The 230,686-nt window shown below is 52.5% G+C and carries 208 protein-coding genes, 8 tRNA genes and 6 pseudogenes (2 of these 222 only partly in view); 123 read left to right on the top strand and 99 right to left on the bottom strand.

What is annotated here, in order from left to right; genetic code table 11:
• The 3 genes in view from sdhA to sdhC are tightly spaced (each overlapping or abutting the next) and all read right to left on the bottom strand, a layout consistent with a single transcriptional unit that may run on beyond the window.
• Window positions 1–1,254, bottom strand: the 5' portion of a protein-coding gene (gene sdhA / locus C2U41_RS04380) for a succinate dehydrogenase flavoprotein subunit (protein ID WP_003022919.1). Its footprint begins 513 nt before the window's first position; 1,254 of the gene's 1,767 nt are visible here — the first part of the coding sequence; it begins with the start codon at window positions 1,252–1,254; the stop codon falls past the left edge of the window.
• A complete protein-coding gene (sdhD, locus tag C2U41_RS04375) occupies window positions 1,254–1,601 on the bottom strand; it encodes a succinate dehydrogenase membrane anchor subunit (RefSeq protein WP_003022916.1) in 348 nt (115 codons plus the stop codon). Before sdhD ends, sdhA begins: the two co-directional genes overlap by 1 nt.
• Window positions 1,595–1,999, bottom strand: a complete 405-nt coding sequence (sdhC, locus tag C2U41_RS04370; RefSeq protein ID WP_003831406.1) for a succinate dehydrogenase cytochrome b556 subunit — start codon at window positions 1,997–1,999, stop codon at window positions 1,595–1,597. Before sdhC ends, sdhD begins: the two co-directional genes overlap by 7 nt.
• 383 nt (window positions 2,000–2,382) lie before the next feature.
• Between sdhC and C2U41_RS29470 the strand changes: the two are divergent.
• The 7 genes and pseudogenes from C2U41_RS29470 (at window position 2,383) to C2U41_RS04330 (ending at window position 8,172) form a co-directional block, all read left to right on the top strand.
• Window positions 2,383–2,493: pseudogene (locus C2U41_RS29470) on the top strand (hypothetical protein).
• A gap of 203 nt (window positions 2,494–2,696) precedes the next feature.
• The gene (locus C2U41_RS04355; RefSeq protein ID WP_003831404.1) at window positions 2,697–3,980 is read left to right on the top strand and encodes a citrate synthase; all 1,284 of its coding nucleotides are present in this window, start codon (window positions 2,697–2,699) and stop codon (window positions 3,978–3,980) included.
• Between the two features lie 220 nt (window positions 3,981–4,200).
• Complete coding sequence (gene tssD, locus C2U41_RS04350; RefSeq protein WP_103848315.1) at window positions 4,201–5,844, top strand: type VI secretion system tube protein TssD; 1,644 nt, start codon at window positions 4,201–4,203, stop codon at window positions 5,842–5,844.
• Complete coding sequence (locus tag C2U41_RS04345) at window positions 5,841–6,179, top strand: hypothetical protein (RefSeq protein WP_046669878.1); 339 nt, start codon at window positions 5,841–5,843, stop codon at window positions 6,177–6,179. The genes tssD and C2U41_RS04345 overlap by 4 nt, the downstream gene beginning before the upstream one ends.
• 61 nt (window positions 6,180–6,240) lie before the next feature.
• Window positions 6,241–6,522, top strand: coding sequence for a bacteriocin immunity protein (locus tag C2U41_RS04340; RefSeq protein ID WP_103848314.1), 282 nt, complete (start codon window positions 6,241–6,243; stop codon window positions 6,520–6,522).
• A 76-nt stretch (window positions 6,523–6,598) separates the two neighbouring features.
• Window positions 6,599–7,003, top strand: coding sequence for a DUF2251 domain-containing protein (locus C2U41_RS04335; RefSeq protein ID WP_044701066.1), 405 nt, complete (start codon window positions 6,599–6,601; stop codon window positions 7,001–7,003).
• Between the two features lie 122 nt (window positions 7,004–7,125).
• Window positions 7,126–8,172, top strand: a complete 1,047-nt coding sequence (locus tag C2U41_RS04330; protein ID WP_103848313.1) for an AbrB family transcriptional regulator — start codon at window positions 7,126–7,128, stop codon at window positions 8,170–8,172.
• On the opposite strand, the gene nei is transcribed toward C2U41_RS04330, so the two are convergent.
• Genes nei through ybgI form a run of 8 tightly spaced genes read right to left on the bottom strand, consistent with a single transcriptional unit; the run spans window position 8,169 to window position 14,462 of the window.
• Window positions 8,169–8,960 (bottom strand): endonuclease VIII, encoded by a 792-nt coding sequence (nei, locus tag C2U41_RS04325; protein WP_103848312.1) that lies wholly within the window; start codon window positions 8,958–8,960, stop codon window positions 8,169–8,171. The two genes, C2U41_RS04330 and nei, sit on opposite strands and share 4 nt — an antisense overlap.
• 14 nt (window positions 8,961–8,974) lie before the next feature.
• Complete coding sequence (gene pcp / locus C2U41_RS04320) at window positions 8,975–9,619, bottom strand: pyroglutamyl-peptidase I (RefSeq protein ID WP_103848311.1); 645 nt, start codon at window positions 9,617–9,619, stop codon at window positions 8,975–8,977.
• A 9-nt stretch (window positions 9,620–9,628) separates the two neighbouring features.
• On the bottom strand, window positions 9,629–10,624 hold the full coding sequence (locus C2U41_RS04315) for a DUF979 domain-containing protein (protein WP_003847337.1): 996 nt from the start codon (window positions 10,622–10,624) through the stop codon (window positions 9,629–9,631).
• Window positions 10,621–11,343 (bottom strand): DUF969 domain-containing protein, encoded by a 723-nt coding sequence (locus C2U41_RS04310; RefSeq protein WP_103848310.1) that lies wholly within the window; start codon window positions 11,341–11,343, stop codon window positions 10,621–10,623. Before C2U41_RS04310 ends, C2U41_RS04315 begins: the two co-directional genes overlap by 4 nt.
• Window positions 11,344–11,396: 53 nt before the next feature.
• Window positions 11,397–12,131: a 5-oxoprolinase subunit PxpA gene (gene pxpA / locus C2U41_RS04305; protein ID WP_003835451.1), complete on the bottom strand. Its 735-nt coding sequence runs from the start codon at window positions 12,129–12,131 to the stop codon at window positions 11,397–11,399.
• The gene (gene pxpC, locus C2U41_RS04300) at window positions 12,121–13,053 is read right to left on the bottom strand and encodes a 5-oxoprolinase subunit PxpC (RefSeq protein ID WP_003022892.1); all 933 of its coding nucleotides are present in this window, start codon (window positions 13,051–13,053) and stop codon (window positions 12,121–12,123) included. Before pxpC ends, pxpA begins: the two co-directional genes overlap by 11 nt.
• Window positions 13,047–13,703: a 5-oxoprolinase subunit PxpB gene (pxpB, locus tag C2U41_RS04295; RefSeq protein ID WP_003835457.1), complete on the bottom strand. Its 657-nt coding sequence runs from the start codon at window positions 13,701–13,703 to the stop codon at window positions 13,047–13,049. The genes pxpC and pxpB overlap by 7 nt, the downstream gene beginning before the upstream one ends.
• A 15-nt stretch (window positions 13,704–13,718) precedes the next feature.
• Window positions 13,719–14,462: a radiation resistance protein YbgI gene (gene ybgI, locus C2U41_RS04290; protein WP_003022887.1), complete on the bottom strand. Its 744-nt coding sequence runs from the start codon at window positions 14,460–14,462 to the stop codon at window positions 13,719–13,721.
• 289 nt (window positions 14,463–14,751) lie between these two features.
• Between ybgI and dtpD the strand changes: the two genes are divergently transcribed.
• Window positions 14,752–16,233, top strand: coding sequence for a dipeptide permease DtpD (gene dtpD / locus C2U41_RS04285; RefSeq protein WP_003847348.1), 1,482 nt, complete (start codon window positions 14,752–14,754; stop codon window positions 16,231–16,233).
• A gap of 50 nt (window positions 16,234–16,283) precedes the next feature.
• Here the strand turns inward: dtpD and C2U41_RS04280 are convergent, their stop codons facing one another.
• The 4 genes from C2U41_RS04280 to C2U41_RS04265 all read right to left on the bottom strand — a co-directional run bounded on the left by C2U41_RS04280 (window position 16,284) and on the right by C2U41_RS04265 (window position 20,059).
• Complete coding sequence (locus tag C2U41_RS04280; RefSeq protein ID WP_032938519.1) at window positions 16,284–17,210, bottom strand: Rpn family recombination-promoting nuclease/putative transposase; 927 nt, start codon at window positions 17,208–17,210, stop codon at window positions 16,284–16,286.
• Between the two features lie 160 nt (window positions 17,211–17,370).
• On the bottom strand, window positions 17,371–18,789 hold the full coding sequence (phrB, locus tag C2U41_RS04275; protein WP_103848309.1) for a deoxyribodipyrimidine photo-lyase: 1,419 nt from the start codon (window positions 18,787–18,789) through the stop codon (window positions 17,371–17,373).
• A gap of 20 nt (window positions 18,790–18,809) precedes the next feature.
• Window positions 18,810–19,763: a YbgA family protein gene (locus tag C2U41_RS04270; RefSeq protein WP_003835465.1), complete on the bottom strand. Its 954-nt coding sequence runs from the start codon at window positions 19,761–19,763 to the stop codon at window positions 18,810–18,812.
• Between the two features lie 89 nt (window positions 19,764–19,852).
• Window positions 19,853–20,059, bottom strand: coding sequence for a YbfA family protein (locus tag C2U41_RS04265; protein WP_003022870.1), 207 nt, complete (start codon window positions 20,057–20,059; stop codon window positions 19,853–19,855).
• A 308-nt stretch (window positions 20,060–20,367) separates the two neighbouring features.
• Here C2U41_RS04265 and kdpF point away from each other — a divergent pair, with 308 nt between their 5' ends.
• From kdpF to kdpE, 6 genes are read left to right on the top strand one after another with little or no spacing between them, the layout of a single operon-like run.
• Complete coding sequence (gene kdpF / locus C2U41_RS04260; RefSeq protein ID WP_001670793.1) at window positions 20,368–20,457, top strand: K(+)-transporting ATPase subunit F; 90 nt, start codon at window positions 20,368–20,370, stop codon at window positions 20,455–20,457.
• A complete protein-coding gene (gene kdpA, locus C2U41_RS04255) occupies window positions 20,457–22,136 on the top strand; it encodes a potassium-transporting ATPase subunit KdpA (RefSeq protein WP_032938522.1) in 1,680 nt (559 codons plus the stop codon). The genes kdpF and kdpA overlap by 1 nt, the downstream gene beginning before the upstream one ends.
• Before the next feature lie 20 nt (window positions 22,137–22,156).
• Window positions 22,157–24,205 carry a potassium-transporting ATPase subunit KdpB gene (kdpB, locus tag C2U41_RS04250; protein ID WP_003022864.1) on the top strand — a complete coding sequence of 683 codons (2,049 nt, stop codon included), beginning with the start codon at window positions 22,157–22,159 and terminating at the stop codon, window positions 24,203–24,205.
• Between the two features lie 8 nt (window positions 24,206–24,213).
• Window positions 24,214–24,780, top strand: a complete 567-nt coding sequence (gene kdpC / locus C2U41_RS04245; protein WP_003835531.1) for a potassium-transporting ATPase subunit KdpC — start codon at window positions 24,214–24,216, stop codon at window positions 24,778–24,780.
• A gap of 10 nt (window positions 24,781–24,790) precedes the next feature.
• Entirely contained in the window at window positions 24,791–27,475 is a 2,685-nt protein-coding gene (kdpD, locus tag C2U41_RS04240) for a two-component system sensor histidine kinase KdpD (protein WP_103848308.1), read from the top strand.
• Window positions 27,472–28,149: a two-component system response regulator KdpE gene (kdpE, locus tag C2U41_RS04235; RefSeq protein ID WP_003022856.1), complete on the top strand. Its 678-nt coding sequence runs from the start codon at window positions 27,472–27,474 to the stop codon at window positions 28,147–28,149. Before kdpD ends, kdpE begins: the two co-directional genes overlap by 4 nt.
• 100 nt (window positions 28,150–28,249) lie before the next feature.
• Here the strand turns inward: kdpE and pgm are convergent, their stop codons facing one another.
• Window positions 28,250–29,890 carry a phosphoglucomutase (alpha-D-glucose-1,6-bisphosphate-dependent) gene (gene pgm, locus C2U41_RS04230; protein ID WP_103848307.1) on the bottom strand — a complete coding sequence of 547 codons (1,641 nt, stop codon included), beginning with the start codon at window positions 29,888–29,890 and terminating at the stop codon, window positions 28,250–28,252.
• A 24-nt stretch (window positions 29,891–29,914) separates the two neighbouring features.
• Window positions 29,915–30,457 (bottom strand): replication initiation negative regulator SeqA, encoded by a 543-nt coding sequence (seqA, locus tag C2U41_RS04225; RefSeq protein ID WP_003022848.1) that lies wholly within the window; start codon window positions 30,455–30,457, stop codon window positions 29,915–29,917.
• Window positions 30,458–30,651: 194 nt separating this feature from the next.
• Between seqA and ybfF the strand changes: the two genes are divergently transcribed.
• From ybfF to C2U41_RS04180, 9 genes are all read left to right on the top strand, one after another.
• Complete coding sequence (gene ybfF / locus C2U41_RS04220; RefSeq protein ID WP_099530268.1) at window positions 30,652–31,425, top strand: esterase; 774 nt, start codon at window positions 30,652–30,654, stop codon at window positions 31,423–31,425.
• Window positions 31,426–31,553: 128 nt separating this feature from the next.
• Window positions 31,554–31,841: a LexA regulated protein gene (ybfE, locus tag C2U41_RS04215; RefSeq protein WP_003022842.1), complete on the top strand. Its 288-nt coding sequence runs from the start codon at window positions 31,554–31,556 to the stop codon at window positions 31,839–31,841.
• Between the two features lie 155 nt (window positions 31,842–31,996).
• Window positions 31,997–32,527, top strand: a complete 531-nt coding sequence (gene fldA, locus C2U41_RS04210; RefSeq protein WP_003022839.1) for a flavodoxin FldA — start codon at window positions 31,997–31,999, stop codon at window positions 32,525–32,527.
• A gap of 210 nt (window positions 32,528–32,737) precedes the next feature.
• Window positions 32,738–32,824 (top strand): ryhB-regulated fur leader peptide, encoded by an 87-nt coding sequence (locus C2U41_RS04205; protein WP_049259739.1) that lies wholly within the window; start codon window positions 32,738–32,740, stop codon window positions 32,822–32,824.
• Complete coding sequence (fur, locus tag C2U41_RS04200) at window positions 32,817–33,263, top strand: ferric iron uptake transcriptional regulator (RefSeq protein ID WP_003022836.1); 447 nt, start codon at window positions 32,817–32,819, stop codon at window positions 33,261–33,263. The genes C2U41_RS04205 and fur overlap by 8 nt, the downstream gene beginning before the upstream one ends.
• A gap of 129 nt (window positions 33,264–33,392) precedes the next feature.
• Window positions 33,393–34,319 (top strand): tricarballylate utilization LysR family transcriptional regulator TcuR, encoded by a 927-nt coding sequence (gene tcuR, locus C2U41_RS04195; protein ID WP_003835537.1) that lies wholly within the window; start codon window positions 33,393–33,395, stop codon window positions 34,317–34,319.
• A 97-nt stretch (window positions 34,320–34,416) separates the two neighbouring features.
• The gene (gene tcuA, locus C2U41_RS04190) at window positions 34,417–35,820 is read left to right on the top strand and encodes an FAD-dependent tricarballylate dehydrogenase TcuA (protein WP_016149788.1); all 1,404 of its coding nucleotides are present in this window, start codon (window positions 34,417–34,419) and stop codon (window positions 35,818–35,820) included.
• On the top strand, window positions 35,807–36,946 hold the full coding sequence (tcuB, locus tag C2U41_RS04185; RefSeq protein WP_003835540.1) for a tricarballylate utilization 4Fe-4S protein TcuB: 1,140 nt from the start codon (window positions 35,807–35,809) through the stop codon (window positions 36,944–36,946). Before tcuA ends, tcuB begins: the two co-directional genes overlap by 14 nt.
• Window positions 36,947–36,999: 53 nt before the next feature.
• Window positions 37,000–38,295, top strand: coding sequence for an MFS transporter (locus C2U41_RS04180; RefSeq protein WP_103848306.1), 1,296 nt, complete (start codon window positions 37,000–37,002; stop codon window positions 38,293–38,295).
• 51 nt (window positions 38,296–38,346) lie between these two features.
• Here the strand turns inward: C2U41_RS04180 and chiQ are convergent, their stop codons facing one another.
• The 4 genes from chiQ to nagE form a co-directional block, all read right to left on the bottom strand.
• Window positions 38,347–38,679: a ChiQ/YbfN family lipoprotein gene (chiQ, locus tag C2U41_RS04175; protein WP_003022817.1), complete on the bottom strand. Its 333-nt coding sequence runs from the start codon at window positions 38,677–38,679 to the stop codon at window positions 38,347–38,349.
• 49 nt (window positions 38,680–38,728) lie between these two features.
• Window positions 38,729–40,135, bottom strand: a complete 1,407-nt coding sequence (gene chiP, locus C2U41_RS04170) for a chitoporin ChiP (RefSeq protein ID WP_003835544.1) — start codon at window positions 40,133–40,135, stop codon at window positions 38,729–38,731.
• 435 nt (window positions 40,136–40,570) lie between these two features.
• On the bottom strand, window positions 40,571–42,238 hold the full coding sequence (gene glnS / locus C2U41_RS04160) for a glutamine--tRNA ligase (RefSeq protein WP_048216701.1): 1,668 nt from the start codon (window positions 42,236–42,238) through the stop codon (window positions 40,571–40,573).
• A gap of 186 nt (window positions 42,239–42,424) precedes the next feature.
• Window positions 42,425–44,374 (bottom strand): PTS N-acetyl glucosamine transporter subunit IIABC, encoded by a 1,950-nt coding sequence (gene nagE / locus C2U41_RS04155; protein WP_003835548.1) that lies wholly within the window; start codon window positions 44,372–44,374, stop codon window positions 42,425–42,427.
• Between the two features lie 342 nt (window positions 44,375–44,716).
• Between nagE and nagB the strand changes: the two genes are divergently transcribed.
• The 13 genes from nagB (at window position 44,717) to C2U41_RS04085 (ending at window position 52,465) form a co-directional block, all read left to right on the top strand.
• On the top strand, window positions 44,717–45,517 hold the full coding sequence (nagB, locus tag C2U41_RS04150; protein ID WP_003022803.1) for a glucosamine-6-phosphate deaminase: 801 nt from the start codon (window positions 44,717–44,719) through the stop codon (window positions 45,515–45,517).
• Window positions 45,518–45,577: 60 nt separating this feature from the next.
• Window positions 45,578–46,726, top strand: coding sequence for an N-acetylglucosamine-6-phosphate deacetylase (gene nagA / locus C2U41_RS04145; RefSeq protein WP_003022800.1), 1,149 nt, complete (start codon window positions 45,578–45,580; stop codon window positions 46,724–46,726).
• Window positions 46,727–46,734: 8 nt separating this feature from the next.
• Complete coding sequence (nagC, locus tag C2U41_RS04140) at window positions 46,735–47,955, top strand: DNA-binding transcriptional regulator NagC (RefSeq protein ID WP_003022796.1); 1,221 nt, start codon at window positions 46,735–46,737, stop codon at window positions 47,953–47,955.
• Window positions 47,956–48,121: 166 nt separating this feature from the next.
• Window positions 48,122–48,874, top strand: coding sequence for a ribonucleotide monophosphatase NagD (nagD, locus tag C2U41_RS04135; protein ID WP_003022792.1), 753 nt, complete (start codon window positions 48,122–48,124; stop codon window positions 48,872–48,874).
• A 299-nt stretch (window positions 48,875–49,173) separates the two neighbouring features.
• Window positions 49,174–50,838 carry an asparagine synthase B gene (gene asnB / locus C2U41_RS04125; protein WP_003835552.1) on the top strand — a complete coding sequence of 555 codons (1,665 nt, stop codon included), beginning with the start codon at window positions 49,174–49,176 and terminating at the stop codon, window positions 50,836–50,838.
• 224 nt (window positions 50,839–51,062) lie between these two features.
• Window positions 51,063–51,139, top strand: a tRNA-Met gene (locus tag C2U41_RS04120).
• Window positions 51,140–51,149: 10 nt separating this feature from the next.
• A tRNA-Leu gene (locus tag C2U41_RS04115) sits at window positions 51,150–51,234 on the top strand.
• Between the two features lie 23 nt (window positions 51,235–51,257).
• Window positions 51,258–51,332: transfer RNA gene (locus C2U41_RS04110), tRNA-Gln, on the top strand.
• Window positions 51,333–51,369: 37 nt separating this feature from the next.
• Window positions 51,370–51,444 (top strand) — tRNA-Gln (locus C2U41_RS04105).
• 21 nt (window positions 51,445–51,465) lie between these two features.
• Window positions 51,466–51,542: transfer RNA gene (locus C2U41_RS04100), tRNA-Met, on the top strand.
• Between the two features lie 43 nt (window positions 51,543–51,585).
• Window positions 51,586–51,660 (top strand) — tRNA-Gln (locus C2U41_RS04095).
• A gap of 36 nt (window positions 51,661–51,696) precedes the next feature.
• A tRNA-Gln gene (locus tag C2U41_RS04090) sits at window positions 51,697–51,771 on the top strand.
• A 121-nt stretch (window positions 51,772–51,892) separates the two neighbouring features.
• Window positions 51,893–52,465 carry a hypothetical protein gene (locus C2U41_RS04085; RefSeq protein ID WP_032936885.1) on the top strand — a complete coding sequence of 191 codons (573 nt, stop codon included), beginning with the start codon at window positions 51,893–51,895 and terminating at the stop codon, window positions 52,463–52,465.
• A 5-nt stretch (window positions 52,466–52,470) separates the two neighbouring features.
• Here the strand turns inward: C2U41_RS04085 and ubiF are convergent, their stop codons facing one another.
• Window positions 52,471–53,646: a 3-demethoxyubiquinol 3-hydroxylase gene (ubiF, locus tag C2U41_RS04080; RefSeq protein WP_003022782.1), complete on the bottom strand. Its 1,176-nt coding sequence runs from the start codon at window positions 53,644–53,646 to the stop codon at window positions 52,471–52,473.
• Window positions 53,647–53,791: 145 nt separating this feature from the next.
• Here ubiF and miaB point away from each other — a divergent pair, with 145 nt between their 5' ends.
• The 10 genes from miaB (at window position 53,792) to rihA (ending at window position 64,213) form a co-directional block, all read left to right on the top strand.
• The gene (miaB, locus tag C2U41_RS04075) at window positions 53,792–55,222 is read left to right on the top strand and encodes a tRNA (N6-isopentenyl adenosine(37)-C2)-methylthiotransferase MiaB (protein WP_003022779.1); all 1,431 of its coding nucleotides are present in this window, start codon (window positions 53,792–53,794) and stop codon (window positions 55,220–55,222) included.
• A 206-nt stretch (window positions 55,223–55,428) separates the two neighbouring features.
• Window positions 55,429–56,475: a PhoH family protein gene (locus C2U41_RS04065; protein WP_003022776.1), complete on the top strand. Its 1,047-nt coding sequence runs from the start codon at window positions 55,429–55,431 to the stop codon at window positions 56,473–56,475.
• Window positions 56,472–56,945 carry an rRNA maturation RNase YbeY gene (ybeY, locus tag C2U41_RS04060; RefSeq protein WP_003022773.1) on the top strand — a complete coding sequence of 158 codons (474 nt, stop codon included), beginning with the start codon at window positions 56,472–56,474 and terminating at the stop codon, window positions 56,943–56,945. The genes C2U41_RS04065 and ybeY overlap by 4 nt, the downstream gene beginning before the upstream one ends.
• 157 nt (window positions 56,946–57,102) lie before the next feature.
• Window positions 57,103–57,981: a CNNM family magnesium/cobalt transport protein CorC gene (gene corC, locus C2U41_RS04055; protein ID WP_003847383.1), complete on the top strand. Its 879-nt coding sequence runs from the start codon at window positions 57,103–57,105 to the stop codon at window positions 57,979–57,981.
• A gap of 24 nt (window positions 57,982–58,005) precedes the next feature.
• A complete protein-coding gene (gene lnt / locus C2U41_RS04050; protein ID WP_048241389.1) occupies window positions 58,006–59,544 on the top strand; it encodes an apolipoprotein N-acyltransferase in 1,539 nt (512 codons plus the stop codon).
• A gap of 409 nt (window positions 59,545–59,953) precedes the next feature.
• Entirely contained in the window at window positions 59,954–60,862 is a 909-nt protein-coding gene (gene gltI / locus C2U41_RS04045; RefSeq protein WP_003022762.1) for a glutamate/aspartate ABC transporter substrate-binding protein GltI, read from the top strand.
• Between the two features lie 159 nt (window positions 60,863–61,021).
• Window positions 61,022–61,762, top strand: a complete 741-nt coding sequence (gene gltJ / locus C2U41_RS04040; RefSeq protein ID WP_003022759.1) for a glutamate/aspartate ABC transporter permease GltJ — start codon at window positions 61,022–61,024, stop codon at window positions 61,760–61,762.
• On the top strand, window positions 61,762–62,436 hold the full coding sequence (gene gltK / locus C2U41_RS04035) for a glutamate/aspartate ABC transporter permease GltK (protein WP_003022757.1): 675 nt from the start codon (window positions 61,762–61,764) through the stop codon (window positions 62,434–62,436). Before gltJ ends, gltK begins: the two co-directional genes overlap by 1 nt.
• Window positions 62,436–63,161, top strand: coding sequence for a glutamate/aspartate ABC transporter ATP-binding protein GltL (gene gltL, locus C2U41_RS04030; RefSeq protein WP_003022754.1), 726 nt, complete (start codon window positions 62,436–62,438; stop codon window positions 63,159–63,161). Before gltK ends, gltL begins: the two co-directional genes overlap by 1 nt.
• Before the next feature lie 116 nt (window positions 63,162–63,277).
• Window positions 63,278–64,213 carry a pyrimidine-specific ribonucleoside hydrolase RihA gene (rihA, locus tag C2U41_RS04025; protein ID WP_016149782.1) on the top strand — a complete coding sequence of 312 codons (936 nt, stop codon included), beginning with the start codon at window positions 63,278–63,280 and terminating at the stop codon, window positions 64,211–64,213.
• A gap of 96 nt (window positions 64,214–64,309) precedes the next feature.
• Here rihA and C2U41_RS04020 read toward each other — a convergent pair whose 3' ends face one another.
• Window positions 64,310–64,792 carry a zinc ribbon-containing protein gene (locus C2U41_RS04020; RefSeq protein ID WP_003022748.1) on the bottom strand — a complete coding sequence of 161 codons (483 nt, stop codon included), beginning with the start codon at window positions 64,790–64,792 and terminating at the stop codon, window positions 64,310–64,312.
• 235 nt (window positions 64,793–65,027) lie between these two features.
• On the opposite strand from C2U41_RS04020, the gene leuS reads away from it, so the two are divergent.
• From leuS to nadD, 4 genes are read left to right on the top strand one after another with little or no spacing between them, the layout of a single operon-like run.
• Window positions 65,028–67,610 carry a leucine--tRNA ligase gene (gene leuS / locus C2U41_RS04015; protein ID WP_016149781.1) on the top strand — a complete coding sequence of 861 codons (2,583 nt, stop codon included), beginning with the start codon at window positions 65,028–65,030 and terminating at the stop codon, window positions 67,608–67,610.
• Window positions 67,611–67,624: 14 nt separating this feature from the next.
• The gene (gene lptE, locus C2U41_RS04010; RefSeq protein WP_016149780.1) at window positions 67,625–68,224 is read left to right on the top strand and encodes an LPS assembly lipoprotein LptE; all 600 of its coding nucleotides are present in this window, start codon (window positions 67,625–67,627) and stop codon (window positions 68,222–68,224) included.
• A complete protein-coding gene (gene holA, locus C2U41_RS04005) occupies window positions 68,224–69,255 on the top strand; it encodes a DNA polymerase III subunit delta (protein ID WP_003022740.1) in 1,032 nt (343 codons plus the stop codon). Before lptE ends, holA begins: the two co-directional genes overlap by 1 nt.
• A gap of 1 nt (window position 69,256) precedes the next feature.
• Window positions 69,257–69,898 (top strand): nicotinate-nucleotide adenylyltransferase, encoded by a 642-nt coding sequence (gene nadD / locus C2U41_RS04000; protein ID WP_003022738.1) that lies wholly within the window; start codon window positions 69,257–69,259, stop codon window positions 69,896–69,898.
• Here the strand turns inward: nadD and cobD are convergent.
• Window positions 69,873–70,967: a threonine-phosphate decarboxylase CobD gene (cobD, locus tag C2U41_RS03995; RefSeq protein ID WP_016149778.1), complete on the bottom strand. Its 1,095-nt coding sequence runs from the start codon at window positions 70,965–70,967 to the stop codon at window positions 69,873–69,875. The genes nadD and cobD overlap by 26 nt on opposite strands.
• Window positions 70,968–71,063: 96 nt before the next feature.
• Here cobD and C2U41_RS03990 point away from each other — a divergent pair, with 96 nt between their 5' ends.
• The 10 genes from C2U41_RS03990 to lipA all read left to right on the top strand — a co-directional run bounded on the left by C2U41_RS03990 (window position 71,064) and on the right by lipA (window position 80,537).
• Complete coding sequence (locus tag C2U41_RS03990; RefSeq protein WP_016149777.1) at window positions 71,064–71,675, top strand: adenosylcobalamin/alpha-ribazole phosphatase; 612 nt, start codon at window positions 71,064–71,066, stop codon at window positions 71,673–71,675.
• Between the two features lie 254 nt (window positions 71,676–71,929).
• Window positions 71,930–72,247: a ribosome silencing factor gene (gene rsfS / locus C2U41_RS03985; RefSeq protein WP_003022728.1), complete on the top strand. Its 318-nt coding sequence runs from the start codon at window positions 71,930–71,932 to the stop codon at window positions 72,245–72,247.
• A gap of 3 nt (window positions 72,248–72,250) precedes the next feature.
• A complete protein-coding gene (rlmH, locus tag C2U41_RS03980) occupies window positions 72,251–72,718 on the top strand; it encodes a 23S rRNA (pseudouridine(1915)-N(3))-methyltransferase RlmH (RefSeq protein WP_003022725.1) in 468 nt (155 codons plus the stop codon).
• A gap of 30 nt (window positions 72,719–72,748) precedes the next feature.
• Window positions 72,749–74,650, top strand: coding sequence for a peptidoglycan DD-transpeptidase MrdA (gene mrdA, locus C2U41_RS03975; protein WP_003022722.1), 1,902 nt, complete (start codon window positions 72,749–72,751; stop codon window positions 74,648–74,650).
• A 2-nt stretch (window positions 74,651–74,652) separates the two neighbouring features.
• A complete protein-coding gene (gene mrdB / locus C2U41_RS03970) occupies window positions 74,653–75,765 on the top strand; it encodes a peptidoglycan glycosyltransferase MrdB (protein WP_003022718.1) in 1,113 nt (370 codons plus the stop codon).
• A 10-nt stretch (window positions 75,766–75,775) separates the two neighbouring features.
• Window positions 75,776–76,885, top strand: coding sequence for an endolytic peptidoglycan transglycosylase RlpA (gene rlpA / locus C2U41_RS03965; protein ID WP_032936889.1), 1,110 nt, complete (start codon window positions 75,776–75,778; stop codon window positions 76,883–76,885).
• Window positions 76,886–77,027: 142 nt separating this feature from the next.
• The gene (dacA, locus tag C2U41_RS03960) at window positions 77,028–78,239 is read left to right on the top strand and encodes a D-alanyl-D-alanine carboxypeptidase DacA (protein WP_003022711.1); all 1,212 of its coding nucleotides are present in this window, start codon (window positions 77,028–77,030) and stop codon (window positions 78,237–78,239) included.
• 106 nt (window positions 78,240–78,345) lie between these two features.
• Window positions 78,346–78,609 (top strand): DUF493 family protein YbeD, encoded by a 264-nt coding sequence (ybeD, locus tag C2U41_RS03955; protein ID WP_003022706.1) that lies wholly within the window; start codon window positions 78,346–78,348, stop codon window positions 78,607–78,609.
• Window positions 78,610–78,723: 114 nt separating this feature from the next.
• Entirely contained in the window at window positions 78,724–79,365 is a 642-nt protein-coding gene (gene lipB, locus C2U41_RS03950; RefSeq protein WP_003022703.1) for a lipoyl(octanoyl) transferase LipB, read from the top strand.
• 206 nt (window positions 79,366–79,571) lie between these two features.
• Window positions 79,572–80,537, top strand: a complete 966-nt coding sequence (gene lipA, locus C2U41_RS03945) for a lipoyl synthase (RefSeq protein WP_003022702.1) — start codon at window positions 79,572–79,574, stop codon at window positions 80,535–80,537.
• A gap of 97 nt (window positions 80,538–80,634) precedes the next feature.
• Here lipA and tatE read toward each other — a convergent pair whose 3' ends face one another.
• The gene (gene tatE / locus C2U41_RS03940) at window positions 80,635–80,838 is read right to left on the bottom strand and encodes a twin-arginine translocase subunit TatE (RefSeq protein ID WP_003022699.1); all 204 of its coding nucleotides are present in this window, start codon (window positions 80,836–80,838) and stop codon (window positions 80,635–80,637) included.
• 128 nt (window positions 80,839–80,966) lie between these two features.
• Entirely contained in the window at window positions 80,967–81,755 is a 789-nt protein-coding gene (locus tag C2U41_RS03935) for a deaminated glutathione amidase (RefSeq protein WP_016149776.1), read from the bottom strand.
• A 90-nt stretch (window positions 81,756–81,845) separates the two neighbouring features.
• Here C2U41_RS03935 and crcB point away from each other — a divergent pair, with 90 nt between their 5' ends.
• The gene (gene crcB / locus C2U41_RS03930) at window positions 81,846–82,229 is read left to right on the top strand and encodes a fluoride efflux transporter CrcB (RefSeq protein WP_016149775.1); all 384 of its coding nucleotides are present in this window, start codon (window positions 81,846–81,848) and stop codon (window positions 82,227–82,229) included.
• A gap of 52 nt (window positions 82,230–82,281) precedes the next feature.
• Here crcB and cspE read toward each other — a convergent pair whose 3' ends face one another.
• A complete protein-coding gene (cspE, locus tag C2U41_RS03925; protein WP_000034825.1) occupies window positions 82,282–82,491 on the bottom strand; it encodes a transcription antiterminator/RNA stability regulator CspE in 210 nt (69 codons plus the stop codon).
• 189 nt (window positions 82,492–82,680) lie between these two features.
• Window positions 82,681–83,232 (bottom strand): lipid IV(A) palmitoyltransferase PagP, encoded by a 552-nt coding sequence (gene pagP / locus C2U41_RS03920; protein WP_374755691.1) that lies wholly within the window; start codon window positions 83,230–83,232, stop codon window positions 82,681–82,683.
• Between the two features lie 41 nt (window positions 83,233–83,273).
• On the opposite strand from pagP, the gene C2U41_RS03910 reads away from it, so the two are divergent.
• Both C2U41_RS03910 and dcuC read left to right on the top strand, forming a co-directional pair.
• Window positions 83,274–83,971, top strand: a protein-coding gene (locus tag C2U41_RS03910) for an IS1-like element IS1B family transposase (RefSeq protein WP_095033700.1) whose coding sequence is annotated in 2 segments (ribosomal slippage) — window positions 83,274–83,523 and window positions 83,523–83,971 — 699 coding nt in all. Because the reading frame shifts where the segments join, the coding sequence is not laid out codon by codon here.
• Between the two features lie 511 nt (window positions 83,972–84,482).
• Entirely contained in the window at window positions 84,483–85,868 is a 1,386-nt protein-coding gene (gene dcuC / locus C2U41_RS03905; protein ID WP_003022136.1) for an anaerobic C4-dicarboxylate transporter DcuC, read from the top strand.
• Between the two features lie 116 nt (window positions 85,869–85,984).
• Here dcuC and dpiA read toward each other — a convergent pair whose 3' ends face one another.
• Window positions 85,985–86,665 carry a two-component response regulator DpiA gene (gene dpiA, locus C2U41_RS03900; protein WP_103849211.1) on the bottom strand — a complete coding sequence of 227 codons (681 nt, stop codon included), beginning with the start codon at window positions 86,663–86,665 and terminating at the stop codon, window positions 85,985–85,987.
• Window positions 86,634–88,295 (bottom strand): sensor histidine kinase DpiB, encoded by a 1,662-nt coding sequence (gene dpiB, locus C2U41_RS03895; RefSeq protein ID WP_003847410.1) that lies wholly within the window; start codon window positions 88,293–88,295, stop codon window positions 86,634–86,636. The genes dpiA and dpiB overlap by 32 nt, the downstream gene beginning before the upstream one ends.
• A gap of 389 nt (window positions 88,296–88,684) precedes the next feature.
• Here dpiB and citC point away from each other — a divergent pair, with 389 nt between their 5' ends.
• The 8 genes from citC (at window position 88,685) to rna (ending at window position 96,339) form a co-directional block, all read left to right on the top strand.
• Window positions 88,685–89,761 carry a [citrate (pro-3S)-lyase] ligase gene (citC, locus tag C2U41_RS03890; RefSeq protein ID WP_003022129.1) on the top strand — a complete coding sequence of 359 codons (1,077 nt, stop codon included), beginning with the start codon at window positions 88,685–88,687 and terminating at the stop codon, window positions 89,759–89,761.
• Entirely contained in the window at window positions 89,758–90,054 is a 297-nt protein-coding gene (citD, locus tag C2U41_RS03885; RefSeq protein WP_103849210.1) for a citrate lyase acyl carrier protein, read from the top strand. Before citC ends, citD begins: the two co-directional genes overlap by 4 nt.
• Window positions 90,051–90,959, top strand: a complete 909-nt coding sequence (locus C2U41_RS03880) for an aldolase/citrate lyase family protein (protein WP_003022123.1) — start codon at window positions 90,051–90,053, stop codon at window positions 90,957–90,959. Before citD ends, C2U41_RS03880 begins: the two co-directional genes overlap by 4 nt.
• A gap of 9 nt (window positions 90,960–90,968) precedes the next feature.
• The gene (citF, locus tag C2U41_RS03875; protein ID WP_003835599.1) at window positions 90,969–92,501 is read left to right on the top strand and encodes a citrate lyase subunit alpha; all 1,533 of its coding nucleotides are present in this window, start codon (window positions 90,969–90,971) and stop codon (window positions 92,499–92,501) included.
• 3 nt (window positions 92,502–92,504) lie between these two features.
• On the top strand, window positions 92,505–93,059 hold the full coding sequence (gene citX / locus C2U41_RS03870) for a citrate lyase holo-[acyl-carrier protein] synthase (protein WP_003022118.1): 555 nt from the start codon (window positions 92,505–92,507) through the stop codon (window positions 93,057–93,059).
• Entirely contained in the window at window positions 93,028–93,933 is a 906-nt protein-coding gene (gene citG / locus C2U41_RS03865; protein ID WP_003835603.1) for a triphosphoribosyl-dephospho-CoA synthase CitG, read from the top strand. Before citX ends, citG begins: the two co-directional genes overlap by 32 nt.
• A 25-nt stretch (window positions 93,934–93,958) precedes the next feature.
• Window positions 93,959–95,422 (top strand): citrate/succinate antiporter CitT, encoded by a 1,464-nt coding sequence (citT, locus tag C2U41_RS03860; protein ID WP_003022114.1) that lies wholly within the window; start codon window positions 93,959–93,961, stop codon window positions 95,420–95,422.
• A gap of 110 nt (window positions 95,423–95,532) precedes the next feature.
• Complete coding sequence (rna, locus tag C2U41_RS03855; RefSeq protein WP_103849209.1) at window positions 95,533–96,339, top strand: ribonuclease I; 807 nt, start codon at window positions 95,533–95,535, stop codon at window positions 96,337–96,339.
• A gap of 41 nt (window positions 96,340–96,380) precedes the next feature.
• On the opposite strand, the gene C2U41_RS03850 is transcribed toward rna, so the two are convergent.
• Together C2U41_RS03850 and C2U41_RS03845 are read right to left on the bottom strand one after the other, a co-directional pair.
• Window positions 96,381–97,004 carry a flavin reductase family protein gene (locus C2U41_RS03850; RefSeq protein ID WP_003022109.1) on the bottom strand — a complete coding sequence of 208 codons (624 nt, stop codon included), beginning with the start codon at window positions 97,002–97,004 and terminating at the stop codon, window positions 96,381–96,383.
• A gap of 96 nt (window positions 97,005–97,100) precedes the next feature.
• On the bottom strand, window positions 97,101–97,931 hold the full coding sequence (locus C2U41_RS03845) for an alpha/beta fold hydrolase (protein ID WP_044712726.1): 831 nt from the start codon (window positions 97,929–97,931) through the stop codon (window positions 97,101–97,103).
• Between the two features lie 275 nt (window positions 97,932–98,206).
• Here C2U41_RS03845 and rnk point away from each other — a divergent pair, with 275 nt between their 5' ends.
• Both rnk and uspG read left to right on the top strand, forming a co-directional pair.
• Window positions 98,207–98,617, top strand: a complete 411-nt coding sequence (gene rnk / locus C2U41_RS03840; protein WP_003022104.1) for a nucleoside diphosphate kinase regulator — start codon at window positions 98,207–98,209, stop codon at window positions 98,615–98,617.
• Window positions 98,618–98,800: 183 nt separating this feature from the next.
• Window positions 98,801–99,229: a universal stress protein UspG gene (gene uspG, locus C2U41_RS03835; RefSeq protein WP_003022101.1), complete on the top strand. Its 429-nt coding sequence runs from the start codon at window positions 98,801–98,803 to the stop codon at window positions 99,227–99,229.
• A 69-nt stretch (window positions 99,230–99,298) separates the two neighbouring features.
• Here the strand turns inward: uspG and C2U41_RS03830 are convergent, their stop codons facing one another.
• The 6 genes from C2U41_RS03830 to ahpC form a co-directional block, all read right to left on the bottom strand.
• Window positions 99,299–100,066, bottom strand: coding sequence for a dimethyl sulfoxide reductase anchor subunit family protein (locus tag C2U41_RS03830; RefSeq protein ID WP_016149771.1), 768 nt, complete (start codon window positions 100,064–100,066; stop codon window positions 99,299–99,301).
• On the bottom strand, window positions 100,066–100,623 hold the full coding sequence (locus tag C2U41_RS03825) for a 4Fe-4S dicluster domain-containing protein (protein ID WP_103849208.1): 558 nt from the start codon (window positions 100,621–100,623) through the stop codon (window positions 100,066–100,068). Before C2U41_RS03825 ends, C2U41_RS03830 begins: the two co-directional genes overlap by 1 nt.
• Complete coding sequence (locus C2U41_RS03820) at window positions 100,620–102,890, bottom strand: molybdopterin-dependent oxidoreductase (RefSeq protein WP_103849207.1); 2,271 nt, start codon at window positions 102,888–102,890, stop codon at window positions 100,620–100,622. The genes C2U41_RS03825 and C2U41_RS03820 overlap by 4 nt, the downstream gene beginning before the upstream one ends.
• Window positions 102,887–103,441, bottom strand: coding sequence for a TorD/DmsD family molecular chaperone (locus C2U41_RS03815; protein WP_032936895.1), 555 nt, complete (start codon window positions 103,439–103,441; stop codon window positions 102,887–102,889). Before C2U41_RS03815 ends, C2U41_RS03820 begins: the two co-directional genes overlap by 4 nt.
• 223 nt (window positions 103,442–103,664) lie before the next feature.
• The gene (gene ahpF / locus C2U41_RS03810; RefSeq protein WP_003835619.1) at window positions 103,665–105,230 is read right to left on the bottom strand and encodes an alkyl hydroperoxide reductase subunit F; all 1,566 of its coding nucleotides are present in this window, start codon (window positions 105,228–105,230) and stop codon (window positions 103,665–103,667) included.
• A gap of 154 nt (window positions 105,231–105,384) precedes the next feature.
• Window positions 105,385–105,948, bottom strand: a complete 564-nt coding sequence (gene ahpC / locus C2U41_RS03805) for an alkyl hydroperoxide reductase subunit C (protein WP_002894394.1) — start codon at window positions 105,946–105,948, stop codon at window positions 105,385–105,387.
• Window positions 105,949–106,314: 366 nt separating this feature from the next.
• Here ahpC and dsbG point away from each other — a divergent pair, with 366 nt between their 5' ends.
• The 5 genes and pseudogenes from dsbG (at window position 106,315) to C2U41_RS03770 (ending at window position 110,945) form a co-directional block, all read left to right on the top strand.
• On the top strand, window positions 106,315–107,061 hold the full coding sequence (gene dsbG / locus C2U41_RS03800) for a thiol:disulfide interchange protein DsbG (RefSeq protein ID WP_016149767.1): 747 nt from the start codon (window positions 106,315–106,317) through the stop codon (window positions 107,059–107,061).
• Window positions 107,062–107,265: 204 nt separating this feature from the next.
• Window positions 107,266–107,880 (top strand): annotated as a pseudogene (locus C2U41_RS03795) (LysR family transcriptional regulator); the annotation flags it as partial.
• Between the two features lie 57 nt (window positions 107,881–107,937).
• A protein-coding gene (locus C2U41_RS03785; RefSeq protein WP_095033700.1) for an IS1-like element IS1B family transposase occupies window positions 107,938–108,635 on the top strand; the annotation gives its coding sequence in 2 pieces (ribosomal slippage) (window positions 107,938–108,187 and window positions 108,187–108,635; 699 coding nt in all).
• A gap of 484 nt (window positions 108,636–109,119) precedes the next feature.
• The gene (locus C2U41_RS03775) at window positions 109,120–110,343 is read left to right on the top strand and encodes a phosphoadenosine phosphosulfate reductase (RefSeq protein ID WP_003835626.1); all 1,224 of its coding nucleotides are present in this window, start codon (window positions 109,120–109,122) and stop codon (window positions 110,341–110,343) included.
• Window positions 110,328–110,945 (top strand): IbrB-like domain-containing protein, encoded by a 618-nt coding sequence (locus C2U41_RS03770; RefSeq protein ID WP_060855580.1) that lies wholly within the window; start codon window positions 110,328–110,330, stop codon window positions 110,943–110,945. The genes C2U41_RS03775 and C2U41_RS03770 overlap by 16 nt, the downstream gene beginning before the upstream one ends.
• Here C2U41_RS03770 and C2U41_RS03765 read toward each other — a convergent pair whose 3' ends face one another.
• Entirely contained in the window at window positions 110,946–112,106 is a 1,161-nt protein-coding gene (locus tag C2U41_RS03765; protein ID WP_048216712.1) for a pyridoxal phosphate-dependent aminotransferase, read from the bottom strand. It lies immediately after the preceding gene.
• A gap of 131 nt (window positions 112,107–112,237) precedes the next feature.
• Here C2U41_RS03765 and C2U41_RS03760 point away from each other — a divergent pair, with 131 nt between their 5' ends.
• Window positions 112,238–113,326 (top strand): oxidoreductase, encoded by a 1,089-nt coding sequence (locus tag C2U41_RS03760; RefSeq protein ID WP_032936899.1) that lies wholly within the window; start codon window positions 112,238–112,240, stop codon window positions 113,324–113,326.
• A 114-nt stretch (window positions 113,327–113,440) separates the two neighbouring features.
• On the opposite strand, the gene C2U41_RS03750 is transcribed toward C2U41_RS03760, so the two are convergent.
• The 7 genes from C2U41_RS03750 to entC all read right to left on the bottom strand — a co-directional run bounded on the left by C2U41_RS03750 (window position 113,441) and on the right by entC (window position 120,852).
• Complete coding sequence (locus C2U41_RS03750) at window positions 113,441–113,638, bottom strand: YbdD/YjiX family protein (protein WP_003022064.1); 198 nt, start codon at window positions 113,636–113,638, stop codon at window positions 113,441–113,443.
• 63 nt (window positions 113,639–113,701) lie between these two features.
• Window positions 113,702–115,807: a pyruvate/proton symporter CstA gene (gene cstA, locus C2U41_RS03745; protein ID WP_032936900.1), complete on the bottom strand. Its 2,106-nt coding sequence runs from the start codon at window positions 115,805–115,807 to the stop codon at window positions 113,702–113,704.
• A 185-nt stretch (window positions 115,808–115,992) separates the two neighbouring features.
• Window positions 115,993–116,406: a proofreading thioesterase EntH gene (gene entH, locus C2U41_RS03740; RefSeq protein ID WP_003022055.1), complete on the bottom strand. Its 414-nt coding sequence runs from the start codon at window positions 116,404–116,406 to the stop codon at window positions 115,993–115,995.
• 2 nt (window positions 116,407–116,408) lie between these two features.
• On the bottom strand, window positions 116,409–117,164 hold the full coding sequence (gene entA / locus C2U41_RS03735; RefSeq protein ID WP_103849049.1) for a 2,3-dihydro-2,3-dihydroxybenzoate dehydrogenase EntA: 756 nt from the start codon (window positions 117,162–117,164) through the stop codon (window positions 116,409–116,411).
• A complete protein-coding gene (locus tag C2U41_RS03730; RefSeq protein WP_003022045.1) occupies window positions 117,164–118,021 on the bottom strand; it encodes an isochorismatase in 858 nt (285 codons plus the stop codon). The genes entA and C2U41_RS03730 overlap by 1 nt, the downstream gene beginning before the upstream one ends.
• 13 nt (window positions 118,022–118,034) lie before the next feature.
• The gene (gene entE, locus C2U41_RS03725; RefSeq protein WP_032936901.1) at window positions 118,035–119,645 is read right to left on the bottom strand and encodes a (2,3-dihydroxybenzoyl)adenylate synthase EntE; all 1,611 of its coding nucleotides are present in this window, start codon (window positions 119,643–119,645) and stop codon (window positions 118,035–118,037) included.
• 31 nt (window positions 119,646–119,676) lie between these two features.
• The gene (entC, locus tag C2U41_RS03720) at window positions 119,677–120,852 is read right to left on the bottom strand and encodes an isochorismate synthase EntC (RefSeq protein ID WP_032936903.1); all 1,176 of its coding nucleotides are present in this window, start codon (window positions 120,850–120,852) and stop codon (window positions 119,677–119,679) included.
• A gap of 187 nt (window positions 120,853–121,039) precedes the next feature.
• On the opposite strand from entC, the gene fepB reads away from it, so the two are divergent.
• A complete protein-coding gene (gene fepB / locus C2U41_RS03715) occupies window positions 121,040–121,996 on the top strand; it encodes a Fe2+-enterobactin ABC transporter substrate-binding protein (protein WP_003835643.1) in 957 nt (318 codons plus the stop codon).
• 61 nt (window positions 121,997–122,057) lie between these two features.
• On the opposite strand, the gene entS is transcribed toward fepB, so the two are convergent.
• On the bottom strand, window positions 122,058–123,293 hold the full coding sequence (gene entS / locus C2U41_RS03710; protein ID WP_103849050.1) for an enterobactin transporter EntS: 1,236 nt from the start codon (window positions 123,291–123,293) through the stop codon (window positions 122,058–122,060).
• A 109-nt stretch (window positions 123,294–123,402) separates the two neighbouring features.
• Here entS and fepD point away from each other — a divergent pair, with 109 nt between their 5' ends.
• Genes fepD through fepC form a run of 3 tightly spaced genes read left to right on the top strand, consistent with a single transcriptional unit; the run spans window position 123,403 to window position 126,193 of the window.
• Entirely contained in the window at window positions 123,403–124,410 is a 1,008-nt protein-coding gene (fepD, locus tag C2U41_RS03705; protein WP_003835646.1) for a Fe(3+)-siderophore ABC transporter permease, read from the top strand.
• The gene (gene fepG / locus C2U41_RS03700; RefSeq protein ID WP_003022026.1) at window positions 124,407–125,399 is read left to right on the top strand and encodes an iron-enterobactin ABC transporter permease; all 993 of its coding nucleotides are present in this window, start codon (window positions 124,407–124,409) and stop codon (window positions 125,397–125,399) included. The genes fepD and fepG overlap by 4 nt, the downstream gene beginning before the upstream one ends.
• The gene (fepC, locus tag C2U41_RS03695) at window positions 125,396–126,193 is read left to right on the top strand and encodes an iron-enterobactin ABC transporter ATP-binding protein (RefSeq protein WP_103849051.1); all 798 of its coding nucleotides are present in this window, start codon (window positions 125,396–125,398) and stop codon (window positions 126,191–126,193) included. The genes fepG and fepC overlap by 4 nt, the downstream gene beginning before the upstream one ends.
• 46 nt (window positions 126,194–126,239) lie before the next feature.
• Here the strand turns inward: fepC and wzz(fepE) are convergent, their stop codons facing one another.
• The 4 genes from wzz(fepE) to fes form a co-directional block, all read right to left on the bottom strand.
• On the bottom strand, window positions 126,240–127,373 hold the full coding sequence (wzz(fepE), locus tag C2U41_RS03690) for an LPS O-antigen length regulator Wzz(fepE) (RefSeq protein WP_103849052.1): 1,134 nt from the start codon (window positions 127,371–127,373) through the stop codon (window positions 126,240–126,242).
• 227 nt (window positions 127,374–127,600) lie between these two features.
• Window positions 127,601–131,491: an enterobactin non-ribosomal peptide synthetase EntF gene (gene entF, locus C2U41_RS03685; protein ID WP_103849053.1), complete on the bottom strand. Its 3,891-nt coding sequence runs from the start codon at window positions 131,489–131,491 to the stop codon at window positions 127,601–127,603.
• On the bottom strand, window positions 131,488–131,706 hold the full coding sequence (locus C2U41_RS03680; RefSeq protein WP_003835654.1) for an MbtH family protein: 219 nt from the start codon (window positions 131,704–131,706) through the stop codon (window positions 131,488–131,490). Before C2U41_RS03680 ends, entF begins: the two co-directional genes overlap by 4 nt.
• Window positions 131,707–131,736: 30 nt before the next feature.
• The gene (gene fes, locus C2U41_RS03675; protein ID WP_072213447.1) at window positions 131,737–132,954 is read right to left on the bottom strand and encodes an enterochelin esterase; all 1,218 of its coding nucleotides are present in this window, start codon (window positions 132,952–132,954) and stop codon (window positions 131,737–131,739) included.
• Between the two features lie 253 nt (window positions 132,955–133,207).
• On the opposite strand from fes, the gene C2U41_RS03665 reads away from it, so the two are divergent.
• Window positions 133,208–135,481 carry a TonB-dependent siderophore receptor gene (locus C2U41_RS03665; protein ID WP_003835658.1) on the top strand — a complete coding sequence of 758 codons (2,274 nt, stop codon included), beginning with the start codon at window positions 133,208–133,210 and terminating at the stop codon, window positions 135,479–135,481.
• Between the two features lie 49 nt (window positions 135,482–135,530).
• Complete coding sequence (entD, locus tag C2U41_RS03660) at window positions 135,531–136,184, top strand: enterobactin synthase subunit EntD (RefSeq protein WP_054528173.1); 654 nt, start codon at window positions 135,531–135,533, stop codon at window positions 136,182–136,184.
• Here entD and C2U41_RS03655 read toward each other — a convergent pair.
• Window positions 136,159–136,878: a GNAT family N-acetyltransferase gene (locus tag C2U41_RS03655; protein WP_054528172.1), complete on the bottom strand. Its 720-nt coding sequence runs from the start codon at window positions 136,876–136,878 to the stop codon at window positions 136,159–136,161. The two genes, entD and C2U41_RS03655, sit on opposite strands and share 26 nt — an antisense overlap.
• Before the next feature lie 142 nt (window positions 136,879–137,020).
• Between C2U41_RS03655 and C2U41_RS03650 the strand changes: the two genes are divergently transcribed.
• Both C2U41_RS03650 and C2U41_RS03645 read left to right on the top strand, forming a co-directional pair.
• A complete protein-coding gene (locus C2U41_RS03650) occupies window positions 137,021–138,139 on the top strand; it encodes a YbdK family carboxylate-amine ligase (RefSeq protein ID WP_103849055.1) in 1,119 nt (372 codons plus the stop codon).
• Between the two features lie 67 nt (window positions 138,140–138,206).
• Window positions 138,207–138,455, top strand: coding sequence for a DUF1158 domain-containing protein (locus C2U41_RS03645; protein ID WP_003835669.1), 249 nt, complete (start codon window positions 138,207–138,209; stop codon window positions 138,453–138,455).
• Window positions 138,456–138,476: 21 nt separating this feature from the next.
• On the opposite strand, the gene C2U41_RS03640 is transcribed toward C2U41_RS03645, so the two are convergent.
• Together C2U41_RS03640 and C2U41_RS03635 are read right to left on the bottom strand one after the other, a co-directional pair.
• Window positions 138,477–138,818 carry a RamA family antibiotic efflux transcriptional regulator gene (locus tag C2U41_RS03640; protein WP_003021996.1) on the bottom strand — a complete coding sequence of 114 codons (342 nt, stop codon included), beginning with the start codon at window positions 138,816–138,818 and terminating at the stop codon, window positions 138,477–138,479.
• Window positions 138,819–138,835: 17 nt separating this feature from the next.
• A complete protein-coding gene (locus C2U41_RS03635) occupies window positions 138,836–139,948 on the bottom strand; it encodes an MBL fold metallo-hydrolase (protein WP_003835671.1) in 1,113 nt (370 codons plus the stop codon).
• Window positions 139,949–140,137: 189 nt separating this feature from the next.
• Here C2U41_RS03635 and C2U41_RS03630 point away from each other — a divergent pair, with 189 nt between their 5' ends.
• From C2U41_RS03630 to C2U41_RS03615, 4 genes are all read left to right on the top strand, one after another.
• Complete coding sequence (locus C2U41_RS03630) at window positions 140,138–140,719, top strand: TetR/AcrR family transcriptional regulator (RefSeq protein ID WP_104427092.1); 582 nt, start codon at window positions 140,138–140,140, stop codon at window positions 140,717–140,719.
• Window positions 140,719–141,087: an MmcQ/YjbR family DNA-binding protein gene (locus C2U41_RS03625; RefSeq protein ID WP_016149755.1), complete on the top strand. Its 369-nt coding sequence runs from the start codon at window positions 140,719–140,721 to the stop codon at window positions 141,085–141,087. Before C2U41_RS03630 ends, C2U41_RS03625 begins: the two co-directional genes overlap by 1 nt.
• A 119-nt stretch (window positions 141,088–141,206) precedes the next feature.
• Window positions 141,207–141,860 carry an oxygen-insensitive NAD(P)H nitroreductase gene (nfsB, locus tag C2U41_RS03620; RefSeq protein WP_003021982.1) on the top strand — a complete coding sequence of 218 codons (654 nt, stop codon included), beginning with the start codon at window positions 141,207–141,209 and terminating at the stop codon, window positions 141,858–141,860.
• Between the two features lie 64 nt (window positions 141,861–141,924).
• Window positions 141,925–143,169, top strand: coding sequence for a mechanosensitive ion channel family protein (locus C2U41_RS03615; protein ID WP_003835682.1), 1,245 nt, complete (start codon window positions 141,925–141,927; stop codon window positions 143,167–143,169).
• Between the two features lie 3 nt (window positions 143,170–143,172).
• Here the strand turns inward: C2U41_RS03615 and C2U41_RS03610 are convergent, their stop codons facing one another.
• The 5 genes from C2U41_RS03610 to pheP form a co-directional block, all read right to left on the bottom strand.
• Window positions 143,173–144,153 carry a LacI family DNA-binding transcriptional regulator gene (locus tag C2U41_RS03610; protein WP_103849056.1) on the bottom strand — a complete coding sequence of 327 codons (981 nt, stop codon included), beginning with the start codon at window positions 144,151–144,153 and terminating at the stop codon, window positions 143,173–143,175.
• A 77-nt stretch (window positions 144,154–144,230) separates the two neighbouring features.
• Entirely contained in the window at window positions 144,231–145,382 is a 1,152-nt protein-coding gene (locus tag C2U41_RS03605; protein WP_044712770.1) for a Gfo/Idh/MocA family protein, read from the bottom strand.
• Complete coding sequence (locus C2U41_RS03600; RefSeq protein WP_044699481.1) at window positions 145,379–146,407, bottom strand: sugar phosphate isomerase/epimerase family protein; 1,029 nt, start codon at window positions 146,405–146,407, stop codon at window positions 145,379–145,381. The genes C2U41_RS03605 and C2U41_RS03600 overlap by 4 nt, the downstream gene beginning before the upstream one ends.
• Before the next feature lie 15 nt (window positions 146,408–146,422).
• Window positions 146,423–147,664 (bottom strand): MFS transporter, encoded by a 1,242-nt coding sequence (locus C2U41_RS03595; RefSeq protein ID WP_003835691.1) that lies wholly within the window; start codon window positions 147,662–147,664, stop codon window positions 146,423–146,425.
• Window positions 147,665–147,842: 178 nt separating this feature from the next.
• A complete protein-coding gene (pheP, locus tag C2U41_RS03590; protein WP_003021979.1) occupies window positions 147,843–149,237 on the bottom strand; it encodes a phenylalanine transporter in 1,395 nt (464 codons plus the stop codon).
• A gap of 246 nt (window positions 149,238–149,483) precedes the next feature.
• On the opposite strand from pheP, the gene C2U41_RS03585 reads away from it, so the two are divergent.
• Window positions 149,484–150,659: a DnaJ family molecular chaperone gene (locus tag C2U41_RS03585; protein ID WP_003021972.1), complete on the top strand. Its 1,176-nt coding sequence runs from the start codon at window positions 149,484–149,486 to the stop codon at window positions 150,657–150,659.
• 17 nt (window positions 150,660–150,676) lie between these two features.
• On the opposite strand, the gene C2U41_RS29270 is transcribed toward C2U41_RS03585, so the two are convergent.
• Complete coding sequence (locus C2U41_RS29270) at window positions 150,677–150,847, bottom strand: hypothetical protein (RefSeq protein ID WP_158655874.1); 171 nt, start codon at window positions 150,845–150,847, stop codon at window positions 150,677–150,679.
• Window positions 150,848–151,275: 428 nt separating this feature from the next.
• Between C2U41_RS29270 and C2U41_RS03580 the strand changes: the two genes are divergently transcribed.
• Both C2U41_RS03580 and C2U41_RS03575 read left to right on the top strand, forming a co-directional pair.
• Window positions 151,276–151,854 carry a LuxR C-terminal-related transcriptional regulator gene (locus C2U41_RS03580; RefSeq protein WP_003835695.1) on the top strand — a complete coding sequence of 193 codons (579 nt, stop codon included), beginning with the start codon at window positions 151,276–151,278 and terminating at the stop codon, window positions 151,852–151,854.
• Window positions 151,855–152,050: 196 nt separating this feature from the next.
• Entirely contained in the window at window positions 152,051–161,389 is a 9,339-nt protein-coding gene (locus tag C2U41_RS03575) for an autotransporter outer membrane beta-barrel domain-containing protein (RefSeq protein ID WP_103849057.1), read from the top strand.
• 151 nt (window positions 161,390–161,540) lie between these two features.
• On the opposite strand, the gene C2U41_RS03570 is transcribed toward C2U41_RS03575, so the two are convergent.
• From C2U41_RS03570 to rclA, 6 genes are all read right to left on the bottom strand, one after another.
• The gene (locus C2U41_RS03570) at window positions 161,541–162,308 is read right to left on the bottom strand and encodes a putative bifunctional diguanylate cyclase/phosphodiesterase (protein ID WP_032936914.1); all 768 of its coding nucleotides are present in this window, start codon (window positions 162,306–162,308) and stop codon (window positions 161,541–161,543) included.
• Between the two features lie 100 nt (window positions 162,309–162,408).
• Window positions 162,409–162,990: a helix-turn-helix domain-containing protein gene (locus C2U41_RS03565; protein ID WP_008319941.1), complete on the bottom strand. Its 582-nt coding sequence runs from the start codon at window positions 162,988–162,990 to the stop codon at window positions 162,409–162,411.
• Between the two features lie 21 nt (window positions 162,991–163,011).
• Entirely contained in the window at window positions 163,012–163,707 is a 696-nt protein-coding gene (locus C2U41_RS03560; protein ID WP_003021965.1) for a flagellar brake protein, read from the bottom strand.
• 578 nt (window positions 163,708–164,285) lie between these two features.
• Window positions 164,286–164,846 carry a reactive chlorine resistance membrane protein RclC gene (gene rclC / locus C2U41_RS03555; protein ID WP_016149749.1) on the bottom strand — a complete coding sequence of 187 codons (561 nt, stop codon included), beginning with the start codon at window positions 164,844–164,846 and terminating at the stop codon, window positions 164,286–164,288.
• A gap of 11 nt (window positions 164,847–164,857) precedes the next feature.
• Window positions 164,858–165,088 (bottom strand): reactive chlorine resistance periplasmic protein RclB, encoded by a 231-nt coding sequence (gene rclB, locus C2U41_RS03550; RefSeq protein WP_003021959.1) that lies wholly within the window; start codon window positions 165,086–165,088, stop codon window positions 164,858–164,860.
• A gap of 170 nt (window positions 165,089–165,258) precedes the next feature.
• The gene (rclA, locus tag C2U41_RS03545) at window positions 165,259–166,584 is read right to left on the bottom strand and encodes a reactive chlorine resistance oxidoreductase RclA (RefSeq protein WP_032936916.1); all 1,326 of its coding nucleotides are present in this window, start codon (window positions 166,582–166,584) and stop codon (window positions 165,259–165,261) included.
• A gap of 236 nt (window positions 166,585–166,820) precedes the next feature.
• Here rclA and rclR point away from each other — a divergent pair, with 236 nt between their 5' ends.
• Entirely contained in the window at window positions 166,821–167,675 is an 855-nt protein-coding gene (rclR, locus tag C2U41_RS03540) for a reactive chlorine-specific transcriptional regulator RclR (RefSeq protein WP_032936918.1), read from the top strand.
• Between the two features lie 51 nt (window positions 167,676–167,726).
• On the opposite strand, the gene C2U41_RS03535 is transcribed toward rclR, so the two are convergent.
• The 5 genes from C2U41_RS03535 to C2U41_RS03520 form a co-directional block, all read right to left on the bottom strand.
• Entirely contained in the window at window positions 167,727–170,870 is a 3,144-nt protein-coding gene (locus C2U41_RS03535; RefSeq protein WP_103849058.1) for a CusA/CzcA family heavy metal efflux RND transporter, read from the bottom strand.
• An 11-nt stretch (window positions 170,871–170,881) separates the two neighbouring features.
• A complete protein-coding gene (locus C2U41_RS03530; protein WP_016149748.1) occupies window positions 170,882–172,174 on the bottom strand; it encodes an efflux RND transporter periplasmic adaptor subunit in 1,293 nt (430 codons plus the stop codon).
• A 75-nt stretch (window positions 172,175–172,249) separates the two neighbouring features.
• Entirely contained in the window at window positions 172,250–172,597 is a 348-nt protein-coding gene (cusF, locus tag C2U41_RS03525; protein WP_016149747.1) for a cation efflux system protein CusF, read from the bottom strand.
• Window positions 172,598–172,742: 145 nt separating this feature from the next.
• Window positions 172,743–172,925, bottom strand: coding sequence for a hypothetical protein (locus C2U41_RS29930; RefSeq protein ID WP_308457695.1), 183 nt, complete (start codon window positions 172,923–172,925; stop codon window positions 172,743–172,745).
• Window positions 172,907–173,887: an IS5-like element ISKpn26 family transposase gene (locus C2U41_RS03520; protein ID WP_104427091.1), complete on the bottom strand. Its 981-nt coding sequence runs from the start codon at window positions 173,885–173,887 to the stop codon at window positions 172,907–172,909. The genes C2U41_RS29930 and C2U41_RS03520 overlap by 19 nt, the downstream gene beginning before the upstream one ends.
• Before the next feature lie 65 nt (window positions 173,888–173,952).
• On the opposite strand from C2U41_RS03520, the pseudogene torS reads away from it, so the two are divergent.
• Window positions 173,953–176,364 (top strand): annotated as a pseudogene (gene torS / locus C2U41_RS03515) (TMAO reductase system sensor histidine kinase/response regulator TorS); the annotation flags it as partial.
• Between the two features lie 37 nt (window positions 176,365–176,401).
• Here torS and C2U41_RS03510 read toward each other — a convergent pair.
• Together C2U41_RS03510 and C2U41_RS29465 are read right to left on the bottom strand one after the other, a co-directional pair.
• Window positions 176,402–176,478, bottom strand: a tRNA-Arg gene (locus C2U41_RS03510).
• Window positions 176,479–176,550: 72 nt separating this feature from the next.
• The gene (locus C2U41_RS29465) at window positions 176,551–176,697 is read right to left on the bottom strand and encodes a hypothetical protein (protein ID WP_008319911.1); all 147 of its coding nucleotides are present in this window, start codon (window positions 176,695–176,697) and stop codon (window positions 176,551–176,553) included.
• Between the two features lie 34 nt (window positions 176,698–176,731).
• Between C2U41_RS29465 and fimW the strand changes: the two genes are divergently transcribed.
• Complete coding sequence (gene fimW, locus C2U41_RS03505) at window positions 176,732–177,325, top strand: fimbria biosynthesis transcriptional regulator FimW (protein ID WP_003021906.1); 594 nt, start codon at window positions 176,732–176,734, stop codon at window positions 177,323–177,325.
• 385 nt (window positions 177,326–177,710) lie between these two features.
• A complete protein-coding gene (gene fimY, locus C2U41_RS03500; protein ID WP_003021904.1) occupies window positions 177,711–178,433 on the top strand; it encodes a fimbria biosynthesis regulator FimY in 723 nt (240 codons plus the stop codon).
• Window positions 178,434–178,982: 549 nt separating this feature from the next.
• Here the strand turns inward: fimY and C2U41_RS03490 are convergent.
• Window positions 178,983–179,963 carry an IS5-like element ISKpn26 family transposase gene (locus tag C2U41_RS03490; RefSeq protein WP_032170067.1) on the bottom strand — a complete coding sequence of 327 codons (981 nt, stop codon included), beginning with the start codon at window positions 179,961–179,963 and terminating at the stop codon, window positions 178,983–178,985.
• A 257-nt stretch (window positions 179,964–180,220) separates the two neighbouring features.
• Between C2U41_RS03490 and fimZ the strand changes: the two genes are divergently transcribed.
• Window positions 180,221–180,853 (top strand): fimbria biosynthesis transcriptional regulator FimZ, encoded by a 633-nt coding sequence (gene fimZ / locus C2U41_RS03480; RefSeq protein ID WP_003021902.1) that lies wholly within the window; start codon window positions 180,221–180,223, stop codon window positions 180,851–180,853.
• Between the two features lie 49 nt (window positions 180,854–180,902).
• On the opposite strand, the gene sfmF is transcribed toward fimZ, so the two are convergent.
• The 6 genes from sfmF to fimA all read right to left on the bottom strand — a co-directional run bounded on the left by sfmF (window position 180,903) and on the right by fimA (window position 186,972).
• Complete coding sequence (gene sfmF / locus C2U41_RS03475) at window positions 180,903–181,397, bottom strand: fimbria assembly protein (RefSeq protein ID WP_085951539.1); 495 nt, start codon at window positions 181,395–181,397, stop codon at window positions 180,903–180,905.
• A 34-nt stretch (window positions 181,398–181,431) separates the two neighbouring features.
• The gene (gene fimH / locus C2U41_RS03470) at window positions 181,432–182,439 is read right to left on the bottom strand and encodes a type 1 fimbria D-mannose specific adhesin FimH (protein WP_044712796.1); all 1,008 of its coding nucleotides are present in this window, start codon (window positions 182,437–182,439) and stop codon (window positions 181,432–181,434) included.
• A gap of 4 nt (window positions 182,440–182,443) precedes the next feature.
• Window positions 182,444–185,065 carry a fimbrial biogenesis usher protein gene (locus tag C2U41_RS03465; RefSeq protein WP_103849232.1) on the bottom strand — a complete coding sequence of 874 codons (2,622 nt, stop codon included), beginning with the start codon at window positions 185,063–185,065 and terminating at the stop codon, window positions 182,444–182,446.
• 7 nt (window positions 185,066–185,072) lie between these two features.
• On the bottom strand, window positions 185,073–185,765 hold the full coding sequence (fimC, locus tag C2U41_RS03460) for a type 1 fimbria chaperone FimC (RefSeq protein ID WP_044699452.1): 693 nt from the start codon (window positions 185,763–185,765) through the stop codon (window positions 185,073–185,075).
• A 41-nt stretch (window positions 185,766–185,806) separates the two neighbouring features.
• Window positions 185,807–186,340: a type 1 fimbrial protein subunit FimI gene (fimI, locus tag C2U41_RS03455; protein ID WP_003847496.1), complete on the bottom strand. Its 534-nt coding sequence runs from the start codon at window positions 186,338–186,340 to the stop codon at window positions 185,807–185,809.
• 77 nt (window positions 186,341–186,417) lie between these two features.
• Complete coding sequence (fimA, locus tag C2U41_RS03450; protein WP_103849231.1) at window positions 186,418–186,972, bottom strand: type 1 fimbrial major subunit FimA; 555 nt, start codon at window positions 186,970–186,972, stop codon at window positions 186,418–186,420.
• 571 nt (window positions 186,973–187,543) lie between these two features.
• Between fimA and folD the strand changes: the two genes are divergently transcribed.
• From folD to C2U41_RS03435, 3 genes are all read left to right on the top strand, one after another.
• Window positions 187,544–188,410, top strand: coding sequence for a bifunctional methylenetetrahydrofolate dehydrogenase/methenyltetrahydrofolate cyclohydrolase FolD (folD, locus tag C2U41_RS03445; protein ID WP_003021887.1), 867 nt, complete (start codon window positions 187,544–187,546; stop codon window positions 188,408–188,410).
• Window position 188,411: 1 nt separating this feature from the next.
• Window positions 188,412–188,624: a ribosome-associated protein YbcJ gene (gene ybcJ / locus C2U41_RS03440; protein ID WP_044699447.1), complete on the top strand. Its 213-nt coding sequence runs from the start codon at window positions 188,412–188,414 to the stop codon at window positions 188,622–188,624.
• Window positions 188,625–188,749: 125 nt separating this feature from the next.
• Complete coding sequence (locus tag C2U41_RS03435; protein WP_003021883.1) at window positions 188,750–189,274, top strand: metal-dependent hydrolase; 525 nt, start codon at window positions 188,750–188,752, stop codon at window positions 189,272–189,274.
• Between the two features lie 91 nt (window positions 189,275–189,365).
• Here the strand turns inward: C2U41_RS03435 and cysS are convergent, their stop codons facing one another.
• Window positions 189,366–190,751, bottom strand: coding sequence for a cysteine--tRNA ligase (gene cysS, locus C2U41_RS03430; RefSeq protein ID WP_003831109.1), 1,386 nt, complete (start codon window positions 190,749–190,751; stop codon window positions 189,366–189,368).
• A 173-nt stretch (window positions 190,752–190,924) separates the two neighbouring features.
• Between cysS and ppiB the strand changes: the two genes are divergently transcribed.
• From ppiB to purK, 4 genes are all read left to right on the top strand, one after another.
• Window positions 190,925–191,419: a peptidylprolyl isomerase B gene (gene ppiB / locus C2U41_RS03425; RefSeq protein ID WP_003021875.1), complete on the top strand. Its 495-nt coding sequence runs from the start codon at window positions 190,925–190,927 to the stop codon at window positions 191,417–191,419.
• Between the two features lie 2 nt (window positions 191,420–191,421).
• Window positions 191,422–192,144, top strand: coding sequence for a UDP-2,3-diacylglucosamine diphosphatase (gene lpxH, locus C2U41_RS03420; protein WP_003835755.1), 723 nt, complete (start codon window positions 191,422–191,424; stop codon window positions 192,142–192,144).
• A gap of 238 nt (window positions 192,145–192,382) precedes the next feature.
• The gene (gene purE, locus C2U41_RS03405) at window positions 192,383–192,892 is read left to right on the top strand and encodes a 5-(carboxyamino)imidazole ribonucleotide mutase (protein ID WP_032948733.1); all 510 of its coding nucleotides are present in this window, start codon (window positions 192,383–192,385) and stop codon (window positions 192,890–192,892) included.
• Complete coding sequence (gene purK, locus C2U41_RS03400) at window positions 192,889–193,956, top strand: 5-(carboxyamino)imidazole ribonucleotide synthase (RefSeq protein ID WP_003835757.1); 1,068 nt, start codon at window positions 192,889–192,891, stop codon at window positions 193,954–193,956. Before purE ends, purK begins: the two co-directional genes overlap by 4 nt.
• Before the next feature lie 36 nt (window positions 193,957–193,992).
• Here purK and C2U41_RS03395 read toward each other — a convergent pair.
• The 9 genes and pseudogenes from C2U41_RS03395 to allA form a co-directional block, all read right to left on the bottom strand.
• Window positions 193,993–194,886, bottom strand: a pseudogene (locus tag C2U41_RS03395) (carbamate kinase).
• Window positions 194,887–194,889: 3 nt separating this feature from the next.
• Window positions 194,890–195,699, bottom strand: coding sequence for a DUF2877 domain-containing protein (locus C2U41_RS03390; RefSeq protein ID WP_032936938.1), 810 nt, complete (start codon window positions 195,697–195,699; stop codon window positions 194,890–194,892).
• 11 nt (window positions 195,700–195,710) lie between these two features.
• Complete coding sequence (locus tag C2U41_RS03385) at window positions 195,711–196,970, bottom strand: DUF1116 domain-containing protein (protein WP_103849230.1); 1,260 nt, start codon at window positions 196,968–196,970, stop codon at window positions 195,711–195,713.
• Between the two features lie 9 nt (window positions 196,971–196,979).
• Window positions 196,980–198,467: pseudogene (gene fdrA / locus C2U41_RS03380) on the bottom strand (acyl-CoA synthetase FdrA); the annotation flags it as partial.
• Between the two features lie 17 nt (window positions 198,468–198,484).
• A protein-coding gene (locus C2U41_RS03375; RefSeq protein ID WP_095033700.1) for an IS1-like element IS1B family transposase occupies window positions 198,485–199,182 on the bottom strand; the annotation gives its coding sequence in 2 pieces (ribosomal slippage) (window positions 198,485–198,933 and window positions 198,933–199,182; 699 coding nt in all).
• Window positions 199,183–199,238: 56 nt separating this feature from the next.
• A pseudogene (locus C2U41_RS03365) lies at window positions 199,239–199,664 on the bottom strand (TIM barrel protein); the annotation flags it as partial.
• Between the two features lie 12 nt (window positions 199,665–199,676).
• Complete coding sequence (gene gcl, locus C2U41_RS03360; protein ID WP_044699423.1) at window positions 199,677–201,458, bottom strand: glyoxylate carboligase; 1,782 nt, start codon at window positions 201,456–201,458, stop codon at window positions 199,677–199,679.
• 84 nt (window positions 201,459–201,542) lie between these two features.
• The gene (allR, locus tag C2U41_RS03355; protein ID WP_042269079.1) at window positions 201,543–202,394 is read right to left on the bottom strand and encodes an HTH-type transcriptional repressor AllR; all 852 of its coding nucleotides are present in this window, start codon (window positions 202,392–202,394) and stop codon (window positions 201,543–201,545) included.
• A gap of 45 nt (window positions 202,395–202,439) precedes the next feature.
• Window positions 202,440–202,922, bottom strand: a complete 483-nt coding sequence (gene allA / locus C2U41_RS03350; protein WP_003835778.1) for an ureidoglycolate lyase — start codon at window positions 202,920–202,922, stop codon at window positions 202,440–202,442.
• A gap of 227 nt (window positions 202,923–203,149) precedes the next feature.
• On the opposite strand from allA, the gene allS reads away from it, so the two are divergent.
• Both allS and mnmH read left to right on the top strand, forming a co-directional pair.
• Window positions 203,150–204,076 carry an HTH-type transcriptional activator AllS gene (allS, locus tag C2U41_RS03345; protein WP_044699419.1) on the top strand — a complete coding sequence of 309 codons (927 nt, stop codon included), beginning with the start codon at window positions 203,150–203,152 and terminating at the stop codon, window positions 204,074–204,076.
• 69 nt (window positions 204,077–204,145) lie between these two features.
• Window positions 204,146–205,240: a tRNA 2-selenouridine(34) synthase MnmH gene (gene mnmH / locus C2U41_RS03340; protein WP_103848466.1), complete on the top strand. Its 1,095-nt coding sequence runs from the start codon at window positions 204,146–204,148 to the stop codon at window positions 205,238–205,240.
• Here the strand turns inward: mnmH and C2U41_RS03335 are convergent, their stop codons facing one another.
• The 6 genes from C2U41_RS03335 to ybbA form a co-directional block, all read right to left on the bottom strand.
• Window positions 205,241–205,900, bottom strand: a complete 660-nt coding sequence (locus tag C2U41_RS03335; protein ID WP_003021866.1) for a methionine ABC transporter permease — start codon at window positions 205,898–205,900, stop codon at window positions 205,241–205,243.
• On the bottom strand, window positions 205,893–206,909 hold the full coding sequence (gene sfbB / locus C2U41_RS03330) for a virulence-associated ABC transporter ATP-binding protein SfbB (RefSeq protein ID WP_003847503.1): 1,017 nt from the start codon (window positions 206,907–206,909) through the stop codon (window positions 205,893–205,895). The genes C2U41_RS03335 and sfbB overlap by 8 nt, the downstream gene beginning before the upstream one ends.
• A gap of 63 nt (window positions 206,910–206,972) precedes the next feature.
• Window positions 206,973–207,803 carry a MetQ/NlpA family ABC transporter substrate-binding protein gene (locus C2U41_RS03325; protein ID WP_003835785.1) on the bottom strand — a complete coding sequence of 277 codons (831 nt, stop codon included), beginning with the start codon at window positions 207,801–207,803 and terminating at the stop codon, window positions 206,973–206,975.
• Between the two features lie 269 nt (window positions 207,804–208,072).
• Entirely contained in the window at window positions 208,073–209,206 is a 1,134-nt protein-coding gene (locus tag C2U41_RS03320) for a porin (protein WP_003021860.1), read from the bottom strand.
• 188 nt (window positions 209,207–209,394) lie between these two features.
• A complete protein-coding gene (gene ybbP, locus C2U41_RS03315) occupies window positions 209,395–211,809 on the bottom strand; it encodes a putative ABC transporter permease subunit YbbP (protein ID WP_016149727.1) in 2,415 nt (804 codons plus the stop codon).
• Complete coding sequence (gene ybbA, locus C2U41_RS03310) at window positions 211,806–212,492, bottom strand: putative ABC transporter ATP-binding protein YbbA (RefSeq protein ID WP_003021853.1); 687 nt, start codon at window positions 212,490–212,492, stop codon at window positions 211,806–211,808. The genes ybbP and ybbA overlap by 4 nt, the downstream gene beginning before the upstream one ends.
• On the opposite strand from ybbA, the gene tesA reads away from it, so the two are divergent.
• From tesA to C2U41_RS03295, 3 genes are read left to right on the top strand one after another with little or no spacing between them, the layout of a single operon-like run.
• A complete protein-coding gene (gene tesA, locus C2U41_RS03305; RefSeq protein ID WP_003021850.1) occupies window positions 212,460–213,086 on the top strand; it encodes a multifunctional acyl-CoA thioesterase I/protease I/lysophospholipase L1 in 627 nt (208 codons plus the stop codon). The two genes, ybbA and tesA, sit on opposite strands and share 33 nt — an antisense overlap.
• 28 nt (window positions 213,087–213,114) lie before the next feature.
• A complete protein-coding gene (locus C2U41_RS03300) occupies window positions 213,115–213,885 on the top strand; it encodes an SDR family oxidoreductase (protein WP_016149726.1) in 771 nt (256 codons plus the stop codon).
• Between the two features lie 58 nt (window positions 213,886–213,943).
• Entirely contained in the window at window positions 213,944–214,798 is an 855-nt protein-coding gene (locus C2U41_RS03295) for a co-chaperone YbbN (protein WP_003021844.1), read from the top strand.
• Between the two features lie 78 nt (window positions 214,799–214,876).
• Here the strand turns inward: C2U41_RS03295 and fetB are convergent, their stop codons facing one another.
• A complete protein-coding gene (gene fetB, locus C2U41_RS03290) occupies window positions 214,877–215,656 on the bottom strand; it encodes an iron efflux ABC transporter permease subunit FetB (RefSeq protein ID WP_003835795.1) in 780 nt (259 codons plus the stop codon).
• Entirely contained in the window at window positions 215,643–216,320 is a 678-nt protein-coding gene (gene fetA, locus C2U41_RS03285; RefSeq protein WP_003021838.1) for an iron efflux ABC transporter ATP-binding subunit FetA, read from the bottom strand. Before fetA ends, fetB begins: the two co-directional genes overlap by 14 nt.
• Window positions 216,321–216,454: 134 nt before the next feature.
• Here fetA and C2U41_RS03280 point away from each other — a divergent pair, with 134 nt between their 5' ends.
• Genes C2U41_RS03280 through C2U41_RS03265 form a run of 4 tightly spaced genes read left to right on the top strand, consistent with a single transcriptional unit; the run spans window position 216,455 to window position 220,677 of the window.
• Entirely contained in the window at window positions 216,455–217,372 is a 918-nt protein-coding gene (locus C2U41_RS03280) for an SPFH domain-containing protein (RefSeq protein WP_003021835.1), read from the top strand.
• A complete protein-coding gene (locus C2U41_RS03275; protein ID WP_003021832.1) occupies window positions 217,369–217,827 on the top strand; it encodes an NfeD family protein in 459 nt (152 codons plus the stop codon). The genes C2U41_RS03280 and C2U41_RS03275 overlap by 4 nt, the downstream gene beginning before the upstream one ends.
• 19 nt (window positions 217,828–217,846) lie before the next feature.
• The gene (locus C2U41_RS03270; protein ID WP_103848465.1) at window positions 217,847–219,988 is read left to right on the top strand and encodes a hypothetical protein; all 2,142 of its coding nucleotides are present in this window, start codon (window positions 217,847–217,849) and stop codon (window positions 219,986–219,988) included.
• Window positions 219,961–220,677: a DUF3142 domain-containing protein gene (locus C2U41_RS03265; protein ID WP_103848464.1), complete on the top strand. Its 717-nt coding sequence runs from the start codon at window positions 219,961–219,963 to the stop codon at window positions 220,675–220,677. The genes C2U41_RS03270 and C2U41_RS03265 overlap by 28 nt, the downstream gene beginning before the upstream one ends.
• Here C2U41_RS03265 and cueR read toward each other — a convergent pair.
• Entirely contained in the window at window positions 220,674–221,084 is a 411-nt protein-coding gene (cueR, locus tag C2U41_RS03260; protein WP_003021822.1) for a Cu(I)-responsive transcriptional regulator, read from the bottom strand. The two genes, C2U41_RS03265 and cueR, sit on opposite strands and share 4 nt — an antisense overlap.
• A gap of 290 nt (window positions 221,085–221,374) precedes the next feature.
• Between cueR and C2U41_RS03255 the strand changes: the two genes are divergently transcribed.
• The 8 genes from C2U41_RS03255 to copA form a co-directional block, all read left to right on the top strand.
• The gene (locus C2U41_RS03255) at window positions 221,375–223,519 is read left to right on the top strand and encodes a TonB-dependent receptor plug domain-containing protein (RefSeq protein ID WP_103848463.1); all 2,145 of its coding nucleotides are present in this window, start codon (window positions 221,375–221,377) and stop codon (window positions 223,517–223,519) included.
• 2 nt (window positions 223,520–223,521) lie between these two features.
• Complete coding sequence (locus tag C2U41_RS03250; protein ID WP_103848462.1) at window positions 223,522–224,346, top strand: heme/hemin ABC transporter substrate-binding protein; 825 nt, start codon at window positions 223,522–223,524, stop codon at window positions 224,344–224,346.
• A gap of 18 nt (window positions 224,347–224,364) precedes the next feature.
• The gene (gene hutW / locus C2U41_RS03245; protein ID WP_103848461.1) at window positions 224,365–225,702 is read left to right on the top strand and encodes a heme anaerobic degradation radical SAM methyltransferase ChuW/HutW; all 1,338 of its coding nucleotides are present in this window, start codon (window positions 224,365–224,367) and stop codon (window positions 225,700–225,702) included.
• Window positions 225,703–225,714: 12 nt separating this feature from the next.
• Complete coding sequence (hutX, locus tag C2U41_RS03240) at window positions 225,715–226,209, top strand: heme utilization cystosolic carrier protein HutX (protein ID WP_003021812.1); 495 nt, start codon at window positions 225,715–225,717, stop codon at window positions 226,207–226,209.
• On the top strand, window positions 226,209–226,832 hold the full coding sequence (chuY, locus tag C2U41_RS03235) for an anaerobilin reductase (protein WP_003021809.1): 624 nt from the start codon (window positions 226,209–226,211) through the stop codon (window positions 226,830–226,832). The genes hutX and chuY overlap by 1 nt, the downstream gene beginning before the upstream one ends.
• A gap of 51 nt (window positions 226,833–226,883) precedes the next feature.
• Window positions 226,884–227,876, top strand: a complete 993-nt coding sequence (locus C2U41_RS03230; protein WP_003021806.1) for a FecCD family ABC transporter permease — start codon at window positions 226,884–226,886, stop codon at window positions 227,874–227,876.
• Window positions 227,873–228,643 (top strand): heme ABC transporter ATP-binding protein, encoded by a 771-nt coding sequence (locus tag C2U41_RS03225; RefSeq protein WP_003835815.1) that lies wholly within the window; start codon window positions 227,873–227,875, stop codon window positions 228,641–228,643. Before C2U41_RS03230 ends, C2U41_RS03225 begins: the two co-directional genes overlap by 4 nt.
• A 147-nt stretch (window positions 228,644–228,790) precedes the next feature.
• Window positions 228,791–230,686: the 5' portion of a copper-exporting P-type ATPase CopA gene (gene copA / locus C2U41_RS03220; protein ID WP_103848460.1), read on the top strand. Its footprint extends 606 nt past the window's final position; 1,896 of the gene's 2,502 nt are visible here — the first part of the coding sequence; the start codon lies at window positions 228,791–228,793; its stop codon lies beyond the right edge, outside the window.

Genomic DNA, 230,686 nt, shown 5'->3' with positions numbered 1-230,686 from the left:
ATGCAGACCCACCGCACGACCAAACACCACCAGGTCCAGCAGCGAGTTGCCGCCGAGACGGTTGGCGCCGTGAACCGATACGCAGGCGATTTCGCCTACCGCAAACAGTCCCGGGATCACCACATCTTCGCCCTGCTCATTCACAGTCAGCGCCTGGCCAGTAACTTTGGTCGGAATACCGCCCATCATATAGTGGCAGGTTGGGATAACCGGAATCGGCTCTTTAACCGGGTCAACGTGAGCAAAGGTACGGGACAGTTCGAGAATGCCCGGCAGACGGGATTCCAGCACTTCTTTACCCAAGTGGTCGAGTTTCAGCTTAGCGTGCGGACCCCACGGGCCGTCGCAGCCGCGACCTTCACGGATTTCGATCATGATGGAACGCGCCACCACGTCACGACCCGCAAGGTCTTTCGCATTCGGGGCATAACGCTCCATGAAGCGCTCACCGTGTTTGTTCAGCAGGTAGCCACCTTCACCACGGCAGCCTTCTGTGACCAGAACGCCCGCACCGGCGATACCGGTTGGGTGGAACTGCCACATCTCCATATCCTGCACCGGCACGCCAGCGCGGATAGCCATACCAACACCGTCACCAGTATTGATGTGGGCATTGGTGGTGGACTGATAAATACGGCCAGCACCGCCGGTCGCCAGCACGGTCGCACGGGCTTTGAAGTAAACTACCTCACCGGTTTCAATACACAACGCGGTACAACCGACAATCGCGCCATCGGCATTTTTTACCAGATCCAGCGCATACCATTCTGAGAAGATGGTGGTATGGTTTTTCAGGTTCTGCTGATACAGCGTGTGCAACAGCGCATGACCGGTACGGTCTGCCGCTGCCGCAGTACGTGCCGCTTGCTCACCGCCGAAGTTCTTCGACTGGCCGCCAAACGGACGTTGATAAATTGTGCCATTGTCGAGGCGAGAGAACGGCAGCCCCATGTGGTCCAGTTCCAGAATCGCTTCCGGACCGGTTTTACACATATATTCAATAGCGTCCTGGTCACCAATGTAGTCCGACCCTTTAACGGTGTCGTACATGTGCCATTCCCAGTTATCTTCATGGGTATTACCGAGCGCAACGGTGATGCCACCCTGCGCGGATACGGTATGGGAACGGGTTGGGAACACTTTAGAGAGCAGCGCACAAGTCTGCCCGCTCTGGGAAATTTGCAGCGCCGCGCGCATACCTGCGCCGCCGGCACCAATCACAACAGCATCAAATTCTCTGACTGGCAGTTTCATTACACACCCCACACCACAACAAATCCATAAATGACGTAAACCACCAGCGCAACAACGATAGCCAGTTGCAGAATCAGGCGCACAGCCAGAGGTTTAACGTAGTCGGTCAACACCTGCCACATGCCGATCCAGGCATGAATCAAGATGGAGAAAAGTGCCAGCAGGGTGAAGACTTTGGTGAATGCCGATGAGAAGAAACCGGTCCAGACTTCATACGTCAGCTCGCCGCTGGTGGCGAAGAAACCGACCATAAAGATGATGTATAACGTCAGAACGATAGCGGTAGCACGGACCAGAATGAAGTCATGTACGCCGTTGCGTCCTAATGCGGAGGCGTTGCTTACCATACGAGGACTCCTGCGAGAAGTGAAAGCACGACAATAATAACGAAACAAATTTTGGCGGAGCGTGTCCCTGCTTCGAGGGTTTCTTCGATATAGCCAAAATCCATCAACAGATGGCGAATGCCCATTACGGCGTGATATGCCAGCGCAATCAGGATCCCCCACAGAATTAACTCCACAAAGAAGTTATTCATAATGGATGACGCGGTGAGGAAACCTTCAGGGGAGGAAAGGCTGGTACCCAATAACCACAACAGAATCCCGACCGCCACGAAGGTGATCACTCCGGATACGCGATGGAGAATGGACGCTATCGCCGTGATTGGGAACCGGATCGTTTGCAGATCCAGATTGACAGGTCTTTGTTTTTTCACATTTCTTATCATGAATAACGCCCACATGCTGTTCTTATTATTCCCTTTAGACTTCGGGTACAGAAGATGAAGACACCTGTAGCCTGAAAGACGACGGGATTTCCTTCCTCCGGTCTGCGTGCGGGTCAGACAGCGTCCTTACTATAACTACGCGTCATATAAAACACTGCTTCCAGATGCTAAAACGACACGTTACAACGCTGGTTGGCTCGGGATTGCAGGGTATTCCGGAGACCTGGCGGCAGTATAGGACGTTCACAAAATCATTACAATTAACCTACATATAGTTTGTCGGGTTTTATCCCGAACAGTGACATAGGTCACGATAACAACATTATTTTAATTTTTAATCATCTGATTTGACAATCATTAAACAAAGTTGTTACAAACGACACCAGAAAAAGCATATAATGCGTAAAAGTTATGGGGTCACTCTTTCACCGGAGATTTAGTTATGTAACAGTGTGGAAGTATTGACCAATACCTTCAGGACAGTTATTAGTGATAGACAGGTTAAATAATTCGGATTGCTAAGTTCTTGATTTGCAGTTTATTCGCCATAAAAAGACCGTTTTACCTGCAAGCGCCCATAGCTCTGTACCCAGGTCATCCCCTCTTTCGCAGAGCGGCGAGCCAAATAACAAACTGGTAACGGTTTATTGATGCACGAAGGCAAATTTGAGTTCCGGCAGTCTTAAGCAATAAGGCGCTAAGGAGACCGTAAATGGCTGATACTAAAGCAAAACTCACTCTAAATGGTGATGCTGCTATTGAACTGGATGTGCTGAAAGGTACGCTCGGTCAGGACGTTATTGATATTCGTAGCCTTGGCTCAAAAGGGATGTTTACTTTTGACCCAGGTTTTACCTCTACCGCATCCTGCGAATCCAAAATTACTTTCATCGACGGTGACGAAGGTGTTTTGCTGCATCGCGGCTTCCCGATTGACCAGTTGGCGACCGAGTCCAACTATCTGGAAGTGTGTTATATCCTGCTGTACGGCGAAAAACCGACGCAGGAAGAGTACGACGAGTTCAAAACCACAGTCACTCGCCATACCATGATCCACGAGCAGATCACGCGTCTGTTCCACGGTTTCCGCCGCGACTCTCACCCGATGGCCGTTATGTGCGGTGTCACCGGAGCGCTGGCAGCGTTTTATCATGACTCGCTGGATGTAAACAACGCGCGTCACCGTGAAATCGCCGCCTTCCGCCTACTGTCCAAAATGCCAACCATGGCAGCGATGTGCTACAAGTATTCCATCGGGCAGCCGTTCGTGTACCCGCGTAACGATCTCTCCTACGCCGGTAACTTCCTGAACATGATGTTCTCTACGCCGTGCGAAAAATACGAAGTGAATCCGATTCTGGAACGCGCCATGGACCGTATCTTAATCCTGCACGCTGACCACGAACAGAACGCCTCAACCTCTACCGTACGTACCGCGGGCTCTTCTGGCGCTAACCCGTTTGCCTGCATCGCGGCTGGTATCGCTTCCCTGTGGGGACCGGCACACGGCGGCGCAAACGAAGCTGCGCTGAAAATGCTGGAAGAAATCAGCTCTGTTAAACACATTCCGGAATTTGTTCGCCGCGCGAAAGACAAGAATGATTCCTTCCGCCTGATGGGCTTTGGTCACCGTGTTTATAAAAACTATGACCCGCGCGCTACCGTCATGCGTGAAACCTGCCATGAAGTGCTGAAAGAACTGGGCACCAAAGATGATCTGCTGGAAGTGGCGATGGAACTTGAGCACATTGCGCTCAACGACCCATACTTCATCGAGAAGAAACTCTACCCGAACGTAGACTTCTACTCCGGCATAATCCTGAAAGCGATGGGTATTCCGTCCTCCATGTTCACCGTTATCTTCGCCATGGCGCGTACCGTTGGCTGGATTGCACACTGGAACGAAATGCACACCGACGGCATGAAAATCGCCCGTCCGCGTCAGCTGTACACCGGCTACGACAAGCGCGATTTTAAATCTGATATTAAGCGTTAATTGTTCAGGCCACCGGGTAATTCCGGTGGCTTTTCTCAGACCCTGCTCAAATTACCGCATTCATCTCATCAATATTATTCTCATCAGCCAATTCGTCCCATAATACATTTCAGACATGCCCCCCCTTTTATATAGCATCAATCGCCAACGCATAATTTGATTTTTAAATTTATTAGCTATTTAATTCGGTCTTATAAAATACATCCCTGAATTAAATGGCATGGGTGATCTTATTTACCTGAAGATAACAGGTGAACAACAAGGAAATATTTCTTCCGGCTGTGGCACTTACGCATCTGTAGGAAATCGCTGGCAGAAAAACGATCCTGATGAGATTTTTGCTTTTTCACTTTCGAATGGATTAGCTAATACTGATTCTGGTATTAATACCCAGCTACTGAACTTCACAAAACTAATTGATAAAAGCACACCATTATTGATTAACGCCATCAATAATAATGAACGTCTGTTTATTGAAATTGATTTATGGAGAATAAACAGATTTGGTAGATGGGAACGCTACTATTATATTCAATTAAGAAATGCATCGGTAAAAAGCATACAAACCTATGTGGCCCTAAACGAGCTGGATACCGAAGAAATTGCAGTATCGTATGACTATATTCTTTGCAAACACCTGATTGCCAACACTGAGTTTGACTACCTGGCATTGCCTGCTGAGTACAACCGTTTGTTTATACCACCCCGCCCTCAGCCGGTCAGTACGATAAAACCCATAGTGAAACGCCCTTCTCCCCCTGCACCACACATTCCAGCAGTTACGCCGGTCTATGCCAAATCCTGTCTGAAAGAAAAAGGCTGTACAGACGCGGGGAGCCGTGAAGAATCGGCTGAAAACTTCGGACAGATGGCGGTTTTCGCACAATCTTCCGTCGATGATTGTTGCGGATATGCACAGCCCGCAGAAGCCTCGGCCGCGCTGCCGATCTTAGGTGGGCTGACGCAGGTGTGGGGCGAGTGGTCACTCAGTGGCATGCTCAGCGCCGCACGCGGCGTTCCTTATATCGGCGCGTTGGCTTCCGCGCTGTATATTCCGTCCGCGGGTACGGACAGTGCACGCGTTCCCGGACGCGATGAGTTCTGGTATGAAGAAGAACTACGGAAAAAGGCGCTGGTAGGTGGCACTGCCACCACCCGGGTTCGTTTTTTCTGGGGAATCGACATTCACGGTAAATCGCAAGTCTACGGCGTGCATACCGGCGAAGGTACTCCTTATGAAAACGTGCGCGTCGCGAATATGCTGTGGAACGATGAACATCATCGCTATGAATTTACGCCTGCCCACGACGCAGACGGGCCGTTAATCACATGGACGCCGGAAAATCCTGCGACGGGTGATGTACCTGAACATACTGGAAACGATGTTCCACCGCTGGATCAGCCAACCATTCTGGTAACACCAATCCCGGATGGCAAAAATGAGTACACCACGCCGCCGTTCCTTGTGCCCGATGTCGCCGATTTTAACGATTATATTCTGGTCTTTCCGACCGATTCAGGCATTCAGCCGATATATGTTTACCTCAGCGAGAGAAAAACATCTTATACTCATAGACATAAGCACTATTCTTCCAAAAATAGACCCTGGGAGGAAGTGATAAAAAATACGAAGTCTGGTCCAGCAAAATTCAAACCAGAAGTCCATATCGAATCTGTAGACCAGGAGGTATGGGAGAATGGTACTCCAACAACTAATGGACAAAACTGGAAAGTTAAAGAATTCAATAATGTCCAAGGCGCTTACAAAGGAAAGGAAACGAAATGGGTGGTTACCAAAGAATCACAAGGAACTATTCACTCTCATCCAATAGGTTCAAATGAGGCTAGGAAATTAACAAAATGAAAACAAATTACTGCATTTTAGGAAATAACTATCACATCGAAAATGTAGAGAATATTTACGACGAAATATCTGCTTTAGATTTCAACAAAACTGAGTTAGAAGAGGTAACACGATTAGATGAAGATTTATTTCAGCTAGCTTTAAATGATGGAGTTGTTGTAGACATTGGTTGGTATCCTTCATTTGAAGAAGGTGGTGAATTTATCATTCAAATGATACAAAATAGTGACTGGGATCACCCTATAATAAAAATATCTTCTGGATGGGATAAAAATGAGTTAATTGAAAAGTTAAACATAGTTTTAGAACAATTACCTTTTTGTCTTAAAAGTTGAATAAGCATTTAGAAAACAAATAATAACACTCTGCAAAGCATCTTATTATAAAGGTGAGTATATGAATCATCTTAAGCAAAAACTCGAAGACTACACTGAATCCGAATTCTTAGACTTCCTAAATGAATTCTCTGCAAACCCGCGCTACCAGGGAGAAATGGATCGTGAATCTTACATCGACTCATTAGTCGATCATTTCGATAAAATCGTGGACCATCCGGAAAGTAATGGATTGATTTTTAATCCCCCGGATGACAGGGAAGACAGCCCACAAGGCGTCATTGATGAAATCAAAAGATGGCGTAAGTCCCAGGGACGCTCATCATTTAAACAATCAACCTAAAAATTTTCAAATCAAACACTCGAATTATCAGTGTAAATTATATAACAACGAATATTTATACATGTGGGAATTTAAAATGACGATCACGGTTACGGTTCAAGCTCAACTCATTGTCGGTGAAGCACAGGTAATAGAAAGTTTGGCCCCAGAAGGTTCTTACACGGCTGTATTTGAAGATGATGGTCAAACCGGGTACTTCTATGCACTTGATGAATCTGCTGACGGAAATCCTATCAAAGATGCACTGCATATTTACAATGCAGAAGATGTTTCAGATGGGCATATCCCATCAGATGTGAAGATCGGTTGGTCAGAAGACAGTAAGAAATGTGTGTTGCTGATAAATGGTTACCCACACGGCGTCTTTAATTTTGAATCTAAAAATGGATACTGCCGGAGCGGTTTTCCACCTACAATCAGTCAGGAATGGTCTGTCTTTGGGCATGCATGGAATGATGCTGTCGATGATTTTTTCAGATAACAGGCATCAATACCCGATCACCGGTTAGTCCGTTTTTATTGATACTTGATATTTTTTTCAGCGGACTTTTTCTCTATGCTGTATCAACACGTTAAACGCAGCATATAACTCAGGAGCATGGGATGCCTGTTTTGCAGTGGAGCCTGTTGTTTGTGCTATCGCTCCTGCTTTCCCTGCTCTTTCTGTTTATCCATCTTCCAGGACCCTTGCTGCTCGGTTCGATGATCGTCGGCATCATCTTTAGTCTGCGCGGCGTCTCTCTGCATCCTCCTCGCTGCACATTTCTTGGCGCGCAGGCGATTCTCGGCTGCATGATTGCCCAAAATCTGACCGGTTCAATCTTCACAACCCTTGCAGCCCACTGGCCGATGGTGATTGTTATCCTGCTGGCAACCCTTATCAGCAGCGCGATAATCGGCTGGCTGCTGGTTCGCTACAGTACGCTACCGGGTAACACCGGCGCATGGGGCTCGTCACCAGGCGGCGCAGCGGCAATGGTTGCAATGGCCCAGGATTATGGTGCCGACATCCGACTGGTGGCGTTTATGCAGTATCTGCGCGTACTGTTAGTAGTCGGCGCGGCAGCGCTGGTCACCCGGCTGGTGATGGGCGACCAGGCGCAGGCGGTCAGTGAACAAATCATCTGGTTTCCGCCGCTAAGCGGCAATCTTTTCAGCACTCTGATGCTGGCCGCCGTTGCCGGCACGACTGGACGCTTACTGCGTATTCCCTCTGGCGTCATGCTATTGCCGATGCTGGTGGGTGCCTTGCTGAATGCAAGCGGAGTGATGGTGATTGAACTGCCGGAATGGCTACTGGCGATAGCCTATATGGCCATCGGCTGGCAAATCGGCCTTGGCTTTGACAAACAGATCTTTCTAATGGCATTACGACCACTGCCGCAGATCCTGTTGTCCATTTTTTCACTAATGGCGATCTGCGCCGGTATGGCCTGGGGACTGGCGCATTACATGCAGATTGATTTTCTCACTGCCTATCTGGCGACCAGTCCAGGTGGCGTGGATTCTGTCGCGGTGATTGCCGCAGGAAGCCACGCTGATATGGCGCTCATCATGGCGATGCAAACCCTGCGACTGTTCAGCATTTTGTTAACTGGCCCCGCAGTCGCGCGGTTTATTTCGGTGCACGCGCCAAAACAGCCCGCTTAGTGCTGACATCCCGGACACCAGTAAAAAGGTCGCGAAGAGAGCATCGTTTTCTCGATAGTCCCACCACAACGCTCACAGGCTTCGCCGTCCCGATGAAAGACCTTGAAGCGAAACAACGCACCGTGATGTTTATTCTCATCGACCAGCCCGCGGGTATTATAAGACAGGCGCGGAATATCAAGCAGCGCATGTGCCAGTTGATCCAGTTGCTCATCACTAAGCTGCGACGCTTTATGCTGCCCGGTCAACCCAACCTGCCAAAGGATCTCTACCCGCAAGTAGTTACCTAATCCCGCCAGAAAAGCCTGGTCCAGTAGCAGACCAGAAAACTGGCGATTGCAAAAACGCGGAGATAACAGACGCGCTTTAACGTCATCGGGCGTTAAACGTAAATCCAGTACATCCGGCCCAACCCGTTGCAGGAACGGGTGGGTGGTTAGCTGTTCTGGCGTCAGCATTTCGATATCAGACGCGCTATAGAGCAGAATTGTCTTGTCATGTGTTTGCAGACTGACGCGCAGTACCCGCGAAGTTTGCGGAATTTCGCCGGTATCCACCACTCGCCACACGCCATAGAGCTGATTGTGACTGTACAGCGTCAGGCCATTAGAAAAATGGGTCAGCAGCGCTTTCCCTCGCGTTTCAAGCTGGGTTACACGTTGCCCAATCAGTTGAGATTGATACGGTTTTAACTGCTCAAAGGCAAACCAGACATCCGTCAGGGGTTTGCCTTTGACTGCCGCCTCCAGGTTATCCGCCGCGCGGCGGATTTCCGGGCCTTCAGGCATAATACTGTCCTTTGTTAATGTGTTGCGCCGCCCGTCACTGCGATATCGCTTTCCACCTGCAAGGCGGTGGCAATTGCAATCTCCAGCGCACGGCGCACCGTTTCTGTCGCCATACTTGGCGCTCCGGGATGCTGTGCAGCCTGTTGCGGCAAATATGGGATATGAATAAAGCCGCCCTTCACCGCCGGTACATCGCGTAGTTTATGCAGCAGACCATACATCACATGATTACACACGAAAGTGCCAGCGGTCTGGGAAACCGAAGCCGGAATTCCCGCGTTGCGCATAGCCATAACCATCGCTTTGATCGGCAACGTGCTAAACCATGCCGCTGGACCATCGGCTACAATCGGCACATCTACCGGCTGTTGCCCCTGATTATCCGCAATACGCGCATCGTCAACGTTAATCGCCACGCGTTCCACGGTGATATCCGTGCGGCCACCTGCCTGCCCCACCGCCAGGACCAGCGATGGCGACAGCGCGTCAATTGCGCCATTGAGTACGGTAAGAGACTCGCCAAAGACGCACGGCAGTTGGCGGGCAACGACGCGGCATCCACCGATGATAGCATTATCGAGTCCCGAGACCACTTCCCAGGAAGGGTTAACTGATTCGCCGCCAAAGGGTTCAAATCCCGTGATGAGTACTGTTTTCATCCTGTCACCTTACAAGAACATCAGGAAATACATCAGGAACACGTTGACCAATAGCAGCAGTATGCCGGTTGGCACCTGCGCTTTAATCACCGCGTTTTTGTCCGGTAGTTCCAGCAGCGCAGCAGGGACAATGTTAAAGTTCGCCGCCATCGGCGTCATCAGTGTCCCGCAATAACCGGAGAACATACCAATCGCCGCCATTACCGCCGGATTACCACCGTGTTGCAGTACAAGAATTGGAATACCAATCCCAGCGGTCACGATCGGGAAAGCAGCAAACGCATTGCCCATGACCATAGTCAGCAATGCCATGCCGATGGTGTACACCGCCACTGCGATAAAGCGACTGTCTACCGCCAGATATTCCTGCGTCAGATATGAAATGCCGCTGCCTACGCCCGCTGCCGTAAACAACAGCCCGAGCGTAGCCAGAATCTGTGGCAGGATGAACGCCCAGCCGATGGAGTCCAGCAGACGGCGCGCCTCCTGGATCGGTTGATGCACCCGCTCATGGGTCATTTTTATTGCCATCGCCAGACCAATCAACGAACCTGCGGTCATGGAAAAAAGCGTCACCAGCGTGGCGTGATTACCCGGCCCAAACAGCGCATCCTGTAAGCCCGGAATATGGTTGAACATCAGCACGCCAATAACCGTTACTACCGGGATCGCCAGCGCCGGGAAAAAAAGGCGGTTGCCCAAGCGACTGGCACTTTCTTCGCGCTGTTGCTGCGTCCGTTGATGATAGCTTCCCAGCTTTACGCCGCCGAAACCGGCGATCAGCGCCAGGACGACCACCGCAATACCGACGGCAATATGCACCGCGCGCTTGTCGCCAAACAGCGAGAATGTCCAGTCGCCAAGCAGAAACAGTACGCCGTATATGCCCCAAAACAGACCAGTGGTGAAGCGACGCGGGTTCGCTTTATCCTGCCAGGACATGACGGCCACAATCAGTAATACCGCGCCCGCCAGCCAGTAGAGATAGCTTTGTTGAAAATTCATTGCGCTTCCCCTTTCGCTGCGGCGTTCGCTTTCGCCACCTCACGTTGCAAATAGCTATCCAGACGCCACAAACGTGTGCCGTGGATCAGGAAAGCACAAATTGCCGTTGGGATCCCCCATAGGGCGATATGCAGCGGTTCAGTCCGGATCCCACCAGACTCCAGCATAAAGTTATGCATGAAGATGATGGCGCCGAAAGCAACAAAGATATCTTCACCGAAAAACAGCCCGACGTTATCGGTCGCCGCTGACATTGCGCGCAGTCGATAGCGTACCGCCCCAGGTATCTCGCCGTGATTTTTCTCAGCGGCCCCTTCCGCCATCGGCGCCAGCAGCGGACGCACCATTTGCGGATGCCCCCCCAGACTGGTGAGTCCTAATGCAGCGGTCGCTTCGCGAATGAACAGATAGACAATCAGCAGGCGGCCGCTGGTAGCGCTGCGGATTTTTGCAATCCACGCCTGCGCACGCTCTTTCAGACCGTGACGTTCCAGCAGACCGATTACCGCCAGTGGGATCAGCAGGATAAACGGTAGGTTGCGGGTGTTAAGAAAACCTTCACCCAGTTTCTCGAGAATAGTGGCGATAGGCATATGCGCCGCCAGCCCCGTGACAATCCCGGCAATAATAACCACCAATACCGGGTTAAAACGTAAAAGAAATCCGACCACGATGACGGCGATCCCCGTCAATGGCCAGAGAGAAATAGCCTCTCCCATAATTAAATCCCTTATGTTGTTGTGTAATATATTATTGTTTTGTATGAATAAATTTATGCGCTAATTTGAATATTGCATGCTTCAAAGGCGCTACGCAAGCGACGAGCAAAAGCGAGTGCGTGCTCGCCATCCCCATGAATGCATACCGTCTGGGCAGTCACGCTCGCCCATGTCCCACTTTGGCTTTTTACTCTGCCGGATTGCACCATTTCTAACGTTTGCGCCAACGCCTGCTCTTCATCCTCAATCAGTGCGCCCGGCTGACTACGCGGCACCAGGCTGCCATCGGCCTGATAACCCCGATCGGCAAACACCTCCTGACGCGTTACCAGGCCATAGTGTTCTCCAGCACGAATCAGTTCGCTTCCCGCCAGTCCCACTAAAATCAGCGACGGATCGCAGGCATGAACCGCTTTCGCAATCGCATCAGCCAGTTGAGGATCTTTCGCTGCCTGGTTATAGAGCATGCCATGCGGTTTGACATGATGCATCACACCGCCCTCCGCCCGCGTGATGGCAGCCAGCGCGCCAATTTGATACAGCGTCTGCGCATACACCGTTTGCGCAGGCAGGGTCATGGCGCTACGGCCAAAATTTTCCCGATCCGGAAAGCTGGGATGCGCACCTATCGCTACGCCATTTTTTAGCGCTTCGCGCACGCTTGAGAGCATGGTTTGCGCATCGCCTGCGTGAAACCCACAGGCGATGTTGGCCGATGACACCAATTGCAGCAACGCTGCATCGTTCGCACATCCCTCACCGAGGTCTGCATTGAGATCAATTTTCATTGTTAAGTCGCCATGCTAACTGTTCCAGGTAACGCTGCTGGTCGTACCGCGCCTTCAGCGCTTCCTCCAGCGAACACTGCACAAAATGAATCGGTTGACCGAGCGGGATCTGCGCCAGATGATACATATCTGCCTCAATAATACAGGCGATGCGCGGATAGCCGCCTGTCGTCTGCGCATCGTTCATCAGCACAATTGGCTGGCCATTATGTGGAACCTGCACCACGCCGGGGAGCAAGCCATGTGATAGCAGCTCGCGATCGGTCGTGCGCGTCAGCGGCTGCCCCTGAAGACGATACCCCATACGGTTACTTTGTGGGCTAAGTTGCCACGGTGAGCGCCAGAACGAAGCCTGCGATACCTCATCAAACTCCTGATATTCAGGTCCGGGCAACGCGCGAATGAGATTACCCCACATCAGTTGCTTAACACCTTGCGGCTCGCTGAATTGCCGGGTAGATACGCCAATCGCCAGTCGATCGCCATCACGCAGTAGACGCCCTTCAAACCCACCAATGCCCACTTTCAGATCGGTACTACGCGAGCCCATCACTTCGGGAACATCAATACCGCCCGCTACCGCCAGATAACTGCGCATGCCATGAAGCGGACGTTTTAGCGTCAGGCGCTGCCCGGCTTTTACCGGTAACCGCCATCCGCTCCACACGGGCGTACGATCCAGCTGTGCTTCGCATCCGGCACCGGTCAGGGCAAACCAGCCATCGGCTTCAAACTCCACCACCAGTTGCCCCAGCGTGATTTCCAGCGCTGCGGCATTCGCATCATTACCCACCAGCAGGTTAGCCACGTTCAGCGCCGGTTTATCCAGCGCCCCACAGTGACTGATTCCGGATTGACGAAAACTATGACGTCCCCCGTCCTGTACTGAGGTGTACATGCCAGCGCGGATGATGTTTAACATATCCCCTCCTTCTGCGGGACAAAACGCACGGTATCGCCAGCCCGTAACAGAATCGGCTCCTCCCGTTTTGGATCAAATAACGAAACGGAGGTACGCCCAATCAATTGCCACCCGCCAGGCGTGGAAAGCGGGTAGATCCCCGTTTGAGATCCACCGATACCGACAGAACCTGCCGGAACAAGCAAACGCGGTTCCGCACGTCTTGGGGTATGTAGTTGTTCAGGTAAGCTCCCGAGATAGGGGAATCCCGGCTGAAACCCGATAAACCACACCACGTAATCAACCGACGCATGAAGTTCCACAACCTGCTTGTCACTTAATCCGCTGTGCCGGGCGACCTCTGCCAGATCGGGACCGGCCTCACCGCCATAGGTAACAGGAATTTCAATAAAGCGCGAATCCGGCTCCAGTGCTTCGCTCTCTTCCCACCAGCGTTGTAGGCGCTCAATCGCATCCAGCGCCAGCGTTTGCGGGTCACGCAAGGTCACCGTGATATTGTTCATGCCTGGAATAGCTTCCAGTACATTCGGGGCATCAACCAGACGCTGGGCCAGACGCCAGATGCGTTTCTGAGTCGCCAGCGTAATGGGTGGTTCCAGTTCAAGAACCACTGCCGTTTCACCTAACAGATAACAACGCGCTCGCTGCACTTTCGTCCCTCTTTATTACGCTGGATTAGGAATATCGATAAAAGTCACGTCCAGATCGGTATTTTCATTAAGCCAATCGCTTAATGCGCGAATGCCGCCGCGTTCGGTCGCATGGTGACCGGCAGCATAAAAATGCAGCCCCTGCTCGCGGGCTGAGTGAATGGTTTGCTCTGAAACTTCACCAGTGATAAAAGCGTCGACGCCAAACCGGGCTGCGCTATCAATAAAACTTTGACCGCCCCCCGTACACCAGGCGACGCGCTGAACTTTTTCCGGACCGGTATCACCACACCATAACGGTTTGCGGCCTAAACGCGCTTCAATCCACGATGCCAACTCCAGTCCCGGAACCGGCATGGAGAGTTCTCCCCATGGCACCAGCGGTTCGATCTCACCCATCACGGTAATCCCCAACAGCGCGGCCAACTGCGCGTTATTCCCCAGTTCCGGGTGAGCATCCAGCGGCAGGTGCCAGCCATACAGGTTGATATCGTTTTCCAACAGCGTTTTCAGACGATGGCGCTTCATTCCGCGAATTACCGGAGATTCGCCTTTCCAGAAATAACCGTGATGAACGATAACCGCATCGGCCTGCAGGCGCACCGCCTCATCCAGCAGCGCCTGACTTGCGGTCACGCCGGTCACGATTTTATGCACCGTCTCTTTGCCCTCAACCTGCAAACCATTCGGCGCATAGTCGCTAATGGCGGCGCTGTTCAGTTTGTCGTTGATCAGTTGTTCCAGTTCGGTGTTTTTCATCATCGTCCTCGTAGTCATTAATTCTGCCTGCCTAATCAGCAACACAGCTTAGGTTAAAATAGCGTCCTCGCCTGCGTTCGTCGATAGCCATTTCACTGACACATCAAGAAACAATCACACCCGCTTTGAACATGATTTGCTTACCACTACGCGATCCAATTCATGTATATTTATGCAATCAGACAGCATATTGCAAAAATAATCAGATCTGTATCAAAGTTACAACTTTAAGGAAACACGCTCGCGCAGTACGCTCAGCCTGTCGCGAGGCATTTACTTCGAGAAAATAATGAATAAACAAGCATCTCAACCACGGGCGATTTATTACGTCGTCGCGCTACAAATCTGGGAATATTTCAGTTTTTACGGCATGCGTGCGCTGCTGATCCTGTATCTCACTAACCAGCTCAAGTACGACGATAATCACGCATATGAACTGTTCAGCGCCTACTGTTCACTGGTCTACGTCACCCCCATTCTCGGGGGATACCTGGCAGATAAAGTGCTCGGGAATCGAATGGCGGTGATGATCGGCGCATTTTTAATGGCGGTGGGACATCTGGTATTGGGCGCAAGCGAAATGGCTCCGGCGTTCCTTTATTTGTCGCTGGCGATCATTGTCTGCGGCTACGGTCTGTTTAAATCCAACATTAGTTGCCTGCTGGGCGAGTTATATCAACCTGAAGATCCGCGTCGCGACGGTGGATTCTCTCTGCTCTACGCAGCCGGTAACATCGGTTCGATCATCGCACCGATTGCCTGCGGATACGTGCAGGAAGAGTACAGCTGGGCGATGGGCTTTGCGCTGGCTGCGATTGGCATGCTGGCAGGGTTGGTGATTTTCTTATGCGGTAATCGCCATTTCGCTCATACCACTGGCGTCAACAAGGCTGTGCTGTGTGCGAAAAAGTATATGCTGCCAAACTGGGCCTGGCTGTTAGTTCTGCTGGTTGCAGCACCGTTACTGATTACCGTCCTGTTCTGGAAAGAGTGGTCCGTTTACGCACTGATTGTTGCCACGGTTATTGGTCTGGCGGTTCTGGCGAAGATTTACCGTCAGGCGCAAACCCAAAAGCAGCGCAAAGAATTGGGGCTTATCGTCACGCTGACCTTCTTCAGCTTGCTGTTCTGGGCCTTTGCTCAACAGGGCGGCAGCTCGATTAGCCTGTATATTGACCGCTTCGTAAATCGCGATATTTTGGGGTATTCCGTCCCGACCGCGATGTTCCAGTCGGTTAACGCCTTTGCCGTTATGCTGTGCGGTATCGTGCTGGCCTGGGTAATCAAAGAAAGCGTTGGCGGCAATCGTACCGTACGTATTTGGGGTAAATTCGCCCTTGGCCTCGGTTTAATGAGCGCAGGGTTCTGCATTCTGACCTTAAGCGCCCGCTGGTCCGCAGCTTACGGCCACTCTTCCATGCCGCTGATGGTATTGGGGCTGGCGGTCATGGGCTTTGCCGAACTGTTTATCGACCCGGTGGCGATGTCGCAAATTACGCGTATTGAGATCCCTGGGGTGACTGGCGTATTAACAGGCATTTATATGCTGCTGTCCGGCGCCATCGCCAACTATCTGGCAGGCGTTATCGCCGATCAGACGTCGCAAGGCTCGTTTGATGCTGCTGGCGCTATCAACTACTCCATCAATGCGTATATTGATGTCTTTAGCGAAATTACCTGGGGCGCGCTGGCCTGCGTGGTGTTGGTGCTGCTGATTTGGCTGTACCAGTCGCTTAAGTTCAGAAACCGTCCGCTGGCGGTAGAATCCTGAGTGTAAGGGCCCGATGATGTAATACTATTCGGGCCTGTTTTTTCGGGTAATTACGCATAACTTGCAGCGAGTTCCTCTTCAGTAAGCCCCGTCACTAGTAGTACCATTGCGCGATCTATTCCCTGCTCCAGCATAGTTTGCGCTATACGTAATGCGGCTTCTCGCTTTCCTACTTCTTTGCCTTGTTGTAGCCCTTGTTGTAAACCTTCCTGTAATCCATCTAACCGTAACCGCTCCGCAATAGTCATCAGCCTCTCCTTATGTTGGGGGATCCGTTGTGCCATCTCTTGCATAAACTCATTAAAGCGAGATTCATCGCCGGATCGTAGGATGTAATTAAACATCGCCTGCAGTTGCGTGTCATTAGTGCATCCAGTAAGTAGTAGCGTGGTCAGTTGTTCTATCAGCCCCATCAAATCCCGCTGACGGATATGTTTTTGCATTAATTCCAGCAGCGCCATTCGCCTGTGAGCCATGATCTCATCATCGGGTACCACCGTTATGTCTACCAACGGAAATGCGCTGGAATAAAGCTGTCTTGCCGCCACGGGGTCGGCAAAGGTATCCAGCCAGCACAATGAGTACGGATAGGGGCTTCGGCAGCCATGATAAAACAGCATCGGTATCACCAGCGGCAGTTCCTTGTGCCCTGCGTCCAGATGGCGCTGCATCGCCGCCAGCGCATAACGCAACAGACGAAAAGCCATATGTGGCTCGGCTGAACTTTGATGCTCTATCACCACATAGACATAACCGTCACCGTTGCGTGTGTGCAAAGACCAGAGCACGTCGGAGTAGCGCGAACGTAAATCCGCTTCAATAAAGCTTTCTGACTCCAGTTGCAGCGAATTCAAATCGCAAAGCATCCGCAGTTCAGCTGGCAGGTGAATGTCGAGAAAATCTCGTGCAGTTTCGGGATGATGTAAAAACGTTTTAAACACCGCATCATGCGGGGTGGAGGTCGTTGGCGTTGTCATTAATTTCCGTCATTTTCATTCAGATGACGGAAATTTACTGCTGAGAGAAAACTTGTGCAGCAGGGTATTTACGGTACTGAGCGCACGCTTCAGCGCTAAAATCACCCGACTGCAACATGTTCATTCTGTTGGAAGGTATTACGCAAAATCCACCATGCCTTTACCCCTTGCGCGCCGCCTCATATGCCGCCAGCGTCGCCAGCCTTGCCTGTTTATGATCCACAATCGGGCGAGGATAACTTAGTGTTACCTGCGCTTTTTCTGCCCACGACCACGGGTCATGAATGGCTTTACCCGGCACGTCGCGCAGTTCCGGCACCCACTGGCGGATAAACTCACCGTCACAGTCGAATTTTTCGCCCTGCGTCGTGGGGTTAAAGATACGGAAATACGGTGCGGCGTCGGTTCCGGTTGAGGCTGCCCACTGCCAGCCGCCGTTATTGGCCGCGAGGTCACCATCAATCAGTTGCGACATGAAATATTGTTCGCCTTTACGCCAGTCAATCAGCAGGTCCTTGACCAAAAAACTGGCGGTAATCATGCGTAATCGATTATGCATCCAGCCCGTGGCGTTGAGCTGACGCATCGCCGCATCCACAATAGGGTAACCCGTACTACCCGTTTTCCAGGCCTGCAAATGCGTCGGATTATTCTGCCATTGCACGCGATCGGTCCAGCGGATAAAGGGTTGATACCGACACAGCGCCGGATGGTAAGTCATCAGATGACGATAAAATTCACGCCAGATAAGCTCGTTCAGCCAGACGCTACCCCTGCCGCCCTCAAGCGCTTGCGGCTGCTCCGCGAGCAGTCGATTCAGGCACTGGCGCGGTGATAGTCCTCCTGTCGCCAGGCTCGCGGATAATCGACTGGTCCCGTCAATCGCGGGAAAATCACGCTGCTGCTCGTATTCTCCCACAGCCTGCTGGCAAAAATGGCGTAATTGCGCGATGGCCAATTTTTCATCTGCCACAAACCTCTGCGCATCAAAATATTGCTGCGGATAGCTCAGCGTTATTGCGCTTAACGACGTGCTGAGTGCGCCGCTGTCCCTCATTTTCGGCGCGCTAACGCATTCTGGAATACCGTCTTTAATCCGCTTCAGCCAGGCATTTTTAAACGGCGTGAACACTTTATACATCTCATGATTCCCGGTCATCACCGCCCCCGGGGGCAGGATCACGCTGTCGTCAAACCCTTCGCACACCACCTGAGGTAAGGACTTTTCGACGGCAGCATCACGCTGGCATTCGTTTATTTCATATTGATAGTTATAAAATAATCGACTGACGTCATGCTGCAGGCAGACACTTTTGATGGGGTCCACGCTGGCCGCAAAATCAGCCACTTCGTAAAACAGTAAAGGGATGCCTTTTTCTGCCAGCGCTGTTTGTAACGCATTCAACTGCGCGCAGGTAAATGCCGCCTGGCGCGGGGCCATATCGTGGGCCTTCCACTGCTCGGGGGTAGCGATATATAACGCCAGCACCTGCGCAGAACGATCCCGACAAGCCGCCGCCAGCGCGAGGTTGTCGTGCAGGCGTAAATCACGCCGAAACCAGACCAAATGGGTGGTCATAACACTCCTGAAGAAAAAACTTAACGCCCGTAGCGCAAACGCAGAGCCTCTGGCCAGGGATTGAAATAGCGCTGCCCGGAGAGATAAGCATCCGGATATTCCGCCATATAGTGTTTGAGTAATGTTATTGGCGCAAGCAGCGGTTGAGTCGAACGTCGATACCCGTCAATGAGAGAGGCCAGCTCCTGCCGCTGACGAGAATTTAATTGCGTACGGAAATAGCCCTGGACATGCATCAGCACGTTGGTATGGTTGCGCCGCGAGGGAAGATGCGCCAGCAAACTCATCAGCCTTAAGCGATACTCGACAAAATAAGCCTGCAAATCTTGCCATTCGCCGATCGCCGCGACAAAACGCCCGAGTTCGCGATAGTCCGGCTGGGAATGGGCCAACAGTAATAGCTTGTAACGGCTGTGATAATCGATTAGTGCGCCGCGCGTTAACCCTTGCTGACGGATACCGTTGAGCTCGTGCAAGGCATAAATGCGCTCAACAAAATTTTCCCGAATCTGCGGGTCGTGCAAACGCCCGTCCTCTTCCACGGGAAGCCAGGGTAACGTCGACATCAGCACGGACGTAAAGATCCCTCGTCCCGCTTTACGGTTGTTTTTGCCTTCCACGTCGTAGACCCGCACCCGTTCCATACCGCAACTGGGGGATTTTGCACAGACAATATAGCCACACAAATGCTCCAGACGATTGCTTTGTCGCTGACTAAAAGCCGTCATTACGTCTGTCAAATCACCCTCGCGCTTATCACTAAAACGCAGGGAGACAGCCTCGCCCTCTTTGACCAGATGCAGCGCAGGTCTCGGGACCGGTAACCCGATACCCATTTCAGGGCATACGGGTTCGAACGCGACCCACGGCGACAGTTCTTCTACAGCAAAGGCCAGCCGCTTATGCCCACCATCATAGCGAACCGCCTCCCCCAACAGACAGGCACTGATACCAACAGGGATTTTCTCGCTCATGATCGCTCCTTTCTCATTCCTGAGATAAGTGTAGCTATCATGAACAAAAAAGCCGCTGATATCAGCGGCTTTTGGGGATTTATTAGCTATCAGTAGAAATCGCAGGTGGCTTTTTCAGCCTGCTCCATCCACACCGGTTTATCACTGGTTTTAGACCAGACGCGGTGCAGGTAGCTGTAAAAACGGGCGCGGTCTTTCCAGAACAACATGACCGGCAGCGCCAGCACGCCCGCCACAACGGCAAAGGTACGGCGCAAGAAAACAATGTGTGCTGGATATTCTTTATAAAAGTCCATAATCCTCTCCCATATATCTGTTCGGTGAATCGCACCGGAAAAATAAACTTGGTTAACTGATGAAAATAATACCGCCTTGTGTGTAATTTTGCTACTCATCCGACCACTTATTTTTATCTATTGATGCTCCGTTTAGCTAAAAACTGTAATTAAGTTACATAAAAGTTAAATTAATACTAATCATTAGTTAAATAATGGTCTTTGCCATTTTTATACTTTTTTTACACCCCACCCACTGATTTTTGCGAAATCTTTGCAAGCAAAAATCTACGCTCTGGTTATCACATTTATGCCACTGGAGGTGCACTGTGAGTGCAGGCGTGATAACCGGCATTGTGCTGGTCTTTTTATTATTAGGTTATTTGGTGTATGCCCTGATTAATGCGGAGGCGTTCTGATGGCGGCCCAAGGATTTTTACTCATTGCCAGTTTCTTGCTGGTGCTGTTTGTCGTCGCCAGACCGCTGGGCTTTGGGCTGGCTCGACTGATCAATAATACGTCCCTGCCGGGCCTGACTGGCGTGGAGAATTTGCTCTGGCGTGGTCTGGGCATCTCACAGCAGGAGATGAACTGGCGGCAGTATCTGTTGGCGATCCTCGCGCTCAATGTACTGGGCCTGCTGGTCCTGTTTTCGATGCTGATGGCGCAAAACCTGCTGCCGTTAAATCCCCAGCAACTGCCAGGGCTTTCATGGGATCTGGCGCTTAACACCGCGGTGAGTTTTGTCACTAATACCAACTGGCAATCCTATGCTGGTGAAACCACCTTAAGCTACTTCAGCCAGATGGTCGGGCTGACCGTACAAAACTTCCTGTCAGCGGCAACCGGGATTGCGGTGATTTTTGCCCTGACCCGCGCCTTCACGCGCCAGAGTATGAACACCTTGGGCAACGCCTGGGTCGATCTGATTCGCATTACGCTGTGGATCTTGCTCCCCATTGCATTGCTCATTGCGCTGTTCTTCATTCAGCAAGGTGTGCTGCAAAACGTGTTGCCCTATCAGCCCATCACCACACTTGAAGGAGTTAAACAACTGCTGCCGATGGGGCCCGTCGCCTCACAGGAAGCGATTAAGATGCTTGGCACTAACGGGGGCGGTTTCTTTAACGCTAACTCATCACATCCGTTTGAAAACCCTACCGCATTGACCAATCTGGTACAGATGCTGGCTATTTTCTTAATTCCTACCGCGCTGTGTTTTGCCTTTGGTGATGTGGTGGGCGATCGTCGCCAGGGACGGACCCTGCTGTGGGCCATGTCACTGATTTTTGTGGTCTGCGTGGCCGTCGTGATGTGGGCTGAAGTTCAGGGCAACCCACACCTGATGGCATTCGGCGCAGACAGTAATATCAACATGGAAGGCAAAGAGAGCCGCTTTGGCGTGCTGGCCACGAGTCTGTTTGCCGTCGTCACGACAGCGGCATCTTGCGGTGCTGTTGATGCGATGCATGACTCCTTTACTGCGCTGGGCGGCATGGTGCCAATGTGGTTAATGCAGATTGGTGAAGTGGTCTTCGGCGGCGTGGGTTCAGGTCTGTACGGCATGCTGCTGTTCGTGCTGCTGGCGGTATTTATCGCCGGGTTAATGATTGGCCGCACACCAGAGTATCTGGGTAAGAAAATCGACGTGCGCGAAATGAAAATGACCGCGTTGGCGATTCTGGTCACCCCTGCGCTGGTCCTGCTCGGCACAGCGATCGCCATGATGACCGAAGCTGGCCGCAGCGCCATGCTTAACCCGGGTCCACACGGGTTTAGCGAAGTGCTGTATGCCGTGTCGTCCGCCTCGAACAACAACGGTAGCGCCTTCGCCGGGTTAAGCGCCAACAGCCCGTTCTGGAACTGCCTGCTGGCCTTATGCATGTTCTTCGGTCGCTTCGGCGTGATCATTCCCGTGATGGCGATTGCCGGATCGCTGGTCAGTAAAAAGATCCAGCCAGCCAGCTCCGGCACGCTACCTACCCACGGCGCGCTGTTTGTCGGGTTGTTGATCGGTACGGTGTTACTGGTTGGCGCTCTCACCTTTGTTCCTGCCCTGGCGCTTGGCCCGGTCGCAGAATACCTGTCATTACACTGAGTGATGCGGAGCACATTACTATGAGTCGCAAGCAACTGGCGCTGTTCGAACCCTCTCTGGTCGCACAGGCGCTGATGGACGCCGTGAAAAAATTAAGCCCACATACCCAATGGCGTAATCCGGTGATGTTTATCGTCTGGTTGGGCAGTCTGTTAACGACCCTGTTAACCGTGGCGATGGCAACAGGCCATATGCCGGGTAATCCTTGGTTTACCGGTGCGATAAGTCTGTGGCTGTGGATTACCGTTCTGTTCGCCAACTTTGCTGAAGCGCTGGCGGAAGGACGCAGTAAAGCTCAGGCCAACAGCCTGAAAGGCGTCAAAAAAACCGCCTTTGCCCGCAAGCTTCGCGAACCGAAATACGGCGCGGCAATGGATCACGTCCCTGCCGATGATTTACGTAAAGGCGATATCGTGCTGGTGGAAGCTGGCGATATTATCCCGTGTGACGGCGAGGTGATCGAAGGAGGCGCGTCGGTAGATGAAAGCGCCATTACCGGTGAATCCGCGCCGGTGATTCGTGAATCCGGTGGTGATTTCGCCTCCGTCACCGGCGGGACTCGCATCCTCTCCGACTGGTTGGTTATCGAATGCAGCGTAAACCCTGGTGAAACGTTCCTCGACCGGATGATCGCCATGGTTGAAGGTGCACAGCGGCGTAAAACGCCCAATGAAATTGCCCTGACGATCCTGTTGATAGCCCTGACCATCGTCTTTCTACTGGCTACGGCCACGCTGTGGCCGTTTTCCGCCTGGGGCGGTAGCGCGGTCAGCGTCACTGTATTGGTTGCGCTGCTGGTGTGTTTAATCCCTACGACGATAGGCGGGCTGCTCTCCGCGATTGGCGTCGCCGGGATGAGCCGCATGTTGGGTGCGAACGTCATTGCCACCAGCGGACGTGCAGTAGAAGCGGCGGGTGACGTGGATGTACTGCTGCTGGATAAAACCGGCACCATTACGCTGGGTAACCGCCAGGCTTCAGATTTTCTGCCCGCCCACGGCGTGGACGAAAAAACGCTGGCCGATGCCGCGCAGCTTTCATCCCTGGCCGATGAAACGCCGGAAGGCCGCAGCATCGTGATTCTGGCTAAACAGCGCTTTAATCTGCGTATACGCGACGTGCAATCGCTACACGCCACCTTTGTACCGTTTACCGCCCAAAGTCGGATGAGCGGGATCAACATCGACAACCGTATGATCCGCAAAGGGTCGGTCGATGCTATTCGTCGTCACGTCGAAGCCAACGGCGGCCACTTCCCCGCCGACGTTGAGCAGAAGGTCGAAAACGTCGCACGCCTTGGCGCTACGCCGCTGGTGGTTGCTGAAGGCTCCCACGTACTTGGCGTGATTGCCCTGAAAGATATCGTAAAAGGCGGGATTAAAGAGCGTTTTGCCCAGCTGCGTAAAATGGGGATCAAAACGGTGATGATCACTGGCGACAACCGTTTGACCGCCGCCGCAATCGCCGCGGAAGCCGGAGTGGATGACTTCTTAGCCGAAGCCACACCGGAAGCCAAGCTGGCGTTGATTCGTCAGTATCAGGCGGAAGGTCGTCTGGTGGCGATGACCGGCGACGGAACTAACGACGCACCAGCCCTTGCTCAGGCCGATGTGGCCGTTGCCATGAACTCCGGAACCCAGGCAGCGAAAGAAGCGGGCAACATGGTGGACCTCGACTCCAACCCCACCAAACTGATTGAAGTGGTGCACATTGGTAAACAGATGCTGATGACGCGCGGTTCGCTGACCACCTTCAGTATCGCCAACGACGTAGCGAAGTATTTTGCCATTATTCCGGCCGCGTTCGCCGCCACCTACCCGCAGCTCAATGCGCTGAACGTGATGGGGCTGCATTCGCCGGACTCGGCGATCCTCAGCGCGGTTATCTTTAACGCACTGGTTATCGTCTTTCTGATCCCACTAGCGCTGAAAGGCGTGAGTTACAAACCGTTATCCGCTTCCGCGATGCTGCGCCGCAATTTGTGGATCTATGGCCTGGGTGGTCTGGTTGTGCCGTTTATCGGTATCAAAGCAATTGATTTACTGCTGACCCTGCTGGGTCTGGTGTGAGGTTTCAGATGAGTGGATTACGTCCTGCATTATCAACATTGATTTTCCTGATGCTTATCACCGGCGGGGCATACCCGCTGCTGACCACTGCGCTGGGGCAATGGTGGTTTCCCCACCAGGCTAACGGTTCGCTTCTCCGCGAAGGTCAGATTGTTCGCGGCTCCGAGCTCATTGGGCAACAGTTTACCGCTGCCGGTTATTTTCAGGGACGCCCCTCAGCCACAGCGGAAATGCCCTATAATCCAATGGCTTCAGGCGGCAGTAATCTGGCAGCCAGCAACCCGGAACTGGATAAACAGCTGCAAAGCCGGATTGCCGCGCTGCGTGCCGCTAACCCGCAGGCAAATCCTGCCGTTCCGGTAGAGCTGGTAACAGCTTCCGCCAGCGGGCTGGATAACAACCTGACGCCAGCTGCGGTGGCCTGGCAAATCCCCCGCGTGGCGCAGGCTCGCAACCTCAGCGTTGAAGAGGTCACACGCCTGGTTGCACAATACACGCAAAAGCCGTTGGTCAGTTTTATCGGCCAACCGGTGGTGAACCTAGTGGAACTTAATTTAGCGCTGGATAAGCACTGAGAAAAAGGACATGCATAACGAACCCTTACGCCCCGACCCCGATCGCCTGCTGGAGCAGACCACCGCTCCGCACCGGGGAAAACTAAAAATTTTCTTCGGCGCGTGTGCAGGCGTCGGTAAAACCTGGGCCATGCTGGCAGAGGCCCAGCGGCTGCGGGCGCAGGGATTAGATGTGCTGATTGGCGTGGTGGAAACCCACGGACGCAAAGAGACCGCCGCGCTGCTGGACGGTCTCAGCATCCTGCCGCTAAAGCGAAAGGCGCGCCATGGTCGTCATATCAGCGAATTCGATCTCGACGCGGCGCTGGCCCGCCGCCCGGCACTCATTTTGATGGATGAACTGGCGCACAGTAATGCGCCAGGCTCACGCCACCCTAAACGCTGGCAAGATATTGAAGAGCTGCTGGAAGCCGGTATTGACGTTTTTACTACCGTCAACGTGCAGCATCTGGAAAGCCTCAATGATGTGGTCAGCGGCGTCACCGGCATTCAGGTTCGCGAAACCGTCCCCGATCCTTTTTTCGATGCCGCTGACGATGTGGTGCTGGTCGATCTTCCCCCCGACGATTTGCGCCAGCGCCTGAACGAAGGCAAGGTCTATATCGCCGGTCAGGCGGAAAGAGCCATCGAGCATTTCTTTCGCAAAGGTAACTTGATCGCGCTACGTGAGCTGGCCCTGCGCCGCACGGCCGATCGGGTTGACGATCAGATGCGTGCCTGGCGTGGACGTCCGGGAGAGGAGAAAGTCTGGCATACCCGCGACGCCATATTGCTGTGTATTGGACACAACACCGGCAGCGAAAAGCTCGTGCGTGCCGCCGCGCGTCTGGCAGCGCGCCTCGGCAGCGTATGGCATGCAGTGTATGTCGAAACGCCAGCGCTGCACCGACTGCCCGAAAAACAACGCCGCGCAATTTTAAGCGCCCTGCGATTAGCCCAGGAGCTGGGTGCAGAAACCGCCACCCTTTCCGATCCCGCTGAAGACAAAGCAGTAATCCGCTACGCCCGTGAGCATAATCTGGGAAAAATTGTCCTCGGACGTCCGACTACGCGACGCTGGTGGCGCAGTGATTCCTTTGCTGACAAACTGGCCCATCGCGCACCGGATCTCGACCTGATGATTGTTGCGCTCGACGAACCACCTTCGCGCCCTGTGCTGCAAACTGCAGATAGCCGCACCTTTAAGGATAAGTGGCGGGTTCAAATTCAGGGTTGCGTGGTTGCCGTCGCGCTGTGCGCCATCATTACGTTGATTGCCATGCAGTGGTTGATGGCCTTTGACGCCGCCAACCTGGTGATGATCTATTTATTGGGTGTGGTGGTTATCGCCCTCTTTTACGGACGCTGGCCGTCAGTGCTGGCAACCTTTATTAACGTTGCCAGCTTCGATCTCTTCTTTATTGCCCCACGCGGTACGCTGGCCGTTTCCGACGTCCAGTACCTGCTTACCTTTGCCGTGATGCTAACGGTAGGGTTGGTTATCGGTAATCTCACCGCTGGAGTGCGTTATCAAGCACGGGTAGCGCGTTATCGTGAACAGCGTACGCGTCATTTATATGAGATGTCGAAAGCGCTGGCCGTCGGACGGAGCCAGCAGGATATCGCCGCCACCAGCGAACAGTTTATTGCCTCAACGTTCCAGGCCCGCAGCCAGGTTTTACTGCCCGGTGAGAACGGTAAGCTGGCCCCTCTCACTCATCAACAGGGCATGACACCGTGGGATGACGCCATTGCCCAATGGAGCTTTGATAAAGGGCAACCGGCCGGCGCAGGCACTGACACGTTACCGGGTGTGCCGTATCAAATTTTACCGTTAAAAAGCGCCGACAAAACGCATGGGTTGCTGGTTTTGGAACCAGGAAATTTACGCCAGCTGATGATCCCCGAACAGCAGCGCCTGCTGGAAACTTTCACTTTACTGGTCGCCAGTGCGCTGGAACGCCTGACGCTCACCGCCAGCGAAGAGCAGGCCCGGTTTGCCAGCGAGCGTGAAAGCATTCGCAATGCCCTGCTCGCCGCCCTTTCCCACGATTTGCGCACGCCGCTGACGGTGTTGTTTGGTCAGGCAGAGATCTTAACGCTGGATCTGGCAAGTGAAGGATCGCCGCACGCGCGCCAGGCCAGCGAAATTCGCCAGCACGTCCTGAATACGACCCGACTGGTTAATAACCTGCTGGATATGGCGCGAATTCAGTCTGGCGGCTTTAATCTTAAGAAAGAGTGGTTAACGCTGGAAGAGGTGGTCGGCAGTGCCCTGCAGATGCTGGAGCCAGGACTCTCTGCTCCTATTAATTTGTCGCTACCCGCGCCGTTGACGCTGATCCACGTCGATGGCCCGCTATTTGAACGGGTGCTGATTAACCTGCTGGAAAACGCTGTTAAATACGCAGGTCCAGCGGCGCAAATCGGTATTGATGCCAGCGTCGATGGCGAGCATCTGCAACTGGACGTCTGGGATAATGGCCCTGGCATTCCATCGGGAATGGAGCAACGAGTTTTTGACAAGTTCTCCCGGGGAAACAAAGAGTCATCTGTACCGGGCGTTGGGCTGGGGCTGGCAATCTGCCAGGCCATTGTGGACGTGCACGGCGGTACAATTTCCGTCCACAATCGCGCACAGGGAGGAGCATGTTTCCGTGTTACACTGCCCCAGGAAATCCCCCCTGAACTTGAAGATTTTCATGAGGATATGTGACGAACGTACTGATTGTTGAAGATGAACAGGCTATCCGTCGCTTTCTGCGCACTGCGCTGGAAGCCGATGGTCTGCGTGTATATGAAGCGGAAACGCTGCAACGTGGTCTGCTGGAAGCCGCCACGCGAAAACCCGATCTCATCATTCTCGATCTCGGTCTGCCGGACGGTGACGGCATTGATTTTATTCGTGACCTGCGACAATGGAGCGCGATACCGGTAATTGTGCTCTCAGCCCGCAGCGAAGAAAGCGATAAAATTGCCGCCCTGGATGCCGGTGCCGATGACTATCTCAGTAAACCCTTTGGTATTGGCGAGCTACAGGCGCGATTGCGCGTGGCATTGCGTCGCCACGCCAGCGGCACGTCTCCCGAGCCGGTGGTGCATTTTTCCAACGTAAAAGTAGATATCGCCGCCCGACTCGTACATCGTGGTGATGAAGAGATTCATTTGACGCCGATTGAGTTTCGCCTGTTAGCGGTACTGCTGAATAATGCCGGAAAGGTACTGACGCAGCGCCAGTTGCTCAATCAGGTTTGGGGACCAAACGCCGTCGAACACAGCCACTATCTGCGAATTTACATGGGACACCTGCGCCAGAAACTGGAACTGGACCCGGCACGTCCGCGTCATTTTCTGACCGAAACCGGGATTGGTTATCGGTTCATGCCATGACGTTAAGTTGAATATAAAAAGCCGGATCAGCGTATTTGCTGTCCGGCTTTTTCATTATTCATGCCGAATAGCGACGCTAGCGTCTTATCCGGCCTACGGTTTACGCGTTCTTCAGCACTTCGCTGACGATCTCAACCGCTTCTTTTTCGATCTGCTTGCGATGTTCTTCACCGAGGAAGCTTTCGCAGTAGATCTTGTAAGCGTCTTCCGTACCAGAAGGACGCGCGGCAAACCAGCCGTTGTCAGTCATCACTTTCAGACCGCCGATAGAAGCGCCGTTGCCCGGTGCAGCCGTCAGACGCGCGGTGATCGGGTCGCCCGCCAGCGTACTGGCGCTCACCATTTCCGGAGACAGCTTAGACAGCGCCGCTTTCTGCGCGGAGGTCGCGCTTGCCTGCAGGCGGTTGTAGCTCGGTGCGCCAAAGCGAGCAGCCAGTTCGTTGTAGTGTTCCTGCGGGTTCTTACCGGTCACTGCGGTAATTTCTGCCGCCAGCAGGCACATGATGATGCCGTCTTTGTCGGTTGACCACGGTGTACCGTCGAAACGCAGGAAAGATGCCCCCGCGCTCTCTTCCCCACCAAAGCCAAAACTGCCGTCAAACAGACCGTCAACAAACCATTTAAAGCCCACCGGCACTTCCACCAGCTTGCGGCCCAGATCGTTGACCACTCGGTCAATCATCGCCGATGACACCAGCGTCTTACCGACGGCAACATCTTTGCCCCACTGCGGACGATGCTGGAACAGGTAGTTGATCGCCACCGCCAGATAGTGGTTCGGATTCATCAGCCCTGCCGGGGTGACGATACCGTGACGGTCGTAGTCTGGGTCATTGGCAAAGGCCAGATCGAACTTGTCGCGCAGCGCCAGCAGCCCCGCCATCGCACACTCGGAGGAGCAGTCCATGCGGATTGCACCATCTTTGTCGAGATGCATAAAGCGGAAAGTCTGATCAACGTGATCGTTAACGATAGTCAGGTTCAGGTTGTAGTGCTTAGCAATACGCTTCCAGTATTCGATACCGGAACCGCCCAGCGGATCGACACCCAGCGTCAGACCCGCTTTCTGGATCGCCGCCATGTCTACGATGTCAGCCAGTCCTTCAACAAACGGCTGAACCAGATCCTGCTCTTTCACATGACCAGATGCCAGCGCAGCGTCCAGCGACATACGCTTCACGCCTTGCAGACCGGCCGCCAGCAGCGCGTTGGCTCTGTCTTCCACCACTTTGGTGACATTGGTGTCTGCCGGACCACCGTTTGGCGGGTTGTATTTAATGCCGCCATCTTCCGGCGGGTTGTGGGACGGCGTGATCACAATGCCGTCAGCCAGCGGGCCGCCTTTTTTGTTGTGGACCAGGATAGCGTTCGATACAGCAGGGGTTGGCGTAAAGCCGTTATTTTCCTGCACGATGACGTCAACGCCGTTCGCCGCCAGCACTTCCAGTACAGAGATAAAAGCCGGTTCAGACAGCGCGTGGGTATCCTTGCCCACATAGCACGGACCAGAAATCCCGTTTTTCGCACGTTCTTCAGCAATCGCCTGGGCGATAGCCAGAATATGCGGCTCGTTAAAACTATGACGACCTGCACTGCCGCGATGTCCGGACGTACCGAACTTAACAGCGTGCTCAGCGTTCCCTGCCGTTGGTTTCAGTACATAGTACTGTGCCGTCAGTTGGGCGACGTTAATCAAATCACTCTGTTGCGCAGGTTGACCTGCACGATTGTGGATTGCCATTGCCTGGTCCTTCTAATGCAAGGATTAAATTGTTCCGCAAACCTTTTCAATCAATTCCGCAGGGAATTGCATTGACTGCATGATGTGTTCAACCATGCTGCATTTACGGCCGGTATTGGTATTGGTGATCACCCAGTACGGCGTGCCTGGCACGTGCTTCGGTTTGGTTTGATTACCATTTTTCAGCAGCGTCTGTTCATCAGCTGCAAAATAAACACGCGTACGACCATGCAACGATTCCGTTGCTTCGGCGAACGCGTTTTGATCCAGTGAATAGAGTGTAGACAGCACCAGCATAAAGCGATTTACTGCTTTCTTCTGTTCCGCGTATTCGTCGGACAGCAGCAGCTCACGCATCGCGCGCACTTTATCTTTTACGGGGTTAACCGGCTTGGCTTCCACGACAGGTTGCACAGCGCGGACTTCTTTGACTATCGGAGTGACAGGCTGTGATGCGGCGGAAAATTTCAACATACGCCGTAAAATGTCGGATGCGCTCTCGCCAATATGCTTGGTGTGGCTGGCAATATAGCTATAGAGTTCATCATCAACTTCAATCGTTTTCATCTTAATCCAGTGCAGTGTTTAGCTGAATACAAGTTGTCGGGGTAAACACACGTAGTGTAAAGGCAAATCCCAACAGCGGATAGCGTCAAGCCTGGTGGCCAGCAAAACTCAGAGTAACCGTAGTTGTTGCAGCCATGTGGCAGAATGGTCAACATGATACCCTAACCCGTGAGTGTGAAAAAAAGAACTTTGCCATGAAATTGAATATCCGAGCGCAATCTGCGCAAAACCTGCACAATAATTCTCCCATCGTCCTGGTTCACGGCTTGTTTGGCAGCCTGGATAACCTGGGGATCCTGGCACGCGATCTAGTAGCCGACCACCACATCATCCAGGTCGATATGCGAAACCATGGCCTCTCCCCTCGTTCACCTGAGATGAATTATCCGGCTATGGCGCAAGATTTGCTGGATACGCTGGACGATCGGCAGATCGAAAAAGCGATCTTTATTGGCCACTCGATGGGCGGAAAAGCCGTCATGGCGCTGACTGCTCTGGCTCCGGAACGTGTCGAACGGCTGGTCGCCATCGACATTGCTCCCGTTGACTACCATGTTCGCCGCCACGATGAGATTTTTGCGGCAATCAATGCCGTAACCGATGCACAAGCGTCCTCACGCCAGCAGGCGGCAAGCGTCATGCGCCAGCACCTGCAAGAGGAAGGTGTTATCCAGTTTCTGCTGAAATCCTTTGTTGACGGCGAGTGGCGCTTTAACGTTCCCGTATTGTGGGATCAATATCCGCATATCGTCGGTTGGGAAACCATTCCTGCGTGGGAGCATCCGGCGCTGTTTATCCCAGGCGGCAACTCACCGTATGTTACCGAAGCGTATCGCGAACAACTGCTGGCGCAATTCCCACAAGCTCGTGCGCACGTTATAGCAGGCGCCGGGCATTGGGTGCATGCCGAAAAACCGGAGGCGGTGCTGCGCGCCATCCGTCGTTATCTGAGCGAGCAGGCTAACTGATTAAAAACTCAGCGTCTGCGCGCGATTACGCGCGCGGGCGTTGGCGTGTCTCCCCTGCTGATGTATTATGGCGCGCTATCCATCCGGGCAGACGCCTGGCTGATTGTTTCCCCGAAGTCACCAAGATCATGGCCAAAGAACAAACGGACCGTACGACATTAGATCTGTTCGCGCAGGAGCGTCGCCCGGGACGACCCAAAACTAATCCGCTCTCGCGTGATGAACAGTTACGTATTAATAAACGTAATCAGCTTAAGCGTGACAAAGTTCGCGGGCTTAAGCGTGTCGAACTGAAACTGAACGCTGATGCCGTTGACGCTCTGAACGAGCTGGCTGAGGCACGCAACATGAGTCGCAGTGAACTCATCGAAGAGATGCTGATGAACCAACTCAGCGCATTGCGCGGTCAGGCATAGTCTGAATTTCTGCTCTAAATCATAAATCGTGTAGCACAGAGTGCAGTCCTGCGTGTTTGCTGTTTCCGCATGCCAGACTGTTCTGCTATGATTGCCCTTATCCGTGGGCAATGCGCCACCATCATTTCAATAAGTTTCAAGAGGTTATTTTACTCATGGCAATCACTGGCATCTTTTTCGGCAGCGACACCGGTAATACCGAAAACATCGCAAAAATGATTCAAAAACAGCTTGGTAAAGACGTTGCCGATGTTCATGACATTGCAAAAAGCAGCAAAGAAGACCTCGAAGGGTATGACATTCTGCTGCTCGGCATCCCAACCTGGTACTACGGTGAAGCGCAGTGCGACTGGGACGACTTCTTCCCTACCCTCGAAGACATTGATTTTAACGGCAAACTGGTTGCATTGTTCGGCTGCGGCGACCAGGAAGATTACGCAGAATATTTCTGCGATGCGTTAGGGACCATTCGCGATATCATCGAACCGCGCGGCGCAACCATCGTTGGTCACTGGCCAACGGCAGGTTATCACTTTGAAGCGTCCAAAGGTCTGGCTGACGACGACCATTTTGTCGGTCTGGCTATCGATGAAGATCGCCAACCTGAACTGACCGCAGAACGCGTAGAAAAATGGGTTAAGCAGATCTCTGAAGAACTGCACCTCGACGAAATCATTAATGCCTGATTTCGTGTGGCGCAGATTTCCATCTGCGCCGCATCAATAGATAAAACCAATCAAAATAATTGCTACAAATTTGTAACTTTTTCGTCTGACCCTGTACAATGGCTGGATGCCAATCGGGTGTTGCACAGTGTGTTTGTCGGCGATACCACGTTTTGATTAACAATATATGCCAGAGACTTGCAGTTTTCATTTAGCCATGGCAGTTCTATAATGAATCGCATTATCTCAAGTGCAATTTCTGTCACTTCTGTTAATGAAGTGAATCGTTTAGCTACAGGACAGATTCCGCATGACTGACAACAATACCGCATTAAAGAAGGCTGGCCTGAAAGTAACGCTTCCTCGTTTAAAAATTCTGGAAGTTCTTCAGGAACCGGATAACCATCACGTCAGTGCGGAAGACTTATACAAACGCCTGATCGATATGGGTGAAGAAATTGGTCTGGCGACCGTGTATCGCGTGCTGAACCAGTTTGATGATGCCGGTATCGTGACCCGCCATAATTTTGAAGGTGGTAAATCCGTCTTCGAATTGACTCAACAGCATCATCACGATCACCTCATCTGCCTTGACTGCGGCAAAGTGGTCGAGTTCAGCGATGATTCCATCGAAGCCCGCCAACGTGAGATTGCGGCTAAACATGGCATTCGCTTAACTAACCATAGCCTCTATCTTTACGGTCACTGTGCCGAAGGCGATTGCCGCGAAGATGAGCACGCCCACGACGGCAAATAATGTAATGCTTTCTGAAAAGCCAACCATCAGGTTGGCTTTTTTTATGGGCGTTACCTGCCCTTTTCCCCTTCCCTCCGCTCCTGTGTTGCTTTAATGTAAAAATCAATTGCCCCCTTCCGGAGAGTCGAAATGGAACTTCGCCAGCTACGCTATTTTGTGCGCATTGTAGAAACCGGCAGCATGGGTAGCGCGGCGCTCGATCTCAATATCGGGGTTTCGGCACTCAGCCAGCAAATGTCGCGTCTGGAAAACGAACTCGCTATTCGCCTGCTGCAGCGCACTTCGCGAGGCGTGACCCCCACCAGCGCCGGACTGGCTTTTTACTCCCAGGCGCAGCTGGCGCTCCGTCACGCAGACGATGCAATCCTCGCCGCGCGTGAATCCCGGCTTTCCGGGCACGTCAGCGTCGGCATGGCTCCCAGTACCGCTTCAGTTCTCGGTATGCCTTTTATTCACGCCATGCGGGAAAGCTATAGCGATGTTCGCCTGCATGTGGTGGAAAGTCTCTCTGGTAATCTGGAACGGATGATTAATACCCGACAGATTGATCTGGCTGTGGTGTTTCAAAAAGAAAAGATCCTGCGCTGGAGTGCCAGACCGATTCTCGAAGAACGGCTGTTTTTGATTGGGACCCATGCCCTACTGGCTGATATTACCGATGACAATATTGCCCCAGCCCAGTTGGCGAGTATTCCATTGATAATGCCCAGCCCAGGCCACGGTCTGCGCGGCAGGCTGGAAGCAATTTGTCAGGAACACTCGCTGAACATTGAGATCGCTACAGAAATTGATGGTCTGGCGCTGCTGATGCGCGCCGTGCGCAGTGGCATTGGCGCCACTCTTCAACCCGGAGCGGCGATTTCCCATCTCGATAAAGAGACGCTAAGAGTGATCGGCGTCCATAATCCGATACTTAGCCGCCCCAACTTTCTGGTGAGCCTCTCTGACGATGAGCTCACCCCGGCGGGCCTCGCAGCCCGCGTGGTGCTGACGAAAGTGATGCATCAACTGGTGGAAGCAGGACGCTGGCCAGGCGCCATCCTTTACAATAACTAAAGCCCTCTTTAGCACTACGTCATAGCGCCCGCACAAGCCGTTCGCATACATTTTAATTACAAATTTAACAATTAGTTAAATGGTAATGGAGTATACGATGGTTGATGTTCTGGTGATTGGCGGTGGCAATGCTGCCTTATGCGCTGCCCTTACCGCCCGGGAGCAAGGCGCTTCCGTTTTACTACTCGAAGCGGCTCCCCGGGAATGGCGTGGGGGAAATTCCCAACACACGCGTAACCTGCGCTGTATGCATGATGCACCGCAGGATGTGCTGGTGGAAAGCTATCCGGAAGAGGAGTTCTGGCAAGATCTGCAGCGCGTCACGGAAGGAAATACCAACGAAGCCCTGGCTCGTCTGGTGATCCGCACCTCTTCACAGTGTCGCGACTGGATGCGCCGACACGGCGTCAATTTTCAACCTCCTCTCTCTGGCGCTTTACACGTGGCGCGAACCAACGCCTTTTTTATGGGCGGTGGCAAGGCCCTGGTGAATGCCTATTATCGCAGCGCAGAAAAACTGGGAGTGCAGATCCGCTATAACACCCCCGTTCAGGCGCTTGAACTGCGTAATGGCGAGTTCGTGGCGGCGCTGGCAGGTGAAGAGCGCATCACAGCTAAATCCTGCGTGCTTGCCGCGGGCGGGTTTGAGTCAAACCGCGAATGGCTGCGAGAAGCGTGGGGAGAGAACGAGCGCGGCGAATGGCCTGCAGATAACTTTCTGATTCGCGGCACGCGCTTTAACCAGGGCGTACTGCTCAAATTTATGATCGATGCCGGAGCCGACATCATCGGCGAACCCTCCCAGTCACACTGCGTAGCCATTGACGCCAGAGCGCCATTATATGACGGCGGGATTTGTACCCGCGTGGACTGTGTTTCGCTCGGCATAGTCGTCAACCGTGACGCTGAGCGTTTTTATGATGAAGGCGAAGATTTCTGGCCCAAACGCTACGCCATCTGGGGACGACTGGTCGCCCAACAGCCCGGGCAGATTGGCTACTCCATTATCGACAGTAAAGCCATCGGCCACTTCATGCCTCCGGTCTTTCCTGGCGCACAGGCCAATACGCTGGCGGAACTGGCTCATCAGTTGGGGCTGAATGGCGAACACTTTACCCACACCGTGACGGAGTACAACAACGCCTGCCAGCCCGGCCAGTTCAACCATACCATTCTGGATAACTGCACGACAAAAGCGTTAACCCCCGCGAAGACACACTGGGCGCGACCACTGGACCAGCCGCCTTACTACGGCTATGCCCTGCGGCCAGGGATCACTTTCACCTATCTCGGGTTAAAAGTAAATGAACGCGCTGCCGTACACTTTGCCGGGCAGCCAAGCCGCAACCTGTTCGTCGCCGGAGAGATGATGGCGGGCAACGTGCTGGGCAAGGGCTACACCGCAGGCGTGGGCATGTCAATCGGTACCACTTTTGGCCGTATTGCCGGAAAAGAAGCCGCGCTGGCCGCACGTAAGGAGACTCGTCATGAGGCAGCTTGAGAAACTGATTATCGACGCGCAAATTATCACCGAACCGGAAGCGGAAGTTGAACGCGTGATGCAGGTCTGCAACGCCTGTCGCTATTGTGAAGGATTTTGCGCCGTGTTCCCGGCAATGACGCAGCGCCTGGAATTCGGTAAAGCGGATATCAATTATCTGGCAAACTTGTGCCATAACTGCGGTGCCTGCCTGCACGCCTGTCAGTATGCCCCGCCTCATGAGTTTGCCATCAACGTGCCGAAGGCGATGGCAGAAGTCCGGCTTGAAACCTATCAGCACTACGCACAACCCGCGGCCTTTGGCGCGCTTTATCGTCGCGCAGGCGTCACCGTGACGCTGGCGCTGGTTTTCGGTCTGATCCTGTTTTTACTGCTCGCCATGGGGTTAAAAGGCTCGTTACTCCATCCTCCGTTGGCCGGAGATTTCTACCAAATTTTCCCGCATAACCTGCTGGCCTGGATGTTTGGTTCGGTATTTATTCTGGCGATAGGTCTGCTGATGGCGGGCGTTATCCGCTTCTGGCGCGAGATTTCTCCCGGTATGCCACGTTCCGTCGAAATTGCTGAAGCTTCACACGATGCGCTGACACTAAAGTATCTCGATGGTGGGCACGGTAAAGGTTGTAATGAAGCAGATGATGCCTTCACTCTGATGCGCCGCCGTTTTCATCACTTCACTTTCTACGGTTTTCTGCTCTGCTTTGCCGCCACCGTGGTGGCGACGGGCTATCACTATTTCGCAGGTATAGAAGCACCCTATCCGTTCTTCAGCGTTCCGGTCATGCTGGGCACGTTAGGCGGCATTGGCCTGGTTGTCGGCCCGGCTGGCTTGCTATGGCTCAATCTCAAGCGTTCACCGCTACATGGCGACGCACGGCAAAAACCGATGGATCGCGGTTTTATTTTGCTGCTGCTGCTGACCAGTCTGACCGGTTTAGCCCTGCTGGCAGGAAGAGACTCGTCCTGGATGGCTATTTTGCTCGCCATTCACCTCGGCGTGGTCATGGCGCTCTTTCTGACCATTCCTTACGGAAAATTTGCCCATGGATTTTACCGCTGCGCAGCCTTACTCAAGTGGGCGATTGAGAAACGGCGCGGCAAACAGGCGGGGGTCACAGACAACTAACCCGCACACTCTTACCTCTATAAATATTATGATAAGACAGTGGAGCAAACCCAATGACACAACAACCATCGCGCGCCGGAACTTTCGGCGCAATACTGCGGGTAACCAGCGGTAATTTTCTCGAACAGTTCGACTTTTTTCTGTTCGGGTTTTACGCCACCTATATTGCAAAGACCTTCTTTCCCGCGGAGAGTGAATTTGCCGGGCTAATGTTAACTTTCGCCGTTTTTGGCTCGGGTTTCTTAATGCGACCCGTTGGCGCCATTGTGCTGGGTGCTTACATCGACAGAATTGGTCGTCGTAAAGGCCTGATGGTGACGCTGGCGATTATGGGCTGCGGTACCCTGCTGATAGCCCTTGTACCTGGCTATCACAGTATTGGCCTGCTGGCTCCCGTGCTGGTATTACTTGGACGATTATTACAGGGATTTTCTGCAGGCGTAGAGTTAGGCGGTGTCTCGGTTTATCTTTCGGAAATCGCCACGCCTGGCAATAAAGGCTTCTACACCAGTTGGCAGTCGGCCAGTCAACAGGTCGCCATTGTGTTAGCGGCGCTGATTGGTTACGGTCTGAACGCCACTTTGGGACACGATCAGATCTCGGAATGGGGCTGGCGCATTCCCTTCTTTATTGGTTGCATGATTATTCCTTTGATCTTCGTGCTCCGCCGCTCGCTGCAGGAAACAGACGCATTTTTACAACGCACGCACCGCCCCGACACTCGGGAAATTTTCACCACTATCGTCAAAAACTGGCGTCTTATCGCTGCAGGTACGCTGCTGGTGGCGATGACCACAACGACATTTTACTTCATCACCGTCTACACCCCGACCTACGGCAGGGCTGTACTCCACCTGAGCGCTCGCGACAGCCTGGTGGTCACCATGCTGGTCGGTATTTCTAACTTTATCTGGCTGCCCATTGGCGGGGCAATTTCTGACCGAATTGGTCGTCGTCCGGTGTTAATGGGGATTACCGTACTCGCTCTGATCACCACCTGGCCGGTAATGCACTGGCTCACCGCCGCACCAGATTTTACACGCATGACCTTGGTCCTGCTTTGGTTCTCATTCTTTTTTGGTATGTATAACGGGGCAATGGTAGCCGCACTCACCGAGGTGATGCCGGTCTATGTGCGTACGGTGGGCTTTTCACTGGCATTCAGTCTTGCCACGGCGATTTTTGGCGGCCTAACGCCGGTCATATCCACGGCACTGGTTCAGCTAACCGGGGATAAAAGCTCACCGGGATGGTGGCTGATGTGCGCGGCACTTTGCGGACTCGCCGCCACGGCAATGCTGTTTGTCCGGCTAAGTCGGGGTTATCAACCAGTGGAAAATAAGCTCTGAAATGCAAACGGGCGGAAAATTCTCCGCCCGTTGTCTTTTTCATTTTTTGAATTACTGTGCGGCATTCTTGCTGCGAATTTCCTGCCAGACTTTATCGCAATCAGCATTAACGGCCTGATCGTTACCCGTGCGCGTAGCCTGGATACACTGCTGATAATCCAGCACGCGTACGCTTTCTTCATTGGCAAACTGCTGGTGCTGTTTTTCTTTCTTCAGTACATTCAACACGCTTTGGCAGGCTTCTATTTTTTCCGGCGATCCTTGAGCGGTATTAATACACGCGCTGTAGGCTTCTTTCAGACGGCTGTCTTCTTTCGGTGCAGGGGATTGCGTACAAGCCACCAGCCCTGATGCCATAACGGCGATGAGTATCAGTTTTTTCATAGCACGTTCCTCAACGAGGCGGCAGGCGCCCGGCCTGCCGCTATTGGCATTAGAAGATAGTGAACGGAGCAATAACGATGAATTTCACGTCACGCTCATCCTGGAAGATGTTGCCGTAACCACCACCCCAGCTCGGAATATCTGAATGGTTGTCGTACTGGGTGAAGTGCAGTTTAAACATAGTGCCCTTCGCACGACCATCCTGCAGGGTGTAGACCGCATCCAGGCTGTAAGAAGATTCTTCGATAGTGCGGTTTTTGTCGTAGTACGCATCCGGGTTGAGCTGCCAGGTAGCGGGTTTGGCATCCCATGCATAAACGTAGGACGCGCCCACTGCCCAGCCCGGCAGGTTCCAGTTCTTCAGGTCATACATTGCGCCGAAGAAGACTGCCTTTTCGCCGTTGGCGTTGAAGTCAGAACGGTTATCCCACCACACGTCCAGGCGACCGTTTGATGAGGCGTAGGTCGGGGTCATACGCTGCAGGAAGTAGCCTTGCTGCCCATCTGCTTTAACCCATGTGCCTTCCAGACGCAGGTCGACCACTTCCGCTACTTTATAACCGAAGGTCAGCGCCTGCAGCCAGGCCGTGCCGTCATAAATATCGTTCACGGTGCGATCGTCAACTTTGTCACGTGCGCCGTAGAATTGATAGCTGGTAGTAAACGGGTTACCGCCTAAATCGAATTTGTAGCTGGCTTTGGCGAAGTACTGATCGACGTAGCCTTCAGACTGACCAAATGCCGCTTCCAGTAACAGGTTATTTTTGAAGTCATATTTCGCGCCGATTGAATGCAGGTAATCAACGCTGGTCTTTTTATCAGCCTGATAGAATTTATCGACTTCGGTGTGCCACGGCGCTTTATATTCGTTAGCCCACATATAGGAGAAGCTTAGTGCTCCAGCATCACCATAGTCGAAGTTGGCACCGGCTTCAGCCCCCTGATAGGTACCTGGCATAAAGCTCCAGTGCGGTGCCAGCAAAGTCTGCCCGGTTGGTTGAATGTAACCGGCACGCGCCCAGGTTGGGCCGTATTTAAATTTAGCTGCTGCTTTATAAAGGCTAATCCCGCTCTTATCGCCGGAGTAATCCTCGTCATAGCCTTTATTTTTGGAAGAGAATGCGATTTCGTTTGGATGGCCGCTTTCGCTACTTTCGTTCATTTCAATAGCGGTAAATGCTGCGATATCAATACCAAACATATCGGCCGCATAACCGGACTGGAAGTCGAGGTTAGCGTTCCAGGTGGAGTGAGAAAGGTTGGTTTTGTATTTGTCATGATCGGTCACATCTTTACGGTCACGCTCACGCTGCCAGTAATAGATGCCGCCGGTTAAGGTTGAGTCATCAATAAATCCTTCGGCGTGTACCTGCGGAGCGACAACAAAACCCGACATTGCTGTGATACCGGCGATAGCCAGCGCCAGCGTACTACGTTTGCCACTAAACGTACGCATATGTTAATCCTCTTTGACATAAAAATGCTGCCGATATAAGCGGACAGCGAAAAAACAAAAATTAAAAAAGTAGCGCCAAGAAAACCTCAGTGACTACAATGAATAGACTATTTTTCGCGACGCGAATTATCAATCTCTTTCTGTAACGAGTATGTAATAGTATGAGCAACCGCACATATTTCATTGCTTTCTGTTACATTTTCATTGGGAGATAAAAAAGCGTTGAAAAAATGAAAAAATCGCTTGTTTTCCATAGAGATGAAATCGGTTTCAGCCCATTTCACATTGAGGTAAGTTATTTAAACGTAAAAACATTCAGCCGATTTATTATTACAGACATGTAATTAATTCGCTGCGCAAACGGAGCCTGTCAAACGGTTTTTTTGCGAAAAAAAACGCCGCATGAAGCGGCGTTTAGAGAGGATGTGTTGCGACTTATTCGCCCGCTTTAGCCCACGTATCACGCAGACCAACGGTACGGTTAAACACCAGCTTGTCAGCCGTTGCATAACGGCTGTCCAGGCAGAAGTAACCTTCACGCTCAAACTGGAACGCTTTACCTGCAACCGCAGCCTGCAGCGACGGCTCACCGTAACCCTGCTTAATGACTAGCGATTCCGGGTTAATAACGGACAGGAAGTCTTCCGCCGCACCTGGGTTTGGCACGCTAAACAGACGGTCGTACAGACGGATTTCAATCGGTAGCGCATGGGACGCGCTCACCCAGTGAATAACGCCTTTAACTTTACGACCATCGGCCGGATCTTTGCTCAGGGTGTCAGCATCGTAGGTGCAGAAAATGGTGGTGATCTTCCCTTCTGCATCTTTCTCAACACGTTCGGCCTTGATCACGTATGCATTACGCAGACGTACTTCTTTACCCATCACCAGACGCTTGTACTGCTTGTTCGCTTCTTCGCGGAAGTCTGCGCGATCGATCCAAATTTCACCGCTAAACGGTACTTCACGGCTACCCATTTCCGGTTTATTCGGATGGTTAGACATAGTGACCAGCTCGCTTTCGCCCTGCGGGTAGTTTTCGATAACCAGTTTCACCGGATCGATAACCGCCATCGCGCGCGGAGCATTTTCGTTCAGATCTTCGCGGATGCAGGATTCCAGAGAAGCGATCTCAATGGTGTTGTCCTGTTTGGTCACGCCAATGCGTTTGCAGAACTCACGGATCGCGGCAGCGGTGTAACCGCGACGACGCAGGCCAGAGATCGTCGGCATACGCGGATCGTCCCAGCCTTCAACGTGCTTGTCGGTCACCAGCAGGTTCAGCTTGCGCTTGGACATCACGGTGTATTCCAGATTCAGGCGCGAGAATTCGTACTGGCGCGGATGAACCGGAATGGTGATGTTGTCCAGCACCCAGTCATACAGACGACGGTTATCCTGGAACTCCAGCGTACACAGTGAATGCGTAATGCCTTCCAGCGCATCGCTGATGCAGTGGGTAAAGTCGTACATCGGGTAGATGCACCACTTGTTGCCGGTCTGATGGTGTTCGGCGAACTTAATGCGGTACAGCACCGGATCGCGCATCACGATAAACGGCGAAGCCATATCGATTTTCGCACGCAGGCAGGCCTTACCTTCTTCAAAGCCACCGGTACGCATTTTTTCGAACAGCGCCAGGTTCTCTTCAACGCTACGATCGCGGTACGGGCTGTTTTTACCTGGCTGAGTCAGCGTGCCACGGTATTCGCGGATTTCGTCCGCTGACAGTTCGTCAACGTACGCCAGCCCTTTATTAATAAGCTCTACCGCATAGGCGTGAAGCTGATCGAAGTAATCCGAAGAGTAGCGAATGTCGCCAGTCCAGTGGAAACCTAACCATTCAACGTCGTTTTTAATCGACTCAACGTACTCGATATCTTCTTTAACCGGGTTCGTATCATCAAAACGCAGGTTGCACTGGCCCTGGTAATCTTGCGCAATGCCAAAGTTCAGACAAATGGATTTCGCGTGGCCAATGTGCAGATAGCCATTTGGCTCCGGCGGAAAACGGGTATGGATAGTGGTGTGCTTACCACTGGCCAGATCTTCATCGATGATCTGACGAATAAAGTTACTCGGGCGGGCTTCAGCCTCACTCATCGTGGATTCCTCAAAGCGTAAACAACGTATAACGGAGTATGATCTTATAAGCGACGTCAGGAGACAACTATTAGTTGCACAAAAAAGCTGTTCAGCAGGAGATATGAGGGCATTTGCTGCAAAAAAAAGCGGCGGAGGACTATCCCCCGCCGCTTAAGGCACTTAACTCACTTTACTCAGGAGCAGTTACTTACCTTTAATCTCATACAGTGGTGTTTGACCAGCAACCACATGACCTTCGGCTTTAATGACCAGAGCGCCGAAATCATCGCTGTTGCTGCACACAACCGGGCTTATCATAGAACGTGCATTAGCGTTCAGGAACTCCAGATCCATTTCCAGAATCGGTTGACCTGCAGTAACTTCCGCACCTTCTTCAACCAGACGCTTAAAGCCTTTACCTTCCAGCGCGACGGTGTCGATGCCCATATGGACCACGATTTCCGCGCCTTTAACAGTTTCCAGGCAGAACGCATGGTTAGTGTTGAAGATTTTCACGATGGTGCCCGCAGCCGGAGCAACCACGATTTTATCCGTTGGTTTCACCGCCACGCCGTCACCTACAGCTTTGCTGGCGAAGGCTTCATCAGGAACCTGCTCCAGCGCAACTACGTCACCGGTAATCGGAGAAACCAGCGCTTCAACGGTGACTGCATTCGCTACAGCCTGCGGTTTTGCTGCCGGAGCCGCTGCTGCTGGCGCACTTTCACCAGACGCTGCTGCCACCGGGCCACGCGCGACAACTTTCTTCATTTCGTCGCCGATGGATTCAGCTTTCGCACCCACGATGACCTGAATTGTTTGCTTATTCAGCTTAACGACACCCGATGCTCCTAAACGTTTACACATCGCATCGTTTACGCGACCGGAGTCGGCAACGGTCAGACGCAGACGAGTGATACAGGCATCAATCGCTTTCAGGTTATCAGTGCCGCCAACCGCTGCAATGTAGCTGGTTGCCAGTTGAGCCAAACCTTCTTCAGTGTTGCTGTTGGCTTCTTCAGTAACGATATCGTCTTCTTTATCTTCGCGGCCCGGCGTTTTCAGGTTAAACATACGAATAACCGCGCTGAACAACACAAAGTAGATAACGAAGAACACCAGACCCATCACCACCAGCATCCAGACGTTCTGGCTTGCTGCCGGCAGGTTGTACATCAACACGTAGTCGATAGCACCTGCGGAGAAGGAGAAGCCTGCGTGGATCCCCAGCAGTGTTGCAACGAACAGGCTGATACCCGTTAACAGTGCGTGCAGGAGGTACAGCAGCGGAGCCAGGAACATGAACAGGAATTCCAGCGGCTCGGTAACACCGGTCAGGAACGCGGTGATCGCAACGGACAGCAGCATACCGCCAACCATCGGACGACGTGCTTTCGGAGCCGCGAAGTACATCGCCAGCGCCGCACCCGGCAGACCAAACATCATGATCGGGAAGAAGCCAGACATGAACATACCCGCAGTGCCGTCACCCGCGTAGAAGCGGTTGATGTCACCGTGGAATACGGTACCTGCAGCGTTAGTAAATTCGCCAATCTGGAACCAGGCGATAGTATTCAGCACCTGATGCAGACCGGTTGGGATCAGCAGACGGTTGATGAAACCAAAGATACCGGAACCCAGCGCGCCAGCGCCCACGATCCACTCACCACCCGCATGGATGGCATTCTGTACCGGTGGCCATACGTAACCGAAGATAGCAGCCAACACCAGACAGAAGAAGCCAGTGGCGATCGGCACGAAGCGTTTGCCGCCAAAGAAGCTCAGGAAGTCAGGCAGTTTGATACCAGACCAGCGGTTATACACGGCACCGCCGACCAGACCGGTGATGATACCAGCCAGCACGCCCATATTGATTGCAGGGTTAATGGTAACCATTGCTTTGGTCAATATGAAATAACCGACCGCACCTGCCAGCGCTGCTGCACCTGCGCTGTCTTTTGACCAGCTGGAAGCAACACCGATCGCAAATATTAACGCGAGGTTATCAAAGATGGCCCCACCCGCTTGCGCGATGAAGGGTACGTTAAGTAAATCTGGTTGGCCGAATCGCAGCAGCAGTGCCGCGACTGGCAGCACAGCGATGGGGAGCTGTAACGCCCTACCCAGCCGCTGGAAAAAACCTAAAATATTCATTTTATTCCCCCTACGAGACCCCGATTAGGCTTCTTTGAAGCCATATTTTTATTGTGTGACCATTCCTGACAGCAAGATTCTGGAACAACGATATTAACCATTCATCTACATTCAGAGTGTGTGAAAAATTAATTCGTATCGCAAATTAAACGCGTGTTTTTTGTGATTTCAGTCACCAAATATCGTTATTAACCCTCCCTTCCACTGGCTAACTACGAAAACTTATTTTATCATTCAAAAAATCGAAACGGATTGATCCTTACCGATGCAAAACCAGGTTACGCTTAATACTGCACAGAGACTCAATCCGCCAATTGCTTACATTTACTTTTGAGGTGAAGAATGAGACTGATCCCCCTGAATACCGCTGAACAAGTCGGCAAATGGGCTGCTCGCCATATCGTTAACCGTATTAACGCGTTCAAACCAACGGCAGATCGTCCGTTCGTTCTGGGCCTGCCGACTGGCGGTACTCCGCTGACAGCTTATAAAGCATTGGTTGAAATGCACAAAGCGGGCCAGGTGAGCTTCAAGCATGTTGTTACTTTCAATATGGACGAATATGTTGGCCTGCCGAAAGAGCATCCGGAAAGCTACCACAGCTTTATGCACCGCAATTTCTTTGATCACGTTGATATTCCAGCAGAAAACATCAACCTCCTCAATGGTAATGCGCCGGATATTGATGCAGAATGCCGTCAGTATGAAGAAAAAATCCGTTCTTACGGTAAAATCCACCTGTTTATGGGCGGTGTAGGCAACGATGGTCACATCGCGTTCAACGAACCGGCTTCCTCTTTGGCTTCCCGTACCCGTATCAAAACGTTGACTCACGACACACGTGTTGCTAACTCACGCTTCTTTGACGGCGACGTAAGCCAGGTGCCTAAATATGCGCTGACCGTTGGCGTGGGTACCCTGCTGGATGCCGAAGAGGTGATGATCCTGGTTCTGGGCCACCAGAAAGCACAGGCGCTGCAAGCCGCCGTTGAAGGCAACGTTAACCACATGTGGACCATCAGTTGCCTGCAGTTGCATCCAAAAGCCGTTGTGGTCTGCGATGAGCCTTCCACCATGGAACTGAAAGTGAAGACGCTGAAATACTTCAACGAGTTAGAAGCGGAAAATATTAAAGGTCTGTAATTGATGTCTCCGCCCTGTCGATGAGTTGCAGGGCGGCATTTTTTGAAATCGGGGGTCGGAATGTATGCTTTAACCCAGGGCCGGATCTTTACCGGTCACGAAATTCTTGATGACCATGCGATTGTTGTCGCCAATGGCCTGATTGACAGCGTTTGCCCACTGGCTGAGTTACCGTCAGGAATTGAACAGCGCTCACTGAATGGGGCCATTGTTTCCCCCGGTTTTATTGATGTACAGCTAAACGGCTGCGGCGGTGTACAGTTTAACGATACGGCAGAAGCCGTGACCGTTGAAACGCTGGAAATCATGCAGAAAGCCAATGAAAAATCTGGCTGCACCAACTATTTACCAACGCTTATCACCACCAGCGATGACCTGATGAAACAGGGTGTTCGCGTGATGCGTGAATACCTGGCGAAACACCCGAATCAGGCATTAGGACTTCATCTTGAAGGCCCGTGGCTGAACCTTGTGAAAAAAGGTACCCATAATCCTGGATTTGTCCGTCAGCCGGACGCTGCGTTGGTTGATTTCCTGTGCGATAATGCGGATGTGATCACCAAAGTCACACTGGCACCAGAAATGGTCCCGGTAGAGGTCATCACCAAACTGGTTAATGCCGGTATCGTGGTTTCTGCGGGTCACTCCAATGCAACGGTCAAAGAAGCCAAAATCGGTTTCCGCGCAGGCATCAGCTTTGCGACCCATTTGTTCAACGCGATGCCGTACATTACCGGTCGTGAACCAGGTCTGGCGGGCGCAATTCTTGATGAAGCCGATATCTACTGCGGTATCATCGCCGATGGCCTGCACGTTGATTACGTTAACATTCGTAATGCTAAGCGCCTGAAAGGCGACAAGCTGTGCCTGGTCACTGACGCGACCGCGCCAGCAGGTGCAAACATTGAACAGTTCATTTTCGCTGGTAAAACAATATACTACCGCAATGGACTGTGTGTTGATGAGAACGGTACGTTGAGCGGTTCATCATTAACCATGATTGAGGGTGTACGCAATCTGGTCGAACATGCGAATATCGCTCTCGACGAAGTCCTGCGCATGGCAACGCTCTACCCTGCTCGCGCCATTGGCGTCGACAAACAACTCGGCAGTATCGCGCCAGGCAAAGTAGCCAACCTGACTGCGTTCACGCACGACTTTAAAATTATCAAGACCATCGTTAATGGCAACGAGGTCGTTACTGAGTAAGAGAAAGAATGACACCAGGCGGACAAGCTCAAATAGGTAATGTTGATCTCGTAAAACAGCTTAACAGCGCGGCGGTTTATCGCCTGATTGACCAGCATGGGCCAATCTCGCGAATTCAAATTGCCGAGCAAAGCCAGCTTGCCCCCGCCAGCGTAACCAAAATTACGCGTCAGTTGATCGAACGCGGGCTGATCAAAGAAGTCGATCAGCAGGCCTCCACCGGGGGCCGCCGCGCTATCTCTATCGTCACAGAAACCCGCAATTTCCACGCAATTGGCGTACGCCTGGGTCGCCACGATACGACGCTCACTCTCTATGATATGAGCAGTAAAGTGGTCGCCGAAGAGCATTACCCTCTCCCGGAGCGCACCCAGGAAACGCTGGAATATGCGCTGCTCAACACCATTGCCATCTTTATAGAGAGCTGTCAGCGGAAAATCCGCGAGCTGATCGCAATTTCTGTCATCCTGCCAGGCCTTGTCGATCCTGAAAGCGGCGTCATCCGCTATATGCCACACATTCAGGTCGAAAACTGGGGGCTGGTCGAAGCGCTCGAAAAACGCTTCAAAGTTACCTGCTTTGTTGGTCACGATATTCGCAGCCTGGCGCTGGCTGAGCACTATTTCGGGGCAAGCCAGGATTGCGAAGACTCCATTTTGGTGCGAGTGCACCGCGGAACCGGCGCGGGAATTATTTCCAATGGCCGCATTTTCATCGGTCGCAATGGCAACGTCGGTGAGATTGGTCATATTCAGGTTGAGCCGCTGGGTGAGCGCTGTCACTGCGGTAATTTCGGCTGTCTGGAAACCATTGCGGCCAACGCCTCTATCGAACACCGCGTACAAAACTTGCTAAAGCAAGGCTATCCAAGCCGGCTCACGCTGGATGATTGCAGTATCAAAGCCATCTGTAAGGCAGCGAATAAAGGCGATAATCTGGCAGCAGAAGTCATCGAGCATGTTGGCCGCCATCTGGGTAAAACCATCGCTATCGCCATCAACCTCTTTAATCCGCAGAAAATCGTCATTGCGGGCGAAATTACCGAGGCTGATAAAGTACTGCTGCCTGCAATAGAAAGCTGTATCAACACGCAGGCTTTGAAGGCGTTTCGCCATAATTTACCGGTGGTTCGGTCCACGCTGGATCACCGCTCCGCCATTGGCGCCTTTGCGCTGGTGAAACGCGCAATGCTTAACGGGACTTTGCTGCAACGTTTGCTGGAAAGCTAATACACGTCATCCTTCAAGCTGCCTCTGCGTTAGCTGCATCTGCTCACCCCGGTCACTTACTTCAGTAAGCTCCGGAGGTTCGCAGACTTGCCGCCTTGATGCGACTCGAATGATGTAGTGTATTTTGTGTATAGTAATGCCTTCTTTTTTTAATGTCGGATTGTCCATGGCCATTAAGAATGTAATTTGTGATATCGACGGCGTGCTGATGCACGACAATGTTGCTGTACCGGGTGCGGCAGAATTTCTGACTGGGATCCTGGAAAAAGGTCTGCCGTTAGTCCTGCTGACTAACTACCCTTCGCAGACCGGGCAAGATCTGGCAAACCGCTTCGCCACCGCAGGTGTGAATGTCCCTGATAGCGTCTTTTATACTTCCGCGATGGCTACCGCTGATTTTCTTCGTCGCCAGGAAGGAAAAAAGGCCTATGTGGTTGGTGAAGGCGCGTTAATTCACGAACTGTATAAAGCTGGATTTACCATTACCGACGTGAACCCCGATTTTGTGATTGTTGGCGAGACGCGTTCCTATAACTGGGACATGATGCATAAAGCGGCGTATTTTGTCGCCAACGGCGCTCGTTTTATCGCCACTAACCCGGATACCCACGGTCGCGGCTTTTATCCCGCCTGTGGAGCACTCTGTGCCGGTATTGAGAAGATCTCAGGTCGTAAACCATTTTATGTCGGCAAACCAAGCCCGTGGATTATTCGCGCGGCGCTCAACAAAATGCAGGCGCACTCAGAAGAAACCGTCATTGTTGGCGACAACCTGCGCACCGATATTTTGGCAGGTTTTCAGGCGGGTCTGGAAACTATCCTGGTACTGTCTGGCGTATCCAAGCTCGATGATATTGACAACATGCCGTTCAGACCAAGCTGGATTTACCCGTCTGTTGCTGAAATTGATGTGATTTGATTCGCAGGCCGGATAAGACATAAGTTCGTCTTATTCGGCAATTATGCAGCGTTATTGCCGGATGGCGGCGTCATCGTCTTATCCGCCCCACGAAGCCCCTCCATTCAATAAAACCGCCATAAAACTGTCGATTCATCAATAAACACGTCTATTCTGTAATCTTTTTTCACCAATCTACAATGACCATTGCAGTTTTTATTTTCTGACCCGCAATTCGCTTGCGCCCTCTCCCGCTTTGCGGCATTTTCTTTATCAAGCAAACATAAAAAGCATCACGCAACAGGTTAACGGAGAAGGTTATGTGTTCTATTTTTGGCGTATTCGATATTAAAACTGACGCAGTTGAACTGCGTAAAAAAGCCCTGGAATTGTCTCGTCTGATGCGCCATCGCGGCCCGGACTGGTCGGGTATTTATGCCAGTGATAACGCCATTCTGGCACACGAACGTCTGTCCATCGTCGACGTCAACGCCGGTGCTCAGCCGCTGTACAACGTGAAGAAAACGCATATCCTGGCGGTTAACGGTGAAATTTATAACCACCAGGCGCTGCGCGCTGAGTACGGCGATCGCTATCAGTTCCAGACCGGTTCCGATTGCGAAGTTATCCTCGCGCTGTATCAGGAAAAAGGCCCAGAGTTTCTGGATGATCTGCAAGGCATGTTTGCTTTTGCCCTGTATGACAGCGAGCAGGACGCTTATCTGATCGGTCGCGATCATATTGGGATCATCCCGCTGTATATGGGTTACGACGAACACGGTAACTTCTATGTTGCGTCTGAAATGAAAGCGCTGGTTCCTGTCTGCCGCACAATCAAAGAATTCCCGGCCGGTAGTTATTTATGGAGTAAAGACGGCGAAATTCGTCAGTACTACCAGCGCGACTGGTTTGAATACGATGCAGTCAAAGACAACGTTACCGATAAAAACGAGCTGCGCCAGGCGCTGGAAGATGCGGTGAAAAGCCACCTGATGTCAGATGTTCCTTATGGAGTACTGCTGTCCGGCGGTCTGGATTCATCCGTCATTTCCGCGATCACTAAAAAATACGCGGCACGCCGTGTTGAAGATCAGGAACGTAGCGAAGCCTGGTGGCCACAGCTGCACTCCTTCGCCGTCGGCCTGGAAGGCGCTCCGGATCTGAAAGCTGCGCAAGAGGTGGCAAACCATTTGGGTACCGTGCACCACGAGATCCACTTCACCGTGCAGGAAGGTCTGGATGCTATCCGCGACGTGATTTATCACATCGAAACTTACGATGTCACGACGATTCGCGCCTCGACGCCAATGTACTTAATGTCGCGTAAAATTAAAGCGATGGGTATTAAAATGGTGCTGTCGGGCGAAGGTTCGGACGAAGTATTTGGCGGTTATCTCTATTTCCACAAAGCGCCAGATGCAAAAGAACTGCACGAAGAAACCGTGCGCAAGCTGCAGGCACTGCATATGTTCGACTGCGCCCGTGCCAACAAAGCGATGTCAGCCTGGGGCGTGGAGGCACGCGTGCCGTTTCTGGATAAGAAATTCCTTGATGTGGCGATGCGCATCAACCCGCAGGACAAAATGTGCGGCAACGGCAAAATGGAAAAACACGTTCTGCGCGAATGTTTTGAGTCCTACCTGCCAGCAAGCGTCGCGTGGCGTCAGAAAGAGCAGTTCTCTGACGGTGTCGGTTACAGCTGGATTGATACACTGAAAGAAGTCGCTGCTGAACAAGTTTCTGACCAACAACTGGAAACCGCCAGCTTCCGTTTCCCATACAACACGCCATCATCTAAAGAAGCGTATTTGTACCGTGAGATTTTCGAAGAGTTGTTCCCGGTTGCGAGCGCTGCGGAATGTGTGCCTGGCGGGCCATCTGTAGCCTGTTCTTCCGCTAAAGCGATCGAATGGGATGAAGCGTTTAAAACCATGAACGATCCGTCTGGTCGTGCGGTTGGCGTACACCAGTCCGCTTATAAATAAGTTAATCCTTAGAAAAGGGCCCTGCGGGGCTCTTTTTTTATGTCTGTTTTCTGTGCAAAAAAACAATTAATAACTAATAATTGCCGAATATTGCGTCATGCTGTTCGCAACCTAACCAAACAGTCACATTCCAGCTATTTTCAATGAAAAAGGGGTTGACGCTTCAAGGCTCAATACGCATAATGCGCCCCGCAACGCCGATAAGGTTACGCGAAAAAAAAGATGGCTACGTAGCTCAGCTGGTTAGAGCACATCACTCATAATGATGGGGTCACAGGTTCGAATCCCGTCGTAGCCACCATCTTTTTTTTGCGGGAGTGGCGAAATTGGTAGACGCACCAGATTTAGGTTCTGGCGCCGCAAGGTGTGCGAGTTCAAGTCTCGCCTCCCGCACCATTCACCCGTAAGCGTTGCACGGATGGGGTATCGCCAAGCGGTAAGGCACCGGTTTTTGATACCGGCATTCCCTGGTTCGAATCCAGGTACCCCAGCCATTTTTTCTTCGATATAGCGGTTCACCGCAACGGTCATTGGGGTATCGCCAAGCGGTAAGGCACCGGTTTTTGATACCGGCATTCCCTGGTTCGAATCCAGGTACCCCAGCCATCGAAGAATATGATAGTATCTGGCTACGTAGCTCAGCTGGTTAGAGCACATCACTCATAATGATGGGGTCACAGGTTCGAATCCCGTCGTAGCCACCATATTAAGGACGTATCGACTCGTTCGGTAAATCCAAAAAATTGTTGGGGTATCGCCAAGCGGTAAGGCTCTGGTTTCTGATACCAGCATTCCGAGGTTCGAATCCTCGTACCCCAGCCAATTTCAAAAAGTCGTCCACTTTGTGGGTGCACCCGTTGGGGTATCGCCAAGCGGTAAGGCTCTGGTTTCTGATACCAGCATTCCGAGGTTCGAATCCTCGTACCCCAGCCATATTAAAAAAGCTCGCTTCGGCGAGCTTTTTGCTTTTATAAAATCCTAAAAACACCCTCTCCTGCACAAGCGCCCAAAAGCTTAATGCTAGAATGCCTTTTTTGCACAAAAGGAGCTTGTGATGAATTATCAGATTTTCCCTCTGTTTTTCATGCGAATAACTGCCCTGTTGTTTTTTCTTCTCGCGGTTGGTCTCAGCTTTATCGGCATTTCGTCACTGATAACCTACTTCATTCTGATTGGCATCGTATTCCCGGTTATTGTGTCAATGCATCTTCACCGACTTAATGAAGCCGGTACGGCCTTAACGCTGACGGAGAATACTCAGTGGATGGTCTATATCCACGGCTTTCCCGCTCAGGAACAGCGATCTGTACTGAAAAATCCCTGCTTCTTTTCACAAGCACGGCTTCGCCAGTTTTTTATCTATGGGTTTAGCGGCAAGCTCTGCCTGCAAATTGCCTGTATTGCCATACTGGCGCATGATTATGCCAATGGGGGAAATACGGTTGCGGCGCTGTTTGTGCTGGCTTGCCTGCTCATCTTCGCAGGTATTAGCACCAGAGCTTTGTATTGCGTTGCCACTCATCAATGGCAATGTGAAACCCTGACAACCAACACCGGAAGTGTTTGGTATCAGGGGTTCTTTCCAGGTAAGGAAGGTAGAGAAACTCTGTTTTCGCGCCTGGTTTAACGGCACTACAACCCTAACGCATACTTCAGTGCCTGACGTTTCAGTACGCCAGCGCGCTCCGCGGCCATGAGCCCGAGATTACGCATGATACGCAGCGGCTGCAGGTTATTGCTGAATCCGGCATAGAACAGATCCATACCGCTTTGCATGATGAAATTGTCAGTCATACGGCGATTCTGATAACGCTTGAGCACCGGCTGACTGGCCCAGGATTCACCGTAGCTGCGCGCATTCACCAGCACATCAATCAACGCATCGACATCACGAAAACCCAGATTAACGCCCTGCCCCGCCAGTGGGTGAATGGTATGCGCGGCATCACCTACCAGCGCCAGCCCCGGTTGCACATATTGCAGCGCATGACGACGCGTAAGTGGGAATGCCCCCGCCGCCACAGGCGTAACGTTACCGAGTCTTGAAGGGAAATGTTTAGCGATCTCCGCCTGCAGTTGCGGCATATTTAGCGCTTGCAATTGGCGGATGCGAGCTGGTGAGTCGTACCACACCAGCGAGGCCCAGTTATCGAACAACGGTAAAAACGCGCGCGGACCGTCAGGGGTAAATTGCTGCCAGGTGCTGTCTCCCGGCGAATGCTCGCATTGCACGGTAATCAACATACAGGACTGCGCATACTGCCAGGCATGAATGCCAATCCCGGCCATTTTCCGCACCTGAGAATTGGCACCATCCGCGCCGATAACCAGCTTCGCGCTGATTTTTTCACCGTCTGCCAGTTCAAGTTCATGCCGATCGTGATGTTGATGCAAAGAGAGAAGCGACGCCGGCACGCGCAGCGTAACTTTAGGGTGAACTTCCAGCGCCTGCCAGAGCGCCTGTTGCAGGACCGTGTTCTCCACCATATAGCCCAACAGAGGCAGCTTAAGCTCGGCGGCATCAAACATCACATGGGCATTTTCCCATTCCCATGTTTCCAGACGACGGTAAGGATGGCTACGCATTCCCTGAACCGTATCCCAGACGCCCAGCCCTTTCAGCAACGACACGGAGGCGGAGCTAATGGCCGAAATTCTGACATCAGGCTGTCCGCCAGCAACAAACGGCGCAGGAGCGGCATGTTCAATCACCGTTACCGAAAATCCATGCTGCGCCAGTCCCAGCGCCAGCGCGCCGCCGACCATCCCCCCGCCGACAATGGCAATTTCCGTTGGTTGATTTGTCATGGTCAATTTTCCAGTTACATGTATTGTGTAAGTTTACAGGATTTTTTACCCCTTGAGGCTGACATCCGTCATACTGGTCACAACCGCGCCAAAGCAGTACACTATGCGCCCTGCATTTCAGCCACAATTTCGCAAGAGCAAGTCGATGACCAAAAAACTCCATATTAAAACCTGGGGCTGTCAGATGAACGAATACGATTCATCGAAGATGGCCGATCTGCTGGATGCCACTCATGGGTATCAACTGACTGACGTGGCGGAAGAAGCGGATGTGCTGCTGCTGAATACCTGCTCAATCCGTGAGAAGGCTCAGGAAAAAGTGTTCCATCAACTGGGCCGCTGGAAACTGTTAAAAGAGAAAAATCCCAAGCTCATCATTGGGGTCGGTGGCTGTGTTGCGTCTCAGGAAGGCGATCATATTCGCCAGCGTGCGCATTACGTCGATATTATTTTTGGGCCGCAAACGCTGCATCGCCTGCCGGAAATGATCAACAAAGTGCGTGGAAGCACGACCCGTAGCCCGGTGGTTGATATCAGTTTCCCGGAGATCGAAAAGTTCGACCGCCTGCCGGAACCGCGTGCTGAAGGTCCAAGCGCGTTTGTGTCCATCATGGAAGGTTGTAATAAATATTGTACTTACTGCGTGGTTCCCTACACCCGCGGTGAGGAAGTCAGCCGTCCGGCGGATGATATTCTGTTTGAAATCGCCCAACTGGCAGCCCAAGGCGTGCGTGAAGTGAACCTGCTGGGGCAAAACGTGAACGCCTGGCGTGGTGAAAACTACGACGGCACGATCGGATCCTTTGCCGATCTGCTGCGTCTGGTAGCAGCGATCGACGGCATTGATCGTATCCGCTTCACCACCAGCCATCCGATCGAATTCACCGATGATATCGTTGAAGTTTATCGCGATACGCCAGAGCTGGTGAGCTTCCTGCACCTGCCGGTACAGAGCGGCTCAGACCGCGTACTGAACCTGATGGGACGTACCCACACGGCGCTGGAATACAAAGCGATCATCCGCAAACTGCGCGCTGCGCGTCCGGATATCCAGATTAGCTCCGACTTCATCGTTGGCTTCCCAGGTGAAACCACGCAGGATTTCGAGCAGACCATGAAGCTGATCGCTGACGTCAATTTTGACATGAGCTACAGCTTTATCTTCTCTGCGCGTCCTGGCACCCCTGCCGCCGATATGGTTGATGACGTACCAGAAGAAGAGAAGAAACAGCGTCTGTACATTCTACAGGAGCGTATTAACCAGCAAGCTATGGCCTGGAGCCGTCGTATGGTTGGTACGACCCAGCGCATCCTGGTTGAAGGCACATCGCGTAAGAGCATTATGGAACTGTCAGGGCGTACCGAAAATAACCGCGTGGTGAACTTTGAAGGTACCCCGGATATGGTCGGTAAGTTTGTGGATGTTGAAATTACCGATGTCTGGACGAACTCCCTGCGCGGCAAAGTGGTGCGTACCGAAGACGAAATGGGACTGCGCATCGCAGAATCCCCTGAATCGGTCATTGCGCGTACCCGCAAAGAAAACGATCTGGGTGTTGGTATTTATCAGCCTTAATCCTGCTGAAAGACGTAAAAAAGGCCCGATACCGCTACACTTATCGGGCCTACACTTCTGGGCTCGCTGTCCCGACGGGCCTTGTAATCAGCCCTGGCATCCCCATATTTATTGCAATGCTTGCGCCTTTCCCCCATGGCGTGAATAATTTCCTTAGATGCCGGTAAATGTTCAGCGTCCGGCGAGACATGCATAAGAGGAACAGTTTGAACATAGACACTCGCGAAATCACCCTTGAACCCGCAGACAACGCCCGCCTGTTGAGCCTTTGCGGCCCATTTGATGACAATATCAAACAGCTGGAACGTCGCCTCGGCATCGAAATTAACCGCCGTGATAACCACTTTAAACTGACCGGCCGCCCAATTTGCGTCACCGCTGCGGCAGATATTTTACGTAGTCTGTACGTCGATACCGCCCCAATGCGCGGTCAGACGCAGGACATCGAGCCTGAACAAATTCATCTGGCGATCAAAGAAGCGCGTGTGCTTGAGCAAAGCGCAGACAGCGTGCCTGAATTTGGCAAAGCGGTGAACATCAAAACCAAGCGCGGGGTAATTAAGCCGCGTACGCCGAACCAGGCACAGTACATTGCGAATATCCTCGATCACGACATCACCTTCGGCGTTGGCCCTGCGGGTACGGGTAAAACGTATCTCGCTGTTGCCGCTGCGGTTGATGCGCTTGAGCGTCAGGAGATCCGTCGTATTCTGCTGACCCGTCCGGCAGTGGAAGCGGGCGAAAAACTGGGATTCCTGCCGGGGGATCTCAGCCAGAAAGTCGATCCCTATTTACGACCGCTGTATGACGCGCTGTTCGAAATGCTCGGTTTTGAGAAGGTTGAAAAGCTGATTGAACGTAACGTCATTGAAGTTGCGCCGCTGGCCTATATGCGTGGCCGTACGTTAAACGATGCGTTCATCATTCTTGATGAGAGCCAGAACACCACCATCGAACAGATGAAAATGTTTCTGACCCGTATCGGCTTTAACTCCAAAGCGGTTATCACCGGCGATATCACCCAGATTGACCTGCCACGTAGCACCAAGTCCGGTCTGCGTCATGCCATTGAAGTGCTGGCTGAGGTCGACGAGATTAGTTTTAATTTCTTCCATAGCGAAGACGTGGTTCGCCATCCGGTGGTGGCTCGTATCGTCACGGCGTATGAAGCCTGGGAAGAAGCAGAACAGAAACGTAAAGCCGAGCAGGCTGCAGAACGCAAGCGCGAAGCTCAGGAGCAGGAACAAAAATGAGTCAGGTTATTCTCGATTTACAGCTGGCATGTGAAGACGAATCCGGATTACCCACAGAAAGCCAGTTTCAGGGGTGGCTGGATGCGGTGATCCCGCAGTTTCAGGAAGAGTCTGAAGTAACCATTCGTCTGGTCGATGACGCGGAAAGCCATGAGCTCAACCTGACCTATCGCGGGAAAGATAAATCCACCAACGTGCTCTCTTTCCCGTTTGAAGCCCCGCCGGGCATTGAGATGCCGCTGCTGGGTGATTTGATCATCTGCCGTCAGGTCGTCGAGAAAGAAGCGCAGGAACAAGGTAAGCCGCTTGAGGCCCACTGGGCGCACATGGTGGTGCACGGAAGCTTGCATTTACTCGGCTACGACCATATCGAAGACGATGAAGCGGAAGAAATGGAATCCCTCGAAACAGAGATTATGCTTGCTCTGGGCTATGAGGATCCGTACATTGCCGAGAAGATTGCAGAATAGTAGCTTGCCGGATGGCGCCGCTTGCGCCTTATCCGGCCTACATTCATGCCTTTCGTAGACCTGATAAGCGTTGCGCATCAGGCAAAACATGCCGTCAACAGCTGAGTATACGCATGACGCGCTTTGTATTAACTAACATGAGAACCCATACGACGCCATGAGCGACGACAATTCACACAGTAGTGACACCTTAAACAGCAAAAAGGGATTTTTTTCCCTGTTACTGAGCCAACTTTTCCACGGTGAACCGAAAAACCGCGACGAACTGTTGGAGCTGATCCGTGATTCCGGGCAAAACGACCTTATCGATGAAGATACGCGCGATATGCTCGAAGGGGTAATGGATATTGCGGACCAACGCGTGCGCGACATCATGATCCCTCGCTCTCAGATGATTACCCTGAAACGCAACCAGACCCTGGATGAATGTCTCGATGTCATTATCGAGTCTGCTCACTCGCGTTTCCCGGTGATTAGCGAAGACAAGGATCACATTGAAGGGATTCTGATGGCCAAAGATTTGCTGCCGTTTATGCGCAGCGATGCCGAAGCCTTCAGCATGGAGAAAGTGTTACGCCAGGCGGTTGTCGTACCTGAAAGCAAGCGGGTTGACCGCATGCTGAAAGAGTTCCGCTCCCAGCGTTATCATATGGCTATCGTCATCGACGAGTTTGGCGGTGTCTCAGGTCTGGTGACCATTGAGGACATCCTTGAACTGATTGTCGGTGAAATTGAAGATGAGTACGACGAAGAAGACGATATTGATTTCCGTCAGCTCAGTCGCCACACCTGGACTATTCGCGCGCTGGCATCGATTGAAGACTTCAACGAAGCTTTCGGGACCCACTTTAGCGACGAAGAAGTCGATACCATTGGCGGGCTGGTCATGCAGGCCTTTGGTCATCTGCCCGCGCGTGGGGAAACTATCGACATTGATGGTTACCAGTTTAAAGTGGCAATGGCCGACAGCCGCCGTATTATTCAGGTTCATGTCAGAATTCCGGACGACTCACCCCAGCCAAAACTGGACGAATAAACCCGAAACTGGATCTAAGACTACATGGCATTTGCCCCATTAATTGAACGCCAGCGCATTCGCCTGCTGCTGGCGTTATTATTCGGTGCCTGCGGGACACTGGCTTTCTCACCGTATGACATCTGGCCCGCTGCGATTGTTTCGCTGATGGGCCTGCAGGCTCTCACCTTCAACCGCCGTCCGCTCCAGTCTGCCGCTATCGGCTACTTCTGGGGACTGGGACTGTTTGGCTCAGGCATCAACTGGGTTTACGTCAGTATCGCGCAGTTTGGCGGTATGCCCGGCCCGGTTAACATTTTCCTCGTGGTTCTGCTTGCCGCATACCTTTCCCTCTACACCGGTCTGTTTGCCGGCGTGTTGGCGCGCTTGTGGCCGAAAACCACCTGGCTGCGGGTGGCAATTGCCGCGCCGGTAGTCTGGCAAATCACGGAATTCCTGCGCGGTTGGGTACTGACCGGCTTCCCGTGGCTGCAGTTCGGTTATAGCCAGATCGACGGTCCGTTAAAGGGGCTGGCGCCGGTAATGGGCGTTGAGGCGATTAACTTCCTGCTGATGATGGTTAGCGGCCTGTTGGCGCTGGCGCTGGTGACACGTAACTGGAAGCCGCTGGTTTTCGCATTCGTGCTCTTTGCTCTGCCTTTTCCACTGCGCTATATCCAGTGGTACACGCTTGAGCCGGAAAAAACCACCCAGGTCTCGATGGTGCAGGGCGACATTCCGCAGTCGCTTAAATGGGATGAAGGTCAGTTACTCAACACCCTGAAGATTTATCTCGACGCCACCCAACCCGAGATGGGCAAATCACAGCTAATCATCTGGCCAGAATCCGCTATTCCGGATCTGGAAATTAACCAGCAGCGTTTTCTGAGCATGATGGATGACCTGCTGAAATCGAAAAACAGCACACTGATTACCGGTATCGTGGACGCGCGTCTGAACAAGCAGAATCGTTACGACACCTACAACACCATCATCACACTGGGTAAAGATAGTCCATACAGCTACGACTCCAGCAACCGCTACAACAAAAACCATCTGGTACCGTTTGGCGAGTTTGTCCCGCTGGAATCAATCCTGCGCCCGCTGGCGCCGTTCTTTGACCTGCCAATGTCATCGTTCAGCCGTGGGCCTTATGTGCAGCCGCAGCTGCATGCGCACGGCTTTAAGCTGACGGCTGCCATTTGCTACGAAATCATTCTTGGCGAACAGGTTCGGGATAACTTCCGTCCGGATACGGACTACCTGCTGACTATCTCCAACGATGCCTGGTTTGGTAAGTCCATTGGACCGTGGCAGCACTTCCAGATGGCGCGGATGCGTTCCCTTGAGCTGGCGCGCCCCCTGTTGCGTAGCACCAACAATGGTATTACGGCGGTGATTGGTCCCCAGGGTGAGATTCAGGCGATGATCCCGCAGTTTACCCGTCAGGTTCTGACCACCAGCGTGACGCCAACCACTGGCCTGACCCCTTATGCCCGTACCGGTAACTGGCCGCTCTGGCTGCTGACCGCACTGTTTGGCTTTGGTGCGGTGGTAATGAGCCTGCGCCAACGTCGCAAATAAAACAGTGCCCCATCAACTTCATGCCGGATAAGGCGGTACGCCGCCATCCGGCAGTTGTGCAGCATCTTGCCTGATGGCGCTACGCTTATCAGGCCAACTCCCCTCCAAAAGACCATTCTGGCACGTCTATTGCTTTGTTCTACAAGGCAAACGCTGTTTTGGCTGAATGTGCAACCTGGTCGCACCAAAGTTGAGCGCCGGTAGCACCTGAAAAGTGCAACAAGATATTTTTGCCCCCAAATGGTGCGGCGCACTTCGCAAAAATAAACAATAACACAGCAAATTCTTTACATTCATCCAAACTAAATGTTAACAAACACATACAAGACTGCACGTTTTAGTAGCAAACAATAACAACATCACAATGGGTATCAATGCGTCCCTGGCGCAGACGATAAAGGAGTTGGATATGCAATTACGTAAGCTCGCCACTGCCATGCTGGTCATGGGAATGTCCGCCGGTCTGGCGCACGCAGAAGACGCAGCACCCGCGGCAGGCAGCACGCTGGATAAGATCGCCAAAAATGGCGTGATCGTTGTCGGTCACCGTGAATCATCGGTACCGTTTTCTTACTACGATAATCAGCAAAAAGTGGTCGGTTATTCACAGGATTACTCCAACGCGATCGTTGAAGCGGTGAAGAAAAAGCTGAACAAGCCCGATCTGCAGGTAAAACTGATCCCGATTACTTCACAAAACCGTATCCCGCTGCTGCAAAACGGCACCTTCGACTTTGAATGTGGATCCACCACCAACAACGTCGAGCGTCAGAAACAAGCAGCCTTCTCTGACACCATTTTCGTTGTCGGTACCCGTCTGCTGGCGAAAAAAGGCGGCGACGTCAAAGATTTCGCTGACCTGAAAGGCAAAGCCGTGGTCGTGACTTCAGGTACCACCTCAGAAGTGCTGCTGCACAAGCTGAACGAAGAACAAAAAATGGACATGCGCATTATCAGCGCGAAAGACCACGGTGACTCTTTCCGTACTCTGGAAAGCGGTCGCGCCGTTGCCTTTATGATGGATGACGCCCTGCTGGCTGGCGAACGCGCGAAAGCGAAGAAACCAGACAACTGGGAGATCGTTGGCAAGCCACAGTCTCAGGAAGCTTACGGCTGCATGCTGCGCAAAGATGACCCTGAGTTCAAAAAGCTGATGGATGACACTATCGCCAAGGCGCAGACCTCAGGCGAAGCTGAGAAATGGTTTGATAAGTGGTTTAAAAATCCAATTCCACCGAAGAACCTGAACATGAATTTCGAACTGTCAGATGAGATGAAAGCCCTGTTCAAAGAACCGAATGATAAAGCGCTTAACTAACTAAAATAAATGGGAGGCTTCCCCTCCCTCTCGATTGCTACTCGGCACGGACAGACTATAAGCCTGATGGTCGTTCCCCATCAGGCCTGAAAACCGCAAAACGCCGAATAACAATCTTCGAGGGTAGCGCTGCTACCCTTTTTTTTCTGGAGTAGATTTATGTCTATAGACTGGAACTGGGGTATTTTTTTACAACAGGCCCCGTTCGGCAACACCACCTATCTCGGCTGGCTCTGGAGTGGTTTCCAGGTCACGGTCGCGTTATCTATCACCGCCTGGATTATCGCTTTCCTCATAGGCTCTTTATTCGGCATCTTACGTACCGTCCCAAATCGTTTCCTTTCCGGGATCGGCACGCTATACGTTGAGCTGTTTCGTAACGTTCCGCTCATCGTTCAGTTCTTTACCTGGTATCTGGTCATTCCTGAACTGCTGCCGGAAAACATTGGCATGTGGTTCAAGTCGGAACTGGATCCCAACATTCAGTTCTTCCTCTCATCCATGCTTTGTCTGGGGCTGTTTACCGCCGCGCGCGTCTGTGAGCAGGTTCGCGCAGCGATTCAGTCCCTGCCTCGCGGGCAGAAAAACGCCGCGCTGGCGATGGGGCTGACTTTGCCGCAGGCCTACCGCTATGTGCTGCTGCCAAACGCATACCGCGTGATTGTTCCGCCAATGACCTCAGAGATGATGAACCTGGTGAAGAACTCCGCGATCGCCTCTACCATCGGCCTGGTCGATATGGCGGCGCAGGCGGGAAAACTATTGGATTACTCCGCCCACGCATGGGAGTCGTTTACCGCCATCACGCTGGCCTACGTCCTGATTAACGCCGTCATCATGCTGGTGATGAATCTCGTCGAACGCAAAATCCGCCTGCCTGGCAATTTGGGAGGCAAATAATGTACGAATTTGACTGGAGTTCTATCGTCCCTTCCCTGCCGTATCTGCTGGACGGGCTGATCATCACCCTGAAAATCACCGTTACGGCGGTCGTCATTGGTATTGTCTGGGGAACCATCCTTGCAGTAATGCGTCTGTCCAGCTTCGCGCCGATTGCCTGGTTTGCGAAAGGCTACGTCAACGTATTTCGTTCTATTCCGCTGGTCATGGTGCTGCTGTGGTTCTACCTGATTGTGCCCGGCTTTTTGCAAAACGTACTGGGTCTGTCGCCTAAAACCGATATTCGCCTGATCTCAGCGATGGTCGCGTTTTCGATGTTTGAAGCTGCGTACTATTCCGAGATTATCCGTGCCGGTATCCAGAGTATTTCTCGTGGGCAATCCAGCGCCGCGCTGGCGCTGGGGATGACACACTGGCAGTCGATGAAGCTGATCATTCTGCCACAGGCCTTCCGCGCGATGGTACCACTGCTGCTGACCCAGGGCATCGTACTGTTCCAGGATACCTCGCTGGTCTATGTATTGAGTCTGGCAGACTTCTTCCGTACCGCCTCCACCATTGGCGAGCGTGACGGCACACAGGTTGAAATGATCCTGTTTGCTGGCGCCGTTTATTTTGTATTCAGTCTGAGCGCATCGTTGTTGGTCAGCTATTTGAAGAAAAGGACAGTTTAATGATTACCCTGAAAAATGTTTCTAAATGGTATGGTCACTTTCAGGTGCTGACCGACTGCTCCACGGAAGTGAAAAAAGGTGAAGTGGTGGTGGTCTGCGGCCCGTCAGGTTCAGGTAAATCAACGCTTATCAAAACGGTAAACGGGCTAGAGCCGGTGCAACAGGGCGTCATCACCGTTGATGGTACCGTGGTGAATGATAAAAAAACCGATCTGGCCAAACTGCGCTCTCGTGTTGGTATGGTGTTCCAGCACTTTGAACTGTTCCCGCATCTGTCGATCATTGAGAACCTTACTTTGGCGCAGGTAAAAGTGCTTAAGCGCGATAAAAAGCCGGCCCGCGACAAAGCGCAAAAGTTACTGGAACGCGTTGGCCTGTCGGCACATGCCGAGAAGTTCCCGGCCCAACTCTCCGGGGGCCAGCAACAGCGTGTCGCTATCGCCCGGGCACTATGTATGGATCCTATTGCCATGCTGTTTGACGAACCGACATCGGCGCTTGATCCTGAAATGATCAACGAAGTACTGGACGTTATGGTTGAACTGGCCAATGAAGGGATGACCATGATGGTGGTGACCCATGAAATGGGCTTTGCGCGTAAAGTAGCGAACCGGGTGATCTTCATGGATGAAGGGAAAATTGTTGAAGACTCACCGAAAGAAGAGTTCTTCGCTAATCCGAAATCGGACCGCGCCAAAGACTTCCTCGCGAAAATCCTGCACTAATCTTGCTGGCGCGCATCTCCATGTGCGCGCCACCTCACGCTTTATCCCTTCGCCTCTCGAAACACATACAGCCCAGCGTTAACCTTGTCACAAAGTCCCACTTACAAGGAGCAACAATGGCACTTCCGATCCTGTTTGATTGCGATCCAGGTCATGACGACGCTATCGCAATTGTACTCGCCCTCGCCTCACCTGAACTGGATGTGAAAGCGATAACCTCGTCAGCCGGGAATCAGACTCCCGACAAAACGCTGCGTAACGTATTGCGCATGCTGACGTTGCTCAAGCGTACGGATATTCCCGTCGCCGGTGGCGCTGTGAAACCACTGATGCGCGATCTGATTATCGCCGATAACGTCCATGGCGAGAGTGGGCTGGATGGTCCGGCGCTGCCGGAACCCACTTTTGCTCCACAAGACTGTACCGCTGTGGAACTGATGGCGAAAACCCTGCGTGAAAGCCCGGAACCGATGACGATTGTCTCCACCGGCCCGCAAACTAACGTGGCATTGCTACTGAATAGCCATCCTGAGCTGCACGCCAAAATCGACCGTATCGTGATTATGGGTGGTGCAATGGGCCTCGGAAACTGGACACCCGCCGCCGAGTTCAACATCTTTGTGGATCCCGAAGCCGCGGAGATCGTATTCCAGTCGGGTATTCGGGTGGTGATGGCTGGTCTGGACGTGACGCATAAAGCGCAAATACATCGTGAAGATACCGAACGGTTCCGCGCTATTGGCAATCCTGTTTCAACGATCGTTGCTGAACTACTCGATTTCTTCTTTGAATATCACAAAGACGAAAAATGGGGATTCATCGGCGCACCGCTGCATGACCCATGTACCATTGCCTGGCTGCTGAAACCTGAACTGTTTACCACCGTTGAACGCTGGGTTGGCGTGGAAACTCAGGGGAAATATACCCAGGGAATGACCGTGGTGGACTACTACTTCCTGAGCGGCAATAAGCCAAACGCCACCGTGATGGTAGATGTTGATCGCCAGGGGTTTGTCGATTTGCTGGCAGAACGGCTGAAGTTTTACGCATAATACACGCCGGATGGCGCTAACGCTTATCCGGCCTACAAAATCGTGCAATTTGTAGGCCGGAGAAGACGCTTTGCGTCGCCATCCGGCAATAAGCAATTACGGTTCAAACGGTCGGCGCTGAAACTGATCGTGTCCGCATTTCGGACACAGCGGCAGCACATCCGGGGTGTAAACCGCTAAATGGAAGTGGCACTTCTCGCAGACCAGATTACCTAATCCGACCACCTCGCCGCTGTGATAAACACCGTGATGACTGAGGTCCTGGAACACTTCGCGCCATTCGAGCTGCGTTTTATCGGTAATATCGGCCAGTTCCTGCCAGATACTCTCCTTGATAACCCGCATAAAGACGCTGTCTGTCTCCTCATCGAGACTTTCTTCATAGCTCAGAGCAAACTCTTCCAGGTCACGTCTGACGGCCCGAGTGAGCTCTTCCACCTCGGTTCGCGTTAACTCCCCGGTCTGCATAACTCGTTGACGCGCCTGCTCCACCAACGCATCGATATCGCGTTCGCCATTACGCAGACGTTCGCTCAGTGAAGCTACCAGTTCACGGTAATATTGAGCAACCTTGTTCATCGCTTCGCCTCCTGGGTCGTTAACTGTCTATAATAATAGACGTTATTTACACTACGCTTTGCAAGACTGTCCACAGAGTGTGTAAATTCGTGCAAGAATTATCCTTGCGGGAATTCAACGCTGAATGCGCGAAAGGCTGTTTTGGCGCGGGCGTTTGGGCTATGCTATGCGGATCTGAAACACCACATCTAGAGCTACGTTTGTAGCTGTATTGAAAACAGGACCACTGGCTGCCATGCAAGAGCAATACCGCCCGGAAGAGATAGAATCCAAAGTACAGCTTCACTGGGATGAGAAGCGCACATTTGAAGTTACCGAAGACGAGAGCAAAGAGAAGTATTACTGCCTGTCTATGCTTCCCTATCCTTCTGGTCGACTACACATGGGCCACGTACGTAACTACACCATCGGTGACGTGATCGCCCGCTACCAGCGCATGCTGGGCAAAAACGTACTGCAGCCAATTGGCTGGGATGCGTTCGGTCTGCCAGCAGAAGGTGCTGCGGTTAAAAACAACACCGCGCCGGCACCGTGGACGTACGACAACATCGCATACATGAAAAACCAGCTCAAAATGCTGGGTTTCGGTTACGACTGGAGCCGTGAGCTGGCGACCTGCACCCCGGAATATTACCGTTGGGAACAGAAATTCTTCACCGAACTGTACAAAAAAGGCCTGGTGTACAAGAAAACGTCTGCGGTCAACTGGTGCCCGAATGACCAGACCGTACTGGCGAACGAACAGGTTATCGACGGATGCTGCTGGCGTTGTGATACCAAAGTCGAGCGTAAAGAGATCCCGCAGTGGTTCATCAAAATTACCGCTTACGCTGACGAACTGCTGCGTGACCTGGATAACCTGGATCACTGGCCTGACACCGTGAAAACGATGCAGCGCAACTGGATTGGCCGTTCTGAAGGCGTAGAAATCACCTTCGATGTGAACGATTACGACAACACGCTGACCGTTTACACAACCCGTCCGGACACCTTTATGGGTGCGACCTATCTGGCCGTTGCCGCAGGTCACCCGCTGGCGCAGAAAGCCGCTGCAAATAACCCGGAACTAGCCGCCTTCATTGACGAATGCCGCAACACCAAGGTTGCTGAAGCCGAAATGGCAACCATGGAGAAGAAAGGCGTCGACACGGGCTTTAAAGCCGTTCACCCGCTGACTGGCGAAGAGATCCCGGTTTGGGCAGCAAACTTCGTCCTGATGGAATACGGTACGGGCGCAGTCATGGCCGTTCCGGGCCACGATCAGCGCGATTACGAGTTTGCGACTAAATATGGCCTGACCATCAAGCCAGTAATTCTGACCGCTGAAGGCGCAGAGCCGGATCTGTCCGAACAAGCTTTGACCGAAAAAGGGGTGCTGTTTAACTCCGGTGAGTTTGACGGCCTCGACTTCGAAGCAGCCTTCAATGCCATTGCTGACAAGCTGGTGTCTCTTGGCGTGGGTGAGCGTAAAGTGAACTACCGTCTGCGTGACTGGGGTGTTTCCCGTCAGCGTTACTGGGGCGCGCCGATTCCGATGGTGACATTGGAAGACGGTACCGTACTGCCGACGCCAGAAGACCAGTTGCCGGTTATTCTGCCGGAAGACGTGGTTATGGATGGTATTACCAGCCCAATCAAAGCCGATCCGGAGTGGGCAAAAACCACCGTTAACGGCATGCCTGCACTGCGCGAAACCGACACTTTCGATACTTTTATGGAATCCTCCTGGTACTACGCGCGCTACACCTGCCCGCAGTACAACGAAGGGATGCTGGATCCAGAAGCTGCAAACTACTGGCTTCCGGTTGATATCTACATTGGTGGTATTGAACACGCCATCATGCACCTGCTCTACTTCCGCTTCTTCCACAAGCTGATGCGCGATGCGGGTATGGTCAACTCTGACGAACCGGCTAAACAGCTGCTGTGCCAGGGTATGGTGCTGGCCGATGCGTTCTATTACGTTGGTGCAAACGGTGAGCGTAACTGGGTTTCTCCGGTTGATGCCATCGTTGAGCGCGACGAGAAAGGTCGTATCGTCAAAGCTCAGGACGCAGAAGGCCATGAACTGGTGTATACCGGCATGAGCAAAATGTCCAAGTCGAAAAATAACGGTATCGACCCGCAGGTTATGGTTGAACGTTACGGCGCCGACACCGTACGTCTGTTCATGATGTTCGCTTCTCCGGCTGATATGACGCTGGAATGGCAAGAATCCGGCGTTGAAGGGGCGAACCGCTTCCTGAAACGTGTCTGGAAGCTGGTTTACGAACATACCTCCAAAGGTGATGTAGCTGAACTGAACGTTGATGTGTTGAGCGAAGACCAAAAAGCGTTGCGTCGCGACGTGCATAAAACCATTGCTAAAGTGACCGATGATATTGGTCGTCGTCAGACCTTTAACACCGCAATTGCGGCGATTATGGAGCTGATGAACAAGCTGGCGAAAGCACCGCAGGAAGACGAGCAGGACCGCGCCCTGATGCAGGAAGCGCTGCTGGCCGTTGTACGCATGCTCAACCCGTTCACCCCACACGTTTGCTTCACGATGTGGCAGGCGCTGAAAGGCGAAGGCGATATCGACAATGCGCCGTGGCCGGTAGCTGACGAAGCCGCAATGGTTGAAGACTCGACGTTGGTTGTTGTTCAGGTGAACGGTAAAGTCCGTGGCAAAATTACCGTTCCGGTAAATGCGACAGAAGAACAGGTTCGTGAACGTGCTGGCCAGGAGCATCTGGTGGCAAAATATCTTGATGGCGTTACCGTACGTAAAGTGATTTATGTACCGGGTAAACTCCTCAATCTGGTCGTTGGCTAAGCGCGGGAGGAAGCGTGCGACTTCTGACAACATTGTTGTTATCTCTGGCGGTGCTTGTCACCGCCGGGTGTGGCTGGCATCTGCGTAGTACTACGCAGGTTCCACCCTCAATGAAAACCATGATCCTGAACTCTGGCGATCCGAACGGCCCGTTAAGCCGTGCGGTCCGTAACCAGCTGCGTCTGAACGGTGTGACGCTGCTTGAAGACGGTACAATGCGTAAAGATGTGACGTCTTTACGTCTTGGCGCGGTCAGCATTTCGCAGGATACGGCGTCGGTATTCCAGAACGGTCAAACGGCTGAATACCAGATGGTGATGTCCGTAAGCGCTACCGTGCTGATTCCAGGACATGATATTTACCCTATCAGCGCAAAAGTTTATCGTTCGTTCTTTGACAACCCACAGGCTGCACTGGCGAAGGATAACGAGCAGGAGATGATCGTAAAAGAGATGTATGACAAAGCGGCTGAACAGTTAATTCGTAAGCTGCCAAGCATACATCTGGCTGATACTCTGTCATCCAATGCTGATGATGATGCTAAGCCAGCTGCGACAAAAGCCGCAGAGCCTGCGTCATCTCCGGCGCGTGTCTCCACCACGCTGGGTAACTGATGCTCAAGTTGTACCCTGAACAACTCCGCGCACAGCTCAATGAAGGGCTGCGCGCGGCGTATTTGCTCTTAGGTAACGATCCCCTCTTATTGCAGGAAAGCCAGGATGCCATCCGTCAGGCTGCTGCCACACAAGGGTTCGAAGAACACCACGCCTTCACTCTGGACAACAGCACCGACTGGGGAGAGATTTTTTCACTCTGCCAGGCGATGAGCCTGTTTGCCAACCGTCAAACCCTGCTCCTGCAACTGCCTGAAAATGGCCCCAATGCCGCCATTAACGAACAGCTCGCTTCACTCGTCACACTGCTACATAACGACCTGCTGCTGATTGTTCGTGGTAACAAGCTGACTAAAGCGCAGGAAAACGCCGCATGGTATACCGGACTTGCCAATAATGCGGTGCAGGTCAGCTGCCAGACGCCGGAGCAAGCACAGCTCCCACGTTGGGTCGCCGCGAGGGCTAAACTCAATAACCTGCAACTGGATGACGCAGCCAATCAGCTGTTGTGCTATTGCTATGAAGGTAACCTGTTAGCACTGGCGCAAGCGCTGGAACGGTTAGCATTGCTTTGGCCTGATGGCAAACTAACGCTGCCTCGCGTAGAAAAAGCCGTTAACGATGCGGCGCACTTTACCCCGTTCCACTGGGTGGATGCGCTGCTGATGGGCAAAAGCAAACGCGCGCTGCACATTCTGCAACAGCTACGTCTGGAAGGCAGTGAGCCGGTTATTTTGCTGCGTACGATACAGCGTGAATTGCTGTTGCTGGTCAACCTAAAACGGCAGTCGGCGAATACCCCCTTGCGCACGTTGTTTGATAAACACCGGGTGTGGCAAAATCGCCGAGGCATGATGGGTGATGCGCTAAACCGGCTGAACCCGGCACAGCTGCGTCAGGCGGTAACGCTGTTAACGCGTACGGAAATTACGCTTAAACAAGACTATGGTCAGTCAGTGTGGGCGGAACTTGAGGGACTGTCCCTTTTGCTCTGCCATAAATCACTGGCCGATGTTTTTATTGATGGTTGATATGAAATCATTGCAGGCTCTGTTCGGCGGCACCTTTGATCCGGTGCATTATGGTCATCTTAAACCGGTTGAAATTCTGGCGAATCTGATTGGTCTTTCCCGGGTCATCATCATGCCCAATAACGTGCCGCCGCATCGTGCGCAGCCTGAAGCGTCCGGTGAGCAACGTAAGCGCATGGTTGAACTGGCCATTGCTGATAAACCGCTGTTTTCCTTGGATGAACGCGAACTGAAACGCGACACGGCCTCCTACACCGCGCAAACGCTAAAAGAGTGGCGCGAGGAACAAGGCCCGAATGTGCCGTTAGCGTTTATCATTGGTCAGGATTCGCTGCTGACCTTCCCTTCCTGGCACGACTACCACACGATTCTGGATAATACCCATCTCATCGTATGCCGACGTCCAGGTTATCCTCTCGAAATGACGCAGGAAAAGCACCAGCAATGGCTGGAAGATCACCTGACTCATTCGCCGGATGACCTGCACAACCTGCCTTGCGGGAAAATCTACCTGGCCGAAACGCCGTGGTTCAACATCTCCGCCACGCTCATTCGCGAGCGACTGGAAAAAGGCGAGCCGTGCGACGACCTGATGCCAGGCGCAGTGCTTGACTATATTAATCAGCAGGGGTTGTACCGCTAAGCGTGTTGTTTAATGCCGCCAGCAGGCGGTCATTTTCTTCCTGACTGCGAACAGCAACTCGGTAATAACGCGCGTCCAACCCAGGGTAATTGGCACAACTGCGAATCAAGACATGCTGTTCCAGCAACATCCGTTGCAAATCAATATCCGCGCGATCGCAGCGTAATAAACGATAATTTGCCTGGCCGGGATACACCGTCAGGCCGGGCAGGTTTTGTAGCAGCTGCTCAAACCGCGCTCCCTCTTGTTCCAGCCATTTCCACGTCGCCTGCTGATAAGCGCTGTCGCGTAAAATAATCTCGCCGGCCAGAGCAGCAAACGCATTAATTGACCACGGCATTTGTCGGCTGCGCATTTGTACAACGGCCTGCTCGTTACTGTTGACCAGATACCCCAGACGCAGCCCCGGTATCGCATAGAACTTGGTGAGCGAGCGCAGCACCCAAATATGCGGGTTATCCCGAAGTAGCGGAATAAACCCCGGCTCCCCGGCAATAAAATCGATAAACGCTTCATCAAGGATCAGATTGATCCCAAGCCGCTCACAACGTAAGGCAATCTCACGTAGCAGGCGGTTATCCGGTAGTAACCCGGTGGGGTTGTTGGGCGTGCAGAGAAACAGGCAGTCCAGCTCTGAGGTTAACGCATCGAGGATCGCATCGGTAAGCTGCCAGCCATCGTCTTCGCGCAGCGCAAACTCATGGATCGTACAGTCTCCCCATTGCAGCGCCCGACGATATTCAGCAAACCCAGGCGTCACGATCATCGCGTGACGTGGCTTCAGGCCATCTACCAGGGTAAAAATAGACTCGGTCTCACCGTTTCCGGCCAGGATCCACGAGGCCGGAATCTGATGATGCTCCGCCAGCGCTGCATGCAGTTGCGCGTAATCGACATCCGGGTAACGCTCCGCGCAGTCCATATTGTCGATAATTGCGCGTTTTAAACCTGCTGGCATACCCAGCGGATTAATATTTGCGCTAAAATCCAGCAATTGCTCAGGCGAGACGCCCAACAGTTCGGCGGCTTCTCGGGTATTACCACCATGCGCGCTCTTCAATAAAGACATCGTGCCGCTCCACGTAAAAAAAGGTATTTTAGTGAAAAATCTCTGCGCAATCAGGGCAAACATCATGTTTTGTGCGAATAACCCCAAGAGGAAAAAATGAGACTCTGGTTGGTACGTCATGGCGAAACTGAAGCCAACGTCGCGGGTTTATATAGCGGCCACGCTCCCACACCACTAACAGAACGGGGAATAGCTCAGGCGCAAACGCTGAGTACGCTGTTACGCGATGTGCCTGTCGACAACGTTCTGTGCAGCGAGCTGGAGCGCGCCCGCCATACAACGCAGTTGATCTTAGGCGATCGCGAGATTCCTGTGCGTAACATGCCTGAGCTCAATGAGATGTTTTTTGGCGACTGGGAAATGCGCCACCATCGCGATCTGGCGCGCGAAGACGCCGAAAACTACGCCGTGTGGTGTAACGACTGGCAGAACGCGACGCCCACTAATGGCGAAGGTTTTCAGGCATTTTCCCTGCGCGTGGAACGCTTCATTGCTCAACTCGATGATTACAAAATGTGCCAAAACCTGCTGGTAGTGAGCCATCAGGGTGTATTGAGCGTGTTGATCGCCCGTTTGTTGTCCATGCCGGCAGCAGCAATGTGGCATTTTCGCGTCGAACAAGGTTGCTGGAGCGCGATTGATTTTTGCGACGATTTTGCGGTTCTGAAAGTACTTAACAGCCGGGCTGTATGGCACGACGGAGAGTGAAAGCACTGTTTTTTCTGCCGAAGGGCTTCTCTCCCATTGACACCCCATGACAGGCTGTTATTCTCCGCAACCTGACTTTTCCCGCCCTTCAGAGCTTTGCAGAAATTGTTTTACAAAAATGGCGATGCATTCTGCGGCGTGGGGTGGGATGATAGCGCACTTCACAAGCGCTTTCGGAGACATTTGTCCCGATATCGCCTCTGGTTCAGGTATACTAACAGACGTTTTTAACTCTTTTCACCCAGGGGGAACACTTGCAGGGTAAAGCACTTCAGGATTTTGTAATCGACAAAATTGATGACCTGAAAGGTCAAGACATCATCGCCTTAGACGTTCAGGGCAAATCCAGCATCACTGATTGCATGATTATCTGTACTGGCACGTCCAGCCGTCATGTAATGTCTATCGCAGACCACGTTGTTCAGGAGTCCCGCACTGCTGGTCTGCTGCCGCTCGGCGTAGAAGGCGAGAACGTCGCAGACTGGATCGTCGTTGACCTCGGTGATGTGATTGTCCACGTGATGCAGGAAGAAAGCCGTCGCCTGTATGAACTGGAAAAACTCTGGAGTTAATGCGTGAAGCTGCAACTTGTCGCTGTGGGTACGAAAATGCCTGACTGGGTGCAAACCGGTTTTACGGAGTATCTCCGTCGGTTTCCGAAAGATATGCCCTTTGAGCTGATCGAAATCCCGGCAGGAAAACGCGGCAAGAACGCGGATATTAAACGCATTCTCGACAAAGAGGGTGAACAGATGCTGGCTGCCGCAGGCAAAAACCGCATCGTCACCCTTGATATCCCTGGCAAACCCTGGGACACGCCGCAGCTGGCGACCGAACTGGAACGCTGGAAACTGGACGGTCGTGACGTCAGTTTGTTGATTGGTGGGCCGGAAGGTCTTTCTCCTGCCTGTAAAGCAGCAGCGGAACAAAGCTGGTCACTCTCAGCGTTAACCCTTCCTCACCCTCTTGTTAGGGTTCTGGTTGCGGAGAGTCTGTACAGGGCGTGGAGCATTACCACCAACCATCCTTATCACCGTGAGTGATCATTGATTCTTGAGTAGATTAAGCAGCGGATGAAACTACAGAATTCTTTTCGCGACTATTCGGCTGAGTCTGCGCTGTTTGTGCGCCGGGCGCTGGTCGCTTTTTTGGGGATTTTGCTGCTCACCGGCGTGCTGATCGCCAACCTTTATAATCTGCAAATCGTTCGCTTTACTGATTATCAGACCCGCTCGAACGAAAACCGCATCAAACTGGTGCCTATCGCCCCCAGTCGCGGCATTATTTATGACCGTAACGGAATCCCGCTCGCCCTTAACCGCACCATTTATCAGATAGAAATGATGCCAGAAAAGGTCGACAACGTTCAGGATACCCTCGACGCGCTGCGTAACGTCGTAGACCTGACGGACGATGACATTGCCGCTTTTAAAAAAGAGCGCGCCCGTTCACACCGTTTCACATCCATTCCGGTAAAAACTAACCTGAGTGAAGTTCAGGTCGCACGCTTTGCCGTTAATCAATATCGCTTTCCTGGCGTCGAAGTTAAAGGTTATAAACGCCGCTACTACCCCTACGGCTCTGCGCTGACCCATGTCATTGGCTACGTATCAAAAATCAACGATAAAGACGTAGACCGCCTGGACAAAGACGGCAAACTGGCTAACTACGCGGCGACGCACGACATCGGCAAGCTGGGTATTGAACGTTATTACGAAGATGTACTTCACGGCCAGACCGGTTATGAAGAGGTTGAGGTGAACAACCGCGGCCGCGTCATTCGCCAGCTGAAAGAAGTGGCGCCGCAGGCCGGGCACGATATCTATCTCACCCTCGATTTGAAACTCCAGCAGTACATTGAAACGCTGCTGGCGGGCAGTCGAGCCGCCGTGGTGGTTACCGACCCGCGTACCGGCGGCGTTCTCGCGCTGGTGTCCATGCCGAGCTACGACCCGAACCTGTTTGTCGATGGTATCTCCAGTAAAGATTACTCCGGGTTGCTCAATGACCCGAACACCCCATTGGTTAACCGCGCCACGCAGGGTGTTTACCCTCCTGCTTCGACAGTTAAACCTTACGTCGCGGTTTCTGCATTAAGTGCAGGTGTCATCACCCGCAATACTGGTCTGTTCGATCCAGGTTGGTGGCAATTACCGGGCTCTGAAAAACGTTACCGTGACTGGAAAAAATGGGGGCACGGCCATCTGAACATCACCCGTTCTCTGGAAGAGTCGGCGGATACGTTTTTCTATCAAATCGCCTATGATATGGGGATAGACCGACTTTCAGAGTGGATGAGCAAATTCGGCTACGGCAAATATACGGGCATCGATCTCGCTGAAGAACGCTCCGGCAATATGCCAACCCGCGAGTGGAAGCAAAAACGGTTTAAAAAGCCATGGTACCAGGGTGATACCATTCCGGTCGGCATCGGTCAGGGTTACTGGACTGCAACCCCAATCCAGATGAGTAAAGCGCTGATGATCCTTATCAACGACGGTTTGATAAAAGTTCCGCATTTGTTGATGAGCACGGCAGAAAATGGCAAGCAGGTTCCGTGGGTACAGCCGCACGAACCGCCCGTTGGTGATATTCATTCTGGATACTGGGAAATCGCGAAAGACGGCATGTACGGTGTAGCAAACCGCCCTAACGGTACTGCGCACAAGTATTTCGCTAGCGCACCTTACAAAATTGCGGCGAAATCCGGTACTGCCCAGGTCTTTGGCCTGAAAGCCAATGAAACCTATAACGCGCACAAGATCGCCGAGCGCTTACGTGACCACAAGCTGATGACGGCCTTCGCACCCTATGATAAGCCCCAGGTTGCTGTCGCCATAATCCTTGAAAACGGTGGCGCGGGCCCGGCTGTGGGTACCATTATGCGCCAGATCCTTGACCACATTATGTTGGGCGACAACAACACCAATCTGCCTGCAGAAAACCCCGCGGTTGCAGCAGCGGAGGACCAATAATCGTGACGGATAATCCGAACAAAAAAACATTCTGGGACAAAATCCACATCGATCCCACGATGTTGCTTATTTTGCTGGCGCTGCTGGTTTACAGCTCGCTGGTCATCTGGAGTGCCAGCGGCCAGGATATCGGCATGATGGAGCGCAAGGTCGGCCAGATCGCAATGGGCCTGGTCATCATGGTGGTGATGGCGCAAATCCCGCCCCGGGTTTATGAAGGCTGGGCACCCTATCTCTATATTTTCTGCATCATCCTGTTGGTGGCGGTAGATGCCTTCGGCGCGATATCCAAAGGGGCGCAGCGCTGGCTGGATTTGGGTATTGTGCGTTTTCAGCCTTCCGAAATTGCCAAGATTGCCGTGCCGCTGATGGTCGCACGCTTCATCAACCGTGATGTTTGCCCGCCATCGCTAAAAAATACCGCCATTGCACTGGTGCTGATATTTATGCCCACCCTGCTGGTGGCCGCTCAGCCTGACCTCGGTACCTCAATACTGGTCGCCCTTTCCGGTCTGTTTGTTCTGTTCCTTTCTGGTTTAAGCTGGCGTTTAATCGGTGTTGCGGTGGTTCTGGTTGCGGCGTTTATCCCGATACTGTGGTTCTTCCTGATGCATGATTACCAGCGTCAGCGCGTCATGATGTTGCTCGATCCGGAAACCGATCCACTGGGTGCGGGTTATCATATTATTCAGTCTAAAATTGCTATTGGCTCCGGCGGTCTACGCGGCAAGGGCTGGCTGCACGGTACGCAGTCGCAGCTTGAATTTTTACCCGAACGTCACACGGACTTTATCTTCGCGGTACTAGCAGAAGAGCTGGGTCTGGTAGGGATCTTAATTCTGCTTGCGCTGTACATTTTGCTGATTATGCGCGGATTATGGATCGCTGCCCACGCGCAAACCACCTTTGGTCGCGTCATGGCAGGTGGTTTAATGTTGATATTATTCGTTTATGTCTTCGTAAATATTGGTATGGTGAGCGGTATTCTGCCCGTGGTTGGCGTTCCTCTCCCACTGGTCAGTTACGGAGGCTCGGCACTTATCGTGCTGATGGCCGGGTTCGGGATTGTTATGTCGATCCACACCCATAGAAAAATGTTGTCGAAAAGCGTGTAAGGGGTACGCAATGCGTAAGCAGTGGCTTGGTATCTGCATCGCAGCAGGAATGCTCGCGGCGTGTTCGAGTGATGATGGTCAGCAACAGGGTGCTGTCGCGCCGCAGCCTGCGGTGTGCAATGGTCCGATTGTTGAAATCAGCGGGGCCGATCCGCGCTTTGAACCCCTGAACCCAACGGCGAATCAGGACTATCAACGTGATGGTAAGAGCTACAAAATCGTCCAGGATCCTTCCCGCTTTAGCCAGGCAGGACTTGCCGCTATCTATGATGCGGAACCCGGAAGCAACTTAACCGCGTCTGGTGAAGCGTTCGACCCGATGCAACTGACCGCAGCGCATCCCACTCTGCCAGTCCCAAGCTATGCCAGAGTAACTAACCTGGCAAACGGCAGGATGATTGTCGTGCGCATAAACGATCGCGGCCCTTATGGCAACGATCGCGTGATTTCACTTTCACGTGCAGCAGCAGACCGTCTGAATACCTCCAACAACACCAAAGTGCGTATCGACCCGATCATCGTCGCCCAGGATGGTTCATTGTCCGGTCCGGGTATGGCGTGTACGACAGTCGCAAAGCAAACCTATGCCCTGCCCGCGCGTCCTGATTTAAGCGGTGGCGGTAATATGGGAAGTATGCCTTCGCCATCGGATGCGGGTCAGCCGCAAGGCGATATTCGTCCGATCAGCAACTCCACGCTGAAAAGCGATGATCCAACCGGTGCGCCAGTGAACAGCGGTGGATTCCTCGGTGCGCCAACCACCCTCGCCGCAGGCGTGCTGGAAGGTAGCGAGCCGACTCCGGCTCCGCAACAGACCATCTCCGCACCGGCAACACCAACCGCACCAGCAGCAACACCAACCGCCGTCGCGGCACCAGCTCCAGCGGCAGTAGCCAACGGACGTTACGTGGTTCAGGTTGGCGCAGTCAGCGAGCAGTCGCGTGCGCAGCAGTATCAAAAACGTTTAAGCCAGCAGTTTGGCGTCCCAGGTCGGGTGGTACAAAATGGCGCAGTCTGGCGTATCCAGATGGGGCCGTTCGCCAGCAAAGCTGAAGCCTCCACATTGCAGCAGCGTCTTCAATCCGAGGCGCAATTACAGTCCTTCATCACCGGCGTGTAATAACGTAAATCAGGTATCTGAACTGTCAGTTTCTGTAAATGACATTAACAAAGTCACGCGGAAAGTCAGATGCCTGCCCGTTTTGCATTTGCTATAGTAGGGCACTTTTTTAAATTTCATCACGGACGTCGTAGTTCAGACCATGAAGACCACTTTTTCCGCTCGTTTCGTGCAGCGTATGGCGCTCACCGCGGCTCTCTGCGCAGCTTCTCTCTCTGCTGCCCATGCCGATGACCTGAATATTAAAACCATGATCCCGGGTGTTCCGCAGATCGATGCGGAGTCATATATCCTGATTGATTACAATTCAGGCAAAGTTCTGGCAGAACAGAATGCGGACACTCGCCGCGACCCCGCCAGTCTGACCAAAATGATGACCAGCTACGTCATCGGCCAGGCGATGAAAGCCGGCAAGTTCAAAGAAACCGATCTGGTCACTGTCGGCAATGACGCCTGGGCTACAGGTAACCCGGTCTTTAAAGGTTCATCGTTGATGTTCCTGAAACCTGGAATGCAGGTTCCTGTTTCCCAGTTGATCCGTGGTATCAACCTACAATCCGGGAATGACGCGTGTGTGGCAATGGCGGACTTCGCAGCCGGTAGCCAGGATGCTTTCGTCGGTCTGATGAACAGCTATGTGAACGCGCTGGGCCTGAAAAACACCCACTTCCAGACCGTTCATGGTCTCGATGCTGACGGTCAGTACAGCTCGGCTCGCGACATGGCGATGATTGGCCAGGCCCTGATTCGTGACGTGCCTAACGAATACTCTATCTATAAAGAAAAAGAGTTCACCTTTAACGGTATTCGTCAGTTAAACCGTAACGGCCTGCTGTGGGATAACAGCCTGAATGTCGACGGTATCAAAACCGGTCACACCGACAAAGCTGGCTATAACCTCGTTGCATCCGCAACCGAAGGCCAGATGCGTCTGATCTCCGCCGTTATGGGGGGGCGCACCTATAAAGGCCGTGAAACTGAAAGTAAAAAACTGCTGACCTGGGGCTTCCGTTTCTTTGAAACCGTGAATCCACTGAAAGTGGGTAAAGAGTTTGCTTCAGAACCAGCCTGGTTTGGTAATACCGATCGTGCATCGTTAGGCGTCGATAAAGATGTCTACCTGACTATTCCGCGCGGCCGCATGAAAGATCTGAAAGCAAGCTATGTGCTGAACACCACAGAACTGCATGCACCGCTGCAGAAAAACCAGGTTGTTGGCACCATCAACTTCCAGTTGGATGGCAAAACCATCGAACAGCGCCCGCTGGTAGTCCTGCAGGAAATCCCTGAAGGCAACTTCTTTGGGAAAATCATTGATTACATTAAATTAATGTTCCATCACTGGTTTGGCTAAAAATCGAACACTTGAAAGTGTGATTTACGTCCCCATATACTAGGTATCCAGATAACTCCCACACGCTGTGGGAGTTATTATTTATTGATGTAACGCCGGAGCTGACATGAAAACCAAACTTAACGAACTGCTTGAATTCCCTACTCCATTTACTTACAAAGTAATGGGGCAGGCGTTGCCTGAGCTGGTTGATCAGGTGGTTGAAGTGGTACAGCGCCATGCGCCAGGTGATTACTCTCCGACGGTAAAACCGAGCAGCAAAGGCAACTACCACTCGGTCTCAATCACTATTACTGCTACACACATTGAGCAGGTTGAAACGCTGTACGAAGAATTGGGTAATATCGATATCGTACGCATGGTACTGTAAAAACCTGTTGGTTACCCGCTGCATCCCCGCTCGGGTAACCCCTCCCTCCTGTGATATACTTTTCCCCCTCTTTTATATTCTCTACTCTATGTGAGTATCTACGGAGATGCCGTTTTGTATCAGGATAAAATTCTGGTCCGCCAGCTCGGTCTTCAACCTTACGAGCCAGTTTCTCTGGCCATGCACGAATTCACCGATACCCGCGATGAAAACAGTTATGACGAAATCTGGCTGGTAGAGCATTATCCTGTTTTTACCCAGGGTCAGGCAGGTAAAGCAGAGCACGTACTGATGCCGGGCGATATTCCGGTGATCCAGAGCGATCGTGGCGGCCAGGTGACCTACCACGGGCCGGGCCAGCAGGTCATGTATGTGCTGTTGAACCTGAAGCGTCGCAAACTTGGCGTTCGTGAACTGGTTACGCTGCTGGAACAAACCGTCGTCAATACACTTGCGGAAATCGGCATTGATGCCCACCCGCGAGCCGATGCGCCTGGCGTATACGTCGGGGAGAAGAAAATCTGCTCTTTGGGATTACGTATTCGTAGAGGATGTTCGTTTCACGGCTTAGCGCTCAACGTGGATATGGATTTATCGCCTTTCCTGCGTATCAATCCTTGTGGTTACGCCGGAATGGAGATGGCGAAAGTATCGCAGTGGGATAGCGCAGCCACGACCGAGAGCGTTCGCCCACGCCTGCTGGCCAACATATTAGCGCTGTTGGGTAACCCACCGCACGAGTACGTTGCAGACTGAAAATACGGTCATACTTTGCCACGGCAAATGTTGTGGCAAATGGCACAAAACAACAACTATTTTACATTTTGCCAGCCTGTCAGGCTGCTTTCTGGCCCGTTTCAATGATATACTGCGTATCACTAATTCAAAAATAGTTGATAAATGCAACATTCCCTTGAATTGAAACGCTTTCCTTCGTAATTCGCAACTGGAACACGCAAGCTATGAGTAAACCCATTGTGATGGAACGCGGTGTTAAATACCGCGATGCCGATAAGATGGCTCTTATCCCGGTAAAAAATGTGGCAACAGAGCGTGAAGCCCTGCTGCGTAAACCGGAATGGATGAAAATAAAACTGCCAGCGGACTCCACTCGCATCCAGGGCATCAAAGCGGCAATGCGCAAAAATGGCCTGCACTCTGTCTGCGAAGAAGCTTCCTGCCCTAACCTGGCTGAATGTTTCAATCACGGAACCGCAACCTTTATGATCCTCGGCGCAATCTGTACCCGCCGTTGCCCATTCTGTGACGTTGCCCATGGCCGTCCGGTTGCTCCGGATGCTAACGAGCCGTTAAAACTTGCTCAGACGATTGCTGACATGGCGCTGCGCTATGTCGTCATTACCTCCGTTGACCGCGACGATCTGCGTGACGGCGGCGCTCAGCACTTTGCTGACTGTATCACCGCTATTCGTGAGAAAAGCCCGTCGATTAAAATCGAAACGCTGGTGCCTGACTTCCGTGGTCGTATGGATCGCGCGTTGGATATCCTCACCGCCACGCCGCCAGACGTGTTTAACCACAACCTCGAAAACGTACCGCGTATTTATCGCAATGTACGTCCGGGGGCAGACTACAACTGGTCACTGAAGCTTCTGGAACGTTTCAAGGAAGCGCACCCGGAGATTCCGACTAAATCAGGTCTGATGGTTGGTTTGGGCGAAACCAATGCAGAAATCATTGAGGTCATGCGTGACCTGCGCAGTCATGGCGTGACCATGCTGACGCTGGGGCAGTATTTACAGCCAAGCCGTCACCACCTGCCGGTTCAACGCTATGTAAGCCCGGATGAGTTCGATGAGATGAAAGCCGAAGCTATGGCCATGGGCTTTACCCATGCAGCCTGCGGTCCATTCGTTCGCTCTTCATACCATGCAGACATGCAGGCCAAAGGGCTGGAAGTGAAGTAATCGTGTAATACTCACTTACATATCAGTAATAAAAAAACCGGCAAATTGCCGGTTTTTTTCATGCAGAGTATGCAGTATGAGCATCATGCTCCTGACATTACTCTTTATGAGAAAGCTTCTCAGCCTGAACGCTACCATCAGCATCTTTCTTAGCATCGGCATTATCGTCGTTCATTGCTTTCTTGAAGCCCTTGATTGCCGTTCCCAGGTCTCCACCCAGTGTACGTAACTTCTTGGTACCAAACAGCAGAACAACCAGTGCGGCAACCACCAGCAGTTTGGTAATACTAATCTCACCCATAGATACCTTCTTCACTTAAACCAGGCTGCATAAAGCGCCATATTAACCTGAGAATATTAACGGCCTTTCGACGCGCGCACACAATAGCAATCTGTAACAAGGTGAATCAAGCCTTGTTTAAAAAAACGTCATAATAATTGCGGTGGCGCAAAACGTCGGTTACTTAACACCGGAAGTTGTGCTCTGACCTGCCTTACCCGCTCTGCAGAAACCTCGGCCATAATTAGTGCAGGCGTTTCCGCCGCAGCAGCAATGGTCACACCAAAAGGGTCGATGACCCGGCTTTGGCCGATATTCTTATTACCGCACTCTCCCGCCGCAATCAGGTAACACGTTGCATCTAACGCTCTTGCAGCCAAAAGCGTAGACCAGTGATGCTCTTTAAGCGATCCCCGTACCCAGGCTGCGGGTAATACGAGAATTTCCGCTCCCTGCAATGCGTGCGCCAGCGCCAGCTCAGGGAAGCGCAGATCATAACAGGTCATTAACCCTACTTTTAACCCGCCCACGTCCAGCAGCGGCGCTATGGCGTCCCCTGCATCCACATTTCGTGACTCCTGAATCGAAAAGGCGTCGTAGAGATGTAATTTAGCGTAATGGGCAACTACCTGACCTGCCCGTAGCGCCACCAGCATGTTAAACGCCCGTCCAGGCACAGAGGGAACATGAATCGTCAGGATTGTCGTCATCTCGTTTTGCGCGCTTTCTCGCAGCAAGCGCGTCAAAAACCCGCCTTCCAGCAATTGAGCTGATTTCACTGACAGATCAGGGTCCAGATCGTCACGGGCCAGAAGCGCTTCCGGTAATACCAGTAACGATGCCCCCTCTCCCGCAGCCTGAGACATCAGTAAAACGCAGGTTTCTGCATTTTTTTCCCATGAAGGTCCCACGGCAAATTGCCCTGCTGCAACGAACATATTCCCTCCAGAAAACGTTGTTAGGCTCGCCAACCACGATTATTCAGCGTTACACTCATCCTATATACAATCAAATAGCAGGATTACGCAGTGTTACAACTCCTTTTAGCGGTTTTTATCGGTGGTGGTACAGGTAGTGTAGCAAGATGGATGTTGAGCATGAGGTTTAACCCGCTACATCAGGCCATTCCATTCGGTACGCTGGCTGCAAACTTACTTGGCGCATTTATCATTGGTATGGGTCTGGCATGGTTTAATCGCATGACAAACATTGATCCAATGTGGAAGGTACTGATTACAACTGGCTTTTGCGGGGGACTAACAACATTTTCCACTTTCTCGGCTGAGGTGGTGTTTTTGCTACAGGAAGGACGCTTTGGTTGGGCTATGGTGAATGTGCTGGCGAATCTGCTGGGATCATTTGCGATGACCGCCCTGGCATTCTGGCTGGTTTCGGCCTCTCCCGCACACTGAGGCGAAAAAAAACCCGCAATTAAGCGGGTTTTGAATGCTTGCTGTCGTATGCTTACAGAGCGATTACGTTTGCAGCAGAAGGGCCTTTGGCACCGTTAGTGATTTCGAACTCTACACGCTGACCTTCAGCCAGAGTTTTAAAACCATTGGTCTGGATTGCAGAGAAGTGTACGAACACGTCTTTGCTGCCATCTTCCGGAGTAATGAAACCGAATCCTTTGGATTCATTAAACCACTTAACGTTACCTTTAATCTTAGACATCAAAATTACCTTTACATGAAAAATAGACACAAATGCTGTGTCGGGTATCAGTACAACAATTGTGGTGCACTTTGTCCAGTCGAACTTTATCAAAAAGTGATAAATGTCGCGTTATTTTTCAGTTAACGCTGTTATCACACTGTTTTAAAAAGACTTTTTAATAATCCATCTGACAATACAGGTAGTCCATCAAAACTGGAAACGCATCCACGCAAAGTAGACGTTACCGTTGTTGTACGTTCCCGGAATGTAGGTCATCTGGAACGTTGCCGGACCATACCCTATCGATGCCAGCGGTAACAGTACGGGTACCGGAATGTAGTTCCAGTTATCACGCGCGGTAAAACCGGCGGTAAAACCGAGACCTGTATGGAAATTTTCATCGGCCAGCGGTCGCCAGGTTTTTTCCCAGCCATAACCACCAATGGGCTCCCATTTATTGTAGGAATCCTTAAAGGCCATTATATAAAGTCCGTGCCAGTTACTTTTATCATCCCAACGGGATTGACCAAATCCTGCCCCCCACGGGCGTTCATTGTAGCGATCCGTTTTTTCTTTATCGTAGGCAAAGCGTGCATGCCAGGTAATAGCCGGTATATACAAATCATAATGTTCCGGCTGCTGCCAGGTTTCACTGACGTTGTCTTTAAAAGTAGCGAACCAGCCTTTATCTTCAGCTGCGCCCTGGGGAATGAAAGCTAACTGAATAAAAAGAAATGAAAAAATGGGTGATGCTGCCAACTTACTGATTTAGTGTATGATGGTGTTTTTGAGGTGCTCCAGTGGCTTCTGTTTCTATCAGCTGTCCCTCCTGTTCAGCTACTGACGGGGTGGTGCGTAACGGCAAAAGCACCGCCGGACATCAGCGCTATCTCTGCTCTCACTGCCGTAAAACATGGCAACTGCAGTTCACTTACACCGCTTCTCAACCCGGTACGCACCAGAAAATCATTGATATGGCCATGAATGGCGTTGGATGCCGGGCAACCGCCCGCATTATGGGCGTTGGCCTCAACACGATTTTCCGCCATTTAAAAAACTCAGGCCGCAGTCGGTAACCTCGCGCATACAGCCGGGCAGTGACGTCATCGTCTGCGCGGAAATGGACGAACAGTGGGGATACGTCGGGGCTAAATCGCGCCAGCGCTGGCTGTTTTACGCGTATGACAGGCTCCGGAAGACGGTTGTTGCGCACGTATTCGGTGAACGCACTATGGCGACGCTGGGGCGTCTTATGAGCCTGCTGTCACCCTTTGACGTGGTGATATGGATGACGGATGGCTGGCCGCTGTATGAATCCCGCCTGAAGGGAAAGCTGCACGTAATCAGCAAGCGATATACGCAGCGAATTGAGCGGCATAACCTGAATCTGAGGCAGCACCTGGCACGGCTGGGACGGAAGTCGCTGTCGTTCTCAAAATCGGTGGAGCTGCATGACAAAGTCATCGGGCATTATCTGAACATAAAACACTATCAATAAGTTGGAGTCATTACCAAAAAATGAGAAAATATCGTTTAGCGACAATCACAACTTAATTACCGTCCTGGGATTTATTATTAATTGTAGCAAACCCAACCTTAATGTTAGCTTAACAAAAATGCGCAGCTAAAAAATCAGAATATTCCTCAGCATGTAATTTTTAAGATAATTAGCCCTTAATTTATTGAGCCATCTCATAGGAACTATTTTCTCTTTATTGCCAATAAATTGTTCTTTCCTCCGGGAAAAGTTAAATAACATTACAATAAATTAACAATTAAGAATCAATATCACCACAAAACACACACACCGTCGCTGCACTTCACAGTTTTTTATTGTGAGATTCTTTTTTTAACCACGATGCTGAAAAAACGGCTAAGCCATCGCTTGAATCCGTATTTTTATTGATTTTAATCAGCAAGAGTAATCGGTTTATTAGGCACATTCTGTCACCACTTTTTACTTTTTTTAGTTTTTTTACTTTCTGGGCAGCAATGCGACAGGGGAAACGATGTTGACATTTATTGAACTCCTTATTGGAGTTGTGGTTATTGTGGGTGTAGCGCGCTACATCATTAAAGGTTATTCCGCGACAGGCGTACTGTTTGTTGGCGGTCTGGTTTTGCTGATTATCAGTGCGCTGATGGGGCATAAAGTGTTGCCATCCAGCGCGGCATCGACGGGCTATACGGCAACAGACATTGTTGAATATATTAAAATTTTGCTGATGAGCCGTGGTGGCGATCTCGGCATGATGATCATGATGCTGTGTGGTTTTGCCGCCTATATGACCCATATTGGCGCGAACGATATGGTCGTTAAGCTGGCCTCCAAGCCCCTGCAATACATCAACTCTCCTTACCTGCTAATGATTGCCGCCTATTTTGTCGCCTGCCTGATGTCACTGGCGGTTTCTTCAGCAACCGGTCTGGGCGTATTGCTGATGGCAACACTGTTCCCGGTCATGGTTAACGTTGGAATCAGCCGTGGCGCTGCAGCGGCTATTTGTGCCTCCCCTGCTGCAATTATTCTTTCACCAACATCCGGTGATGTGGTGCTGGCGGCAAAAGCTGCGGAAATGCCGCTGATCGATTTCGCCTTTAAAACCACGCTGCCAATTTCCATTGCCGCCATCATTGCTATGGCGATTGCCCACTTTTTCTGGCAGCGTTTTCTGGATAAAAAAGAGAACATTTCTCATGAAATGTTAGATGTGGCTGAAATCACCACGACTGCCCCGTCATTTTACGCCATTCTGCCGTTTACCCCGATCGTTGGCGTCCTGATTTTTGATGGTAAATGGGGCCCGCAGCTGCACATCATTACGATTCTGGTTCTGTGCATGCTCATCGCGGCTATTCTGGAGTTCGTACGTGGGTTCAACACCCAAAAGGTTTTCTCTGGTCTGGAAGTCGCTTACCGTGGCATGGCGGATGCCTTTGCTAACGTGGTGATGTTGTTAGTCGCTGCGGGTGTTTTTGCCCAGGGTCTGAGCACAATCGGCTTTATTCAGAGTCTGATTTCTATCGCCACCTCGTTTGGTTCAGCGAGCATTATCTTGATGATGGTGCTGGTGATCCTGACTATGTTGGCGGCAATGACTACGGGTTCCGGTAACGCCCCGTTCTACGCCTTCGTTGAGATGATCCCTAAGCTGGCGCATTCTTCCGGCATTAACCCGGCTTACCTTGTTATCCCGATGCTGCAGGCGTCAAACCTTGGGCGCACCATCTCCCCGGTCTCCGGCGTGGTTGTCGCTGTAGCAGGTATGGCAAAGATTTCTCCGTTCGAAGTGGTGAAACGTACTTCGGTTCCGGTTCTGGTTGGACTGCTGGTGGTGATTATCGCAACTGAAGTGATGGTACCAGGTTCTTCTTCAGCCGTCGTTGGCGGCTGATACTCAGTGAAATTTAGGCCGGATTAGGCATCTACGCCGCATCCGGCATTTAAACCGCACCATTGCCGGATGTCGATGCTAAAGCATCTTATCCGGCCTACGTCAGAAATCAGCATTTAGCCGCCATGATAAATACGCTGCGGCCTACCCACCTTACCGTGAATAATCTCCGCAATAATCAAATGACGGCTGGCACAGTACTCCAGGTAGCGTCTGGAAGTCGTTCGGCTGATGGTAAGCGCCTGGGCGATCGTTTCCGCAGTATGGTGTACCGTCGGGTCGGCGAATAATTTCAACACTGCATTCAGTGTTAACGCATCAATCCCGGTCGGTAAATCCCCTTTCGGTTCGCCCCGCGCGTAGGCATTAAACATTTCATCAATCTGCTTTTGGCTGGCGCTGTCATTCCCCGCCAACATGCGTCGACGTTGCTGATAACGCGTCAGGGTCTGCCCCAGCCGCTCGTAGGCAATGGGTTTGACCAGGTAATCAAACGCACCGCTGCGCACGGCCTCGGAGACCGTTTCCATATCGCTAGCCGCCGTGGTAAACACTACGCCGCCCGGATAGCGCGCCTGGGTCAGCTCATGCAGCAACATAATTCCCTTGCCGTCCGGCAAGTAGTTATCGAGCAGTATCAAACCGGGCTTAAAACGCTCAATCATCATCCTCGCCTGCTCAAGATTACCCGCCAACCATATCTGGCTGAAACCGGGTATATGGCGGATATATTCAGCATGCATTTCCGCCAGTAGCGTTTCATCCTCAACGATCAACAGCGTTAATGGTTCCGTCATTATTTTTTTTCACTTTCGGAAGAAATAAAGAAAATAAGGTACCGCAAGGGGAGTTATCTTCGAGCGTAATCACCCCGTCACAGCGCCTCACATAACTTGCAATTAGATACAAACCGATGCCATGTTCACCTGGTTCATCGGTACGGGTGCTCACACCCTGTTCAAATATTTTCTCACGCAATGCTTCCGGCACACCGCATCCCTGATCGGCAACTTCGATGATCACGTCATCCCCTTCATCGCTCAAATAGAGCTCTACGACATTGTTGCCTTGCTGGGTGCGCAAGCTCGCTTCGAATGCATTATCAAGCAGATTGCCAACAATTGCTGCAAACTCTGTGCTATCCAGCCCCTCGGGGAGTTGATGCAGTTGGCTCCCCGGAACGATAGTCATGGTGAGGCCCAGTTCCCGCGCGCGCTGCACCTTGCCAAACAACAGACCGGCGACCTGACGATCGGCAAACGCGCCACGCAGGCTGTCAATCAGTTGCTGTTGCGCCTGGGATTCTCCCTGCACCATGGCCAGAACCTTGTCATATTCTTTCATTTGCAGCAGGCCATTGATGGTCGACATCCAGTTCAGGTGCTCATGACGCAGCGTTCTCAGGCTCTCTACATACTGTTTGATCTGCGTTAATTGCGCATTAAGGGTAGCAATTTCATCTTTACTACGAAAACTGATGATTGCCCCAAGCAGTTCGTCACCGGAGCGAATCGCTTCACGGTTGGCGATAACGCTTAGGCCATTAAAGTTTACCATCGCATCCTGTCGTTTTTCCGCAATCTGTTGGGTGAAAAAGTCCGCTGGCTGAACCACCTCACTCACCGGTTTTCCAAGCCACTTTCGCCCTGGTGAAGACAGCCCCAGCATTTTCCTCGCACTGCGGTTTATTGCGGTGATATATCCATCAGGATCCACGGCAATCAATCCTTCATATACCGAGCTGAACAACGCTTCCTGCTGACGTACCACCCGCGCAATTTGTTTCGGTTCCATACCTAACATCTGCCGACGAATATGGGCAGCGAAAAACCAGGAGAGCAGCATAAGTACCAGCAACAGCAAGATAAACACACCGGCCATCGGGAGTAAGAAATCCGATCGCCAGCTATCGATTTTGCTGATCAGATAACCAATTGAGACTACGCCAATGATTTTGCCATCGTCATCAAAGATGGGCGTTTTAGCGCGCATTGCCATCCCGATGGACCCTTTACCGGTAATAAAGTAGCTTTCCCCTTTTTCCAGCGCACCGGGTTTGGTGAACTGCATCGGGTAGCCAATCTTTTCCGGGTTCGGATGATATAGACGAATGGAGTTGGTATCCCCGATAACCACATAGTCGAAGTCAGTTCCGCTCTGCAGTTTGTCGGCAATCGTCGCCAAACGCTTGTAATCACGATGTTTAACTGCCGTGATGATACTCTCGTTAGAGGCGATGATTTTGGCCTGGTTCATTGCCATATCGCGGACATGCGCGGCCAGATAATCTTCAAAGCTGGCGGTAAAGTATTGTGCCAGGGCGGCGATGATAAAAACAGAAACGACCAAAATAAGCAGAAAGATGCGTAAAGGAAACGCCAGGCTGCGGAAAAAAGGAAACCGTGTTTTATTTTTCTGCTCAGCCATATATCTTCCTCATCCACGTTACCCGAAACTTATTTCTCATTGTAGTTGTAATAGAAATGTTTTATTTACACGTTACGGTATAAAACAAGATCGTTGCAGATTCCCCACTTTAAATCAATTAAACAAATTAAAACCACACGCTATTTCGAGGTTAAATTAATTAAAAAACTTAAAACCATAAAACACATTAAAACCTTCTAACTTATTGTGAAATAAATCAAAAATTACCTCCCAAATACCCCTTACGATGTATGCAGCAGGGAAAAAAAGAAATACTCCGTAATAAAAAACCATTCCCTTCAATTGCAAACAAAACGTTATCAGGTTGCTAAGCAGAGCAACAAAAACAGAAACCCAGTAACAAATATAGCATCGGGGCTCTATTCACTATGTTCGGTAATAATATATTCACGCAAGTTAAACGCTCAGAAAATAAAAAGATGGCGGCTATCACGCAATTTCTGAAAGAGAATGATTTGAGCGTTGACACCACCGTCGAAGTATTTATCACCGTCACCCGTGACGACCGCCTGATTGCCTGCGGCGGTATCGCTGGGAATATTATTAAATGTGTCGCCATCTGCGAATCCGTACGGGGCGAAGGCTTAGCGCTGACGCTGGCGACCGAGTTAATCAACCTCGCCTATGAGCGCCACTGTACGCACCTCTTCATCTATACCAAAACCGAGTACGAATCGCTGTTTAAACAGTGTGGCTTTTCTACGCTGACCAGCGTTCCCGGCATTATGGTGCTGATGGAAAACAGCACCACGCGTCTGAAACGTTACGCTGAATCTCTGGCAAAACAGCGTCGTGAAGGGAAAAAAATTGGTTGCATCGTCATGAACGCCAACCCCTTCACCAACGGACATCGTTTTCTGATCCAACAGGCGGCCGCACAATGTGACTGGCTGCATCTGTTTTTGGTCAAAGAGGATACCTCACGGTTTCCGTATGAAGACCGGTTGGATCTGGTGCTTAAAGGGACAAAAGATATTCCACGTTTAACCGTGCATCGCGGTTCGGAATACATCATTTCCCGCGCCACGTTCCCGTGCTACTTCATCAAAGAGCAGAGCGTTATTAACCACTGCTACACCGAAATAGACCTGAAAATCTTCCGCCAGTACCTGGCACCGGCTCTCGGCGTTACACATCGTTTCGTCGGTACCGAGCCGTATTGCACCGTCACCTCCCAGTACAACAACGATATGCGCTACTGGCTGGAGACCCCAACGCTTCCCGCCCCACCGATTGAACTGGTGGAAATTGAGCGGCTGTGCTTCCAGGAGATGCCGATTTCCGCCTCCTGGGTGCGCAAGCTGCTGGTTAAAAAAGATCTCACGGCTATCGCATCCCTGGTCCCTGACGCCACGCTGCACTATCTGCAAAGCATGGTTGAACGAGCCTCATCGGGTGCGGCAGTCCGCCAAAATACCCCCGCATTAGCAACAGGTGAAAAATGAAAATAAACCAGGCAGCCGTCGCAGGCACACTCGAGTCCGGTGATGTGATGATTCGCATCGCCCCACTCGATTCGCAGGATATTGACCTGCAGGTTAACAGTAGCGTCGAAAAACAGTTCGGTGATGCCATCCGGACCACCATCCTGGACGTTCTGTCCTGCTACAACGTACGCGGCGTGCAATTAAATGTTGATGATAAAGGCGCACTGGACTGCATTTTACGTGCGCGACTGGAAGCACTACTGGCCCGCGCTGGCGGTATTCCGGCACTGCCATGGGAGGATTGCCAGTGATTTCCGCATCTTTGCAACAACGTAAAACCCGTACTCGCCGCAGCATGTTGTTCGTACCGGGTGCCAATGCCGCCATGGTCAGCAACTCGTTCATCTACCCGGCAGATGCACTGATGTTCGACCTGGAAGACTCCGTCGCGTTGCGTGAAAAAGATACCGCTCGCCGCATGGTGTACCACGCGCTGCAGCATCCGCTGTATCACGACGTTGAAACCATCGTGCGTGTAAACGCCCTCGACTCCGAATGGGGCATCAACGACCTTGAAGCAGTGGTACGCGGCGGTGCTGACATCGTACGTTTACCGAAGACCGATACCGCGCAGGATGTCATCGACATCGAAAGTGAAATTCTGCGCATCGAGAACGCCTGTGGCCGTGAACCCGGCAGTACCGGCCTGTTAGCCGCCATTGAGTCGCCGTTAGGCATTACCCGTGCGGTAGAAATTGCCCACGCTTCCGAGCGCCTGATCGGTATTGCTCTGGGTGCTGAAGATTATGTGCGTAACCTGCGCACTGAACGCTCGCCGGAGGGTACTGAACTGCTGTTTGCCCGCTGCTCTATTTTGCAGGCTGCACGTTCTGCCGGTATTCAGGCGTTCGACACCGTGTATTCCGATGCCAACAACGAAGCAGGTTTCCTGCACGAAGCCGCACACATCAAGCAGTTGGGTTTTGACGGCAAGTCGCTCATCAACCCGCGCCAGATCGAACTCCTGCATAACCTGTACGCCCCGACGCGCAAAGAGCTGGCTCACGCCCGTTTGGTCGTAGAAGCCGCTGAAGCCGCTGCCCGCGAAGGTCGTGGAGTGGTTTCCCTGAACGGCAAAATGGTCGACAGCCCGGTTATCGAGCGCGCCCTTCTGGTTATCTCCCGTGCAGAACTTTCCGGCATTCGCGAAGAATAAGGCAAAAAAATGACGCAGAAAATCGAACAGTCTCAACGCCAGGATCGCGTGGCGACCTGGAGCCGTCATGCAGAAAGTGAGCTTTCCGCTTATCAGAGCACCGCAAAAGTAGAACTACAAGCGCAAAAACCGCGCGACAAAAAGCTGTGCGCTAACCTGGAAGACGCCATTCGTCGTTCGGGTTTACAGGATGGCATGACCATCTCTTTCCACCACGCTTTTCGCGGTGGCGATCTGACCATTAACCTGGTGATGGACGCCATCGCCAGTATGGGTTTCAAAAACCTGACGCTGGCCTCCAGCTCTCTGAGCGATTGCCATGCTCCGCTGGTTGAGCACATCCGTCAGGGCGTGGTCAGCCGTATTTATACCTCCGGGTTGCGTGGCCCGCTGGCGGAAGAGATCTCCCGTGGCCTGCTGGCCGAACCGGTACAGATTCACTCCCACGGTGGACGTGTACACTTGGTACAAAGCGGCGAACTCAGCATTGATGTGGCGTTCCTCGGCGTACCGTCCTGCGACCAGTTTGGTAACGCCAACGGTTATACCGGTAAAGCATGCTGCGGCTCACTGGGCTATGCCCGCGTAGACGCCGAAAACGCGAAACAGGTTGTCCTGCTGACTGAACAACTGCTGACCTATCCACATAACCCTGCCAGCATTACACAGGATCAGGTAGATCTGATCGTGCAGATCGATCAGGTCGGCGATGCGGACAAAATCGGTGCTGATGCGACCCGCATGACCACTAACCCGCGAGAACTGTTAATCGCCCGTAGCGCGGCAGAGGTCATTGCTAACTCCGGCTACTTCAATGAAGGCTTCTCACTGCAGACAGGCACCGGCGGCGCTTCTCTGGCCGTGACGCGTTTCCTGGAAGACAAAATGCGCAGCCGTGATATCCGTGCTGACTTCGCGCTGGGCGGCATCACCGCCACCATCGTGGATCTGCATGAAAAAGGCCTGATTCGCAAACTGCTGGACGTGCAGAGCTTCGACCGTAACGCCGCGGAATCTCTGGCCCGCAATCCAAACCATATCGAAATCAGTGCAAACCAGTATGCCAACTGGGGTTCAAAAGGCGCATCCGTTGACCGTCTGGATGTGGTGGTACTGAGCGCATTAGAAGTAGACACCAACTTCAATGTGAACGTACTGACCGGTTCTGACGGCGTACTGCGAGGCGCATCCGGCGGACACTGCGATACGGCTGTGGCCGCAGCGCTTTCCATCATCGTCGCACCGCTGGTTCGCGGACGCATCCCGACGCTGGTTGATAACGTGCTGACCTGCGTAACCCCTGGCTCCAGCGTTGACATTCTGGTCACTGACCACGGTATCGCCGTCAACCCTGCACGTCCGGAACTGGCAGAACGACTGAAAGAAGCCGGTATGAAAGTGGTGTCCATTGGATGGCTGCGCGAACGTGCACAGCAACTCACCGGTCAGCCACGCGCTATCGAATTCACTGACCGCGTGATTGCCGTTGTGCGTTATCGCGACGGTTCAGTGATTGACGTTGTGCATCAGGTGAAGGAATAAGCCATGCACCTGCTCCCTGAACTCGCCACCCAACACGCGGTTTCGATTCCCGAGCTGCTCGCCAGCCGCGATAAGAGACAAGCAAGGCAACAGGACTGGCTGACACGCCACTCTGCGCCGCTGGTCTCGTTCACCGTGGTTGCACCGGGTCCGATTAAAGACAGCGCATTAACCCGTCGCATCTTTAATCACGGCGTAACCGCCTTGCTCGCACTGGCGGAACAATCTGCCTGGATTGTCAGGGAGCAAACAGCGCTGGTTTCTGCCAGTGGTCCAGAAGGTCTTTTGTCTATTGAGGCTCCGGCCCACGACCTCAAGCTCGCCACGATTGAACTTGAGCATTCACACCCGCTGGGACGGCTATGGGACATCGATGTCCTGACCCCTGAAGGGGAAATTCTGTCCCGGCGTCATTTCGCACTCCCCGCCCGCCGCTGTCTGCTGTGCGAGCAAAGTGCTGCCGACTGTGCGCGGGGTAAAACCCACGCACTTTCCGACTTACTCACTCAGATGGAGGCACTGCTGCATGATGCCGATTCCCGCAACATCAACCAATAATGCAGTCCTTCCTCTGGATCTGCCTGATGCTTACGCAACGCTCGCGTGGCGCGCCATGCTGACTGAAGTCAACCTGTCACCCAAACCCGGTCTGGTAGATCGTATTAACAACGGCGCGCATAAAGATATGGCGCTGGAAGATTTTCATCGCAGCGCCGAGGCTATTCAGGCCTGGCTGCCACGTTTTATTGAATATGGGGCGTTTAGCGCACAGCTGTCGCCTGAGGATGTATTGAAAGGACTGCGCCCGCTGGGCATGGCCTGCGAAGCTGATATGTTTCGCGCCACCGCAGGGGTGAATACCCACAAAGGCAGCATCTTTTCTCTGGGTCTGCTGTGCGCCGCCATTGGCCGCCTGCACCAGCTCCAACTAACTGTTACCGCTGAAACCATTTGCTCTACGGCAGCAACATTTTGCCGTGGTCTGACCGAGCGCGAACTGCGCCAGAACAATCAACAACTCACGGCAGGCCAACGTCTTTATCAGCAACTGGGATTAACCGGCGCACGGGGCGAAGCCGAAGCGGGATACCCGCTAGTCATCCAGCATGCCCTGCCGCACTACCGCGCACTGCTGACTCAGGGCCGCGACCCTGAACTGGCGTTACTCGACACTTTATTGCTGCTGATGTCTATCAACGGCGACACCAACGTGGCTTCACGTGGCGGCGCAGAAGGTCTGCGTTGGCTACAGCAGCAGGCCACCGCCCTGATGCAGCAAGGGGGGATTCGTACCCCTGCCGATCTCGAATACCTACACCAGTTCGACCAACAGTGCATTGAACGCAACCTCAGTCCCGGAGGCTGCGCCGATCTGCTGATCGTCACCTGGTTCTTAGCTCAGATTTCACAAGTTCATCATTATCACAATTAAAGATCCTTTCCGGAGAATCACACACATGTCTTTAGCAAAAGATAAAATATGGAAGTTACTGGCCCCATTGGTCGTAATGGGCGTCATGTTTCTTATCCCCGTCCCTGATGGAATGCCTCCACAGGCCTGGCACTACTTTGCCGTGTTTGTGGCGATGATCGTCGGTATGATCCTCGAGCCAATTCCGGCAACAGCGATCAGCTTTATCGCCGTAACGATCTGCGTTATCGGCAGCAACTATCTGCTGTTTGATGCTTCAGAACTGGCCGACCCGGCATTTAAAGCGGGTAAGCAAGCGTTGAAATGGGGTCTGGCGGGCTTCTCCAGCACCACCGTGTGGTTGGTGTTTGGTGCATTTATCTTCGCACTGGGTTATGAAGTCACCGGTCTGGGTCGTCGTATCGCGCTGTTCCTGGTGAAATTCATGGGTAAACGCACCCTGACGCTGGGCTATGCGATTGTTATCATCGACATTCTGCTGGCGCCGTTTACACCGTCTAACACCGCGCGTACCGGTGGTACCGTATTCCCGGTTATCAAAAACCTGCCGCCGCTGTTTAAATCATTCCCGAACGATCCTTCCGCGCGCCGTATCGGCGGATACCTGATGTGGATGATGGTAATCAGTACCAGCCTGAGCTCCTCTATGTTCGTGACCGGCGCTGCGCCAAACGTACTGGGTCTGGAATTCGTCAACAAAATTGCCGGTATTCAAATCAGCTGGCTGCAATGGTTCCTCAGCTTCCTGCCGGTCGGTATTATTTTGCTGATCGTTGCTCCGTGGTTGTCATACGTTCTGTACAAACCAGAAGTCACTCACAGTGCTGAAGTTGCCGCATGGGCCGGTGATGAACTGAAAGGCATGGGTAAACTGACCCGTAAAGAGATAACGCTGATCGGTCTGGTTCTGCTCAGCCTGGGCCTGTGGGTCTTCGGTGGTAAACTGATTGATGCAACCGCAGTGGGTTTGCTTGCTGTCTCCCTGATGCTGGCGCTGCATGTGGTACCGTGGAAAGACATTACCCGCTATAACAGCGCATGGAACACCCTGGTTAACCTCGCCACGCTGGTCGTTATGGCGAATGGTTTAACCCGTTCAGGCTTCATCGACTGGTTCGCCAACACCATGAGCACGCACCTGGAAGGCTTCTCGCCTAACGCGACCGTAATCGTGCTGGTGCTGGTGTTCTACTTTGCTCACTACCTGTTTGCCAGCCTTTCTGCACACACTGCCACCATGCTGCCGGTTATTCTGGCTGTCGGTAAAGGTATCCCGGGCGTGCCGATGGAACATCTGTGTATCCTGCTGGTACTGTCCATCGGTATCATGGGCTGTCTGACTCCATATGCAACAGGCCCTGGCGTTATCATCTACGGATGTGGTTATGTGAAGTCCAAAGACTACTGGCGTCTGGGTGCTATCTTCGGCGTTATCTACATCTCTATGCTTCTGCTGGTCGGCTGGCCGATTCTGGCAATGTGGAGCTAATCATTTCGGTTCACACCTGATGAAAATGATGCCAGTCAGCTAAACCTGACTGGCATTTTTTATGATTAAATAGATGATATTCAGAATTTATATAAGTATCCGAAATCATCATGACATCAACATGGCGTTATTCTTCGTTGCTGGCAGCACTCCTGCTGCCGGTTTCTGCAGCTCAGGCCGATGAACTTCAGGCAAAACAGTACGCTGATTTTGACAGCTACGTGCTGGCCCTCTCCTGGCAAACCGGATTTTGTCAGAGCCAACACGAGCGTAATCGTCAGGAGCCTGACGAATGTCGTTTACAAAAAGAGAGCGCAGACAAAGCGGATTTCCTGACCGTTCACGGTTTATGGCCCAGCCTGCCTAAATCCATTGCCGCCCGTGGAGTCGACAACCGCCGCTGGATGCGTTTTGGCTGCGCGACTCGCCCTATTCCCAACCTGCCTGAAGCACGTGCCAGCCGTAAATGCGCGGCCCCCGAAACCGGGCTGTCGCTGGAAAGCGCAGCAAAACTCAGCGCCGTAATGCCCGGCGCTGGAGGGAGATCCTGTCTGGAACGTTACGAGTATGCCAAACATGGCGCATGTTTCGGTTTTGATCCCGACGCGTACTTTGGCACGATGGTACGGCTGAATAATGAGGTTAAGAACAGCGAGGTGGGCAAATTCCTGGCGGAAAACTACGGCAAAACTGTCAGCCGTAACGCATTTGACGCCGCAGTTGCCAAAAGCTGGGGCAAAGAGAACGTCAAAGCTGTGAAGCTAAGCTGCGACGGCAATCCGGCGTATCTCACTGAGATCCAGTTATCCCTGAAAGCCGACAACATCAACCAGACGTTATCTGCACAGTCATTCTTACCGCAACCGCATCCGGGTAGCTGCGGTAAACGGTTTATTATCGACAAAGTGGGATATTGAAACTTGCAACCGACGCTGCAAGCTGGCGTCGGTCCGTAAGCTCAGCGTTTTGCTCGTGCATCCGGGCGAACTAAATCAAAACGGTGTGTTTCACTGATCGAATAATACGCCGTTGGCCCACCTGCACGCAGTACCGGCTTCGCTTTCGCCGTCTGATAGATGCCGTCTTCCAGGAGCGTTTCATCAATGTGGATGCCCACCACTTCCCCCAATACCAGCCAGGTATCAACCGGTGAGCCATCAGCGGTAGTCAGTTGCAGGCTTTGCGATAAGCGACACTCAAAATTGACCGGGCTTTGCGCCACGCGCGGCACGTTGACTATCCGGCTATCTGCTTTACTAAGCCCGGCGGCAAAAAACTCGTCTTCACCGTGCGGCAAGCTGGCTGACGTTTCGTTCATCGCAGTGGCCAGCTCAAGAGTCGTCAGGTTCCAGACAAATTCACCGGTTTCGATAATATTCTGCACGCTGTCTTTCCAGCCGCTGCTAGCGAAACCGATAATCGGCGGATGATAGTTAAAACAGTTAAAGAAACTGTATGGTGCCAGATTGTGCCGACCATTGCCGTCACGCGACGCAATCCAGCCAATCGGGCGCGGTCCAATGATGGCATTTAGCGGGTCATGCGGTAAGCCGTGTCCCTGTGACGGTTGATAGAAATACATAGCGTTCCCTGTTGAAGTTAACGTCAGCGCAGCACAAATTATGCTTCGCTCATCCCCCTGGAAAAAGAAGATCAGCGTAGAACAATCTGCCAACGATTACGACTGAATAAAGTTGAGCAGGTCACCGTTGATCTGTTGTTTATGGGTGGTGCAAATGCCATGCGAGCCGCCGACATATACCTTCAACTGCGAATCAGGCAGTATTTCCGCCGCGATCTTTCCGCAGGTTTCAAACGGGACAATCTGATCGTCATCACCGTGGATCACCAGCGTCGGGATGGTCATCTTTTTGAGGTCCTCACGCAGATCTGTTTCCGAAAACGCGTGGATACAGTCGTACAACGCTTTGATGGAACCTTGTAAACCCTGTTCAACAAAACTTTCCCTGACGGCTTTCGACTCTTTTGCGCCAGGACGGTTGTAGCCATAGAATGCAGCGGTTAATTCATAGAAAAAGGCGGCGCGATCGTTCACAACACCCTCACGGATGCCATCGAATACCTCTTTCGGCACGCCATTTGGATTAAAGTCAGTCTTGATCATGATGGGCGTCACCGCGCCAATTAACACCGCTTTTGCCACCCGCTGCGTCCCATGCCGGCCAATATAACGAGCCACTTCCCCACCGCCGGTAGAGTGTCCGACATGGACGGCATCTTTAAGATTGAGATGCGCGGTAAGTTCAGCCAGATCGTCAGCATACTGATCCATATTGTGACCATCCCAGGGTTGGGCCGAACGCCCATGTCCACGCCTGTCATGGGCGATCACACGAAATCCTTTCGACCCGAGGAACAACATCTGATCCTCAAACGCATCTGCCGTCAGCGGCCAACCATGACTGAAGACAATGGGCTGTCCACTTCCCCAGTCTTTAAAATGCAAATAGCTGCCGTCTTTCAAGGTAAGTTTGTCGTACTGGCTCATGAGATCTCCTGTCGCGGAACACTGAGTTGTTTGACGCGCCCGCAGCGAGCGCTTAAAAAGCATAATGCAAATTGGAGAACGATCACGTTTTTCGGCTAAAATCACACCATACGCGACAATATTGATGATTTGCCTGAATGTGAACTAAATCACTTCAAACATGGGGTAAGTCTCAGTATCATCATAAAAGCTAAACCCTTGCCGCCTGACGGTGAGGGTTTTCTTTTGGGATTATTTACCTGCGCACCCGCAGTATCGACGACATGGAGTAATAAATGTCCAGACCAACTATCATCATTAACGACCTCGATGCGGAACGCATTGACCGCCTGTTGGAGCAACCTGCGTTTGCTGGTTTACCGATTGCCGACGCCCTTAACGCCGAGCTGGATCGTGCCCAAATGTGTTCTCCAGAAACCATGCCGCACGATGTCGTGACCATGAACAGCCGCGTGAAATTCCGCAATCTGAGTGATGGCGAAGTCCGTGTGCGTACCCTGGTGTATCCGGCCACTATGACTGACAGCAGCACACAGCTTTCGGTAATGGCACCTGTCGGCGCTGCACTTTTGGGGCTGCGCGTTGGTGATACCATTCACTGGGAACTGCCAGGCGGGACCTCAACGCACCTCGAAGTTATTGAGCTTGAGTACCAGCCTGAAGCTGCAGGCGACTACCTGCGCTAACTCTGTCTTATCAAAGCCACTCGCTTTATCTTACAGGGGATGCATCCGCATCCTCTTTCCGGTTAGATCTCCCTGCTCCTCGCTTTCTTTCATGTTCGCAAAACATAAATCTGTGTCGTGACTGACAGAATCATTTTTAATACTATGCTGTTATGTGTTCATGTAATGACAAGGAGAATGTTTATGTACAACACAATCATAATGCCTGTTGATGTATTCGAAATGGAACTGAGCGACAAGGCTATTCGCCATGCAGAATTTCTGGCCCAGGATAAAGGGGTTATCCATCTGCTGCATGTGCTGCCAGGCTCAGCGAGCCTAAGTCTGCATCGCTTTGCCGCTGACGTTCGTCGTTTTGAAGAGCATCTGCAACACGAAGCGGAAACCCGTCTGCAAACGATGGTCGGTCACTTCAGCATAGATCCTTCCCGTATTAAGCAACACGTCCGCTTTGGCAGCGTCCGTGACGTGGTCAACGAGTTGGGTGAAGAGTTGAATGCAGATGTCGTTGTCATTGGGTCGCGTAACCCATCAATCAGCACCCATCTGCTCGGCTCAAACGCTTCCAGCGTTGTCCGTCACGCGACTTTGCCAGTGCTGGTTGTTCGTTAACTGCCACTGATTCGCTAAAGAAAACCCCTGCCAGGTTAACGCCTGACAGGGGTTTTTATTACCTCACGATCAATACAAATGACCGATATTCACGATGGTGCTGATCGTATCGCCAAAGAACGTCAGACGACTCAGGAATATGCCAACAAACAGCAGGACAAAAATCGCTTTTGCGCGACGCTCTCCCTGACGGCTTAGCACAAAGGCCACCGCCAGACAGACCAGACTCGCCAGATAAAGCGGCGACGTCAGCCAGGCATGCGCCGTCATCTGCATGATAGTGCCGCCGCTTAGCCAGATAATGGGCGCGGCGATCATGACCGCCATACACACAACAATCCCCTGGCGCAATGCGGCAACGGCAGGTGCAAGGTTAAGCAATGGAATCGCCGCACACCCCATCACCCACACCGTGATAAAGAACAACAGCATTGTCAGACCGTTGGCTATCGCCACCATTGCCGGGGCAGCATAGGTCATCCCCTGCACCGCCACCAGCGCGATACCGAGAACAGAGGCCAGAACAGCTGGCGCTTTGTGCCCTTTTGCCAAAAACGTCACCCCGACCGCCGCACCGTATAAGGTTGCGCCAAGAATTTCACGGCTCAGCCAGGCGTGCTGCAGGTTAATCAGGGCATCGTAGGCGCGATCCGGATGCGCAAGGTGCAGGATCGCTGCAACGGACGCCACCGCCAGAACCAGCCCACTTACCAGCCAGTACAGGCGTTTGCTTTCCAGTTTTCCTTGCAGCGTGCGTAGCGTCAGAATGAGCGTGATCCCAACCGACATCTGGCTCAATACGGTAAAAATAACCAGCGGAAGTTCATACTTTTCCATTACTTGCCCTCCGGCTGCTTCGGCTGACGCGCAAGGATAAAACGCGTGCCAGGATTAAGCTGCGGCATACGCGGGAATCCCGGCGGATACTGTACGTCATTGTCAGGTATAGGATCGGCATCCAGATCGATAAGCGTCAGCGCACCTACCGGACAGGCATTCACGCAAGCCGGTTGCATACCAACATCAAGGCGCTCGTAGCACATGCTGCATTTTTCCGCTTTCTTCGTCTCCTCATTAAAACGCGGCGCACCGTATGGGCAGTTGCGGATACAGTTTTTGCATCCAATACAGCGCTCCGGGTTATGCACCACGACACCATCTTCACGCTTGGTGTACGCCTCTACCGGACACGCCGCCAGACAGGCCGGGTTTTCGCAGTGGTTACAGGCCAGCGAATAGAACGCCCGCTCTTCATGCGGATAAATTTCTTTATCCAGCGGGTAGACATAGCGCCAGAAACGTTCAGGTTCCAACTGGTTAAAACTCTTACACGCCATTGCACAGCCACGGCAGCCGATGCATTTATCGCTATTAACTAAAAACGCGCGTCTCATGCCGCTGCTCCTTTACTGATCAAAATGATGTCCGCAAACTGACTGTGGATAGCCGCACCTGGCGCACCGGTTTTCATCAACCCCATATCGGCTGGGATATCCGCCACCACGTTTTGAACGTTGTATTTCCGTTTCGGGAACCACGCCTCGTACATCACCAGGAAATCTTCCGGAACGTTAGCGGTTACCTTCGCACGCAGTTCTACTTCACCTACGGTGTTAAACACTTTCACCAGGTCGTTTTCGGCAATGCCTCTTTTTTCTGCGGAAATCGGATGCATATAGACAAACGGCTCCGGATAGAAGACCTGCATCCAGTCAAGGTTGATAAATTGGGAATGGATACCGAACTGCACATGCGGTGTAAACAAGTGGAATGGCAGCGTGCTTTTCGCCTCCGGTTTGTATTCCGGCAGCGCCGTATGACCATTTTTCTCACACAGCTCAGATCTGAACTCAAACTTTCCTGAGGGGGTTTTAAATTTGCGGTCATACCAGGCCGCAGAACTCGGCAAAATGGCTTTTTTCGGGCCATCCAGTAAGTCATCCCAGGAGGAGATGCCAAACATTTTGGCCATTCCGTCATTGAATTCCTGGTCCAGCCAACGCTTATGATTGAACTCCTGCGGGAATGTGCAAGAACCCGGCTCCAGCTTGTTGATTGTGCGGGAAAGTAAAACGGCGATTTCCAGATCGCATTTTGCCTCGTACATTGGCTTAATTGCAGGCTGGTTGATTGAGAGCCAGTAGTGCCAATATGAGGCGTCTACGTTCCACTCTTCAAAGGCCGTGGTGACAGGCAAAACGATATCGGCATGCTGGACGGTCTCGTTAAAGAACTGATCGGCACAGACCACCATTTCCAGTTTTTCGAATGCTTTTTCCATCTTGCTGCGATCAAAATCCTGAGCAAACGGGTTCTTACAGGCAACCCAAAGCATTCGGACAGGCGGCTCGTTGGCTTCCAGAATTCCCTTGGCGGTCTGGTTGATATTCAATGAGCGATCGGAATACTGTGCGACTTCCCCCGCAGAACCAAACTCGCTGGTAGTTCCCGCCGCACCTGGCATACCGATGGAGCCTACCGGTGGCTTCTGCAGCATGGCGTTGTAGTTAAAGCCCCAGGTATGCAGATGACCGTAGCGAGCGCCGCCGCCTTCAATGCCAATATTGCCGGTCATTGCCATAAAGGCATCGATCGCCCGTACGTTAGCGCCGCCGTTAACATGACGCTGCATGCCGTAGCCAATCCACACGGTAGCAGGGTTAACCGCGGTAAATTCTTCCGCCAACTGGCGAATAACATCCGCCGACAGCCCGCAAATCTCAGACGCCCACTCTACGGTAACGCTGTTGCGCAGATAGGCTTCGAATTCCGGGTAACCATGGGAATAGTTGTTGACGAAATCCTGGTCCACCAGACCTTTATCCACCAAATGACGTGCCATACCCAGCGCCAGCGCACCATCAGAACCAGGACGAACGCGTAAATAGAGATCGGCTTTCGCAGCGGTCTGGGTTAACAGCGGATCGATAACGACCACTTTCGCCCCTTTCTCCCGCGCCTGGTAGATATACTTCATGGTGTGCATAGAGCACCAGGCCGGGTTAGCGCCCCAGATAATGATGTATTTTGCTTTCACAAAATCTTCCGGGTCGTTACACCACATATCACCCATATCGTAGTTCTGGGCATCGATACCGGCTGGCCAGCAAGGTGTTCCGGCAAAACGCGTGGTGTAACCCAGCGAAGACATCATCCCTTCAACCGCATAGTTCAATACCCCAAATTTGCCGGAATATTTGGTCATCGCCAGACCCAGCATTGAACCGTCTTTCTTTTTAATCTCCAGCATCTTGGTCGCAATGCGTTGCATTGCTTCGTCCCAGGAAATACGACGCCAGTTCCCGCTACCGCGAACATCCTGAACCATCGGATATTTAATGCGGTCCGGGCTGTATACCCGACGCGGGTAGCTCAGTCCCTTCACACACGGAGTTCCATGCGTAAACGTTGACTCAGGCGCACCCTCCACAAAGGTGATGACGTCATCCTTCACCCAGGTTTTCAGGCTACAAGTGTCATAGCAGTTACGCGGACAGGCGTTACGATAGATTTTGTAGGTTTTGGGGTTAAATGGAATGGGCGGTTGCGCCAATGCACAGCGTGAAGTCAGCAATCCCCCTGGCAGGGCTGCGACCGTGCCAAGGGCAATCAACCCTTTCAAAAATGAACGTCTGTTCAGAACTCCCGGTTCATTACTCATATTGATACTCTCGTTTTTAATTCATCAAGCCAAGAAGACAATCTTCCAGCAACGTTTTTCAACGTGGCGGTTTGTGCATTTATATTTATTTTTTCTATATACTCGGGCACCCACACCGCGACATACTCAGAGGCATATCGAGTAAGGGTCACCTGGTATTCTGACGATGCTCTGGCATTAGCTGATAATAAAACCGCCAATTCCAATACACAGGAAATATGATCATCCGGAATATTATTCACGACACTTATAGATAACCCTATATTTGCCATGAATTCCCGAATGCTAAGGGTTGATTTACCCATTACAAGGGCATCTTCTTCAAGATAAACCGAGGCAAACGGCGCGGCCTTTAGCTTCTGCGGTCCGACAAACAGCGCATTGAAGTCGTACTCCGCTTCCAGCCACTCCTGCTCTGTTAGCACCGAGGCATTTGTATCTAAAGCTGAATAAGCCGCTTTCAGCGTGCAATTATCGTGAGAGATAAAAAAATCACGTAACAATAACCCTGTCGATTCAAAGATCGTCAGGGTTTCATATATTTCACCCATGAATTAACCAACCATTTATTCACACAACAAATGAAAAAATAATGCAGGTTAATATAATAAAGATAACGCCCTCTCTTTCTTTGATGAAAATAATGATCAGGCTAATTAAGTGAATGTTTTATACGGTTTATTGTTTCAAGAATTGACAATGTGAGTATATGGAAATAAAAAACCGCCAGCGTATGACTGGCGGTTTTGGCATTGCAGGTGAGTCTTACTCTTTTTATGCTACTGTCGTGCGAATCAGATAATCAAACGAACTCAACGAGGCCTTCGCGCCTTCACCGGTCGCGATGATAATCTGCTTATACGGTACGGTGGTGCAGTCACCGGCAGCGAAAACACCTTTCACGCTGGTTTCGCACTTGGCATCGATGATGATTTCACCCATGCGATTACGTTCAACGGCGCCTTCCAGCCAGTTGGTGTTCGGCAGCAGACCAATCTGTACAAAGATACCGGCCAGTTCCACATTGTGAACATCCCCGCTCACGCGGTCACGATACTCCAGGCCAGTGACCTTGCTGCCATCGCCTTTCACTTCTGTCGTTTGCGCGTTCAGAATGATGTCGACATTTTTCAGGCTGCGAAGCTTATTCTGCAACACCTGGTCTGCCTTCATTTCAGGAGCAAACTCCAGCAGCGTCACATGTTCAACAATACCTGCCAGGTCGATAGCCGCTTCAACGCCGGAGTTACCGCCGCCAATTACCGCAACACGCTTACCTTTAAACAGCGGACCATCACAGTGCGGGCAATAGGTTACACCTTTGGTGCGATACTGATCTTCACCCGGAACGTTCATGTTGCGCCATTTCGCGCCGGTGGCGATGATAATGCTACGTGCTTTCAGCACCGCGCCGGAGGCTGTTTCAATCTGATGCAAACCGCCTTCCTGCGCTGCCGGGATCAGTTTGCTTGCGCTCTGGCTGTCGATCACATCGACATCATAATCATCAACGTGTGCTTTCAGCGCACCTGCCAGTTTCTGACCTTCAGTTTTCGGTACTGAGATGTAGTTTTCAATATCAACGGTATCAAGAACCTGACCGCCAAAACGTTCGCCCATCAGACCGGTGCGAATGCCTTTACGTGCAGAGTACACCGCTGCCGCCGCCCCCGCAGGACCAGAACCGACAATCAACACGTCATAAGCATCGCGCTTATTCAGTTCTTCAGCTGCACGTTTTTCTGCGCCGGTATCCACTTTCGCCACGATCTCAGTCAGCGTCATACGACCCTGGCCGAACTCTTTGCCGTTCATAAATACCGCCGGAACGCCCATCACGTTACGATCGGTGATTTCGTTCTGGAATGTACCGCCGTCAATCGCCGTATGTTTGATACGTGGGTTCAGTACCGACATAAGGTTCAACGCCTGCACTACGTCCGGGCAGTTGTGGCAGGAGAGCGAATAATAGGTTTCAAATTCAAAATCACCGTCGAGATCGCGGATCTGCTCCAGCAACGCCTGTGCCTCTTTTGACGGGTGACCGCCGGTCCACAGCAGAGCCAGCACCAGAGAGGTAAACTCATGACCCAGCGGAGAACCGGCAAAACGCGGTCCCTGGTGAGAACCGGGATTGGTAATCAGGAACGATGGCTTACGCACCGCCAGAGTATTGTCTTCTTTAAAGGTGACTTTTTCTGACAGTTCAGCAATTTCAGTCAGCAGTTCCTTGATTTCTGCCGATTTAGCGCTGTCATCCAGCGTAGCAATCAGCTCAACAGGTTTGGTCAGTTTCTCAAGATAAGCCCTGAGCTGGGTTTTCATATTTGTGTCGAGCATTATTCTTCCCTCTCTGAAAACATCATCATGCAAGCCGATTTTGCGGGACTGCATTAATGCAACTTGCGTCATGGTGCTGGAATAAAACAGGCGCAGATTTGCGCCTGTGGAATGCCGGATGCACTACGTTTATCCGGCCTACAAATTATGCGACTTAAATCTTACCAACCAGGTCCAGAGATGGAGCTAAGGTTGCTTCACCTTCTTTCCATTTCGCCGGGCAAACTTCACCTGGGTGAGAAGCGACATACTGTGCAGCTTTAATTTTACGCAGCAGGTCAGATGCATCACGGCCGATACCTTCAGCAGTAACTTCGATTGCCTGGATGATACCCTGCGGGTCAACAACGAAGGTTGCGCGGTCAGCCAGACCTTCATCTTCACGCATGTTGTCGAAGTTACGGGTCAGGGCGCCAGTCGGGTCGCCGATCATCGCGTATTTGATTTTAGCGATGGTCTCAGAGCTGCTGTGCCATGCTTTGTGGGTGAAGTGGGTATCAGTAGATACGGAATACACATCTACGCCCAGTTTCTGCAGTTCTTCGTAATGGTCTGCAACGTCACCCAGTTCGGTCGGGCATACGAAAGTAAAGTCAGCCGGGTAGAAGAAGAAGACGCTCCAGCGACCTTCGGTATCTTTCTCGGTTACTTCGATGAACTCACCGTTTTTGAACGCCTGGTTTTTGAAAGGTTTAATTTTGGTATTAATCAAAGACATCTGTACTTCCTCCGTGTTTTCGTTGAGAGATAAGTTAACGAAAATCTCTTAGCAGGGCTAATGCGTTTCCTTTATCAAATCAATAAGCGTTAACTAACAACTTACTCAATCGAACCTAAAAGACAAAAGTAAAAAAGGCCCCCTATGCAGGGAGCCTCATTACCCGAGCTACCCGCAGGTAACGTCAGTGCCAGCAGGGCTGGCTATGTGTTGCGCTCTACACTACCTTAACAAAGGTCGTAACAGCGATTGGGATTACATCACCCAACTCAAGAAAGGGCAATCGATGGACCGTCGATCTTACCTATGGCTGCGATAGGTTTTGCAATTAAGCCCCCTTTCCTGCTGATTTTATAAGGAAAATCAATGTTTAAACGTACCTTACTTTTAACCCTGCTCCCTGCCGTGGTGCATGCCGAAGAACTGCCTGCTCCCGTTAAAGCTATTGAGAAACAGGGTATTACCATCCTGAAGCCTTTCGATGCACCGGGTGGAATGAAAGGCTATCTGGGAAAATACCAGGACATGGGGGTCACTATCTATGTCACGCCTGACGGTAAACATGCCATCTCCGGCTACATGTATAATGAAAAAGGCGAAAACCTCAGTAATTCGCTCATAGAAAAAGAGATCTATGCCCCTGCCGGACGTGAAATGTGGCAGCGAATGGAAAAAGCATCGTGGATTCTGGACGGGAAAAAAGAGGCACCGGTTATTGTGTACGTGTTTGCCGATCCCTTCTGTCCCTATTGTAAACAGTTCTGGCAGCAGGCGCGTCCGTGGGTAGAATCCGGTAAAGTTCAGTTGCGTACATTATTGGTTGGCGTAATTAAACCTGAAAGTCCGGCCACCGCCGCTGCAATTCTGGCAACCAAAGATCCGGCCAAAACCTGGCATGACTATGAGGCATCCGGTGGGAAAATGAAGCTGGAAATCCCGGCTTCGGTCCCTGCGGAGCAAATGAAGTTACTGAATATCAACCAAAAGTTGATGGATGATTTGGGGGCCAACGTAACGCCGGCTATCTATTACATGAGTAAAGACGATACGTTACAACAGGAAGTAGGCTTACCGGATAAAGAAAAATTAAACATTATTATGGGAAATAAATAAAAGTAACAAGATGAGTGATTGTTATCGTTCTCATATCAATCACTCATTTAAATTAACTTTCCTGCTGAAAATTACGCAACTTGTGCTATTTTAGCTAAAGTTAATTATTCATTAAGCACACAAACATAAATTTCAAGAATAATTACCATTTAAACTATTCCACAATTGAATTTCTCACTACATTACCATCACAGGAAAGTACGCATGGCTAACCTCTATGACCTCAAAAAGTTCGATCTCAACCTGTTGATTATATTTGAATGCATATATCAACATTTGAGCATCAGCAAGGCTGCAGAAACGCTGTACATCACGCCATCAGCTGTAAGTCAGTCATTGCAACGACTGCGTACGCAGTTTAACGACCCTTTATTTATTCGCTCCGGCAAAGGTATTACGCCCACGGTGACGGGTATTAATCTTCATCATCATCTTGAGCAAAACCTGAATCAACTGGAGCAAACAATAAGCATCATGCATGGTGCCCAGCTGAAAAATAAATTCATTATTTACAGCCCACAACTTACAACCACCGTAAATGTGACGACATTAATTCATGCTCTGGTACAAGATTCAGATATTGAAGTCGAACATCACGATATCTTAATGTCGGCAGAAACTGCTGAAAACATACTGGCTTACCGCAAGGCCGACATGGTGGTTACGATGATGCCGGTCCATAACCGTTCCGTCGTTTGCATCCCTTTTAAGACTATCGAGAGTGTTTTGATTTGCAGAAAAGACCATCCCAGAATGAATGACTCAAGCACCCTGCAACAAATTATGCAAGAGCAATTCACCTTCTTACTCACCGAAGAGAAGGTGATGCTGCCAACTTACTGATTTAGTGTATGATGGTGTTTTTGAGGTGCTCCAGTGGCTTCTGTTTCTATCAGCTGTCCCTCCTGTTCAGCTACTGACGGGGTGGTGCGTAACGGCAAAAGCACCGCCGGACATCAGCGCTATCTCTGCTCTCACTGCCGTAAAACATGGCAACTGCAGTTCACTTACACCGCTTCTCAACCCGGTACGCACCAGAAAATCATTGATATGGCCATGAATGGCGTTGGATGCCGGGCAACCGCCCGCATTATGGGCGTTGGCCTCAACACGATTTTCCGCCATTTAAAAAACTCAGGCCGCAGTCGGTAACCTCGCGCATACAGCCGGGCAGTGACGTCATCGTCTGCGCGGAAATGGACGAACAGTGGGGATACGTCGGGGCTAAATCGCGCCAGCGCTGGCTGTTTTACGCGTATGACAGGCTCCGGAAGACGGTTGTTGCGCACGTATTCGGTGAACGCACTATGGCGACGCTGGGGCGTCTTATGAGCCTGCTGTCACCCTTTGACGTGGTGATATGGATGACGGATGGCTGGCCGCTGTATGAATCCCGCCTGAAGGGAAAGCTGCACGTAATCAGCAAGCGATATACGCAGCGAATTGAGCGGCATAACCTGAATCTGAGGCAGCACCTGGCACGGCTGGGACGGAAGTCGCTGTCGTTCTCAAAATCGGTGGAGCTGCATGACAAAGTCATCGGGCATTATCTGAACATAAAACACTATCAATAAGTTGGAGTCATTACCCGAAGAGAAAGGTATTAAAGAATGTCAATCACAAGCCAATACTTTTTTTGTTAATCGTAAGATTGGATTTAGTAGCGATTCTCTGACATCAATCGTTAATATTATTTCCAGCACGGATATTATTGGCCTGATTCCTAAATTAATGTACGATCACTATGCGACTGCACTTAATCTCAAAGAGATTAGTGTTGACTTTAATCTACCCAGCGTCCAGCTATTTTTAATGTATAACAGGGCGTCGCTTAACAACAAAGCATTCGCTGCATATATAAATCAAATCTCCTCAGAAGGTCTGTAAATCGTATTGCAACTTCTCATCAGTACATTTAATTCATTTTCAGAATATAACAAGGCAACACATATAAATTAAATATATATTTAAATATTGCATACTATATAAATTGGCATATCGTAATAATGTGCATCTCTTATTAATACAAACAATAAAAATCTCTGATATGGTCTTGATATGTCTGTTTATAAAATACCATTGAATCAAAACGTTCTCGAAGCCGCACAGGATCGTATCGCCTGGACGCTTGAGGCTCTGCCACGCATTTGCGTTTCTTTCTCTGGAGGTAAAGATTCGGGGCTGATGTTACATCTAACCGCCGCCATTGCCCGCCAGTTACAGAAAAAAATAAACGTCTTGTTTATCGACTGGGAGGCGCAGTTTTCCTGCACTATCGATTATATCCAGGCGCTGCGCGAGAGTTATTCCGATGTCATCGAAAATTTCTATTGGGTGGCATTACCGCTGACGACGCAGAATTCACTGTCACAATTTCAACCCGAATGGCAGTGTTGGGAGCCGGGTACGCAATGGGTTCGCCAGCCGCCCGCAGATGCCATAACCGATCCTGAATATTTCTCCTTCTATCAACCCGGCATGACCTTTGAACAATTTGTTCGTGAGTTCGCTGACTGGTTTTCGCAGAAACGACCGGCTGCCATGATGGTGGGCATCCGCGCCGATGAGTCATATAACCGCTTTGTTGCCATTGCCAACTCGCAAAAGCAGCGTTTTGCCGATGACAAGCCGTGGACGACTGCAGCACCTGGTGGACACACCTGGTATATTTACCCGCTGTATGACTGGAAAACAGCCGACATCTGGACGTGGTTTGCGAAGTCAAAATTGCCGTGTAACCCCCTGTATAATCTGATGTACCAGGCCGGGGTCCCGACACGATATATGCGCATTTGCGAACCCTTTGGCCCGGAACAGCGTCAGGGATTATGGTTATATCATGTCATTGAACCCGAGCGCTGGGCGGCTATGTGCGCCCGTGTCAGCGGTGTTAAAAGCGGGGGGATTTATGCCGGTCATGACAACCATTTTTACGGTCATCGGAAAATACTTAAACCAGAGCATTTAAGCTGGCAGGAATATGCCATGCTGCTATTGAACAGCATGCCGGAGACTACCGCAGAGCATTACCGCAATAAAATCGCCGTCTATTTGCAGTGGTATAAGAAAAAAGGCATGGATAATATCCCGCAAACTCAGGAAGGCGATATTGGTTCGAAAGATATTCCTTCATGGCGACGTATCTGCAAAGTCCTGTTGAATAATGATTACTGGTGTCGGGCACTTTCATTCAGTCCAACGAAACCCAAAAACTACCAACGCTATAACGAACGTATGAAAACAAAACGCCAGGAATGGGGAATCTTATGCAACACCGACTAACTCACGAACTCCTCGGCTTTCTTTCTGGCCTGTCAGAAGAAGAACGAATTGAAGCCATCAATGAATTCAGGCGGGCGATACACAGCGTCAGTCCCTTTCGCGAGGAACCCGTAGATTGCGTACTTTGGGTTAAAAATGATCACATTTCACCCAATGACTACAACCCCAATAACGTTGCGCCACCGGAGAAAAAGCTGCTGCTGAAGTCCCTTGAAGCAGACGGGTTTACACAGCCCATTGTGGTGGTTCACTCAACGGCAGATGAATACGAAATTGTCGACGGTTTCCACCGCCACGAGTTAGGTAAAGCCAAAGCCTCACTGAGGCCCAGGCTTAAAGGATACCTGCCGGTTGCCTGTTTAGAACGAGAACGCCATGAGCGTATGGCGGCGACCATTCGCCACAACCGCGCCCGTGGGCGTCATCAAATCCACGCCATGTCCGAGATTGTCCGCGAGCTATCGCAACTGGGATGGAGTGAAGAAAGAATTAGCAAGGATCTCGGCATGGACAACGACGAGGTGTTACGCCTGAAGCAAATCAACGGTCTGCAAGAGTTGTTCGCCGACCGTCGATTCTCCAAAGCCTGGACGGTGAAATAGCTACAGCGACACCAGACGTTCAGCTGCTGTTAACAGCGTCGATTCTTGCTTGGCAAAACAGAGACGAATCAGTTTATGCGGGAAAGGATCGGCGCAGAACACAGACAGCGGTATCGCCGCAACGCCCACTTCAGTGGTCAGCCACTGGCAAAATTCCACGTCGTTAAGCGTGGAAACGGCGCTGTAATCGACCAGCAGAAAGTACGTGCCTTCACACGGCAGAATTTCCAGTCGGCTGTCACGCAGCGCGTTCACCAACACGTCGCGTTTTTTCTGATAAAACGCAGGCAGCTCGCGATAGTGTGCAGGATCTTCTCGTAGCATATCCGCCAGTGCCAACTGAGCCGGCGTGTTGACGGAAAACGTCAGATACTGGTGTACCTTGCGTAACTCAGCGCTAATGGCTGCTGGCGCAACGCAGTAGCCAATCTTCCAGCCGGTCATATGGTAGGTCTTACCAAACGATGAAACAGCAACAGCGCGTTCCCGCAGCTCTGAATGTGCCAGCACACTGGCATGCCCTTGCCTGGCGAAACAGATATGCTCATAAACTTCGTCGCTGATGACAAAGATCTCGCGTTCTTTAATTGCTTGCCACAGCGCGTCAAAATCGGCGTGATGCCACACGGTGGCAGAAGGATTATGTGGCGTGTTCAGGATAACCAATCGGGTACGGTCGCTGAGTAAGGCACTAAAAGCCTGCCAGTCGACGCGAAAAGACGGTGGTTGCAGCGCGATACGTTTAACCACCCCGCCGGATAATTCAACCGCAGGCGCATAGCTGTCGTAGCTCGGGTCAAAACAAATCACCTCATCACCTGGGCGCACCAGCGCAGTGATCGCGGCATACAGCGCTTCTGTGGCCCCCGCCGTGATGGTCACTTCACTATTCGCGTCGGGTTTGTAGCCGTACAGGTCTGCCGTTTTATCCGCGATGGCTTCGCGCAGCGGCTGCACGCCCGTCATCGGTGCATACTGGTTTGCACCGTGCGCGACGTGATACGCCAAACGCTCCTGCAAAAAGAGCGGACCGTCAAAATCAGGAAATCCCTGCGAGAGATTAATGGCCTGATGCTGCTGCGCCAGCGCACTCATTTGCGTGAAGATAGTAGTGCCTAGGTTAGGCAGTTTGCTTTGCGGAATCAGCGGGTTATTACTCATTATTGTTATCCCAGCGTGTGATGTTGTGGTTGAAGCCACTATAACACGATGCTAGTATTTGGCAATCAAGACGTTCAGACGTCTATATAAAAATAACCTGCCTGGACAGGACAGCCAAAGGACAACACAACATGAGTAATACAGAGATTCGCGTCGTCACCGGCCCGGCCAACTATTTTTCCCATCCCGGCAGCCTGTCGAGACTCAACGATTTTTTCACTACCGACCAACTTTCACGCGCCGTGTGGGTTTATGGTGAGCGCGCTATCGATGCGGCCCGCCCTTATCTGCCAGAGACATTTCATCTCGCCGAGGCTAAGCGCCTGCTGTTTACGGGACATTGCAGCGAAACCGATGTTGCTCAACTGGCAAAAGAGTCGGGAGAGAATCGCAGCGTGGTGATTGGCGTGGGCGGAGGAACATTGCTCGACACCGCTAAAGCGTTGGCCCGTCGTCTGGATCTGCCGTTTGTCGGTATTCCTACGATTGCGGCGACCTGCGCTGCCTGGACGCCGCTCTCCGTCTGGTATAACGATGCAGGCCAGGCGCTGCATTTTGAAATTTTCCCTGATGCCAATTTCCTCGTTCTGGTCGAACCCGAGATCGTTCTCAATGCGCCAGAGGAATATCTACTGGCGGGGATCGGCGACACGCTGGCGAAGTGGTACGAGGCCGTCGTGCTTGCGCCTCAGCCAGAAAACCTGCCATTAACTGTTCGTCTGGGTATCGATGCCGCGCAGACGATCCGCGACGTCCTGCTGGAAAGCAGCGAGCAGGCGCTGACAGACAAACAACAAGGCTCGTTAAGCCGCACGTTTTGCGATGTAGTGGATGCGATTATTGCCGGAGGCGGCATGGTTGGTGGTCTGGGCGAGCGCTACACCCGCGTGGCGGCGGCGCATTCTGTTCACAATGGCCTGACCGTCCTCCCACAAACAGAGAAGTTTTTACATGGCACTAAAGTGGCGTACGGCATCCTGGTGCAGAGTGCGTTGTTGGGACAAGATGCCGTGCTGGTGCAGTTAATTACCGCCTATCAGCGCTTCAACCTGCCAACCCGATTAGCTCAACTGGACGTGGATATCAATAATCGCGCAGAAATCGACAAAGTGATTACGCACACCCTGCGCCCGGTGGAGTCCATTCACGCCCTGCCGGTAACGTTAACGCCGGAGACACTGCGCGCAGCATTCGAAAAGGTAGAGTCGTTTACTGTATGATTAGGGTATGGGATGCCTGATAGCGGCTTCGTCTTATCAGGCCTACGACGACTAATTATAACGGCAAATGCGATGTTGTAGGCCGGATAAGCGTCAGCGCCATCCGGCAAAAAATCAACAGCACTTCGCGCCGCCTTTCCCCCCATATCGCGCATCCTGGCGCTCGCGGAAAAATTCTTCGTAGGTCATTGGCGTTTGGTCCGGATGCGTGACGCGCATATGTTCAACATAGTTGTCGTAATCCGGCACACCTATCATTAATCGGGCGGTTTGACCTAAATACTTCCCGGCTTTGGCGAGTGTTTCAAACATAGTGATTCCCTGTCGTACAAACGCCCTCCCCGTTCAGGAGAGGGCTCATTGGTTAAGAGAATATTAGTGCGCGCCTTTCGCCTGCGCCACGATCTCTTCGACATTCTCAGGCATCGGCTCGTACGGCGTCTCTTTCGACGTTGGTTTGTCCTCTTTCAATGCTGCCAGCGCAGTTTTGATGGAGAACAGACCCAGCACCACAACGACTACCATGAAGAAGATGGTGAGACCCGCATCCAGGCGGTTGTTAAACACCAGCTGCGTCAGCTGCGACTGGGTGTACTGCGCCGGAATGTTACCACTGTCGATCATCGCCTGGAATTTGTTGGCGATAGCCAGGAAGCCGATTTTTGCATCCGGGCTAAACGCTTTCTGCCAGCCAGCGGTCAGGGTACAAATCAGCAGCCAGGCGGTTGGGACCAGTGCCACCCACGCGTAACGCTGGCGTTTCATCTTGAACAGCACCACAGCACAGAGCATCAACGCCATACCGGCCAGCATCTGGTTAGCAATACCAAACAGCGGCCACAGGGTATTAATACCACCCAGAGGATCCACCACGCCCTGGTGTAAGAAGTAACCCCAGGCCAGCACGCACAGCGCCGTCGCCAGCAGGTTCGCAGGCAACGAATCGGTACGTTTCAGGCCCGGTGACACCACGCCCAGCAAGTCCTGCAGCATAAAGCGCGCAGCGCGTGTACCGGCATCAACCGCCGTCAAAATAAACAAAGCTTCAAACAGAATGGCGAAGTGATACCAGAACGCCACATCCATCATGCCACCCAGCGCGCCATGCAGAATGTACGCCATCCCGACGGCCAGCGTCGGCGCACCACCTGCGCGGGAGATAATGGATTGTTCGCCGACATCGTTAGCGATCTGATGCAGCGTATCAGGCGTGATAACAAAACCCCAACTGCTGACTACCTGTGCCGCTGACGCAACCACATCGGTGGTTCCGGCAGGTGCCAGTACCGCCATTGGGCTGTTCATCGCAAAGTAAACGCCCGGGTCAATAACGCAGGCCGCCACCAGCGCCATAATGGCGACAAAGGATTCCATCAGCATCCCGCCATAGCCGATAAAACAGGCCTGACCTTCATTCGCCAGCATCTTCGGCGTGGTGCCGGAGGCAATCAGCGCGTGGAAACCAGAGACTGCGCCGCAGGCGATGGTAATAAACAGGAACGGGAACAGGTTACCGCTCCAGACCGGGCCGGTACCGTCAACAAACTTGGTCAGAGCTGGCATGGTCAGCGTCGGACGCATGATCAGAATCCCTACCGCCAGACCAACAATGGTGCCGATTTTCAGGAAGGTAGAGAGGTAATCACGCGGGGCCAACAGCAGCCACACCGGCAGCACGGCGGCGACAAAACCGTAGCCCACCAGCATCCAGGTCAGCTGTACGCCGGTAAAGTCAAAGTACGGTGCCCAGGTCGGGCTTTCCGCTACCCAGCCGCCGGAAATAATGGCAAACACCAGGAATACCAGACCAATAACCGACACTTCACCAATGCGGCCCGGGCGCAGATAGCGCAGGTAAATCCCCATAAAAATCGCCAGCGGGATAGTGAACGCTACGGTGTAAGTTCCCCACGGGCTGTGGGTCAGCGCTTTCACGACAATCATCGCCAGTACCGCGAGGATAATCACCATGATCATAAAACAGGCTACCAGCGCAATAACACCCGCCGTTGGGCCCATCTCTTCTTTCACCAGTTCGCCAAGGGAACGACCATCGCGACGGGTAGAAACAAACAGCACCATGAAGTCCTGCACCGCCCCTGCCAGTACCACCCCGGCGAGCAGCCAGATCATCCCCGGCAGATAGCCCATTTGCGCCGCCAGCACCGGTCCAACTAACGGACCCGCTCCGGCAATCGCCGCAAAATGGTGACCAAACAGTACTTTTTTATCGGTGGGTACATAATCCAGACCATCGTTATGACGCACGGCTGGCGTCATACGCGTCGGGTCCAGCGCCAGTACATTTTTCGCGATGTACAGGCCGTAGAAACGGTAAGCGATAAGGTAGACACAGACTGACGCCACGACTATCCACAACGCGTTGATCTGTTCACCACGATTTAACGCAATATATCCCAGGGCAAATGCTCCGATAACGGAGAGCAATGTCCAGAGGAGGTATTTCCCTGATTTATTCATAGTTGTTGTCCGTTTGCGTGATCCAGAAAGATGTTACATTTTGTTTCTATAACATCTTTCCTGATTTTAACAACCTGACAACCACATAAACCTGAGACATAACTGACTATTTACATTGCATTGTTAACTGGATCACTTCATTTACCTGTTAACTCTGCAATTTCATTTTACTTTGCCGGGTAACCTCACCCCATCACCGCCGTGCCTAAACGGCAGGTGCAACAGCGTCGTCCCTGCTCATCAAAGATGACGATTTCCCAGCTTTGATTTTGACGCCCAAGATGCAACGGCTGACAAACGCCGCGTACTTTCCCCTGCGATACCGCCCGATGATGCGTGGCGTTTAGTTCCGTCCCCACCACACACTGCCCGTCGCGCGTCATCAGATAACCCGCCATCGAACCCAACGTTTCCGCCAGGGCCGCCGACGCGCCGCCATGCAGCAGGCCAAACGGCTGATGCGTTCGGCTATCCACCGGCATTTCGGCTTCCAGCACATCATCACCCAGTCGGGTATAGACCATTCCCAGATGCGCCACCATCGTGTTCTGACTGGTGGCATTGAGTTCATCCAGCGTCAAATGACGTTTCCAGATCATCGTCATGCCCCCAGCGTGGAACCGCCGTCCACCACGATATCCTGTAATGTAATGTGGCTGGCCAGATCGGAAGCGAGGAATAAAATAGTGTTGGTGATCTCTTGCGGCCGGGCGATTTTCCCCAGCGGAATCCCAAGCTTAAACTGCTCGCCAAATCCACGAATGCGCTGTTGCTCCGCGTCATCGCTGACCCACAGCGTACGCTGCATGTCGGTATCGGTCGAACCCGGAGAAACCACGTTACAACGCACACCGCTGCCTGCCAGTTCAAGTCCGACGGTCAGCGCCAGGCTTTTCAACGCGGCCTTTGACGCACCGTAAGCACTCATGCCGATACGCGGCGTGTGCGCCGCATCCGACGCGACGGTCACGATCGCCCCGCCCTGCTGGCGACGAAACTGCGCCATCGTCTGCTGAAACAGATTGAACGCTCCGCCAACGTTAACCGCAAACGTCTGCTGCCACTCCTCAGCGCTTAGCGCATCGGTGGCACCCATACGCAAAATACCTGCGGCATTGACCAACACATCCAAACGCTCGCGCGCTTTGAGGACGCGCTGGCACACCTCAGCTACCTGTCCGGCATTCGCCACATCCAGCACTTCGGTCGTAAACGGGTAGTTATCCTGAGGAAATTCGCGATCGAATCCAGTCACCTCAGCACCTGCATTCGCAAACGCCAGCGCCGTGGTGTAGCCAATCCCTTTTCCCGCCCCGGTTACCCAGACGGTTTTCCCGGCAAACTCAAATCCGGCCATTACTTCACCTCGCGGGAGAGCAGAGCCCACCATGCGTCAATGGTCGGTTTTTTCGCCAGCATCACGAAATCAATGTCACCATGAACCTTACGCCAGCGCGCCGCCAGCGCCATCATGCGCACGGAATCCAGCCCATAGTCGATCAGGTTTTCGTCATCCATCGGCTCTTCGGACTCATCCAGCAGCGGCAGAATAACGCTGCGCAACGCATCTTTACTGGCCGGAACCGGCGTCGGTAATAATTCCTGGGTCATAACCACACGCCCGGAACGTCCCGCCACGTATTTCAGCGACATCAAGTGTTCATCACGGCTAAAGTCCGCCAGCGCATCGGCAACCATAAACGGCTTGATGTCACGCATGAAAGCGTCAGTTGCGGTGGTCATACAGCCAATATGCGCATACACCCCGGTAATGATCAGTTGATTACGCCCGGTTTCCTTGAGCATCTGTTCCAGCGGGGAGCGATGAAATGCGCTATAACGCCATTTCACCAGAATGGTATCCGCTTCATCCGGCGCCAGCGCCTCAACGATCTTTTGTTGTTCCGGCGAACGCGTCAGGCCCGGTCCCCACATATCATTGAGCAGAGCGCGGTCTTCATCACTCTGCTCTTTCGGTTGAGCGGTGTAATACACCGGAATATTATGCTCTTTGCAGTACTGGCGCAGCGCGGCGATGTTCGCGACGACCTGCTCCATCATCGGACAGTTATCGCCCCAAAAGCCGATAAAATAATCCTGCATGTCGTGGATCAGCAGCGCGGCGCGTTCAGGGTCAAATGCCCAGTCGACTTTGTTCACCGGAACATCAAGCGCCGTTGGTAGCGCATAAGCCTGCAGTTTAGGAATTGCCATTTCTATTTCTCCTTCAGGCCAGTGAACGTGATGCCAGCCACTGACGTAATTGTTTTTTATCTACCTTCCCCACTGGAGTCAGCGGTAATGACTCAACGCACTCAACACGATCGGGTAATTTGAATTCCGCCACACCCTGTTCGCGCAGAAAACGGCGCACCTGAACCGCGCGCAGCGGTTCTTTTACCACTAGCCAGGCACAGCTTTTCTCGCCCATCAGTTCGTCATCCATACTGACCAACGCGGCATGGATAACCATTGGATGGCGCAGCAGCAGGTTTTCAATCTCTTCAGCAGCGATCTTCTCCCCGCCGCGGTTGATCTGATCCTTTTCGCGTCCCTGAACGGTGATGTAGCCATCCGGGTCGATAGCGATCAGATCGCCGGAACAGTAAAAGCCGTTGGCGTCAAAGGCGCTGGCATTATGCTCAGGGCTTTTGAAATAACCACGGAAGGTGTACGGACCACGTGTCATCAGGCGTCCGGTCTCTCCCTGGGCTAAGGGGTTGCCGTCAGCGTCTGCTACCCAGACTTCATCATCAGGACACATCGGGCGACCCTGGGTATTGATGATGCGCTCAGGACTGTCGTCCAGACGGGTGTAGTTCACCAGCCCTTCCGCCATGCCGAAGACCTGCTGCAACTGGCAGCCAATCTCAGCCGGAATACGCGCCGCAAGCGTGGCGGAAAGTCTCGCTCCACCGACCTGTAGCAGTTTCAGCGAAGCCAATTGCGCATTGCTGCCCCACTCCGCAATCGCCTGCAACCACAGGCTCACCGCAGGTGGCACCAGCGCCGTGACGTTAACCTGATGTTGTTCAATCAGCGGGAAACATAGGGTAGCGCTAGGGTCGGCCGCCAGCACGACGGTGCCGCCGGCCAGGAACACGCCCAGCGCGCCTGGCGAACTCATGGCGTAGTTATGCGCCGCCGGGATTGCACATAAATAACGCGTTTCCCCGGTGAAGCGGCAAATCTCATTGCTGCGACGCACGCTGTAGTAGTAATCGTTATGAGTGCGAGGAATCAGCTTTGGCGTCCCGGTCGTCCCGCCGGAAAGCTGGAAGTACGCCACCTCATCAGCGGGCGACGGTGTAGCCGTAAAATCAGTCGCAGGTTGGCTTATCGCCGTTTGCAGATTGTGTTCACCTTCGTCGTTGTGCAGTTGCACCACGCGCACTGAATTGTGTTCGGCCACAAAAGCGTTTAGAAAATCGTCCCCGCTAAACAGCGTATGCTGGCGATCGGCAATCAGCAGCGCCGGTTCAATCTGTTTGGCATAGGCGTTGAGTTCGTTACGCTGATGGCTGAACAGGGCCAACACCGGAGCTACGCCCAGCTTGAGTAACGCAAAGAAGGTGATATACAGCTCAGCCACATTGCCCAGTTGTACCAGCGCGGTTTCACCGGGTTTAATCCCTTGGCGACGCAAACTGCAGGCAAGATTGTCAGCGGCCTGATTCAGCTGGCGATAGCTCAGATAGCGTTCACCATCAATAACCGCCGTATGGTCGCTGTCGGCATGACGGGTCAGAATGTCGGTCAGCGGCAAATCCTGCCAGTAACCTTTTTCACGATACCTGCGGGCAAACTCTTCCGGCCAGCGGGTGAATGGAATACTCATTATTGCTCCTTAAAACCAGTCCACAAGGCTCTTAATGCAGTCCAAAAACATTCAACATCGTGGAGAGCTTGGCCCCCGTTTCACGCCATTCCGCAACCGGGGAAGAGGCTGGAACAATTCCTGCTCCGGCAAAAAAACGCACCTGATTGCGCAGCAGCTTCGCACAGCGGATCGTCACTACCCACTCACCGTTACCTTCGGCATCACACCAGCCGACAATACCGCCGAACAGTTCGCGATCGAACGGCTCCAGCTCGGCGATAAGTTTGCGCGCAACCTGATGTGGGAAGCCGCTCAGCGCAGGCGTCGGGTGCAGCAGGCACGCCAGCGTCAGGGCGTTTTCCTGCGCGTTGGCTTTACCTTCAAACGGCGTGCCGAGGTGCCAGAGCGTCGGCGTAGTAACCAGCTGCGGAGAAGAAGGCAGTTGCAGTTCACGGCTGCGATCGCGCAATATCGTTTTCATCGCTTGCGTCACCAGTTCGTGCTCATGGCGGTCCTTCTCAGATGCCAGCAGGCGGATCCCTGCTTCGCGATCCAGCACATCATCAGGCTGACGACGTGCAGAGCCCGCCAGCGGCAGAGAACTGAAACGCTCGCCTTCTTTGCGCAGAAGCAATTCCGGGCTGGCACCAATCAATACGCCGCCGTCTTCAATCGGCACATGGAAGTTGTAGCTCGCTGGATTTTGCGCCACCAGACGCTCCAGCAGCGCACCACTGTCAATGTTGGCATCGGTGGTGATATCGATCAGGCGTGACAACACCACTTTGTCGACTTCCGGAGTAGACGTCAGCGCAGCCGCCCGGGCGACCATATCTTCAAAAAAGTCCTGTTCCGGGATCGATTTACGTTCCACGACGTTCAGCGACTGATGCGCGGTAAAGTAACGTGATGATCGCTGCTTCGCCGTACGAGAAAAGCTCTGCCACGATTGGGGAATAAACAGCGATGATGGCTGGCGGGTATCAAAGGGAATCGCCCCGACCATGACAGGATTCGCGATACCCTGTGATTTGGCATCAGCAAACAGTGTGTTCATTTTTTGTTGGAAAGGGCTGTCTGGCGAATCGCCATCAATTGCCGGTTCCGCATAGCGGGCGAAGCATCCTGACGTCGTAAAACTACGGTACGGCGACATAAAGAAAAAACTGTCGGGAGCGAGCGTCGGCATAGTCTGCGTTTTTTCCTCGGCCAGTGACGTATCCATATCATCCTCCAAAAATGATAAAGGCTCTAATAATGATTATCATTTATATTTTCGGTCGCTAACCTAAAAGTAAAGCGGCGGTATGTCAACTCTTGTGGTAGCACAATGTGCGACTTTGGCTTGCATCCTTGCTCGCTAACAATGAAAATGAGAAGCATTACTTATACTGATAACAGGAAGCTGATTCGTGAGTCTCCCCTCTTTTTGCCGCACCGTGCTCTTACTGGCAGGTTTATCTCTTTCAGGAATTTCTTCAGGTCACGCCGCCGACTGGCCGCGTCAGGTTACTGACAGCCGCGGCACGCATACGCTGGAGCATAAACCGCAGCGAATTGTCTCCACCAGCGTGACCCTCACCGGTTCGCTGCTGGCGATTGATGCCCCGGTCATCGCCAGTGGTGCCACTACGCCGAACAATCGCATCGGCGATGCGCAGGGCTTTTTACGCCAGTGGAGCGAAGTGGCAAAAGAACGCAAACTGAGCCGCCTGTATATCGGCGAACCGAGCGCCGAAGCCGTCGCAGCTCAAATGCCGGATTTGATTCTGGTAAGCGCCACCGGGGGAGATTCTGCCCTCGCGCTGTACGATCAGCTGTCCACCATTGCGCCAACGCTCATCATTAATTACGACGATAAAAGCTGGCAGTCGCTGCTGACCCAGTTAGGTGAAATTACCGGTCAGGAGCAACAGGCTGCTGCGCGTATTGCCGAGTTTGATAAGCAACTACAGGCAGTTAAGCAACGTATTACCCTGCCACCACAGCCGGTCAGCGCGCTGGTATATACCGCCGCGGCGCACAGCGCCAACCTGTGGACGCCTGAGTCAGCGCAAGGCAAGCTGATGGAGCAGTTAGGGTTCACGCTGGCAACGCTGCCTGCCAACTTGCATACCAGCCAGAGTCAGGGCAAACGCCACGATATCATCCAGCTTGGCGGTGAGAACCTGGCGGCAGGCCTGAACGGCGAAGCGCTGTTCCTGTTTGCTGGCGACAGCAAAGATGCCGATGCTATTTACGCTAATCCGCTTCTGGCGCATCTGCCAGCCGTGCAAAATAAACGTGTTTATGCCCTGGGTACGGAAACCTTCCGTCTCGACTACTACAGCGCAATGCTGCTGCTGCAACGTCTGTCGGCTCTGTTTTAATTGCCAGCGCCGGATGCGGCTAACGCCTTATCCGGCCTACAATCCGTAGAGCACAACGCGATCAGACATTCACGGGGACTTGCCGGAATCGGCGCACTTCTCCCAACAACAGCAGCAGTAAAAGACCGACAATCACCAGCCCAAACCCACTCACGCTTGCCGAAGCAACTGGCGTCATCATCGCGCCCAGACCACCTAACAACGCCGCGCCAATCGCATCGCCGGTGACGTTCTGTGCGGTCCACAAACCATTAATTCGCCCGAGCATCGCTTCCGGCGTCTGCGTCTGTAACAGGGTGTACTGCAACAACGAACTGACCGCACTTAGCCAGCCAAACAGCGCCAGGCAAATAACCCCAAGCTGCCAAATGGGCATCAAGCCAAACAGACCGATAGCCAGAAATGAAGCCACGGTCGATGCCAGCATGATCAGTCCCGGACGAAGACTGTGCGCCAGTTGTCCGCTGGTCAATGCACCCACGGCTGCCCCCAGCGGAATAGCCGCATACAGCAGGCCAATTTGCGCACTCGACATGTGCCAGTTAATCGCCAACGCCGGATACAGCACGCGCACGGCGCTCGCCATGGTTAACAGACCACCGAGCAGTGCAATACCGCCAATCAGCGGGCTGGCAAGCAGAAAGCGGAATGCTGCCAGCAACGATTTCAGCGGATGCTCACGCGGCTGCGGCGGAGGCGGCAACGCGGGAAGACTCAGCAACGGTAGTAAGGTAATGAAGGTTCCCGCCGCCGCCAGTCCGTAGTTCCAGGCCACGCCGCCGGTCGCGAGCAACACCCCGCCAAGCATCGGCGAAATTACCGATCCCAGACGCACCGTCAGCATGGTAATCGCCCCGGCCTGCATCAGATTCCCCCGCCCGACCAGCGCTGGCGTCGCTGCCAGCAAAGCAGTCACACCCAGCGAAGCAAAGAAACCGTCCCATAAGCCAAGCAGATAAATTGCCAGTAACGACGGTTCGGGAAGTAACGCATTCAAACACAGGCCAATAAAGCCAATGCCACAGGTACCACGCGCCAGCAGGATCACTTTTTTACGCTCATAGCGGTCGGCCAGCACACCGCCCACCATCAGGCCAATAAACATTGCACTGCCGGTCAGCGTCACCGACAAACCGACCTGCCAGGTCGACTGGGTCATCATCTGGATTTGTACCGGAACCGCTACGCCGAGTAGCCCCAGAGAGACAATGGAAATAAAACGGGCGAGGAAGACTGCACGAAATGCAGGGTGGGTCTTTAACAGGCTGAGATTGAGCAGCCATGATTGTCGATTCATTACAGAGCCTTACCAGGTACTTTTTCAATATCCATTCGATGGCTGCACATGCTAACATATCCAAATAAGATCGATAACGATAATTACTATCATTATCAGGGAAGTTGATATGTCATGCTCTGTTTCCGCGACACGCGCCTTCGCCGTGCCCGGACTATTGTTATTACTTGTTCTGACCACGGTATTAAGTCTGGTTATTGGCGCCAAGTCGCTACCTGCCTCCGTGGTGCTGGATGCGCTCACCGGCAGTTGTCAAAGCGCTGATTGCACCATCGTGCTTGACGCGCGACTCCCACGCACGCTGGCGGGGCTGCTCGCCGGTGGTGCGCTGGGCCTGGCTGGCGCATTAATGCAAACGCTCACGCGTAATCCTCTCGCCGATCCCGGCATTCTGGGTGTCAACTCCGGTGCCAGCTTCGCTATTGTGCTGGGCGCCGCGCTGTTCGGCTTTTCCTCTGCGCAAGAGCAACTGCTGATGGCCTTTTGCGGTGCTCTGGCTGCGTCGCTGATCGTAGCTTTTACCGGTAGTCAGGGCGGTGGGCAGTTAAGCCCGGTACGTCTGACGCTGGCGGGCGTTGCCCTGGGCGCGGTGCTGGAAGGATTATCCACCGGCATCGCCCTGCTCAACCCGGACGTTTACGATCAGTTGCGTTTCTGGCAAGCTGGCTCACTGGATATCCGCAGCCTGCAAACGCTGAAGGTGGTATTGGTACCAGTACTGATTGCCGCGGCTGTCGCACTGTTCCTCAGTCGCGCCCTGAATAGCCTGAGCCTCGGGAGCGACACAGCTACCGCGCTTGGTAGTAAAGTCGCTCGCACACAGTTTATTGGCCTGCTGGTGATTACCGTACTGTGCGGCAGCGCGACCGCGATTGTCGGTCCTATCGCCTTTATCGGCCTGATGATACCTCACATGGCGCGCTGGCTGGTGGGGGCGGATCACCGCTGGTCACTGCCCGTCACCCTGCTGGCAACCCCTTCTCTGTTACTGATTGCCGATATCATCGGTCGCCTGATTGTTCCCGGCGAGCTGCGCGTGTCGGTGGTCAGCGCTTTCATCGGCGCGCCGGTGCTTATCTTTCTGGTACGCCGTAAATCGCGCGGGGGTGGCGCATGATGCACCTCTCCCGCCGCCTGATAATCAGCAGCCTGCTGCTGGTTGCAGGTTGTCTCGTCATTGGTTTATGGAGCCTGCGTAGCGGCGTTGTTACGCTGGAAACCCAGCAAATTATTGCCGCCCTGCTCGGCGATGCGCCGCGCAGTATTACCCTGGTGGTGACCGAATGGCGTTTGCCACGCGTGCTCATGGCGCTATTGATTGGCGCAGCGCTCGGCGTGAGCGGCGCAATATTCCAGTCGCTGATGCGTAACCCGCTGGGTAGCCCGGATGTGATGGGCTTTAATACCGGTGCCTGGAGCGGTGTGCTGGTGGCAATGGTGCTGTTCGGACAGCATCTTACCGCGATCGCGCTGGCGGCCATGCTCGGTGGGATCCTGACTTCTCTGGTGGTCTGGGCGCTCGCCTGGCGCAATGGGATCGACACCTTCCGGCTAATTATTATTGGTATCGGCATACGCGCCATGCTGGTGGCGTTCAACACCTGGCTACTGTTGAAAGCATCATTAGAAACCGCGCTAACGGCCGGACTGTGGAACGCTGGATCGCTCAATGGCCTGACCTGGGCCAAAACCTGGCCGTCTGCCCCGCTGATTATTATCATGCTGGTATGCGCCACATTGCTGGTACGCCGGATGCGCTTACTGGAAATGGGTGATGACAGCGCCTGTGCGCTTGGTGTCAGCGTTGAGCGCTCGCGTCTGATGATGATGCTGGTTGCGGTTGTACTGACCGCTGCCGCCACCGCGCTGGCGGGTCCTATCTCGTTTATTGCCCTTGTCGCGCCGCATATCGCACGACGTATAAGCGGCACATCGCGCTGGGGATTAACCCTGTCAGCGCTGTGCGGCGCGTTGCTGCTGCTGATGGCGGATTTATGCGCCCAACAGCTGTTTATGCCTTATCAGCTTCCGGTGGGCGTTGTCACCGTAAGCCTCGGCGGTATTTATCTTATCGTCTTGTTAATTCAGGAGTCCCGCAAAAAATGACCGAATCAGTAGCCCGTTTGCGTGGCGACCAGTTAACGCTGGGTTATGGCAAGTTTACCGTGGCGGAAAACCTCAATGTGTCGATTCCCGACGGTCACTTCACCGCGATTATCGGGCCAAATGGCTGCGGGAAATCGACATTGCTGCGCACGCTTAGTCGCCTGATGACGCCCGCGAACGGCAAGGTCTGGCTCGACGGCGAACATATTCAACACTATGCCAGCAAGGAAATCGCCCGAAGAATAGGTTTGCTGGCGCAAAACGCCACCACGCCGGGAGATATTACGGTACAGGAGCTGGTTGCCCGCGGGCGCTATCCGCACCAGCCACTGTTTACCCGCTGGCGGCAAGAGGATGAAATTGCGGTCTCAAACGCCATGCAGGCGACGGGTATCACCCACCTGGCATCACAAAGTGTGGATACCCTTTCCGGCGGACAACGTCAACGCGCATGGATTGCGATGGTGCTGGCGCAGGAAACGTCGATTATGCTGCTTGATGAACCCACCACCTGGCTGGATATCAGTCATCAGATCGATCTGCTGGAACTGCTGAGTGAGTTAAACCGAGAAAAAGGCTACACGCTGGCCGCCGTTTTGCACGACCTGAATCAGGCCTGTCGCTATGCGACGCATCTGATTGCGCTGCGAGATGGAAAAATTATTGCCGAGGGTGCACCGAAGGAGATCGTCACCGCGCAGCTTATTGAAAAAATCTATGGACTGCGCTGTATGATTATCGACGATCCAGTTGCCGGAACGCCGTTAGTAGTGCCGCTTGGACGCAGCAAATAACACGCGTTATCGTAAGGCGGCTGGCTTGCCGCCATACGATAATTCATCACACCAGTTGCTGATCAATAAACGTCATTTTTTGCTTACGCGACACCATGGCATAGTTCAGCAGAACGCCACCACACGCCACCATTCCACCCAGTAATGCGGCCAGAATAACGATCATTGATTTAGCCGGGCCATCTTTTTTCACCGGCAGCGAAGGCGTAAGTTGATATTTAAACGGTGTGAATTTTACGTCGCTCACATTCATCGCTAACAGTTGCTCAACGTGATACTGCCGATTACGTAATTCACCGTTAATTTCAGCAACATCCGTTACTGATTTTTCTATTTCTAATTTACGTTCGATGCCGTCAGCACCCAGTGAAATAGAGAAATCGGGATCATCCTTCACCGCCTGGCCATTACTGTAGACCGGCTTTTTAATCCCGGCGGCATTGGCAATCTCCAGCGAGTAGTTCAGTCGCTGGATATTTGCTTCCAGTTGGTTCTTGAGCCTGACGCGATCCATCTCCAGCCTTTCTTTTTCGAAGCTGGTTTTGATGGACAGTTTATTGCGAATATCTTCCAGCGTTTCTTTCACTACAATATCAGAAATATACTGGATATATCCCTTCAGCACAGACTGAGCTTCTTCGGCCTGAGGTGCGGTAAAACTCAGCGTCCATGAGGTATACAGCGAAGTTTCATTCTTTTTTGCTGCATTGCTGTCGGTCGCTTTCATATTTTCACTGAGCCTCACGATTGCCCGGTGCAGGTCCATTTCGTCGATATCGGCGCCTTTCAATTGATCCATCACGTAAGGTGAAGAGCGCAGATATTCTTCTAATAATGAAGGCGACTGGAATTTTTTGATAAACAGGTTAAACACATCACCACGGTTAACGCTAATATCCATATCCAGCACGCGCAATTTGGTCAACGTATTCTCGAGACTCTGCCACTGAACCGGTTCTGCGGGGGTCACGATTGCCTGACTGGTCCATTTTTGCGGAAGCAGGAAAGATACCAGAATACCCACACAAGCAAAGGCGAAAACGGTCGCGATAATTTTCGTTCTTGCTCGCCATAAGATTTCGATTAGGTTCACTAAATCGATTTCATTTGCGTTTGCCGCTGGCTGAGGATAGCCAGTAAATTCCGAAACGTTATCTTGCTTAATATTTAATGATGACATGTTGCGTGACCTGAAAACTTTCCCAAAAGAAAAGCATTTCTGTAGGGAGAGTCTACCAGCTAGTCAGAATAATCCGAAACACTCTTTGTGCTGGAAGCCCTACCAAAAATTATATTAGGAATTTATTCACCCCTTTAATCGCCCTCTGTCCCCAAGAAGATCAACTCCATAACATATCATTTACATTATGGAGTTATTCGATCGTTCCGATAACGAAATAAGTCTGGTTATACCGATTTATTGATCAGGGTGTTTATGATTGGCCCTATCACCTCAAACGAGGCGGGGGAAATAATATCAACATGCGCGCAGTCGTGGCGGTAAACATCCAGACTGGATATCCACGGGGCCCAGCTACGTTCAGGGCTGACACCCGGCACTAAGGTACGCTCAGCAACGAACAGCGTGGCGTGGCCTGCAAACGGCACGCTGTGTGCCGTGGTGAGCAGGCGAACCGCATCGGCATAGTTGCCTTCGATAGCGTTAAATAAGGCCTCTGACGCATTCCCCTGCTGCGTCGCCAGAAAGGCTTCGCGTTCACGCTCGATCTCCGCCAGCACCGCTGGATCCAGACCATTGGCCTCTTTTTCTTGCCAGTTTTGCGTCTCTGGCGGCCAGGTATCCAACAGCCCTAGGAATGCAACCGTCTCTCCTCTGGCATGTAAGCGCGCGGCGATCCCCTGTGCCAGCGTGCCGCCCAGCGAATAACCTAATAAATAGTAAGGTCCGTGAGGTTGTTGACTGAGCAGCGTTGCCAGGTGATGTTCGCATACCGAGTCGAGATTTTCCGCCGTCTGCATCGGGCCATCCGGTCGTGGCGACTGAATACCCATAATCGACCACTGAGGGCTGAGATAGCGCGACAGCACGCTAAACTGCCAGGCAAAACCCGACGCCGGATGGAAGCAGAACAACGTTGGGCCGTAACTTTCACGCAGTGGCAATAGCGTCTCAAATCCCAGACGCTGCGACTGTTCATCATCATTGCTCTCCAGCAATGCGCTCAGTTGTTCCACGGTGGAAGCCACCATAATCTGCCCGGGCGTCACCTGACGCTCAAAAATGCGGCTCAACTGCGCTGCCAGCTTCATCGCCAGCAGCGAATGCCCACCAAGCGCAAAGAAATCAGCCTCTACATCATTCACCTCACAATCCAGCAAGGCCGCAAAAGACTGCGCGATGGTGGTCTCAGTCCCTGTTCGCGGTGCGCGCCCGGAAACACGCGACATCAACTGCGGCATCGGTAGCGCTTTACGATCCAGTTTGCCGTTCGCGCTAAGCGGCAGCTCCGCCAGTTGTAACAATACCGTCGGTACCATGTGCGCAGGCAGTTTTTCGCGCAGACGTTCCCGCAACACAGTCGTATCCAGCGGCAAACCCGATTGCGACACCAGATACCCCACCAGTTGGCGCGCATCGCCGCCTGTCGCCGCAGCCTGGTTGAATACGCAGGCATGGGCAACGGCATGCTCGACATCAGGCAACTGCTGCATCACCCGGTCAATCTCGCCGAGCTCAATGCGCTGTCCACGAATTTTAAGCTGGTCATCGCTGCGCCCGAGGTATTCCACCGCGCCATTTTCCAGCCAGCGCGCCACATCTCCGGTACGGTACATACGTTCACCGACGTTAAACGGATCGGCGATAAAGCGGCTCGCCGTCAGATCCGGACGCCCCAGATAGCCTTGCGCCAGTTGGATCCCCGTCAGATACAGGTCCCCCGCTACGCCGAAAGGCACCGGGCGCATCATGGCATCCAGAATGCGTAAACCGGTATTCCAAACCGGATAGCCAATCGGCACGCTGTTGCCGGTTACGGCAGCGAGATCTTCTCCCCAGGCCGGATACCAGCTCACATCGACCGCAGCTTCCGTTGGTCCGTACAAATTGTGCAGTGGCGCATGAGTCAACTGCTCCCACTCACGGCATAAATCGGCTGGCAAGGCTTCGCCGCTGCAAAATACCCGTTTCAGAGAGGCGCAACTCTCCCGCGCGGTTTCCGGCGTCAGTGAAGCGACAAAAGCGGCCAACATAGAGGGGACAAAGTGCGTGGTCGTCACCCTATAACGGGCAAAGAACTGCTGCATCGCCAGCGGATCGCGGTGCGCTTCAGGTTCTGCCATGACCAGTTTTGCCCCGGCAATAAACGGCCAGAAAAACTCCCATACCGAGACGTCAAAACTGCATGGCGTTTTTTGCGCCACCACATCATCTGCGGTCAGCGGATAGTGATTTTGCATCCACAGCAGACGGTTAACGATGGCGGTTTGCCCAACCATCACCCCTTTTGGTCTACCGGTAGAACCGGAAGTAAAAATGATATAGGCCGTATGATTGGGTTGAGATAGCGCCAACGGAGCAGCATCTTCTGCTGGCAGCGGCGAGTCATAGCAGAGACTTTCCAGCCCTGGGATATCGCTAAAACGCGCCAGTTGCTCTTCAGTCGCTATCAACAATTTTGGCTTCGCGTCTTCGAGCATCATCCGCAGGCGATCCTCCGGGTATCCGGTATCCAACGGCAGCCAGGCAGCTCCGGCTTCCACAATACCGTGCAGCGCCAGCGTCAGGAACACAGAACGCGGTAATGCCACTGCTACGCTGTCGCCAGGACGGACGCCGCGTTCGCGCAGAAGGCTCGCCAGCGCCACGACCTGCTGGCGCATTTCGCGATAGCTAAACTGATAACGGGCATCGGCCAGCGCCGGGGCATCCGGCGTTTTATCGGCCTGCTGTGTCACCAGTGCGCTAAGCGTAGTGAACGGGATCTCCACGGTCGTATCGTTAATCTTCGCCAGCCGCTCATGTTCTGTAGGCAACAGCATCCCGGCGTCGCCGCAGCATAGCGAAGGATTGTCAGCAAACTGCTCGATAAGCCCGATTAAACGCGAGGCATGCTGCGCCAGCGTTTCTGCATCGTAGCGCTGTTTATTGGCCAGGATTTCAATACTCAGCCCGCCGTTTTCATCCGGGAACAACGCCAGTTCAAGATCGTTCACCGGTCCTGTCGCCAGCGTATGAGTTTGCGCCTGAACGCCGGGAATATTCAGATGATAGTCGAATATTTTCACATTCAGCACCGGGCCAAACAGCGGCTCTGCACCGGCTGCACGCCCGCTGTCGCGAACGATTTGTTCGGCATCATAACGTTGATGCCGACGCATTTTCTTCAACTGCCCGGCCAGTCGTTGTGCAAGCGCAGGCAAGCTTTCTGCCGCATCCAGCCTCACACCAAATGGCAGAACGTTTAAAACCGGTCCAGTGGACGTCAACGCCGCCGAGCCCATGCGCCGCATAAAGATAAACCCGGCGGCATAATCCATTCGGCTGCATAAACGACCCAGCCACAATGCCACCAGCGCGAGGGCCAGATCCGCACGCTGAACGTCAGGCATGCGCGCCGCAAGCCGGCGAAACGCTCCTTCAGGCGCGGTTAACTTTATGCGAATAATATCCGCGCTGGCCGAGCGTCCCGGCAACGGATTGTTCGACAGTGAAGCCGGTGGTGGCAGTTGTTTTCGCTGCTCGCGCCAGAAGGCTCCGTCGCGTTGCCAGGCATCACTTTGACGGTACTGTTGATACTCTTCCACCACCTCGGCGAACGGCGTAAAAGGCGAGTCTGGCGTAGACTCGCCATCTAGCCATGCGCGATAGATTGCGGCTATCTGGCGGGTAATGGCCGGGAAGCTGAAGCCATCGACCAGCAAATGATGGTAACGCTGATACCAATACCAACGTTTATCTCCCACCTGTATAAGCTGGTGAAAAACCAGCGGCTTATTGCCGTCAGCACGTATGTCCTGCTGCAGGTCTGCCTGCATCAACGCACGCGCCGTCTCATGTGGGTTGGATTTTTCGCGCAGATCGATGATTTCGGGTTGCGCAAAAGTGAGCGCAGGATCCACCCATTGCCAGACCTCGCCGTTATCTTCGCTAAACTGCATTCGCAAGGTATCGGCCTGCTCCAGGCCCGCCACAACCGCTTTCGCCAGCAACAACGCGTCCAGTTCGCCGGTTAATTCTACGTAGTGCGCCACGCTCCACGCCGATGGCAATGTGGAGAGTTTTTCCGCCATCCAGATCCCCGGCTGAGCCGCCACTAACGGTAAACGCTGAGTCATGGAGCCTCCTGCACATCGACATAGTTCGCGGGCGTCAGCGTGGTCCAGTTTGCATCCAGCCATTGCTGGCAGGCTTCCTGGGATTGGGGTTCGCAAGCAATTTGCCAACCAGCAGGAAGTGAACACTGCTGCGGCCAAAGGCTAAACTGACGTTGGGGATTTTGCAGAATGTAAAACTGGCCCTGCGGATTATCGAAGGGGTTACTGAATTCCATACTCAACTCCTGTCGTGGAACGTCGTCCGGTTAAATCGTGTCGGTAAGCGGTTGCCAGAGCGTCATTAGCCCTTGCATCAGACCGCCGCGCCAACAAAGCGCATCGTGTCCACCATCAACCTGACGCCAGAAAATAGACTGTAGTGCAGAAGGTAACTGGGCATATAACGCCTGATTAGCGCGATAAATAATGGGCTCGCGGATCCCCGCTTCCAGGACAATACGCAGTCCCTGAGCGCTGATGGTCCCAGTCTTCAGTTGCTCGACGATCACTCCGTCCTGACCACCACCACGATGCGGCCACCAGTAAGAGCCCGACTGGCTAAGAACACAGCCAAAGCGCGCGGGCCAGTTCAGCCCGGCATACAGCGATGACAACCCGCCAAAACTTTGTCCGGCGACCACAGTACGCTGCGGATCGTCACTGAATGCGGTCGTCGTCTTCACCAGCGGCAACAGCTCCTCTTGTACCGCCAACCAAAAATCCGCGTTACACGGCAGTTCGCGGCTACGGTGAGCCGTGTCGATGGCATCAATCAGGAGATAAACGGCAGGAGGAAGGTGTCCACGATGCGTAAGTGAAGTTAGCGCAGGCCAGACCGGCATACTCTGTGCCCAAAACTGCCCATCCAGCAGGATAGCCAGCGGACGAGATTCCGCTTGGGCCTCTCCGGTGGTAAATACCCATACGCGACGCGTATTACCGAGCCTGGCGCTACGCCATTGCAGGCAAACTGCGGGTGAATCGGGGTTTTCAGGTCGATCCCATCCGGGCTGTACGGGCGCCTCCGGCATTTCCAGCGCAGACACCGCATGACCGCGACCGCCCTGCCAGCTCTGCGGATTAAGGGGATCGGCAATGGCCTGCGGCAGCAATTGCCGCCAGCCTTCACGCAGTACGCTTCGGTCAGGCGCTGCGCCCACCGCCAGCGAGGAAAAGATATCGTTTCGTGTTGTCGGGATAAAACAGTAGCTGCCGCGCCAGTTGGCGCTGAGAGAAACACGCCAGCACCAAACATTTGTTCCATCAATGCGTTGCATCGACTGAGGGGTAGCGTTTTGATGATGATCGGTGACGCCAGTGATATAGACCCACACGCGATGAATGGCTGACTCTTTCTCCGTTCCCTGCGGGTCACGCCACCAGAAGGTTACCCGATAATTTCCGTTGTCTTCACGCTCCCACTCCGGGCCTTTTTTTGACTGCCACCACGCCTCGCTTCCCATCTTTAACGTCGTCACCGCCATAACCCCATGTTTATTGTGAAATTTTATGATCTAGCGTGAAATATATTGATAATATTATTGATAACCATTTGCATTTGCAATAGCGTATTGTCGCGCTGTGGGAAGCGCGCACAGTTTTTCACCACTTATAAACCGACCTGGCGCTGCGTACTTTTTCTGGAATGGATAGTTTACGCAGATGCGGGCGACATCAGACCAAATGCCGCACCGAGGCACATTGGTACTCGTGGCTAAAAGAACAGCAGGACATACAATGAACAACAAGATTCATTCACTGGCCTTATTGGTCAATTTAGGGATTTACGGGGTAGCCCTGCCAGCAATGGCAGAAGATCAAACCGATAGCGTAGCTGTCTCTCATGAAGACACCATCGTCGTTACCGCCGCCCAGCAGAACCTACAGGCGCCGGGCGTGTCAACCATTACCGCTGATGAAATTCGTAAGAACCCTCCCGCTCGCGATGTGTCGGAAATCATCCGTACCATGCCTGGCGTTAACCTGACCGGTAACTCAACCAGCGGTCAGCGCGGCAACAACCGCCAGATCGATATTCGCGGCATGGGGCCAGAAAACACCCTGATTTTGATCGACGGTAAACCGGTTACCAGCCGTAACTCCGTACGCCAGGGCTGGCGCGGCGAGCGTGATACCCGCGGCGATACCGCCTGGGTTCCACCGGAAATGATTGAGCGTATTGAAGTGCTGCGCGGTCCTGCCGCGGCACGCTATGGCAATGGCGCAGCTGGCGGCGTGGTGAATATCATCACCAAAAAAGGCAGCAATGAATGGCACGGTTCCTGGGATACCTATTTCAACGCCCCGGAACACAAAGACGAAGGATCGACCAAGCGCACCAACTTTAGCCTGAATGGTCCAATGGGTGGGGATTTCAGCTTCCGCCTGTACGGTAATCTCGATAAAACCCAGGCCGACGCATGGGACATCAACCAGGGTCATCAGTCAGAACGTACCGGCACATATTCAAATACCTTACCAGCCGGTCGTGAAGGGGTGATCAACAAAGACATTAACGGTGTGGTTCGCTGGGATTTCGCCCCACTCCAGTCACTGGAGCTGGAAGCCGGTTATAGCCGTCAGGGCAACCTGTATGCGGGCGACACTCAAAACACTAACACCAACCAACTGGTGAAAGATAACTACGGGAAAGAGACCAACCGTCTTTACCGTCAGAACTATTCTCTGACCTGGAATGGCGGCTGGGATAACGGCGTCACCACCAGCAACTGGGTACAGTACGAACATACACGTAACTCCCGTACGCCTGAAGGTCTGGCGGGCGGTACTGAGGGTATCTTCGACCCGAATGCGTCACAAAAATATCTCGATGCCGACCTGAGTGACGTCATGCTGCACAGTGAAGTCAGCATTCCGTTAGATCTGCTGGTCAACCAAAACCTGACGCTTGGTACCGAATGGAACCAGCAACGCATGAAGGACATGTTGTCCAATTCACAGACCTTTATGGGCGGTGATATTCCAGGTTCGAGCAGTACCAACCGTAGCCCATACTCAGACGCAGAGATTTTCTCTCTGTTTGCTGAAAACAACATGGAACTGACCGACAGCACCATGTTGACGCCGGGTCTGCGTTTCGACCACCACAGCATCGTTGGCGACAATTGGAGCCCATCTCTGAACCTGTCCCAGGGTCTGGGTGATGACTTCACGCTGAAGATGGGGATTGCGCGAGCCTATAAAGCACCAAGCCTGTACCAGCTCAACCCGAACTACATTCTGTACAGCAAAGGCCAGGGTTGCTACGCCACCGGTTCCGCGACGGGCATTGGTTGCTACATGATGGGCAACGATGACCTGAAGGCCGAAACCAGTATCAACAAAGAGATTGGTCTTGAGTTCAAACGTGACGGCTGGCTGGCCGGGGTAACCTGGTTCCGTAACGATTACCGCAACAAGATTGAAGCGGGTACGGTACCGTTCGACAGAACGTCTATCACCAGCAAAGGGAAGACGACTTACACTGATATCTATCAGTGGGAAAACATTCCTAAAGCAGTGGTTGAGGGTCTGGAGGGTACGTTGAACGTACCGGTTAGCGAAACCGTTAACTGGACCAACAACATTACCTACATGCTGCAAAGTAAGAATAAAGAGACCGGCGAGCGCTTGTCGATTATTCCTGAATACACGCTGAACTCAACGCTGAGCTGGCAGGCGCGTGAAGATTTATCGCTGCAGTCAACCTTCACCTGGTACGGTAAACAGCAGCCGAAGAAATACGATTACCAGGGTAAACCGGTAACCGGTAGTTCGGCGAGTGAAGTCAGCCCGTACAGCATCGTCGGCCTGAGCGCGACCTGGGATGTGACGAAAAATGTCAGCCTGACTGGCGGCGTGGATAACGTCTTCGACAAACGTCTGTGGCGTGAAGGCAATGCCCAGACCACGGGCGATATTGTAACCGGGAACTATATGGCGGGCGCTGGCGCGCACACCTATAACGAACCGGGCCGGACGTGGTTCATGAGCGTTAATACGCACTTCTGATAACGTTTCTCCCTCTCCTCGCTACGGGGAGAGGGAAACAATAACGACGATGCACACAACGCACACAACGCTCACTTTCGCAGACCACACGCTGCACATTGTCGAGTTCGATCCCGACACCTTCCAAGAGCACGACCTGTTCTGGCTTCCCCACCATACTCAGCTTCAATCCTGTGGGCGTAAGCGTAAAGCTGAGCACTTAGCGGGGCGTATTGCCGCAGTACATGCATTACGTGAATACGGTATCAAAACTGTGCCTGGCATCGGCGGGCAGCGACAACCGCTGTGGCCACAAAAGTTGTTTGGCAGCATCAGCCACAGTACGTCAACTGCGCTGGCGGTGGTATCGACGCATCCCGTCGGACTGGATATAGAAGCTATTTTTACACCACAAACCGCAGTTGATCTGACTGGCGGCATTATCGATAACTGTGAACAACGGCTTTTACAGTTCAGTTTGGTTCCCTTTCCGCTCGCCTTAACCCTGGCGTTTTCCGCCAAAGAGAGCGTGTATAAAACATTTTCCGCGCAGGCATCGGAGCTGCCGGGTTTTGCCAGCGCCAAAATAGTTGCACTCACAGCGACACACTTAACGGTGCAACTCACCCCGTCATTTTCGCAAAACCTCGCCGGGCAGGAAGTTAATGTTCGCTGGTTTCAGCATGATGAAAACATCATTACTCTGTGTGAAGCGGCTTTGTAACAAAGTCCGCCATTGACCGGCGTTGCCGCCCGTGTTCATCAAAGTTCTCCGCCGCCAGCCAGCGCTGTAACACGGCGTCACACCGGGGCCATTCGCCGTCAATCATCGATAACCAGTCGCTGTCGCGATTGCGACCCTTGCGCACAATCTTCTGGCGAAAGCGTCCTTCGAAGATAAACCCAAGGCGCTCCGCCGCCCGGCGCGAAGCGGTGTTCAGAGAATCGCATTTCCACTCCACGCGACGATAACCCAACGCAAACGCCTGGCGCAGCAGCAGCCAGATGCTTTCGGTGCCAAGTACCGTATTTTTCATGCGCGGTGACCAGGTCACATGACCAATTTCGACCGAACCGTGCTCTCGTTCGATCGCCATAAAACACACCAGTCCGACGGCACGTCCGAAACGCTGCTCAATGACGGCATAGGGAACCAGAGAGGCATCAGTGGATTTCCCCTCAACCCAACAAGCTGCAGCCTCAACGCTTGTGGGGCGAGAGCTTGCAAGCCAGGTCCAGTCGCGATCGTCCGGTGCCTGCGCGTAGGCATCAAACAGATCGGCGGCATGGCTGTCGGCATCCAGAGGAACCAGTCGACAATATTGACCGACAAGCGTTTCCCGTGGCAGTACGGCAGCGCCATTCCAGTCCGGCACAACATCGCCGACGGTCTGCCCATAAAGATTTATTTCCGGCACGATTCAACCCCAGTTGCGAAGTAAAAAATAGTTATAACACCAGCTATTTCACCTTCAAAGCGTCACCAGGGAATATCTGACAACGAACAGAAAATCAGCCGCCCTTCTATACTGATTAAAAATCAACGCTGAAGAGAGTCTTATGCCACTTCCCGATTTTCATGTTTCTGACCCTTTCACGTTAGGCATTGAACTGGAAATGCAGGTGGTCAATCCTCCGGGCTACGACCTGAGCCAGGATTCTTCCCGGCTGATTGACGCCGTAAAGCCGCTGCTTACCGCCGGAGAAGTCAAGCACGATATCACGGAAAGTATGCTGGAGATGGCGACCGGAGTTTGTCGTAATATCGACCAGGCGAGTGCTGAATTATCCGCTATGCAGCAGATAATCACGCGGGTTGCTGCAGAGCAGCACCTCGCCATTTGTGGCGGGGGTACGCATCCATTTCAAAAATGGCAACGTCAGGAAGTCTGCGATGACGAACGCTATCGGCGTAACCTGGAAAATTTCGGTTATCTCATTCAGCAGGCGACGGTATTCGGTCAGCATGTGCATATCGGCTGCGCAAACGGCGACGATGCCATATACCTTCTGCATGGCCTGTCGCGATTTGTTCCGCATTTTATTGCGCTCTCTGCCGCTTCACCTTATATGCAGACGTCCGACACGCGGTTTGCCTGCGCGCGACTGAATATATTCTCCGGATTTCCCGATAATGGCCCGATGCCATGGGTGAATAACTGGCAGGAATTCGAGGGGCTATTCCGTCGACTGGCTTACACCAGCATGATTGATAGTATTAAAGATTTACACTGGGATATCCGTCCCAGCCCACACTTTGGCACGGTAGAGGTTCGGGTAATGGATACGCCACTGACCCTTGATCATGCGGTCAATATGGCAGGGCTTATTCAGGCTACCGCCCACTGGTTACTCACCAAACGTCCGTTCAAGCACCTGGAGCGTGATTACCTGTTGTATAAATTCAATCGTTTTCAGGCCTGTCGCTTTGGTATGGCGGGAATCATCACCGACGTCAATACCGGCGACGGTTGTCGCTTGTCAGATGACACATTGCGACTACTGGAGAATGTTACTGTCTCTGCGGATAAAGTGGGCGCGGCCAGCGCGATTGAAGCTATACACCTGCAGGTTAAAAATGATCATGATGAAGCACAAAACATGCGTGACTTCGTCGCCGAAGGCGGGTCACTGAGTGGTCTGGTGAAAAAACATTGTGAGATTTGGGCCGGGCTTTGAGCGTGGGAATTTGCGTTGCCCGCAGAGATCCCGGACAATGGCTTTTTAACTCAAGTTTAACAATACCATGAAACACCCGCTTGAATCACTGATGACCGCCGCCGGGATCCTGTTGCTGGCATTTTTGTCCTGTCTGCTGCTGCCCGCCCCCTCAGTTGGCCTGGTACTGGCGCAAAAATTCGTGGCCACCTTTCATTTGATGGATCTCAACCAGTTTTATACTTTGCTGTTTTGTCTGTGGTTTTTACTGCTGGGGGTGATTGAGTATTTCGTTTTGCGCTTCATATGGCGGCGCTGGTTCTCGCTGGCGGATTAGGCCCGCGAGAACCCTTAGCTGTTAATGCGTTCGGCTATGATTTTCTTTGCGATAAGCGCCCGGCGGCTGGCTGAACGTACGGGTGAAAATACGCGTAAAGGTCTGCTGCGAATCGAATCCGTATTTCAAACAGATGTCGTACACTTTCTGGTCGGTATCGCGTAGATCGCGCGCGGCCAGTAGCAGCTTGCGTTCCCGAATGTAACGCCCGAGGCTTTCGCCTTTATACTGCATAAAAAGACGCTGCAGGTGCCATTTTGAATATCCCGCATGGCGTGCAATATCATCAATGCGCAATGGTTGATTCAAATTATCATCAATCCATTCAACAATCGTATCAATTACCTGAGCAGAAATCGTCATCATGCTCTCCCCTGTATTCATTGAGTCACCTGTTGCCACCAGGCCGTAAACAGTTGGTCCGGTGCGGACAGTATTACCGGTTCACCCAGCATTGGCGTCAGCAATCGGTAATCGTAACGACGGCTGGCAAGCGCCAGTCGTTTGTAAGGATCATCCCAGGTATGTTTCGCCAGAACGAAACGACCTGCATGCCCTGGTAGAACGGCTTTCGCATGCAGATCGACCGCAGCCTGTGCCGTCTCTTCCGGCATCATGTGAATAAACTTCCAGTCATGGTCATACTGGCCGTTCTCCATAATCGCCAAATCAACCGAGCCAAACTGCTCGCCGATGGCTTTAAAATGCGGTCCATAGCCGGAATCGCCGCTGTAATAAACGTTCTGCTCCGGCGTTTCAAACATGAAACTCGCCCATAGCGTCTGATTGCGCTTGATGCCTCTCCCCGAAAAATGACGGGCTGGCAACGCATGAACGATCAGCGAATCCGTTACTCTGATGGATTGATTCCAGTCCATCTCGTCGATTATCTCGCCGCGCATTCCCCAATAACGTAGATGTGACCCTACGCCAAGCGGCGTAATCACCCGCTTAATTTTCGGCATTAACGCCTTGATCGTAGCGAGATCCAGATGGTCATAGTGATCGTGCGAGATAATGAGCAGATCGATCTCCGGCATCGTCTGTGCGGACCACGGATAATCACCGGCAAAGGCTTTGTTCAGGAATGAAAGCGGTGCGGCATAGTTGCTAAACACGGGATCGATCAGGATACGTTGACCCGCCAGTTGCAAATACCACGAAGAGTGACCCAGCCAGACAAGCGTGTCCTGCTCTGGAGATAACCCGGCGAGATCGGTCGCCACCAATGGCAACGGATGTGCTGGCCGCGCATTTTCGCGCTTAGCGACCAAAAACTCCCACCAGGCAGCCAGCATACTTTTGTTGCCGGTATAGCCCGGTGTTGGTACCTGGTTATGAAACTGTCCATCACGATAGTGCGGTGACTGTTCAACCTGACTCAGCTGTGCCCCTTTCGGTGCCTGACCAAACCCGGCATTGAGTAAAAACGGTAAACTTGCAGCTGCGCCAATGAGCATAATAACAACCACACAAACTGTGAGACGCTTCATATCCTGACCTTAAACACGCCCCCTTTCCGCTGGTTTGCGTGACTGACTCTTGATTATGAGTGAGTAAGCACTCATTATAGAAATCGAAAGTTCGCCGTCAAGATGATTTTCAATCTTTGACATTCACCGTTGCGGTGCTGCAAAGGCCGTGATTCAATCATGCTTTTTACAACTTAAGGGTAAAGTGTAGTGGCTTGTCCGAAGAGTGAAGACAAAAAATTGGCATTACTGGAAGCTGCAACCACAGCATTTGCACAATCAGGTATTGCGGCGTCTACCGCCGTAATTGCCCGCAATGCAGGTGTTGCGGAGGGAACGTTGTTTCGCTATTTCGCGACCAAAGATGATTTAATCAACGAGCTTTACCTCTTTTTAAAGCACGATCTCTGTCAGTCGATGATGGCAAATCTGGATCGCTCCGTGACCGATGCCAAAACCATGACTCACTATATCTGGAACAGCTACATTAGCTGGGGCCTGAACCATACCTGTGGGCATCGCACGATTCGCCAGTTAGCCGTTAGCGAGAAAATCAGCAAAGAAACAGAACAGCAGGCCGACGATATGTTCCCGGAACTGCGCGATCTTTGTCATCGCTCCGTGCGACCTGAGTTTATGTCTGACGAATATCGAGCTTTCGGCGATGGCCTTTTTCTCTCTTTGGCGGAAACCACCATGGAGTTCGCAGCCCGCGACTCTGCCCGGGCCAAGGAATACATATCGATGGGATTTGAAGCGATGTGGCGCGCGCTAACCCGCGAGGAACAATAATGGACGGCCTGACCCTGCCTACCTGTGCGAAACGCCTTGCGCTCGAACTACCTTTTACCGAACACTGCTGGCCATTCGGCCCGGAATACGATGTATTCAAGGTTGGCGGTAAAATTTTTATGCTGGTCACGGAGCTTCGCGGACGTCCGCTTATTAACCTGAAATCCGATCCGCAAAAATCACTGTTAAACCAGCAGATCTACCCCAGCATTAAACCCGGCTATCACATGAATAAAAAGCACTGGATCTCGGTCTATCCGGGCGACGACATTACCGAGTCATTACTGGCAGAGCTGGTGAATGATTCCTGGCACCGCGTCGTTGACGGCTTGCCGAAGCGGGATCAAAAACGCCTGCGTCCAGACTGATTTATCGTTAACCCCGATAAGTGTTTTTGCATTTTCCTGTCTTATCTTTTTCCTGCTAACCCTGTACCCTGCTGAAACAAAACGTACCCGCAGGGTATAAAAAACCACCAGGAGTAGTTATGGATATTGTTTCTGTCGCCTTAAAACGTTACTCCACTAAGGCATTCGATCCGACTAAAAAACTGACCGCTGAGCAGGCCGAAAAATTAAAAACGCTGCTGCAGTTTAGCCCATCCAGCACCAACTCTCAGCCATGGCATTTTATCGTTGCCAGTACTGATGAAGGTAAAGCGCGTGTGGCCAAATCCGCAGCCGGCGGCTTTGTGTTCAACGAACGTAAAATGCTGGATGCTTCCCACGTAGTAGTGTTCTGCGCCAAAACGGCGATGGACGACGCGTGGCTGGAGCGCGTGGTGGATCAGGAAGAGAGCGATGGCCGCTTCGCCACCCCTGAAGCTAAAGCTGCAAACCACAAAGGTCGTACCTTCTTTGCTGATATGCATCGCAAAGAACTGAAAGATGACAACCACTGGATGGCAAAACAGGTGTACCTGAACGTTGGTAACTTCCTGCTGGGCGTTGCAGCAATGGGTCTGGATGCAGTGCCGATCGAAGGCTTTGATGCAGCGGTGATGGATGCAGAGTTTGGTCTGAAAGAAAAAGGTTTCACTAGCGTAGTGGTGGTCCCGGTGGGTCATCACAGCGTAGAAGATTTCAACGCCGCGCTGCCGAAATCCCGTCTGCCGCTGGAAACAACGCTGACAGAAGTCTAGTCCCCACATTTGCATAAGCTCCACACAGCGGTCATCATAGACCGCTGTTTATTAAGGAGACGTTATGCAGGAATTGATATCTCAGGTAGAAGAACTCGGCATTGAAATAAATCACACCACTTCGCTGGTGATGATTTTTGGCATTATTTTTATCACCGCCATTATTGTTCACGTTATTTTGCACTGGGTGGTATTACGCGCATTTGAAAAACGCGCCAGCACCAGTTCCCGTCTGTGGTTGCAAATTATCACGCAGAACAAATTATTCCACCGCCTGGCGTTTACGCTGCAAGGTATCATCGTCAATATACAGGCCACACTCTGGCTACAAAAAGGCAGTGAAGCGGCCGATATATTAGTGACTTGCGCACAGCTGTGGATCATGATGTACGCCCTGCTGTCCCTGTTTTCTCTGCTGGACGTTATTCTTAACCTGTCACAAAAGCTCCCAGCCGCATCCCAATTACCCTTAAAAGGTATATTTCAGGGTATCAAACTGATCGCCGCCATCCTGGTCGGGATCCTGATGATTTCCCTGCTGATAGGTCAATCGCCGGCAATACTGATAAGCGGCCTGGGTGCCATGGCAGCCGTGCTAATGCTGGTATTTAAAGACCCGATACTCGGTCTGGTGGCCGGAATACAGCTCTCGGCCAACGACATGCTTAAGCTTGGCGACTGGCTGGAAATGCCGAAATACGGTGCAGACGGTGCTGTTATCGATATTGGTTTAACCACCGTCAAAGTGCGCAACTGGGATAACACCATCACCACGATCCCCACCTGGTCACTGGTATCAGACTCTTTTAAAAACTGGAGCGGAATGTCGGCTTCAGGCGGTCGGAGAATTAAACGCAGCATCAGCATTGATGCCACCAGCATCCATTTTCTTGATGAGGATGAGCGTCAGCGACTGCATAAAGCTCACCTGCTGAAACCGTATTTGACCACGCGTCACCAGGAAATCGACGCGTGGAATCAGCAATTAGATGCGCCTGAATCGGTATTGAATCACCGCCAAATGACCAATATTGGCACCTTCCGCGCTTATCTGAACGAATATTTGCGTCATCACCCGCGTATTCGCAAAGATATGACGTTAATGGTGCGCCAGCTTGCGCCAGACGATCACGGATTACCAATCGAAATTTATGCTTTTACCAATACGGTGGTCTGGCTGGAATATGAAAGTATTCAGGCTGATATCTTCGACCATATCTTTGCCGTGGTCGAAGAGTTTGGCCTGCGCATTCATCAGTCGCCTACCGGAAACGATATTCGCGCACTGTCTGGCGCGTTTCAGCGATAACGCTCAGGTACTGGCGCGTGAAATATAGCGCCAGTCCATCATCACCCTTTCCGTCTGCGCGTCAGGATTTTCTATTTTATTCAGCAGCAATCCTACCGCTTTGCGGCCTATATCCCGCGAGGGCTGCTCAATGGTCGAAAGCTGAGGGGAAACCATTTCTGCCAGTTCCGTACCGTCGAATCCAACGACGGCGATATCCTGCGGGATCTGTAATCCGGCATCGAAAATAGCTCGCATCGCACCAGCGGCTAACGTGTCCGATACGGCAAACACCGCGTCGGGTTTCACCTCTGCGGCAAGGAATGTTTTCATCGCCGCAATTCCTGCGCTGGAACTTAATTCACTGGCGTATTCCACGGCCTGATATTCAAGCGACAGCGCATGTAGCGCCGCTTTATAGCCGCGTTCGCGTAACCGGGCGTATTTATAACTTAGATCATGGTTGATTAAGGCAATGCGTTGGTAGCCCTTTTCCACCAGGTGAGATATTACCGACTGTGCAGCGTCAACATCGTTAATCCCGACGCAGGAAACCGCACCTTTATCAGCGTATTCCGCACACTGAACCCAGGGCGCGTCGCCAATCAGCGTAGTCAGTTCCGGTAATTTTGAGAATGCATCCATGGTGATAATGCCATCGACGATTTTCCCCGACAGCAACTTCAACGCCGATTTTGAGCGGGCTGTATCCGAGCCGGAATTACACAGCAAAATGCGATAGCCATTCTTCTCCGCCTCCTCTTCAATACCTTTAACAACCTCTGCACAAAAAGGGTTGGCAATGTTGGAAACCATTACCAGAATCATCGAACTACGTGCCGTACGCAACTGACGCGCCAGCAGGTTGGGCTGATAATTGCTTTCTTCAATAGCCTGTAGCACGCGCTCGCGATTTTTGGCTTTGACGGTATCGCTGTGATTCAGCACACGCGATACCGTCGCCACTGACACACCGGCAAGCTGAGCGATTTTTTGAATAGACATAACGACAACACATCCTGCGGTTTACGCTTTGCGTTGAGGCTACCATAAAATCGCCGCCTGGCGAACCGGATGCGTGTTTAGCGCTGTACTGATATCCAACGCTGCTGCTGATGGCTTTTTATAATTGCATCAATGATATACATCACATCCGCGCCATCAGAAAATGACGCAAATCGACGCTCCGCCGTCGCGGGCATTTTGCCTGCCGACACCGCCTGATAAAACTGCTGCATCATATTCTTGAACGCATCCGGCCAGCCCTCAATATGCCCGCCAGGAAAGTGCGCACTGGCAGCAACATCCGCATTCATCAATCCAGGGTCATCCGTCAGGATCTGGTTCGCCTGCTGACGGTGCCCAACCCAAAGCTGTTGCGGCGTTTCCTGATCCCAGTGCAGTGAACACTGGCTACCGTTAATTTCAAAGCTCAGGTGATTCTTGCGCCCTGCACTCACCTGCGAAACGCTAAAGCAGCCTTTGCTGCCATCATCAAAACGTACCAGCACCGATCCACGATCTTCCGTCGTAACCGCTTTATCCTCAAATTGCACATCAGCCATTTGCTGACCAAACGTAGCGTTACTGGCAATGCTGGCTTTACGTACCGGCCAGACGATAGCCAAATCTGCCATCACCTCGACAATACGTTTTCCAGTCACGAATTGCACCGTGTCACACCAGTGTGAACCGATATCCGCTATCGCCCGCGAATTGCCGCCCTGTACAGCATCGACCCGCCAGTTGTAGTCAGTCTCCAGCAGCATCCAGTCCTGCAAATAGCTCCCCTGAACGGCAAACAGACGGCCTACGCTGCCGCTTCTGACCATACTGGCCGCCTGCTGCACCATTGCAAACTGACGATAGACAAAGCTCACGCCGTGCACCACTCCCACCTGCTGTGCCAGCCTTTCCAGTTCACGAGCCTCATCCGGCGTCATACACAGCGGCTTTTCTGAAAACACATGCAGGCCCGCGCGTAAAATCTGCCGATTGATGTCGGCATGCAGATAATTCGGCGTACAGTTATGCACTACCTGCAGTCCGGGATGCGCCAGCAGCGCCTCAACGCTGCCATACGCATGAGGAATATGAAGAGCATCTGCACGTTCCTGGGCAACCGCCAGCGAGCTATCACAGAGCGCCACCACGTTCACACCGCCGAGTCGACGCAATGCCTCAATATGTGCAGGTCCAATAAATCCGCTACCAATAATGCCAACCTGTATCATTTGCGTACCTCATCGCCAGCGGCGAAATCATCAAATGCGCGTGCAGAAACCGGAATAATATGGCGGCGTATAAAATCACTCCCCTCACGCGCCCCGGTTTGCGCGTCTTTCAGGCAACACTCCCATTCCAGCACCGCCCAGCCAGGGAAATCATATTGTGTGAGCTTGCTGAAGATCGTTTTGAAATCGACCTGCCCGTCCCCCAGGGAACGGAAACGCCCGGCACGATCGAGCCACGGCTGGTAACCGCCATAGGCACCGCTACGGCTACTGGCGTGGTACTCAGCGTCCTTGACGTGAAACGCTTTAATGCGGGAATGGTAAACATCGATAAATCCAAGATAATTCATCTGCTGCAATAACAGATGGCTAGGATCATAGAGAATGTTGCAGCGAGGATGATTATCAACCAGCGCCAGAAAACGCTCAAACGTCACGCCATCGTGCAGATCTTCGCCGGGATGGATCTCAAAGCAAACATCCACCCCATGATGATCAAAGCGATCGAGAATCGGTCTCCAGCGCCGCGCCAGCTCCAGAAATGCCTCTTCAAAACGCTGACGATTATGCGGTGGCCATGGATAAAAGAAAGGCCAGGCGAGCGAACCTGAAAACGTGGCATGCGCAGTCAGCCCCAGTCTTTGCGAAGCCGCAGCGGCCTGGTGTAAGGTTTCGATGGCCCACGCCTGTCTGGCCTGCGGATTAGCGCGTACAGATGGCGGAGCAAATCCGTCAAAAGCGTCATCATAAGCCGGATGGACTGCAACCAGTTGACCTTCAAGATGGGTCGATAATTCGCTAATCACTAACCCATGCCCGGCCAGCATCCCGCGAATATCATCACAATATGCCTGACTTACAGCAGCTTGTTCGACATCAAACAGCGACTTGTGATTACACGGGATTTGTAATGCCTTATAGCCCAGCTCCGCTGCCCATTTTGCCACGCCTTCCAGGGTGTTAAATGGCGGGCGTTCCCCGATAAATTGCGCCAGAAAAATGCCAGGCCCTTTGATGGTTTTCATAACCCCTCCTAAAAATTACGCCTGCTCTTTATCGTCATACTTGAAAGAGAAAAGGAAAATCACGGCAATGACTGCGGCAGCTACTGCCGGGATCCACCAGAATGTGGTCCATGCCTGAGGCACGGTTTGCCCCGCCACCAGCCGGTTGTAAAGTGCGCCTGAAATTTGCGAGCCCAGCAGCATCCCGATCCCATAGGTAAACATGACGATCATGCTTTGCGCCTGACCTTTTACTTTTTCCCCGGCGATACGATCGGTGTAAATAAAGCCGACCACGAAGAAGAAGTCGTAACACACGCCGTGCAGCAGAATGCCGAGATACAGCAGGAATCTGCCCTCTTCGCTGATGCCGAGGGCAAAGAAGGCATAACGCACGAACCAGGCGCACATCCCGATTAACAACATGTATTTCACGCCCAGGCGTCTGAACAGGAAAGGGATTACCAGCATGAAGAAAATTTCAGACATCTGACCAAATGACATCGCCGTACTGACGTCGCCAACGCCCGCATCAGCAAGAAACGACGCGGTATATGCGTAATAGGTTCCCAACGGCACAGAGATGAGCGTCGCGCAGAGTGAGAAAACAAAAAAGTGACGAACCTTGAGTAAGGCGAAAGCATCCGCACAAAACAGATCGCGAACTTTTACCGGCAGTCCTTTCGCCGGTGCTGGTGTGTTGGGCAGCGTCAGGCTGTAGAGTGCCAGAATCACAGAGATAATCGCCGCCAGCGTAAAGATGCCGGTGGTGTCTGAAATTCCGGTTACACCGATAAAGATCCCCGCAACAATCCAGCCAATGGTGCCAAACACCCGCACCACCGGGAAGGTTTTGTCCTTATCCGACAGGCTATGAAAAGCAATGTTGTTAGTAAGCGCCAGAGTTGGCATATAGCACAACGTGTAGCCAAACAGCAGACCAATCAACAGCGCGCCGTTTTGCGCCACCAATGCCTGCGGAACAAACCACAGGATTGCCGCACCAGCAAGGTGCATCACTGCCATCACCTTTTGCGAGGCAAAGAAGCGATCTACCAGCATCCCTAAGACGAACGGCGACAGAATAGAAGCAATGGGCCCGGCTGAAAACGCATCCCCAATCAACAGTGACATGTTGTGCTGGCTCATCACCAGCCCCAGCGTGACGGACCAACTTCCCCAGATAAAGAACTGTAAGAACATCATTAGCGACAGCCGGGGCACCAGCAGCCGGTACTGTACGCTCTGTTTTCCACTACTTTCGGTTGTTGACACCATTTTTGCCCCACCCTTAAAAAGTAATCGATTACAAATAGATTCAATAGAAAAGTAATCGATTACAAAATAAAGATCCTGTCAGCAAAAGCAAAATTGCGAGAACGGTCACGATAAACGTTGAGGGAGGATCCGATCCCATCCTGACGATGGGATCGGTAGCAACAAGATAGGTAGAAACTTAGCGGGACTTACGACGCAGCAGTTTGAAGGCCACAAACAAGAAAATGATCCACACTGGCAGCAGGATAGCTGACAGGCGCATCTCATCCATCGTACACATCAGCACCAGGATCATGCCAAGGAAAGCAATACACAGGTAGTTCCCTGCTGGATACAGCAGCGCTTTAAACTGCGTGTCACGTCCCTTGCGACGCATCGCCGCCCGGAATCGCAGATGTGCCAGGCAGATCATAATCCAGTTCAGCAGCAGCGTCGCCACCACCAGCGCCATCAGCAGGCTAAAGGCCTTTTGCGGCAGCACATAGTTGATCAGTACCACCAGCGACGTAATAGCACCGGAAAGGATCAGTGAATTCACCGGTACGCCGCGACGGCTGACGCGGGTTAAGAACTTCGGCGCGTTCCCCTGAACCGAGAGACCAAATAGCATACGACTGTTAGAGTAGACGCCACTGTTATACACCGACAGCGAAGCCACCAGGATGACAAAGTTCAGCGCAGAAGCCACCACGTTGCTATCAAGATTATGGAATATCATCACAAACGGGCTGCTGTTGGATTTCACTTCCACCCACGGGTATAGCGCCAACAGCACTACCAGAGAACCGATGTAAAACAGCAGGATACGGTACACCACCTGGTTTACCGCCTTTGGAATGCTTTTCTGCGGATCCTGCGCTTCCGCGGCGGTAATCCCGATAAGCTCCAGCCCGCCAAAGGAGAACATAATCACTGCCAGCGACAGAATTAATCCGTTCCAGCCGGTAGCAAAAAAGCCGTTGTAACGCCACAGGTTATCGATGCTTGCATGTTCCCCGCCGTTACCGGAAAACAGCATCCACACGCCAAAACCAATCATGCCGATAATGGCCAGCACTTTAATCAGTGCGAACCAGAATTCCGTTTCGCCATACAGACGTACGTTGACCAGATTGACGGCGTTGATGATCACGAAGAATGCCGCGGCCCAAATCCAGGTCGGGACATCGGGCAGCCAGTACTGCATGTAGATCCCGGCCGCTGTCAGTTCCGCCATACCGACCAGCACAAACATCACCCAGTAGTTCCAACCGGACAGAAAACCCGCGAACGGTCCCCAGTATTTATAGGCAAAGTGGGCAAAGGATCCGGAAACAGGTTCTTCCACTACCATTTCGCCCAGTTGACGCATAATCAAAAAAGCGATGATCCCGGCCACACCGTAACCCAGTAACACCGCAGGTCCCGCCATCTGAATAGCCGGGCCAATGCCTAAAAACAGGCCCGTACCAATTGCACCGCCCAGTGCAATTAACTGAATATGGCGGTTTTGCAACCCTCGTTGAAGCGTCGGCTCATTTGTTGACGCGGCATCAGACACGCTGGTGTCAGATGCAGTTGACGCGTTTTTCACGCCCTTCCCCTGTGTCGTTTTTATTGAAGGGGCTTCTTTTAACATTTCAACCTGGTTGTCGCAAGGCGCAATAAGGACCTGCTATGCCCGTAGCATTGCGTTTGTTCATAATTACCGTGAATTATTCTGGACGAAAAGGCATCGCAGGCCACAGAATGCGCTTTACTGTTTTTCTAACATTTTCAAACGGGTGAACCTGTTGTACTTCAGCCACTCGTTTTTTAGCCAGGCCAGGCAACGACTGTCATGAATAAGATCATCAAACGACTGGAAATCGTCAAAAGCGCTATTGAACTGGAAGATGAGGAGATTATTTTCCAGCAGGTGGCGCATCTTAAAAATGAGCCGTTATCCGTCGTGCCAGGCACCATTGTGCAGGCGATCGAAGAACGACGCTTTAGTGATGCCCTGCGTGAAATCTCGGCCTGGCTGCAATCTCAACGGGCAGTCTCTACGTGGCAGGATCCAGCCATTGCCGCCAGTAAGCTGGAACTCAAAGCGCTCGAAACACAGCTGCGTGACCTGATCGATAAGCGCAACACGCGCATTCAAATCCTCGATGATTTCAACGATCTGTATCACCTTCGTCTTGGACCGCTGATGAGCCGCATTCTCGAACTGCGTAAACAGCTCGCCGCCAGCGCCCAGCGCAAACAGGAAGCGGAGCGAAAACGCCGGGAAAAAGACTATCAATCCTGCCAGCACTATATTTCCCAGGCTGTTGATCAACTGGCCAGGCTCAAGCAGCACTGGATGAACCAGAATTCAGATTCGCGCGAATCGGTGGAAACACGCCAACGTATTCAGCAACAAACGGAACTGATTACCGCCCTGCTGGCGGAGATTCGTGAGTTGGAAAACGACTTTTCTCGCCAGGACGACAGCGCAACCCGTCAGGCACAGGAAGAGGCCAGCCATGAATATGATGAATATCAGGAGCAGCAGCAGGATGCGCAGCATCGTTTTAGCCGTGACCAGCGGCTTTCCTCTGATGAACGTAATGAGCTAAAACGCCTGTGGCGTCAGGCCAGCCGTCTTTGCCACCCGGACGTGGTAGCCGATGATCTGAAAGAGAAAGCGCATCAGATGATGGTGCAGCTTAACCAGGCGCGCCAAAATGCCGATCTTGCCGCCGTCCGGGCGCTACTGACTCAATTGCAAAGCGGCCTCGAACCGATGATGGCGAGTGACCGATTGAACGATTTGCAGCATTTACGCAGCAAAATACAACAGCTCAGAGAACACATTAACGCGCTGCTGAAAGAGATTACCGAACTGGAAGCGGAGAACGCTTGGCGGCTTGCCACCTCCGTGACAGATAAAGAGGCCTACTTCTCCGATCAACAACGGGCGCTTACGGAAATCCGCAATACGCTGGAACAACAGGTGCAACAGGTTGAGCAGGAGCTGTTGGCGGGCTAAGCGCTATCGCTAGCGCATTAAGACAAAATGACACCTGCAAGCCAGATTTCAACATTAGGCACAAAAAGACCAAAAAAGGATAAAGCACTAATAAATTGCTTTAACGTAGAAATATCATCTGGGATAATCCTATTTTTAGCCGATAGGTGTAAATTCGGCAATATTTCCCTCTTCTCCTGACCTTCCACCTCCTACGTCCTGGCCAGGATTAAGAATTCTCCTACCCTCAATTAATCCCATGAAGAAAAATGAGTATCTTATTGAAATTAAAGCCATTACATATAAATACCTTTCTTTAACCCTAGGAATACCCTGCCTTTATACAAACCTCCTTCTTATTATTATCCCGATCCATAAGCGAAATCTATCAATCATTTACGCAGAGCTGAAATAAACGATTTATCTTAAATTTTAACAAAGTGTAATATCCACTTTAAGGATAGTTAATGATTCTAATTAATACAGAGAATTTCTGTTTGATCTGGAATTAATAAGGATACGTTCACAGCACAGAACGTTATACGAGATTTAATTAACATTTCACGCGTCGCAAGAAACTCTTTTTTAACCTAAAAAAAGAGGCGACTGCTTGCACCAAAATTTCAAGGAGATCGTTATGTCAAAAGCTATTTTTTTGGGTGACTCAATTTACCCTTGGCTAGGCATGCGAGAAATCCTACGTGGCTCATCATTATTTATTGATATCACGTACTACTCCTCCCAGACACTTTCTGCTGTCAAAATGCTCCCTTATGAAACGGATTGCATCATCATTAATCCTGACAAATCAGATTTTTTAAAATATGCCAGGATTATCCGCAACATGGCTTTACGACCTGTCACCAAAATTATTGTTTTGGCAGATGAAGCTACCTTTGCCATTTTTCAAACCGTTTGCGGGAAGAACATGCAATTTCTCGATCAAGACACCAGCCTTGATCAGCTATTACAGACCGTCACACGTATCACGCAAAACAAAAAACAACAAAGTATCAAAGAACTACACACAAAAATTACAGCTAACGAATTTAACGTAATGATGATGCTTGCCCGAGGATGGTCACTGACACAAATCGCCGGGGCATCACAAAAAAGTGAAAAAACCATCGGGGCGTACAAAAGCAATATTGCCAGAAAACTCGGCAAAAATAACACCCGGCTCAAGTACACCATTTCCCACTATAGCCAGCCGTAACTGACTTATTTAAGGACAATTATCACGGTTATTATTTAAAGAGGTTTTCTTTCGACTCGCTTTTTTAATTCCGCATCGCACGGAAGGGAACCCTATTTCCAAAATCCATTACCGGGTAGCACATCCGCGTGCCAACCATAGCCAACAACTCAACGTATTAACACATACATAACAGGAATGTAGACAAGGGTTATATATGAACAAAGTTTACAGCATTATTTGGAACGCGGCGCTCGGTATCTGGGTGGTCGTTTCTGAATTAACGAAAGGAAAGAAAAAAAGCAGCTCGCGTAAAACTGTCGCCGTACTGGCAGCTGGCGCATTAAGCGGCGCTTCATTGCTGGCTTCTGCAGCCCAGATTACCGCAACGGGTGAACACGATATTCATGAAGACTTCAAGACAGGTATTTCCGCTGGGGTTTATGAGGGTATCCACGACTACGGCTTCTTATATGAAGATAACACCACCGGTCAGGCGCTGAATATCAGTGGTGCAATCCCAACATTTAGCCCGGGTCAAAGCGGCGTTGTTGAATCAACCACTATCCGGGAACTGCTGGAAAGCGGCAAAATAACCCTGCTGGCGACAAGCCCTGACCAGAGCGTAAAAACCATTACCAACTCTGAAGAACTGGCGGAATACCTGACTTACAACCAGTCGTCGACGCCTTCGCAGAGCACAGAATTTGATATCAACGATCCGGCGTTTCCCGGCGAAAAAACGACCATCAAAGTCTTTGATACCAATGAGTTAAATGGTTTTCTTACCGAAGCGCAAGTCGGCGATGCGGTATTAAACACCTTTGATGCTCAGAAATCAGAAATCTATAAGCAATTTGGTATCGCACTGGCGACAAATGGCTCCATTGCCAATCTGAATATTGGCAACGACACCCTCAATGTGCGTGACAAAGCCAATACCATTGAAATGCTGGCAAAAGATTCCTCGCTGCTGGAAGCACAAGGTACTGCAAGCCAGGTGAACTGGCAGTCAGATAACTATATAAAATTTAACGCAGCCCCGGTGATCCCTGAAAAAACGTTCACCGGTTCAGCGCAAACCTCCGTGTTTGGCGATGATGTGACGCTGATGACCTATGGCTATGACGAGGATGGTCAGGTCGTCAAAACTGGGGAGCGCACATTTACCATTACCAACACACAAGAACTGGCCGAATTCAATGACTGGCTGTTGGGCAAAAGCGACGACGCGGCACTCAACCCTGATGGTGAAAAAGTCAGCCAAATCCAGCTGTGGATAGATGCGGAGGAAGTCACAACCGTCACCGCAGCACAAACAAAGTACGCCGGGCTGATTGAAAATCTGCTCACCTCCGGTAAGCCAGCTGACATACTCAGCTGGGATTACGACGTCTGGACCGACGGTTTGTCACATACCAACAACGCGACCGCTGGCCGTGGTGAGTTACATGCCATCTACGCCAACGGCGCAGGCACCTCAGGCACCTTGAACAAAGACGCGATTATTGCCGTTGACGGCAGTATTAATGGCGTGATGAAAGCCATTAATGGTGGGGTTATCACTAACCTTGGTGAGCTGAACGCATTACGCACGTCTACCGGGCAAAGCCTGGCGATTGGCATGCTGGCAAAAGACGCGACGGCAACCAACAACGGGATCATCAACTCCGGGCTGTTTATTGATAAAGACGGCAACCAAAACGTCAACAGCTATGGCGCATTTGGTATGCAGGGGCAAGGCGCCAGTCAAATCACCAACGAAGGCACCATCAACCAGGCGATCACCACCGATAACTTCGGTACCGCTTCTGCCGCCGATCCTTGGAGTAAGGACAAACCCGCTGGCGAGCTGACGCTGGCCATTGGTATGCAACTGTCTGACAATGCTCAAGGGGTCAACAACGGCGATATCAACGTCGTGGACGGGCGCAAAAACGGTGCATCCTACGGCAGCGGCATCGCCTATGGCGTAGAAGTCGCCGACAACGCCACCTTTACCAACAGCGCAGGTGCCTCTATTTATCTTGGCCGTAACGCAAGTGATCCGTCTAAAGATGTCACCATGGCAGGCGGTTCAAGTCTGAGCGCCGGGATCATGACCAAGAGCGCCAAAGAGGTGATTAACAACGGCCTTATCACGCTGGGAACCGGCGTACGTAACGCCGCGGGTATGCTGATTGGTAACGCGACCGGCAACGTCATCAATACCGGTAATATCGTGATCAATGGCGATTCCAGCGCGGGGAGTAGCAGGAACTACGGTATCACCGTGCGTGACAGCGGCGCGGAAAATAATCAGGAAATCCGCAACGACGGCAAGATTAACGTCAACGGCACCAACAACGTCGGCATCCACGTCAGCGCAACTAACAAAAATGCCGAAGCCACGACCAGCGCTTCAGGCTCTATCGTAGTTGATGGTGAAGGTAGTGTCGGTAACCGTAACTATGCCGTCTGGGCTGAAGGTGGCAAAGTTGGAAAGGCAGTGGTCAACGTCTATTCCAACATCACGCTAAACAAAGCCGGGAACATCGGCGTACACGTGCGTGATAACGCCGTCGCTAACGTCGACAGCCTGAGTAGCCCGGCATTCAACAGCACCGATCAGATTGGCTATTACCTGTATGGTAAAGGCGCAACTGCCAATATTGGTCAGGCGGTAATGAATGACAACGGGCAAGATCGCACCACCATTTTCCGTATTGCCAATGGTGCAATGCTGGCCGGTAACACCACCACTCCTGACGGTCAGGCCAGCTCTAACCTTGACCTGACCTTAAGCGGCGAACAGTCCGTTGGCGTATTAGCGACGGGCACAGGCAGTAGTGTGGATACCGGCGAAGCCACGTTCACCGTGCAGGGTACCGACTCTGCCGCGCTGCTGATAGAAGGCGGTGCCACAGGTAACATCAGCGATAAAACCACCATCAATTTAACCGGTGAAAGAACCATTGCCGGGGTAGTGGACGGTCAGGCTCATCAGTTGAATGGCAACGCAGAAGGTAGCGCCACTCCGACCATCCTCACTTCAAACGCAAAAATCACTTCAGAAGCCAGCGGCAACAAGGTTATTGCCTATGTGGCAAGGAACCAGGGCAGCCTGATCCTCGATACCCAGGCAATTATCGATCTTGCCAGCACCGACAGCATTGGTGTTAACGTGCAACAAGGCGGGAGTTTAACCAATAACGCGACCGCTGCCTTACATGTGAGTAACGGCATTGGCGTACAAGCTTCGGGTTCGAACGCACAGATTAAAAAATTGGGTCAGATTCAAGTTGATGATGGAACCGCAGGGGTTCTGCTGACCAACGGTGCCAGCCTGAGTATTACCGGTAATGCCGGTGATGCCATCACGACTAATGGTTCGGCCGATGGTATTCGTCTTGATACAGGAGCCGGTAAGCTGGCTGCCAAAGGGGTGATTATTAGCGCCGAAGGTACTGGTGCTGGCATTCAAAACGACGCCAACAATACCGATATCACACTCAACGATGTCACTATCAATGCCAACGACGGTCCGGGGATCCGTACCAGCGTCGCGTTAAACATGAAAGATGGCCTGAATAACATTCTGAACGTTAACGGTAAAGGTACCGGCTTCGCCTTTGAGCAGCGCAATGGTGACGCAGTGACAGGCAATCTGACCATCGGTAAAGGCTATACCGTTGAGGTGCATAACAGCGAAGGCAGCGGTATCCGCGCCAATACGGACGGTAAGGTCACCACCAATGCCAATATCAACGTCTACGACAGCGCAGGTGGTTCTGCAATCATCGCTAAAAATGTTAGCGCAATAGCCAATAGCGGAAAAATTATCTCTGTCAGCACCACCGCACCCGTTATTGATGCCAGCGGTGACAGCAATAAAAAAATCACCAATACCGGTACCCTTCAGGCTATCAACGATACAGCAGTGGCGATTCAATCTGGCAAGGGCAATGACACCATTGATATCAGCCAGGGTATCACCAGTGGCGTGATCAACACCGGAGAAGGCAAGGACACCTTTAACTGGCAAAGCGGAACCTTTGCGGGCGAGGTGAATTTCGCCGGAACCGACGGCAACAATAAAGCCAACATCGGCAATGTGACGCTGGATAAAACGCGCCATATCACTACCGAAGCCGGCAGTGGCAACGCCCTCACCTTCACCAATTCACACGGTAACAGTGCGAAAATTGGCAGTCTGAGCAGCGATAACCTGACCACCGGTACCAACATCGGCACGGGTTGGGACTCACTGACCATTAGCGGCTCAAGTGCAGATATGCGCATCGTCGATCGTCTGCAACTGGCAAGTAAAACCATTGCGGTTACCAATGGCGCAACGCTGCGTACCGGCGATCACGGCGAGTCCACCAGCACTGCCGCGACCATCGCTGACTACAATGTGACGACTCAGGGTGCTGGCAGCCGGGTCATCTTTGACACGCAGGGCGACACGACAGCTGCGCAGATCTATAACGGCGTCATCAGCGGTGATGGGAAGTTTGAACGCGCGGCAGGCGGCACCACTGTCTTTACCGCCAACAACACCTATACCGGCTCCAGCACTATTGATCAAACCGGTACGCTGCAGTTGGGTGACGGCGGAAATACAGGCGGAGTCAACGCCGTGTCTGACATCATCGACAATGGCGTGCTGGCGATTAATCGGGCCGATGATGTGCTGCTTGGCGGCGTAATCTCCGGGATCGGTGCTTTACAGCAGATTGGTAACGGTATTACTCGCCTGACGGGCAATAACACCTATACCGGCGACACGACCGTCACCAGCGGTACGCTACTGGTGAAAGGTAATCAGAGTGCCGCGACGGGTGTGACCAAAGTAAGCGGTACGGCGACGCTGGGGGGTAACGGGGTAATCGGCGGCGACGTGCTGATGAACGATGCCTCTACCCTCAGCGCCGGTGACGGCGGTGCGGGTACGTTATCCATTAACGGTAATCTGCAGCTTGGCAGCAAAACGACCTCCGCTTTCGAACTGGGTCAAGCCTATACGCCAGGCGGCGCGCTAAACGATCTGATTAACGTCGCAGGCGATCTGCAACTGGACGGGACTCTGGACGTCACCACTTCACAGGGTGGTAACTTCGGACCGGGCGTGTACCGTATCTATAACTACGGTGGCACGCTGGATAACCAGACGCTGGAATTAGGCGCGATACCGAATAGCCAGGATAAGAGCAATATTTTTGTTCAGACCTCCATCGACAAACAGGTCAACCTGGTGAATGCCAACGGCGTTACCCTGCAGTTCTGGGACGGCGCAACCGTTAATCAGAGCCACGGCGCGTCGGGCATTGAAGGCGACAGCAAAATTGACGGTGGCGATGGCAAATGGATGGCTATCGGCAGTCAGGGGGATAACAACTGGACCACCGCAACCGGTGAAGGTAACGCCCCTTGGGCACAGAAGTCCTTCGCCGTCTTCACCACCAAAGGCGGTACCGTTACCGTGGATAACGCCGCGGGAGAAGTTAACTTCTCCGGAGCACAGTTTGATGCCGATGGCTATGTCGTTAAAGGCGATGCGCTTAACGCGTATGCCACCACGGAAAACGCGACCCACGCAGGCCAGACGCCGGGGACTGGCGAACTGCTGGTGCGCGTTGGCGCCGGTGGCGCGGGGCAAAACTATACCGCGACCATTGAGTCCGTTATCCGCGAGGCCAGTACTGCTGACAAGCTGACGCTGGTGAAAACCGACCTTGGCCGTCTGATCCTCAGCGGTGACAACGAGTATCGCGGCGGCACGCGCATTGATGGCGGCACGTTGCAGATCTCCTCCGACAGCAATCTCGGCCAGAGCGGAACTGATCTGGCCATCAATAACGGTTCAACGCTGCAACTGGGCGCGGACCTGACCAGCAATCGCACCATTGAGCTGGGAGCGAATGAGAATGCTGCGGTGTTCGATCTCAATTCGCACCACTTCACGCCAACCGGTGAGATTACCGGCGAGGGTAAACTGAAAGTCACCAGCAGCTCTAGCGATGCGGGCAGCACCTTGTCGCTCGACCGCGCAAACAGCTACAAAGGCGACACTGAAATTGCCGGTACCGGAAACGCCAACAATGTGACGGTCAACGTCAGCAAAACCGGAGCCTTTGGCAGTAATGAAAGCAGCACCGTGAACGTCAATAAGGGTGCGACGCTCAATATCAGCGGGACAGATACCAGCCTGAAATCCCTGACTATGAACATCGCCGACAGCCTGTTAACGCTGGCGGATAACGTCACCGCCGCAAGCGCAATGCTGAACCTGACGGGCACGGCGAAAGCGGTGTTAACCAACAACGCCAGTGCGGGCAACGCGACGGTTAACGTGTCAAAAGACAGTACCCTGGCGCTGGAAGAAAATGCCAGCGGGGGCAATGCCACCGTGAATAACAGCGGACTGATGACCTTTGCTGACTATGCGATGGCAGAGAACACCGTCGTTAAAAACCTGGTGGGCGGTAAGGTCGATATCAGCGCAGTCGACAGCGCAACGTCTATCGGCTCGTTGTCCGGCGCGGGTAATGTCGAACTGGGCAATAAAGAACTGTCGCTGGGTAATCTGCATCTTGATGACACCATCAGCGGTATTATCAGCGGCAACGACGGCAGCCTGGTGAAAATCGGTGACGGTACGTTGACGCTGACCGGCGATAACACTTACACCGGCACCACGGACGTCAATGAAGGCGTGCTGCTGGTCAACGGTAATCAGTCTGCGGCTACCGGCCAGGTGACGGTGAAATCCGGGGCAACGCTCGGCGGTAACGGTATTATCGGCGGCGCGGTTGATGTGCTGGACGACGCGCATATTACCGCGGGTGCAGCTATCAACAGTGTGGGTAAACTGACTACCGGTTCTCTGACGCTCAGTGATAACGCCCAACTGGATTATCAGTTTGGTCAGGCTTATACCCCGGGCGGTGCCTTCAACGACTTGATTGACGTAAATGGCGATCTGACGCTCGACGGTAAGCTCAACATTGAAACCTCACCAGGCGGAAGCTTTGATGTGGGCGTTTACCGCGTCATCAACTACACCGGCACATTGACCAACAATGTGATGGATATTGCTAACGCACCGGAAGCAGCTGACAGCCTGTACGTGCAGACATCGGTGAAAAATCAGGTCAACCTGGTCAACCACGCCGGACTGACGCTGCGCTTCTGGGACGGCACCGGCGGTGAGAATGGCGAGCTGAAAAATAACGGCGTCATCAACGGCGGCGACGGTATCTGGCAATCCAGCCAGGGTAACGACAACTGGACCACCGATGAATCGACGCCAGAAGGCGCGTTGAACGCACCGTTTACCGATGCCGCATTCGCCGTCTTCCAGGGTGAAGCGGGCAACGTAACCGTCGATAACAGCAAAGGCGATGTCATCATCAGCGGCGCGCAGTTTGCCACCGATGGTTATCGTGTGGGCGGCGAAGCCATTACCACCGACACGGCAAACACCCTGATTCGTGTCGGCGATGGCACAGTAGACGGCGCCAGTTACACCGCCACTATCGACAGCGTTATCCGCGGTACCGGCGGCCTGAATAAAGGCGATCTCGGTACGCTGATTCTCACCGGCGACAATACTTACAGCGGCGGCACCACCATCACCTCAGGGACGCTGCAGGTGGCGGGTGATACCAACCTGGGTGCGGCAGATACGGGAATTACCTTTAATGGCGGTACGCTGAAGTATGGCGAAGCGTTTGATACTGCCCGTCAGGTGACGCTGGAATCCGGCGGCGGGACATTCGACACCAACGGGCATGACGTTTCTCTGCTGACGGAAGTCGAAGGTAACGGTCAACTGACCAAAACCGGTAAAGGCTCCCTCACCCTGACGCTGGATAACACCTACACCGGTGGCACCACCATCGAACAAGGCGTTTTACAACTGGGTAACGGCGGTGATATTGGCAGCATTCAGGGGGATGTCGTTGATAACGGCGTACTCAACGTCAATCGTGGCGATACCCTGGCGCTGACCGGCAATATCAGTGGTAAAGGCCAGTTGCATCAGACCGGTAGCGGCATTACCGAGCTGCAAGGTGAAAACAGCTACAGCGGCGCTACGTTGATCGCCAACGGCGTGCTGCAAGCGGGTAATACCAACACCCTGAGTAGCGCATCACACCACTATGTGGTCGCAGACACCACGTTGAACACGCAGGGCTATAACCAGACGGTAGCGGGCCTGAGCAACGGTGGCGATGTCTCGCTCATCGGTCAGCAGACTGGCACAACCTTAACCGTCAAAGGGGATTACACCGGCGAAAAAGGGACTATCAACATGGCAGCTATCCAGAATGGTAGCGGAGCAGGCATTGCCGACCGTCTGATTATCGATGGCGGTAAAGCCAGCGGTAGCACACTGCTGGATGTCGATGGTTCTGGTCTTGGCGCGCCGACCATTGGGGATGGTATCGAAGTGGTGACTGCGCTCAATGGCGCAACCACAACCGCGCAAACCTCACGGGATGCCTTCCATCTTGCCGCCGATCGTATGGCTGCAGGTGCATTTGAGTACCAACTACATGCGGGTAATGCTCAGGGCCAGGGTGAAAACTGGTATCTGAGAAGTGAATACCGTCCAGAAACCATGCTGTATTCTGGCCTCGCCAGCGTAGTACGTCAGGGTGATATTAGCCTGTTAGGCAACATGCACCAACGTATGGGGGACGAGGTTAAACCGGGCATTGATGAAGACAATCGCGCCTGGGCAAGAATGATTGGCTACTCCGGTAAAACCAAACTGGATGATGCAGCCGGTACGCAAACCAGCTCCCATACCATGGGTATCCAGGTCGGCGTTGATATGTATGCTAACGAAAGCTGGAAAGCCGGGATGTATACCAGCATCCTTGATATCGACAGCAACGTGAAAGGCACGAAGACAGGCAGCGATGGCAAAGGCGGTAACATCGACGACAACGCATTTTACGTCGGTGGCTATGCGACCTGGTTCTCGGGTGACGGTATGTATGTTGATAACGTCCTGCAGTACGGTAATCATAAATCCCGCCTGGCGGCGACCGGTAACAACGGCTCGTATACCGTCAGAGGCAACACGCTGACGGCGTCGACAGAGGTGGGTAAATCGTTCCGTTTAGGCGCCAGCGCATGGAGTCTGGAGCCTCAGGCTCAGTTGATCTACCAGTACAGCGACTTTGATAACAGCACGCTGGATGGTGTGACCCCAACGAAAGTGAAAATGGATACCGCAGACTCCTTTACCGCGCGTCTGGGCGTGCGTCTGGTCGCTGACTATGACACCAACCATGGCAAATTCCAGCCGTACGGCAGGGTTAACGTCTGGCAGGGTCTGGGTTCAAAAGACAAAACGCACTTTAGCAATGCGGTAGCCACCACTACGCTGGAATCTTCACAGCAGTACTCCAGCACTGAAGTTGCAGCCGGCCTGTCATGGTCTATCGACAGAAACCTGCAGGTCTACGGTGAGCTGGGTACGCAATTCAGCAACGGCGGCAGTAAGTCGCAGGTCGAAGCGCCGGTCAATGCCTCTATCGGCTTTAAGAAATCGTTCTAAGCTGACATAAACTCGCCAGCCTCCTGTTCAGCAGGGGGCTTTTTTTGCTTATAGTATTACAGGGGTGGCTGATGCGCGACGCGTATCAGGCCTACAGACTTACCAGCAACGTGGAACAATCAAGGGATTGGGAAACGTAAATACGGAAGGATTAACGATTATATTGCGCTAAGAGTGAAGGGATCTCTTGTGCCTGCACCGGGGGAGAAATGAAAAAGCCTTGAATTTTGTCACAACCAATCTGCATCAACCGGTCCAGTTGGGACTGGGTTTCCACCCCTTCGGCAAGAACTTCGATACCAAAATTATGCGCCAGTGAAATAATACCCTCAACAATCTTTGTCGATCGGGTGTCGGGCTCAATAGCGGTGACAAATTCCTTATCAATTTTTAAGGTATCAAAAGGATATTTCAACAGGTAATTAAGATTAGCATGACCGGTTCCAAAATCATCAAGCGCAAGCTTGACCCCTATCGCCTTTAATTCCGTCATATTTTTAGCCGCAATCTGACTGTCGTACAGCGGTGACGTTTCGGTGACCTCTATTTGGCATCGATGGACCGGCAATCCGGAGGTGGCAAGATTTTGTCTGACGCGTTGGGGTAACAGAGGATCGCAGAATTCAAGCGCGGAAATATTGACGGATAATACAATGGGGTCAGGCCAGGAAGTTGCAACATCCCACGGAGAGTGAGTAACCATATCTTCAATTGAAATAATATTGCCGCTATCTTCCAGTAACGTAATAAAAACATCGGGAGAGATCATACCCATCTGAGGACTATTCCAACGCATTAATGCTTCAAATCCGCTTATACACTGGGCATGTAAATTGAAAATAGGCTGATAAACCATATAAAGTTGACTGGTATTCAAAGCCTTTTCAAGCGCAGTTAGCACCTCATTGGAATTAAACATTCCCCTCTCCCTCTACAAATCATAACATTAAAAACCAGTCAAAATCACTCCCGAATTGTATCTACTATTAGGTGTATTACATCAGAAAAGAATGGTCAGGTTAGGGTAAAAAAGACATACGATGGGTAAATCTGACAATTAACTTATTTAAATCAGAGGTATTGGTCAGGCCAAGCTTGGCGACGACTCTCATCTTATGTGCCTGAATCGTTTTATAGTTCAGGCTAACTAACTCAGAAATTTCTTTGGCTGTATAACCACTTACCAGTAAGTTCAGGATCTGCTGCTCTCTTTCGGTTAATCTTTTCTGCGAACGATACAGTCGGGGGTTCCATTTCCCGACTGATAATGTCGCCAATTGACCAAAATCACGCAATGAAGATTTTTCAGTCAAAACTATTATTTTTTCGACATATAATAACTCTACGCATAATTTCGCCACCAAACTATCAGCAACAATCACCACGACGTTATTATAAAATTTGAATCGGTTTTTATTCAAAAACTGAACAATGTCCGAACACGCATGTTCATTATCGATGATATTAAAAACCATGGTTTGATGCTGGCATAATGATGACTGATGCAACATATCCTCAAACTGGAATGTTTGTATCGGTACATGTTTGCTGGTGAGGTAGGCAAACATACCATTGCCCACAAAATTATCACTGCCACACATCAACATCCTGTTCACCGTTCCTTATAAGCTTCTAATCTTGTTACTCATTAAAAATTTAATAATAATTTTCTCGACTTCAGTTTCTTCACGACGATTTTTAAAATCAAACTCACACGAGATCTGATGACAGGAATACAACTGGTTATCCTCATCAAACTCATTGATCAGGACGACATCGATCACTTTTAAGTCCAGTTGTAAACTGCCAAATGTATCGAAATCCAGAGATGCATTTTTAATCACCGCATCTTTATAAAGAAAACGGGCGTTTACATCTTTAACGATTAACGCACAACCACCCTGCGAGATATTTTTAATCTTGAAAGAGTAGTTTTCTCCATTTTTGTAACGACCAAAACAGAAAAAGTCATACCCCTTCATGAAGGAAAAACGCTGATTTTGTCTCTGCTGGGCAAAGAAAATCAAATCCGGTATGAGGTAGGATAATCCTACTTCTGCACCTGCTGATGGGGTTTGCTCGAATCTGGCACTAAATTTCACAATCCCGCTTTCGCTGTGCAGGATAAAGTATTGGACCTTTTCAGGAACAATGTCTTCGTGCCAGGAAATAACAAACCGCTCGAAATCAACCTTCTCTAACTGCGTGATAACGCTACTGTTTTCACATAACACTTCCAGTTTCGTTTTCTTGTGCAGCTCTTCACGAAGGGTAGCTATGATTTCAAACTTATCTTCCTTTGCTAATCCAAAGCTCATTCTAAAACCCTTATTTCCATATTTAAGATATGTCTCGCGTTTGGTTACTCACAAAACGCGAGATCAGCATCCACCCCTGGTGCTTAATTACCATAGTGGATTCCATGTCGAACAGTTGGTTAAAAATTAAGTTTTTAACTATCTTTAGCCATTTATTGATACGTAAAAACATTTAATCAAAGTTAATTCTAGCTGAAGTCATGCCTAAAACCATGCGAACGTGTTGATTAATTATAACAAAAGTGCATAACAATTTTTTTTAAAGTGTCATTTTGAGATAACAAATAGCAAGAATTGCACAGAAAAAAACAGAGAAAAATGAATGGATTTTGATGGAGGAACTACGCAATATGCGAACTGGTGCGCTATCGAAAGAAGAAAGAAGATGCTTACGTCACTATATTATTAATCAGTAATATAAGTCCGACTGGTTATTGTGGCAAAGCGAATCATTGTATTTCATGTATAACATAAATTTCCCTTAGGGCAGAAAAAAAGGCCAGCGTCCTGCTGGCCCGGTAATTACCGAATCGAACTATAGTGGCTTACTGTCTTGCAGAGGGTACAACGTTAAAAATTCAATACTTTTGCTTAATAATTGATCGGGAAGAATCCGCGATGATCATCACCGCTCCCGCCAACATTAACGTATCTTTTAACACCAACCGTCCAGCGCCTGACAAGTACGGAAATCCGTGGTGTAAATCACCCAGCGGCATCACCCATGCTTCTGGTGTGGTTATTAAAAATGATAAAGTTACAATTGGTGTGGCAAATGCCAGAACGCCGCCAATTAATCCCAGCCAACGGCTAACAGGATTAGCCAGCACCAGCAAAGCGATAAGAACTTCGACTACGCCCAGGCCATTTGAGAACGTATACGTGTTATTCGCCGTCTGCCATTCACGCTCCTGCGGTTTGAATTCACCTTCGTGGGTTAAATGTTGTTTGTATTCTTCTGGATGCTCATAAAAAAATGACATTACCGGACTATTGGCGACAAACGGCGTAATGCTGTCGGCTTCGTAAGGTACAAATTTTAATAACCCAATCCAGATAAAAACAATCGCGATACTCAGGCGAATCAAGGTTAATCCAACCCTATCACCTTTGCCCAATATACGAAGATATTTTTCCATTCCAGCTCTCCTCACTTGTACAAAATTGCCGTTGCGTGAGTGCTGCTATCAATACGCATTGAGGTAATTTTCCAGGAAGTCGCTTTCTTTTCCTGTGCCAGTTTCGCAATGGCATCTTCCACCACGGAAGGAGTGCCAGACACAGCTGATACGCTAACGTGGGCAACCTCGGTTTGCGCTAACACGGAAAATGTCACCGGAGCAGTCAGTAATGCAGTCATTAGTAACGTAGTTTTAAACATGTTCATTTCTATTCCCATTAACAAGTTATTTCAGTGGAAATATAATAAAACATGTCACTTTATTTTATTTCATCCGTAACGCCAAAATAACTGTCAATTAGTATCAGGAAGTATAAAAACAAATAAAAAAGCCCCACACGGGTGGGGCAAATATGTAGACTACGCTATTATTATTTAATGAGAGAAAAGAGATCGTTTAGTGATTCGCTCATGCTTGGATGGGTAAATATTTGGTCACGCAATGTGGTATAAGGTAACCCCGCATCCATAACCGTCTTGATGATATTAATCATTTCATGAGAATCCACGCACAGCAGCGACACACCTAATATTTGTTTCGTTTCGCTATCCACCACCGCTTTAAGTACGCCACGGGTATCATTCATCACCCGCGCACGCGGGATAGCCGCTACCGGCAACGTCACGACCTGCACCGCCGCACCACTGGCACGAGCCTGTTCTTCAGTCATTCCGACGCGGGAAAGCGGCGGCGTCATAAAGACGGAATATGGTACATTTTGACGATCACCCGTGTTACGTACCCCCTCGCCTAGCAGGTTGTCGCGCACAATACGGAAGTCATCCAGCGAGATATAGGTAAATTGTAATCCACCAGTGACATCGCCCATTGCCCATATGTTATCTGCCGAGGTACGTAGATATTTATTTACAATAATGGCACCACGGTCGTTTACATCTACACCCGCATTCTGCAGCTGCAGATTTTCAGTCGCCGGTTTGCGACCCGATGCCACCAGCAGCACATCCACCGTCTGGGTACCTTCCGGCATGTGCAGCTGTACTGCACCATCGTGAGAGGAGACAGACTGCACGTTGGCATTGAGGATCAGCTCAACGCCTTGGTCGCGTAAAATGTTGGCGATAGTGTCAGCAATATCCCGGTCTTCACGAGGCAAAAACTGCGGAGCTGCTTCATAAATAGTGACTTTGCTACCAAAGTTGGCAAACATCGATGCGAATTCAACGCCGATATACCCACCGCCCAAAATGCCCAGACGCTCGGGACGTTGCGTCAAATTCAACAACCCGGTGCTGTCAAATACGCCAGGCGTCGTGGTTAATCCCTCAACGTTCGGAATCGTTGACTGGGCACCAGTATTAATAAAGATTTTCTCGCCGCTCAGTTCAACCTCACCTGTTGGCTGTACGACCCGCACTGTATGGTTATCAATGAATTCAGCACGACCTTCAATCACATCCACGTTTTCCAGATCGGCAAGATTGTGGAAGTTTTTATCGCGCAGAAAACTGATAACGGAGGTCTTGCGCTGCATCGCTGCGGCAAAGTCATGCTGAAGTTCAGCATCGTGTACCAGGGTTTTGGTGGGAATGCAGCCGATATTGATGCATGTCCCACCATACATGGTGTTTGACTGTTCAATAATCGCTACCCGCCAACCCGTTTTGGCCAGTGTTGCCGCCAGCGTTTTACCCGCTTTACCAAATCCGATAACAATCGCCTGATACTGATTCATGCTGTCTCTCCGCCATGTCACTGTTCGTTTGTTGAACTGAATTATAGGTTTAGCGATGCACGAACAATGTATCCATAACGCGCCAATTACTGTCAAATCGTCTAAAAAACCGCTCTTTCCCTTCCACTCAACTTATTGAGAAATTAAACTAATACCATAAAATTATTAATAAAATTATGTGTGATAGCGTTGTTGTCATCTCAATTAGCATTAGCAAAAACTGCCCAGGAGTCTTCATGGACGCACTTAGCCGATTACTTATGCTTAACGACCCGCAGGGCTCGATTGATCAAAACTGCCTGTTGAGCAGGGACTGGCAACTGCCGCATGCGGCGGGTGAACTGTCCGTTATTCGCTGGCATACGGTAACCCAGGGATTCGCTCAACTGGATATGCCTGACGGAACATCTTCCACATTACGCCCTGGAACAATAGTCATTCTGCCGCAAAACTCCGCGCATCGTCTGTGCCAGACAGGGGAAGAACAAACGCATATTGTCTGCGGGAGCCTGCGATTACAGGCATCTTCACGCTATTTTTTAACCGCGCTTCCGGAAGTATTATTACTGGCGCCTGGGGAGAACAGCCCCGTCAGCCATTGGCTGAAGGCCATGATTGCGCTAATGCAGGAGGAATACATCAACGACCTGCCTGGCTCCAGCATCGTTTGCAGCCAGCAATGCGCTACGCTGTTCGCGTTAACCGTTCGCGAGTGGCTCGCCCAGTCGACACCCGCTAAAAATGTGCTGAATTTACTGCTGCACCCCAGGCTTGGATCCGTTGTATTCATGATGCTGGAGTCACCGGCTTTTGCCTGGACCGTCGAAGAACTGGCAAAACGAGCACATATGTCGCGGGCCAGCTTCGCACAGCTATTCCGTGAAGTATCAAACTCCACGCCGCTGGCGGTGTTAACCGCGCTGCGCCTGCAGTTCGCAGCCCAGATGCTATCGCGCGGTACACAGCCGTTAATCGTTATTGCCGAGTCGGTGGGTTACGCCAGCGAATCGTCGTTTCATAAAGTCTTTTTACGGGAATTTGGCTGCACGCCGGGCGAGTACCGCAAACGCGTGAAAGCGTTGACGGTATAACGCAACGCCTGCTTCGGCAGTAAAACCGAGGCAGACGAGCGCTTCAGGGCATTACTTTTGGTGGCGATGCCTGTGCAGCCACATCAGCTTATAAGCGGCCGGAATAATGAACAGAGAGAGCAATGGTGCGGTGATCATGCCGCCAATCATCGGCGCGGCTATGCGGCTCATGACTTCTGAGCCAGCTCCCGTCCCCCACAATATAGGTAACAGACCTGCAATAATCACCGCCACGGTCATCGCTTTCGGGCGCACGCGCAGCACAGCACCGTGATATAACGCTTCATCCAGCTTATCCGCCGTAAAGGTTTGCGGATTTTCCAACGCAGGTTCGGCTTCAATAGCGTGGCGCAAGTACATCAGCATCACCACGCCAAACTCCGCAGCAACACCTGCCAGGGCGATAAATCCGGTTCCGGTTGCAACCGACATATGGAACCCCATCCAGTAAAGGAACCAGATGCCGCCCACCAGCGCAAAAGGCACACTGGTGATAATCAGCAGCGCTTCACCAAAGCGACGGAAGGCCAGATAAAGCAGAACGAAGATTATCATCAGCGTCATCGGCACCATCAGTTTGAGCTTATGACTGGCGCGCTCAAGCAGCTCGAACTGCCCGGAAAACGCCACGCTGGTCCCCGGTTTTAACTGTACGTTTTCAGCGATCGCTTTTTTCAGATCGTTCACCACTGAGACCATGTCACGATCGCGGGCGTCGATGTAAATCCAGCTGGTTGGTCGCGCATCTTCGGTTTTCAGCATCGAAGGCCCCGAAACCACCGTCACATCGGCGACATCCGCCAGCGTGATTTGCTGTTTCATGGGCGTCAGAATGGGCAGATTACGCAGCGCTTCCGGGCTATCACGATAGCTCTGCGCATAGCGAAGGTTAATCGGATAACGTGCAATCCCTTCCACCGTTTCGCCGACCATTGCGCCTCCGACCGCAGAGGTAACAAACAGTTGCACCGCGCCGACGGTCATTCCGTACCGGGCCGCTTTCTCCCGATTAATATCCACATTAATATAGCGCCCCCCGACCAAGCGCTCAGCCAGCGCCGAAGAGACGCCCGGCACGGTTCTGGCCACCTCTTCAATTTGCTCCGCCGTGGCGTCGATATCTGCCAGAACGTTACCTGACACCTTAATGCCAATTGGGCTTTTGATCCCCGTAGAGAGCATGTCGATACGGTTACGAATCGGCGGCACCCACAGATTCGCCAGTCCCGGCAAGCGTACGGTTTTATCCAGCTCGGCAATGATTTTGTCCATCGTCATCCCCGGACGCCACTGGTCCTGCGGCTTCAGTTGGATCGTCGTTTCAACCATTTCCAGCGGTGCGGAGTCTGTTGCGGTTTCTGCCTTACCGGTTTTACCAAACACGCGCGCCACTTCCGGAACGGTCATGATCAGCTTGTCGGTTTTTTGCAGCATGTCCGCTGCCTGCGCCGCTGAGATCCCCGGCAATGTCGAAGGCATATACAGCAGGTCACCTTCGTTAATCTGCGGCAGGAATTCGCCACCGACTTTATTCAGCGGGTAGATAACCGTCAGTATTGAAAGCACCGCCATCAGAATGGTGGTCTTGGGCCAGTGCAATACCTTCAGCAATAGCGGATGGTAAATACGGATCAGGAAACGGTTAAGCGGGTTGCTGCTTTCTGCAGGTATTTTTCCGCGGATCCAGAATCCCATCAGGATCGGAATAACCACGATGGCCAGAAACGCCGCACCTGCCATGGCATACGTTTTGGTGAACGCCAGCGGCCCGAACAGTCGCCCCTCTTGCCCCTCAAGCGTGAAAATAGGGATAAACGACAATGTGATAATCAGCAGGCTGATGAACAATGCCGGGCCGACTTCTACCGAGGCGTCAGTAATGACCTTCCAGCGCGTTGCGTTATCCAGCTTTTCATGCGGATGCTGATGCCCCCACTCTTCCAGCCGCTTATGGGCGTTTTCAATCATCACGATGGCGGCATCGACCATCGCCCCGACGGCAATGGCAATGCCCCCCAGCGACATGATATTGGCGTTCAGCCCCTGGAAATGCATCACGATGAACGCGATACACAGCCCCAGCGGCAGGGAAATAATCGCCACCAGCGCAGAACGCAGATGCCACAGGAACAATGCACACACCAACGCAACAACGATAAACTCTTCCAGCAGCTTGTAGCTCAGGTTATCAATGGCGCGGTCAATGAGCTGACTGCGATCGTATGTTGTAACTATTTCTACGCCTTCCGGCAGGCTACTTTTCAGCGTATCGAGCTTGGCTTTAACCGCGGAGATCACCTCACGCGCATTTTTACCGGACCGCAGAATAACCACCCCGCCCGCCACTTCGCCTTCGCCATTCAGTTCGGCGATCCCACGGCGCATTTCCGGCCCAATCTGTACGCGCGCCACATCGCGCAGGTAAACAGGTACACCGTCGGCCCCTGTTTTCAGGACGATGTTATTGAAATCATCGAGCGTTTGCAGATATCCACTGGCGCGGACCATATATTCCGCTTCAGCCATCTCAACAGATGAGCCGCCCGCTTCCTGATTCGACGTATCCAGCGCCGATTTCACGTCCGCCAGACTGATGCCATATTGCGTCAGCTTCATTGGATCAATAACGACCTGATACTGTTTAACCACGCCGCCTACCGAGGCGACTTCCGCCACGTTGGGAATCGTTTTTAACTCATACTTTAAAAACCAGTCCTGAAGAGAACGTAATTCCGCCAGATCGTGTTTCCCGCTGCGATCCACCAGCGCGTACTCAAATATCCAGCCGACACCCGTGGCGTCCGGTCCCATTTCCGCGCTAACGCCAGCCGGCAATTTTCCCTGAACCTGGTTGAGGTACTCCAGTACGCGCGAGCGCGCCCAGTAAGGATCGGTACCATCTTCGAAAATGACGTACACGTAGGAATCGCCAAACTGCGAGAAACCGCGCACAGTTTTCGCGCCTGGTACCGACAGCATGGTGGTGGTCAGCGGATAGGTCACCTGATTTTCAACAATTTGCGGCGCCTGACCCGGATAGCTGGTTTTGACGATCACCTGAACATCAGAGAGATCGGGCAGCGCATCAACCGGGGTATTGATGATGGTCCAGGTTCCCCAAATACTGAGAAACAGCGCCCCCATCATCACCAGAAAACGGTTTGCCACCGAGCGGCGGATAATCCATTCAATCATTTATCATATCCTCAGTGTGAATGGGTAGCCTGGGCTGGCATGGCGGCTGCGTCTTGCGTCTTACTGTTCTGGGCGCGCATACGGTCCAGTGCGCCAGAGATATTCGCTTCGGAATCAATCAGGAACAGACCGCTGGAAACCACTTTTTCGCCTTCGGTCAGGCCGGAGCGGATAGCCGTCAGCCCTTGAGATTCATGGAATACCGCAACTTGTTTCGGCACAAATCGGCCTTCGTTATCAACGGTGATTACCCGCTGCTCGGTACCCGTATCAATTAGCGCTTTAGACGGGATCAGCAGCATTGGCTCGCTTTGTGTTTTCAGTTGCAGGTAAGCATTCATCCCGGGCTTGAGCGCCTCGTCAGGATTATCGACCTGTAAACGGAGCTGGAGCGTACGCGTGGTAGCATCAACGCTGGGTAAGATACTCCACTTGCTGATGGTGAAAGGCTTATCCGGCCAGGCGGGCACGGTGATGGTAAATTGCGAGGCGTCTTTAATCAGCCAGGCGATAGATTCCGGGACCGACGCGCTGACCCATACCGGGTCCATACCCTGAATTTTCGCGACCACATTGTCTTTGGAAATGTTCATACCCGTACGCAAATCGAATGCGGTGATCACCCCATCAATAGGCGCTTTCAGGGTAAAGCGGGTCTGAATTTTACGCGTCGATTTTAAGCGCTGAATATCCGCTTCAGGCATTCCAGCCAGACGTAATCTTTCCAGAATTCCTTCCACCTGCGTCGCGCTGCCGCCAGTTTCTCGCAGCAATAAATATTCGCTCTGCGCCTCAACCCAATCAGGAATAGTCAGGTCGATCAGCGGCGCGCCTTGTTTAATTTTGTCCCCCACGGTCAGTGGGTAAACCTTCTCGATAAAGCCCGCTGAGCGTGCCTGGACAATAACAAACTGGTATTCGTTATAACTAACGTTGGCCGGAAAAGTTTGCGCGTAGTGCAGTGGTCCACGACGCACTGGCTCTGTTTTCAGCCCCAGGTTCTGGGTCTGTGTAGGATCGATGCGCACGCCTGGTGATGACGCGTTCGCGGTCTCTTCATCGGCATATTTCGGGATCAGATCCATATCCATAAATGGCGATTTACCCGGTTTATCAAAACGCGTGTTTGGGTACATGGGGTCGTACCAAAACAACACTTTTCTGGCTTCTTTTGGCGAAGCCTGCCCGGTTTCAGCCGTTGCTTTTGCGGATGAATAATAAGTATAAATACCGGCAGAAATAACCCCACCGGCAATCATGCCAGCGAGAATAAGCGCGGTATTTTTAATATTTAAAGACGCCATAGTGATTTCCATTGCGCGATAGTCTCACCCGCGTTCGCAAAACCCGGGCAAGAATAAAAGAGACCAACGAGAACGTTATTTACTGATGTGAATATCGCGTAACACAGAGAGATTTCCCTGCTGAACAAACGTAAACGCGACCTTATCGCCTGGCTTAATATCATCAGCCTTCGTATCGGCAACCAGTGTAAAACGCATCGTCATGGCTGGCCAGTTCACCGCAGGGATAGGATCATGCTTGATCGTAATCTTTTTACTTTCCATATCAACAGCTTCAATCACCCCGGTAGCGCTAATGAGTTGTTCCTGTTGAGCCGCTGGCTGCATATTCATCATCTCACCATGCTGATGCTCATTGGCCTGAGCGTTAAACATGATCATAGAGAAAAGACTAAACAGCACAGCTTTGGCGGTAGTATTCATAATTGATGCTCCTGAAAGGTTAATATTAAGGATTACTCCACCCAACCGCCGCCTAAGGCAGCAAACAGCTTAATTTCATTAACCTGTTGGGCGTAATTAAGATCGAGCAGCGATTGCCGCGTAGCGAATAAAGAACGTTCTGCGTCTAATACTTCGATATAGGGAAGGTGCGAATAAGCAGGTCATTTCTTCCCAAGCTGACTCGCTGATTAAAATTTCGCGGATCTGGGCCGATTTTTTTCCCGCAAACACATCGAATCAGCCTATTTAGGCTATTTTTTCCACCATTTCTGGCGTTATTTCCGGTTTTTACTGAGATCTCTCCCACTGACGTATCATTTGGTCCACCCGAAACAGGTTGGCCAGGGTGAATAACATCGCCAGTTGGTTATCGTTTTTCAGCAGCCCCTTGTATCTGGCTTTCACGAAGCCGAACTGCCGCTTGATGATGCGAAACGGGTGCTCCACCTTGGCACGGATGCTGGCTTTCATGTATTCGATGTTGATGGCCGTTTTGTTCTTGCGCGGATGCTGCTTCAAGGTTTTTACCTTGCCGGGACGCTCGGCGATCAGCCAGTCAACATCCACCTCGGCCAGCTCCTCGCGCTGTGGCGCTCCTTGGTAGCCGGCATCGGCTGAGACAAATTGCTCCTCTCCATGAAGCAGATTACCCAGCTGATTGAGGTCATGCTCGTTGGCCGCGGTGGTAACTAGGCTGTGGGTCAGGCCACTCTTGGCATCGACACCAATGTGGGCCTTCATGCCAAAGTGCCACTGATTGCCTTTCTTGGTCTGATGCATCTCCGGATCGCGTTGCTGCTCTTTGTTCTTGGTAGAGCTGGGTGCCTCAATGATGGTGGCATCCACCAAAGTGCCTTGGGTCATCATGACGCCTGCTTCGGCCAGCCAGCGATTGATGGTCTTGAACAATTGACGGGCCAGTTGATGCTGCTCGAGCAGGTGGCGGAAATTCATGATGGTGGTGCGATCCGGCAGGGCGCTATCCAGGGATAATCGGGCAAACAGGCGCATGGAGGCGATTTCGTACAGGGCATCTTCCATGGCACCGTCGCTCAGGTTGTACCAATGCTGCATGCAGTAAATACGCAGCATGGTCTCCAGCGGATAGGGCCGTCGGCCATTGCCCGCCTTGGGATAAAACGGCTCGATGACAGCGGTCATATTCTGCCATGGCAGAATCTGCTCCATGCGGGAGAGGAAAATCTCTTTTCGGGTCTGACGGCGCTTAGTGCTGAATTCACTATCGGCGAAGGTGAGTTGATGGCTCATGATGTCCCTCTGGGATGCGCTCCGGATGAATATGATGATCTCATATCAGGAACTTGTTCGCACCTTCCTTAAGCCATCAGGGGGAGATGGTTGGCGAACGCCTGAAATTACGCGCTCAACAGCAACAACTTAGCCAGCAAATTATTGAGGCCACCGCTGACGTTGCCGAAATGGCGCGAGGCCAGGCCAGCAATGCAGCTACCTCGGCGGGCGCCACGCAGGCAAGCATTTATGATTTAATTGAGAGTCATCAGGGGCAAGCGGCTGAACACGCGTTGGACAGGCTCATCGATATCGATCTGGAATATTATAACCAGATGAATGAGCTGCGCCTGAGCGCGCTACGCGTGCAGCAAATGGTGATGAATCTGGGGAATAACCAGGCGCAGAATAACCTGGCTGCGCTGGAAAGCCAGTTGAATGCCGCCGTCAGAGTGCTTCACCGCCGACAAATACGTATTGAAGATCCAGTGGTGCGCACTCAGGTGGCCGACACCGTCAATACGATTAGCCGTTATATTGAGCTGCTGTCCCTGTATCGCCAGGATAATGACATCACGACCCAATTGCAGATCTTATCGCAGAATAATATCGAACAATTTACCCGTTTCAGTAGCGAAGTCAGCCAGTTGGTGGAAATCATCGGCCAACGCAATCAAAGCGGACTCGCGCATCTCAAACAGGCCAGCCAGCGCGGGCAACACTTGCTGCTGCTGTTAGGTGGCGTGTCATTATGTTTGCTGATTCTTATACTTTGGCGTGTGGTTTATCGCTCAGTCACACGCCCACTGGCACAGCAAACCCAGGCGTTGCAGCGTCTACTTGAGGGGGATATTGACTCCCCCTTTCCGGAAACCGCAGGCGTTCGCGAGCTGGATACCATCGGGCGGTTGATGGATGCCTTTCGCAGTAGCGTTCACGCCCTCAATAACCATCGCAAACATCTGGCCGCACAGGTTAAAGCTCGCACCGCCGAGCTGCATTCTATGGTATCTGAACACCGGCAGGCCCGTGCAGAAGCTGAAAAAGCTAACCAAGCAAAATCGGCGTTTCTTGCCGCCATGAGTCATGAAATACGCACTCCGTTGTATGGTATCCTCGGCACTGCGCAGTTGCTCTCAGACAATCCAGCCCTGGCACAGCATCGGGAAAATCTACGCGCAATCACCGACTCGGGCGAGTCTCTGCTGACCATCCTCAACGATATCCTCGACTATTCCGCCATCGAAGCCGGTGGAAAGAATGTGGCGATAGGCGATGAGCCTTTTGAACCCAAACCCTTGCTGGAAAGTACGCTTCAACTCATGAACAGCCGCGTTAGCGGTCGCCCGGTCGTGCTGGTTGCGGATTTTGCCGATGACGTTCCCGCTTCCCTGCGTGGCGATCCGCGCCGTATCCGGCAAATCATTACTAACTTATTAAACAACGCACTACGCTTTACCGATCGAGGACACATTATCCTGCGTAGTCGGCGTGAAGATCAGGACTGGTATGTTGAGGTTGAGGATACAGGATGCGGAATTGACCCTGCCCGTCAGCACGATATTTTTCAGCCGTTCGTTCAGGTAAGCGGTAAACGCGGAGGAACCGGGCTCGGACTCACCATCAGCGCCAGTCTCGCCAAGGCAATGCAGGGAGAACTAAGCGTTACCAGCACACCCGGCGTCGGGAGTTGTTTTCAGCTGCGTCTGCCATTGCGGGCAACCACGATGCCCGTCATTAAACCCGCACAACGCTCCATATCGTTACAGGGCTTACGCTTATTGCTTATCGAGGATAATCCTCTTACGCAGCGCATCAGCACAGAAATGCTCACTCTCAATGGCGCACAGGTCACCGCTGTCGACTGTGCCGAGGAGGCGTTAAGCCTGTTGCGGGAAGATGCCAGCTTTAATGCTGCTCTGGTTGATTTCGATCTTCCTGATATCGACGGGATCACGCTGGCGCAGCAGTTAGCCCACGACTATCCGGCACTTAACCTGATCGGCTTTAGCGCACACGTCATCGACGAAACGCTTAACCAAAGAACCAGTACCCTGTTTCTCGGCATTATTCAAAAACCGGTTCCCCGGGATGAACTCAGTCGACTTATTACGCATTATCTGCACGCCAACGAGTCTCTCCCGCTTGCATCAGACAATGACAACAAACGGTTAGATTTTCAGCAATTGGCTGGGGATATCCAGGTCATGGGATGGCAAAAGGTGCACGAATGGTTAGCGCTCTTTAAGCAACACGCCCTTCCTTTATTAGATGAAATTGACACGGCGCGAGATTTAAATGAGCGCGAGCAGATAAAACGTCTGGCACATCAGCTCAAAAGCAGCTGCGCCAGCATGGGAATGCGCTCAGCCAGCACGATGTGTGCAGCACTTGAACAGCAGCCGTTGGGTGATTTTTCACTCAGAGAGGAGATCCAACAAAGTCTTTATGAGGTAGAACGTTGGCTGGAAGCAGAAAAACCGTCCCGCGCGTAACGGTGCGTTGAAGCTGAGCATAGGGACTAACTTTGAATGGTACGCCCTGTAGGATTCGAACCTACGACCTACGGCTTAGAAGGCCGTTGCTCTATCCAACTGAGCTAAGGGCGCATTGCGAAGTGATTACTTCATGCAGATGAAACGCGTGAATTATACGGTCAGCGCCTGCTGAGTCAATGCCTTTTATTTCAGTTGCTGGCGAAGTGTACGAATGTTGATTTTTTCTGCTTGTTCAAGGGTATCCAGGAAATCACCTGGTAACAACTCAGCCCACGAAACGCCAGATTTAAGGATACATGTATTTAGAATATTTATGATTTTGCTTAACATTCCCTTACCCCTCCAGTGGTTCAGGAACTCTTTAATGTTAAGTATCGCCATCAAGGAAGAAAACAGTCACTTCGAACATGGACTGAAAATCATCATCTCCCATCTGGCAAATCAGTGGCATCAGGAGATCTGCTTTTTACCTGTCGAGAATATCGATCGCGCTGACATCGCGTTTATCTCCCTGGATGAAGATTGGCTCAGCGCCGATTGCTATCAGATTCCGATCCATACCCGCCGCCAACACCGGGTTGTCATCTGCAACAGAAACGATAAAGATAAGCTGATGTTCCGGCCCTGCCTGTACATGTTGCCGCTGATCTATCGGGAAGATGACGTTGAGGAAATGACTAAAAAATTAGTCCCCATCCTGCAAAAACGTGCGCTGCGCAACAACGTGCCTGCAACTATCTGCCATTACTGCACTACCCGCAACTTTTCTGTCGACGAACGCAAATTCTTAATGTTTCTCGCCAGCGGATATACCTTAGCCGAAACGGCTCACCTACTCTCAATAAGCGATCTTCAGGCCAAAGCGACCCGCCGCGGCATAATGAAAAAGCTGCATGTGAAAAACGATCAGCAATTCTTAAGATACATCCGCGCCCATCTGAATTTTCTACAAAATTAGACGGGGTATCTCTGCCTAATTTTTATTGAGAAATATCTCATCCTCGATTAAGTATCGACTCCTACTGTACCTATCCGCAGACTGCCAGAATAATCCAGCCATACTATTTCCGGGGTAACAGAAAGACACACCCGGTAATATTTTATCTAATATCAGAGAGAGGTTGAACTGGATAAAACGATCTTTTGGGCATTGAGTAAGACATCAGAAAACTTCCGGCAGATTATTCTGATGGGATACGCAATTGCCAGTCTGATGATTGTTGAAGTACTGAAACCCAACGGCACAAGGACATTGACCTTTACGCTGGCAAAAATTTGGGTCAGGGATGTTTATAGTCAGCAATTTATCCAGACCTGCCGCAACAGAAATGGAATGGAAAAGGATGCACAGCGCAAAACGCCGGGACCGCTATCGCCGCATACGAAACACTAACTGTACCTGGCAATATCCCCACTGTACCTCACAAGTATTTGACCGGCTCGAGTATCTGGCGCAAAAACTCGAATACACATTACCGGACGACACTATATCTCAGGCGATAATTACAACAGACTACTACCTGGCCTATGCGTTAAGTCGACATTTATTCTCAGGCACACGTACGGCGGTCTTCCAGAGCGTTGAGTCGGCCTTACCCAGCATGCAAGAACCAGTAATTAGCCAGTTAGTGATTGACATAGAAAGCTTAACACTCCCCTATTTCGATATACTTGAACGTTTGCGCCAGCTAATTAAGCAGCGTAATGACATCCAGATCTTCATAATGCTTTCCAGTCGTGATGAAGACCTGACTACCTTTATTTCACTATCCGGACCATTTTATATCTTATCACGTAATTTACGCCTTCCGGAGGTGCGTCACGCCTTATTATCGCCGGTTCCTGACTATATTCATTCCAGACGCATAAATCAGCTCGATTGGGAGATGATTGCCTTACTTTTACAAGGTAACTCCTTAAAAAAGATTGCATTGTTACAAACACAACCCTACCACCGTATCATCTATCGCCTGAACCAATTGATTACGCGCCTGGGGTTACCCAGCAGACAACGCTTTTTGCATCTGATACACCGCCTCAACGTTACCTCTCTTCATTTAATTTAACACCATAACCCTATGTGCGATAAGATTTTTTAGGAAACTACTTATTCTCGAATAAGAAAAAAGATCTAATTTTTACAAATATTTAATATTTACAACTATTCCTGGTCTTATGCCTGGTGCCACTGTCACACTTAACCTTACTGATTCTGTGCATTTCAATATAAAAAAGCCTAATTACAGTCTTAACAAAACCTAAACAATTGGTTTATTGTATCGTTTTTACTATTTAAAAAAAATTTTCAATCTGCCATAATTCGAACTGCAGATAAATAATACCAATAGTCATTAACACATCTGGATCTTTCAGAATATCCTAACTGACATTAACAACCGGGATGTTGTAAGTCTTTTCCGAAAGAACAGAGCAGGTATAATCCCCACAGTTTCCTGATTAATTGTTAGGGAAGGTGCGAATAAGCAGGTCATTTCTTCCCAAGCTGACTCGCTGATTAAAATTTCGCGGATCTGGGCCGATTTTTTTCCCGCAAACACATCGAATCAGCCTATTTAGGCTATTTTTTCCACCATTTCTGGCGTTATTTCCGGTTTTTACTGAGATCTCTCCCACTGACGTATCATTTGGTCCACCCGAAACAGGTTGGCCAGGGTGAATAACATCGCCAGTTGGTTATCGTTTTTCAGCAGCCCCTTGTATCTGGCTTTCACGAAGCCGAACTGCCGCTTGATGATGCGAAACGGGTGCTCCACCTTGGCACGGATGCTGGCTTTCATGTATTCGATGTTGATGGCCGTTTTGTTCTTGCGCGGATGCTGCTTCAAGGTTTTTACCTTGCCGGGACGCTCGGCGATCAGCCAGTCAACATCCACCTCGGCCAGCTCCTCGCGCTGTGGCGCTCCTTGGTAGCCGGCATCGGCTGAGACAAATTGCTCCTCTCCATGAAGCAGATTACACAGCTGATTGAGGTCATGCTCGTTGGCCGCGGTGGTAACTAGGCTGTGGGTCAGGCCACTCTTGGCATCGACACCAATGTGGGCTTTCATGCCAAAGTGCCACTGATTGCCTTTCTTGGTCTGATGCATCTCCGGATCGCGTTGCTGCTCTTTGTTCTTGGTAGAGCTGGGTGCCTCAATGATGGTGGCATCCACCAAAGTGCCTTGGGTCATCATGACGCCTGCTTCGGCCAGCCAGCGATTGATGGTCTTGAACAATTGACGGGCCAGTTGATGCTGCTCGAGCAGGTGGCGGAAATTCATGATGGTGGTGCGATCCGGCAGGGCGCTATCCAGGGATAATCGGGCAAACAGGCGCATGGAGGCGATTTCGTACAGGGCATCTTCCATGGCACCGTCGCTCAGGTTGTACCAATGCTGCATGCAGTAAATACGCAGCATGGTCTCCAGCGGATAGGGCCGTCGGCCATTGCCCGCCTTGGGATAAAACGGCTCGATGACAGCGGTCATATTCTGCCATGGCAGAATCTGCTCCATGCGGGAGAGGAAAATCTCTTTTCGGGTCTGACGGCGCTTAGTGCTGAATTCACTATCGGCGAAGGTGAGTTGATGGCTCATGATGTCCCTCTGGGATGCGCTCCGGATGAATATGATGATCTCATATCAGGAACTTGTTCGCACCTTCCCTAGTTTTCCCGGTGTGAAATGGATTTTCCACAAATTCATTGTTCTGCAGAAGAACAACCGAATAAACAAGGATGAAATAATATTTATTCGGTTTTCCCGCAGAACAATTCTTGGCTATTTGACAATATTATAACGCCTGATGTTTTATCAAATTCGCAAGATACGCAAACAGTTTGAGGCATACAACAATGAAACCAGCATCCGTTATCATTATGGACGAACACCCTATTGTCAGAATGTCGATAGAAGTACTACTCGAGAAAAACAGTAATATTCAGGTAGTATTGAAAACCGACGACAGCCGTACGGCAATAGAACACCTGCGCACATACCCGGTCGATCTTGTCATCCTGGATATTGAACTACCTGGTTCGGATGGATTTACATTACTCAAGAGAATAAAGTCTCTGCAGGAGAAAACTCGGGTGCTGTTTCTCTCTTCCAAATCGGAGTCTTTTTATGCCGGGCGTGCTATCCGGGCCGGTGCAAATGGTTTTGTCAGTAAACGAAAGGATCTCAATGATATCTACAATGCAGTAAAAATGATTTTATCGGGATATTCTTTTTTCCCGTCGGACACCCTTAATTTCATTAACAATATAAACGCACAAAAAGGTGTGCTGAATGACATGCCGCTCTCTAACCGCGAGGTTACGGTTTTGCGTTATCTGGCAAACGGTCTGTCCAATAAGGAAATTGCTGAACAGTTGTTACTCAGCAATAAAACGATTAGCGCTCACAAGGCGAATATCTACTCCAAGCTCGGGTTGCACACCATCGTTGAGCTGATCGATTATGCAAAAATGCATGAGTTAATGTAATAACACTCCCGGCGAGATGTCGTTCGGGAGCGTTTTATCAGCTTATTGATTAGTTATAGTTAATCATAAACGTGGCATCAGCCCTGGCGACGCCAGGCTGAACTCCATCGGCTAACGCGATATAGTTGGCGAAAAAGGTCAGCGTGGCATTGCCGTTCTCATCAATCCCCACGGCCTGGCTCGCCTGTTCGAGCGGTAATCGCGTACGATCGCTGTCGTGCAGTTCAATCGCCACCTTTTGTGCCATGACCGCATCATCAAGCGCCAACAGCGTCGTGCCCGGAGCCGGAGTACCGGAAAACGTTATCGATGCGGATCCCGGCGGGCAACCTTCAAGCTTCAGCGTAAACGCGACCGGTTGAGTGGTATCTCCGCTGGTCTGAAGCTGCTTTGTCGGCCAGGTCCCCAACTCCACCGACTTATTGCTGTCGCTGGCAATCACCGCACAGGTAAAGTCCACCACGTTGCCACGCAGCTCAATATTGATTTCCCCCAGCGACGAGGAGGCATGGCCCAACGAACTGAATGTTAGCAGGGACACCATCGCCAGAAGCGCCCCTGCGAATGGCGTTTGCTTGTTAGTCATAATCCACTCGCAGATAGCCACGAGCCGTAAAAGGCCCTTCGGTAGGTTTATTCCCCGTCACGCTGACCGGCCATGCCCGAATACCGACCCTGGCTGCGGCGTTATCATCCAATTGAAATGGGATATTGCTGGACAAATTGTTAGGCGTCAGCGGGTTACCACTGCTATCGGCGACGATAAAACCTAAATCCGGGTTGTCAGAAACCATCATTTGTCCGGTGGCTTTCTCAGCCTCTACACGCATGGTCAAGTAGGCCTGTGCGGCGACGTTGGTGCATTTTATCGCCACGGTTTTGGTCTGCGGATTAATGCCTTCGGGCCGGTTTCCTGCCCCCGCCTTGCTAAACAACGATGCGCCAATATCGCCAAAATCAAACTCAACAATCTGCCCGGCGTTCACTTCACAGTTTTGTGGAACCTCCACCTTACCGCTGTAGCTGATGGTGTACACCGGCGTGCTTAGCGCATCTCCGGTACTGGTCGTGACATAGACGCTGAACATCGTCTGACGCGGAATCGGAACCATGTTAATAAACGAGCGGATCACTTTGAGTTTAAACACCAGCTTTGAATCCATTACGCCAAAAGGCTGCTGTTTCGATACGTTGGGGTGAGTCCCCATGCGGATATAATTACGCGGAGGATAAAACAACCCGGCATAGCTGTCGGTGATGCTCATGGCACCCAGCAGGTAGTCATTGAGCTTCAGATACTGAAAACCACCCTCGGTACTTTGAACAGGAAGTTCAGTGACATAGCTTCGATAGGTGTAATTCACCGACGTTCCGGCCGGACAGGTGGCATTCACGCCAATCCAGCCCGATTTTTCCGGTAACGTTACCACCTGTCCCGGCTGGTTGTTGCTGCTGTTAAAGACATTCGACAAATCGTAAAAAACATCCGTTGGCGTGCCATTCGAGTTATGGCAGACCGTCGCCCATGACGAATGGGCCATCAGCAGTAAAGCGCTTCCCAGTAACAAACCCGTTTGTCTTTTCATCGTATTATTCCTGTCGTGCCGTTGGAGATTCGCACGTCACGTTCGTGAGCGTCACCGCCTGTTTCAGACTCTCCTCAGGCAAGGCATAGCGCGCCACGCAGCGAGCGTTTGCGCCTCCCCCCCATTGGATCAGCAACTCGCCTTTTAGCGGCAGACCACTGAGATAAATTTGCCCGTCTTCGCCCACCATACTGGTTACGCCACTGGTGTTTTCCCGCACAATAGAGCCAAACGGCACGGGTTTACCGGCATGTTTGGCGGTAATCAGCGCCCGCACACCGATTCGTGTATCAAACGCCGCTCGCACCAGCGCCCCTTGCGTTGGTACTACGCTGCTGACGTTATTTTCCACATCGGTATTGTTGTTCATGGAATTGGTGTCTAACGCGACGCGGTTATAGCGATAGACGGTGGCATACGGCATCACCGCGTATCCACGCCAGTCGGTTTGAACGCCGGTCTGGTTTTCTATCCGCACACCCTGTGCGCCAGGCGCTTTAATCAGCACGTTGGTATCACCCAGAGGCTGACTGAGCGTAATGCCATCCGCATGCCCCACCACGCCGCCAGAGAGTTGCCAGTTGTAGTCATGCTGATCGCGATCGTAGTTGTATCCCACGCCCAGCGTGCCATAGGCCGCCTGCCAGTTGGCACTGGCGTTTCCGCTGTAACCATTGGTGCTGCTGTGCCCCTGATTCACGCTGTAGCTCAGGTTGCGTCCATCCAGCAACGTACCGCCGATCCCGCTCTGCCAGCTATTTTGTCCATTGCTATTACGGTTAGCATTAAAGGTGGCGTAGGTGCGATCGAAGGCGCTATCTCGCGAGTAGCGCCGTCCGCTCAGCAGGCTGAACGGTATTGACATATTGAACGCGACAATACGGTCGGTGTCGGAGATGCCAACCGATTCATTCCACGACCAGGAGAGTGAATAGCTAATACCTTGCCAGCCGCTGGCATAGCCCAGTTGATACCAGGTATTGGTGTCTGAGGTATTCCAGTACGTTTGCTGACTACCCGAGACATACAGCGATCCGTAATCCCCCAGATTCTGCGAAATGTTTATCTGGAAACGGCCCTTTTTGCTGTAGCTCAGGTTGTGGTAACTCTTCACATCGGGCACATCGTGGCGATTGCCCTCGCTGTCGTATTCGTACTCATAGCCTTCCATACTGCGATACGCCACATCGTCGAGGGTATAGAAACCACGCGTAGAGTAGCGATATCCCAACAACTGAAAGTTGGTGCCAAAATTGTTCAGCGATTTCGCATATAGAAAACGCAATGACTGCCCCTGATGCGTACTGTCATCCGCCAGTTGGCTGCGGGCATGGGTCAGATCGACAGAAACCGCCCCCCAGTCCCCCAGGTTTCGGCCGGTGCCTAAAACCACCGCCGTGTAGCGGGAGGCCAACTGCGTACCGCCGTAAGCGGTGTAGCCTTCTGGTAACCCAGCAATTAATGTTCCCTGGAAAAAGAATGGAGAAGATTGTTGGCTATTGCCGCTGCGAAAATCCCCTGCGACCACGTCATATTTGAAACGCCCTTCTCGTTGTAACAAGGGAACCGTGGAGTACGGCACCGTATAGCGCTGTTGGCTGCCGTCCTTTTCGTCCACCGTCACCTCAAGGTCACCGCTGGATGACGTCGGGTTGAGATCGGTTATCGAGAAAGCGCCCGGTGAAACATAGCTTTGATAAATCACATAGCCATTCTGACGAATGGTTAGCTTTGCCGCTGTTCGCGCAATACCGCGAACGGTAGGCGCGTAACCCTGTAAGCTATCGGGATACATACTGTCTGAGGAATAGAGCCGCGCCCCGCGAAATCCGACGCTGTCAAAAACGTCGTTGCCGGTGTTGCTGTCACCCATCACCAGCTCGCCCTTCAGCGGGATAATCGCGCGCTGAAGCCATGTGCCGATGTTTTTCCAGCTTTGTGAGTGATATCCGTCACCTTTGGAATAGCTCCATGCGCCGTTATTTCTCAAGCGCCAGGGGCCATAGTTCAGGCCACTGAGCATACTTAAGAAATAGCTGTCCGTATCACTCCCGCGACTGCCGGTGAAACTGTAGTTAACCAGCGCGGCCGGGATGCCTTCATCCCACTCTTCCGGTGGAATATAGCCACGCGCGCTGTTTAACATCGACGCCTGCGGCAGGCTGACGTTTAGTCGCAGGGTAGAAAAATCAAACGCAATCTCGCTGCCTGGAATCGCCTCAGGTAGATTGATGCAGGTATCGTTCGCATCCTTATTGAGTGCCGGAAACGCGGCGATATTGACACCAAGGCGCTTTACCCAGTCGAGCCCAAAGCACGGCATCAGCCCACCGGACTTCTCCCCGGCTTTTCCCGCGCTGGTCGTAAAACGAATATCCTGAGTAGCCACAAACTCATCGTTGCGCCAGATATCCACGCGATAAACACCTTCAGGCTGGTGATTACCTTTTTCAAAACGTGATAAATCCGCCACGGTTGCCGTATCCGCAGATAAAAAGGCCGGATTAAAATAGCTTTCACCATGGCTTAAAGAGGGAAAGAGCGCCGCCAGCGTGGACAACGCCACCCCCGCCAGCGGTGGCGTAACCCCCGGAAACAGGCCAGGAAAATACGTTGTCTTATTCATCGTTATCTCAACGCACGCTAACCGTTTGGGCCGGGGTCACAGCGCCATAATCATTGACCGTCTGGAACGTAACGTTGCCCTGCACGCCTGTTGGCAACAGAACCTGCGCATCGCTTTTCGGTGCAACCATCACGTTATCGACCTTCGTTTTCCCCACGTTGAGATTGACCAACGTGACGTAATACGCTGACGGATTGTTAATTTTCAGGTGGTTGCCGGAACGGGAGAATTTCAGCATCCCGGGCGCATCTTCCGGAATTTGCGGCAAATTATTCGGGCGCACAAAAAGCTTGATGCGGGACAGAATCGCCAGTTGCAGAACGTTTTTGCCCTCAAGGCTGTTTTTATTGACTGACGGAATGGCTTTTACGTTCATCCAGAACAGCGACTCACGATCTTTGGGCAACGGAACACCTGCATAGATAATACGCAACGTGTTTTCGCTTTTGGGCTCGCTGACAAACAACGGAGGCGTAACCACAAACGATTTTTCTTTAACACCTGCGCTATTCTCAATCCATGAATTGACCAGGTAACGTTCTTTGGTATCACTATTGCTAATAGACAGTGACGTTTGTTTGGCATCGGCTGGATAAATAACACGGGTAGCGCCTAATGCAATGCCTCCGGCAGCCTGAACACTGGCAACAGGAAATAAGAACAGTAAAAGGATAAAACCTGATTTTAGATAATTAAACATAGCTACAAATACCTTTGGTGTGATTATCGTTGGGAAATAAATCAGGGATAAACCAACGTAAACCACACGTCTGAACGAAGCGTTCCCGGCGTTATATTTTCCGAGACAGCCCGATAACGAGCAGTGAAATGAAACGTCATCTCTTGCGTTATAATCGGCGCATAATGAAGCGGCAGCGCGTTCGGAATAATTTGCCGTTGGCGCTGGTCAAATAACGCCAGGCCTATCCCCGAAGCCGCAGACGCATCTCCACTGGCAAGGAACACCTGCGGATCTTCCGCTGGCGTCACGCCTGCAAACGCAATCCCAACGTGGTCATAAACATCGGAGCTGCATGACGTTAAGCGCAGTGAAAACGGCACGCTGGTAGAGGCAAAGCTCCCCGTCCCGGAGAAAGCATTGGTGCGATACTGCCCCATTTGCACCCGCAAATTTTGGCTGTCAGTAGCGACCGTGCAGGCACCATTGACGAGCTGCCCCCGTAAGTGAAGGCGGCCACTTTCCAGTATTACCGTATGTGCAAACACAGGCAGTACGCACAGCATTCCCGCCAGCGCCACGCCTTTCCCTATCATCTGCCGCATCCTTCATCATCCCCGGAAATTGCCTCATCCAGTGAGGCGAACGTCATCCTTGCGCAAATCAAAACGGCTTATTCGTACTTCATGATGAACGTCGCGTCGGCATTTGCCTGACCCGGCGTAGCGCTGGCGGCAGTGGCTTTGTAACGCGCAGAGAAACGCAGGGTGTTGGTCCCTTCTACCAGAGCCTGAGCGGTAGAGAAGGTGGCACCATCCGGCTTCAGCGCGGTGGACGTATTGTCCAGAATTTCGATACCTACACCGCCAGCAGTAGTGGTGTTATTCCCTGAAGAAACAGCCAACAGAGCCGAGTTGGTGGCATCTGCCTGACCAGAGAAAGCAACGGCTGCGGTTGCGGCAACTTTCGGGTCACAGTCGTTCAGCACGATGGAGAACGGAATTTGTGCCGTTGTATCACCTACTGCGGCAAAACTGGCAGTACGATACTGGCCTAAGGTAACAACCTGATCGGATGACTGAGTACTGACTGCACAGGCTGCATTGACCAGTTCACCTTCAAAATGCACAGTACCGCCGCTCACGCTTACCGGATCGGCTGCAACCGCAGCACCTGCGACTAACATCAGGCTGGCAATAACAGAAGAGGTCATTAATTTACGTTTCATGGATTTCCCTTGAATTACACACATCCGGCTCCAGCATCCTGCGGGATCCGTTTTCATTATCGACATTAAATGTCAGGCTAATTATCTCTGCATCCTGTAAAGATATATATCGCAAGAGAATTAGCTAACCTTTTACCCCGACTCTCCTGAGTATTTGATTTACTAATTATCCTTCGCGAATATGACTATTCGTCACAGCGATAAATTAAACATTTCAATTAATGAAAAATACCTGCAAATCCTTTTAATAGCCCTGGCTAATTCTTAATGGGATCTAAGAAAAGTCTTGGTTAATATTACCTAAATGCCGCCGTAATAGTACGTAACAGTCTGGTTTATGAAGCATTACCCATAAAGAACCCAGGGTGATGAGATGTTTCATTCACGTTAATTTTAATTAGCATGCTTATTATTTATTCGTAAGGCTTCAGCCTTTGTGCCGACACCATTTGCAGCCCGTGACGGCCCTGGCGCACATAAAAACGCAAACGAAAACTGACAGCACGTCCCGCTTCTGACAAAATAGTGGCATCCCCTTCGATTTAACGTAACAGACGGAATCCTCTCTCTGATGGCAGCAAAGATTATTGACGGTAAAACGATTGCGCAGCAGGTGCGCTCTGAGGTTGCTCAAAAAGTTCAGGCGCGTTTAGCGGCTGGATTACGCGCCCCAGGCCTGGCTGTTGTGCTGGTAGGCAGCAATCCGGCTTCGCAAATTTACGTCGCGAGTAAACGCAAAGCCTGCGACGAAGTGGGGTTCGTCTCCCGCTCCTATGACCTGCCCGAAACCACCAGCGAGGCGGAGCTTCTTGAGCTGATCGATACGCTCAATGCAGATACCACCATCGACGGTATTCTGGTACAACTGCCGTTACCTGCCGGTATCGACAACGTTAAAGTGCTGGAGCGTATTGCACCGGATAAAGACGTTGACGGTTTTCATCCGTATAACGTCGGTCGCCTGTGCCAGCGTGCGCCGCGCCTGCGTCCTTGTACCCCGCGCGGTATCGTGACCCTGCTTGAGCGTTACAACATCGACACCTACGGCCTTAATGCGGTCGTCATTGGCGCTTCAAACATCGTCGGTCGCCCAATGAGCATGGAACTGCTGCTGGCTGGCTGCACCACCACCGTCACCCATCGCTTCACCAAAGATCTGCGTCGCCACGTTGAGCATGCTGACCTGCTAATTGTTGCCGTCGGTAAACCGGGCTTTATTCCTGGCGAGTGGATCAAAGAAGGTGCGATTGTGATTGATGTCGGCATCAACCGTCTGGAGAATGGTAAGGTTGTTGGCGATGTGGTCTTTGAAGATGCTGCCGCACGCGCGTCATATATCACGCCGGTCCCCGGCGGCGTAGGCCCAATGACGGTCGCCACACTTATCGAAAACACGCTGCAGGCGTGTGTTGAATATCATGATGTAAAGGACGTTTAAGATGGCCACATTTTCACTGGGTAAACACCCACATGTTGAACTCTGCGATCTGCTGAAGCTGGAAGGCTGGAGCGAAAGCGGCGCCCAGGCAAAAATTGCTATTGGCGAAGGGTTAGTGAAGGTCGATGGTGTTGTTGAAACGCGTAAACGCTGCAAAATCGTTGCCGGACAGACCGTGAGCTTTGAAGGTCACAGCATTACCGTCGTGGCATGACCCTAAGTGCCGGATGAGGTAAACACCGTATCCGGCCACTTCTCCCTCTCGTTTTCAGATAATGACTTCATCCCCGCTTCACAGTGAACTGTTAGCATGTTGTTTTTCCACACGAAGCGATCATCATGCCCACTATTGTTACCCACGCAGCCGTTCCGCTCTGTTTAGGGTTAGGTCTCGGACTTAAAGTCATCCCCCCACGATTACTGTTTGCTGGCGTCGTTCTGGCTATGCTGCCAGATGCCGATGTGTTGTCATTTAAGTTCGGTGTCGCCTATGGCAATGTGTTTGGCCACCGGGGATTTACCCACTCACTGCTGTTCGCCTTCGTGGTACCGCTGCTCTGCGTATTGATTGGCCGACGATGGTTTAAGGCGGGATTGATTCGCTGCTGGCTATTCCTGACGGTTTCACTGCTGTCACACAGTCTGCTGGATTCCGTTACGACAGGCGGCAAAGGCGTCGGCTGGCTGTGGCCGTGGTCGGATGAACGCTTCTTTGCACCGTGGCAGGTGATTAAAGTCGCTCCGTTTGCGCTATCACGCTACGCCACACCGTATGGGCATCAGGTAATAACTTCGGAGTTGATGTGGGTATGGCTGCCGGGCGTTATGATGATGGGTGTGCTGTGGTGGTACAAACGTCATTAATAGTGCCTGATGGCGCTACGCTTATCAGGCCTACCGATCATTCCATCGTAGGCCGGATAAGACGTAAGCCGCCATCCGGCAATATAGAGAGTTACTTACGACGCCAGGTGGTGCCCTGCGGGCCGTCTTCCAGCACGATGCCCATCTCATTGAGACGGTCACGCGCGGCATCAGCCGCCGCCCAGTCTTTCGCTTTACGCGCATCCAGACGCTGTTGGATTAACGCTTCAATTTCAGCAACTTCACCGTCATCCGCCTGCGCCCCGCTTTGCAGGAACGCTTCCGGATCCTGTTCCAGCAGTCCCAGCACGCTGGAGAGCTTGCGCAGATGCGCAGCCATACCGTTAGCCGCCGCCATATCTTCACCCTTCAGGCGGTTAACTTCACGCGCCATATCAAACAGCACGGAGTAAGCTTCCGGCGTGTTGAAGTCATCGTCCATCGCTTCAATGAAACGTGCTTCAAAGGCCTCGCCACCCGCAGGGGCAACGGATTTGTCGGTACCGCGCAGTGCAGTGTACAGACGCTCCAGCGCAGAACGCGCCTGTTTCAGGTTCTCTTCGCTGTAGTTGAGCTGGCTACGATAGTGACCCGACATCAGGAAGTAGCGAATGGTTTCGGCGTCGTAGTATTTCAGCACATCGCGCACGGTAAAGAAGTTGCCCAGCGATTTAGACATTTTCTCGCGGTCAACCATCACCATCCCGGAGTGCATCCAGTAATTAACGTACTCACCGTCATGCGCACAGGTGGACTGCGCGATTTCGTTTTCATGATGCGGGAACATCAGGTCCGAACCGCCGCCGTGAATATCGAAATGGTTACCCAGTTGTTTGCAGTTCATCGCCGAACATTCGATGTGCCAGCCCGGACGACCTGCGCCCCATGGAGACGGCCAGCTCGGCTCGCCTTCTTTGGACATTTTCCACAGCACGAAGTCCATCGGGTTACGCTTCACATCAACCACGTCAACGCGAGCACCCGCCTGCAGCTGATCCAGATCCTGGCGTGACAGCTGACCGTAGTTCGGGTCAGTCGGCACGTCGAACATCACGTCGCCGTTATCAGCAACGTAAGCGTGACCTTTGGCAATCAACTGCTCAGTGATTTCGATAATTTCAGCGATATGGTGCGTAGCGCGCGGCTCCAGATCCGGGCGCAGAATATTCAGCGCATCGAAATCGCTATGCATTTCCGCGATCATTCTGTCGACCAACGCGACAAAGCTTTCACCGTTTTCATTCGCGCGCTTGATGATTTTGTCATCAATATCGGTAATGTTGCGTACATACTTCAGCTTATAGCCGAGGAAGCGCAGGTAGCGCGCGACGACGTCGAAAGAAACAAAGGTACGTCCGTGGCCAATATGACAGAGATCGTAAACGGTAATACCACACACGTACATGCCGACTTCCCCGGCATGAATAGGTTTGAATTCCTCTTTTTGGCGCGTCAGTGTATTAAAGATTTTTAACATCGAAGATTCCGTGTAGACGTGTGTGGATAGTAAAGTCTGTATAATACCCATAATTTAGACCGGAAGCAGCACACTTTGCGAGGTGATCACAGCTTGCGGTTATGCTATAACACACCCCTAACTCTGACCCTTGACGGGGTCGAAGCACCAATCTATCGGAACAGGATGCAAAAATGGTTACTTTCCACACTAATCACGGCGATATCGTAATCAAAACGTTTGATGATAAAGCGCCTGAAACAGTTAAAAACTTCCTGGACTACTGCCGCGAAGGTTTTTACAACAACACCATTTTCCACCGTGTTATTAACGGTTTCATGATCCAGGGCGGCGGTTTCGAGCCAGGCATGAAGCAAAAAGCCACGAAAGAAGCGATCAAAAACGAAGCGAACAACGGTCTGAAAAACACCCGTGGTACGCTGGCAATGGCGCGTACTCAGGCTCCGCACTCCGCAACCGCACAGTTCTTCATCAACGTTGCTGACAACGACTTCCTGAACTTCTCCGGTGAAAGCATGCAGGGTTGGGGTTACTGCGTGTTCGCTGAAGTTGTTGAAGGCATGGACGTGGTTGATAAAATCAAAGGCGTTTCCACCGGTCGCAGCGGTATGCACCAAGATGTGCCAAAAGAAGACGTTATCATCGAAAACGTGACCGTCAGCGAGTAATCGTGGCGACACTGTTTATTGCAGATCTTCATCTCTGCACAGAAGAACCGGCGATCACCGCCGGTTTTCTGCGTTTTTTAGCCGGCGATGCGCGCAAGGCCGATGCGCTATACATTCTCGGCGACCTGTTTGAAGCCTGGATTGGCGATGACGACCCGAATCCGCTGCATCATGAAATGGCCGCAGCGATAAAAACGCTGGCAGATTCCGGCGTCCCCTGCTTTTTTATTCACGGCAACCGTGATTTTCTGCTCGGCAAACGTTTTGCCCGTGCGAGCGGCATGACCTTGCTTCCCGAAGAAAAAGTGCTCGATCTGTATGGCCGCAAGGTTCTGATCATGCATGGCGACACCTTATGCACCGACGACGCAGGCTATCAGGCGTTTCGCGCCAAAGTGCATCAACCCTGGCTACAGAAGCTGTTTCTCGCCCTGCCCCTGTTTGTTCGCCAGCGCATTGCCGCAAAAATGCGCGCCAACAGTAAAGCCGCCAACAGCAGTAAATCGCTGGAAATCATGGATGTGAATCCGCAGGCCGTGATTAACGAGATGGAAAAACATCAGGTCCAGTGGTTAATTCACGGACATACACACCGTCCGGCTGTCCACGAACTCACGGCCAATGAGCAACCCGCTTTCCGCGTGGTATTAGGCGCATGGCATACCGAAGGCTCAATGGTGAAAGTCACGCCCAGCGACGTTGAGCTAATCGCGTTTCCGTTTTAATTCTGCAGATATCCAGTTCCTCTTTACACAAAACTATTCGAGTTGCATCGAGGCGGCAAATCTGTGAGTCCCCGGGAGCTTACAAAAGTAAGTGACTGGGGTGAGCAGATGCAGCCAACAAAGAGGCAGCTTGAAGAGTGAAGTGTAAAGCGCGCAATCGTTTTCCTTGAAGGTTAATTATGCTATTCTCTGTGGCCTCAAAAGTCGAGTGTAGTGCACCACAGGAGTTTTCAGACGCATGTCTTCCCGCAATAATCCGGCGCGTGTCGCCATCGTGATGGGGTCCAAAAGCGACTGGGCTACCATGCAGTTCGCCGCCGAAATCTTCGAAATCCTGGACGTTCCGCATCATGTTGAAGTCGTCTCCGCCCACCGCACCCCAGACAAATTGTTCAGCTTCGCCGAAAGCGCTGAAGAGAACGGTTATCAGGTGATTATTGCCGGAGCCGGTGGCGCAGCGCATTTGCCAGGCATGATTGCGGCGAAAACGCTGGTGCCAGTTCTCGGCGTTCCGGTGCAAAGCGCAGCGTTGAGCGGCGTAGATAGCCTCTACTCCATCGTTCAAATGCCGCGCGGTATTCCGGTCGGCACGCTGGCGATCGGCAAAGCGGGTGCGGCCAATGCGGCCCTACTGGCAGCGCAAATTCTGGCTACACACGACAACGCATTACACCAGCGTCTGGACGACTGGCGCAAAGCACAAACCGATGAGGTACTGGAGAATCCGGACCCGCGAGGTGCGGCATGAAGCAGGTCTGCGTACTCGGTAACGGTCAGCTAGGACGCATGCTGCGCCAGGCCGGCGAGCCGCTGGGCATTGCGGTCTGGCCCGTCGGGCTGGACGCTGAACCGGCTGCTGTCCCTTTTCAGCAAAGCGTGATCACCGCAGAGATTGAGCGCTGGCCGGAAACGGCGCTCACTCGCGAACTGGCGCGCCACCCGGCGTTTGTTAACCGCGACGTCTTCCCGATTATTGCCGACCGTCTGACGCAAAAGCAGCTTTTTGACAAGCTCGGTCTGGCGACCGCGCCGTGGCAACTGCTGGCAGATAAAAGCGAATGGTCTGCGGTATTCGACAAACTCGGCGAGCTGGCGATCGTCAAGCGTCGCGTCGGCGGCTATGACGGTCGTGGACAGTGGCGTTTGCGCGCAAATGAAACCGCACAACTGCCGGATGATTGCTATGGCGAGTGCATCGTCGAGCGGGGAATCAACTTCTCTGGCGAAGTCTCACTGGTTGGCGCTCGGGCGCATGACGGCAGCACCGTTTTCTATCCCCTGACCCATAACCTGCATCAGGACGGTATTCTGCGCACCAGCGTGGTGTTCCCGCAGGCTAACGCCAGACAGCAGGCACAGGCTGAAGCGATGCTCTCCGCCATCATGCAGGAGCTGGGCTATGTCGGCGTGATGGCGATGGAGTGTTTCATCACCCCGGAAGGTCTGCTGATCAACGAACTGGCTCCGCGCGTGCACAATAGCGGACACTGGACGCAAAACGGCGCCAGCATCAGCCAGTTTGAGCTGCACCTGCGCGCCATTACCAACCTGCCGTTACCTACGCCGGTGGTGAATAATCCTTCGGTGATGGTAAACCTGATTGGTAGCGACCTGAACTACGACTGGCTGAAGCTACCGCTGGTACACCTGCACTGGTATGACAAAGAAGTGCGTGAAGGGCGTAAGGTGGGTCACCTGAACCTGAGCGACAGCGATACCGCGCGCCTTAGCGCGACACTGGAAGCGCTTATCCCCCTGCTGCCGCCGGAATATGCCAGCGGTATTATCTGGGCGCAGTCAAAGTTGAAATAAGAAGACGCGGGGCGGGTATACACACGCCCCGTTTTTTTACAGACGGATACAGGTTCCAGCGTTGCCCGCCAGCGTATCTTCAATGCGTGACAGCGCGCCAATCCATGCTGGTTTCCCACGGCGTTTCACATATCCACTGACAGCGGTGACCTTTGGTCCCATCGAACCATCTGCTTTAGCAAACGGCGCCAGTTCATCCGGAGAGGCCTGACGAATCGCGCGCTGTTCCGGCGTTCCCCAGTTTTCATAGACCGCATCAGCATCGGTCAAAATAACCAGACCATCGGCATCAATCTGTTCAGCCAGCAACGCCGCCGCCAGGTCCTTATCAATGACCGCTTCAGACCCTAATCCTTCGCCAGTAACCGGGACACCGCCACCCCCGCTGCAAATCACCACATGCCCTTCCTTGAGTAAGAGCTTAATGGCGTCACTTTCAACGATCTGGCGAGGTTCTGGCGAAGCGACAACGCGCCGCAGGTATTTGCCGTCACGCTTCATATGCCAGCCGTAGGTCGCTTCCAGCTGCGTTTGTTCTTCTGGCGAATAGACCGGACCAATAAATTTTTCCGGTGCCATAAACGCAGGATCGTCTTCTGAGACAACAATTCGTGTCAACACTGTGGTCACTGGCGGCATTTCCGGTTCAGCGGTCAGGCTCTGGGCCAACATATAACCAATCATGCCCTGCGTCTCGGCCACCAGCACATCTAATGGATAAGGCTCGACCTCCTTCTAGGCGAGATTCTGTAACGAAAGCAGGCCAACCTGCGGCCCATTGCCATGGACAATAGCCAGGCGATATGTGCGCGCCAGACGCGCCAGGGCGGGTACGGCGCTGGCAATATTACGGTATTGATTTTCTGCAGTCAGCGCCTCGCCGCGCTGCAATAATGCGTTGCCACCGAGAGCAACAACCAGCGTTTTCATTCCCTATCCTTCTATGATTTGTTGTCCAATCCAGAACCCCAGCAGAGTATCTGCGCCGGAGGTATGCCCAAGCGCCAGCAGCGAATCAATCGCCGCATCCAGTCTTTCCTGACGACGCAATGCATGGGTAAAGTGGAGTAAAGGTGAAGCGAAGTAACCTGCAGCCGCGTAACGCAAGTAGCTCACGCTAACCACAGTCGTCGCCTGTTCAAGGTTGCCGGAAGCAGCAAAGAAATGTTGGCCGGAAACCTTATTCAGCGCACCGAAATACCAGGCTGCCAGCAGCATGCCGGTCAACGTGTCATCATGGCTGGGCGTTAGCCCGGGCCCCTTGCCTAACCACTGTCGCCAGTCTGTCGACAACCCCGCAAGCGCCGAGAAAAAGCAGTGACGGAACTGGCGTAGTTCGGGGCACAAAGGCAGGTTTGCCGCCAACATTAACGGCCCGAACAATCCCGTTTCCTCACCGCGATCCATCCAGGCAGGTGCAAGGCGCGGGGAATGTGGCCGGGAAGTGATTCTCAACGAACAGCGGCGATGCGGCTGGCACAGTAAAAATGGCCCCAGTTGGATCCCACCAGGGACAGCCTGAGGAGATTCGTTTCCACGTAACACCGCACGCAGCGCATCAAAATCATGCGTACGGATCACCCATCCTGCCGGGCTAAAGCCGCTCCCCTGGCGGTGCAATGTCAACAGTGCGCCCCCTTCGGCCACGAGATTAATCGCGCGTCGCCAGACGCCAGACAATTGCCAGGACTGACGGAAATCCGGGGACTGTTGGCTGGCCAGCAAAGGATGGATGATCATCATGCGCGCCTCTTTTAGCTAATGCCCATGCTTTCAGCCAGCGCTTCGAGAGCCAGCTCAAAACAGGCCAACGGCGCACGGACGGTTCCCGCGCCAATCTGACCAATACCGGCCTCTTTATGCGCAATACCGGTATTGATCAGTGGCGTAATCCCCGTTTCGACCACGCGGCGAATATCGAGTCCCAGACAAGCCCCCTGGAAATCCCAGCCAGGGATCTGCAACTGCATATTGCGCTCCAGATAGATTTCCGCCATCTCCTCGGACACAGATTTCGCCGCTTCCATTCCACCAGCCCCGACAAAACGCGTGACGCCTGGTGCGGCGATCATCGCTGCTCCGCCAATGCCAAACGTTTCGGTGATGGCGCTATCACCCATATCCGGGTTAGCCTGTTCCTGCGAAAAACCAGTAAAGAACAGTCCCTGCGGGGTGTTAACCGGTGCGGTAAACCAGCGATCGCCAAGTCCACTCACCCTAATTCCGAACATGTCGCCATTACGGGTCATCGCCGTCACAATACTGCCAGAACGCACCATCGCTCCGGCGTCCATCGCCGCTTTACAGTAAGCCATAGCAAGGTTGAGGAAGAACTGGTCAGTTACGCTGAGGAAATCCATCACTTCAGCAATCTGCTGCTTATCATGTTGCAGACGGGCAATTTGCGGTGCCAGCGTACGCATCAGCAGGGCTGAAGAGGCAATGTTGCGCTGATGGAACTCGTCGCCCATCGTAATGCCCTGTGCCATCATGGCGGTCAGATCAATACCCTGTTCCAACGTCCCCAATGCGGCGCTTAAGACCGGCATCAGAACATCGCGCATCCAGCGTAAGCGCTGCTGGACATCCTCGCCGTACGCACCGAAGCGCATCACCTTGCCAATGCCTTCGTTGAGATTGCAGTACGCGCGGTTCCCTTCAGTAATGTTTTCCACCACCAACATCGGCATGCTGGCAGAGGTGATCCCGCCCATTGGCCCCACGGCATTAACGTGATGGCAAGGTACAAAATTGATTTTCCCCTGCTCCAATAATGCCAGCGCGCTCATTTCGTCATTGGCCCACTCTTCAAACAGGCACGCACCAATGCAGGCCCCTTTCATCGGGCCGGTCATCTCTTGCCAGCGCATTGGCGGTCCCGCATGAAGCAGCGTTTTTCCTTCATTAAGTTCACTGATTAACGAGGACGCGGGTTGCACATCCAGCCAGTGCGGGCGCGCACGACGAATTTGTTCGATTACTGCAGTATTGGCTTGTGCCACTGATGTAAACATTGGAACCCCTTATTGCAAACGTTCTAATAAACGAGCCAGTTTTTTGTTACCGCCAGCGACAGGCGCCCACTGGTAATGCACCACAGGCTTTTCTGCCGCCTGTAAATCCAGTGCAAAACTGCGTAACCCGGCATTAATGACCGCCACTTTTTCCAGTAGCGAAGGTGAGGATTGATGAGATAAAGGTTGAGATGGGCGAATCAGTTCAGCGGCAAGCAAGGTAGCCTCAGGCAATGAACTCACCACGGCGATACCGGCATCCTCCAGCGTGGCGATTTGCAGTGAACGACACTGCGGATCGCGTTCTGTACCGGTCACCGTTGCAATCGCAAACAGCGGTTGGTCGATGTCTCGCACAGCACATGCCTTTTGCCAAGCCTCAACCAGTGATGCAGCTGGATCTGCCGTCGCCCCGTAACCAATCACGACGTCGACCAATAACACCCGCACCTGCGGCTGAGAGCCGAGGTCCGTAATAAGCTGATTGCGTAACGCAGGGTCGATCATCGGATGCGGTCGGCCGACGGTGTAAAAATCATCCCCGAGGTCGATAATCTGATGCCCGGCGGCATCCAGCATCATGCCGTGATGATGATGTGCATCCGCAGCAACGTTAAGGTTTGCGGCCAGCAGACCCGCCGCTTCGGCAGCCAGCGTTCCTCCGGTATAGAGCCCCCGAATAAGGCCGTCCCCCGTGGCAGAAAGCGCGCCACGTCGCGCCGTGACGCGCGCCAGCAAACAGGCGAGACGGGCCGCATCATCCAGCGTCGAGGCAAACCAGACGTTCTCATCGCGGGTCGCTGCGCTGGTGTAACCTAAAAACAGGGCCACAACGGGTTTACCCGTGGCTTTCATCGCCGTGACAATCCGCTGGCGAACGGCTTCCGCAGGTGGTTTAGACACAAAAGCCAACACCTGACTTTTATCATCCGCACCGAGCATATCCAGCGCAGTAAGTGCGCTAATTCCGCCCACCTCAGCGCTCAGGTCGCGTCCACCCAGACCAATAGCGTGAGTGATGCCTTCCCCGGCCAGTGCTATCTGTGAACAGAGCTCCTGGATCCCTGTGCCGGAGGCGCCTATGACGCCAATGTTGCCTTCCGGCATCACGTTGGCAAATGCCAGCGGCGTACCAGCGATCATGGCGGTTCCGCAATCGGGTCCCATCACCAGCAGGCCTTTATCTTGTGCACGCCGCTTCAGATTGATTTCATCTTCCAGCGTGACGTTGTCGGAGAACATCATGACGTTCAGGTTGCGATCCAGCGCCTGGTTCGCCAGTTCAGCCGCGTATTCGCCCGCTACAGAAATTAACGTCATATTCGCTTCAGGCAATTTCTGACACGCGCTTTCCCAGCGCCTGACCTGCAATAGCGTTTGGCTCCCCCCGGTTGCCTGCGCCAACTGCTGCAACGACTCATCCAGTTGCTGCAAAATAGTCTGGGTAATACTTTCATCCGCCGCTTCAGTACGAATCGCCACGCAAATATCATTCGGCGGGTAATGACTCCAACTTATTGATAGTGTTTTATGTTCAGATAATGCCCGATGACTTTGTCATGCAGCTCCACCGATTTTGAGAACGACAGCGACTTCCGTCCCAGCCGTGCCAGGTGCTGCCTCAGATTCAGGTTATGCCGCTCAATTCGCTGCGTATATCGCTTGCTGATTACGTGCAGCTTTCCCTTCAGGCGGGATTCATACAGCGGCCAGCCATCCGTCATCCATATCACCACGTCAAAGGGTGACAGCAGGCTCATAAGACGCCCCAGCGTCGCCATAGTGCGTTCACCGAATACGTGCGCAACAACCGTCTTCCGGAGCCTGTCATACGCGTAAAACAGCCAGCGCTGGCGCGATTTAGCCCCGACGTATCCCCACTGTTCGTCCATTTCCGCGCAGACGATGACGTCACTGCCCGGCTGTATGCGCGAGGTTACCGACTGCGGCCTGAGTTTTTTAAATGGCGGAAAATCGTGTTGAGGCCAACGCCCATAATGCGGGCGGTTGCCCGGCATCCAACGCCATTCATGGCCATATCAATGATTTTCTGGTGCGTACCGGGTTGAGAAGCGGTGTAAGTGAACTGCAGTTGCCATGTTTTACGGCAGTGAGAGCAGAGATAGCGCTGATGTCCGGCGGTGCTTTTGCCGTTACGCACCACCCCGTCAGTAGCTGAACAGGAGGGACAGCTGATAGAAACAGAAGCCACTGGAGCACCTCAAAAACACCATCATACACTAAATCAGTAAGTTGGCAGCATCACCCAATCAGCAATAAAATATCTTCTTTCGCCAACATATTTGCCGCATAGCGCAGGTTTTCCACCAGCGTCTGCTGGATCTGTTCGGCAGAAAAACCCGCAGGTGTTTTACCCACCAGGCAATTGATCTTCTTATTACCGAGCCCTTTCGCATAGCAAACAGCTGCCGCGACACCATCGCGAAATTCTTCTTCGCGACCCGGAATACAGGCGATACCGCGTTCACCCGCTGCCCAGTCTCCTGCCGGGAGATTGTGCAGCGTATGCTCCAGCTGATTGGTCTGCAGTTTTTCCTTTAATACATCAATGTCGTAATCGTAGGGAAACATAAACTCTACGCCACGAAACCCCGATTGTGCCGCTTTATCGAAGCGTTCAAGAAAACTGTATTCCAGAAACAGCATGGAAAGATTGGCTGAGAAACGTAACATCTGTCACCCCTTCTATTCGTATTTCATAAAACAGGTTTCGGTTGGCGCATCCATCGCACCGTCTGCAATCTCTTCAAACTCGGTGACATTATCCAGCTCGCTGCCCATAGAGATGTTGGTCACGCGCTCAAGGATCACTTCGACCACAACCGGCACGCGGTACTGCGCCATCAGTGCTTTGGCTTGTTCAAAAGCCGGAGCAAGATCTTCAGGTTTAAATACGCGGATGGCTTTACAGCCGAGTCCTTCTGCCACTTTGACGTGATCGACGCCATAGCCGTTTACTTCGCTGGAGTTAATGTTTTCGAACGCCAGTTGGACGCAGTAATCCATATCAAAAGCGCGTTGCGACTGGCGAATCAGGCCGAGATAGGCGTTGTTGACCAGTACATGGATATAAGGAATGTTGAACTGCGCGCCCACCGCCAACTCTTCGATCAGGAACTGGAAGTCAAAATCACCGGAAATCCCAACAACATTACGCGCCGGATCGGCCACACAAACCCCTAATGCCGCCGGCAGCGTCCAGCCCAGTGGGCCTGCCTGACCACAGTTGATCCAGTGACGATCTTTAAATACGTGCAGCATTTGCGCGGCGGCAATTTGCGATAAGCCAATAGTCGTGACGTAGCAGACATCACGGCCAAAGGCTTTATTCATCTCTTCATACACACGCTGCGGTTTAACCGGGACATTGTCGAAGTGGGTTTTACGCAGGAGCGTCCGCTTACGCTGCTGACATTCATCAACCCAGGTATTCCGGCAAGGTAAACGGCCGGCTTTTTGCATCTCCTGAGCAACGTCAATCAACAAAGTCAGCGCGGCTTTGGCATCCGAAACGATACCTAAATCCGGACACAGGACGCGGCCAATTTGCGTCGGCTCAATATCGATGTGAATGATCTTGCGACCTTCGGTATATTTCGCGACGGAGCCGGTGTGTCGGTTAGCAAAACGGTTACCAATACCGAACACCATATCGGAGGCCAGCAGCGTGGCGTTGCCGTAACGATGCGCCGTTTGCAACCCCACCATTCCGGCCATTAACTCATGATCGTCCGGGATGCATCCCCAGCCCATCAGCGTAGGAATTACCGGTACGTGGGTTAATTCAGCAAAGCGTTGCAGCAGTTCGCTGGCATCAGCATTAATCACCCCGCCCCCAGCCACGATGACCGGGCGCTCAGCCTGAATCAGCATTTCAAGCGCTTTCTCAATCTGTTTACGGCTGGCCGCAGGCTTGTAGACTGGCAGCGGTTCATACATGTCTGGATCGAATTCGATTTCTTCAACCTGAATATCAAAAGGCAAATCGATCAATACCGGACCAGGACGACCAGAGCGCATGACATGAAATGCCTGCTGCAAAACCCGGGGAAGCAGCGCGGCTTCACGCACCGTTACCGCCATTTTACTGACCGGTTTGGCAATAGATTCAATATCAACAGCCTGAAAATCTTCCTTATGCAGGCGAGCGCGAGGCGCTTGGCCGGTGATGCATAAAATAGGAATAGAATCGGCAGAAGCGGAATACAGCGCAGTGATCATGTCAGTGCCTGCCGGGCCAGAGGTGCCAAGGCAGACGCCAATGTTTCCTGCCGTCGCACGCGTATAGCCTTCCGCCATATGGGAAGCGCCTTCAACGTGACGAGCCAGAATGTGACGGATGCCTCCGTGCTTACGCATTGCGGAATAGAACGGGTTAATTGCCGCCCCCGGAACCCCAAATGCGGTGGTGATGCCTTCTTTTTCCAGCACATACATTGCCGCGTCAACGGCTCTCATTTTTGCCATTTTCTTTCTACCTCTATTTATTGGAAAAATTTTCCAACTTTGAAAAAATCCAAAAAAGTCCCGCTCCTCTGAGCGGGTTGCGACTTAAGCTACGGGGGCTTTTAAACCCAGCGCCGTACTGATATCTCGTGCAGTATCCCGTACCAGCTCCCCCTGACTGATAAAACGATCTTCTGTCAGTCTGGATGCGGGCCCCGAAATAGAGATGGCAGCAACGACACTGCCTGCATCGTCATAGATAGCTGATGCGATGCAATTCAAACCAATAACATGCTCTTCGTGATCGACGATATAACCATTGTCACGCGCCAGTTCCAGATTGCGCAGCAGAGTAGGAAAATCCACCAACGTGTTCGGCGTAAACTGCTGTAACCCCGTTTTCACGACGATGTCCATTAACTCTTCTTCCATCAACGGATAAAGCAGCGCTTTTCCCGCACCGGAAGCATGTAACGGCATACGACTGCCTAAAGGTGCGCACATTCTGACCATAGATTTGCACTCCTTCTGACCAATCAACACCGCTTCGGTGCCATTGCGAATCGCGACATTAACCGTTTCGCCTGACAGCAGCATTAATCGGTGCATAAACGGTCCGGCTACCGACAGGACGTCGCGATTATGAATATACGCGGAGCCCACGTTAAATACGCCTAAACCGATGTGCCACCAGCCTAACTGGCTGTCCTGATAGACAAAATCAGCACCCTGTAAAACCTTCAACAAGCGAAAGGTCGTAGAGAGCGGCAAATCCAGACTGGCGGAAATATCGCTCACTGACGAACTGCCTCCACTTCTTTCGAGGTACTGCAAAATCGCAATGCCTCTCTCAAGCGCCTGAGCGCCTTTCTGCGCAACCGGCTCCGCCTGTCCAGGCCTGCCGCGCCGTCTTACTTCCGTCTCCACTACGTTTACTCCGGCCCAAAATATGAGCATAAACAATGAACAATATGCGCATATTAAGCAAGAAGGCCGAAAGCGTCACGCAAAACAGAGCTCATGCGTCGGGATACTTTCAACATCACAATTATCGCTGCCACCGCGATCGACCGTCAGAAAATCGGTGACGGTTTGCCAGGCAAACAGCGGGTGATGCCAGACATTTCGATGATAATTCACGCCCTGTTGGCCATTGGTGATAAAGGCTTTTAAGGTGGAAAGGTCAGGTTTGTCCTCACCGAGTGCGACAATCACCACAAACGCTTCGCCATTCATTGGCATAAATGCCTGGGTGCCTAACGGGTGGCGCTCCAGCTCATGCACAACAATTGGCATTGCTGCCGGTTGCGCGCGATTGATACTGATGAGGGTGCGATCCTGATTAAGGATCTCCACATTGGCCAGATCGTGATAACGCTCAACAAGCCCATCATTGATATGAAAAAAATCACGTTTATGCGTCTCAATGACATCACCATAGGCGCTGAACGTGTGCTGATTTAACGGTAAGACCTCAAGTTTCATCATTATTTCCTTGTAACTGAATTCCGTTGAACCGCGACCAGAACATATAGCGGCTTCAATACCATGCAATCTAAAACCTTCGTGATTTAACATCAACACAAAAATTGGAAAAATTTTCCAAAACTAGATTTAGACCACAATTTGAACAAGGCCATTATGCAAAAATACTTATAAATCAGAGAACAAGAAATCATGCTTGTAGAAGATCATTAAGGGAGTAGCTGACGATGTTTGACCCGGAAACACTGCGTACCTTTATCGGCGTCGCCGAAACGGGGAGTTTCTCCAGGGCGGCGGAGCGCTTGTGTAAAACCACGGCCACGATCAGCTATCGTATTAAGCTTCTGGAAGAAAACACCGGTGTCGCGCTGTTTTTTCGTACAACCCGAAGCGTGACGTTAACCGCCGCAGGGTCTCACCTTCTTTCACAGGCAAAAGACTGGCTCGCCTGGCTGGACAGCATGCCCAGCGAATTGCAGCAAGTGAACGACGGCGTAGAGCGCCAGGTGAATATTGTGGTTAACAACCTACTGTACAGCCCTGAAGCCGTCGCTAGTCTGTTATCCTGGCTTAACGCGCGCTATCCCTTTACTCAGTTTCACTTTTCCCGGCAAATTTATATGGGCGTGTGGGATTCACTCTTGTATGAAGGATTCTCGTTGGCTATCGGCGTTACCGGCACGGAACCGATGGCCAACACCTTTACCCTCGATCCTTTGGGTTCTGTTCAGTGGCGATTTGTTATGTCAGCAGATCATCCGCTGGCAGACGCGAGCGGTCCATTAACAGAAGCCCAACTGCGCCGTTTTCCGGCGATTAACATTGAGGACAGCGCGCGGACGCTGAGCAAACGTGTCGCGTGGCGCCTTCCCGGTCAAAAAGAGATCATCGTACCGGACATGGAAACCAAGCTCGCAGCGCATCTTGCAGGAGTGGGCATTGGATTCGTTCCGCAACCGATATGCCAACCTTTACTGGATAGCGGGCATCTGGTCAGCAATATCATCCCCACTATGCGTCCTCCTTCCCCCTTAAGCCTTGCCTGGCATAAGTTCGGCGCGGGTAAGGCCGTTGAAGATATCGTGACGCTGTTTACCCAGCGAAAGCCTGAAATTGCCGGGTTTTTAGCAATTTTCAACAACTCACGCGATTGAAAATCAAGTCATCCTCTCATTTGACGCGTAAAATGGTACGCAGGATGATTTGAGGTTTCGTTTTTTACTATGCAAGACACACAAACAGTACAGGACTATCGCGCAATTCTGCTCGCTGGTACGCCTTTAATCGATGTACGCGCCCCCGTCGAATTTCAGCAGGGCGCCATGCCGGGCGCAATAAACCTTCCCTTAATGAACGATGACGAACGTGCTGCCGTGGGTACCTGTTATAAACGTCAGGGGCCTGAGGCCGCCCTCGCGCTCGGCCATCAACTGGTCTGTGGCGAGACTCGCCAGCAACGCATGAAGGCCTGGCTGAATGCCTGTCGTCAAAATCCTGCGGGCTACTTATGCTGCGCGCGCGGCGGCCAGCGTTCGCACATTGTGCAGCAATGGTTGCACGAGTCCGGTACTGACTACCCGCTAATACAAGGCGGTTATAAAGCATTGCGTCAGGCGGTGATTCAACTGACTGAAGAGTTGGTGCAAAAACCGATCGTCTTAATTGGCGGCTGTACCGGGAACGGTAAAACGCAGCTGGTGCAACAGCAGCCAAACGGTGTGGATCTCGAAGGTCTGGCGCACCATCGCGGTTCCTCATTTGGTCGCACCGTCGAACCGCAGCTGAGCCAGGCAAGCTTTGAAAACCTGCTGGCGGTCGAAATGCTGAAAACCGACAGCCGTCAGGATCTGCGTCTGTGGGTACTTGAGGACGAAGGCCGCATGATCGGCGCTAATCATCTGCCCGAATGTTTGCGCGAACGCATGAGCCAGGCCACTATTGCGGTGGTGGACGATCCTTTTGAGCTACGGCTGGAGCGACTGCGCGAAGAGTATTTTGTGCGCATGCACCACGATTTCACTCACGCTTATGGCGAGAGTCAGGGCTGGCAGGAGTACAGCGAGTATCTGCACCACGGTCTGTTTGCTATCCGCCGTCGTCTGGGTTTGCAACGTTTTGCTGAGCTGACCACCCTGCTCGACGTGGCTCTGCGCGAACAGCAGGCAACGGGCAGCACCGACGCGCATATGAGCTGGCTGGTACCGTTGCTCAACGAGTATTACGACCCGATGTATCGCTATCAGCTGGAAAAGAAAGCCGCGAAAATCGTCTTTCGCGGCTCATGGCAGGAGGTGGCTGACTGGCTTAGCGTACAGTAATCAATGTCTGTCGCGCTTGTCTGCGCGTTTCGCCAACCAGTCGCCCAGCACCTGAACGACCTGCACCAGAATAATCAGCGCCACCACGGTGACGATCATGACCTGGGTTTCGTAGCGGTAATAACCAAAGCGAATCGCCAGGTCGCCGACTCCACCGCCGCCAACGATACCGGCCATTGCGGAGTAACCGATCAGACTCACCAGCGTTATCGTCAGCCCACGCAGCAGACCCGCGCTCGCCTCCGGTAACAGAACGGTGCAGATGATGCGCATCGGGCTGGCGCCAAACGCTTCCGCCGCCTCGATAATGCCTTTATCGACTTCACGTAGCGCGCTATCAACCAGACGGGCATAGAAAGCAATTGCTGCTACCGACAGCGGAACCGACGCCGCGATGGGTCCAATGGTATTGCCGAGCAAAAACTGGGTTAGCGGCAACAACAGAACCAGCAGGATCACAAACGGCACCGAGCGGATAATATTCACCAGCACGGAGCTGAGCAGATACACAAAACGGTTTTGCCAGAATAAATGCCGGTCGGTAACGAAAATAAGAAAACCGAGCGGCAGACCGCCAATAATCGCCAACAGCGTAGAGATGCTCAGCATCTGGAAGGTTTCATTAAACGCCAGCGTCAAATCAGGCAATAAATCATCCACGAATCACCTCCACCTGTGCAGTACGTTGACGAATATGTTCCACGGCGACATCCACCGCAGAAGGGTTATGCGGCGCGGTCAGTTGCACCACCAGAATCCCCAGCGCACGTTCGCCGATATATTCAATTTTGCCGTGCAGAATGTTCACCGCCACGCCAAATTTAACCGCCACTTCTGACAACACCGGCTGTTCTGCCGAATCACCGATGAACAGAATTTTTAGCAACTGGCCAGGCAGATGCTGGCGCAGACGGTCGGGTAACGTCAGATTGAGGGTATGCGACACCAGTTGCTGAGTGAAAGCGTGCTGCGGGTGAGCAAAAACATCAAACACCTCGCCAGACTCCACTACCTTGCCACCGGACATCACCGCCACGCGATCGCAAATCGATTTGATTACGTTCATCTCATGGGTGATCAGCACGATCGTGATCCCCAACTGTTGGTTGATCTGCTTAAGCAACGCCAGAATCGTGGCCGAGGTTTCGAGATCTAACGCGGAAGTGGGTTCATCACACAGCAGCACATCCGGGTGATTGGCAATTGCGCGGGCAATACCCACACGCTGCTTTTGCCCACCGCTGAGCTGAACCGGAAAGCGGTTCGCCTTGTCTGACAGCCCCACCAGCGACAGGATTTCGCTCACGCGCGGGCCAATTTTACTGCGTTCCCATCCGGCAGCCTTCAGGCTAAAGGCGACGTTTTGTGCCACGGTACGGGTATGCATCAGATTAAAATGTTGAAAAATCATCCCGATACGCTGACGGGCTTTACGTAGATGCGCGCCTTCCAGTGCGGAAATTTCTACGCCGTTCACCTTAACGCTTCCCTGGCTCGGACGCGTTAAGGCGTTCAGGGTGCGCAGCAGCGTACTTTTTCCCGCGCCGCTGGTCCCGACAATGCCAAATATCTCACCTGCGCCAATGCGCAAGCTAACGTCATCAACCGCCCGGGTTGATGCTCCACGGCCTGCGCTAAAATCCACGCAAACTTTCTCAATCTCAATCATAGCCACCTCAGAAATGCGAAAAGGGCAGTCGTCGCTGCCCCTGTTAACCCTTGTGCGCAGCGATTATTGGGCTACCGACATCCATTCCGGTTTCTGGAAGGCGCTGTAGATATTTTGCGGATCGTCGATCACCGCACGATACGCCGGAGATTTCACCGCCTCGACAATATCTTTCGCAAATGGTTTATCCGCATCTTCACTGCGTACCGCGATGATATTTTTCAGATTTTCGTCCAGGTGTTCCTGCTTGATGGCGCTGGCGAGATCCAGTTTTGCCGCTACGGCAAAGTTGCCGTTGACCAGCGCACCGGTCACACCGTCCAGCGTACGCGGCAGCTGTGCCGCTTCCAGCGGTTTAAACACCAGCCCTTTCGGGTTGCTGGCAATATCGCGCTCGGAGGCTTTAGTTGGATCGATGTTGTCTTTGATGGTGATAAGGCCAATAGACTGCAGGAAACGCAGACCGCGAGCCAGGTTGGTGGGATCGTTGGAAAGCGTGATCACATCCCCTTTTTTCAACTCATCCAGGCTTTTGATTTTATGTGAGTAAAAACCCATCCCGGCCGTCGGGACCACAATCAGCTTGCTCAGCTTCAGGCCTTTATCGGCGGTGAATTTGTCAAAGTAGAGTGAATGCTGGAACAGGTTAGCATCGATGCTGCCATTGGAGAGCGCCATGTTAGGTTGCACGTAGTCGCTGAATTCGCGCACTACTACCTTATAGCCTTTCTCTTTCAGCGTAGGGGCAATGGCTTGTTTTACCATATCGCCGTACGGCCCAGGTGCGACGCCAAATACGATGGTGTGCGGATCACTGTTCGCATGAGCAAATTGTAATCCACAGGCCAGTAACAGCGCCCCGGTCGCGACACGTAAACTCTGACGCAATCCCATAATCTCTCCATTTTAACGTTGTGGTGTCATGTCTCACGCCGTTCTTGCGGCGTTGTTCTTGTTGGCCTGTTAACAGGCTGATTGTTAACATGACACAGATCACAACCTGCTGTCCTTGAAATTATTTCATGATGTTGCAGAGTGTGTTTTTAAATGTGAGAAGGCATGAAAAAGCCGGATGTCGGCACAAGTGCCTTATCCGGCCTACAAATAACGCGATCCCCCTGCTCTCGTAGGCCCGATAAACGCATCGGGCGGCAGGCGTTCGATTAGAAGTCGTAACGCAGACGCACCAGGTTCATGTCGCCCAGATTGTCAGTGCTGGAGGTGAAGACGTGTTCGTAATCCACACGGAAACCGTAATCCAGCTGGAAGCTGATACCCACACCGTTGTCGGTACGCAGGTAGTTACGGCCATTCACGTATTCAATACGATCGCCCATAAAGTATGGCTGCACGGATTTCAGCGCATACTGGCCAACCGGGAAGGTGTATCCCGCAAAGTATTCCAGACCCCAGGCGTCACCGGCAAAATAGTCATTAACAGAGACTTTTTTGGTGGTCATGAAGTTTTGATACCAACCGCCGCCCAGCGAGAAGGTCCAGTTGTCCGGTTTCCAGCTCAGCGCAGTACCGACGATGTTTTGATCGTAGGTTTTGCTGGTGTTGCCACGCATTTCCGCGCGGGTGTAGTTCCACGCCGTACCCCAGGTCAGGTCATCGGTGATGTGATAATCCACACCCAGGGAGCCGCCGCCTTTACGTTTGTAGCGCAAACCGTTGTTCGGGTTGTAGTCATCGCTGAACAGATAAGACGCGTAAAGATCAACATCGCCTACCGTATTTTTATACTTCAGTGACTTACGTGTACGATAGGAACCGTCGTAGTCGCCATTGATACCGTTACCTGGCGCCTGGCCAATCATGTCGTAGTCCCAGATATCCGTTTTCGCACCCACCACATCATAGTAAATGCTGTTCTGTTGACCGAAGGTCAGCGTACCCCAGGTCGCGCTCTTCAGACCGGTGTACAGCATACGACGCGTAGTATCGTTGGCGCCGTTAGCATAGTGATTGTCCCAGTTGAACATCGCCGGGAAGTTAACGCCCAGCTCGTAATAGCTCACCCAGCTGATGTCATCAAACAGATAGTAGTCAGCAGCGAAGCGGAAACGCGTTCCACCGTCGAAGCCATTACGTTTGTAGCCATTCTTACCATCGTCACCGGCCATATTCTGGAACTGCGGACGAATACTCCCGCCGACGGTGAAATTAAGACGGCTCAGCGGGTTGCCCGCCTGCGGATCTTGTTTCAGGACCGTGATTTCCGCCTGGGAGGCGAAAGTCGTTAATGCCACTGCTGCGCCGATCGATACCGCCAGCGCCGTTTTTTTTATAGTCATTATTTGTACCTTGATAGATAGCCTGCCAATTATTCAGCATACAAATATTAACGTTTATTAATACACTCGTGTTGTCGGGTTTTTATTGTTCTGTGCTGTTAAATATCAATGAGTTATCATTTTGTGCTACATAGATAAAAAAACGCACCGATTTAAAAAAACCGGTGCGTAATCATCACGAATATGAATTAACTGCTGAACTGACGGAACAGCGCTTTGCCTTTAAGAAGACGTGAACCGAGCCATCCGCCGCAGAGAGAGAGCAGCAATGCCCCACAAAGCGGCAACACAACCCACAGCCGCCAGTCTGGCTCCCAGGGGAAATCAAACACGCGGGTTTGCAGCACCGCCAGCGCAGTTTCCGCCCCGATGGCCGCCACCAGTCCGGCGACCATCCCGAGCATCGCGAACTCGCACCACAGCGTGGTACGCAGCAACTTCTTACCCGCTCCCAGCGTGCGCCAGACCACCAGTTCCTGATGACGCTGACGCATCCCGACCTGCACCTGCGCCAATAGCAGCAACATACCGCAAGCGGTGACCAGCACTACCATCACCTCCAGCGCGCGGCTCACCTGCTCCAGCACCTGACTCACCTGTTTGAGAATGGCACCAATATCCAGCAGGCTGATAGTCGGGAATTCGCGGTTAAGCTGCGTCAGCATGCCGTTGCCGTTCTCCCAGCGAAAGCTGGTTAACCAGCTTTGTGGCTGAGCATCCAGCGCGCCGGAAGGGAAGATAAAGAAAAAGTTTGGTCGCAGGCTTTCCCAGTCCACTTTGCGCAGACTGCTGACCGTAGCGCTGAAATCCTGGGTATCCCCCATAAAGGTCACCCGATCGCCAAGCTTAACGCTCAGTCGTTTCGCCAGCCCCTCTTCCATCGACACTTCGCCCGCTTTTGGCGGCCAGCTCCCGGCAACGATCGGGTTATGATCCGGGCGGGTATCCTGCCAGGTCAGATTAAGCTCGCGGTTCAGCGCTTCATCCTGATTGCCTTCGGTCGATTTCTCATTGATCGCCGTCAGACGGGCCCGCACTATCGGGTAGAACGACTCCGGGATCACCTGATGCTCAGCAAGGAAAGCCTTCAGCGGAGCCACCTGCTCAGTGGCAATGTTGATCAGAAAATAGTTTGGACTTTCCGGCGGCATTTGCTGCTGCCAGCGGTCGAGGAGATCGCCGCGCAGCACCAGCAACAGCGCCAGCAGCATAAAGGACAGCGAAAATGCCGACAGTTGACTCAGCGTTGACCACGGCTGGCGCAACAGCCGGCTGACCGCCAAACGCAGCGGCAGCGAGGTCAGCGTCAGACCACGCAGCAGGTTAAGCAACATCCAGCCCAACACACCGCACAGCAGCGCCAGCACCACAGCCCCGGCCAGTACCGCCCACAGCAGCATACTTCCGCCCATCAATCCGGCCAGCAGCGCAACCACAACTATCGTTGCTACGGGCAGATAGACCTTAAGCGGCCAGACGTTTGCCACCACGTCGCGACGCAGTACCCGCAGCGGCTGCGTCGCCAGCAGCAAGCGATAAGGGCGTAGCCCCACCAGCAGAGAAATGACGGTCATCGTACCGAGTGCCCACAGCCACGGCCACAGGCTGGCGGGCGGCAGCTCACCGGGCAGAACTGGCTTCAGTAATACCACCAGCACCCGCTCAAATAACAGCCCGAACAGCCCGCCGGTCATGCCAGAAAGCGTCAGCACCATCAGCCACTGGCCGATAATCAGCTTGCGCAGCTGCGCCCTGCCCGCGCCGAGCGTTTTTAATATCGCCACCAAATCGTAACGACTGCGACAGTAATGATTCATCGCCACGGCAACGGCAGCAACCGCCAGCAGTAGCGTTAACAGTGCCGACAGCAGCAGGAACTGTTGCGAACGCTCCAGTGATTTCCCCAACGCCCCTTCATCCTGCTCCAGCCCATACCAACGCTGTTCTGGCTTTAACTGCGGAAGCAGCCATTTTTCATAGGCTTCCAGTTGCTGTGGCGTACCACCAAATTTATAGCGCCAGGTCACACGGCTTCCCGGCTGGACCGCCGCCGTTTTTTCGACATCCGCCATGTTCATCATCAGGCGCGGCGCTATCTGGAAGGGATTAAAACCGGAATCCGGTTCCTGCACCACTTCTCCGGCGATGCGCAGGGTGGCATCGCCAACGTCGATGGAATCACCGATTTTTAAGTTGAGTAGCGCCATCAGACGCGGGGCCAACAGCACTGAGCCCGGCTGCGGTTTCAGCCCCGGCGGATTGGTTTGCAGCGTGCCGTACATCGGATACACATCATCCACTGCCTTGACGTTCGCCAGTTGAGGCGTATCCCGGGCAAAGGTCATGGTGGCAAAGGTTAGCTGTTCACCCACCTTCAGACCACGCTGTCGCGCCTCGTCAATCCACGCTTTCGGCACAGCGCGCGAACTTTGCAGCGACCGGTCCCCCGCCATAAACTCACGGCTTTGCTGGCTCAGCCCTTTTTCCATGCGATCGCTGATATTGCCCAGCGCCAGTACACAGGCCACCGCCAGGCTTAACGCCAGCCAGACAATCAGTAATGAAGGCGAGCGCCATTCGCGCCAGAACCAGCGTGCAATCATGCCTCCTCCTGCAACTGTCCGTTCACCAGGCGTAAACGCCTATCGCAACGCGCCGCCAGTTGCGGGTCATGGGTCACCAGAATCAGGGTGGTACCGTGTTCCCGGTTCAGAGAAAACAGCAGGTCGGCGATTTTGTCTCCGGTCTGGCGGTCCAGATTGCCCGTTGGTTCATCGGCAAACAGCACGTCAGGGCGTCCGTTAAACGCCCGTGCCAGCGCTACGCGTTGCTGCTCCCCGCCGGAAAGCTGGGCCGGAAGATGATCAAGACGTTTTCCCAACCCCAGTTGCTCCAGCAGCGTTTTTGCCCCGTCACGACTTTTTCCGCTATTTTCGCCGCGTAGCAGCGCGGGTAGTTCGACGTTTTCCAGCGCGTTGAGGGTTGGAATTAACATGAATGACTGGAAGACAAAACCCACGTGCCGCGCCCGCAGCTGCGCCCGAGCTTCTTCGTCCATAGTGTGCAGCGCCTGCCCCACCAGGCTGACTTCACCGCTGGAGCCATCGTCCAGCCCGGCGAGGATCGCCAGCAGCGTGGATTTCCCCGATCCCGACTCGCCAATCAACGCAATGGTCTCGGCGCGTTTGACAACCAGTTCAACTCCGGTAAGGATGGATAGCTCTTGATCACCCTGACCGACGGATTTCTTAAGATGATGAACTTCAACAATGTTTTCCGCTGGCATTGGCCTTTCCTGTTCCTGGTCCTGTTAACTTTCCGCGCCGCCGCTGCGGACACGTTATTAATTCTGGGTGACAGCCTGAGCGCCGGATACCGTATGTCCGCCAGCGCCGCGTGGCCTGCGCTACTTAATGATAAATGGCAAACCAAAACGCCAGTGGTGAATGCCAGCATTAGCGGCGACACCTCGCAGCAAGGTCTGGCCCGTCTACCTGCATTACTCAAGCAGCACCAGCCGCGCTGGGTGCTGGTCGAACTTGGCGGTAACGATGGCCTGCGCGGCTTTGCGCCTGCGCAAACCGAACAAACCCTGCGCACGATTCTGCAGGATGTCAAAGCGGCAAATGCCGAACCGCTGCTGATGCAAATTCGTCTGCCGGCAAACTATGGCCGCCGTTATAATGAAACCTTTAGCGCGATTTATCCAAAGCTCGCCAAAGAGTTTGATATTCCTCTGCTGCCATTTTTTATGGAAGAGGTTTATCTGAAACCCCAGTGGATGCAGGATGATGGTATTCATCCTAACCGTGACGCTCAGCCGTTTATTGCCGACTGGATGGCGCAACATCTCACTCCTCTAGTAAATCACGACTCATAAAACAACGGAGATCCTGACAGGTAAAGTTATGCAAAAATCGGTCTTAATAACAGGATGTTCCAGCGGAATCGGTCTGGAAAGCGCGCTTGAACTAAAGCGCCAGGGTTTTCAAATTCTGGCAGGCTGTCGCAAACCTGACGATGTCGCGCGTATGAACAGTATGGGATTCACTGGCATATTGCTGGATCTGGATTCACCCGAAAGCGTGGATCGTGCCGCCGATGAAGTGATCGCCCTGACCGATAATCGTTTATATGGGATCTTTAACAACGCCGGATACGGTGTCTATGGTCCCCTGCCCACCATCAGCCGTGAACAGATGGAACAGCAATTTTCCGCCAACTTCTTTGGCGCACATCAGCTTACCATGCGCCTGTTGCCCGCTATGCTCCCTCACGGCGAAGGACGTATCGTGATGACTTCATCGGTGATGGGATTGATCTCAACGCCGGGACGCGGCGCCTATGCCGCCAGCAAATATGCGCTGGAAGCCTGGTCCGACGCGCTGCGTATGGAACTGCGCCACAGCGGCATTAAGGTCAGCCTGATTGAGCCCGGCCCCATCCGTACCCGCTTTACCGAAAACGTCAACCAGACCCAGAGCGATGCTCCCGTGGAAAACCCCGGCATTGCCGCGCGTTTTACGCTGGGACCAGAAGCGGTTGTCGCCAAAGTACGTCATGCATTTGAGAGCGATAAACCAAAGCTACGTTATCCGGTTACGCTGGTGACCTGGGCAGTGATGCTACTTAAACGCCTGTTGCCAGGCCGCATAATGGACAAAATTTTACAGGGTTGAGTTGAAGCACGCGCGTCAGCCCCCATGTAACAAGAAATCGACAAAAGAGAGTAACTCCATGTCCACACAGAATATTGTTAACATTAACGAATCGAACCTGCAGCAGACCCTTGAACAGTCGATGACCACGCCGGTCCTGTTCTATTTTTGGTCTGAGCGCAGCCAGCACTGCCTGCAATTGACGCCGGTACTGGAGAGCCTTGCCGCCCAGTACAACGGTCAGTTTATTCTCGCCAAGCTCGACTGCGACGCCGAGCAGATGATCGCTTCTCAGTTTGGCCTGCGCGCCATCCCTACGGTTTATCTGTTTCAGAACGGTCAGCCAGTGGACGGATTCCAGGGCCCGCAGCCGGAAGAGGTTATCCGCGCACTGCTGGAAAAAGTGTTGCCGAGCGAAGAAGAGCTGAAAGCGCGTCAGGCTATCGAATTCATCGAAGCCGGTAATCACGCGGATGCACTGCCGCTGCTGAAAGAAGCCTGGCAGATCTCCAACCAAAGCAGCGAAATTGGCCTGCTGCTGGCGGAAACGCAAATCGCCCTCAATCGTTCTGACGATGCCGAAGCGGTGCTGAAAACCATTCCGTTGCAGGATCAGGACACCCGCTATCAGGGACTGGTGGCGCAGATAGAACTGCTGAAGCAGGCGGCGGATACGCCGGAAATCCAACAACTGCAGCAGCAAGTCGCCAGCAATCCGCAGGATGCGGTGCTGGCAACTCAACTAGCCATCCAGTTACATCAGGTCGGACGTAACGAGGAATCACTGGAACTGCTGTTCAGCCACCTGAAGAAAGATCTCACTGCTGCCGACGGTCAGGCACGTAAGACCTTCCAGGAGATCCTTGCCGCACTCGGAACCGGCGATGCGCTGGCCTCAAAATACCGCCGCCAACTGTACGCACTGTTGTACTAATCCGTTTGATTTTGCCCGATGGCGCTTGCGCTTATCGGGCATACAAATTCTACCAATACCGATCCCTCCGGCATCACATCACGTCTTCTTCAAATGCGTTACGACTAATTGGTGGCGCGAATTATAGAACTTCCGATAAGTCAGGTAGCAGGCAATAATGGTCGACAGGCTGGCGGTAGAAAGCAGCATAAACGTCACCATAATCTGATATTTAATCGCTTTTACTGGATCAATACCCGCGAAGATCAACCCGGACATCATCCCCGGTAAACTTACCAGCCCTACCGTTTTTGCAGAGTCGATCGTTGGGATCAGCGAGGCGCGAATACTGTCGCGAATCAGCGGCGCAGAGGCCACTTTCGGCGTCGCGCCGAGGCTAAGTTTTTCCTGAATTTGCTGCTGTTCGCTGTTAAACCGCTGTCCCAGATTGTTGTAACACAGCCCCACTGCCACCATCGCATTGCCTGCAATCATGCCGGAGATCGGGATGACCTGCATCGGCGTGAACTCGATAGAGCCAGACAAAACCAGCACCGCCAGCGTTAGCCCCGCCCCCACCGTGATAGCGATAAACGACGAGAGGAAAGCTTTATCAATATATTTACTGCGCTTTTGTGCGTTATAAGCCGCGTTAAAGCAGATAAACAGCACCATCAGTAAGGTCAGAATACTGTGGTTAACGCCAAAAATATATTTCAGCACATAGCCGACGATAATCAGCTGAACCACTGCCCGGCAAACGCTCCAGAGAATATCTTTCTCCAGCGCCAGTTTTTCTTTGTGGCTAATCAGAATCGCCACCACCACCAGCATCATCGCTAATGCCAGGGACTCATTGGTAATATTATGCTCGTTCATTGCGTGCTTCCTGCATTTCTCCGGCGTGCGGTTGAAGGGTTATGACATTATCCGCATGCGTAATTTCATCTTTGTCGTGCGTCACCCACAGCACCGCAATATTCTTATCGCGAACATAGTGGTGAATTAATTCGTTCACATTACGTTTATTAGCCTCATCCAGCGCGCTGGTGATTTCATCAAGCAGCAGAATTTTGGGCAGAAACTGCAAATTACGAATTAGCGAGACGCGCTGCTTCTCGCCACCGGACAGCTCATTGATGCTTTTTTTGAGGATCGTCTCGGGGAGATCAAAATGGGCCAGATCGCTCAGAAACGCATCCGGCTCCGGACGTTTGTTACGGATTTGCCAGGGGAAAATGAGGTTGTCGTAAACGGTGTCACCAAATAAAGCAGGCGTTTGCGCACAATAGGAGACCTGCTGGCGATACGTTTCCGGCTTGAGGGTATTGATCTCCTTGCCTTCAAAGAGAATTTCACCGGCAGTCGGACTCATTAATGACGCCACAATCTTGAGTAACGTACTTTTCCCACAGCCGGACTGGCCGGTAATCAGCTTAAATTCTCCGGCGCGGAGATCAAAACTGATGTTATTGAGAACCTGCGTCTCCCCTGCCTGCCATGCGACATTTTTTAACTGAAGCAAAATACTGCTTTCTTCCATTACCCATTCCTTTTTTACATCTTTCGTGCAGACAGTCTATCCCTGTAATTTATTATAAGGGAGCCCACCTTGATAAATCGGGTATAATTTGATTAATGAGGCAGTAAAGGACAGCACAACAGGAGGTTTCATCAATGCTCATTTTTATTCCTATTCTTATTTTTGTCGCGCTGGTGATCGTCGGCGCTGGCGTCAAAATCGTCCCGCAGGGATATCAGTGGACGGTAGAGCGTTTTGGCCGTTACACCAAAACCCTGCAACCGGGTTTAAGCCTTGTTGTGCCGTTCATGGACCGCATTGGTCGTAAGATCAACATGATGGAACAGGTGCTTGATATCCCTTCTCAGGAAGTCATCTCCAAAGATAACGCCAACGTCGCAATTGATGCCGTGTGCTTTATTCAGGTGATCGACGCGCCGAAAGCCGCCTATGAAGTCAGCAACCTGGAACTGGCGATTATCAACCTGACCATGACCAACATTCGTACCGTTCTCGGTTCGATGGAACTCGATGAAATGCTCTCCCAACGCGACAACATCAACACGCGCCTGCTGCATATTGTTGATGAAGCCACGAATCCCTGGGGCATCAAAATCACCCGTATCGAGATCCGCGACGTGCGTCCTCCGGCAGAACTTATCGACGCGATGAACGCGCAGATGAAAGCCGAACGTACCAAGCGCGCCTACATTCTTGAGGCCGAAGGGATCCGTCAGGCAGAAATCGTCAAGGCCGAAGGTGAGAAACAGTCGAAGATCCTTAAAGCGGAAGGTGAACGCCAGTCCGCGTTTTTACAGGCTGAAGCGCGTGAACGTTCAGCAGAAGCCGAAGCTCGCGCAACGCAGATGGTGTCTGAGGCCATTGCTGCTGGGGATATTCAGGCAGTGAACTACTTCGTGGCACAGAAATACACCGAAGCGCTGCAGCATATCGGCTCGTCGAATAACAGCAAAGTGGTGATGATGCCGCTGGATGCCAGCAGCCTGATGGGCTCTATTGCCGGGATCGCCGAACTGGTTAAGGACAGCGCCAGCGAGCGGAAAAAATCATGATAGCGATGATTCTGGTGCACCCGCACATCTTCTGGCTCAGCCTCGGCGGTTTGCTACTCGCCGCCGAGATGCTGGGCGGCAACGGCTATCTGCTGTGGAGCGGCGTGGCAGCGGTGATTACCGGTCTGGTCGTCTGGCTCGTTCCGCTAGACTGGGCGTGGCAGGGGGCAATGTTCGCCGTCCTCACCCTGCTGGCGGCGTGGCTGTGGTGGAAATGGCTGGCAAGGCGCGTTCAGGAGCAGAAACCCGCCGACAGCCATCTTAACCAGCGCGGACAGCAGCTGGTTGGCCGACGATTTATTCTGGAAACCGCCCTGGTCAATGGTCGCGGACACATGCGCGTCGGCGATAGCTCATGGCCCGTTAGCGCCAGCGACGATTTGAGCGCCGGAACGCAGGTTGAAGTCATTGCCGTTGAAGGGATAACCCTGATTATTAAAGCGGTATCACATTAAAAAGACAGGAAATAAGACTATGGTCAGGAAGACACCCCTTGCCTTTGCCCTTTGCACATTACTGACCGCCGCCCCGCAGGCATTCGCCTCTTTCGATATGGAAGACTGCAAATGGAGCGACGACAGCTGCCTGCTGAAAGGCACGCCAACCTTTAACCCTGAAAACGACAGCCGCGACAACCTGCTGCGGCTGCTGAGCCAGGAAAAATCATTTGCTCTGCCGGTGCAATCAATGCCAGCGGATATCACCCGCTCCCGGGATTTCTATTTTGCCTATCACCCGCAATGGGATGAGGCAACCTCACTGCCAGCCGCTGCTCCGGCATCCGCCGCAGACAACCCACTCTCCCGACAGATGGCCGAACTGAACATTAGCGCAGACGAAATAAACGTCAACGACGCTGAGCTTGAGAACCGTCATGTTTCGAATAACACCGAGGGCGTCAGCGCATTTTTTGCCGCACTGCTGGCCGACTCGACGTTAACAGCGGAACAGCGCCAGGCCTTAGCCCAGGCGCGTACGGGGCTGCTATCCGGGGCAACCCGCGAGCAAATTGAGTCTTCACTTGCCACCCTCCCGGCTGATTCACCGGCTCAGTCCTATAAAAATTATCTGGCCGCAGTTGCCAGTTTCTATGCCGGTGATTATGCCAGCGCCGAACGGGATTTCACTCAGCTTGCCAAAAGTGAGCGCCCGTGGCTGGCAGAGACCGCGCAATACATGCTGATGCGTGCGGCGTTGAACAAGAGCAGCCAGAACAGCGTAGGCGAGTACGGCAATTTTGATATTGCAAAAATTAACCGCGAGGACGCGACTCAGGCTCAGACGCAGGCACAAGCCTACCTGCAACGCTTCCCGCAAGGCCTGTATGCCGACTCCGCGCGCGGTATGCTGCGTCGCATATACTGGTATTTACAGGCGTGGCCGCAGCTGGCCGGGTTGTATGAGCAGACGCTCCAGCAGTCGGCTGACGCTCGGCAACTGCGTGAAATTGTCATCGAATACGATAATGTCTACGGTATGGCGTTCTACGAACAGTCCGTGGTGGAAGCATTCCCCGATGCGCCGCTTGTCAGCTATATCGAACTACTGCGCGCGCTGCGTCTGGATAACAACAGTAAACCCACGCTGACCCAGGCGCAGCTCGATGCCAGCAAACCGGTGTTTGAGCAGAGCCAAAAACTACCGCTATGGCGCGATCTGCAACTGAATCTGTGGCTGGCGACGGAGAACTACGCGGCGATTATTCAGGCAGTTACGCCAGCGCAGAAACTTGCCGTTCACGATACCCTCGCCTTCAGCGAACAAGTGCTGTACGGCGAAGCGCTGATGGGCCAGAAGAACTGGAGCGCGGCGCGTGATTTCTGGCTGCAGTTGCTAAAACTCAGCCAGGACAACGAACAGCAGCAGTATGTACAGGCTAAGCTCGCCGCAACGCTGGTTTATAGCGGCGACGTGGCGGCGGTATTTGCCCCAGAAAGCGCAGTAACCAACCTGCGTTTTCGCTCGCAGATACTGAAAACACAGGCCTCGCCTGAACTGCTGCGCCAGCAGGCCATCCATGGACCTAACAATGAAGAGCGTACCATCGCCCTGCATACGCTGCTGGTACGCGATCTTACCGAAAACCGCTTTGGCGACTGGTTGAATGACAGAAAACTGGCCAGCGCCATTACTCCGCCGGTTATTGGCAACGCGTTTGATGACGTTAATCTGAGTATTTTCGACTGGAACGGCGACGCTGCCGAGCGCGGTTACACCTGTCGCAGCCTCAATGAAACGGTAACGGTATTGAGCAAAAAAGCGGATGATGCCCACGCGCTGAACTGCTTAGGCGAATTCTTCCGCACCACGCAAACCCACGTCGATTTGTGGAAAAACAGTGCTGGCAACGACGTTCTTGAATCAGCAATATCGCGCAAGGAGCCGTTCGGTCAGTTCGACAGGCAACGCTACTATCAGCAGGTGATCACTTCGCCGAAAGCAGAGGTTGAAGACAAGAGCTTCGCGCTGTATCGCGCCATCATGTGCTATGCGCCGTCAGGCTCTAACGAGTGCGGCGGTGAGGAAGTGGATAAACTGCAGCGTAAAGGCTGGTTCACCCAACTGAAAACGCAGTATCCGGGAAGTCCGTGGGCGCAAAAACTCAAATACTACTGATAACCGCGCTGCTGACAGGCCAGCCGCAGGCGGCGGATATCGTCGCCGCCCGTGAGCATCCGGCCTTCTGGCTGTGGTCCGGCGTGAAGGCCAGTGATGAGCTGAAAGACGCACAAACGGTCTATCTGCATCAGGGTGAGGTGCTGGTTCGTTCGGGTAACGTGGTTTTCCAGCGTCTCGGGCTGCCGGTCAGCCGCCTGTCTTTTCCCTCTATCTGGCTGACCGTGCGCTTCACCACGCTCGACGTACCGGAGGCGATCCCGGCTCGCATCATAAGATTGATGCAACGCTGGCAGGCCGCCGGGAATCATGTAGTCGGCCTGCAGGTTGATTTTGACGCGGCGACCCATCAGCTTGCCGATTACGCCCGCTTTCTGCAGCAATTACGCCAACAGTTACCGGCCGAGTTTGCACTTGGCGTGACTGGACTGCTGGATTGGGCAAAAACGGGCGACGTCGCCACGCTGAATGCGCTGGCGGTCGATGAACTGGTGGTCCAGAGCTATCAGGGCCGTCATACGGTAACAAATTATCAGGCGTATCTGCCCGCACTCAGTCGTCTGCGCATTCCGTTTAAGCTGGGGCTGGTGCAAAACGGTAGCCGGGACCCGCAGGCTGAAGCGCAGCTTGAGAAATCCCCGTGGTACCGCGGGACGGTGGTATTTATGCTTAATCCCCCTCGCCGTTAAGCCTTCGCTTTATGGTGGCAGCAGCCGGAGAGGTTATCAATGATCGGGCATTCGGCGCTGTCATCGCCAGGGCAACTCTCCGCTAGTGCCAGCAAATGCAAGCGCATGGCCTGCAGCTCGCTGATATGCCGCTCAATGTCCGCGACCTTTTCTAAGGTACGCTTTTTCACATCTGCGCTATGACGCGCCGGATCGTTAAACAGATTCACCAGTTCGCCGCACTCTTCGAGATTAAAACCCACCTGGCGTGCCTGGCGCAGCAGCGTAAGTTCATTCAGATGCTGTTGGTTGTATGTGCGATAGCCATTTTCGCTACGCAGCGGCGGCGTCACTAAGCCTTTTTCTTCATAAAAGCGTATCGCTTTGCTGGTCAAACCGGTTCTTTTCGCAACATCGCTAATATTCACATTTCCCCCGCGGATCTTGTTGGTACTGAGCCCCATTATAGCCCAGATTGTCCTAATGATTTACCCGAGAACCCTGCACATTTCCCACCATTACCGCGATGCACAAATCCTTTTAATTCACATTGTTATATCCGATTCAGATCACATTTATGCATTTAATGACTGCACGAAATTGACTCAAATCAAAAGATATATTGGTTCTACATCTTTCATCTTGAACAAAGGGAAACAATTTTATATATAAACGCGAATGATAATGATGATAATTTACATTCAATAAAGGTTCTCTTATGTTGCCACGGAATAACCAAAGGCCATTTATTCTTTCAGCCCTGACATTATGCATGTCCGGCGCCGCTTTTGCAGCTACCTCTCCAACACACGCTTCTACGTCTGACGAAGACACGGTTATCGTCACGGCTAACCGCACAGAAAGTAGCCTTTGGGATAGCCCAGCAACCATCCAGGTTATCGATCGCCAGACGCTGCAAAACTCCACCAGCGTTTCTATTGCTGATGATTTACAAGATATTCCCGGCGTCGAAGTCACCGATAACGCCCTCGCAGGGCGGAAACAAATTCGTATCCGTGGCGAAGCGTCTTCGCGGGTGCTGATTTTGATCGACGGCCAGGTCGTCAGTTACCAACGTGCCGGACAAAACTACGGAGCCGGTTTGCTGATTGACGAATCCGCGCTGGAACGGATTGAAGTGGTCAAAGGCCCCTATTCTGTCCTCTACGGTTCGCAGGCGATTGGCGGTGTCGTAAACTTTATTACCAAAAAAGGCGGTGATAAGCCTCTCGGCGGCAGCGTTAAGGCTGTTTATAACTCCGCAACGGCAGGATGGGAAGAGTCGGCAGCGGCCTGGGGGAGCATCGGAAACTTTGACTACCGCATCAATGGCAGCTATTCCGACCAGGGGGACCGCGATACGCCTGACGGAAGATTGCCCAACACCAACTTCCGTAATAACGGCCAGGGCGTATGGCTGGGTTACAACTTCGATCGCCACAAAATTGGGCTCTCCCTCGATCGCTACAAACTGTCTACTCAAACCTGGTTTGACGATCCAGAGGGCCAGTTCGACGACTTTAGCGTCAAAATACCTAAGCTGGAACGCGAGAAAATCGGTCTTTTCTACGACTACGCGGCCGATGGGGATTACCTGAAGAACATCCATGTTGACGCATACAGCCAGACAATAGAGCGCAAATTTGAAAACCGGGTCAAAACGACCCAGGTTATCCCCAGCCCGATGATTAAAGCGCTGACGGTCAGCAATCAGACCAATACCAACGACAAACAGTATACCCAAGGGGTAACGCTACAGAGCAACTTCTCCCTGCCTGCTAACAACGAGCTGGTGATTGGCACTCAATATCAGCATGACAAAATAAAACAGGACACGGACGGCAGTACGCGCCAGACCGCAGCTACCGGCTTCTTCGATACGCAAACACGTACCCTGTCATACAACGAAGCGGAGCAAAGCAACACCTCATTGTTCGCGCAAAACGACTGGCGCTTTGCCGATGACTGGACGTGGACCGTAGGCGCACGCCAGTACTGGCTGTCTTCGAAGCTCAAGCGCAACGATACGCAAACCCTGCAAAGCAGCGGCAGCACCTGGCAATCCACCGGAGGAAATTCCGTTCACGATGATGAACTGGTGACCTCAACCAGCCTACGCTATTCCGGTTTTAAAGATCTTGAACTTCGGGCTGCATATGCCCAAGGCTATGTCTTCCCCACGTTGACTCAGCTGTTTATGCAGACGTCCGCAGGCGGCAGCGTAACCTACGGCAACCCAAACCTGAAGGCGGAACACTCGAATAACTATGAGCTGGGTGCACGGTATAAAGGGAATATGTGGCTGATTGACGGCGCCATTTATTACTCCGAAGCCAAAGACTATATCGCCAGCCTGGCCTGTTCAGGTCAACCCGTATGCAGCGGTAATACCACCTCTTCACGGGGCGGCTATTACTACTACGACAACATCGATCGGGCCAAAACCTGGGGCATGGAACTCACCGCAGAATACAACGGCTGGGCAGTTTCACCTTACCTGAGCGGTAATCTCATTCGCCGTCAGTACGAAGGCAATACCCTTAAAACTTGGGATACCGGCGAACCCACTCTGACCGGGCGCGTCGGCCTGAAACATACCTGGTTGATGAACGCCGCTAACCTGACGTCCGATGTCTTTATCCGCGCGGCGTCCAGCGCCAAAGATAATACCGGCACCAAGGAAATCAACTACCCAGGCTGGGCCACGCTTAACCTTGCATTCAACACCGAGTTCGGTCCGCAGGATCAGTATCGGGTCAACCTCGCGCTCAACAACCTGACCGACAAGCGTTACAGAACCGCGCATGAATCTATTCCAGACGCTGGTTTCAATGCCGCCGTTGGCTTTGCGTGGAATTTCTGACGATGAAAAAACTCTTGATTGGCTTACTGAGCCTCGCCTGCGTTTTCAGTGCCCAGTCCGCCGACCGCCTGGTGGTGGCGGGCGGCTCTCTTAGCGAACTGATATACGCCATGGGCATCGGCAACCGGGTGGTCGGCGTTGATGAAACCACCTCGTATCCACCCGAAACTGCCGCACTCCCGCATATCGGCTACTGGAAGCAGTTAAGCAGCGAGGGCATTTTATCGCTGCATCCGGACAGCTTTATCACCTGGCAGGATGCTGGCCCTCAAATCGTGTTGGATCAGTTGCGGGCGCAAAAAGTTAACGTCGTGACGTTGCCGCGCGTACCGGCCACCGTCGAACAGATGTACGCCAACATTCGGGAACTGGCTCAAACCCTGCGCATTCCCGAACAAGGTGAGACGTTGATCGATCGCATACGTCAACGTCTGGATCGCGTTCAGCACAACGTGGCAGCGAAAAACGCGCCGGTCAAAGCCATGTTCACTCTCTCCGCTGGCGGCAGCGCGCCACAGGTCGCCGGAAAAGGCAGCGTTGCCGATGCCATTATGACCCTCGCAGGCGCACAAAATGTCGCCACCCATGCGCAGTATAAAAGCTACAGCGCGGAATCGCTGATCGCCGCCAACCCAGAGGTGATCGTGGTGACGTCGCAAATGGTGGATGGCGGTCTGGCTCGTCTGAGCGCGATTGCCGGGATTACCCACACTGCGGCCTGGAAAAACCAGCGCATTGTGGCGATTGACCAGGCGCTGATTCTGGGTATGGGGCCGCGCGTCGCCGATGCGGTTGAAGCCCTGCACCAGCAATTCTGGCCTCACTAACTGGATTTATAAAGAACAATGAAAACTGAACACTCGCTGGATCTCACCGCGCATTTTGCGCTCGAGGGAAGTCAGCCATTTAAGGATCGCCGCGCCACGATGCCCTGGCGTGGGGCGATCCCGGTTGCCAAAGAGCTATTGTCACAAACCTGGCAGGAGGTCATCAGCCAGCCAACCCCACCGCGGAAACGGTTGGTGTACTTGCATATCCCTTTCTGTGCAACACATTGTACTTTCTGCGGTTTTTATCAAAACCGCTTTGAAGAGGATCACTGCGCCCGCTACACCAACGCGCTATTACGCGAAATAGAGATGGAAGCCGATAGCGCATTGCATCAGTCGGCCCCAATTCACGCCGTCTATTTTGGCGGCGGTACACCGTCTGCGCTATCGGCACGGGATCTGGCCAGAATCATCACCGCACTACGTGACAAGCTACCGCTGGCGCCGGACTGCGAAATCACCATTGAGGGGCGGGTACTCAATTTTGACGATGCGCGAATAGATGCCTGCCTTGACGCTGGTGCCAATCGATTTTCGATCGGCATTCAGTCATTTAACAGCCGGATCCGCAAGAAAATGGCGCGCACTTCGGACGGCCCGACCGCGATAGCCTTTATGCAGGGGTTGGTAAAACGGGATCGAGCCGCCGTGGTCTGCGATCTGCTGTTTGGTCTGCCAGGACAGGACGCAAAGGTGTGGAGCGAGGATCTGGCGATTGCCCGCGACATCGGCCTCGACGGCGTAGATCTTTATGCGCTGAACCTGCTCCCTAATACACCGCTTGGCAAAGCGGTTGAAACCGGGCGCACAACGGTTCCCTCTCCTGCCGAACGTCGCGACCTCTATCTTCAGGGCTGCGATTTTATGGACAGCGCGGGCTGGCGCTGCATCAGCAACAGCCACTGGGCGCGCACCACACGGGAACGCAATCTGTACAACCTGCTGATTAAACAGGGCGCAGACTGTCTGGCATTCGGCTCTGGCGCAGGAGGGTCAGTCAATGGCTATTCCTGGATGGTCGAGCGCAATCTGACCACATGGCATGAATCCATCGCCGCCGGAAAAAAACCGCTCATGATGATGATGCGCACCGCCGAGCGTGGTTTCCAGTGGCGACACACCCTCCAGGCCGGCATTGAAACGGCCCGCGTCCCGCTGGATGAACTCACGCCTCATGCACAAAAACTGACCCCGCTATTGGCCCAATGGCATCATGCAGGACTGACACGAGATGCCAGCACCTGTTTGCGCCTGACCAATGAAGGGCGTTTTTGGGCGAGCAATATTTTGCAGTCTCTTGATGAGCTGATTCAAACACTTAACGCGCCGCGTATTGCGGTAGAGCAACCATAAAAGGAGTGAAGTATGAGCCATGTCTCTTTACAGGATTTTTTGAAAACTGAGCCGGACGGTACGCTGGAAGCTATCGCAGCCCAGTACAACACCACGCTGCTGGAGGTGGTGAAAAACCTCCCCTCCCCGACGCTGGTTTCCGGCGATCAATTTGATACCGTCTGGGAAACCGTCAGCGAATGGGGCAAAGTCACCACCCTGGTCCATACTGCTGATGTCATACTGGAATTCACGGGTGAATTACCTTCAGGATTCCACCGCCACGGTTACTTCAATCTGCGCGGAAAAAAAGGCATGACCGGTCATATCAAGGCAGAAAACTGCACGCACATCGCCCTGATTGAACGCAAATTTATGGGCATGGACACCGCGTCCATTCTCTTCTTTAACCAGGCGGGTAGCGCTATGTTCAAAATTTTCCTCGGTCGGGATGAGCATCGTCAGCTACTGGCCGACCAGGTCAGCGCCTTTCACGCGCTGTCTTCATCCTTAAAGGAACATGCCTGATGGCTCCATGGCTCATTTTTGGTGCAGGTGGTAGCGGCGTCGGCGCGAAAACACTGGCACTCGCACTGGCGGAACAACGTCCGGTGATTGCCGTCGTTCGCAACGCGCAGGTCGCTGCCGGGTTGCAGGAAAAAGGTGTGCAGGTCTTCATTGGCGACGCCTGCGACAGCCAGGTCACCGCCTGTGCCTGTCGCGCAGCGGGTCAACATGCCACGGTGATCTCCTCCATGGGCGGTGCCCAGGATTATCTGGCGCACAGAACCGTCATTGATGAAGCAGAAAAAGCGGAGATCAAACGCATGATTCTGGTGACTTCGCTTGGCTGTGGCGACAGTTGGCCCTTTTTGTCCCCACGCGCCAGGGCCGCATTTGGTCAGGCTGTACGGGAAAAATCGTTGGCTGAAAGCTGGCTACAAACCAGTCAACTGGACTACGCCATTCTCCGCCCCGGCGGTTTGCTGAACGGTGCAGCCACAGGTCAGGCGCAACGGATACAGGCCGAGGAGTGCCATGGTTTTGTGATGCGTGCAGATGTTGCAAGGCACATTCACGAACTGGCTACAGCCCCGTCACTCAATAACCAGATTTACAGTTTGGTTGAGCCAGGACTGAAACCCGCGTAAACCCCTCGCGGCGCGGGAAATTCGCGCCGCAAAGACGTTATGGAGCGTTGCGTGCTTAAGGACTCGCTTTCTTCCGTCAGCATTCTGACGGGTCTTTCTCTGTTGTTGGTCGCTCTGATGCTCTTCGGAGCCAGCCAGGGGGCGCTGAACATTAGCTTCAGCGCGCTGTTCAACGACGAATACCGTGACATCTGGTTGAACATCCGTTTGCCCCGTGTGTTGCTGGCCGTTCTGGTAGGCGCAGCGCTGGCAACGGCAGGGGTTATCATGCAGGGGCTTTTTCGCAATCCGATGGCCGATCCTGGCCTGCTTGGTGTCAGTAGCGGCTCCGCGCTGATGGTCGGTATCGCGATAGTTATCCCCTTTTCGTTTCCCGTGGTGCTGGTGCTGTATGAGCAGATGATTTTTGCCGTCGCAGGCAGCATGGTGGTCTGCACGATTATTTTCCTGATAAGCCAGCGTCATAGCCACGGCGGAATGATGCAACTGCTGTTAGCCGGTATCGCTATCAATGCTTTGTGCGGTTCGGCTATTGGCGTACTGAGCTATGTGGGCGATGAGCAACAGCTACGTCAACTTACGCTGTGGATGATGGGCAATCTCGGCCAGGCCCAGTGGCCAACGCTGCTGGTTGCCAGTACCTTTGTTCTTCCAGCCATTGCTGTCACCGTCTGTATGGCGGGCACGCTTAATTTGCTGCAATTGGGTGATGAAGAGGCGCATTACCTCGGCGTGAACGTCAAACGTAAGCGCCAGCAGTTACTGTTGCTCAGCTCGCTACTGGTTGGTGCTGCCGTTTCGGTCAGCGGCGTAATTGGCTTTATTGGCCTGGTGATTCCACATCTGATCAGAATGACTACCGGCGCCGATCATCGCTGGTTGATTCCCTGCTCTACGCTGGCGGGCGCCTGTCTACTCCTGATTGCCGATACGCTGGCCCGCACTCTGGTGCAGCCTGCCGAAATGCCCGTTGGTCTGTTAACCAGCCTGATCGGAGGACCGTATTTTCTGTGGTTAATACTGCGTAGCCGGAGGGTGTCATGATCGTTGCTGAAAATCTGGTTTACCACATTCAGGGCAGACGATTGACCGACGATGTTTCCCTGACGCTACCTGAAGGAGAGATCATCGCGATCCTTGGCCCGAATGGCGCCGGGAAATCGACGCTGCTACGCCAGCTCACGGGTTATCTGCAACCTCACAGTGGGCGCTGTAGCTTATTCGGCAAGCCGCTGAACGAGTGGTCAATCACCGAGCTGGCAAAAACCCGTGCGGTGATGCGCCAGAATAGTCATATGGCCTTCCCGTTTAGCGTTCAGGAAGTCATTCGCATGGGCAGGCATCCGTATCGCACGCGCAATACCGGCGATGAAACGGAGCACATCATGACGTTGTGTGATTGCCAGGCGCTGGCGGCGCGTGATTATCGGCATCTGTCGGGAGGAGAACAACAGCGGGTACAGCTGGCACGTCTGCTGGTTCAGCTTTGGGAGCCCGAGCCTCGGCCCAAATGGTTATTTCTTGATGAACCTACCTCCGCCCTGGATATTCACCACCAGCAGCACCTTTTTCGTCTGCTGCGTCGCCTGGTGCGTGAACGGCAGTTTAGCGTCTGCTGCGTCCTGCACGATCTCAACCTCGCAGCGCGTTATGCCGACCGCGTGGTATTGATGGAACGCGGCAGGATTGTTGATAACGGGTATCCGCAGGATGTCCTGAAGCAACGGGCGCTGAACGCGCTGTATGGTGCCGATCTCACGGTCATAAATGAACCGGAGCATCGAACGCCGCTTATCGTTCTCAATCAATAACAGACCGGGAACGCTCTGAGGTGACGTTCCCGTTTTTTCCCCCTTCGCCCCTTTTTTCATCTTTTCTAAAAACACCCTTGACCTTCCCCTTGCTGGAAGGTTTAACCTTTATCACAGTCAGTTAAACCTGCAATGAAGGAGTTGGTTATGTCTCAAACAATCGATCTAACCCTGGACGGTTTGTCCTGTGGTCACTGCGTAAAACGCGTTAAAGAAAGTCTGGAACAACGTCCGGATGTTGAGCAAGCGGATGTCTCCGTGACAGAGGCGCATGTTACCGGGAGCGCCAGCGCAGAAGCGCTGATTGAAACCATCAAACAAGCCGGTTACGGCGCGGAGTTAAGCCACCCAAAGGCTAAACCGCTGACGGAGTCATCAATCCCGTCGGAAGCACTGGCAGCGGTCCCTTCCGAGCTTCCGGCAGCTACGGCTGATGATGACAGCCAACAGTTGCTGTTAAACGGCATGAGCTGCGCCAGTTGTGTGACCCGTGTACAAAATGCATTGCAAAGCGTACCGGGTGTCACCCAGGCACGGGTAAACCTGGCGGAACGCACTGCGCTGGTAATGGGCAGTGCCTCCGCCGCAGATTTAGTGCAGGCGGTAGAAAAAGCAGGTTACGGCGCAGAAGCCATTGAAGATGATGCTAAGCGCCGCGAGCGTCAGCAAGAAACCGCCGTGGCAACCATGAAACGTTTTCGCTGGCAGGCGGCCGTCGCGCTGCTGCTGGGTATCCCTGTCATGGTATGGGGAATGATTGGCGACAACATGATGGTGAGCGATGACAACCGCAGCCTGTGGCTGACGATTGGTCTGGCAACGCTTGCGGTGATGGTTTTCGCGGGCGGTCACTTTTACCGCAATGCGTGGAAAAGCCTGATGAACGGCACCGCGACTATGGATACGTTGGTCGCGCTGGGTACAGGGGTGGCATGGCTCTATTCCATGAGCGTCAACCTCTGGCCGCAATGGTTCCCGATGGAAGCGCGACACCTCTATTATGAAGCCAGCGCCATGATTATTGGTCTGATTAACCTCGGACACATGCTAGAAGCGCGGGCTCGCCAGCGCTCGTCCAAAGCGCTGGAAAAACTGCTTGATTTGACGCCACCGACCGCACGCGTCGTTACTGACGAAGGTGAAAAGAACGTGCCGCTGGCAGACGTTCAGGCGGGAATGTTGTTGCGCCTGACCACCGGCGACCGCGTGCCAGTCGATGGAGAAATTACGCAGGGCGAAGCCTGGCTAGATGAAGCGATGCTGACCGGTGAGCCGATTCCGCAGCAAAAAGGTGAAGGCGATAGCGTCCACGCCGGTACGGTCGTACAGGACGGCAGCGTGCTGTTCCGCGCCAGCGCCGTTGGCAGCCACACCACGCTGTCACGCATTATTCGTATGGTGCGTCAAGCGCAAAGCAGCAAACCGGAAATTGGCAAACTGGCCGACCGTATCTCCTCGGTGTTCGTTCCGGTCGTGGTCGCCATTGCGCTGGTCAGTGCGGCTATCTGGTATTTCTTTGGACCAGCACCGCAGATTGTCTATACGCTGGTCATTGCCACCACCGTTCTGATTATCGCCTGCCCTTGTGCGCTGGGTCTGGCAACGCCTATGTCGATTATTTCCGGCGTGGGGCGTGCCGCTGAGTTTGGGGTACTGGTACGCGATGCCGATGCGCTGCAGCGCGCCAGCACGCTCGATACTCTCGTCTTTGATAAGACCGGGACGCTGACTGAAGGCAAACCGCAGGTTGTCGCCATCAAAACGTTTGGCAACACCGATGAAGCGCGGGCAATTCGTCTGGCTGCCGCCCTTGAACAGGGTTCCAGCCACCCGCTGGCCAGGGCGATTCTGGACAAAGCAGGCGATGTCTCGCTGCCGCAGGTCAACGGTTTCCGTACGCTGCGCGGGTTAGGCGTCAGCGGAGAGACCGAAGGTCATACGTTGCTGCTGGGAAATCAGGCTCTGCTCAATGAACAGCAGGTTGATACCACTGAAATGGAAGCTGAAATCACCGCTCAGGCTTCCCAGGGTTCAACTCCGGTC

Source organism: Citrobacter freundii complex sp. CFNIH4 (genome assembly GCF_002934505.1).
Classification (GTDB): Bacteria; Pseudomonadota; Gammaproteobacteria; order Enterobacterales; family Enterobacteriaceae; genus Citrobacter; species Citrobacter freundii.
This window is presented reverse-complemented; position numbering and strand designations above follow the sequence as displayed.

Excerpts from the sequence above, each read along its gene's own strand:
- C2U41_RS03570 (WP_032936914.1), bottom strand. The coding sequence starts at position 162,308 with ATGTTTAATTCCAATGAGGTGCTAACTGCGCTTGAAAAGGCTTTGAAT.
- folD (WP_003021887.1), top strand. The coding sequence starts at position 187,544 with ATGGCAGCAAAGATTATTGACGGTAAAACGATTGCGCAGCAGGTGCGC.
- C2U41_RS04020 (WP_003022748.1), bottom strand. The coding sequence starts at position 64,792 with ATGAACAAGGTTGCTCAATATTACCGTGAACTGGTAGCTTCACTGAGC.
- dsbG (WP_016149767.1), top strand. The coding sequence starts at position 106,315 with ATGTTTAAACGTACCTTACTTTTAACCCTGCTCCCTGCCGTGGTGCAT.
- C2U41_RS03750 (WP_003022064.1), bottom strand. The coding sequence starts at position 113,638 with ATGTTTGAAACACTCGCCAAAGCCGGGAAGTATTTAGGTCAAACCGCC.
- C2U41_RS04205 (WP_049259739.1), top strand. The coding sequence starts at position 32,738 with ATGAATCGCATTATCTCAAGTGCAATTTCTGTCACTTCTGTTAATGAA.
- seqA (WP_003022848.1), bottom strand. The coding sequence starts at position 30,457 with ATGAAAACGATTGAAGTTGATGATGAACTCTATAGCTATATTGCCAGC.
- nfsB (WP_003021982.1), top strand. The coding sequence starts at position 141,207 with ATGGATATTGTTTCTGTCGCCTTAAAACGTTACTCCACTAAGGCATTC.
- C2U41_RS03935 (WP_016149776.1), bottom strand. The coding sequence starts at position 81,755 with ATGTTCGTTGCAGCAGGGCAATTTGCCGTGGGACCTTCATGGGAAAAA.
- C2U41_RS03385 (WP_103849230.1), bottom strand. The coding sequence starts at position 196,970 with ATGTTTACATCAGTGGCACAAGCCAATACTGCAGTAATCGAACAAATT.
- lnt (WP_048241389.1), top strand. The coding sequence starts at position 58,006 with ATGGCATTTGCCCCATTAATTGAACGCCAGCGCATTCGCCTGCTGCTG.
- C2U41_RS03605 (WP_044712770.1), bottom strand. The coding sequence starts at position 145,382 with ATGATACAGGTTGGCATTATTGGTAGCGGATTTATTGGACCTGCACAT.
- citF (WP_003835599.1), top strand. The coding sequence starts at position 90,969 with ATGACGCAGAAAATCGAACAGTCTCAACGCCAGGATCGCGTGGCGACC.
- C2U41_RS03640 (WP_003021996.1), bottom strand. The coding sequence starts at position 138,818 with ATGACGATTTCTGCTCAGGTAATTGATACGATTGTTGAATGGATTGAT.
- citG (WP_003835603.1), top strand. The coding sequence starts at position 93,028 with ATGATGCCGATTCCCGCAACATCAACCAATAATGCAGTCCTTCCTCTG.
- ubiF (WP_003022782.1), bottom strand. The coding sequence starts at position 53,646 with ATGACAAATCAACCAACGGAAATTGCCATTGTCGGCGGGGGGATGGTC.
- chiP (WP_003835544.1), bottom strand. The coding sequence starts at position 40,135 with ATGCGTACGTTTAGTGGCAAACGTAGTACGCTGGCGCTGGCTATCGCC.
- fimW (WP_003021906.1), top strand. The coding sequence starts at position 176,732 with ATGTTAAGTATCGCCATCAAGGAAGAAAACAGTCACTTCGAACATGGA.
- C2U41_RS04310 (WP_103848310.1), bottom strand. The coding sequence starts at position 11,343 with ATGGGAGAGGCTATTTCTCTCTGGCCATTGACGGGGATCGCCGTCATC.
- C2U41_RS04270 (WP_003835465.1), bottom strand. The coding sequence starts at position 19,763 with ATGAGCGAGAAAATCCCTGTTGGTATCAGTGCCTGTCTGTTGGGGGAG.
- ahpF (WP_003835619.1), bottom strand. The coding sequence starts at position 105,230 with ATGCTCGACACAAATATGAAAACCCAGCTCAGGGCTTATCTTGAGAAA.
- mnmH (WP_103848466.1), top strand. The coding sequence starts at position 204,146 with ATGCAAGACACACAAACAGTACAGGACTATCGCGCAATTCTGCTCGCT.
- C2U41_RS03730 (WP_003022045.1), bottom strand. The coding sequence starts at position 118,021 with ATGGCAATTCCTAAACTGCAGGCTTATGCGCTACCAACGGCGCTTGAT.
- C2U41_RS29465 (WP_008319911.1), bottom strand. The coding sequence starts at position 176,697 with ATGTTAAGCAAAATCATAAATATTCTAAATACATGTATCCTTAAATCT.
- glnS (WP_048216701.1), bottom strand. The coding sequence starts at position 42,238 with ATGAGTGAGGCTGAAGCCCGCCCGAGTAACTTTATTCGTCAGATCATC.
- pcp (WP_103848311.1), bottom strand. The coding sequence starts at position 9,619 with ATGAAAACAGTACTCATCACGGGATTTGAACCCTTTGGCGGCGAATCA.
- entF (WP_103849053.1), bottom strand. The coding sequence starts at position 131,491 with ATGACTCAGCGTTTACCGTTAGTGGCGGCTCAGCCGGGGATCTGGATG.
- C2U41_RS03820 (WP_103849207.1), bottom strand. The coding sequence starts at position 102,890 with ATGAGTAATGAACCGGGAGTTCTGAACAGACGTTCATTTTTGAAAGGG.
- rclB (WP_003021959.1), bottom strand. The coding sequence starts at position 165,088 with ATGTTTAAAACTACGTTACTAATGACTGCATTACTGACTGCTCCGGTG.
- phrB (WP_103848309.1), bottom strand. The coding sequence starts at position 18,789 with ATGACCACCCATTTGGTCTGGTTTCGGCGTGATTTACGCCTGCACGAC.
- chiQ (WP_003022817.1), bottom strand. The coding sequence starts at position 38,679 with ATGAAAAAACTGATACTCATCGCCGTTATGGCATCAGGGCTGGTGGCT.
- ybfF (WP_099530268.1), top strand. The coding sequence starts at position 30,652 with ATGAAATTGAATATCCGAGCGCAATCTGCGCAAAACCTGCACAATAAT.
- C2U41_RS03680 (WP_003835654.1), bottom strand. The coding sequence starts at position 131,706 with ATGGAATTCAGTAACCCCTTCGATAATCCGCAGGGCCAGTTTTACATT.
- C2U41_RS03615 (WP_003835682.1), top strand. The coding sequence starts at position 141,925 with ATGCAGGAATTGATATCTCAGGTAGAAGAACTCGGCATTGAAATAAAT.
- nagA (WP_003022800.1), top strand. The coding sequence starts at position 45,578 with ATGTATGCTTTAACCCAGGGCCGGATCTTTACCGGTCACGAAATTCTT.
- nagC (WP_003022796.1), top strand. The coding sequence starts at position 46,735 with ATGACACCAGGCGGACAAGCTCAAATAGGTAATGTTGATCTCGTAAAA.
- fimI (WP_003847496.1), bottom strand. The coding sequence starts at position 186,340 with ATGATAGGGAAAGGCGTGGCGCTGGCGGGAATGCTGTGCGTACTGCCT.
- sfmF (WP_085951539.1), bottom strand. The coding sequence starts at position 181,397 with ATGGTGTCCCTGCTAACATTCAGTTCGTTGGGCCATGCCTCCTCGTCG.
- C2U41_RS03250 (WP_103848462.1), top strand. The coding sequence starts at position 223,522 with ATGAAAAAACTCTTGATTGGCTTACTGAGCCTCGCCTGCGTTTTCAGT.
- C2U41_RS04085 (WP_032936885.1), top strand. The coding sequence starts at position 51,893 with ATGAATTATCAGATTTTCCCTCTGTTTTTCATGCGAATAACTGCCCTG.
- ybcJ (WP_044699447.1), top strand. The coding sequence starts at position 188,412 with ATGGCCACATTTTCACTGGGTAAACACCCACATGTTGAACTCTGCGAT.
- gltJ (WP_003022759.1), top strand. The coding sequence starts at position 61,022 with ATGTCTATAGACTGGAACTGGGGTATTTTTTTACAACAGGCCCCGTTC.
- entH (WP_003022055.1), bottom strand. The coding sequence starts at position 116,406 with ATGATCTGGAAACGTCATTTGACGCTGGATGAACTCAATGCCACCAGT.
- C2U41_RS04265 (WP_003022870.1), bottom strand. The coding sequence starts at position 20,059 with ATGGACTTTTATAAAGAATATCCAGCACACATTGTTTTCTTGCGCCGT.
- C2U41_RS04355 (WP_003831404.1), top strand. The coding sequence starts at position 2,697 with ATGGCTGATACTAAAGCAAAACTCACTCTAAATGGTGATGCTGCTATT.
- corC (WP_003847383.1), top strand. The coding sequence starts at position 57,103 with ATGAGCGACGACAATTCACACAGTAGTGACACCTTAAACAGCAAAAAG.
- C2U41_RS03850 (WP_003022109.1), bottom strand. The coding sequence starts at position 97,004 with ATGTATTTCTATCAACCGTCACAGGGACACGGCTTACCGCATGACCCG.
- entC (WP_032936903.1), bottom strand. The coding sequence starts at position 120,852 with ATGGATACGTCACTGGCCGAGGAAAAAACGCAGACTATGCCGACGCTC.
- gltI (WP_003022762.1), top strand. The coding sequence starts at position 59,954 with ATGCAATTACGTAAGCTCGCCACTGCCATGCTGGTCATGGGAATGTCC.
- cspE (WP_000034825.1), bottom strand. The coding sequence starts at position 82,491 with ATGTCTAAGATTAAAGGTAACGTTAAGTGGTTTAATGAATCCAAAGGA.
- ybfE (WP_003022842.1), top strand. The coding sequence starts at position 31,554 with ATGGCCAAAGAACAAACGGACCGTACGACATTAGATCTGTTCGCGCAG.
- gltK (WP_003022757.1), top strand. The coding sequence starts at position 61,762 with ATGTACGAATTTGACTGGAGTTCTATCGTCCCTTCCCTGCCGTATCTG.
- C2U41_RS03565 (WP_008319941.1), bottom strand. The coding sequence starts at position 162,990 with ATGTGTGGCAGTGATAATTTTGTGGGCAATGGTATGTTTGCCTACCTC.
- rihA (WP_016149782.1), top strand. The coding sequence starts at position 63,278 with ATGGCACTTCCGATCCTGTTTGATTGCGATCCAGGTCATGACGACGCT.
- purE (WP_032948733.1), top strand. The coding sequence starts at position 192,383 with ATGTCTTCCCGCAATAATCCGGCGCGTGTCGCCATCGTGATGGGGTCC.
- ahpC (WP_002894394.1), bottom strand. The coding sequence starts at position 105,948 with ATGTCTTTGATTAATACCAAAATTAAACCTTTCAAAAACCAGGCGTTC.
- fimC (WP_044699452.1), bottom strand. The coding sequence starts at position 185,765 with ATGTTTAATTATCTAAAATCAGGTTTTATCCTTTTACTGTTCTTATTT.
- rclC (WP_016149749.1), bottom strand. The coding sequence starts at position 164,846 with ATGGAAAAATATCTTCGTATATTGGGCAAAGGTGATAGGGTTGGATTA.
- fepD (WP_003835646.1), top strand. The coding sequence starts at position 123,403 with ATGTCATGCTCTGTTTCCGCGACACGCGCCTTCGCCGTGCCCGGACTA.
- ybbP (WP_016149727.1), bottom strand. The coding sequence starts at position 211,809 with ATGATTGCACGCTGGTTCTGGCGCGAATGGCGCTCGCCTTCATTACTG.
- fes (WP_072213447.1), bottom strand. The coding sequence starts at position 132,954 with ATGGCGGTGACGACGTTAAAGATGGGAAGCGAGGCGTGGTGGCAGTCA.
- C2U41_RS04335 (WP_044701066.1), top strand. The coding sequence starts at position 6,599 with ATGACGATCACGGTTACGGTTCAAGCTCAACTCATTGTCGGTGAAGCA.
- nadD (WP_003022738.1), top strand. The coding sequence starts at position 69,257 with ATGAAATCATTGCAGGCTCTGTTCGGCGGCACCTTTGATCCGGTGCAT.
- C2U41_RS03645 (WP_003835669.1), top strand. The coding sequence starts at position 138,207 with ATGAAACACCCGCTTGAATCACTGATGACCGCCGCCGGGATCCTGTTG.
- C2U41_RS03580 (WP_003835695.1), top strand. The coding sequence starts at position 151,276 with ATGTCAAAAGCTATTTTTTTGGGTGACTCAATTTACCCTTGGCTAGGC.
- C2U41_RS03575 (WP_103849057.1), top strand. The coding sequence starts at position 152,051 with ATGAACAAAGTTTACAGCATTATTTGGAACGCGGCGCTCGGTATCTGG.
- pgm (WP_103848307.1), bottom strand. The coding sequence starts at position 29,890 with ATGGCAATCCACAATCGTGCAGGTCAACCTGCGCAACAGAGTGATTTG.
- nagB (WP_003022803.1), top strand. The coding sequence starts at position 44,717 with ATGAGACTGATCCCCCTGAATACCGCTGAACAAGTCGGCAAATGGGCT.
- purK (WP_003835757.1), top strand. The coding sequence starts at position 192,889 with ATGAAGCAGGTCTGCGTACTCGGTAACGGTCAGCTAGGACGCATGCTG.
- C2U41_RS04280 (WP_032938519.1), bottom strand. The coding sequence starts at position 17,210 with ATGACAACGCCAACGACCTCCACCCCGCATGATGCGGTGTTTAAAACG.
- C2U41_RS03585 (WP_003021972.1), top strand. The coding sequence starts at position 149,484 with ATGAATAAGATCATCAAACGACTGGAAATCGTCAAAAGCGCTATTGAA.
- C2U41_RS03775 (WP_003835626.1), top strand. The coding sequence starts at position 109,120 with ATGTCTGTTTATAAAATACCATTGAATCAAAACGTTCTCGAAGCCGCA.
- allA (WP_003835778.1), bottom strand. The coding sequence starts at position 202,922 with ATGAAACTTGAGGTCTTACCGTTAAATCAGCACACGTTCAGCGCCTAT.
- cusF (WP_016149747.1), bottom strand. The coding sequence starts at position 172,597 with ATGAATACTACCGCCAAAGCTGTGCTGTTTAGTCTTTTCTCTATGATC.
- rnk (WP_003022104.1), top strand. The coding sequence starts at position 98,207 with ATGTCCAGACCAACTATCATCATTAACGACCTCGATGCGGAACGCATT.
- citX (WP_003022118.1), top strand. The coding sequence starts at position 92,505 with ATGCACCTGCTCCCTGAACTCGCCACCCAACACGCGGTTTCGATTCCC.
- C2U41_RS03320 (WP_003021860.1), bottom strand. The coding sequence starts at position 209,206 with ATGACTATAAAAAAAACGGCGCTGGCGGTATCGATCGGCGCAGCAGTG.
- C2U41_RS03610 (WP_103849056.1), bottom strand. The coding sequence starts at position 144,153 with ATGTCTATTCAAAAAATCGCTCAGCTTGCCGGTGTGTCAGTGGCGACG.
- gltL (WP_003022754.1), top strand. The coding sequence starts at position 62,436 with ATGATTACCCTGAAAAATGTTTCTAAATGGTATGGTCACTTTCAGGTG.
- C2U41_RS03635 (WP_003835671.1), bottom strand. The coding sequence starts at position 139,948 with ATGAAGCGTCTCACAGTTTGTGTGGTTGTTATTATGCTCATTGGCGCA.
- C2U41_RS03300 (WP_016149726.1), top strand. The coding sequence starts at position 213,115 with ATGCAAAAATCGGTCTTAATAACAGGATGTTCCAGCGGAATCGGTCTG.
- fepC (WP_103849051.1), top strand. The coding sequence starts at position 125,396 with ATGACCGAATCAGTAGCCCGTTTGCGTGGCGACCAGTTAACGCTGGGT.
- C2U41_RS03625 (WP_016149755.1), top strand. The coding sequence starts at position 140,719 with ATGGACGGCCTGACCCTGCCTACCTGTGCGAAACGCCTTGCGCTCGAA.
- C2U41_RS03530 (WP_016149748.1), bottom strand. The coding sequence starts at position 172,174 with ATGGCGTCTTTAAATATTAAAAATACCGCGCTTATTCTCGCTGGCATG.
- fimA (WP_103849231.1), bottom strand. The coding sequence starts at position 186,972 with ATGAAACGTAAATTAATGACCTCTTCTGTTATTGCCAGCCTGATGTTA.
- C2U41_RS03225 (WP_003835815.1), top strand. The coding sequence starts at position 227,873 with ATGATCGTTGCTGAAAATCTGGTTTACCACATTCAGGGCAGACGATTG.
- rlpA (WP_032936889.1), top strand. The coding sequence starts at position 75,776 with ATGCGTAAGCAGTGGCTTGGTATCTGCATCGCAGCAGGAATGCTCGCG.
- C2U41_RS03490 (WP_032170067.1), bottom strand. The coding sequence starts at position 179,963 with ATGAGCCATCAACTCACCTTCGCCGATAGTGAATTCAGCACTAAGCGC.
- leuS (WP_016149781.1), top strand. The coding sequence starts at position 65,028 with ATGCAAGAGCAATACCGCCCGGAAGAGATAGAATCCAAAGTACAGCTT.
- C2U41_RS04315 (WP_003847337.1), bottom strand. The coding sequence starts at position 10,624 with ATGAATTTTCAACAAAGCTATCTCTACTGGCTGGCGGGCGCGGTATTA.
- cstA (WP_032936900.1), bottom strand. The coding sequence starts at position 115,807 with ATGAATAAATCAGGGAAATACCTCCTCTGGACATTGCTCTCCGTTATC.
- C2U41_RS03255 (WP_103848463.1), top strand. The coding sequence starts at position 221,375 with ATGTTGCCACGGAATAACCAAAGGCCATTTATTCTTTCAGCCCTGACA.
- tssD (WP_103848315.1), top strand. The coding sequence starts at position 4,201 with ATGGGTGATCTTATTTACCTGAAGATAACAGGTGAACAACAAGGAAAT.
- nagD (WP_003022792.1), top strand. The coding sequence starts at position 48,122 with ATGGCCATTAAGAATGTAATTTGTGATATCGACGGCGTGCTGATGCAC.
- C2U41_RS03270 (WP_103848465.1), top strand. The coding sequence starts at position 217,847 with ATGGTCAGGAAGACACCCCTTGCCTTTGCCCTTTGCACATTACTGACC.
- C2U41_RS03465 (WP_103849232.1), bottom strand. The coding sequence starts at position 185,065 with ATGAATAAGACAACGTATTTTCCTGGCCTGTTTCCGGGGGTTACGCCA.
- nagE (WP_003835548.1), bottom strand. The coding sequence starts at position 44,374 with ATGAATATTTTAGGTTTTTTCCAGCGGCTGGGTAGGGCGTTACAGCTC.
- entS (WP_103849050.1), bottom strand. The coding sequence starts at position 123,293 with ATGAATCGACAATCATGGCTGCTCAATCTCAGCCTGTTAAAGACCCAC.
- C2U41_RS03560 (WP_003021965.1), bottom strand. The coding sequence starts at position 163,707 with ATGAGCTTTGGATTAGCAAAGGAAGATAAGTTTGAAATCATAGCTACC.
- C2U41_RS03830 (WP_016149771.1), bottom strand. The coding sequence starts at position 100,066 with ATGGAAAAGTATGAACTTCCGCTGGTTATTTTTACCGTATTGAGCCAG.
- hutW (WP_103848461.1), top strand. The coding sequence starts at position 224,365 with ATGAAAACTGAACACTCGCTGGATCTCACCGCGCATTTTGCGCTCGAG.
- citD (WP_103849210.1), top strand. The coding sequence starts at position 89,758 with ATGAAAATAAACCAGGCAGCCGTCGCAGGCACACTCGAGTCCGGTGAT.
- C2U41_RS03650 (WP_103849055.1), top strand. The coding sequence starts at position 137,021 with ATGCCACTTCCCGATTTTCATGTTTCTGACCCTTTCACGTTAGGCATT.
- dtpD (WP_003847348.1), top strand. The coding sequence starts at position 14,752 with ATGAATAAACAAGCATCTCAACCACGGGCGATTTATTACGTCGTCGCG.
- C2U41_RS03760 (WP_032936899.1), top strand. The coding sequence starts at position 112,238 with ATGAGTAATACAGAGATTCGCGTCGTCACCGGCCCGGCCAACTATTTT.
- C2U41_RS03990 (WP_016149777.1), top strand. The coding sequence starts at position 71,064 with ATGAGACTCTGGTTGGTACGTCATGGCGAAACTGAAGCCAACGTCGCG.
- kdpD (WP_103848308.1), top strand. The coding sequence starts at position 24,791 with ATGCATAACGAACCCTTACGCCCCGACCCCGATCGCCTGCTGGAGCAG.
- ppiB (WP_003021875.1), top strand. The coding sequence starts at position 190,925 with ATGGTTACTTTCCACACTAATCACGGCGATATCGTAATCAAAACGTTT.
- fur (WP_003022836.1), top strand. The coding sequence starts at position 32,817 with ATGACTGACAACAATACCGCATTAAAGAAGGCTGGCCTGAAAGTAACG.
- gcl (WP_044699423.1), bottom strand. The coding sequence starts at position 201,458 with ATGGCAAAAATGAGAGCCGTTGACGCGGCAATGTATGTGCTGGAAAAA.
- tesA (WP_003021850.1), top strand. The coding sequence starts at position 212,460 with ATGATGAACTTCAACAATGTTTTCCGCTGGCATTGGCCTTTCCTGTTC.
- nei (WP_103848312.1), bottom strand. The coding sequence starts at position 8,960 with ATGCCTGAAGGCCCGGAAATCCGCCGCGCGGCGGATAACCTGGAGGCG.
- fimY (WP_003021904.1), top strand. The coding sequence starts at position 177,711 with ATGCACAGCGCAAAACGCCGGGACCGCTATCGCCGCATACGAAACACT.
- hutX (WP_003021812.1), top strand. The coding sequence starts at position 225,715 with ATGAGCCATGTCTCTTTACAGGATTTTTTGAAAACTGAGCCGGACGGT.
- dcuC (WP_003022136.1), top strand. The coding sequence starts at position 84,483 with ATGTTGACATTTATTGAACTCCTTATTGGAGTTGTGGTTATTGTGGGT.
- dacA (WP_003022711.1), top strand. The coding sequence starts at position 77,028 with ATGAAGACCACTTTTTCCGCTCGTTTCGTGCAGCGTATGGCGCTCACC.
- lipA (WP_003022702.1), top strand. The coding sequence starts at position 79,572 with ATGAGTAAACCCATTGTGATGGAACGCGGTGTTAAATACCGCGATGCC.
- asnB (WP_003835552.1), top strand. The coding sequence starts at position 49,174 with ATGTGTTCTATTTTTGGCGTATTCGATATTAAAACTGACGCAGTTGAA.
- C2U41_RS03435 (WP_003021883.1), top strand. The coding sequence starts at position 188,750 with ATGCCCACTATTGTTACCCACGCAGCCGTTCCGCTCTGTTTAGGGTTA.
- C2U41_RS04330 (WP_103848313.1), top strand. The coding sequence starts at position 7,126 with ATGCCTGTTTTGCAGTGGAGCCTGTTGTTTGTGCTATCGCTCCTGCTT.
- C2U41_RS03600 (WP_044699481.1), bottom strand. The coding sequence starts at position 146,407 with ATGAAAACCATCAAAGGGCCTGGCATTTTTCTGGCGCAATTTATCGGG.
- C2U41_RS03665 (WP_003835658.1), top strand. The coding sequence starts at position 133,208 with ATGAACAACAAGATTCATTCACTGGCCTTATTGGTCAATTTAGGGATT.
- ybbA (WP_003021853.1), bottom strand. The coding sequence starts at position 212,492 with ATGCCAGCGGAAAACATTGTTGAAGTTCATCATCTTAAGAAATCCGTC.
- entA (WP_103849049.1), bottom strand. The coding sequence starts at position 117,164 with ATGGCCGGATTTGAGTTTGCCGGGAAAACCGTCTGGGTAACCGGGGCG.
- chuY (WP_003021809.1), top strand. The coding sequence starts at position 226,209 with ATGGCTCCATGGCTCATTTTTGGTGCAGGTGGTAGCGGCGTCGGCGCG.
- rclR (WP_032936918.1), top strand. The coding sequence starts at position 166,821 with ATGGACGCACTTAGCCGATTACTTATGCTTAACGACCCGCAGGGCTCG.
- uspG (WP_003022101.1), top strand. The coding sequence starts at position 98,801 with ATGTACAACACAATCATAATGCCTGTTGATGTATTCGAAATGGAACTG.
- citC (WP_003022129.1), top strand. The coding sequence starts at position 88,685 with ATGTTCGGTAATAATATATTCACGCAAGTTAAACGCTCAGAAAATAAA.
- fimH (WP_044712796.1), bottom strand. The coding sequence starts at position 182,439 with ATGAAAAGACAAACGGGTTTGTTACTGGGAAGCGCTTTACTGCTGATG.
- pxpA (WP_003835451.1), bottom strand. The coding sequence starts at position 12,131 with ATGAAAATTGATCTCAATGCAGACCTCGGTGAGGGATGTGCGAACGAT.
- C2U41_RS04345 (WP_046669878.1), top strand. The coding sequence starts at position 5,841 with ATGAAAACAAATTACTGCATTTTAGGAAATAACTATCACATCGAAAAT.
- C2U41_RS03535 (WP_103849058.1), bottom strand. The coding sequence starts at position 170,870 with ATGATTGAATGGATTATCCGCCGCTCGGTGGCAAACCGTTTTCTGGTG.
- fldA (WP_003022839.1), top strand. The coding sequence starts at position 31,997 with ATGGCAATCACTGGCATCTTTTTCGGCAGCGACACCGGTAATACCGAA.
- C2U41_RS03825 (WP_103849208.1), bottom strand. The coding sequence starts at position 100,623 with ATGAGACGCGCGTTTTTAGTTAATAGCGATAAATGCATCGGCTGCCGT.
- dpiA (WP_103849211.1), bottom strand. The coding sequence starts at position 86,665 with ATGACGGAACCATTAACGCTGTTGATCGTTGAGGATGAAACGCTACTG.
- allR (WP_042269079.1), bottom strand. The coding sequence starts at position 202,394 with ATGCTCATATTTTGGGCCGGAGTAAACGTAGTGGAGACGGAAGTAAGA.
- miaB (WP_003022779.1), top strand. The coding sequence starts at position 53,792 with ATGACCAAAAAACTCCATATTAAAACCTGGGGCTGTCAGATGAACGAA.
- C2U41_RS03595 (WP_003835691.1), bottom strand. The coding sequence starts at position 147,664 with ATGGTGTCAACAACCGAAAGTAGTGGAAAACAGAGCGTACAGTACCGG.
- pxpC (WP_003022892.1), bottom strand. The coding sequence starts at position 13,053 with ATGTTAAACATCATCCGCGCTGGCATGTACACCTCAGTACAGGACGGG.
- holA (WP_003022740.1), top strand. The coding sequence starts at position 68,224 with ATGCTCAAGTTGTACCCTGAACAACTCCGCGCACAGCTCAATGAAGGG.
- tcuA (WP_016149788.1), top strand. The coding sequence starts at position 34,417 with ATGGTTGATGTTCTGGTGATTGGCGGTGGCAATGCTGCCTTATGCGCT.
- kdpA (WP_032938522.1), top strand. The coding sequence starts at position 20,457 with ATGGCGGCCCAAGGATTTTTACTCATTGCCAGTTTCTTGCTGGTGCTG.
- dpiB (WP_003847410.1), bottom strand. The coding sequence starts at position 88,295 with ATGGCTGAGCAGAAAAATAAAACACGGTTTCCTTTTTTCCGCAGCCTG.
- C2U41_RS03520 (WP_104427091.1), bottom strand. The coding sequence starts at position 173,887 with ATGAGCCATCAACTCACCTTCGCCGATAGTGAATTCAGCACTAAGCGC.
- C2U41_RS03815 (WP_032936895.1), bottom strand. The coding sequence starts at position 103,441 with ATGGGTGAAATATATGAAACCCTGACGATCTTTGAATCGACAGGGTTA.
- C2U41_RS03845 (WP_044712726.1), bottom strand. The coding sequence starts at position 97,931 with ATGAGCCAGTACGACAAACTTACCTTGAAAGACGGCAGCTATTTGCAT.
- fetA (WP_003021838.1), bottom strand. The coding sequence starts at position 216,320 with ATGGAAGAAAGCAGTATTTTGCTTCAGTTAAAAAATGTCGCATGGCAG.
- entE (WP_032936901.1), bottom strand. The coding sequence starts at position 119,645 with ATGAGTATTCCATTCACCCGCTGGCCGGAAGAGTTTGCCCGCAGGTAT.
- cysS (WP_003831109.1), bottom strand. The coding sequence starts at position 190,751 with ATGTTAAAAATCTTTAATACACTGACGCGCCAAAAAGAGGAATTCAAA.
- C2U41_RS03295 (WP_003021844.1), top strand. The coding sequence starts at position 213,944 with ATGTCCACACAGAATATTGTTAACATTAACGAATCGAACCTGCAGCAG.
- rclA (WP_032936916.1), bottom strand. The coding sequence starts at position 166,584 with ATGAATCAGTATCAGGCGATTGTTATCGGATTTGGTAAAGCGGGTAAA.
- C2U41_RS03275 (WP_003021832.1), top strand. The coding sequence starts at position 217,369 with ATGATAGCGATGATTCTGGTGCACCCGCACATCTTCTGGCTCAGCCTC.
- ybeD (WP_003022706.1), top strand. The coding sequence starts at position 78,346 with ATGAAAACCAAACTTAACGAACTGCTTGAATTCCCTACTCCATTTACT.
- kdpC (WP_003835531.1), top strand. The coding sequence starts at position 24,214 with ATGAGTGGATTACGTCCTGCATTATCAACATTGATTTTCCTGATGCTT.
- fetB (WP_003835795.1), bottom strand. The coding sequence starts at position 215,656 with ATGAACGAGCATAATATTACCAATGAGTCCCTGGCATTAGCGATGATG.
- C2U41_RS03770 (WP_060855580.1), top strand. The coding sequence starts at position 110,328 with ATGCAACACCGACTAACTCACGAACTCCTCGGCTTTCTTTCTGGCCTG.
- C2U41_RS03280 (WP_003021835.1), top strand. The coding sequence starts at position 216,455 with ATGCTCATTTTTATTCCTATTCTTATTTTTGTCGCGCTGGTGATCGTC.
- cobD (WP_016149778.1), bottom strand. The coding sequence starts at position 70,967 with ATGTCTTTATTGAAGAGCGCGCATGGTGGTAATACCCGAGAAGCCGCC.
- citT (WP_003022114.1), top strand. The coding sequence starts at position 93,959 with ATGTCTTTAGCAAAAGATAAAATATGGAAGTTACTGGCCCCATTGGTC.
- C2U41_RS04180 (WP_103848306.1), top strand. The coding sequence starts at position 37,000 with ATGACACAACAACCATCGCGCGCCGGAACTTTCGGCGCAATACTGCGG.
- tcuR (WP_003835537.1), top strand. The coding sequence starts at position 33,393 with ATGGAACTTCGCCAGCTACGCTATTTTGTGCGCATTGTAGAAACCGGC.
- fepG (WP_003022026.1), top strand. The coding sequence starts at position 124,407 with ATGATGCACCTCTCCCGCCGCCTGATAATCAGCAGCCTGCTGCTGGTT.
- allS (WP_044699419.1), top strand. The coding sequence starts at position 203,150 with ATGTTTGACCCGGAAACACTGCGTACCTTTATCGGCGTCGCCGAAACG.
- C2U41_RS03325 (WP_003835785.1), bottom strand. The coding sequence starts at position 207,803 with ATGGGATTGCGTCAGAGTTTACGTGTCGCGACCGGGGCGCTGTTACTG.
- tatE (WP_003022699.1), bottom strand. The coding sequence starts at position 80,838 with ATGGGTGAGATTAGTATTACCAAACTGCTGGTGGTTGCCGCACTGGTT.
- C2U41_RS03390 (WP_032936938.1), bottom strand. The coding sequence starts at position 195,699 with ATGATGATCATCCATCCTTTGCTGGCCAGCCAACAGTCCCCGGATTTC.
- sdhC (WP_003831406.1), bottom strand. The coding sequence starts at position 1,999 with ATGTGGGCGTTATTCATGATAAGAAATGTGAAAAAACAAAGACCTGTC.
- sdhD (WP_003022916.1), bottom strand. The coding sequence starts at position 1,601 with ATGGTAAGCAACGCCTCCGCATTAGGACGCAACGGCGTACATGACTTC.
- rna (WP_103849209.1), top strand. The coding sequence starts at position 95,533 with ATGACATCAACATGGCGTTATTCTTCGTTGCTGGCAGCACTCCTGCTG.
- mrdA (WP_003022722.1), top strand. The coding sequence starts at position 72,749 with ATGAAACTACAGAATTCTTTTCGCGACTATTCGGCTGAGTCTGCGCTG.
- C2U41_RS04340 (WP_103848314.1), top strand. The coding sequence starts at position 6,241 with ATGAATCATCTTAAGCAAAAACTCGAAGACTACACTGAATCCGAATTC.
- sfbB (WP_003847503.1), bottom strand. The coding sequence starts at position 206,909 with ATGATTGAGATTGAGAAAGTTTGCGTGGATTTTAGCGCAGGCCGTGGA.
- tcuB (WP_003835540.1), top strand. The coding sequence starts at position 35,807 with ATGAGGCAGCTTGAGAAACTGATTATCGACGCGCAAATTATCACCGAA.
- kdpB (WP_003022864.1), top strand. The coding sequence starts at position 22,157 with ATGAGTCGCAAGCAACTGGCGCTGTTCGAACCCTCTCTGGTCGCACAG.
- fimZ (WP_003021902.1), top strand. The coding sequence starts at position 180,221 with ATGAAACCAGCATCCGTTATCATTATGGACGAACACCCTATTGTCAGA.
- ybeY (WP_003022773.1), top strand. The coding sequence starts at position 56,472 with ATGAGTCAGGTTATTCTCGATTTACAGCTGGCATGTGAAGACGAATCC.
- entD (WP_054528173.1), top strand. The coding sequence starts at position 135,531 with ATGCACACAACGCACACAACGCTCACTTTCGCAGACCACACGCTGCAC.
- ybgI (WP_003022887.1), bottom strand. The coding sequence starts at position 14,462 with ATGAAAAACACCGAACTGGAACAACTGATCAACGACAAACTGAACAGC.
- C2U41_RS03765 (WP_048216712.1), bottom strand. The coding sequence starts at position 112,106 with ATGAGTAATAACCCGCTGATTCCGCAAAGCAAACTGCCTAACCTAGGC.